This window comes from Acetobacter malorum, from assembly GCF_001580615.1.
GTDB lineage: Bacteria > Pseudomonadota > Alphaproteobacteria > Acetobacterales > Acetobacteraceae > Acetobacter > Acetobacter malorum.
The window spans coordinates 1-186,250 of sequence record NZ_LHZC01000052.1 but is presented as its reverse complement, the minus strand read 5'-3'; the positions used below and the strand labels follow the sequence as shown (position 1 = coordinate 186,250).

Genomic DNA, 186,250 nt, shown 5'->3' with positions numbered 1-186,250 from the left:
AGCAGGCGCGGGCCGGGGGCGGGTGTGAAGGGGACAGCCACCTGCAATTTTGGGTAATACTGGCCGCCTGCGGCCTCAAAAGCACGGGCCCAGCCCTGGTCGAACACATATTCACCCCAGGAATGGCCTTTCAGATAGGCCGGGCAGACGGCAGCCAGAGTGCCGTCCGGGGCGTGCAGGGTGACATGCCGGGGCAGCCACCCGGTGCGCTGGCAAACAGACCCGCTGTCCTCCAGCGCAGAGAGAAAGGCGTAGCTGACAAACGGATTGTCAGCCCCCGCGCAGGAATCCCACGCGGTGGCATCTATGGCATACAGGCCGTCATGCAGAGAGACAGACCAGTCAGACATGACGGTGCCTCTTCATTCACCCGATTTCAAACAGGCCTTCAACTTCAACCGGGGCATCCAGCGGCAGGGAAGGCACGCCAACGGTAGAGCGGGCATGGCGACCGGCATCACCAAACACTTCAACCGCCAGATCGGACGCGCCGTTCATGACGGAAGCGTGTGCCGTGAAGTCCGGCGTGCAGGCAATAAAGCCACCCAGACGCACGACGCGCTTCACGCGGCTGAGGTCACCTACAGCGGCTTTTACCTGTGCGATCACGTTGATCATGCTGTAGCGCGCTGCTTCCACAGCGGTATCCACAGCAACAGCGCCACCGAGCTTGCCCGTTGCAAACAGCTTGCCATCAGCCAGCGGAAGCTGACCGGAGACAACAAGCAGATTGCCGGTCTGCACGCAGGCCACATAGTTGGCTACAGGGGCTGCCGGTGTGGGCAGGGTGATGCCGAGGTCTTTCAGGCGGGCTTCAGGCGTGGTGGTCATAAGATGCGAGTCCTTAATTCAAAGGGTTCTGGCAGGCCCGGGCTAGCTGACCAGCCGCAGGCTGCCACGTTTGCGGGGAGCAGGGTCGCTCTCCTGCGCCGGGAAATCAAGCGGCAGAAGCGGGTCCGGGTCCATCTGGCTGTCCTGATGCGGGCCATCGGGCAGCTTTTTATCCAGATACGCATCGGACAACGCGCGGAATGTGTAGTCCAGCATGGAGGTGGCGTAAGAGGCCACAGGGTCCCCCTCCACCGTGCCGGACGGGCCGAAGCAGGAATAGGCAAAGCTGCTGACATACGCTTCCAGCGGCGCGCCATATTGCAGGCCAATGCTCACAGCTTCCCCAAAGCTTTCCATCAGGCCTTTGACCATGGAGCTTTCCCGCGTGGGGTTCAGTGCCAGTTCACCCAATGTGCCGTCTTCATACTCACCTGTGCGCAGGAACAGCCGGTGGCCGCCAATGCTGGTTTTCTGGGTAAAGCCGCCGTGGCGTGGGGGCAGGGCGCGGCGCATACCACGCTCCAGCTTGCGGACCAGCGTTTGCGCAGTCGGGTCAGGCCGGGCTGGCATCCGGTCAATAAAGCCGGTCAGAGCGCGATACATCGCCATATGGGCGTTCGGGCCGGGCAGCGGCAGCACAGGCTCACCAGCCAGTGCGCCAGCGAGTGCTGTTTCTGTCGTAAAGCCGCGGGCGTCCAGGCGGTTACGCGTGCTGGGCGACAGTCGGCCATCGGGTCGGAGCAGGGAGAAGACCGGGGCCATCCCGCAGGCTTCCACACCCAGAAGTCCATCTACCGCGCTGCATGTAGAAAAGCCGGTTTCCACCGTAGCCAGAGGCGTCTCGGTCGCCACTGCGGCTTCCCGCCAGACGGCGCGCAGCGTCTCGCTCAGGCCCGGCAACACGGTGCGCACGGGCGGCAGCGGCAGGGACTCGGGGCCTGTTCCGGAATGGGCGGTCAGGGTCGCCAGTGTGGCAATGGCGCAGGCGGCGGCGCGGCCATCTTCACTGTCATAATCCAGACCGACTCCAGCCAGACAGGCATCAAGGTTGGTGAGCATAATGTCACCGGCGATGACGGGCGGGGCGGGCTGTTCATCACTGTCTTTTGCAGCCGGTTTGACCGGGGCTTCCGCTTCCGGGGCCGGCGCAAACAGGTCGGGCAGGGGCAGTTCACCATTCCGCTGGTCTGCCGTGGTGCGGGCCGCACTGCGCAGAACAGAGGAGAGCAGGCGGATAGCGGCCACAAAGGTCTCAGCCGCAAAGCCCTCGCCGGGAGAAATAAAGGCGGCCAGATTCACCAGAAAGCCGGGGGGGCGATCAAACTCGCAGGACCAGACGGGTTCCGTGGGGGCAGCCTGCCGCAACAGCAGCAGCCACACCAGAGAGCGAGCGGTTGCATCATCCTGCGTCAGCGCATCCACCCAGCGGGAGGCGACGGTGGCAAGGTCCACGGCATGGGTGCCGGGCACAAGTTGGGCCAGAGCGGAAGCTGCGTCTGCATCCCACTCAGCGGGCAGTGTCACGGAGCGAAGGGGCGCATCCGGGTCAGCTGCGGCCTGAAGCGTGCTCATAAGCACGCCGTTCCAATGGCGTCTGGCTCTTGTCATGGGAGGGAGTTTACGCGTGCCCCAAACCCCGGTGGAACCCGTGCAAAGCGCCATTTGCGGTATACAATGCCCGGTATAACGAGGATATGGGGGATAACTTTTTACACGCCCGGTTTTGCTGGTAATCCGGCGGATCTGATCGAGTGGAGTTGATCGATTATCCCCCAAAAAACATGGACCAGCGGGGCTGTGGAGTCTTATCCTCAAACCTATGGCAAACTTCGGAACATGGCTGCATACCCGTCGCAAAGGTCGCCTTATTGGCAAGGATGATGACGGTCGATGCTATTACGAATCCACAGGGGCCGCACGGCGTGGCGGCGGTGTGGACCGGCCCGAACGCTGGGTGATTTATCTGAAGGGGGAAGACCCTTCCGCCGTGCCGCCGGAGTGGTGGGGCTGGCTGCATCATACGATGGATGCGCCCATCCCGCAGGAGGAGCGCAAGCCCTGGCAGTTGCCGCATCAGCCAAACCTGACCGGCACAGCACAGGCCTACCGGCCAGCGGGCAGCCCCTATAAAACCGGCCAGCATCCGCCCGCGACAGGAGATTACGAGTCCTGGTCTCCTGAGGCGTGATCTGAAACGCATTCCCTGCTAAGGTGCGTGTCCAGACAGGGAGTAGACAGGACGCATGGCTTCAGTAACGGCAGTAAAACCCCGGCGCACCTCTATGGAGTTGCTGACCGGCGTTCTTGTTCTCGGCCTGCTCGGGCTGATGCTCGTTGCCGCTGTGGTAGGCGAAGGCCGCAAGACCGACACCAGCGGCTACCGGCTGCATGCCGGTTTTTCCCATATTGATGGGCTGGGCGTTGGCTCAGACGTGCGGCTTGCCGGTGTGACCGTAGGGCAGGTGGTGTCCGCGCGCGTTAATCCGCAGACCTTCAAGGCAGAAGTCACCTTTACCGTGCGGCCAGATATCAAGCTGCCGACGGACAGTGCCGCCATCATCACCAGTGACAGCCTTCTGGGCGGCAAATACATCGCCCTTTCTCCCGGTGGAGACGACCACATGATGGCGGCTGATGCGACCATCAGCGAGACGCAGGGGGCCATCAGTCTGGAACAGCTGCTCAGCAAATTCATCTTCTCAGTGACCGATACGCTGACCCGTGCGAACAAGGATGCCGCAGGGAGCAAAGCGCCCGCTGCCGGGGATGCTGGTAAGGCCGATCTTCCATGAGCCGTTCTGACCTGACGCTGGCTGTCTGAAGAGGACGATCCCGTATGGAAAGCCCGAAACTCTGGCTGCAGGACGATGGGCAGCCCCTCTCCTGTCAGGAAAAATTGCGTGTGCTGGATGAGAACTGGCAGGAAGTGCAGGAGATCCTGCAGGATGCGTTTGAGGATGCCGTGCTGATGGGGGTGAGTGAACAGGGGATGCGCGCGCATCTGACCGACCTTGTCGCCTCTCTTCAGTCTCCGCATCAGGGAAACAAAGCATGAGCATGAAGCATTTTTCCCGTCTGGCCCTTCTGGGCTGCATGATGGTGGCAGTGGGTGGTGGCTGGGTCGTCACAACGCCGAGCGCACACGCCGTGGGCACGCCTCTGGCTCCCCCCGCCGTTTATGGGCAGGGCGTATGGCAGGGCAAGGGAACCGCCGTGGTGCGGGTGCTCGACCGGCTGGACGCGCATGTGGAGCTGATTTCGGTCCCGACGGGAACCACAGCGCACTACAAGAGTTTGGATATTAGCGCGGGCCGGTGTCTGGAACGGCCTAAAACACTCTCACCCGATGCGGCAGGGTGGCTGGAGCTGCATGACACGCATCCTGATGGGGCAACCTTCAAGGGCTGGATGCTGGCCGCAGAACCGGGTCTGGGTGTGTTTGAAAGCGCTGTGTATGACGTGCGGATGGTGCGGTGTGAGGGGGCAGATGTTGCCCCCATGGTGCCTCCGCTTCCAACGCCTGCCGTGCCCGTGCTGACACCGTCCACCGGTGACCAGCCTGCGCCCACGGGTGATGTGCCCGGCAATGGGGGGAGCCATGCGCCTTCTGGTTCCGGCGCGCCACCTGCGGGAGATGCTGCTCCCGCATCTCCTGAATCCGGCGGGGAATATTAAGCCGGACGGGCCAGACCGTTCATGACGGTGCGGTCTGTCTTGCTTTTCAGGGAGTTGTCGGGCCGGACAGGCTCAGGCATCGTTTCAGGAAGCAATCGGGCGTCAGCATAGGGTCTGGCTGGCTTGATCTGTGGCAAAACAAGACGAGGTGTACGTGATCGGTTCTTCTTCCAGTCAGGAATTTCGCTTTCAGGTTCCCTCTCTGGATCAGGCGGCGTTCCTCCTAGATTTTGACGGTACTCTGGTCGATATCGCGCCCACGCCAGATTCTGTGGTGGTGCCGGAAGGGTTGCCGGAAACCCTGCGCCGCCTGCGTGCGGCCTGTGGTGATGCGCTGGCCATTGTTTCTGGCCGGTCGATTGATCAGATTGATCATTTCCTGGGGGATATCCCGTTTGCCGTGGCAGGTGAGCATGGCATTGCGGTAAGGCATCGCCCCGGAGGCCCGATTGAGCGGGCAGCGCTTCCCTCAGTTCCGCAGTCATGGTTTGCCGAGGCACGCGACCTTATTGCAGCGTGGCCCGGCGCACGGCTGGAGCATAAGCCGGGCGGCTTTGTTCTGCATTATCGCGCCGTGCCGGAAGCCGGAGCAGCCCTGCGTGAGGCCGCTGAAAACTGGGTGAAGGGCACCAATGGCACCTTTGAAGTTCAGACGGCAAAAATGGCATGGGAAGTCCGGCCCGCTGGGGTCGATAAAGGCTATGCCGTCAGCATGCTGATGAAATCTCTCCCCTTTACGGGCCGGAAGCCGGTTTTTGTGGGTGACGATGTGACGGATGAAGACGGCATGGCCGCAGCAAAGCGCCTGAGCGGCGTCGGCCTGCGTATTCCCACGGATTTTCCTAACCCGACAGCATTTCGTGCCTGGCTTGCTTCTTTGGTTGAAGGGAAGGGTTAAGCGATGGGGCGTTTAGTTGTTGTTTCCAATCGTGTCCCTGCGCCGCGGGACCGATTGCAGCCCGCTGGCGGGCTGGCTGTTGCCCTGCGTGCGGCGTTAAAAGAAGGCAGTTGCCTGTGGTTTGGCTGGTCCGGCCAGCAGGTTTCTGAAAAAGAAGGGCATGACCCGGAGGTCAGCCTCGATAAGGTGGAGAATGTCACCTACGCCACCATCGACCTGACGCACGCGGAATATGACGGGTTTTACCAGAAATATTCCAACGGCATCTTATGGCCGCTCTGCCATTACCGGGCTGGCCTGATGGATTATGACCGGAAAGACCGGGTTATCTATCAAAACGTCAACGAGCTGTTTGCCCGCAAATTGCTGCCCCTTTTGCAGCCGGGTGATCAGATCTGGATTCATGATTATCATCTGTTCCCGCTGGGGCAGGCGTTGCGGGATCTGGGTGTAACAGCCCCCATCGGGTTCTTCCTGCATATTCCGTTCCCGCCGTGGAGCCTGATGCGGGCTCTGCCGGAAGCGGATGCTTTGCTGCGCGCCATGCAGGCGTACGACGTTATTGGTCTGCAGACCGAGGACGATGCCCGGAACATGAATGACGGGTTCTCCATCGTTGGTGTTAAGGCAAAGGCGGAGGTTTTCCCGATCGGGATTGATCCGGACAGCTTTGCAAAACAGGCGGAAGAGGGGTTGAGCAACCCGGACGTACAGCGTCTGAAGGAAAGTCTGCGCGGCAAGCCGTTTATTATCGGCGTGGACCGGCTGGATTATTCCAAAGGCCTGCCGGAGCGCCTCAAGGGATATGAGATCTTTCTGGAGCGGTATCCTGAGCATCGGGGGAAGGTCGTGTATCTTCAGGTCACACCCGTCTCTCGTGGAAATGTGCCGGAATATCGGGCCCTGCGGCGGGAACTGGATGAAGCCGCTGGACGCATTAATGGTACCTATGGTGACTTTGACTGGACGCCCATCCGGTATCTGACACATCCTGTGCCCCGTGCCCTGCTTGCCAGTTTCTACCGGCTGGCAGATGCAGCGCTCGTTACACCTTTGCGGGACGGCATGAATCTGGTCGCCAAGGAATATGTGGCAGCGCAGGATAAGGCGAACCCCGGTGTGTTAATTCTCTCACACTTTGCGGGTGCCGCCCCGGACATGGAGGCTGCTCTGATGGTCAATCCGCATGATGCAGATGATATTGCGGACGCCCTGCATAAAGCCCTGACCATGCCTGATGGAGAGCGGCGTGCGCGGTGGGATCACCTAGAGCCGGACGTCTGGCGCGTTACGGCGTTAACCTGGGCCCGTGATTTCATTCAGGCTCTTGGGAAGGCCCGTTTAGCGTGAGATCAGCATTTTCCACCAGAAAAATGGGTCTCTTTCTGGCGTTGGCGGGCGCTTTGGCGCTGGGTATTGCATGGTGGGTGGAACATGTTCTGCACATCATGCCCTGTGAGTTGTGTCTGGTTGAGCGCTGGCCCTGGCGTATTCTGATCGTTATTGGCGTGGTTGATGTCCTGCTGCCGGGTGCGGCAGGTGGACCTGTGCTGTGGCTTTGCGTGCCGACCCTGCTGGCCTCGGTTGGTCTGGCGTTCTGCCATGCCGGGGTGGAGTGGGGATGGTGGCCCAGCCCGTTGCCGGGGTGTCATGCCCCCCATATTACCGGCACCACCATGGCAGAACGGCTGGCTTCCATGCCGCTTTTGCCTTCCAAACCGTGTGATTCCCCAACTTATCTGATCCCAGATTTGCCCGTGTCCATGTCTGTCATGGGCGGGCTGTATGCGGCGGGTGTGCTGGGGGTATTTGGTGTCTGGCGCTATCGGCTCAGCCGGACTGCACGCAGAATATTTTATTAAAACAGACAAATAGCCGGAAGCCGCCTGTGTGCATCATGCAGGCGGCTTTCGGCGCACGTCCTTTAGGCTGTTCTGTTCCCTGTCTTCATCCTGTGCTAATATTTTCGTAAGCAAGACGGGCTTTGTGTCCCGTTCGTCGAAATATATAGTCACACTCAAATAGGCAGCCCTGGGAAATTTCAATGACGGCATATGATAAGAATAAGAAGCTGGACTGGAGTGTATTTGATTGTGTCTGGTATAAAGAGAAATACAAAGATGTCCTGAGCTTCTTACAGATTGAGACTGATGAGGCTGTTCAGGAATTTTATAAAAATGACGGTGTCAGTCTTAAGCACTCTCCCAATCCTTATTTTGATGAAGACTGGTATCTGAGCAAATATCCTGCCGTTGCTGAGCAGATCAGCCGGGGGGAGTTTCGGTCTGGCTTTGAGCATTATTGCCAGAAAGGCTTTGCGTCTCATAACCCCCACTGGCTGTTTGACGAAGAGTATTATCTGAAACGGCACCGGGATATTTCCGACGTCAGCCTTGCCGAACAAGGGTTCAGAAACGGGTATGACCATTACCTGAATATTGGAGATTTCCAGTATAGCAGCGGGTCATGGTTCTTTGACCCCAATGCCTATCTGAAAGGCGGCCAGGCGACCACAACCGAACTGGGGCCGTATTCTCAATGTGTGCGGGCAACGGCACCGGTGGCAGGCTATGGGCACAGGCTGTCCTGGTATTTTGACCCGGAATGGTATCTGGAAACCTATCCGGAAGTGCGTAAGGAGCTGGATGCCAAAGAGTGGACATCCGCCCTGCATCATTATCTAGCTAATAAAACCCCAACACTGTTCAACCCTGATCCGTACTTCTCAGAAGAATTTTACGGCAGTGTGAATAACGATGTGTCCGGTGCGGTCGAAAGCAAACATTTTCGCAATTTTTTTGAGCATTTCCTGAAATATGGTGTGCATGAACTGCGTAAGCCGCTCTCCACGGTAGATCTGGAAGGCTATTTCCGGAACCCGGCCGTGCAGCAGGAAGTCAGCCGGGGGGATTATCCGGATGCCTTTGCTCACTACATCGCGCATGGCGGCAAGGTTGAGGATGACGCGGCTTTCCAGAAGGAAAGCGAGCATGTCTCCAAGAAAATCTATCACGAAATGTGCCGGATCCGGATGCCGCTTCTGTTAAATCAGGCACTGGATTTTACGTACGAATATCCTGATTTTACCGTTATTATTATTGCGCATAACCATTTTGCCATGACGCTGAGCGCACTGGCGTCTCTGCGCGCCAATTATAATGGCCCGATGCAGATTATTGTGGTGGATTCCGGCTCAACAGACGGCATGCGTACCATTGAGCAGCATGTGCGTGGGTTGGAAGTTATTCGCTTTCCGGGGAATGTCGGGTTCCTGCTCGGCTGTAATGCAGCCCTTGAGAAAGTCCGTGGTCCCTTCACGCTGTATCTGAATAATGATCTGGAGCTGATGCCCGGCGCCATGGGCAACGCACTGGCGCGCCTGCGGAGTGAGCCCCAAACCGGGGCAGTCGGCGCCAAGCTGGTGCGGACCAACGGCATGTTGCAGGAAGCCGGAAGCATTGTCTGGCGGGACGGCTCCGTGTGCGGCTATCTGCGTGACAAGCGCCCTGATGTGCCGGAAGCCAATTTTGTCCGCTCGGTTGACTTCTGCTCCGGTGCGTTCTTGCTCGTCCGCTCCGATCTGCTGAAAAAGCTGGGTGGGTTTGATACGGATTATGCCCCGGCATACTTTGAGGAAACGGATCTGTGTATCCGGATTCATGAGGCCGGGTTTGATGTGGTATATGACCCCTCCATTGTGGTCATTCATTATGAATATGGCACCTCTGGTTTTATCAGTGGTGCGTCCATGATTGCGCGTAATCAGGAAATCTTCCGCAAAAAGCACGGTGCCTATCTGCGGCAGAAAAACCTGTTCCACGAGCGTTTGCTGGTGCGGGCGCGCTCGTCCGCCACACGGCAGAAGCGGATTCTGTTCATTGAAGATCGCCTGCCGTATCGCTTCCTTGGGTCAGGGTTTACGCGGTCCAATGATGTCATCCGGAGCATGATTGATCTGGGATATCATGTGACAGTATATCCGGTTTATCGGCCCACTGAGCCGATGGAAGAAATTTGCAGTTCCTTCCCGGATCGGGCGGAAGTCATCTGGGATCGGGAACTGCCGGAACTGGAAGACTTCATCAAATCCCGTGCCGGTTATTATGATCTTGTCTGGATTGCCCGCACCCATAATGCGGACCGTCTGGCTCCGGTGCTGATGCAGTGCGCGGACGCCATTTCGTCTCGTGCAGTGATTATTGACACCGAGGCCGTGGCCGCCCCACGTGAGCATCAGAAGCGTGTTCTGCGTGGCGAGGGCGATCTTGAGCAATCTGTTGAAGAAATGCTCAAGCATGAATTCCGCCACCTGTTCATGGCTGAGAAAATTGTTGCCGTGAACAAAAAGGATGCAGAAATCCTCAAAGAGAACGGCTTCCCGAACGTGGGTGTTCTGGGGCATATGCAAAAGGCGCTTCCGCATTCTCCGGGATGGGATGCGCGGCGTGACATTCTGTTCCTTGGCGCGATGCATGACATTGATTCTCCTAATGTCGACTCTCTTTCATGGTTCAGTAGTGAGGTTCTGCCACTTCTGAAGGGCCGTTTGCCCGATGATGTAAAATTCACAGTTTGTGGTTACATTAGTCCAAAAGTAGATCTTTCGCTCTTAGCAAAAAACCCACGAGTAAATCTTCTGGGGCGCGTGCCAGATGTTGGCCCTGTTTATGACAGGCACCGGATTTTTGTGGCACCGACGCGCTTTGCGGCGGGTATTCCGTATAAAATTCATGAAGCCGCAGCCCATGGTCTTCCCATTGTGGCATCGTCCATTCTGTGTGAGCAGGTTGGCTGGACGCCGGGTGAGGATATGCTGAGTGTCAGCACAACAGACCCGCAGGCGTTTGCGGATGCCATTGTGCGGCTTTATGAAGATAAGGCGCTCTGGGAAAACATTCGCGAGCATGAACTGGCGCGGGTGCGGGATGATCATTCGCACCAGAAATATCTGGAACAGCTCAAAGCTCTTCTCAGTTTTTGATAAAAGCCTGTTTATGTTGCGAGACTAAAAACAGGCGAGGTTTTGTGGGGTGGCTCGGTATGACACTCCACAAAACCCGCATCTGCTCCGGGTAGAGTTTTCTCCTCAGATTTCTCAGAAGAAAACTCGTTATTATTTCGATAAAATTTAGCGTGTTTGTGGGGCAGGTATAATTTTCTGCGTCAACTCAAACAGGCGCGCGCAGGCTTTGGGGCCGAGTGTGCTGACTTCATCATAAGAAAGCCAGCGCGCCTCAAGGGCGTCATCTGCGGCGTGCGGTTCAGTAGGATGTGGGGTGTTTTCCTCACACAAAACCGCAACAATCACATAATGAAAGGCCAGCGTTCCATCTGGTGTGTGATGGAGGCTGTCAAAAACATCAACGGTTTGAAGTGCTTGTGCAGTCAGGCCGGTTTCTTCCCATAATTCACGCTCGGCTGCCTGAAACAGTGTTTCTCCAGCCTCAACGCGCCCACCGGGGAAACCCCACAGGCCGGCATCCGGCGCATTGGCCCGGCGTACCAGCAAAACATTCTGGCCGTGCCGGACAAGAGCCAGAACGCCGACACGTGGCATGAAGGACGGAGTTGCAGTAGTCATAACCAGAAAATGCAGAAACTTTCCCGCAATGGTCAAGTGTTGCGCGGATTTTACGCGGCAGAACGGGTGCATCCCTGTAGGAACATGCCCGCTTTTCGCAGGTTGAATGCAACACATGGGACGCGGAGCGTTTAAGCTACGTGAACTCTGTCCGGCTGGTTCTGTAACGGGACTGGCGAGGCAGGACAGTTATCTTTGACGTTTCAGGAGTCTGATCATGACGGCAGAAACCCTTACCATTCCGGGGCTGGCCAAGCCCGCATCCCGCATTGCTCTGGGGACATGGGCAATTGGGGGCTCCATGTGGGGTGGCCCGGATGATGTGAATGCCGCCAAAACCATTGAGAAGGCGCTGGATCTGGGCATCAACGTCATTGATACAGCGCCGGTCTATGGTCTGGGGCATTCGGAAGAGGTGATTGGCCGCGCGCTGGAAGGCAAGCGGGATAAGGTCATTCTGGCGACCAAAGTCGCGCTGAACTGGCAGGATGGCAACGTGTTCCGCGATAGCCGCCCGGCCAGGATTGCGCAGGAAATTGAAGACTCTCTGCGTCGCCTGCGCACGGATCATATCGACCTGTATCAGGTGCACTGGCCGGACCCTAAAACGCCGATGGAAGAAACCGCCCGTGCGCTGGAAAAACTGGTGAAGGACGGCAAGGTGCGGGCACTGGGCGTGAGCAACTTCTCGCCTGCGCAGATGGATGAGTTCCGTAAATTTGCACCGCTGGCCACCATTCAGCCGCCCTACAATCTGTTTGAGCGCGAGATCGAACAGGACGTTCTGCCTTACGCCATCAAGAACAATCTGGTTGTGCTGGCCTACGGGCCACTGTGCCGCGGGTTGCTGTCTGGCCGTATGACGGCGGACCGTAAGTTTGAAGGTGATGATCTGCGTAAGAGCGACCCCAAATTCCAGCAGCCGCGCTTTGGCCAGTATCTGAAGGCCGTTGAAGAGCTGAAGGCTATTGCGGAAAAGCATGGCAAGAGCATGCTGGCTCTCGCCATTCGCTGGGTGCTGGACCGTGGGCCGACCATTGCGTTGTGGGGTGCCAGAAAGCCGGAGCAGATTAGTGGTGTGGATGAGGCCTTTGGCTGGAAGCTGGATGAGGCAGATATGAAGGCCATTGATGCCATTCTGGCTCGCGATATTACGGACCCTGTCGGCCCGGAATTCATGGCGCCACCCGCCAGAAGCTGACGCAGGCTACAAGACCTGTGGTGACCGCAGGGCAGGCGGTCAGGGGGAAGCGTTGACGAAACGCTGCGTTTTTTCGCAAGCTTAACCCCCATGAAAAAGCCGCCCGCCCACGCTGACCGGCCTTCCCAACAGGCCACAGTCTGCCAGTTTCCGCTCCAGCAGGTGCTGAACCGGACGCAGGCTGCGGAATATCTGGGTGTGCCAGCGCGCCGGCTGCAGGCGCTGGCGCTGCTGGGCGGCGGACCGGAGCGGGTCCGCCAGTCCGGTGGTGTGGCCCAGTTCCGTAAAGATGATCTTGATCAGTATAGTGCTGAGATGTTCAGCCGGGCTGGCTTGTCCTCTGATGCATTAAACCGTTATCGCGGCATGCGCGCCGCCAGTGGCTATGCCGGGCGGGATGCCTTCATGGATATGGCCAGCCGGGATGAACTCTCGCAGGCCTGCGCCTACGTAGGGGGCAGGGTGATTATCCTGCTGGGGATGGTAGTGATTGTGCTGTCCCATACGCCCCTGTCTCGTTTTCTGTTTCATATGCAGTAAGGTATGGAGGGATAAGGTAAGCCCCGCTCTCTCGTTTGCCTTTGGGAATGAGGCTTGCAGGCCGCAGGGCTGCGCACCATGTTGGAAACCATGGCCACACGTACCGCTCCCGATTCCGCGTCTCGTTCCCCCTCTGCTCCGGCGGCTAAGCGCGGTAAGAAGCGCGGCACGCTGAGTGAGCGGGCTGCCAGCCTGCCCCCTGTCACGTTTGAACCGGACCGTCAGGCCGCTCGCCCCAAGCTGCGGCGGATGGAAGTGGTTTCGGAATATGAACCGGCCGGTGACCAGCCACAGGCAATTGCTGATCTCCTCAAAGGGATAGAAGAGAACGAGCGGGATCAGGTCCTGCTGGGTGTGACGGGTTCCGGCAAAACCTTCACCATGGCCAAGGTGATTGAAGCCACCCAGAAGCCGACCCTTATTCTGGCCCCCAACAAGACCTTGGCGGCACAGCTTTATGGGGAAATGAAGCAATTTTTCCCTAATAATGCCGTCGAATATTTTGTCAGTTATTATGACTATTATCAGCCGGAAGCCTATGTGCCCCGGTCTGATACCTATATTGAAAAAGACAGCCAGATTAACGAGCAGATTGACCGGATGCGCCATGCGGCAACGCAGGCGCTGCTGGAACGGAACGATGTGATTATCGTGGCGTCCGTGTCCTGCATTTACGGTATCGGGTCGGTCGAAACCTATTCCCGCATGGTCGTGAAACTGGAACTGGGCGGGGAGATTGACCGGGACCGTCTGGTGCGCGGGCTGGTCGAACTACAATATCGCCGGAATGATGCTGCCTTTACCCGTGGCACCTTCCGCGTGCGGGGTGAGACGGTAGATATTTTCCCCGTGCAGAATGAAGACCGCGCCTGGCGCGTCTCCCTGTTTGGGGATGAGATTGACGGGATTATTGAGTTTGACCCGCTGACTGGTGAAAAGACGGCTGATCTTCAGGAAATTACTATTTATGCCAACAGCCATTACGTCACGCCACGCCCGACGCTGAAGCAGGCTGTTGTGGGCATCAAGCAGGAGCTCCGCCAGCAACTCGACAAGTTCACCAAGGAAGGCAAGCTGCTGGAAGCCGAGCGGTTGGACCAGCGCACCACGTTTGATCTGGAAATGATTGAAACAACAGGCGTGTGCAAAGGGATTGAGAACTACTCCCGCTATCTGTCAGGCCGCAAACCCGGCGACCCACCGCCGACCCTGTTTGAATATCTGCCGGAAGATGCATTGCTGATTGTGGATGAAAGCCATGTGACTGTGCCGCAGATTGGCGGCATGGAGCGCGGAGATAATGCGCGCAAATCCATTCTGGCCGAGTTCGGCTTCCGCCTGCCGTCCTGCCTTGATAACCGCCCGCTGAACTTTGCCGAGTGGGACAAGTTCCGCCCGCAGAGTGTTTTTGTCAGCGCCACTCCCGGTCCGTGGGAAATGGAACGCACAGGCGGTGTGTTTGCCGAGCAGGTGATCCGCCCCACCGGGTTGATTGACCCTGTGACGGATATTCGCCCGGTGGAGCATCAGGTGGATGACCTGCTGGCCGAATGCCGCACGACGGTTGCCAAAGGTGGCCGTGTGCTGGTGACGACGCTGACCAAGCGCATGGCGGAAGATCTGACTGATTATCTGCATGAAGCCGGCATTAAGGTGCGCTACCTGCACTCCGATGTGGATACGCTGGAACGGATTGAAATTATCCGCGACCTGCGGATTGGCGCGTTTGATGTGCTGATTGGCATCAACCTGCTGCGAGAAGGGCTGGATATTCCCGAATGTTCGCTGGTGGCCATTCTGGATGCGGATAAGGAAGGCTTCCTGCGCTCCCGCACGTCACTCATCCAGACCATTGGCCGCGCCGCGCGTAATGTGGAAGGGCGGGTGCTGCTTTATGCCGACAAGATGACGGATTCTCTGGAATACGCCGTGGAAGAAACCGCCCGCCGGCGTGAAAAACAGATGGCGTGGAACGAAGCCCACGGCATTACGCCGCAGAGCGTGCGCAAGAATATTGGCGCAATTGTCTCCTCCGTATTTGAGCAGGATTACGTCACCGTGGCCCCGGATGAAGATACGGGTGTGGCGGAGTTTGTCGGGCAGGATCTGGATACGGCTATTGCCGGTCTGGAAAAACGGATGCGTGAAGCTGCGGCGGATCTGGAGTTTGAAACAGCTGGCCGCCTGCGGGATGAAATCAAACGGCTGGAAGCGCTGCAACTGGGGTTGGATGCGCCCCCTGCACCGGCGTCCACCGCCGGGCAGAAATCCTCTCCGCGTCGCAAACCGAAAAAAGAGCAGGTTCCGCGTCCACTGGGGCCGGGGGGTGGCGGGTATGAGCCCAAACCCAAACGGGGACGCAGCCGCAGCAAGGCGTGAGGCTATTTTGCCTCTGCCGGGTGGGGGGCGTCCTGCGCCGTATGGGGCAGGGAAGGCAGCGGCGTATCCTCAGTAGAGGACGGCAGTTCTGCGTCTGAAAGCCAGCTTTTCACCAGCGTGTAGGTGACGGATAAAATCATCGGGCCGACAAAAATGCCCACCAGACCGAACGCAGCCAGCCCCCCAATTACGCCCACCATAATCAGCACCAGCGGCACATTGGCCTGTTTGCGGATGAGGAAGGGGCGGAGCAGGTTATCAATCACAATGGCGAGGATGGTGAACACCAGCAACACCACTGCCGAGCCAATGCCGTGGAAGAAAAACATCCAGATTACTGCGGGAATAAGGGTAACACCCGGACCAGCCTGAAGCAGGCAGGCAATAAAGGTGATGGCTGTCAGAATACTGGCCCAGGGCACGCCGGTGAGAAACATACCAAGACCGCCGACTGCACTTTCAGCCAGAGCCGTGACGGTCACGCCGATGGCGACGCCCCGGATGGTGCGGCCTGCCAGCAGCACCATTTCCCGCCCGCGTTCCCCGGCCAGAGCCGAGCCAAAGTTCATCACCAGATTGGCAGCGGCTTCTCCACGTGTGTGGAGGGCTGCCAGAATAATCAGTGTGAGCAGGAACTGTAGCGCCAGCATGCCAAAGCTGCCCGCATAATCCAGAACCCACCCAATGATCTTGCCGGTATCAGGCAGAATACGGTTGGCCAGCTGCGGCAGGCGGACATTTTCAATCTGCTGCCACCAGACGGTTGTTTTGGGGCCAATAAAGGGCAGATGCTGCAGCCATTCCGGTTCTGAGGGAATGCGGAAGGCCAGAGCGGAATCCGCAAGGGTTTTCAGCTCGGCCGTGTGGGTCAGCACTGTGGTGGTCGCCAGCCAGAAGGGCAGAACATAGACCATTATGGCAACAAGACTGGTCACGGTGACCGCCAGCCCGCGGCTGCCCCACAGAAATTTCTGGATATGCAGGAGCAGGGGCCATGTGGTGACCCCAATGGTCACGGCCCAGATGGTGGCAGGAAGAAAGGGACGGACCACCCAGAGCGAGCAGAGGATCATCCCGACAGCCGTCATGGCCGCCAGAACGACGCGAGTCTGGCGCGCTGGTGTATCACTGGGGGGCGGGGTGTTTATCGTCATTTCGTCCGTTTCATCCCTGTCTGGGTGCTGTAGAGGTAACGGAGGTCTGCGGGCATGCCAATCATGGACATGACGGAGGCGTCATTTTTTTCTACAAGAGCGTCAGACACTGCCAGAGGGCAGAAAAGAGCGCACCGTTTTTTATAGAAAACAGGGTGCGGGCAATTGAGGACGTAGATGTCAGATCAGATCAACGACAAACCCGCCACCTCTGAGGGGCATAAAGCACGGCGCGGCGCAGGCTTCTGGGCACTATGGGGCGGCGTGGGGGCTGTAGCCCTGATTGCGGCTTCCGGCGGTGCAGGCTGGATTTTTCTCAACAAGGTTGATCTGGGGGGCTTTGTGGCGCGGCGCGCAACGGCTGCTCTGGGGCGGACCGTGCAGGTGGGCAGCCTGCATGTCACACCCGGCCGCTGGCTGAAGGTTGAGATTGCCAATGCGCGTCTGGCCAATATTCCCGGCGGCACCGGGCCGGATATGGTGCGGGTGGGGCGTCTGGCGGCGGAGGTCAAAGCTTCATCCCTGCTGCACGGACCGATGCTGGTGCGGCATGTGGCGATTTCTGATGTGTATGTGATGGTGGAGCGCACACCGCAGCGTCTGCCCAACTGGCGTTTCGGCAAGCAGGCTGAGGCCGGAGCAAAGCCTGCGGCCAGCCACCCGCCAGCCGGGCCGGATGACCGGAGCAGTTACCCCACGGCGCTTGATGTTGCCGTTGAGAAGGGTGAGGTCATTTACCGCACCGCCCATGGCTCGGAATTTCGCACGACGCTGAAAACCGTCACGCTCCAGACGGATGGGGTGGACAAGCCTGTCCATCTGGCGGTTGATGGTGCGTATAATGATACGCCGGTGACCATGACAGCCACCATGCAGCCCTTCTCCATCCTGCGGCAGACCAAAACGCCGTACGGGATTGATATGGAAGCGAAGTCCGGGGACATGACCATCACGTTCAAAGGGACGGCAACGGACCCGATCAACGCAGATGGCATCAAGGGGGCTGTCACCTTCAACAGCCCGACCTCCCGCCCGATGATGCAGATTGCCGGCCTGCCTGCCCAGCAGGATATTGCTATGCAGATGTCCGGCCAGTTTGAGCATGAGGGCGATCTGTGGAGCGTCACGCAGGGGAAGGGGATGGTCAAGGATAACCCCATGACCATTACGCTCATGCGGCTTGTGGAAGGGGACCACGGCAAACCGGACCATGTGACGGCGGATATTGCTTTCAGCCAGCTGAATCTGAATGAATTTCTCAGCCACCAGAAAAAGGTTAATCCGTCCGAAACCGATATTCCGCTGACGGTTGATGCCGCGCCGGACCCGCTGATTGATGCGCATCTCTCGGTCAAACAGCTGTCTTATAATGTGCTGCGTTTCTCCAACATGACGCTGGCAGCCTCGGTCAAACCCGGTACGGTGGCGGTGGATATGCTGGCACTTGATTATCTGGGGGCCAGCCTGAAGGCATCCGGTAAGATTGAGGGTGCGGACAAAGGCGCGGCTCATGTCGGGGCTGCCGTGAACGTCTCCGGTGCGGATATTGAAAAACTGCGTCAGGCACTGGGTTTTGGCCCCGTTCCGATTGCAGGCCGCGTGGACATGCAGATGCGGGCCGATGCCACCCAGAAGACGCTGAACGCCGCCGTGCATGCGGCCGATGTGGCAGCCGCTGTGTCCATGACTAACGGTAGTCTGGACCGCAAGGTGATTGGCCTTGTCTCTGCTGATTTGCGGATGCTGTTCAACAAACCAAAGGGTATGACCCCGGTGTCCTGCATGCTGGGGGTGGTCAGTTCCCGCGGGGGCGTTGGGCAGGCGCTGCCGCTGCGCATCCGCACAGGGGATGGCACTGTGGCGGCCAATGCCCGCTTTGACCTGAACAGAAAATGGTTTGATCTGACATTTGGCAGTCAGGCCTCCACCACAGGCCGTTTTGCGCTGGATATTCCGGTGCGTGTCAGCGGCAGTTTCAGCAGCCCGAAGGTGCGTCCGGCCAGCTGGTCAGCCGAGGGACGAGCCATGATGGCCCAGACAGACCGCCTGAATGTGCTGCCCGCCGGGGTGAAGGAGTTTGCGTTGAAGAACGCCTGTTACCGGGCTGTTGGGAAGTAAGGGGCTGCGGCAGGGCTTGTTCCTGCCGCACTTCCCTTCTACCGTCCGTCTGGCAAAAGTGTTCAATCTGGACGGAACGCATGACCATGTCAGACACCTCGATACAGCCGGATTACGCGGCTCTGGCCACAGCCCCTGTCTGTGCCGACCCGTTCCCGCATGTGGTTGTCCCGCATTTTATTCGCAAGGATGACCTGCCCCGGCTGTTCGCCAGCCTGCCGGATATCCAGTCCGGCGGCTCCTTTCCGCCATCGGCCCTCACACTCTCCCCGCTGATGCAGTCTGTGGTGCAGGCTATGGAAGGGCCGGAATTGCGGCGGATTATTGCCGAAAAATTCCATCTCGATCTGGATCATGCGCCGACCATGCTGACCATTCGTGGCCGCACGCGGGAGAAAGATGGCCGGATTCATACGGATTCCCTCGCCAAGCGTGTGACCGTTCTGCTGTATCTGAACCCGGCGGAACAGGAGAGCTGGCACAAGCAGGAAGGCTGCGTGCGTCTGCTGCGCGGCCCGCACGATATTGAAGATTATGCGAAGGAAGTGCCGCCGGTGGAGGGCACATTGCTGATCTTCCCCAACGGCCCCACCACATGGCACGGCCACCGTCAGTTTGTGGGCCAGCGTTACACCATTCAGCTGAATTACATGACGGAAGATGCCCGCGCACGGTCTGAACTGCGGCGGCACCAGCTTTCCGCCATGGCGAAAAAATTCTCACTCCCCGGACTCGCGGGCTGAGGCGCCTGATTTTTGTAAGTGCAGTTGTTCAAAACAAAGGATTTAAGAATGGATTTTCCCTTTTCTACAACATTCCGCAAAAAACAGTCTGGCAGACGGGTCATGTTGCGGACTCTGGCAGCATCTCCTCTTGTTCTGGGTGCCGCTATTCTTGCAGGCACCGCGCTTTCCTCTGCGGCATTTACACCCATGGCCTGTGCGCAGCAGATGCCATCTGCTCTGGTACCAGCAGCGCTAAGCAGTGCGCAGGTTGTGCGGGCGACATTGCCCAATGGTTTGCGCGTGGTGATTGTGCCCAACCGTCTGGCTCCGGTGGTTACAACGGAAATCAATTATCTGGTGGGTTCGGCAGAAGCGCCGGAGGGCTTCCCCGGCACGGCGCATGCGCTGGAACATATGATGTTCCGTGGCAGTGCGGGGCTGGATAAAGACCAGTTGGCCGCTGTGGGCACCCGTCTGGGTGGCAGCTACAATGCGGACACGACTGAGGACGTCACACAATATTTCTATACAGCACAGGCGCAGGATCTGCCGGTTCTTCTGAAAATTGAAGCCCTGCGCATGAAGGGGCTGACACTATCAGAAGCAGACTGGAGCAAGGAGCGCGGGGCGATTGAGCAGGAAGTCTCGCGCGATCTGTCCAGCCCGGCTTATCTCTACCTGCAACAGTTGCAGTCCATCCTGTTTTCCGGAACACCCTATGCGCATGATGCGCTGGGCACCCGTCCGTCCTTCGATAAGACAGATGCTGCCCACCTGCGTGATTTTTACGAAAAATGGTATGCGCCCAACAATGCCGTTCTGGTGATTGTGGGGGATGTAAACCCGGTGACCGCGCTGGATCAGGTGCGCGAAACCTTTGGCGCTATCCCGCGGAAAACTCTGCCGGAACGCCCCAAAGTCACCCCGGTGCCGCCGCCGGCTAAAACGCTGACGTTCCCGACAGATTATCCGGTTGGGTTTGCAACGCTCGCTTACCCCATGCCGGGGCGCACGGCGGACAATTTTGCTGTGGCCGATATCCTGTCCGACGTGCTCGGCAGCCAGCGCGGGGCGCTGTATGATCTGGTGCCGCAGGGCAAGGCGCTGTTTGCCGGGTTTGAATATGCACCGAAAAAAGAGGCCGGGTTTGGTCTAGCTCTTGCCGCGTTTCCTAAAGGAGGGGATTCCGCAAAAGCCCTCAGTGACGTGCGGGATGTTCTGGATAAAATCCGGAAAAATGGTGTCCCGGCAGAACTGGTGGAAGCCGCCAAGAAGCGCGAGATTGCCCAGCTTCAGTTCTCTGCCAACTCCGTCAGTGGTCTGGCGGCGCAGTGGTCCACTGCGCTGGCCTTCCATAATCTGGACGCGCCCGGTGATATTGTCGCCGCTTATCAGGCTGTCACGCCGGAAGCCGTTAACCGTCTGGCGGCAACCCTGCTGGACCCGGCCCATGCGGTAACAGCTATTCTGACGCCGGAAGCCTCTGGCAAGCCTGTGGCTGGTAAAGGGTTTGGCGGCGCAGAATCCTTCGCCTCCACGCCGGATAAGCCGGTAAAGCTGCCGGACTGGGCGGAAAAAGCCTTGTCCCGTCTGGAAGAACCGAAGCCCACGCCGCAGCCGGTTGTCAGCACTCTGCCGAATGGCCTGAAGCTGATTGTCTGGCCGTCCCACGTGAGCCACACCATTCAGCTGTCTGGTGAAATCCGTCAGAATGCGGCGTTGCAGGAACCGGCAGGTAAGGAAGGAGTAGGAGATTTAACAGAATCTCTGTTCTCCTACGGCACCACAACGCATGACCGTCTGGGGTTCCAGAAAGCGCTGGATGATATTCCGGCATGGGAAAGTGCAGGGGGTGGTTTTTCTCTTCAGGTTTTAACGCCTGATTTTGAAAAAGGCATTGCGCTGCTTGCAGAAAATGAACTGCATCCGGCCTTCCCGGAAAAAGCGTTCCAGATTGTGCGGATGCAGGCTGCGCAGGGGCAGGCGGGGCTGCTGGTGTCTCCCGGCTTCCTGTTTGGCAAGGCTGTAAAAACAGCGCTGCTGCCGGAAAAAGATCCAGAACTGCGGAACGCAACGCCGCAATCCATCATGAGTGTCTCTCGGGATGATGTGGTCAAATATTATCAGGCAGCCTGGCGGCCTGACCTGACCACCATTGTTGTGACCGGGGATATTACGCCCGAAAAAGCACGCTCTGTGGTGGAGCAGGCTTTTGGCGGCTGGAAAGCGGAAGGCCCGAAGCCGGTGGTGGATCTGCCAACGGTGCCACTCAGCAAAGCATCCCGCGCTAATGTGCCGGACAAGAGCAGCGTGCAGAATACAGTGGTTTTGGCGGAAACGCTGGGGCTAACGGCGTCTCACCCGGACCATTTCCTGCTGCAGCTTGGTAATGAGGTGCTGGGTGGTGGGCTGTTCTCTTCCCGTCTATATCGGGATCTGCGGGTGAAGACGGGGTATGTCTATTCTGTGGGCAGCAGTTTTGATTGGGGCCGCACACGTGGCGCCTATAACATTGATTATGGTTCTGACCCCGATAAGGTTGGTAAAGCCCGTGTGGCTGCCTTGCAGGATCTGAAAGCGATGCAGACAGCTCCCCCTACGGAGGATGAGCTGTCGCTGGCAAAAGCGTCTTTGCTGCGCAGTCTGCCGCTGCGTCGCGCCAGCCTGAGCGGGATTGCCGCGCAGTATCTGGGGCTGGAAGAGCTTGGGCTGCCGCTCGATAATACCGACCGCGCCGCACAGGTTTATTACAAAGCGACCGGGGCAGATGTGCAGGCGGCCTTCCGGAAGTGGATCCGCCCGGATGATTTGGCCCAGATTGTCAAAGGGCCAACGCCAACCTGGTAAGAGCGTGAAACGCCTCTCTTCAAAAAAATCCTGAAGAGAGGCGTTTTTTTAGATTTGGCCTTCTTCCGCCCGGACGGTCTGTTTGAGCGGGAAGAGTTCAAAATGGGACAGTGTTGCTCCGGCCCCCGTTGCACTCAGGCGCAGCCGGTCCAGAGGGGTGGCGGGAAAGAGTAATGCCGACCCCGTTTGCTGACCGTTATTGACGAAGACTTCCACCGAACATTTATCCAGAACAATATGCAGCGTGATTTTACGCTGGTCCGGCGTGAGGGCTGCGGAAAAGCTGTTTGTAAAAAACGGGTGCGAAAAGCCTTTGAGTTTGCCTCGGTCCAGCCAGAGCTGGGCAGTAAAGGCATCAAACCCGATGGAGAGCGTTTCCTCATTACTATTGAGGAAATTGAGGACAAAGCGGCCACTTCGACCTTTGTCTCCCGGCGGCAGGCCTGCGGGCTGGGCATCAATTTCCACACTCATCCGCACTTCATGCGCGGCAGAGGCGGGCAGGGGTGTCTCCCAGCTACTCCCGGCGTCCATGCGTGAGGGAGGCGTTGCGTCCGACGCTGTGCCGCGGAGTGGGGTCAGGTCTTCAGGCTGCTGGATCAGTTTGAGCCGCTGTGTTGTATCCGGTTCCAGACTGACCCGGCGTGGAAGAGACATCACACCACGCCAGGAATTGGCGGGTGTTTCCTGGCAATATTGCCAGTTGTTCAGCCAGCCAATGGACACCGGATTGCCCGAGGGCACATTGGTGAAAAATTGCAGTGCATAAAAATCTTTTGCGAAATCGACAAATTCTGTGGTGTCAGACTCCGGCACAAACCGGGTGCCATCAAATGTCCCGACAAAATACTGCGTGGCACTCCCGCCCTGTGGTGCGCCGGGGTTGATGGACACAAACAGAACCCACGCCGTCTTGCCACCTTCTATGGGGACTTCCACAAGGTTGGGGCATTCATAATCCACTCCGGTAATACCGGAAGGCCCAAAGCGGCTGAGTTCGGTCCATTGCAGGAGATTGCTGGAGCCAAAGAATGCAATCTGGTGATCGCGGGAGAGGGCGACGCACATAATCCAGCGTTGTGTTGGCGCATGGAAAAAGACCTGCGGGTCCCGGAAGGAAGAAAGCTGCAAGTCCAGAACCGGGTTGTGGGCATACTCTGTGAAGGTGAGCCCGCTATCCGTGCTCCATGCCAGATACTGGCTCTGGCGCTCGGGTGCTGCGCGGGTATAGAGCGCAACAAGTCCTCCGGTGCCTTGTGGAAACAAGCCGGACGTGTTGTGAGCATCCATGACGGCGCTGCCTGAAAAGGCTTCCCCGGCAGGTGTCTGATCAATCGCAACCGGCTGATCCTGCCAGTGATACAGGTCCGGGCTGGTGGCATGGCCCCAATGGACGCGGCCGGCATAGGGCGCAAAGGGGTCAAACTGATAATAGAGATGCCATTGCGTGCCATCATGAACCAGACCGTTCGGGTCGTTCATAAAGCCGATGCGGGGCGAGAAATGGATGGCAGGCCGGTATTCCGCATCACTGAGTGTGGTGCCGGGCGTGGGCGTAATGCCGCCCGGGCGGTCTGCAGGTTCTGGATGGGAGGCTTCGGGTTCCGTCTTGCCCCGGCGCAGTGGGCTTCCCCCTTCAGTGGGGTCTGCTGCGGCAGCGGGTTTGGCGGTGAACAGGCTGAGAATGCTCTGTGTGGCGGCAGCAAAAAGGCCAGCGGTGCGGCGGCGTGTCAGCATGGTCTGGTCTTTCTCCGTCTGGCCTGAGGAAACAGGAAGCCCTGTTTGCAAGGCCAGAACAGAGGAGAGAAGGCCGTCAGGCCCTGAAAATAGGGCCCTGTTTCACTTAGGCGTTAAAAAGTCAGTTTTCTGGTTGCGGTGAGGGGTGACGGAATTCCATCACCAGTTCAAGGTCATAATGAGCAGACAGCGCTTCGGTTGCCGTACGGGATGTGTTGTGAACCCGATAGCGGCACAGAATTTCCGGCAGGTAGCCGGGGCTGAGGTCGCAATCAATGAATTTCAGCCAGAAATCATAATCTTCCCAGCCTTCTTCAATGTGGCAGAACCCGCCAACGCGTTCCCACGCATCCTTACGGATGAGGGCCATCACGTCCACGTAGTTGTTTTTCTTCATCCGGGTGGCATCCCAGATATCGGCGTGGCCAATACCCTTGCGGTCACCAAATTCTTCAATCTGGGTATAAACCGCCGGGAAGCGACCCTTGATGAGCGCCGTATAAGTTTTTTCCAGCGCTTTGGGGTAGATCGTATTGTCTGCATCCATGATGAAGACAGCCTCGCCCAGGGCATTTTCAAACGCGACGTTACGGGAGAAAGACGGTCCCTGATTGCGCTTGTTTTGGATCAGCGTAGCCCGGTAGAAGCGCTGCTGGTTTTCTTCCATCCATTCGGTGATGACTTCGATTGAATCATCGCGTTCAGACAGATCATCTACCACCACAAGGTCAATATTCTCGTGCGTCTGGTCAACAATAGAGTCCAGACACTCACAGATAACCTTGGCATAGTTGAAGTTGGTGACACAAACTGTAATCAGGTCTTTGGGTTTTCTGCTCTTTTTCTTGAAAGAAAACTCAATGTTGCCAGCAGGGGCCCACGGCTTCAGGACGCTCATTTCAGGTTGCTCCACACGGAAGAAATATAGTTTTTCAGATCCAGATTTTTAGAATTGAAGATGTCTTCGTTCTGCAGAACCTCGAAAATATTCTTCTGGATTCTGGCGGCTTCCTTCTGACCATCTTCCGTACGGATCAGCCATTCAATCAGATTGGGCATGTGGCGCGGTGTTTCGGTCAGATAATGCTCACCGCTCTTGTAAAGAGGATGCGGGAAGCATTCTTCTGTCACGATGATGGAGCCGGATGCCATGCCTTGTTTGACAATACGATGCCACTCAAAGAAGCAGTTGTCGTCACGATGCACATTAAGAGAAATTTTTGAATTCTCGGAAACGTAGCGCGGCATACGGGAGAGAATATCGTACAGACCGGAGCTCGGGATGGGACCATCAGCTTTCCGATAGTACAGGAAGTTCTGATAATCGGCGAGAAACGCTGCGGCTTTGGAGAAGAATTTTTCTCGCTTGCGGGACGCGTTCCCGAAGAAGCTAACGTCAATGCTCCGCTCATTGATAGGCGTGAACGGGGAAGAGGCCTTCTGCGCAGGCTCAGGCAGCACACGGAACAGCGGGTGTTTCTTGTCAGCCGCTGAGAGTTCGCAGGCTTCAATTTTTACCGGCGGATCAAAGTGGAAGACGTTCAACCCAACATCGGAGAAGGATTTCAGGTTCTGGTAACACAGGTCCATCACGCCGGCGGACATCATGATGTAGATGATCCCACGGGTGAACCACAGAGTTTGCGGCTGTTCTGTATTGAACATGATAGACCGCTTGATGATTTCGTCTTTTTTCCAGTTTTCATTGCCGGAAAGGAAGAAAAATTCATGAGGCGCACAGAAGATGCACAGTTCGGGAGCGTCTTCTTCCGGTGTATCTTCAGTCATGACACGGGAATTCAGCCCGCTGTTTCTGAGATACTCATCAAGGCATTCAGCCAGTTCCTTGATGAAGGAATTGCCTTCGGAATGGTAGAAAACGCCAACGGTCTTGGGCAGAGCTTTGCTGGTGTCTTTTTTAGAGATTTTATAATCGATGTCGTGTTTACATTCTTTCCCAAGAAAGCTGACAATCGACCGTTTAGAAAAAATCTCTCGTCCTTCACCAATCCCGTAAAGCAGGGCGTGGCGGGCCGGTGACATTTTGGCAGAAGAAATATCTGCGTTCATGCGAAGGTAGTCATCAGAGCTGAAAAAAGGATATTTTTTCAGTCTGTTGAGAGCGTTACTGATGGAATCGTAACTATATTCCTGAAGTAAGCCTTTTTCAAAGAAATAAAGATTTTCATTATTGCGTATGTAATGTGCAAACGGGTTTTCGTCTTGGCCAATGACGTTTTTGTAAAGATTGTAGTAGATTTCAGTATTGAAATTTTCGTTTGGGTTTCTGTTTTCCTGCCAGCCGTAAAGAACGTAATGGACAATAGGGTCAAGGCCCGACTGTTTCACATCAGGATTTTCGACAAGATAAAAATCAAGATCAAATTTCTCTGAATCGACAATCGTTTTTATATCTTTTTTATTCCATGCTGTTAAGGCGACCATCACATTTCCCGTTTGTACCGACATTTAACTTTTGAAGTCGCATCACTATACCGCAAAAAATAAGACATGAGAACGGCCAACTTCTTGGCATTATGTTACAAATATGAGGATATATATATTCAAAAAATAAATAAGTTAGAGCTAAGAATGTGCTGTGGAATGGAAATAATTACTAAAAAATAAAAACAAGTAAGGGATCAAAGATAAATATTTTTAGATATTAGATTTCATGGAAATTTTTATAAATTTTTTCGATAACACTACGATTTTCGAAAAATAAATCGATATCGAAATGTTATGAAGGTAAATATTGAGTAAAGATTTTAGTTAGAGTGTAATGATGAACTGTGACTGGAAAGAGTAATATTGCCAGAGGGATATTGGAGTATGCAAAAAGAAAAACGCTTGTCTCTTTTTAAGGGGCAACGTGTCCGATTTTCTCTTTCCTGCTACTGCCTCTACTTTGAAAAATAGTGTAAACCTTCTTAATGCAATGTGGCAGTGAACCGGAAGCGCGTCAGCGCGTCCAATGGGTGAGGAAACACTGCACAAATGTGTTGAGATATCAGAGCGTAACAGGAACAGGGTGATTATGGTGCAACAAAAAGAGCAGGGTATGTCTGCCGCAGAGTTTCTGTTTCCTTCCGATCTGGAGCGAACAGAAAAAAAGATTAACCGGATTTTGCTGGTCGGTTCCTGTCTGACGGCTTTGTATTTTGAGCAGTTCAAGATTCGCCAGCCTGAAATCGCATTTGATTATATTCCGTATAATTTCGTCAGTGTTCTTCCATTCAAGCCGCCCGCGCCGGTTGAGAGTTATGATCTGCAATATGTTCAGATCCCTTTGCGAACCTTGTTGAGCGATCGGGTTATTGAGGGGTTTCACTTCAATGAGCCGGGCTTTGCAGAGAAAATTCTTGAAGATGCGAAAAATCTTCTCGATGTCATGCTCTCCGCTGCCATGGTCTATAATGAATCACATGGCCTTCTGACCTTTGTATCGAATTTCATTGTCCCCCAAATGAGCAGTGCTTCCAGCCTGCGGGGTAAGGGCGGTAGTCGTGATCTGGTGACGATCGTTCACCACCTGAATGATTATCTGAACGAGCGGGTTGAAACCTATAAAAACGCCTATGTGCTGGATGTGGATTCTGTCGCCAGTGCTATTGGTAAGCGCTATGTTCTGGATGACGTCGTCTATTTCTATTCCCACGGCGGGGTGACGTTCCAGGACTGGGATGATTTCGGGGCCATTGCCCGCAATGAACCTATTCCGCCGCTGGAAACGGTTTATCCCATCAAGCGGGATGAGTTTCTGGATGCCGCTTACCGCCAGATTGTGACGTCTTATCGCACAGTCAATCAGGTGGATCAGGTCAAGGCCGTGATCTTTGATCTGGATAATACGCTGTGGCGTGGGCAGCTTGCTGAGCACTATCGCCCGGATGTGCAGCCCTGGCCGCGTACGGATGGCTGGCCACTGGGTGTTTGGGAGGCCATTCATTACCTGCGGGCGCGCGGTATTCTGGTCGCGATTTGCTCAAAAAATGACTACGAGACTGTGAAGCAGAGGTGGGATGATGTGGTTAATCCCAAGTTTGTCTCTCTGGAGGACTTTGCGTCCCTGAAGATTAACTGGCAGCCCAAAGCCGAGAACATTGCGGCGATCTGCAAGGAATTCAACATTAAGCCCAAGAGTGTGGTTTTTGTTGATGATAACCCTGTGGAGCGTGCAGCAGTTGCTTCGGCGTTCCCGGACCTGCGGGTGATGGGCGGCAATCCGTATCTGACGCGGCGTATTCTGTTGTGGTCTGCCGAGACGCAAATTGCACAACTGACGGCAGAATCTGAGCGGCGGGAAGATATGATCCGTGGCCAGATTGTACGGGAAGAAACCCGGTCGGCTATGAGCCGGGAGGAGTTTCTGGCGTCTCTGGAGTGTCGGGTTGCTTTTAAATATATTACGGATACCGCCCAACCCGAATTTGCACGGGCGCTGGAACTGACGAACAAAACCAATCAGTTCAATACGTCAGGTAAGCGGTGGGCCTTTAAGGAGGTTGCAGATTTCCTGAAGGAAGGCGGCCAGCTTCTGGCCTTTACGGTGCAGGACAAGTTTACGGACTATGGATTGGTAGGGGTCTTGTTCCTTAAAAAATCTGAAATTGTTCAGTATATTATGAGCTGCCGCGTGCTGGGGATGGAAGTTGAGGAGTTTGTTGTTGCAGAGGCTGTGGCACTTGTGCGGAAGGCCCACGGCAATGTGCGTGTGACAGCGTCTGTGCATGAATTGCCGGATAATACTCCATGCCGGGATGTGTATCTGCGGGCGGGTTTCCGGGAAGACTGGGTTTCTGAAGGCATCCATTATTATATTCTGGATGAAGGAAAGAATCCTAAAGCAGCGTCTCATATTAAGGCTTTATAATATAGAAAGGTTCTTGGAGCTTTATTTTCTAAATGCCGCATTTCAATGCGGCATTTTTTTTAAGTACAGGATATCAAGAAAACTGTAGAATACGAGTTTCTGTTTTTTATTGGAAAGAGTGTGGTCTATCGCTGAATGAGTGATCGCTAGCGCGCACATGATGATTTTTTTATGCCTGGTTATGAAAATTAAGCGCGCTTTAATCTATTTTGACTGGACAATATCTGAGAAAAATCATTAATAAAAATGCAAATATATTAACGGTGTGAGTTGGCATATGAGTGTGCGTACTAACAAGGTCCAAACCAAGGCGGCCAAGGTAACAAAACCGAAATTGGTAAAGGATCTGAAGGTCGCACGTCGGCCGAGAGCCTCCAGAAAATCTGTGGTGTCTACTCCGGACCCTATTGCGGAAGCACCGAAAACAGAAGAGATGCAGCTGGGCACAGCACAGGATACAGTGCCTTTGCAGAATGAAATTAGCGGAGTAGAGCCGTCCATGCAGGAAAATCAGGAATTTCAGTCTGTCATTTATTTTGATGGGGGCTGGTATCTGGATGTGTATCCCGACGTGCGGGAAGCCGGGATCGATCCGCTGGAACATTTCCTGAATCATGGGTCTCAGGAAGGACGTAGCCCCAATGCTTTGTTTGATAGTCAGGCTTATCTGAGAGCCAACCCGGATGTGGTCGACTTTGAGCGTGGACCGTTTATTCACTACATCTGCTTTGGTTTTCAGGAAAAGCGCCCTCTGCGCTGAGACGCACTCTGCTTATTGCCGCCAGTGACCCGAACAGGCCGTTGAACGCAATCTGAAGAGAGAGAAGAGTGCCGGTGTTATTGTCTTGCAAAAATAGGCAGAGACACCGGTAACTCCTCCAAATCTATATGACCAATTCTATATCAGAGCGGCTACAATCAGCTTGTTTCTTCTGACGGTCACGTCGTCGGGCACGGTCAGTATTGTCCTAGTCCGCTGCCAAATTTATAGCTAAAAATCATTTTTGGTTTAGCTAAAATTCCAAAAAATATCAGCTCTGTCCGGAAACGTCCGGCTGTCCTTTCCTGAGGAAGCCTTTTCGGATTTCGTAACTGGTGATGGCCCATAAAATCAGCTGTTGTGAGCGCGCCTGAAAGACATCTCGCACTCGTAGTCGCAATGCATGCAGGCCGACCGGAGGGAAGGTGGCCCCTCCGGTCTTTCCGTACTAGATATTTATGGCTTGTGCGAACGCGAGGTGTCGCGCGGTTGGGCGTGAGAACTGTTTTCGAGAACATCGTCCGTCAAAAGAATGGATGGTATCGTTGACGGTCCGAGAGATAAATCGGGCTCGGGCGTGCGACGGAAGACTTTCCATCCAATGGTGAGCAAAACAGCCAGAATGGGGATGCAGCAGATGGTCCATGTGCCATTGTGGTAGTCAAACGCCATGAGGACGACGACACCGGCAAAAAAGGCCAGTGTAAGCCATGCGCTGATGGGGGCCCATGGCATGGGGAAGGTGGTAGCGGGCAACTCGCCTTGGTTGATCGCTTTGCGGAGGCGGATCTGGCAGAGAACGATGAAGCTCCATGTGCTCAGAACGCCGAGGGACGCCAGATTCAGCACAATCTCAAAAATCTGGGTGGGCAGAAAATAGTTTAGCACGACGCCGACCAGATAAATGGACACCGTCAGGAGAATGGCGGCGGAGGGTACTGAGCGGGAATTCATATAGGTCAGAAACTTGGGGGCAGAGCCGTCAAGTGCCAGAGCCCGTAGAACACGACCTGTAGAATAGAGGCCGGAATTCAGGCTGGAGAGAGCGGCTGTCAGCACCACAATATTCATGACGGTATCAATGCCCGGCACGCCCAACCGGGTGAAAAACGTGACAAACGGGCTGACGCCAGTCTGGTAGGCCTGCCAGGGCAGTAGCAGGACCAGCAAAGTGACGGTACCCACATAAAACAGACCAATCCGCCAGATGACGGCATTGATGGCTTTGGGCAGAATGTCGGGCACATCTTCGCACTCACCGGCGGCTGTGCCGATCAGCTCAATGGCGGCATAGGCAAACACGACGCCTTGCACAAGCACAAGCGCGGGTATCACACCATGTGGAAATAGGCCCCCATTTTGGGTGATGAGATGCAGGCCGGTGGTTTCCCCGCCAACAGGCACGCGCAGGCCGAGGATCGCGACGCCAATAATGAGAAACAGGCCGAGGGCGACGACTTTAATGAGTGAAAACCAGAATTCCATCTCCCCAAACCAGCGCACGCCGATCATGTTCATGCCGGCGATGAGGATGAGGGCGATCAGGGCAAAAACCCATTGGGGTACAGCGGCAAATGTGCCCCAGAAATGCATGTAGAGGGCTACGGCGGTGATATCGAGAATGCCGGTCATGGCCCAGTTGAAGAACGCCATGGCACCCGCGACAAACGAGGCCTTCGGGCCAAGAAATTCCTGCGCGTAGGAAACAAAGCTGCCACTGGTGGGGCGGTGCATAACCAGTTCCCCAAGGGCGCGCAGCATCAGGAAGGCGAAGATACCGCACACCAGATAGACAAGCGCCAGAGAAGGACCGACCTGCTGCAAGCGCGAGCCTGCGCCAAGAAACAGGCCGGTCCCGATGGCTCCGCCAATGGAGATCATCTGAATTTGTCGCCGACCAAGTCCGCGATGATAGCCTTCGGGCGTCAGAGAAGAGGGGGGTGGCGTGTCGGGCCGGGAGGTGGTGTCAGGCGACATTCAGGCATCCTTGCAGGTACGAAATAATTTGTTTCATAGGCTTTTGTTAAACAGGACGCAAAATGAGAAGGACGTTTGTGTAGGGCTTCTCAGGAGCAAATCATTCCAGAGTGTGCATGAAGAATGACAAATCTCTTGAGCAGTTTTTTAGGAAATTTCTAGAGAAGCCTTCTTTTTTCTCTGTTGCGAAAATTTTGGGTAAAAAGGCTCAAATATCCTAAATACGAAAAGAGTTATCTTTTTGTTATTACAATGTTTCACTTAAAGGTGAGAGAGAAGAGAGAGTTGTTCCGTAGCAGGCGACTCTTCTGTGGATGTGAGCGATGAGACGGTGGTGCCAAGCAGACGCACGGGCCGGGAGAGCGGCAGGAGCGGGCGCAGCAGGAAATGCGCCGTCTCTTCCAGTGCTGTGGCCGAGGGGATTGGGTCTGTAAAGGAATGACTGCGGGTGAGTTGCTGGAAGTTCACGTAGCGCAGCTTTAGTGTGACAGTGCGTCCGGAGGTGTGCCGCTTTGAGCAGGCGTGCCAGACGCTTTGCGCCAGAGTGGTTAGGGCAGGGTAGAGTTCGTCATCGCGGCGCAGATCCCGCTCATAGGTCGTTTCTTTACCAATAGATTTGCGGGGGCGGTGCGGTTCCACGGGGCGCGGGTCTTCCCCGCGGGCAATGCCGTAGTAAAACGTGGCGGCTTTGCCAAAATGGCGGACAAGAATGTCCAGCGTCTGCGTTCGCAGATCGGCACCGGTATAAATGCCCAGAGCGTTCATGCGGGCTGCTGTAGCGGGACCAATTCCGTGAAAACTGCTGACGGGTAGGTCTGCTACAAAAGCCTCTCCCGCACCGGGCGGGATGACAAACTGACCATTGGGTTTGCGATAGTCGGACGCCAGCTTGGCCAGAAATTTGTTGTAGGACACGCCAGCCGATGCGGTCAGACCGGTTTCTGCATGGATGGCGGCCCGAATTTCCTGCGCAATGGCGGTGGCGGAAGGGCGCGGCAGAAGTGGGTCTGTGACATCCAGATAGGCCTCGTCCAGCGAGAGTGGCTGAATAAGAGGCGTATAGCGCGCAAAAACCGCATGGATCTGGGCTGAGACCGCCCGATAGACCTCAAAGCGCGGCGGCACGAAAATCAGTTCCGGGCATTTCCGTTGCGCAACTACGGAGGGCATGGCCGAGCGCACGCCAAATTTTCGGGCCTCATAACTTGCGGCGGCGACCACGCCGCGTTCCTGACTCCGCCCGACGGCTACAGGCCGCCCGCGCAGTTCTGGCGCGTCCCGTTGTTCGACGGACGCATAAAAGGCGTCCATGTCGATGTGAATAATCCGGCGTACAGGCTTCATCATTCCACACAGAATAGCATGGTCTGCTGAACTGCAGGATAAGGGGTGCGTGAAAAAAGCGGGAGCCGGACCACAGCAAAACGCTGCGTCCGGCATGGGGTAGAAGAAATCGGTTCGAGGGAGCTCCGTAAAAACAGGCGCTCCCTCCGAAAGGCTGTGTGTAAGCCGGTGGGTGTCCCGGTTAGTCCAGTGGCACGCTCTGCCGGGGCGAGATTTAGTGCGGCAGAGCAATCGCTTCCGAGGCAGCAGAGGTGCGCCTTAGCGCCTGCGGCCAGCTGACGGGCGTGGAGCTAATATCAAAATCGTGCCAGCGGGTCAGGGAAAGGACTGCGGCTGTTGTGGGGAGTTTACGCGCTGAGGCAACAGGTTTGCTATCAGGTTGCACCGGACCAACGGATGCAGAAACCGGACCGGGCCAGCCCGTGTGGTGAGAGAGCCAGTATCCGGCCCCGGCCAGACAGGCCCCCAGTGTGGTGATGGCATTGGTCAGGCGTCCCAGCAGGTTGGGGAAGGACATCAGCGGTTTGAGCAGCGCATGGACGGTGGTGTCCTGCTCGTTCTGTGCGGCTTCCGTGGCCAGCAGCAGACTGTATTCCGTGGGGGTGATGGCGAGTGCGCTGCCGGAGCGGATGTCCAGCGAGGGCAGTTCCAGCGCGGCCATCTGGGCCAGTGTTTCATGAAACGCATGCGCCACGGCCAGAAAATCCTGCCTAAAGCATGGCAGGAACAGACTGGTGGGCGTGGTGTTGCGGGCATGGGGGCAGCAGGAGGCAGTGCCGGCCAGGCGGCGAATGGTCCAGATAGTCAGCCGTTCGCTGCAGGCAAGGTCTGTCAGGTAAACCGGTGAGCGTGTCATGGCATCATCCTGAAGGGGGCAGCCCTTCGGTCCTCTTTTGCGGTGGTGTTTTGATTTAAATGAGAACAATTCTCATTTGCAAGATAAAAAATGCAGGGGGCTGCCTCCCGCCGCAAACAGGGTGGGTTTTTTCCCTTTTCTTGTCTGGCGGCTTGGGGCAGTACAGAAGCATGTCTCTGCTTGCATCTCTCTCCCTTCCGCTCCTTCGTAAGATGGACCCTGAAACCGCGCACGAGCTGGCGCTGGATGCCCTGCAAATGGGTGTGTCCGTCCCGGTTAATCGCCCGAAGGATGACCCTGCACTGGCCACGCGCACCATGGGGATGCGCTTTTCAAACCCGCTGGGGATTGCCGCCGGGTTTGATAAAAATGCCCGTGTGATTCGTCCGCTGGCCAAACTGGGGTTCGGGTTTGTGGAGGCGGGGACGGTCACGCCGCGCCCGCAGGCAGGTAACCCCAAGCCGCGCCTGTTCCGCCTGACGGAAGACCGCGCCGTTATCAACCGCATGGGCTTTAATAATCAGGGGATTGATCGGTTTGCTGTCCGGCTGGCGCGCCTGCATCGTCCGCTGCCGTCCGGGCGGGGTGCCGGGGCAGGGGTGCCGATTGGCGCAAACCTCGGCATTAACAAGACGGGTGCGGACCCGGAGCGGGATTATCCCGCACTGGTGGCGCGGGTTAAGCCGTATGTGAATTATATTGTGCTGAACGTGTCTTCCCCCAACACGCCGGGCCTGCGCGGCCTGCAGGATTCGGCACGTCTGCGCAGCATTCTGGACGCCATTGCAGAGCGCCACCCGGAACGCCCGCCGTTGCTCGTTAAACTAGCTCCGGATCTGGAAAATGATGCGGTTGGCCCGATTGTGGAAGCTGCCATTGCCGGCGGTGCGCAGGGGCTGATTGTTACCAACACGACGCTGGCGCGGCCTGCCACGCTGCTTAGCCCGAACAAAACGGAAAGCGGTGGTCTTTCTGGCCGTCCGCTGCGCACGCGGGCGACGGAAATGCTGCGTCTGGTGGCAGAGGCTTCTGCTGGCCGGATGGCACTGATTTCCTGCGGTGGCATTGAATCCGGCGCGGATGTGCTGGACCGTATTCGCCTGGGTGCGGATCTCGTGCAGTTCTATGCGGCGTTTTCTTATGAAGGCCCCGCCATTCTCGCCCGCCTGAAGCAGGAAATGCTGGACCGTATGCGCGCGGATGGCGTGGAAACGCTGGCCGATATCCGGGGGGCAGATCTGTAAGATGACGAAAACACAGGCTGAGATGCAAACTCTGACGGGCCTGTCTGCTCTGGCAGACCAGTATGACGGCTATATTATTGACCTGTGGGGCACGGTGCATGACGGCGTGCAGCCTTATCCCGGTGCCGTTGCCTGTCTGGAAGCCTTGCGGGTGGCAGGCAAGCGCGTGGTCATGCTTTCCAACGCCCCGCGTCCGGCAGAAGTCGTCTGCCGCCAGCTTGAAGGGTTTGGCATCAGCCGGGACCTGCATGATGGTGTGATGACCAGCGGGGAAGAAGTGCGTCGTCTGCTGCGGGAGCGGGATGATCCGTGGTTTGCCCGGCTGGGGCGACGGGTGCTGCATGTGGGCGGCACGCATGATCTGGGCCTGTATGACGGGCTGGATCTGGACCGGGTGACAGACCCGGCAGAGGCGCAGTTTATCCTCAATACCGGGCCGGATGCGGAACGCGGGGCGGACTCGGTAGATCCATATCTGCCGGAACTACGCGCTGGGCTGGAACGTGGGCTGCCGATGCTATGCGCTAACCCGGATATGGTTGTGGTCAAAGGTGGCCGCCGGATGATCTGTGCAGGCGTGCTGGCATCATTTTATGAGCAGGAAGGCGGCAATGTGCGGTGGGTTGGTAAACCGTACAAGGACATTTATGCCCCCGTATTTTCCATGCTGAATGTGCCGCAGGATCGCATTCTGGCGATTGGGGATGCCTTGGCCACCGATATGCGTGGGGCCGCCGTTGCCGGGATTGCTGGCGCGTGGATTCTGGGCGGCATTCATCAGGAGATGATTGGCGACAATGCTGAGCTTGCCGTCGAAGAGGCCGAAGCTGCGGGCCTGCGCCCGGTTGCGTCTCTGCCGCGTCTGGTCTGGTAACGCTTAGAGGGTGTTTAAAGCGTCTGGCGGGGTTTTCTCGCCAGACGGCCTGACTAAAATCCCTTAGAAATCCGGCAGAGTCTGGGCCAGATGGCCACCCTGCCGAATGGGGGCGATCCGGCGGGCCAGCCCCGTGGCGTCATCCGTTTCCACCATAATGCCGCACATGGTGGCATCACCCTCCGCCGGTTGCAGGCGTTCGCCCGGCATTTTGCGGATGAAGCGGGCCATGGCCGGTTCCTTGGTCATGCCGATCACACTGTCATAATCCCCGCACATGCCCGCATCCGTCTGGAAAGCGGTTCCGGCAGGCAGAATCCGGTGGTCTGCCGTGGGGGTATGGGTGTGCGTGCCCACCACCAGAGAGACCCGGCCATCCAGCACATTGCCAAAGGCCCATTTTTCACTGGTGGCTTCCGCATGGATATCCACGACGATGGCCTGTGTGGTCACACCCAGACGGTGGCGGCTCAGCAGTTCATTCATGCAGCGGAAGGGATCATCCAGCGGGTCCATAAACAGGCGACCCATGGCGTTAACTACGAGCGCCTTGCGTCCATCCGCCAGTTCAACCTGCACGCTGCCGTTCCCCGGTGTGCCGGGCGGGAAATTGATGGGGCGGATAATGCGCGGGGCGGTGCCAATATGGCCAATCATGTCACGCCGGTCCCAGCTATGGTTCCCCAGCGTGATGACATCCACGCCGCCTTCAAACAGGTCCGTAGCGATGGCGGGGGAGAGGCCAAACCCGTGGCTAGCATTTTCAGCGTTCACCACCACCAGATCCAGCGCGAGCGTTTTCCGTAATGTTGGCAGGCGGGACAAAACGGCCTCACGGCCACACCGGCCAACAATATCACCCAGAAAAAGAATTCTCACGCCGTCGTCTTTCCTCGTTTGCAGTCAGTCAAAATGCAGGGTCTCCCGCTCTGTTACCAGACAGGAGAGGGGTTGGTCATACGGTCCTGTGGGAAGCTGGTCCACTTCCTGCGCGGCCAGCGCGTAGCCAACGCTGCGCACAGTGGGCAGGGATGCCAGTGTGCGATCATAATAGCCGCCACCATATCCCAGCCGGTTGCCCGTGCGGTCAAACCCCAGCAGGGGGACCAGCACAAGGTCTGGTGTCAGAATCGGGCCTTCGGGCACCTGTGTGCCAAAGCGCCCGCGCAGCATGGAGGTTTGGGGTGTCCAGAGCCGGAAGGTCAGCGGTTGCCCGCGTGGGGGTGTATCCGGCAGCAGCACGTTGCGTCCGGCAGTGCTGAGCTGATGGCAGAGGGGGCGGAGGTCAATTTCATGCGGCAGGGGCCAGACACAGGCAATGCGCAGGCACTCTGTAGCCAGCAGGGTTTCCGCCAGACGTGCGCAGAGGGTGGTGTCCACGCCTGCGTCGCGGGCTTTCAGAACAGTGAGGCAGCGTGTCCGTTGAGCCTGCTTGGCCTCGGCAACAGCCGGAGGGTCTGAAATCAAAAAAGATGAGTGCGAAGCCGCCATGGCCGTTGGTCTTTCAACCTCCAGGACCTGCTTGTACAGGTGGGCGCCGGATAATGTGACCAGGGCCACAACAGAGCCAGCTCCCTAGGAAGTGCTTATCGGCCCAGGGAATGACTCGCCTGACGCACCGGGCAGCTCCGCCTCTTCTATGTAGGCGTCCTCAAGGCTGGCTGCAATAGCTTCCGCATGTTCTGCCATGTCAGTCAGGCGACTGTTCATCAGCATTTGCTCTGTGCGCAGGCGTTCCGCCTCTTCCACAGCCTGTGTTGTGCTTTCCGGCACATGCTGGCTGGAGAGGTCCTGAATTTCATCAGCCATGAACAGGGCGGCCAGCACGAGCACGCGGCTTTCCCCGGTAAAGCCGAGGTCCCGCACGCGCTGCACGCGGCGTTCAACCTGCTGGGCCATGGCCTGAACGTGCCGTTCCTCGCCGTTTTCACACCCGACGGAATAGCTGTGGCCATTAATGCGAATTGAAACAAGCGCCATGGTTATTTATCTTCCGGTCGGTCCGCGTGGGCCAGAGCGTCGCGCACGCGGCTGATCAGCACATCAACATTGGCAACGAGTTCCTGCGTATCCACGCTCTTGCGCTGTTCTGCCTGACGGCTTTTATCAAGAGCGAAGGAGATACGCTGCAAGGCGCGGTTCAGCCGGTCAATCGGATCAATTTCTGCAGGTGAGGGTGTTTCTGCCAGCCCGGAGGCGGCAGGGTCGTGTAATTCTGTCAAAGATGGTCCGGGACCCTGATCTTGCATTCTTGTCTACCCTTCTCTCAAAAGGAATCACCCGCAAACGCGGCGGCGTCAAGCATGGTCATGGAAAACAATCCAATTTTATCGCCTTCTTTTCTGCCCTACGGCTTCTTTACACTTCATGATTACGCCAGCGGTATGGCAGTGTGTCATGCCGCGCAGAGTGCAGGGGTGCTGACGCAGCAAACATCAAGAGTCCCCTTCGGGTTCCTTTCTGCTCCCGGTGCGGCAGGATTTATGGGCGTGCCGTGGTGGCAGGCGCTTATCCGCCAGCTGGAGCAGGAAAGCGGCTGCCAGTATTTTCATGTTCTGGATTGCGGCAGCAGCGTGGGGCATGCGGTCATGGCATGCACGCTTGGTCAGAAAAATGTCATTTTGCAGACCGATTCCGAACGTATGGCCGCCGTTCGCGTTCTGTACCAAACATGTAGCGGGCACCTTTTTTCGGTTCGTCCGCCATCATTTGACCTTACGGGTCCGCTATCTGCAAAAACGCATCTTGCCGCGTATTTCATGCGCAGTTATTGCCAGTGAATGGTTCCGGGAAATACAGGCCCGGATGAAAGCCAAGAGGAAGGATTTCCCAATGACGCTTACCCCCCAGGTTAAGGCTATTCTTGATCAGTACGAGAGCGATAATCCCGGTACAAAAACAAATCTCGCCCGTTTCCTGAATGCAGGTAAACTTGGTGGCACGGGTAAGCTGGTCATTCTGCCGGTGGATCAGGGCTTTGAGCATGGCCCGGCCCGTTCCTTTGCGGCGAACCCGGCAGCGTATGACCCCCACTATCATTTTGAACTGGCGATTGAAGCAGGGCTGAGCGGCTATGCAGCACCGCTGGGCATGCTGGAATGTGGTGCAGCAAAATATGCGGCTGAAATCCCGCTGATCCTCAAATGCAACAGCTCCAACAGCCTTGCTACGGAAAAAGATCAGGCCGTGACCGGCACCGTAGCCGATGCGCTGCGTCTGGGCTGTGCGGGTATTGGCTTTACCATCTATCCGGGGTCTGAATACTGCTTCGACCAGATGGAAGAATTCCGTGAGCTGGCAGCTGAAGCCAAAGCCGCTGGTCTGGCTGTTATCCTGTGGAGCTACCCGCGTGGCCCGCTGCTGGATAAACCGGCTGAAACCGCTGTGGACGTCTGTGCCTATGCAGCCCATATGGCCGCTCTGTGTGGCGCCCACATCATCAAAGTGAAGCCGCCGACGGATCTGGTTGCTCTGCCTGCCAACAAGCCTGCTTATGAGCAGAACAACATTGATATCTCCACGCTGCCGGCCCGTATCCGCCACGTGGTGCAGTCCACCTTTGCCGGTCGCCGCATCGTGATCTTCTCCGGTGGTGAAAAAGCCGGGACGGACAACCTGCTGACGACGATTAAGGGCATTCAGGAAGGTGGTGGCTTCGGCTCCATCATCGGCCGTAACGTCTTCCAGCGTCCGAAAGCGGAAGCTCTCGATCTGCTCAACCAGATCATCACCATCTTCAAAAGCTGAAACAGCTGGACGTGACGACAGGACAGGGGGCCGGGATGACGGCGTATGATGTCTATCTCGCAACCCCCGTTCTGCGGGATGTCGAGGCTTTTCTGCCAGATCTGGCGCGGGGAATGCAGCAGCATCCCCCCGCTGCCGTTCTGCTCCGGCTGGCCGATGCGCCAGATGCGGAGCTGATCAAACACATTCAGACCATTCAGTCTGTGGTTCACGCGCAGGACATTGCCCTGATGCTGGAAGACAGACCGGCTCTTGCCGCCCGCACCGGGTGTGATGGCGTGCATCTGTCCACCGGATTTGCCGAGGCCTCCGTCAAGGATGTGCGGAAACAGATTGGGGATGATCTGCAACTTGGCGTGTCTGTAGGCGGAAGCCGTGATGCCGCAATGCGGGCCGGTGAGGCCGGGGCTGATTATATCAGCTTTTCTACCGCCATTCCGGTGGTGCCGGCGGAAGGTGAAGCCCCGGAAAGCCTGACAGACCTCGTGCGCTGGTGGTGTCTGGTGATGGAACTGCCTGCGGTGGTGGAAGTGGAAGAGCCTGCTCAGATTGCGGCTTTTGAAGAGGTGGGCGCGGACTTCATCCAGCCCGGTCCTGCGTTCTGGGAAAACCCGTCCCTCTGGCCATAGTTCAGCCATGTCCCTCTGCCATGTCTGCACCCTGATCTTCGGCTTGAAGACCGGCTTTTATGGCCGCATACAGGCTGAGGACGTTTCGAAAAGGGTAGTCCCATGATGAACAAGAAAACTCTTCTGGCGCTGGTTGCCGTTGCTGGCCTGACAGGTGCAGGCTCTGCCGCACAGGCGCAGAGCTTTGGCAGCATTGGGCAGAACGCTCTTTCCGCCGCCACCAGCAGCGCTAAAAGTGGTGCCGCTGGCATGGTGGGGAACATGCTCCCCAGCCTGTCTTCCGCCAGCACCAGCAACCTGACGGGTATTCTGGGCTACTGCGTGCAGAACAACGTGCTTTCCGGTGCGAGTGCAACCTCCGCAGGGTCTGTGCTGAACAACCTGACCCAGCAGCAGGGTGTCACCTCTTCCAGCGGTTATAGCGCTGGTCAGCAGGGTCTGCTGCAGACGGGTGATAACCAGATGTTCTCTCTGGCCAACCTCAAAGGCCAGCTGAAGACCAAGCTGTGTAACACGGTGCTGAGCAAGGCTCAGTCTCTGCTGTAATCCGCTGAGTTTACGCATTTAAAAAGCCTGCCGGTTTTTCAACCGGCAGGCTTTTTTTGTGCTTAGCGCGTGGCGCTGTTTTGCAGGACCGGCGGGGTGGCCAGAGTATTGGCCCCTTCGGTGGCCCGATGGCCGGGGATGGGCTGGGGCACAACAGGCGTGACCGCAACAGGGGCCGGAATACCTTTGGGCGTGTCCGCCCGTACAGCCTGGGTAACGCGTTTGGCGACGGCCAGAGGCGGATCGTTAGCAGGCGGCAGCAGCAGAGACTGCGTAAAATACAGCCTGCCGTTGGACTGCGGGATGCCCGTAACCCACAGGCGGGAGGTCATGCCTGCGCCATTGCCCAGAATAATCTGGCCGGTTGGCTGATCAATCCATGCAGACAGAATGCGGCCGCTCAGCGTCGGCAGGCCGACAGAATGAGTGGGAGAGGCCTGAGCGGCAACGCGCAGCTGATCGACCGACCATTCGCCCTTCACAATGGAATAAGCCAGAATGTCGCGCAGAAGGGCGGCGTTTTCCGGGGCCGTCAGCTTACTGCCTGCCGGAGTCTGATAAGTCTCCAGCACTGCGTTCGGGATACCAAACACGGTATAGGGCCCGCTTTGCTGCAGGGTGCTGAACAGCCCGGTGGTGTTCAGGCCATGCACATAATCAGCCATCTCAATGGCGGAAGGCAGCGTGTCGGAGAGCGGGCGGTCACAAAAGGCCGGGCTTTCCGGGTCTGCATACGCAAGGGCGCTGTCTGGAATACCCTTCTGGTTTTCAGCCGCCGTCTTGCCCGGCGCATAGGTCCGCGCACCGGAGACGGTGGGGAGCATATAGGAACAGGTGGAGGTGGGCGTAACGTACGGATCCTGCCGCGCCTGACTCTGGCACCCGGCCAGAGATGTCAGGGCAAGGAGGGCAGGGGCCAGAAGAGTCGGTTTTGACGGTATGCGTGCCTGTGCGCAGCGATGCCACATGGGCGTCTCCCAAAAAATCATGCCCTGAAAAGTCCAAGTGGAGTCGTGTGGCAGACTGCGCCGGGCATGGTCAGCATCCGTCTCCCCGCATTGTCCAGGCGGAGACAACTCCGTTTACCAGCTCAAAATTGGTCTGGCAGGTGTAGGTATAGGCCGTGCCTGTGCCACCCCAGCCGCCACCGCCCCATCCGGGGCCGCCCCAGCCACCACCCCAACCGCCATAGCCGCCACCCCAGCCACCGCCCCAGCCGCCGTAACCCCAGCCGCTCATGGGCATCATGGAATAGTCAGTCTGCTGGTTGATGTAGGAGAGGAATGTATGGTTGCCGGAAACAAACTCACGGGTGGGAACCCCGTAGGTCCGCACCACATCAATAGCCTGTTTGCCAATCATGGAATCCAGTTGGCGGCGTTCTTTGGCGGTGGGAACCTGGCAGGCAGCCAGAGAGAGCATGCTCACCAGAAGAAGAAGTTTTCTATGCGTCATGACGAGGATCCAGACAGGGTGAAACATGCCACCCCGGTACCATGCGCGCAGAGTGCCGGGGGCGGGGTAACAAACACATACGCTAAATCTTGCAGACTAACGGCTCAGCCACAAGACATCCTGTATGCGCCGTGCCCCACAGCTTAACATGACCAGCCTGTCAAACCCCAGTGCAATCCCGGAACAGGGGGGCATATGGGGCAGGGCGTCCAGCAGGCTTTCATCCACCGGCCAGTCTGGCCGGGTGGGGTAGAGCGCTTTGCGGGCTGTGCGGTCGGCGTGAAAGCGGCGGCGCTGTTCCTCAGCGTCTGTCAGTTCCTCAAACGCATTGGCCAGTTCCATCCCTGCGGCATACAGCTCAAACCGCAGCGCCACGCGCGGGTCCATAGGGTCACGCCGGGCAAGGGCGGCCTGACTGGCGGGCCAGTGTGTGAGAAAGGTGGGTCGACTGCGGCCTATGGCGGGTTCCACCCGTTCCAGCAGGAGCCGGAAAAACAGATCTTCCCAGTTTTCTCCAGCACGGAGGGTGCAGCCTGCGGTCTGTGCCAGCGCTGCAGCGTCGCCTTCCGTGGGCAGCAGATCCACCCCTGCGTGACGGAGGAAGGCCTCTTCCATGGTCAGCCGTTCAAAAGGGCACTGGATATCCAGCGTCTGGTCCAGTCCGGGGCCGGTATGCTCCAGCCGGGGTGGCAGCACAGCCCGAATCAGCGCTTCGGTCTCATCCATCAGCCCGTCCAGCCCGATGCCGGGGTGATACCATTCCAGCATGGTAAATTCCGGTGCGTGCAGGGCACTCTGTTCGCCATTGCGCCAGACTCGCGCAAACTGAAACACCGGCAGGCCCGTGGCGGCGACAATCCTCTTCATCGCAAATTCCGGGCTTGTGTGCAGGAACAGAGTGTCCTGCTCCCCCTGCGGTGTTTCCCGCACGGTGTGGAAAGGGTGCAGATGCACTTCTTCCCCCGGAACGGGCACGGCATAAGGCGTTTCCACTTCCATATGGCCGCGTGCTTCCAGAAAGGCGCGGATGCCACGCGTCATCAGCCCGCGACGGCGCAGGAAGGGCAGGCGATCCCGAATATGGTCCGGGTCAGCGTGTGTGGAATGGGTCTGTGGGATTGCAGGAGAGGACATGGTGAGAGTAGAGCCGTGACATGTCTCATCCGGTCAAGCCCCCTCCGTCCGCCCGCAGGCTTTTGCGCACCCCAGAGGATCTGATTGCCGCGGGTCTGGTCCCGCCTGAGCAAAAGGATGCGTTGGACGCCGTGGCGCAGGACTATGCCACCGCCATTCCGCCCGCGTTTCTGGACCTGATTGAACAACCGGATGACCCGATTGGTGTGCAGGTTATTCCCTCGCCGGAGGAACTGCTGGTCACGCCGGAGGAACGCTCGGACCCGATTGGGGATGAGGCGCTTTCTCCCGTGCCGGGCATTGTGCATCGCTACGCAGACCGCGCCCTGCTCAAGCCCCTGCTGGTGTGCCCGCTTTATTGCCGCTTCTGTTTCCGGCGCGAGCATGTTGGCCCAGATGGCGGCGTGCTGGATGATGCCGCGCTGGAAAAGGCGCTCGACTGGCTGCGGTCCCACCCTGCCATTCGGGAAGTGATTTTGACGGGCGGTGACCCGCTGATGCTGTCCCCGCGCCGGCTGGGGCAGATCATCACGGCCCTCTCTGCCATGCCGCATGTCACCACTATTCGCCTGCATACACGGGTGCCGGTCGCTGCACCCGAACGGGTGACGGATGCGCTGCTGGACGTGCTGGAAACCGATAAAGCGCTGTGGATGGCGGTCCACATCAACCATGCGCGGGAAATGTCAGAGGCGGCGCGGGCCTGCCTGAAGCGCCTTGTGCGCCGGGGTGTGCCGTTGCTGGGCCAGTCCGTGTTGCTGCGTGGCGTGAATGATAGCGAACAGGCTTTGGAAGACCTGTTCCGCAGCATGGTGGAAGTGCGGATGCGGCCCTACTATCTGCATCAGCTCGACCCGGCTCCCGGCACGGCGCGTTTCCATGTGCCGGTGGCGGAAGGCCAGCGGCTGCTGGCGGGACTCCGCGGGCGCGTCACGGGGCTGGCGTGGCCCACCTATGTGCTGGATATTCCCGGTGGTTACGGCAAGGTGCCGCTTGGCCCGGAGTATGTGGAGGGCGCGTTACAGGTGCGGGACCCGGAGGGGCGGCCGCATACCCTGCAACGGTTATAAGACTGCTGATTGAGCGGGATAAAAAAACGGCGCTCCGGGTAGGAACGCCGCTTTTCAGGCTTTTGAGAAGATTACTCGCCTACTGCGCCGCCGCCGGGGTGTCTGCGGTCATACCCACCATAATAGCGAGCGGTGCCTTTTTCACCCAGACGCGGGCCACCGACCAGAATGCCTTCCGGCATGCCCCACGGCGCATGGGGTGAGAACTGGTAGCCTTCGTGTTCCAGCGTTTTTTCAACGTCCGGAGAGACCGCCCCACTTTCCACTTCCACAGCTTCCGGCAGCCACTGCTGGTGCAGGCGCGGCAGGTCAATAGCCTGCTGGATATCCAGCCCGTAATCCACCACGCCCATCACAACAGAGAGGACAATGGTCGGAATACGGGAGCCGCCGGGGCTGCCAATGACCATCACCGGCTTGCCATCACGTGAGAGAATGGTGGGGGACATGGAAGAAAGCGGCGTCTTGCCCGGCGCAATGGCGTTGGCTGCGCTGCCAACAATGCCAAACATATTGGCGGAGCCGGGTTTGGCAGAAAAGTCATCCATTTCGTCATTCATGAAGATGCCGGTGTTGCCGCCCATCACCTTGGCGCCAAACCAGCCGTTCAGCGTGTAGGTGGTGGAAATGGCAAAACCGTTCTTATCAATCACGGAGAACTGGGTGGTCTCATGCTTTTCTGGCGTGCTGTCACCCGCTTGCAGCGTGCTGGAGGGGACAGCGATGTCTGTCGGGATATGGGAGCGCACCTCTGCCGCATAGGCCGGGTCCAGCAGGTGGTGTTCCGGGTTTTGCACAAAGGCCGGGTCACCAAGGTCACGCCGGTCGGAATAGGCGTGGCGCATGGCTTCAATTTCATAGTGCAGAGCGGGGGCGGTGTGCAGGCCAAGCGCGTGCATGTCATAGCCGGACAGGATATCCAGAATTTCACACAGAGCGATGCCGCCACCGCTGGGAGGCGGTGCGGTTTCAACCTGAAAGCCACGATACTGGCAGCGCAGCGGGGTCAGCTCACGCGGTGCGTAATGGGCAAAATCCGAGGCCTGCAGCAGACCGCCATTCTTGTTGGATTCTGCCACAATGGCCTGCATGATCGGGCCTTTGTAGAAGGCATCCGGACCGTGCTGTTCCACCTGCTCTAAAGAGCGAGCAAGGTCTTTCTGCACCAGACGATCCCCAACCTGCAGGGGCGAGCCATCGGGCCGCAGGAAAATGGAGCGTGCAAACGGATCAGCCCGGAAGGCGTCCGTTGAGGTGTTGAGAAGGGCAACATCCCCTTCTTCCAGCACAAAACCATCCCGCGCCAGCGCAATGGCCGGGGCCATGACGGCTTTGCGAGAGAGGTGTCCCCATCTTTGGTGAACGCTATCAAGGCCAGCTACGGTGCCGGGCACGGCAACGGCCTTCCAGCCGGTGACGGAGAGATCCGGGATCACATTGCCTTTGGCATCCAGATACATATCGGCGCGGGCGGCTGCGGGCGCTTTTTCCCGGAAGTCGATAAACACGGCCTGTTTGCCCGGCTCGCGCAGCAGCATGAAGCCACCGCCGCCAATATTACCAGCAGCCGGATAGACAACAGCCAGAGCGTAGCCCATGGCGACTGCGGCATCAGCGGCGTTGCCGCCTTGCGCCAGAATGCGCGCGCCGACCTGCGAGGCGAGCTTCTGGGCGGAGACGGCCATGCCATGTTGCCCCGGTGTGGGGGCAAGTGGCGGCAGGCCTTCCGGTTGACTGGTGCCGTAGGCCAGCGGGTCTGGCGCGTCAGCAGCCTGTGGGGCCGCTGCGAACGACTGAGTGGGCAGACTGCCTGCACCGCAGGCCAGCAGAACCAGTGCGGCAGAACGCAGGGCAGACAGGGTGCGGTCAGGCAGAACAGGCATGAGGCTCAGCTTTCAGTCGGGTAGGGCGGGCAGGTGTAGCCAGCGGGAGAGAGGGTGAAGATCTCGTAGCCGGTTTCTGTCACGCCCAGCATGTGCTCAAACTGAGCAGACAAAGACCGGTCACGCGTGACAGCCGTCCAGCCATCATCCAGAATTTTCACGTCAGCTTTGCCGATATTGAGCATCGGCTCAATGGTAAAGACCATTCCGGCTTTCAGCTTCATGCCTTCACCGGGTTTGCCGTAATGCAGCACCGTGGGTTCTGCGTGGAAGGTGCGGCCAATGCCGTGCCCGCAGAAATCTTCCACAATGGAATACCGGTTTTTTTCAGCCAGCGTCTGAATGGCGTGGCCAATGTCACCCAGCGTTGCACCGGGGCGCACCACTTCAATGCCGCGCATCAGGCAGTCATAGGTGGTTTTGATCAGCTTGGAGGCCTTCAGCGGCACTTTGCCGACGGTATACATCCGGCTGTTATCACCGTACCAGCCATCAACAATGGAGGTGACATCAATATTGACGATGTCGCCTTCCTGCAGGGCTTTGTCACCCGGAATGCCGTGGCAAACCACGTGATTGATGGAAATGCAGCAGGATTTGGGGAACCCGCGATAGTTCAGCGGGGCCGGAATAGCGCCGTGATCCAGCGTGTATTCATGAATAATGCGGTCAAGTTCCCCGGTGGTAACGCCCGGTTTGACGTAAGAGGTAATCATGTCCAGCGTGGCGGCCGCAAGGCGGCCCGCGGCGCGCAGGCCCACAAAATCCTGTTCGTTATGCAGAACAATACCGTTTCTGCCCGCCATACTGAGACTCCCTTATTTATACAGCTCTCGTTTTAAAGAGAGGTGCAAAATGGAGTCAGGGCGCAGCAAAGGCAACCCGCTTCCGGGAAGGAAGCGGGTATTAAAGAAAAAATCAGGTATGATTACGTGAGGTATGGCCAGCACGCGCCCGATGTGTTGTGGCGGTCGCGGGGCGCACTTTTGCCCCGATCAGGCGGATATGGTGCCCGTTGGCAACCGGGGTTGCCAGCACATAGCGGCGGCCATGGCGCACGGTGGTGTGGCGGGCTGCCGGGGCTTCCGCCACTTCCATGGGCGCATGGCGTGAGGATGCTGCCGCCAGCATGATCACACGGCCACCGCGTGTGCGGTGGGAGGGAACAGTGTTGCGGGCCAGAACCAGCGGACGGGCCACCGGTGCCACGCCCTCGGCGTCAAACCCACGGTCAAGCTGATCCGCCATGGCCAGCGTGCGCTGGGTGTTGGAAGAAGCACCCATCACCACGCCCACCAGCCGCACATCATTACGGAGAGCTGAGGTCACGAGGTTACGACCTGCTTCCTGCGTGTACCCGGTCTTCATGCCGTCAGCGCCCACATAGGCTTTCAGCATCGGGTTGTGGTTGGGGATCATCCGCCCATGGAAGCGGAAAGCCGCGACGGAGAAGTAATGATAATCTTCCGGGAAGTCCGTCACAATATGGCGGGCCAGAACAGCCAGATCACGCGCGGTGGTCAGCTGGTCCGGGTCCGGCAGGCCGGAGGCGTTGCGGAAGGTGGTGTTGCTCATGCCCAGTGCGCGGGCCTGCTGCGTCATCATCGCGGCAAACTGAGGCTCACTGCCGCCACCCAGAAGTTCACCCAGAGCGCAGGCGGCATCATTGGCGGATTTGGTCACCAGAGCCAGCATGGCCTGCTCCACGGTCAGGTGAGAGCCGGGAACCAGACCGAGCTTGGAGGGTTCCATAGTAGAAGCGTGAATGGACACAGGCACAGACTGACCCAGCGTAATGCTGCCGGCGCGCAGGGCGGAGAACGCCATATACAGCGTCATCAGTTTTGTCAGGCTGGCAGGATAGCGGCGCAGGTCCGGATCTTCCTGAGAAAGGACAGCGCCCGTTCTGGCGTCCATGACGATGGAGCTGAGCTGCCCGGCATACTGTGCGTGAGCGGCACGCTGCGTCACAAAGCTGCCCAGTGCGACGCCAGCCATCAGGCCTGCCCATTTGCGCAGGCTGGAGCGGCGTTTGTGTGGGGTTCCAGCCTGTTTGCGGCGGCCTGTTCCGTCTCCTGCTGCGTGAATATCTGGCACTGCGCGATCCTACCTGGTTTTTTCTTCAGGATATTTAAGTGTGGTAATTCAGATAGTAAGACCGCGTCTATAAGAAATCTGGAGACCCCGGACTCTGGCGCGGTGATGTTCTGTGGAAAATGTCAGCCGCGCATGTGGCACAAATAAGGCATTTTCCCCAGTATTGTCTTGATTTTGGAACGTTTCTCAGGCCCTAAGCCTCTTCCATCCCTCAGGTGAATACCAATATGATGTCTCATGATTTTTTCTGTCAGAAACCGGACCCGGAGTTCTAGCCCGATGGTATCGCGTCATTTTTCAGTCCTGCATGCGGGCAACGGGCCGTCACGGCGTGATGCCGGAGGGGCCGATTCGGGTGATGATCAGAACGACGTTGGTGTGGTGGTGCGGGCACGTCCCAAAACGCGCAAACCCGCCATGTACAAAGTTCTGATGCTCAATGATGATTACACGCCAATGGAATTTGTCGTGCATGTGCTTGAGCGGTTTTTTCAGAAGACTCGGGATGAAGCCACAACCATCATGCTCAGCGTGCACAAACGCGGCGTGGGCGTGTGCGGTGTCTTTACGTATGAGGTGGCCGAAACCAAGGTCACGCAGGTGATGGATCTGGCCCGCCAGAACCAGCATCCGCTGCAATGTACGCTTGAAAAGGACTGAGTGCGGAGCAAAAGAAAAACCACTCGCTCCATTTTTTGTGCAGTTGTGACTCGCAATTCCTCGCAAAGCAGCCAAATATGATGTGAAGGTTCCGGACAGGGTGGCGGTGAAGCCACGCCATTCCGGGCATCTGGGGAAAGGAGCGTCTCGTCATGTTGTCACGCAATCTTGAGCAGACGCTACATCGGGCACTTATTCTGGCCGGCGAGCGGCATCATGAATATGCCACGCTGGAGCATCTGCTGCTTGCCCTGGTTGATGATGCGGACGCCGTAACGGTGTTCCGGGCGTGCGGTGTTGATCTTGAACGCCTGCGCACCGATCTGACAGGTTTTCTTGATAAAGATCTGGCTGGTCTGGCCTCAGACCGGCCGACCGAACCCAAACCCACGGCTGCGTTCCAGCGCGTGATCCAGCGTGCAGCCATCCATGTGCAGTCCACCGGGCGGGATGAAGTGACCGGGGCCAATGTGCTCGTGGCCCTGTTTGCCGAGCGTGAAAGCCATGCTGTGTATTTCCTGCAGTTGCAGGACATGACGCGGCTGGATGCTGTCAATTTCCTTTCTCACGGTATTGCCAAGGCACCGGACCGTTCAACGCGTCGCCCCGTAACAGGCACCGGCAACACTTCCGGCCCTGAAAAGGGTGAAGACTCTGAGCGCGGCGAAGCACGCACCCAGAAAAATCAGGATGCGCTGTCCACCTATTGCGTCAACCTTAACGCCAAGGCGGAAGCGGGTAAGGTTGATCCGCTGATCGGGCGTGATGAGGAAGTTGAACGCACGATCCAGATCCTGTGCCGCCGCACCAAAAACAACCCGCTGTATGTGGGTGACCCCGGTGTGGGTAAAACCGCCATTGCCGAAGGGCTTGCCCGCCGCATTGTGGAAGGCAACGTGCCGGAGGTGCTGCTGAAGGCGACCATCTATTCTCTTGATATGGGGGCGCTGCTGGCCGGCACCCGTTATCGTGGGGATTTTGAAGAACGCCTGAAAGCTGTTGTGACGGAGCTTGATCAGGACCCGCATGGCATCCTGTTTATTGATGAAATTCACACGGTCATTGGGGCCGGGGCGACGTCTGGCGGGGCGATGGATGCGTCCAACCTGCTCAAACCCGCACTGGCTGCGGGCACGCTGCGCTGCATTGGCTCCACGACCTATAAAGAGTTCCGGCAGCACTTTGAAAAGGACCGTGCACTGGTGCGCCGGTTCCAGAAGATTGATGTGCCGGAACCGAGTGTGGATGATGCCGTCAAAATTCTGCGCGGTCTGAAGAGCAGCTACGAAAAACACCACAAGGTGCGTTACACGGATGATGCCATTCGTGGGGCTGTGGAACTGTCGGCCAAATATATTCATGACCGCAAGCTGCCGGATAAGGCGATTGACGTGATTGATGAGGTCGGCGCGTCCCGCATGCTTCAGCCGGAAGGGCGGCGGCGGAAAACCGTCAACCTGAAGGACGTGGAAGACATCATTGCCCGCATTGCGCGCATTCCGCCCAAGAGCATCTCGGCGGATGACAAGGAAGTGCTGCGGTCTCTGGAGCGTGACCTTAAGGGGATGGTGTTCGGGCAGGATCAGGCCATTGATACGCTCTCTGCGGCGATCAAGCTGTCCCGTGCCGGGCTGCGTGACCCTGAAAAGCCGATTGGTAACTATCTCTTCTCCGGCCCCACGGGTGTGGGGAAAACCGAGGTAGCGCGCCAGCTGTCCACCACGCTGGGGATTGAGCTGATCCGCTTTGATATGTCCGAATATATGGAGCGGCACTCTATCTCGCGTCTGCTGGGTGCGCCTCCGGGGTATGTCGGGTTTGATCAGGGTGGTTTGCTGACCGATGCCATTGACCAGCATCCGCATGCGGTTCTGCTGCTTGATGAAATCGAGAAAGCGCACCCAGACCTCTATAACGTGCTGTTGCAGGTGATGGATCATGGCCGACTGACGGACCATAACGGCAAGACGGTCGACTTCCGGAATGTCATCCTGATTATGACGACCAATGCCGGGGCCTCTGACCTCAGCAAGGAAGCAATCGGCTTTGGCCGGGATGCACGGGAAGGGGAAGATGAGGAGGCGATCAAACGTCTGTTCACCCCGGAATTCCGCAACCGTCTGGATGCCATTATCCCGTTTGCCAACCTCACGCCGGAAACGGTGGGCTGCGTGGTCGAGAAGTTTGTGCTTCAGCTGGAAGCGCAGCTTGCAGACCGTAACGTGACCATCGAGCTTTCTTCCGCAGCCAAGGAGTGGCTGGCAGAGCGTGGGTATGACCGGCTTTATGGTGCGCGTCCGCTGGGGCGTGTCATTCAGGAGTTCATCAAGAAGCCGCTGGCTGAAGAACTGCTGTTTGGCAAACTGACCAAGGGCGGCGCGGTGAAGATTGGTCTGAAGAACGACGCACTCGTGTTCGATATCCTGCCGACCAAAACGTCTGGCAGTGCAAAAGAAGATGAGCCCGGCAATGAGCGGGAAGAGGAAGCCGCCGACTAATCTGGCTTCTGAGTGCAACAAAAGAAAACGGCCCGTCTGGATAGTCAGACGGGCCGTTTTTTTGCTTATTCGTATCGCGTGCCGTTCACAGTCACGTAGCCCGGAACATGCCAGGATCGGCCGGTGCCGTGATGCGTCCAGTCCACGCCCTGCCGGCGGATGGAATCGTAATAGTAGCGGCCAACCACTTCCACCTGATCCCCTTTGTTGACCCACGGCCATGCCGGGGCATGCATTTCATCCAGCCCGGAGACGATGCGGATGGAAACTGTGGGGGTTACGGCAAGGTAGAAATAGCCATGCCAGCCGCTGCGGGTGCGCTGCGCTTTGGGACTGACGGCCAGCACGCGGCCACAGATATGCACAGCCGTGTCTGCTTTGTCCCCGCCATTTTCAAAAGCGAGCTGTTTGGACAGAAAATCCTGATTGTCGCAGGTGGGGGACACAGTCTGGGCGACATCTGCCCTTTCGGCGTGCCTGCTGCGGGCCTCTGCCGGGTGTGTCAGGCTTGTAAGGCCTGCAAGGAGCAGAGCCGCGGCGGGAAGCAGGCGGGAATATGCCATCATAAGCAACAGGACCTTTTTACTTTTTCTCAGCCATCAGGCGGGCGCGATAGTCATCCAGAGATTTGGAGACTTCCGGATCAGGCTTCGGGGCTGTCTGGTTCAGCCCCTTCAGGGCGCGGATAATTGCCCCAATCACCACAAGCCGGGCATACCATTTATGGTTGGAGGGCACCACAATCCACGGCGCATGCGGGCGTGCGGTCTCGCTAATGGCGTCCTGATAAGCCTTGGTGTAATCGTCCCAGAATTCCCGCTCATGCATGTCTGAGGGAGAGAATTTCCAGCGTTTTTCCGGCACGTCCAGCCGTTCCAGAAGGCGCTCGCGTTGTTCTTCTTTGGAAATATGCAGGAAGAATTTCAGCACCACCGTTCCCTGCCGGTTCAGGTAATGTTCCAGATGGCGGATGTCGCTGTAGCGGCCTTTCCAGAATTCCGGCGTGTTGATGGGGCCGGGCAGATGTTCATGCTCCAGCATTTCCGGATGAACGCGGGTCACCAGCACATCTTCATACTGGCTGCGGTTAAAAATCGCGATGCGGCCAACCTGCGGCGCAGCGGCGTGAATGCGCCATAAAAACCCATGCTGGAGTTCCGACGGGCCGGGCTGCTTGAAGGAGGTGACGGTGACGCCCTGCGGGTTCACGCCGGACATGACATGTTTGATGGTGCCGTCTTTTCCGGCAGCGTCCATCCCTTGCAGGATAATCAGCATGGATTTGGTCTGATTGGCGTAGAGCAGGTCCTGTAATTCCTGCAGCTGCGCCTTTACGTCTTTCAGCAGCTTGGCGCCATCTTCCTTGGTCAGTCCCAGATTACCATCATCATCCGGGTTGAATTTGCTGAGGTCGAATTTTTCCCCATCGGTGACGTGATAACTGTCCAGCGCGCGCAGGAATTTGGCGAGTTTATTCATAAATAGGCTTCTTCATTCTCTTTCCCGCCCACAGCTACGTGTGAGGGCGGGGGGTGATAAGGCGGGCCGCACAGGCCGCGTGGTCAGGGCCTGAAATCAGGCAGACCCACGCTGAAAAGGTTGCTAAAAAAACACGGGCACCACATATGCACCCTATGGCTTTTCCGCATGTTTCCCTTCTTGAACGCTCAGTCCGCCCCGGCGGGACGTTAACCGGCCTGCTTCTGGTGGCAACGCCAGCCCTCAGCGTAACTCCTTTTGACAGAAGTGTCATATATCTTTGCGCGCATGCCTCGGGTGAGGGCGCCATGGGGCTGGTCATCAACCGTCGTCTGCCCAAACCGGGCTTTGAAGACCTGCTTGAACAGTTGGAAATTCCCCCGGCACCGCCATTGCGTCGGCTTGGCCTGTGTGCCGGTGGCCCGCTGGAGGAGACGCGCGGCTTTGTCCTGCATTCTTCCGACTGGAAAGGCGAGGGCAGTATGCCGGTCACGGATGCTGCGACGCTTACGGCCAGTCTGGATGTGTTGCGGGAGATTGCCGAGGGCGGAGGCCCGCGGGATGCGTTGCTGGCTATGGGGCATGCAAGCTGGGAAGCCGGGCAACTGGAAGAGGAAATTTTCCAGCATGATGCCTGGCTGCTGGCGCCAGCCAGCCGTGAGATTGTGTTCGGGCATGACCATGCCGCCAAATGGCGGCAGGCTCTCGCCTCGATCAATATCGACCCTATTCGGCTGACCGGGCGCGCCGGTCACGCCTGAGGCTGGTTTAAAAGCGGAAGACGAAGTTGGACTGGTAATAGGTGCCGCTTGAGCCACCTGCGCGGTTGAGTGCATTAGACGTCATGAAGCGCGAGACATACTGCGTCCAGGACAGGTGCCTGTTGATCTGCCAGGCCAGAGAGGCCTGCGGGGCCATGCCGACAAACTTGCCCTTGAACTGATAAGGGAAGCTGTAAGACCCGGAAGATTTGTAAACAGGATCATTCGGGCTGTACCGCCAGAACAGGGGATATTTGACCTGAAAACTAAGAGATTTCAGGAATGTCGTCCGGATGAGAGGCGCCACGCTGATCAGGTTTGAGCCTGTCATATAAGTCGTGGTGTCCAGATAGTTGGTTTGCGGGTTGAAGGGCGAGATATAGGTGCCGATCGCCCCGGATGTTTTGCGGGCATTGCCGCCGGAATACACATCCGTTTGCAATCCTGCGAACGTATGAAAGCGATCATGCGGAATACGGTAGCCAACCAGCGTATTGAGCGCAAAGGCGTTCACGTTCCGGGACTGATTGGTCTTGGCGTATTTGAAGACGCCGCCCTGCCAGATGCCACCAAGAGAAAACTCAAATGGTCCGGCAATTCCATGCCAGCGCACACCAAAATTGTTGCGGGTGTTAGACCCGTTCTGGCTGCCTTTGGCGGTGGCAATGGCCCCGGACGAGCCGGAGAGTTTGTAGCCAACGTAAAACACATCCAGAAAGGAGTTATATCTGTCCCCCATGAAGCGCCCATCAGGCGGGGCCCACGTCATGTTGAAACCATACAGGCGGGTATTATAGTTTTCCGTATCGTGAAACATCTTGTTCTGGCTGTCATTGGTCTGCACAAAATCCCAGCCATCAATACGGATGCGGGGCCAGACCATGTAAGCCCGAAAACCGTTCCATGAGAGCGGCACGTTGGGCGTTTCCCGGTTGTACAGCATGTAGGAGGGCGCATCCAGAAACTGCTGCCGCCCAAACATAAAGCCACTTTTGGCCCCCAGCATGGACCATTTGGTTTCAATAAAAGCCTGCTGGGCATCAAGGCGTTTACGATAGGTGCTGCCGTAGCCATAGCCGCTCCAGCCTGCGGCATCGGCGTTTACCAGCTGTCCGAACAGCCGGACGTGAGACCCCAGATGCAGGTCTGCGCCATACAGGTTGCGCACGGCAAAACGCCCGGAATCATTATTGTGCTGTGTGCCGAGGTTGGGGCGGCTTTCAAACCAGTTTCTCAGGCGCGTCTCTCCTGAAAAGCTGAGCCATATTGAACCACTTTCATTCAGGGCGATATATTTTATCAGATCAAATGGATCTTTCCGTTTGGATTTGTCCCGCAGGCGGCTCCAGTCTTCCGCCCAAGGGGCAACACCATATTCGCCAACCGGGCCAAAGCCTGCGGCTTCACCATTGCCACGGTTAAATACGCCCCAGTCATATTGGTGCCCGGAGACACGCCCCTGCACACCTGTTGTACGGACAGGCTGCCCAACGGGGTTAGCGTGGGGATACAGGACCACAGGCGGCAAAGGGGGCGGGGGCTGGCTGGCAGAGGGTGTGACCACAATACGCTCACGGTCCTGCGGCAGATAGACAGAGCCAGGCTGGCCCACTTTTTTCTGCGTGGCGGCTCCCGGTTCAGCCATGGCACAGGGCATTGAAAGAGCGGAAGACGCCACGGCAGAGGCGAGCAGGAGTGCGCGATGCAAGCCCGGTTTCCCGGTGAGTGAAGCGTGAGAGCGGAGGCGAACCATGAGATTTTCCAGAAAGAAGCGGAAAGCCGGGATTATGAATGGGGATAAATACTAAATTAATTCGTATTTTGTGAATTAAACATAATACGATCTAAATCGCAATATAGAAAACGATAAAATATCGTATTAAATTTCCCCCTGACGTGCGGCGGTGTTGGCGTATGTCTTTCGTTTAAAAGAAAAGAAAGTCTTCAATTTTTCGTGCCAGATGGCCGCTATGCCACAAAATGAAAGAGGGAAATTTAAAAAACGAAATAAAATGTATATTGCTGTGCGCAAGATTATCGCGCATGATATCGTGAATTAGGAATCTGAGGGTGCCTTGCCGCGTGTAAGTGTTTCGGTCAGGCAGGGCCTCTGGTAGTGCGGAGAGACTGGAATGACACATAAATCCCCCCTTCTGTCCCGGCGGTCCTTTCTGGGCGCGACCTCTCTGGTGGGCGGGCTTGTCGCGGGGGGAGGGCTGTGGGCCTCCTCTTCATCCGCAGCAAGCGCGCAGTTGCTGAATGTGTCCTACGACCCGACACGGGAACTATATGCCGAAATTAACCGTGCGTTTGCGGCCTTCTGGGCCAAAACGCATCCGGGTGAGTCCGTGTTTGTCCGTACCTCCAATGGCGGGTCAGGCGCGCAGGCGAGGTCTGTGCTGGAAGGCGCTCCGGCAGATGTGGTCACGCTTGGGCTGGCTTACGATATTGATATCCTCGCGCAGCATGGCTTGCTGGCGGCAGACTGGCAGAAACGCCTGCCCCATAACGCCACACCGTATACCAGCACGATTGTGTTTCTGGTGCGCAAGGGAAATCCCAAGAAAATTCAGGACTGGAGCGATCTGGTGCGGGATGACGTGAAAGTCGTCACTCCCAACCCGAAAACTTCAGGCGGTGCACGCTGGAATTATCTGGCGGCATGGGGCTGGGCACTGAAGCAGCCCGGTGGGTCGGAAGAAACCGCGCGCGCTTATCTGAAAGCTCTGTTCAGCCATGTGCCCGTGCTGGATACCGGTGCACGTGGGGCGACAAACAGCTTTGTGCAGCGCGGTCTGGGCGATGTGCTGCTGGCATGGGAAGATGAAGCCCTGCTGGCCACAAAGGATATCGGGCCGGATCAGTTTGACCTCGTCGTGCCCAAACTCACCATTCTGGCCGAACCGCCGGTGGCTGTGGTGGATAGCAATGTTGCCAAACATGGCACGCAGGCTCAGGCGCAGGCTTACGTGAATTTCCTGTTCTCACCCGAGGGGCAGCGGATTGGCGCAAAGCATTATTTCCGCCCGGTCGATGCGGCTGTTGCAGCGGAAAATACTGCGCGTTTCCCTAAGGTTGAAACATTCGATATCGCCAGTCTGGGTGGCTGGGCGGCCGTCCAGAAAAAACATTTTGGCGAAGGTGGCGTGTTCGACCAGATTTCACAGGGCTAACAAAACCCTGTTTTTTTGTGTCTGTTACAAAGGCCTGAAAGCAGACGGCGACGGAGGGGCCATGTCCGGCATGGCTCTCCCCGCTGGTGCGGTTGCGGAGGCCCAAGCCGGGGGCGCGTTAAACGGGCCATAGGGCATAGCGCCGGGTGCGGACATGGGGGAGACCGGAATAGGCGGCTGCTGTTCCCCCACACCGACCGGAGCCAGCGCAAACCGATTGCGGGGCAGGGCTTCCGGGCATTCCTCACACATCCACTGAATAATTTTTTCCCGAATTTCACAACGCAGATCCCAGCTACGGATGGCGGTGCGGGCGCTGGCTGTCACACGGATCATCATCGTCTGGTCGTTACAATCCGCCACCTGTGCGCTGAAGTCCTTGCCGGTCCATTGCGGGCAGGCGCGTACAATGTCTTCCAGCTTGGTGCGCAGGCGGTCCATGGGCGTGCGGTAATCCACATAGAGATAGACTGCACCAATCAGTTCCGCAGAATTGTAGGTCCAGTTTTCAAACGGTGTATCCAGAAAGAAGGCGATGGGCACAATGCGCCGCCGCCAGTCCCAGGAGCGTAGGACAACATAGGTGGACGTAATTTCCTCCACCCATGTCCAGTCACCCTGAAAGGCGATGAGGTCTCCCATACGGATGGGCTGCGTCATGGCAATCTGCACACCTGCAAACAGGTTGGCCAGAATGGGACGGGCTGCCAGACCAACAATCAGAGAGGCTGCCCCAGCCGAGGCAAACAGACTCAGCCCATATTCCCGCACCGGCTCAAAGGTGATCAGTTCAGCACTGACGGTCAGCGTCCCGATCAGAATTTCAGCCGCCCGCCGTAACAGGCGGACCTGTGTGGCGTGTTTGCGGGCCAGAATATCATCATCCTGATCCGCTTCCGCAAAGCGAGACAGATAGGCATCGGAGACCAGCCGGACCGTGACGATGGTGCCGTATCCCATCACCGCCACAAACGTCATGAGCAGCAGATGGGTGACACTGTCCAGCAGGTCGCCATGCAGGCCGCACGCCGGAAGAGCCAGCCCCATAGCCATGATGACGACGGTCAGCCGGACAGGCCGCCGTAGAGATTTGGTGAGGGAGCGCACAAACGCGCCGCGTCGTGCGCCGGGGATGCGCATCAGAATACGGTCTGTCACCAGCCTGCTCAGCATGGCTGCTACCAGCCCGACGAGAAAGAGCACCAGCAGAGAGACGAGGGGCGCTGGCAGCCAGCTCAACCAGCTTCGGAAAAAGGCCACCGCAGGGGTCAACTGGTTCTGAACCGTTCTGGCAAGCGGGTCATGTGTCAGGGCCGTTTCTGAAATAGACATGAAAAGAGAAAAATTATCCTCAATAAAAAATGAGCAGCACCAGACCTCGAAGGAGGCTGGCTGCGCGAAAGCGTCTCACGCTTTCCCTTTTGGTAAAGACGCATGACGACCGGATGAGTTTAGCTGTGCGTGCCCGATGCTGCGGGACGCGGCCCCAAAGGCTGGCGCACGGTGCGCCGGGGCGGGTCAGGAAACCGGAGAGGCCGGTTCCGTTTTAGTGGGTTCAGCAGGCCTGCGTGCCCACCGCCATGAACCCAGACCAAGCCGGGCAAGTTCCCGGTGCATGATCATGATGGGCCACTGGCCAGACCCCTGATAATTTCCCATGCCGTCTGGCGCGGAAAGCCGTTTAGCCAGAGCTTCCACCAGTGTTACCGACCGATGGCGTCCGCCTGAACAACCAATGGCAATGGTAGCATATTTTTTGCCTTCCTGCACAAAACGCGGGAGGACGAGCTGAAGCAGGCCGTGAATCTGGTTGAGGAACGGCAGATAATCGCTGTCTTCGGCTACGTAGGCAGCCACATCCGCATCCAGCCCGGTTTTGGGGGCCAGAGCCGGGTCATAATGCGGATTTCTTAAAAAGCGTGCATCCAGAACAATGTCCGCCTCACGCGGGAGGCCCGCCGGGTAGGCGAAGGACATCAGGGCGACGGTCAGCCCTTCACCCGCAGCGCCTTCCCACGGGCTGAAGCGGCTTTCCACAAACTGGCGCAGCTCAGGCGGGGGCATATCGGAGGTATCAATCACCAGATCAGCCGCCGCACGGAGCGGGGCGGTCAGGGCGGTTTCTTCCTCAATGCCTTCTTTAATGCTGCCATGCAGGGCCAGCGGGTGGCGGCGGCGCGTGGCGGTGTAGCGGCGGAGCAGAACACTTTCTTCCGCCGTGGCGTAAATCAGTTCCACCCGCAGGTTGGGGTTCATACGCAGGCGGGCGAGCGCTTCCAGAACGGCGGAGGCATCAAATCCACGCGTGCGGGAATCCACGCCAATGGCAACGGGGCGTTCGGCACGGGCAACAATATCGTCCAGCATGCCAAGTGGGGGGTTGTCGATCACCTCGTGATCAAGATCTTCCAGAATCCGCAGAATGGAAGATTTTCCGGCACCAGACAGGCCAGAGACCAGCAGGATGCGGCGTGGGATAAGGGTATCATCCACCGTGCGCATTACAGCTGTTTCCCCTTCAGTGTCGTGACGCCTTCGGTCCCGTCAGGGGGCAGAATAAAGCCTTTCCCTGACTTCCGAGGCCGTATTATGCTCCGGTCAGTCCTGACTGCGCAACACACAACAGCGCATGGATGCTGGCAGGTGTTGCAGAGCAAAACGGCTGGACTCTACCAGATTTTAAATTATTTGTTTGTTACGAAAGAGAAATTTGCCGTCCATCGGCGCGTAGCAGTATGCTTTGAGGTCATGGGGAATACCGTTCAAAACAGTGCACATCACCTCTCTGGGTCGCACGCCAGAGTAGAGCGCATTTCCGGAGGACTCAGGATCTCCGGTCTCTGTGCGCCGCATCCGGAAGGCGAGAGCATTGCTGAGCAATGTCGCACTGCTCTGGATGTAGGAGCTACCTTACTGGCCGATTATGGCTATTCCATGCAGGATGTGACGCGGGTGACCTATCTGGTCTCTGATACGCGGGATTTTCCGTCCTGTTTCCCCACCCTGCGGCATGTTTTTTCAGCCATTTCCCCGTCCGTGACGCTGATGTGGGTAAAGAAATTTTCCAATCCGCACGTCAAGATCGAGTTTGAACTGGGTGTCGAGCCGCCTCAGGCCTGAGTTTTGGCCACCACGCGGGGCAGGCGGACTGTAAAGCGCGCACCGGCAACATGGCCCTGCGCATCATGCCGGTTTTCCACAGAAATTGTGCCATGCAGGGCATCCACAATCTGGCGGCTGATCGACAGGCCCAGACCGGAATGCTGGCCAAAATGCTCTTCCTTCGGGCGTTCAGAATAAAAACGGTCGAAAATGGAATCGAGCTTGGCCTGAGGGATGCCCGGTCCTTCATCCGAGACGGACAGCGCCACCATATTCCCCACCGGCACGGCCTCCAGCAAAATGCGGCCATTGGGTGGAGAGAAGGAAATGGCGTTCCCGATCAGATTGCGCAGTACCTGCACCAGACGATCTTCCACCGCGAGGACCCTGAGCGGATGTTCGGGTGAATCCCCTTCACTATGCGTCAGGATAATCGGCTCACCCTCCTTACGGGTGGCCTGATGGATTTCCGCCAGAACAGACAGCAGTGGCACAACGGAGATGGCCTCTGTCTGCGCACGCGACATTTCGGCATCCAGTCGGCTGGCGTCGGAAATATCGGTAATCAGGCGGTCCAGACGCAGTACATCGTCATTGATAATGGTCAGCAGGCGACGCTTCTGGTTGAGGTCTTCAATCCGCAGCAGGGTCTCAATAGCCGAGCGGATGGAGGAGAGCGGATTTTTGATCTCGTGGCTGACATCCGCTGCAAAACGCTCAATGGCGTCCATCCGCTTCCACAAGGCTTGCGCGCTGGCCTGAAGCGCGCGGGCCAGATCCCCAATCTCATCCCGACGGGCCAGCAGGCGGGCTGGTACCGTGCCTGTGCGGCCTGAGGACTCGCGCATGATCTGTGCCGAGGCCGCCAGCCGCAGCAGCGGGCGGGCAATAGTGAGTGAGAGATACCATGAGAGTAGCACGGTAATGACCAGCACCATCAGGAACAGGGAGAGGATGGAAGAGCGGATGGCAAATAGCGCCCGGTCCACCTGAGAGGCGGCGCGGGTGAGCTGAATGATCCCAACTGTCCGGCCTTCATGGATCACCGGTTCAGCAACCGTGATAATCAGCCGATTATTCGCCGTGCGCCGGATATAGGGCGGAGCCTCTGGTGGTGGGCGGGAGAACGTACCGTTGGCGTCCGTTGGGCGCGCCGGATCTGCCGGAATGTCCGCTTCATTGGTGTCCAGCGTGACGATGCTGGAGCTGTGACTGCTCCAGAGCCACGTCAGAAGCCGCTCATACACCCCCGGTGGCGGGTGCCGGGAATGGAAAGGTGGTGGCTGATGGTCGTCCGAATGGGCGGGTGGTGGCGCGTGCTGGGGGGCTTCCGGCTGGTCGGCCAGATTATCGGCCAGTAACTGGCCATCGGGGCCAAACAGGCGGGCATGGGCGTTCGGGCTGGGTTCGGTCAGCCGGAGCAGCAGAGGGCGGGCCAGAGCGGATTCAAGGGTGAAACCATCCGGTCCGGCACCGTGCGTATGATTGCTGCGTACGGCAATCTGGCCCAGTGCGCCCGCATAAATGCGGGCCTGTTCCCGCAGGCCTGTGACTTCTGTTGCCAGCAGACTGTTCCGAAACTGATTGAGGAACAGCATGGTGATGGCCAGCAGCACCAGCGGCAGCACATTAACCAGCATGATGCGCCGCATGAGCGGGGAGATCAGCCGTGTGCGGGAGGCCTCATAGGCGGCTGTGGCTTCCACACCACCCTTGCGGGGTGCCTGACCGGGGATGCGGATGCGCCGTAGCCCGGAGGACAGGGTGGACGAGACAGACATGCGTTTCCGGCTTGTCATGCACCGGTCTCAGTCTTCTTTATAGCGGTAGCCAATGCCGTATAGCGTTTCGATCTGATTGAAATTGTCATCCACCTGCCGGAATTTTTTCCGCACCCGTTTGATGTGGCTGTCGATGGTGCGGTCATCCACATACACGGTGTCACCATAGGCGGCATCAATCAGCTGATCGCGTGATTTAACGAGGCCGGGACGCATAGCGAGCGTCTTGACCAGCAGGAATTCCGTGACCGTCAGCGGCACATCTTCCCCGTTCCACGTACATTTATGGCGCAACTCATCCAGAGAGAGCGCACCGCGCACCAGAGCACCTCCCGCGGGCGCGCCGCTGGCTTCTGCACGGCTGGCTTCGTTCCGGCGCAGCAGTGCGCGGATCCGCTCCAGCAGGAGGCGCTGGGAGAAGGGCTTGGTAATATAGTCATCCGCGCCAAGGCGGAGGCCCATCAGCTGGTCAACTTCCTCATCCTTGGAGGAGAGGAAGATCACCGGCAGATGGGAGCGGGCCCGCAGGCGCTGCAACAGTTCCATGCCATCCATGCGGGGCATCTTGATGTCCAGCACGGCCAGATCAACCGGATACGCTGTCAGGCCCTGTAAGGCCGATTCGCCATCGGTATAGGTGCGGACGTGAAAGCCCTCCGCCTCCAGAGTCATCTGGACCGACGTCAGGATATTACGGTCGTCATCAACCAGAGCAATCGTCTGCTTGGTGCGGTCTGCCATGGTATGCGTTTTCCTTCCTCGCGGTCAGCGCAAGCCAGTCAGCATACGCGCATCCTCGCCCGTGCGCTATGGGCAACGGTTTCCAGTTTGTCCAATTTTTGAGCACGTTGCGGCGCGCTTGTAAAATTGGTTGCAAAATCAGCATGGCAGGCGTTGCGGGTCTTGTCGCGTCCCATCACGTTGCTTACTTCTTGAAGCATGACCCAAGATACAGATCCCACACAGGTTGAGACGCAGGCCGCACCGGCTGCGTCCGACCACGTCACCCCGCCTCAGGATGCCGCCGAAGCCGGGGCAGAACAGGCCACCGAGCAGTCTCCCGTCGAGCAGCGCATTGCCGAGCTCGAGCAGGAAGCTGCTGAGATGAAGGAAAAGTGGCTGCGTTCTGAGGCTGAAAACCAGAACCTACGCACCCGCGCCAAGCGCGATGTGGATGACGCCCGCCAGTATGCCGTGCAGAAATTTGCACGGGATGTGGTGGAAGCGGCTGAAAACATGCGCCGCGCGCTCTCCAGCCTGCCGCCTGCGCAGGATGGGGAAGATACGGTTATCACCAAAATGCGTGAGGGGATTGAAAGCACCGAACGGTCTTTTGTCTCCATTCTGGAACGGCATGGCATCAAGTGTGATGACCCGTCCGGCAAGGCGTTTGACGCCAACCTGCATCAGGCCATGGCGGAACAGCCCAGTGCTGAGCATGCACCGGGGACGGTCATGCAAGCCTGGACCCCCACATGGACGCTGCATGGCCGCCTGCTGAAGCCGGCCATGGTGGTGGTGGCTAAGGCCGGAGAATAAATCCAGCTGATAGTGCCCCGGATACCGGACGGAAGATGGAAAAAATTGTTCCCCGCCCGGTGTCTGGACCTTGAAAGAGGTTTTGGGGCACCATACATCAGGCTTAACATTCATGGCCGGTTTTCAGCGTGAAAGCAGGCCGGAAGAGATAGGACCCCGTCCGGTGCTTCGGGCCAGACCGGGTCGCTTAAAGGAGCAGACATGAGTAAAGTTATTGGTATTGACCTCGGCACAACCAACTCCTGCGTTGCAGTGCGTGAAGGCAATGAAAACCGCGTTATTGAAAACAGCGAAGGTGCTCGCACCACCCCGTCCATGGTCGCTTTCACCGAAGGTGGTGAGATGCTGGTCGGGCAGGCTGCAAAACGTCAGGCTGTCACCAACCCGACGAACACGCTTTACGCAGTCAAGCGTCTGATCGGCCGCCGGTATGATGATCCGACCGTGCAGAAAGACAAGGAAATGGTCCCCTACGCCATTGTCAAAGGTGACAACGGTGATGCGTGGGTCGAGGCGCGTGGCAAAGGCTATGCCCCCTCCCAGATTTCCGCTTTCGTGCTCGGCAAGATGAAAGAAACCGCCGAGGCTTACCTTGGTGAAAAAGTGACGCAGGCCGTTATTACGGTTCCGGCTTACTTTAACGATGCCCAGCGTCAGGCCACCAAAGACGCCGGTCGTATTGCTGGTCTTGAAGTCCTGCGTATCATCAACGAACCGACGGCTGCTGCCCTTGCCTATGGCATGGAAAAGAAAAGCGGCGGCACGGTAGCTGTGTATGACCTTGGTGGCGGCACGTTCGACGTTTCCGTTCTGGAAATCTCTGACGGCGTGATCGAAGTGAAATCCACGAACGGTGATACGTTCCTGGGTGGTGAAGACTTCGATAACCGCATCATCGGGTATCTGGCTGACGAGTTCAAACGTGAGCAGGGCATTGACCTGCGGTCTGACAAGCTGGCTCTGCAGCGCCTGAAGGAAGCTGCTGAAAAAGCGAAGATCGAACTGTCTTCCTCCAAGGAAACGGAAATCAACCTGCCGTTCATCACCGCTGACGCTTCCGGTCCGAAGCATCTGGTGCTGAAGCTGACCCGCGCCAAGCTGGAAAGCCTTGTTGATGACCTGATCCAGCGCACGCTGGAACCCTGTAAGGCCGCTCTGAAAGATGCTGGCGTCTCTGCTTCCGAAGTGGATGAAGTCATCCTCGTCGGTGGTATGACCCGTATGCCGAAGGTGATCGAAGCTGTTAAGCAGTTCTTCGGTAAAGACCCGGCCCGCAACGTGAACCCGGATGAAGTGGTTGCCATTGGTGCTGCTATTCAGGGTGCCGTTCTGAAGGGTGACGTGAAAGACGTTCTGCTTCTGGACGTAACGCCGCTGTCTCTGGGTATCGAGACGCTGGGTGGTGTCTTCACTCGTCTGATCGACCGGAACACGACGATCCCGACCAAGAAGAGCCAGACCTTCTCCACGGCGGAAGACAACCAGAACGCTGTGACCATTAAGGTCTATCAGGGCGAACGTGAAATGGCGGCTGATAACAAGCTGCTGGGGAACTTCGACCTGACGGGTATTGCTCCGGCTCCGCGCGGCGTGCCGCAGATTGAAGTGACGTTCGATATCGACGCCAACGGCATTGTGTCCGTGTCTGCTAAGGACAAGGCGACCGGTAAGGAACAGCAGATCAAGATCCAGGCCTCTGGTGGTCTGTCCGACAGCGACATCGACAAGATGGTGAAAGACGCTGAAGCGAACGCTGAAGCCGATAAAGCCAAGCGCGAACAGGTTGAAGTGCGTAACAACGCTGAAAGCCTCGTGCATCAGGTCGAAAAGTCTCTGACGGAAGCTGGTGACAAGGTTCCGGCTGCTGACAAGACGGAAGCTGAAAGCGCGATTGCCGCTGTCAAAACCGCTCTGGAAGGCACCGATGCCGAAGCCATCAAAACAGCCAGCGATCGTCTGACGCAGGCTGCCATGAAGGTGGGCGAAGCCGTCTACAAGGCTGGTCAGGCTGGTGAAGGCGCTCCGGAAGGTGAAGCCGGTGCTGCTGGCGCCAAGCCGAACGACGAAAAAATCGTCGATGCGGACTTTGAAGACGTGAACGACAAAAAGTCCTGATCGGACGCTTTAACCCGCTGCCACCTTGCTTGACGCAGGGTGGTAACGGCTTTTTTCTCCGGCGTCCGCGCTTCCTGGAAGGCGGACGCCGTTTGTCATTTTCAGACATCTGCTGCGCTTTTGTAAAAGGCAGTTTCCTGCAAGAGGACTTCCATGGCCACCAAGATTGATTATTACGAAATTCTTGAAGTTAGCCGGACGGTTTCATCCGATGAACTCAAGAAGGCTTATCGTAAACTGGCCATGAAATATCACCCCGACCGTAACCCCGGGGATGAAGCTGCCGAAGCAAAGTTCAAGGAAATCAATCAGGCGTATGACGTCCTGAAAGATGAGCAGAAGCGCGCAGCTTATGACCGCTTTGGTCATGCAGCCTTTGAAAACGGCGGCGGCGGTGGCCCCGGCGGCTTTGACTTCAACGGCTTTGGTGGCGGTGGTGGTCTGGGCGACATCTTCGAGCAGATGTTTGGCGACATGATGGGTGGCCGCCGTGGCGGGGGCCGTGCCCGCACGGGTAACGATATCCAGACACATGTTGAAATCACGCTGGAAGAAGCCTTCTCCGGCGTGAAGAAAGACGTAAAAATTATCACGCGCGTGGCGTGTGACTCCTGCCACGGCACGGGCTCCAACGCCGGTGAAGCTGGCGTGGAAACCTGCCCGAGCTGCCATGGCGCGGGCAAGGTGCGGGCGCAGCAGGGCTTCTTTGTGGTGGAACGGCCTTGCCCCACCTGCCACGGGGCCGGACGCGTTGTGAAAGACCCCTGTAAAGTCTGCCATGGTGAAGGGACGGTCGAAAAAGAACGGACCCTTGCTGTGCAGATCCCGGCCGGTGTGGAAGACGGCACGCGTATCCGCATTACGGGCGAGGGCGAGTCTGGCGGGCAGGGTGTGCCTGCGGGTGATCTCTATGTGCATGTCTCTGTTTCAGAGCATGGGATTTTCCAGCGTGACGGCGCCAACGTGTATTGCCGCGTGCCGCTCCGTATGGGGCAGGCTGCTCTGGGCACGGAAATTGAAGTGCCGGTGATTGATGGCAACCGCGCCAAGGTGAAAATCCCCGCTGGCACGCAGACCGGCGCGCATTTCCGCCTGCGCGGCAAAGGCTTCTCTGTTCTGCGCTCCAGCGCACGCGGCGATATGTATATTCAGGTGACGGTGGAAACTCCGCAGCACCTGAACAAGCGCCAGAAAGAGCTGCTGGAAGAGTTTGAAAAAGAAGCCGGTGAGAACGTGAAGGGCAGCCCCGAACATACGGGCTTCTTTGCACGCGTTCGGGATTTCTTTGAAAATAAGGGCTGATGCAGGCTCTGCATTTTTCCTGAAGGTTTTCTCCAAAAGCCGGGCACTTTATGTGTCCGGCTTTCTGGTATGGTGGCTGTAAAAAAGAAGGACTTTTCCGCATGACAGATCAAGGGCTGCGTATCGGCATTGCCGGGATTACCGGGCGCGTGGGTCGTTTGCTGGTGGAAGAGGTGCAGGCTGCGGGCGCCGTGCTGGCAGGTGGCACCGTGCGCGATAAAGCGAAAGCGACCGGCCTGCCGGAAGGACTTGCTCTGTTTACGGACATGGCCGGGCTGGCTGCTGTGAGTGATGTGGTGATTGATTTTACCCATGCAGACACTGCTATCCCGCATGCGCAGGCTCTGGCGGACCATGATACTGCGTGGGTGCTGGGCACCACCGGGCTTTCCGAGGCGCAACAGGCGACTGTCCTGAAGGCAGCGGAGACCATCGGGGTTGTGCATGCAGCCAATTTCTCCGCTGGCGTCACGCTGGTGCGTCGGCTGGCGCAGATGATGGGGCAGGCGCTTCCCGCCGAGTCTTATGATGCCGAGATTGTGGAAATGCACCACCGGCAGAAAGTCGATGCGCCGTCCGGCACCGCGCTGGCCATTGGTGAGGCCGTGGCAAAAGGCCGTGGCGTGGCGCTGGTCGACGTGAAGGAGAGCGGGCGTGACGGCCATACCGGCCCGCGCAAGCCGGGTGCCATTGGGTTTGCAGCGCTCCGCGGCGGCCAGATTGTGGGAGAGCACGAGGTTCTGTTTACCTCTGCGGATGAGCAGATCACCCTGACCCATCGGGCGTTTGACCGGCGCGTGTTTGCCACCGGTGCGGTGCGGGCCGCCCTCTGGGTGCAGGACCGTCCTGCCGGGTATTACGGCATGGAAGAGGTGCTTGGCCTGCCGCCCTGCTGAGGGCATTGCACTTTTTTTAAGTTCCTTCCTTATTTACATTTCCCATCGTGATTTTTTCTTTTATCCGCTTCTAAAGGGCTGAATTCTGCGGTCTGTGCCGCAGAATAAGGTCTGCAAAATACTGGAAAAATGCCCGCTGCAGGCCAGCAAAACTATGGTCCTGATGGCTGCATAGCCGCAATACACTTGACCATCGGCCACTATTCCGCCACACGATCCCGTCGCCTTTTCTTAAGGTGGCGGTCACAATTCCTAATTCACTAGTGCGTGGGGCAGACGGCACCATCATGCGTAAAGACGGCGATTTCCTGTTCACTTCGGAATCTGTTTCCGAAGGTCATCCCGACAAGGTTGCGGACCGGATCAGCGATACTGTTCTGGATGCTTATCTTGCAGCGGACCCGGAAGCCCGCGTGGCCTGTGAAACCATGGTGACCACAAACCGGATCATCCTGGCTGGCGAGGTTCGCGGCCCTTCTTCCATCACATCCGAAGGCCTGATTCAGGCTGCGCGCGATGCGGTGAAGGACATTGGTTACGATCAGGAAGGGTTCTCCTGGCGTACGGCTGACGCGGCGAACTACCTGCATGCTCAGTCCGCTGATATTGCAGTGGGCGTGGACAGCGCTGGCGAGAAAGATGAAGGCGCTGGCGATCAGGGCATCATGTTCGGCCACGCGTCCACTGAGACCGACACTCTGATGCCGGCCACCATTTATTATGCACACCGCATCCTGCACGAAATTCGTGATCTGCGCCGTGCGGGTGACCCGCGTGCAGCCGGCCTGCAGCCGGATGCGAAAAGCCAGGTCACACTGCGCTATTCCAACGGTCGCCCCGTTGGCGCCACGTCCGTGGTGATCTCAACCCAGCATGATGAAGGCGTAAGCCAGCAGAAGCTGCGTGAAGAACTGGGTGACATTGTGCGCAACGTGCTGCCGGAAGGCTGGATGCCGCCGGAAGACGAGTTCTACGTCAACCCGACGGGTATCTTCGTCATCGGTGGTCCGGATGGTGACTGCGGTCTGACGGGTCGTAAGATCATTGTGGACACCTATGGTGGTGCAGCGCCGCATGGCGGCGGCGCATTCTCCGGTAAGGACCCCACAAAGGTTGACCGTTCTGCAGCGTATGCCTGCCGCTATCTGGCCAAGAACGTTGTGGCCGCTGGGCTGGCAGAGCGTTGCACGCTTCAGGTGTCCTACGCCATTGGCGTGTCTCATCCGCTGTCCGTGTATGTGGATCTGGATGGCACCGGCAAGGATGTGGACGAAGCCCGTCTGGGTGCCGTGCTGCGTGAGGTCATGGACCTTTCCCCGCGTGGTATCCGTAAGCACCTGCGTCTGAACCGCCCGATTTACGCACAGACGTCTGCTTATGGTCACTTTGGCCGTACGCCGGACGATGCGCGTGATGACTTTACGTGGGAGCGCACCGATCTGGTGGATGCCCTGCGTGGCGCCTTCAACCGCTAAGGTCTGACGACACGATGACGGAGGAAGTACGCGCACCGGACGTTAAGCCGTCGCCCGAACGACTTTATGGGCGACCGCGCGGCCATTCGCTGCGTCCCCGTCAGCAGCGCCTTTTAGATGAGGCGCTGCCCCGTCTGCGCTTTCCGCTGGATCGCGCAGCGGACCCGGCCACAGCCTTTGGCCGCCCGCCTCAGCAAATCTGGTTTGAAGTCGGATTTGGTGGCGGGGAACACGTGGTCGGGCAGCATAATGCCCACCCCGATGTTGGCTATATTGCCTCTGAAGTTTTTGATAACGGCCTGTGCTCCCTGCTGACCCGCTTTGTGCCGGTTGGAGAGGAAGCAACGTCTGCCATCCCCGACATGCTGCGCCTGTGGGATGACGATGCCCGCGTGCTGCTGCGTGCGCTGCCGGATGCCTCCGTGGACCGACTGTTCCTGATGTTCCCGGACCCGTGGCCCAAGGCGCGTCATGCCAAGCGGCGTTTCATGCATCCGGAAAACGTCAGTCTCGTGGCCCGCGTGCTCAAGCCCGGTGCTGTGTGGCGCGTTGCGAGTGATGATCCGACCTATCAGGCATGGGTTGAGGAAGTCATGGCGGCGCAATCGTTTTTTGAAGCCCCGCCGCCCGTTTCCGAACGGCCGGAAGGCTGGTTCCCCACCCGTTACGAAGCGAAAGCCATCGCAGCAGGCCGCCAGCCGCTCTACTGGACCTTTACGCGCCGTTAAGACCTTTTCCGCGGCGCGTAAGGTTGCTCTTGGGCGGCTTGTTGGCTAATGAGCCGCTTTGAAATCAGGTTTAGCCGTGCGAAAGGTCCGACCATGAGCCAGACGACGCAACCCGTGCGCCGCGCGTTAATTTCTGTTTCCGACAAAACGGGGCTTCTTGACCTCGGTCGCGCGCTGGTTGCGCACGGTGCGGAAATCCTTTCCACAGGTGGCTCTGCCCGCGCCCTGCGTGAAGCTGGTCTTCCCGTCACCGAGGTGTCAGATCACACCGGGTTCCCGGAAATTCTGGATGGCCGCGTGAAAACGCTCGTGCCCCAGATCCACGGTGGTATTCTTGGGCGGCGCGATCTGCCCGCTCATGTCGCTCAGATGGAAGAGCACAAGATTGCTCCGATTGATCTGGTTGCGGTCAATCTCTACCCGTTTGAAAAAACGGTCGCCTCCGGCGCTGGCGCTGAAGATTGCATTGAAAATATTGATATTGGTGGCCCCGCGCTCATCCGCGCCGCAGCCAAGAACCACGGCCACGTGGTGGTGCTGACCGATACCGCGCAGTATGCCGGGCTGATTGGGGCTCTGGAGCAGGGTGGCAGCACGCTTGAACAGCGCCGTGCCTATGCTGGTGCTGCTTACGCCCGTACCGCTGCCTATGATGCCGCCATTGCCGCATGGTTTGCTGCACAGGCGCAGGACACGCTGCCGGAACGCTTTGTGCTGGCGGGCCAGCGGGCGGAAGTGCTGCGTTATGGTGAAAACCCGCATCAGCAGGCTGCCTTCTACAAAGATGGCAGCACACGGCCCGGTGTGGCGACGGCTGTGCAGGTGCAGGGCAAGGCTCTGTCCTACAATAACATCAACGATACCGATGCGGCGTTTGAAGCCGTGGCCGAGTTTGACCGCCCCGCTGTGGTTATTGTCAAACACGCCAACCCGTGTGGTGTGGCTGTGGGTGACACCCTGTCTGCCTGCTGGGACAGCGCGCTGCGCTGTGACCCTGTGTCGGCCTTTGGTGGCATTGTTGCCCTCAATCGCACGCTGGACGCAGAAACCGCGACCAAAATCGCTGGCATTTTCACTGAGGTCATCGTCGCTCCGGATGCGGATGAAGAGGCTAAAACCATTCTGGCCCGCAAGAAAAACCTGCGCCTGCTGCTGACGGGCGGCCTGCCGGATGCAGCAGCCTCTGGTGTGGTTGTGCGGTCTGTAGCCGGTGGTTTCCTGGCGCAGACGCGGGATAACGGGCAGATTAAACCCGAGTCCCTGCGTGTGGTGACAAAACGCGCTCCGTCCGCGCAGGAAATGGAAGACCTGATCTTTGCCTTCCGTGTGGCCAAGCACGTGAAGTCCAACGCCATTGTCTATGCCAAAAACGATGCCACGGTTGGGATTGGCGCTGGCCAGATGAGCCGTGTTGACTCCGCGCGTATCGCCGCCAGCAAAAGCGGGGAAGCCGCCAAGGCTGCTGGGCTGGATGCACCGCTCACGCAGGGATCAGTGGCTGCGTCTGACGCGTTCTTCCCGTTTGCAGACGGGCTGGAAACCATTGTGGCCGCAGGAGCGACCGCTGTGATTCAGCCGGGTGGCTCCATCCGCGATGATGAGGTGATTGCTGCTGCGGATGCCGCGGGCATTGCCATGGTCTTTACTGGTATGCGTCATTTCCGCCACTGACACGCTTTTCCGGCTCTTGCCGGACGCGCGTTCCTGACGAACAATGGCGCACAGTCTTCCTTATTCTGGCCTGAAGTCCGTAAAGCCTCAGGCCAGATTTCTCTAGTCGGTTGATCCATGCGCCATCTGTTCTCCCTTCCAGCTTTCCTTTTGGCTTCTTCTGTAGCCGTCGCGGCCCCTGCCCATAAGGCACCCGCCGGGCAGCAGAATGCGGCAAGCTTTGCTTCTCACCAGACGGTGACGGAAAAGGAAGCTGACGGGGTTTATGACCTCTCAGGCCTGCCGCATTTTAACGGGCAGGTCGCGCAGTTTCTGCCCTCCTCCCACGGCAGTGTGGTCGGGTTCATTCTGCATGATGGCACGCAGGTGTTCATCTCCCCGGATCAGGGCCATACGCTGGCCGGTCTGATTAAACCCGGTGATACGGTGGATATCCGTGGTCTGAAAGGCCGCACGCTCCCCATTATCCGCGCTTTTGGCCTCACCAGCCCGCGTGGCCGGGGCATGCAGGACACTTTTATTGCCATGCCCCGCCAGTCTACCGAGATGATCGCCGGGCCTGATCTGGTGCTGCATGGCGAAGTCTGGATGCCGCTCTATGATCTGGACGGCCAGTTGAACGGCGCGGTGCTAAAAGACCATTCCGTTATTTATCTCCCCCCGCGTGAGGCCACGCGTCTGGCTGCCTGGCTCAAGCCGGGTCAGACGCTTTATGCTGTGGGCACAGGTAGTAGCGGGGAACTGGGCGTTGCAATTGACGCGCGGGAAATCGGCCCCGCCTCCAACCAGATGGTTGGAGTTGCTGTAGGCAATGCGCCCCCGCCGGGTCCGGCGCCGGGCAGTGCCGGGTATGACATCATTCCGGGGTCTGAAGGCCACTAACAGGCGCGTTTGAATACATATCTCGTTTCTCAACCGAGAGAACTTTTTGAGTCTTCCTGCGTTGGATTGGGGGAAGCGTAAAGCCGGGGTGCTCTTCCGGAGCAACTACGGAGTTCTTAAGGAGAGACGAGATGGCTATTTTACGGTGGGTTCTGACCTTTCTGATATTGGCGTTGATTGCCTCCCTGTTTGGGTTTGGCGGTGCCGCGTCCAGCTTTGCTGGTGTTGCTAAAATTCTGCTGTTTATTTTTGTGGTGCTGCTGGTGGTCAGCTTCTTCTTTGGCCGCACACCCAGATAGCACGGGGCTTATCCCCAAAAGCCTTCGTGGCTGATTAACAATAAAAAAGCGTGTGGCCCCATCAGGCTACACGCTTTTTTTATGGGTCTGCCTTTAACGGGACTGTTTAAAAAAGCTCAGGCTTTCAGGCGCAAAAGAGGACCCTATGGAACAGATTAGCTGGTCAGATTTTGAAAAGGTGATGGTTGTGGCGGGGACTATCCTCCGTGCAGAGCCGTTTCCGGAAGCGCGGAAGCCTGCTTATAAAATCTGGGTAGATTTTGGGCCGTATGGGGAGCGTAAAACCAGCGCACAAGTCACGCGCCTCTACACGCCGGAAACCCTTATCGGACGGCAGATTATCGGGATTATCAATTTTCCTGAAAAGCAGATCGGGCCGTTTCGTTCCGAGTTCTTGCTCTCAGGGTTTGAAACGGAAAACGGCGTCGTGCTGGCGGCGCTGGAAAGGCCTGTGCCCAACGGCACCCGGCTCAGTTGAGGCCGCGCTAAAAAATCTGCCGGGCGCAGCCATGCGAGCGATAAAGTCTCGATGGTCCATGAACCCCGTGACCGATACATCCGGTGGCTCATAAAAAAAGAGAGACGCAGCAACTACCACGTCTCTCTTTCTCTGTTCAGCACATATTTAGATTGAAGGGCGCTTACCCTTCAATCTGACTGAAATCCGCAATCAGGCGCATCATCCGGCCCAGACGTGCGAGCAACCGCAGGCGGTTGAGGCGCAGCGGGGCGTCCGGTGCGTTGACGGTGACGTCCTCAAAGAACTTATCCAGCGGTGCGCGGAGGCTGGCGGCTTCCCGCATAGCGTCGGTAAAGCGTTCTTCTGCAAACGCCTTTTCAACAGCGGGTTCAACCCGGTCCAGCGTGGCGGCCAGAGCCTGTTCTTCCGGCTGGGTAAACAGGGCCGGGTCCGGCGCGCCTTCATGCGGGCCATCCTTGCGATCTTCAATCCGTAGGATGTTGGCAGCGCGACGGGTGGCAGCCAGCAGATTTTTGCCGTCTTCCGTTTCCAGCATGGTTTCCAGCGCCTGTGCGCGGGCCAGAAGGCGGGTGATGTCCGTATCAGTATTGCCGGTGGAAATAGCGGCGAGGCAGTCATACCGCGCACCTTCCGAGCGCAGCTGAACACGCAGGCGCTCCGCCATAAACTGCGGCAGCTGAGCCAGATCCGGCGCATCGCGCAGGGCTTCCGGCAGAGCTTCAGCCGCCAGCAGGAACAGCTTGACCAGATCCAGACGCAGGCCGTTCTCACGGATCAGGCGGATAATGCCCAGAGCCGCGCGGCGCAGACCAAAGGGGTCGCCCGAGCCGGACGGTTTTTCACCGGCGGCAAAGAACGCGGCCACCATGTCAAACCGGTCAGCTAGTCCCAGCACGACAGAAACCGGAGCGGTCGGTACGGTGTCGCCCGGGCCGCGCGGCATATACTGCTCGCTAATGGCCTGACAGACTGCAGGCGTTTCGCCGTCATGCTGTGCGTAATAGCCACCCATCACGCCCTGCAGTTCCGGGAATTCCCCCACCATGCCGGTGGTCAGGTCCGTTTTGCTCAGTTCGGCTGCGCGTTCACAGTCAGCTTTAGGCGCGCCAACCATCGGGGCAATCAGCCCGGCCAGACGCACCATGCGGCGTGTCCGGTCACCCTGGCTGCCAAGTTTGGCGTGGAAGGTAATGGCATCCAGCGCGCTCAGGCGAGAGGCGAGGGTCTGTTTGCGGTCCAGATCCCAGAAGTGCCGTGCATCTGCAAAACGGGCGCGTAACACGCGCTCATTGCCGGTCACAATCAGCGTGCCGTCATCTGCCGGGACAATATTGGCCACAAAGGCAAAGCGCGGGGCAGCGGACCCATCCCCGTTGCGCAGGGCAAAATAGCGCTGGTTGACGCGCATGGAGACCTGCATCACCTCGGCGGGCAGATCCATGTATTTCTCGTCAATCCGGCCAAGGAACGGCACCGGCCATTCCACCAGTCCGGCGACTTCATCCACCAGTCCAGAATCCGGCACAAGGGCCAGACCTTCGGAGGAGGCAAGGGCCGTGAGGCCTGTAACAATGGTTTCCCGACGGTCTGCCGCATGCACCTGCACATGGCGGGCCTTGAGTGTGTCCTGCCATTCCGCCGCACTGCTGACAGTCACAGCACCCGGGGAAAGGAAGCGATGGCCTTCTGTCTGGTTGCCAGACTGGAGGTCGTGGCCGTTATCGTCACCCTGCGCGAGAGAGAACGGCACAGTCTCACCGTTCAGAATGCACAGAATGCGACGCAGCGGACGCACCCACGTAAACGCGCTCCCCTGGCCCCAGCGCATGGATTTCGGCCATGGGAAGCGGCGCAGCAGGTCCGGCATAATGGCGGCAATATGCTCTTTGGCGCTGATGGCGGGTTCTTCCCGCTCCAGCACCCAGAAGCCGTTTTGCAGGGTCAGGACATCCTGCGTCACGCCGTGTTTGCGGGTGAAGCCTTGCAGAGCCTTTTCCGGCGCGCTTTCACGCGGGCCGCGTTCAGACACTGTGCGGCCGGGCACGTTGGCGTCCAGCGTGCAGGAGGCGGCAATACGGCGCGGACCGGTATAGGCCACAGCGTCTTTCGGGTTCAGCGGGGCCAGTGCGTCAGACAGCAGGCGCAGCAGATGCTCGCCAGCCTGCTGCTGCATGCGGGCGGGAATTTCTTCTGAAAAAAGTTCTATCAGCAGTTCGGGCATGATCTTATTTGTCCTCGCCAGCCAGCCAGGTCTCACAGCACAGTTTTGCCAGCGTCCGCACACGGCCAATATAGGCAGCGCGCTCGCTCACGCTGATCACGCCGCGCGCATCCAGCAGGTTGAACAGATGGCTGGCCTTCAGGCACTGGTCATAGGCAGGCTGGGCCACACCGGCTTCCGCCAGGGCAGCACTTTCTTTTTCTGCATCGGCAAAGTGGCGGAACAGCAGTTCCGTATCCGCCAGCTCAAAGTTATGGCGGGAATAGTCCTGCTCGGCGCGCAGAAAGACATCGCCGTAGGTCAGGCCGGTCCCGTTGTAATCGAGGTCATAGACGTTCTCGACGCCCTGCACATACATGGCCAGACGTTCCAGCCCGTAGGTCAGCTCCGTGGAAGGCAGGACGACCGGAATACCGCCTACCTGCTGGAAGTAGGTAAACTGGGTGACTTCCATCCCGTCACACCAGACTTCCCAGCCCAGACCCCATGCGCCGATGGTCGGGTTTTCCCAGTCATCTTCCACAAAGCGGATATCGTGCCGGTCCGGGTCAATCCCGATGGCGCGGTAGCTGTCCAGCAGGAGTTTCTGGCTTTCTTCCGGCGTGGGCTTCAGCAGCACCTGATACTGGTAATAATGCTGGAGCCGGTTGGGGTTTTCCCCGTAGCGACCATCGGACGGCCGACGGCAGGGCTGCACATAGGCAGCCTTCCACGGTGTGCTGCCCAGCGCCCGCAGTGTGGTGTGGGGGGAAAGCGTGCCCGCGCCAATTTCCTGGTCATAGGGCTGGAGAATGGCGCACCCCTGCTTTGACCAGAACTGGTGAAGGGTCAGGATCAGGTCCTGAAAAGAAAGAGGCCGCTCGGTAGGGCGGGGAGACGCCGGGTCCATGGTCAGGGTGAAACTCCGCAGTAGGACAGTCAGGATGTGCGCAGAGCGCGCACGGCGGGGCACACCATACAGGGGCGCTGCGCATTCAGGAAGAGAAGGCATGCAACTCCCTGCAGCTCTCCTCTTGCAACGCTCTTGCCGCCTCGCCACATCTTAGCCAGACTAGTGCTATCTTATGCAAACCAGTGCATCAGGCTGGCAGCACATGCCGCAGGCAGGGAAAAGAGACGATGACCAACGAGGAACGCGACCTCATTGCGAAATTTGTAGCCAGAGTGGGCGGTGCGTCCCAGTCCGGTTTTGGAAGCGTGCCCAGCACGAAGCCTAATCTGCCGCCGATAGACCCGGATGCGGATAAATTCCTGGCGCAGGAATTCCAGCAATACCCGGAAGCCCGCTATCGTATTACGCAGATGGCGGTGGTGCAGGAAATGGCACTGGTTGAAGCGCAGAACCGTATTCAGCAGCTCCAGTTCCAGCTTCAGCAAGCCCAGCAGGCCTTGCAGCAGGCTCAGTCTCAGGCGCAGCAGAAACCTGCTGGTGGCGGTGGTTTTCTGGGTGGCCTGTTTGGGGGCGGTCAGCGTGGTCCGCAGGCTCAGCCGCAACAGTCCGCACCTCCGGGCTGGGGTGGTCGTCCTGCTGCCATGCCGCCGCAATACCAGCCGCAGCCGCTGCCTTATGGGGCGCAGCCGGGTATGTTCCGCAGTGGTTCGGGCTTTCTGGGGTCCGCACTTTCAACCGCAACGGGTGTCGCCGGGGGCATGCTGGCAGCCAACGCGCTGACAGATCTGTTCAGTGGTCATCATGGTGGCGGGGCTGATAGCGGATGGGGCGCAGGCCAGCCGAGCGAGACCGTGATCAACAACAATTATGGGGATGGTGCCGGGGTAGACCCGTTTGCCGGAGCCGGAACCTCTGCTGATCAGGGTTTTGATGCCGGAAGCAATGACTGGGGCGGCGATGCTGGTGGAGACGCTGGCGGTGGTGACTGGGGTGGCGATCAGGAGTTCTGAGACTGACCCAAAGGGGGCGGCTTTGGTCGCCCCTTTTTTTGTTCAGGATGTTGGGTCGGTTTCGGTCCCGGTTGTTGGAGCCATGGAGCGCACCAGCTCCAGCACGCGTTTGCGGACGATGGCGTCGGGAATGCGGTAATAGGCGCGGATCAGTTCAATGGTTTCCTTGCGGGAAAACAGAGAAGCTTCCTGATCTGAGAAAACAGAGTCTGTTCCGGTCTGGAATGGAGTTTCAAAAGGCTTCCGGGTTTGTGACAACCCACTATGCAAAGTGGATTTGGGTTTAGGCCCGGGGAGCTGGTCAGACGCAGGCATATCGTCAAAAAAAAAGCTGATCGGCACATCCAGAGCGGCGGCCAGATCATAAAGACGGGAAGCACCGACCCGATTGGTGCCGCGTTCATACTTCTGCACTTGCTGAAACGTAATGCCGAGAGCCTCCCCCAGTTTTTCCTGAGATAGTCCCAAAAGCGTGCGTCGCAGCCGGATACGACGTCCGACATGCATGTCAACCAAACCTGCCCGTGGGGTAGAGGTCTTTTGGGCAGGGAAAAGGGAGGCTGTTTCTGTCACGCAGTTTCTCACCAAAGAAATGAGAGCTTTTTATAAACCAGTTGGTAACGGTTTATAAACCATTTATTAAAGATTTCAGGGCTGCTCATGTAACCATTGTCAAATTTCAAAAATATATTTTTGGTACTGAATAATATAAAAAATCAGAAGAGTAATAACAGGCCGTATGTTTGGAAAATTCAATCATCAATGCATTGTTCTTGAAAGGATTTACAGAGTGATGATTAGCGCATGAAGGCAAACGGCAAAAGAAATTTTGTCTGAAAATTGGCTTAAAGCTAAAGAAATATTTATTTTATCTCACTTACATTTTCAGCTTTCGCCGTGGGCGGATCAAAGCCGCAAGAAAAGCAGCAAGGCTCAACAGAGCAGGAAGGCTGCGGCCATACTGTGCGAACAGGGGAGTGGGGAGTGCTGCGGGCAGAGGTACAACCAGTGTGCCGGTTTTCCCCCAGCCAAGGCGCGCGAGTTCATGCCCAAAGCCATCATAGGCAATGGAAATACCGGTATTGGCGGCGCGGGCGATGGGGAGTCCTTCTTCCACAGCGCGTAGCCGGACGGATGAAAGATGCTGGCGGGGGCCTGCGCTGTCTCCAAACCAGCCGTCGTTTGTCACATTGGCCAGCCAGCGGGGGCGGTCATGTTCGTCTATGGTCAGGCCGGAGAAAATCACTTCATAACAGACCAGTGGCCCCACGGCGGGGATGCCCGGCAGGTGCCATGTCTGTGCGCCGGGGCCAGCCGCCATGCCGCCTTGCGGGACAATTTGCAGCGGGATGAACGGTGGCTGGTATTCGCCAAACGGCACCAGCCGGGCCTTGTCATAAAAGGCGGCAATATCGCCATTGGGCGTTAGGGCCAGAACCGAATTCCGGTAGCGTCCGTCTTCCCCTACACGCAGAGCGCCAATCAGTCCGGCATCCGCACCCGGTGCCCATTCCATAATAATCTGGCGGGCACGCGGACTGTCCTGCAACAGACTGGAACCGGGGAAGGAGGTTTCCGGCCATAAAAAGACGATTGGGCGGGTAATGGCATCAGGAAAAGCGGGGTGAGGGCGCTGGTCGCGCGCCTGCAGCACGCCATCTGCCGTCAGATGTAGGTAGCGCATGAAAATATCACGCGGGTTCAGGTGCCCGACTTTTTCCGTCTCCGGCACATTGCCCTGCACCAGCACGGTAATAGGCCCCGGCTCTCCCGCAGGATGCACAGTTTTCAGGCGCACCATGCTGGCTGTCAGGCTAATGGTAATAATAAGGGCCGCACAGGCTGCGACCCGGATGCGGTCGGCCCGGCGCGGGAAAAGCTGGCAGGGGCGACCAGCGCGGGCGCGGAAGGCATCCTGCAACGCTTCGCCGCCAAACAGTGCACCGAGAACGACAAAAAAGGTCAGGCCATCCACGCCAATCCACGCAGCGGGCTGAATGAACACATCCCCCACTGTTCCGGGGATTGCGAGACTGCTGCCCAGTGGATTCCACGTAAACCCGCTGAACAGGAAGACGCGCCCCATATCAAACAGGGTCCAGCTTGCCGCAAAGGCCAGAATGCGACGGGGGCCCGCCGGGGCCAGACGGCACAGCGCCGCCGGGGCAGCAACCATTGGGGCCAGAATCAGCGCGCAGCCCAGAGAGGGAAATGGCACAAACCACCAGAACTCTTCTGCGCGGATCATGACCGCATTGACCAGCCAGTAGAGGTTGGCAGCGTAGAAGCCGAACCCGAACAAAGCACCAGCCCAGGCGGCGTTTTTCCAGTGTGGAGCCCGATTAAGCACCCGGCCCAGAGCAGGAAAGGTGATGAGCAGAATGGGCAGGAAATGGACCGGCGGCAGGGCAAGTGCCGATAGCACGCCCATGCCCAGCATCAGGCCAGCCTGACGCCATCGGGCTATCCGGTTTTGCCGTCGCTCTTTCAGGGCTTCGTCAGAGGCACGGGTTTTAGAGGTGCGCCAGAACGCCAGTCGGCTCAGCACGGTGCGGGAGAGCCGGGCAAGAGAAGAGCAGGAAACGCCGGGTCAGGCTGAAAACGCTGCTCAGTCGAGCGCATCGCGCAGGCGGCGTTCATAATGGCGGTAATATTTATCTGCCAGCAGTTCACTTTTCACCAGAACGGCAACGTCTGTTGTGTTGAACTGGGGATCAATCACCGCGCCATCACCCACATAACCGCCAAGACGCAGATAGCCTTTGATGAGCGGCGGCAGGCGCGCCAGACTCTTACGGAAGTCGATGGAATGCGGATCTACCCGCAGCATGTCCACGCGCCGTTCCGGCAGGGCTTTGACCCGCAGGGCCGGGGGTGCCAGATGGTTGTGGTAGAGATAGGTCAGCTCGTTCGCAATGGCGTCCGGGTTTGTGCCCGGCAGGCTTGCGCAGCCGAACAGAACGTCAATGCGATGCAGGAAAATGTAGGACGCAATGCCGCGCCACAACAACTGCATGGCGGCCCGGCCACGATAGTCCTTGTCCACGCAGGAACGACCGACTTCCAGCAGACGCCCCGGAAATTCTGTCAGGGGAGAAATATCGTATTCGCTGGCGGAGTAGAACCGACCGATCTTTGCAGCCGCATCGCCCTGCACAAGGCGGTAGGTGCCCACCACGCCACGCGCATCGGAGGCAATGGCGTGGTCAATCACCAGCAGGTGGTCGGCTACGGCATCAAACTCATCAATATCGCGCTTCAGGCGCAGGGTTTCTGCGTCCGGGTGCGCGCCCATTTCTTCATAGAACACGCGGTAACGCAGGGCCTGGGCGGCATCGCGCTCATCATCGGTGGAGGCAATCCGCACACTCAGGTTGCCGCCCCGGAGTTCAGGAAAGCCCTTGCGTTCCAGATCCAGCGTGGAAAGAGAGCCTGCCGGCAGTTGGTCCGCGCTCATGAGGCTGCTCCTTTGCGTTTTGCGGTCTGGGCCGTTTTGCCTGCCTGCTGGGTCTGCGGGCGCTTTTTGCCAAACAGTTCAAGGCGCATGGACACAAAATCAAACCCCAGCCGTTCTGCAACGCGGCGCATCAGCTCTTCATGCTCAGGGTCTTCAAACTCAATCACCTTACCATTATCAACATCAATCAGATGGTAATGGTGGCGGCCATGTTCGGTGGCTTCATAGCGGGCGCGTCCGCCGCCAAAGTCCCGCCGTTCCAGAATGCCTTTTTCTTCCAGAAGGCGCACGGTGCGATAGACCGTGGCCACGGAAATGCGGGAATCCAGCGCTGAGGCGCGGCGGTAGAGTTCTTCTACATCGGGATGGTCATCAGCGTCCGACAGAACGCGTGCAATGACACGGCGCTGCCCCGTCATTTTCAGGCCATGTTCGATGCACAGCTGCGCAATCCGCGATTCTGTCGACTGTGATTTCAAGGGTGCAAATCCTGCTTGTTACCACCTGCATTCATGAAACATCAGGTAGCCGAAAAGGGGGGAGGTTGTCCAATTTTACACACACGCAGAGGTTTTTTAAGCTCTGATTTCAAATGGTTTCTGCCACCAGCGCTGTGGCCCCGAGGAGAACGCTTCATGAAAAACTCAGCAGACCCGTCTCATCCTGAAACGCTCATGCTCGATATCACGCATGAAAAATGCCCGATGACATTTGTGCGCACCCGCCTCGCGCTGGACGCTATGCCGCCGGGCGGCCTGCTTGCTGTGCGGCTGAAGGGCGAGGAACCCCACAAAAATGTCCGCCGGTCTGTGCTCGCACTTGGGCATTCTGTGCTGTCCGAGCAGACGGAAGCAGATGGGAGCGTGGTGCTGACGATCCAGAAAAAAGACCCCACACCGGCAGGCTGAACACAGCCGCCAATGCGAGGTCTGATAACGGTCCCGGGGCCTGAGACTTAGTTGTTCATGGCCTCGAAGAAGTCGTTGTTGGATTTGCTGTATTTGAGCTTGTCCAGCAGGAAGTCCATGGCGTCCATCGTGCCCATGGGGGCCAGAATACGGCGCAGCACCCACATTTTGGACAGGGTGGCGCGGTCCACCAGCATTTCTTCCTTACGCGTGCCGCTCTTGGTGATGTCAATCGCGGGGAAGGTGCGCTTGTCAGCCAGTTTACGGTCAAGGATCAGCTCGGAGTTACCCGTGCCCTTGAACTCTTCAAAGATCACTTCATCCATGCGGCTGCCGGTATCAATCAGCGCTGTGGCGATAATGGTCAGAGAGCCGCCTTCTTCAATGTTACGGGCCGCACCGAAGAAGCGCTTGGGGCGCTGCAGCGCGTTGGCGTCCACACCACCGGTCAGCACCTTGCCGGATGACGGCACAACGGTGTTGTAGGCGCGGGCCAGACGGGTGATGGAATCCAGCAGGATGACCACATCGCGCTTGTGTTCCACCAGACGCTTGGCTTTTTCCAGCACCATTTCCGTCACCTGCACGTGGCGGTGGGCCGGTTCATCAAAGGTGGAGGAAATCACTTCACCGCGCACCGAGCGGGCCATGTCGGTCACTTCTTCCGGGCGCTCATCAATGAGCAGCACGATCAGGAAGCATTCCGGGTGGTTGGCGGAAATGGAGGAGGCAATGCTCTGCAGCATGACCGTCTTACCGGTGCGCGGCGGGGCCACAATCAATGCACGCTGGCCCATACCGATGGGGGCTACCAGATCAATCACGCGGGGCGTGAAATCCTGCGTGCTTTTGCCTTTTTTGCCCTTGGTCTCGCTCACCGGCGGGGCAGCGCTTTCCACTTCCATCTGCAGGCGGCGCTCAGGGTAGAGCGGGGTAAGGTTATCAAAATTGATGCGGTGCCGGACGGCTTCAGGCGCTTCAAAATTGATGCTGTTGATTTTCAGAAGCGAGAAATAGCGTTCGCCATCCCGCGGGGCGCGGATCTGCCCTTCAACCGTATCACCCGTGCGCAGCGCAAAGCGGCGTACCTGAGCGGGGGAGATATAAATATCATCCGGACCGGGGAGGTAGTTTGATTCGGGAGAGCGGAGGTAACCGAACCCGTCATGCAGGATCTCGAGTGTGCCATCACCGTAGATCGCCTGGTCGTTATCGGCCAGCGCCTTGAGAATGGCGAACATCATGTCCTGCTTGCGCAGGGATGATGCGTTTTCAATATTCAGGTCTTCGGCACAGGCCAGAAGATCGGCCGGAGATTTGGCCTTGAGTTCCGCAAGATGCATTTAGGAATGCCCTGACTGGCAGTAGTTCAGAAATGGGGAGGTCCGGATCAGTCTTGCGCAAAGCCCGAAAACACGGCGTGTCACAGCAGAGGTGCGCCACGGCGGCCCGGATAGCAGGATGATCCTGACATGAGGGAAAGCACTGGACAGGTGAAGTCAGCCAGTTCTGGAGGCGGAGAATAAATCCGCAAGTCTGGTTCGTCAACCAGACTTTACAGGCGCTTAGGGCGCTGGCGCAGGTGTGATGGCCGCCTGCCATGTGTCCCGGCTCAGCCAGTATTGCGAGACGGAGGTATCGGGCGAGATAAAGTTTGTCACCTGAGACCAGAGCTGGCTCGGTTTGGGGCGGGAAGTCAGCGCGCCCGACAGCAGCGTGGCGGAGCAGGGGCCATCCAGCAGGATATCCCGGTCAGAGAGCGTCACTTTCAGGTGGCAATGGCTCAGCTGTGCGGACGTGGTGGGTATGAGGGTGCCACTCACCGGCCCGGCATCCACGGGCCGCATGGCGGAATCCAGCCGCATCATTTCACCCGCTACGGTGCCCGGGCCTGTCTGATGCAGGCCGACCAGAATGCGGCGGGTGTGTGCGGAGGACAGTCCGCCATAGCGCAGCGGTTCTGCGATCAGCTGGTTGAAGATTGCCTGATAGCCAGCCTGACTGATGGCCGGATTTGTCTTGGTCCCGGCGGCGTGTCCGGTCTGGGTGGCGGCAAGGCTGAGCAGGCAGGCTGCACCTGCAGGCACTAAACCACGCAGGCGGGAAAACAGGGTGCGATGTATCATTTAATGCCTCCAAGCCAACCTTTGCGCCAGAACCACAGGAGCGGCAACCCGACGGAGGCCGCCATAAGCCCCAGTGAATACCAATAGCCAAAGGACCAGTTAAGTTCCGGAATATCCTTGAAGTTCATGCCATAGACCCCGGCAATCAGGGTGGGGGCCACGCCGATAAAGCTGACAACGGTCAGCACCTTCATCACGCCATTCTGTTCAATACTGATAAAGCCCAACGTGGCATCCAGCAGAAATTCCACCTTGCTGGCGGCCTGAGACACGTAATCACTCAGGGAGGAGAGATCGCGGTTGGCCGTTGCCATGCGGGACCGGAGCGCGCCGGACAGCGCATAAGGCGCATTTTCGGTCGGGATGGTGGTGACACCTGCCTCAAAACGGCGGGACGTAATGGGCAGGCCAGAGGCCGGGGCCATGGCGTCCTTTTTACTTTCACTCAGAAAGATGGTGATGCGCTCCAGCCCTAGCAGGGAGTCCCGCACGCGGGAGCAGAGGTCGCCCGAACTGCCGACACGTTCCAGCAATTCGCGTTGCCATGCCGCGACGCTGCGCACCTTGGGCATGTTCTGCCGCCGTTTGAAAATGTCCTTGGAAAGCTTGTCCAGCAACATGCCGACACTTTCCAGAATATCAGCCAGCCGGTCCACAATGGTTTCAATAAGTGCCACCAGCACCTCGCCGGGGCCAATGGGGGCTGGCACCAGAGTCTGTGCCTGCCCGCTGGCGTCTGCGGCATCGCTTTCTTTCTGCTCCGGCGTGAGAACCATGCTGGGGGCCGGCGTGGTGGCTGGCGCGGGCGGCAGGGTGTGCTCGGCCACAAGCTGCGCCACATTCTCAAAGGAAGGGTAGGGCTGATAGCGAATGGTGACGAGCCGTTCCGCCGTGAGCACAAACCCAACCGGGAAGGCCTCGAATTCCAGCCCCGTTTTTTTGAGCAGAGGAGTGGAGAGGAAGGCTGCCCCATTGCGTACGCTGATGCGTGAGGAGCTTTCAATCTCGTTCAGGTCATCCAGTGTGGGGAGGGGCTGGCCGCAGATTTTGGCGGCAAGGTCCTGCTCCTGCGGGGTCGGGTTCAGCAGGTCAATCCATGCTACGCCGTGGGCGTCGGCCTCACTCTCAATCGCCCGTGCGGGGGCACCGGGCTTGTGGGCCAGAAACATGAAATTCTCCTCGGGCGTATCGTTTTGTCACTCTTGCGAACCGCTGACACACGGGCGCAGGAAATATGACCAGACCGGCGGGCAGTGACAAGTGACAGTCCTGAATAGCGGAAAAGCCTCGTTCCACCTTCCCGCCCGGCTGTGATTTAAGCGCGCGGCGTACGGTCCCACGGCCAGCGGAAGGGTATGCGTTTCCACCGTCGCCCCGCAAAGCGAAGAATGGCCGCCCCACCAAGGACGACCGGCACCCATGGCAAGGCACCAAATACAAATCGGATGACGTCAGCAAGGCTGCTAATAAAGAGAGAGCCGGATTGCGCCAGTGCATCGCGGATCGGGCTTGCAGGCTTCGTCTGCTTCTCCGGCGCGATACTCTGGAAAGCGATGAAGAGGCTTTCCGTATCAATCCGGGTATTCATGTCGCGCAGGCTGGTGGCGGTGTTGTCAATTTCGGCCTGCGTGTGGGCCAGTTCGCGCTCAATCTGGATCAGGTCAGCAGCCTTGGTGTCCGGTCTTTTGCTGAGTTCTGTCAGCCGGGTACGGTAATTCTCAAGCTCGGCATTGCGGGTGGTGGCGTCCGCAACGGGCTGAGACAGATCCTCTGCCCGTGTAGACTGGCGGATAGCCTGCACATCGCCCGGTTTGTCGCCCGCCAGCGGGTGCAGTGCACGGGCGATGAAGACGGACACCTGATCATGAGGCAGCCTCACCTCGACATGCGCTATGGGCGATTGATCGTCAGCACCATCATGTTCAATGAGGGCTGAAAGCAGGAGGCAATGCAGCGTCTGGTCGTGCAGGCAGGCATCCCTGAGATCGGCATAATGCTTATCGAAAGATCCCAGCGGCACCCGAACCGTCATGCTGTGGCTGTAAGCCAGACTGGCCTGCTGCGTGGCTGCGGAGCCCGCACCGCCTGCAGGGCTGGGTGGCGGAGCCGGTGAGGCAACCATGAGTTCGGGTTGGTTGTGGTGCTTTTCTTCCTTGCACGCGCTCAGGGCGAGGAGAGCCACGCAGAGCGGCAGGACGGCGCGTGAAGGGTGTCGGGCCAAAAACAAACCGGACGTTTTGAGCGGATTATATGGCATGGAATGAGGACACTTTGCTGAAATTCGGAGGGTTTGAGCTCAAATAAGGCCCTCCATTCTTGTCGTGGTGTTCTGGAATATGCAAGCAGCCAGCGTGATGCGGACCGGGTGAAATTTAGACTCCGTGCCCTCTGTGCAAGTGCGTTCGGCTTCTGGTAAGCCAGATGCCTGCTTTTTAGGGCAGGGCGACCCGGCACATCACGCAAAAATCAGGAGCGGCAGAACCACCCATGGCGGACCCGGCAGAACAGCACAGCACAGCAGCACAGCCCAATTCTCTTCGGCACGGACCAGATGAGCGTGGCCACTTTGGCGGCCGTTACGGTGGCCGGTTTGTGGCGGAAACCCTCATGCCCCTGTTGCTGGAACTGAACGCGGCGTATGACGCCGCCAAGGCAGACCCGGCTTTTCAGAAGGAGCTGGACTTCTATCTGCGTGATTATGTTGGTCGCCCCAGCCCGCTCTGGTTTGCCCGCCGCATGACGGAAGAACTGGGCGGCGCGAAAATTTACATGAAGCGCGAAGAGCTGAATCATACCGGCTCCCACAAGCTCAATAACGTCATGGGGCAGATCCTGCTGGCCCGCCGTATGGGGCGCACCCGTATTGTGGCGGAAACCGGAGCCGGACAGCATGGCGTGGCGACAGCCACGGTCTGTGCGCTGTTTGGCATGCAATGCGTGATTTACATGGGCGCTACGGATGTTGAGCGGCAGAAGCCCAACGTCTTCCGCATGCGTCTGCTGGGTGCTGAGGTTGTGCCGGTGACCGCCGGGGCGGGCACCCTCAAAGACGCCATGAATGAAGCCATGCGCGACTGGGTAGCCAATATTGCGGATACCTATTTTCTGGTGGGTACGGTTGCTGGTCCGCACCCCTATCCAGCCATGGTGCGTGATTTCCAGAGCGTGATTGGCGAGGAAACCAAAGAGCAGATGCAGGCGCAGGAAGGCCGCCTGCCGGATGTGATTGTTGCGGCCATTGGCGGCGGCTCCAACGCCATGGGGATTTTCCATCCGTTTCTGGATGACGCCTCTGTGCGGCTGATTGGCGTGGAAGCGGCTGGTCATGGTCTGGATAGCGGCAAGACGGCAGCGTCCATTGAGCGCGGTCGCCCCGGTGTGCTGCATGGCAACCGCACCTATCTGCTGCAAAATGCCGATGGCCAGATTGACGAGGCGCATTCCATCAGCGCCGGTCTGGATTATCCGGGTGTTGGGCCAGAACATTCCTGGCTGAGCGATATCGGCCGCGCGGAATATGTGGGGGCCACGGATGATGAGGCTCTGAAAGCCTTCCAGCTTTGCACCCGCACGGAGGGGATTATTCCCGCGCTGGAATCCGCGCACGCCATTGCCTACGCCGCTAAAATTGCGCCCACCTTGCCGAAAGAGACTCTGCTGGTCGTCAATATTTCAGGCCGTGGGGATAAAGATATTTTCACCGTCGCTGAGCATCTGGGAGTGAAGCTGTGAGCCGTATTGCCGCCCGTTTCAAAACACTGGCCACACAGGGTCGCGGTGCGCTCATCCCGTATCTGGAAGCGTTCGACCCGGATCTGGAAACCTCTCTGGCACTGCTGAAGGCCATGCCTGCCGCCGGGGCGGATCTGATTGAAGTCGGCATGCCGTTTTCTGATCCCTCCGCCGATGGTCCGGTCATCCAGTTGGCCGCCCGTCGTGGGCTGAAGGCCGGGGCTACGGTGGCTGGTGTGCTGAAAATGATAGCCGCCTTCCGTGAGCAGGATCAGGAAACGCCCATCATTCTGATGGGCTATCTCAACCCTGTGGAAGCGTACGGCCATGCCCGTTTCTGCACAGATGCCGCCAAAGCCGGGGTGGACGGCCTGATTCTGGTCGATCTGCCGCCGGAAGAAGCGGATATTCTGGAACAGCCCGCGCAGGATGCCGGTCTGGATATCATCCGTCTGGTGGCCCCCACCACGTCGGATGAGCGTCTGCGTTACGTGCTCTCGCACGCATCCGGTTTTGTTTATTACGTGAGCATCACCGGTATTACCGGCACGCGCACGGCCAGTGCTGAAGCGTTGCAGGAAGCCCTTCCGCGCCTCCGCGCTGCAACGGATTTGCCCGTTGCCATTGGCTTTGGTATCCGCACGCCGGAACAGGCCGCGACGGCAGCAGGGATTGCAGATGGGGCCGTAGTGGCCTCCGCGCTGCTCTCCACGCTGGCGGATACGCTGGACGCGGATGGCAAGGCGACCGACCAGACCCTGCCGCGTGTGCTGAACCAGATTAAAGACCTCGCCACTGCTGTGCGTGCCGGGGAGAAAAAGGCGGGATGATGCGTCATCCTGCTCTGCGTTCTGCCCCACAGGCATGACCAACCCGTTTCGTGTTGTCATCATCGGCGGCGGCCCAGCAGGACTGGCCGCCGCCGAGGTTCTTTCTGCCGCAGGCTGCGCCGTGCAGGTTGTGGAGGCTATGCCCAGCCTTGGCCGCAAATTTCTGATGGCCGGACGCGGCGGCCTGAACATCACCCATTCCGAACCCCCGGAAAAATTTCTGACCCGTTATGCAGAGGCCGCGCCCAGGCTTGCGCCTTTTCTGGCGGCATGGAGCACGGAGCAGATCCGGCAGTGGATGGACGGGCTGGGGCAGGAGAGCTTTGTCGGCTCGTCAGGCCGTATTTTCCCCCGCGCGATGAAGGCCTCGCCTTTGCTGCGAGCCTGGCTGGCCCGGTTGCGGGCGCAGGGTGTCACTCTGCACACCCGCACCCGCTGGACGGGGTGGGATGCTGCGGGGCACCTGACGTTTTCGCAGTCTCATGTCAATGTTCAGCCGCAGTCCGAGGCGGCAGTGTCCGGGCCGCAGACGCCGCAGGGCGTGTCCACGTCTGCCAGTTTGGGCTACACGGAAAAATCGGGGGCATCGCCTCAGGCTGGCCCCCTACAAGAACCTGATGTCCCGCTGTTTTCTCAACCCGATGCCGTCATTCTGGCGCTCGGCGGGGCAAGCTGGCCGCGTCTGGGAAGTGATGGTGGCTGGGTTTCGCCGCTGGAACAACGCGGCGTTGCCGTGTCTGCTCTGCGTCCTGCCAACTGCGGGTTTCAGGTCGCATGGTCAGAGGCTGTGAGGGAACGGTTTGCCGGAACGCCGCTCAAGCCCGTGGCTTTGACTTTTGAGGGCCGAACCGTGCGTGGGGAACTGGTCGTGACGGAAACCGGGCTGGAAGGCGGCGCGCTTTACGCATTGTCTGCGCCCTTGCGGGAGCATCTGGCTCAGCATGGCACGGCGGACCTCCTGTGTGACCTGCGGCCCGATCTCTCTGTTGAAGAATTGACGAAGCGGCTGTTAGCTGTGCGCCCGCGGGAGAGCCTGTCCAACAAACTGCGCAAAGCTCTGCGCCTGCCGCCTGTTGCGGTCGCCCTGTTGCGGGAGGCTGACCCTGTGCCGACCTCCACATCTGCTCTGGCGGCTCGGTTGAAGGCGTTGCCGGTGCGGCTGACAGGGCCGGAACCGCTGGCCCGCGCCATTTCCACTGCTGGCGGCATTGAGCAAAGCGCCTGTGATGAACGGCTGATGCTGCGCGCACTCCCCGGTGTTTTTGTAGCCGGAGAAATGCTGGATTGGGAGGCCCCAACCGGGGGCTATCTGCTGCACGCATGCCTTGCAACCGGACGCGGTGCGGCAGAAGGGGCGCTTGCATGGTTGCGGGACACCCATCCGGAGCGGTATCGGATGCCCCTATGAGCAGCAACATGATCGTGATGGGTGATGTGCCGGGGGGTGGCCCGGCACGCATGGACCTTGCCGAACTTCTGGCCACCCGGCTTCTGGTGCAGGGTAATTCCGGGTCTGGGAAATCGCACCTGCTACGCCGTCTGCTGGAGCAGTCGGCTCGCATGGTGCAACAGGCGATTATTGACCCGGAAGGCGATTTTGTCAGTCTGGCGGAAAAATTCGGTCATCTGGTGATTGATGGAGCCGAATGCTCAGACATGGCCCTGCATGCCGCCGGGGAGCGGATGCGCATGCACCGGGCCTCTGTGGTGCTTAATCTGGAAGGTCTGGATGCGGACCAGCAGATGAAGTGGGCCGCAGCCTTTCTGGGCGGCATGTTCGAGGCCCCACGAGAATACTGGTATCCCGTGCTGGTCGTGGTGGATGAGGCCCAGTTGTTTGCGCCTGCTGCTGCCGGTGAGGTCTCGGATGAAGCGCGTCGCGCCTCGTTGGGGGCCATGACCAATCTGATGTGTCGTGGCCGTAAACGTGGCCTTGCTGGTATTATCGCCACGCAGCGTCTGGCCAAGCTGGCCAAAAACGTGGCGGCGGAAGCCTCCAACTTCCTGATGGGCCGGACCTTTCTGGATATCGACATGGCCCGCGCGGCAGACCTGCTGGGCATGGAGCGCCGACAGGCCGAAGCCTTTCGCGATCTGGCGCGTGGCACCTTTGTAGCCCTTGGCCCGGCCATGTGCCGCAGGCCGACGCCGGTGCGGATTGGCACGGTGGAGACGGAAAGCCGCTCTGCCGGACCAGTGCTGACGCCGTTCGAGCCGCCCTCTGCCCCGGTGCATGATTTGATTCTGGCCCCCGTGCCGGTCTCAGACTTCGTGGCGCGTCCCAGAAAAGCGCCTGCCACGCCGCCGCCCGATCTGCTGACCCAGCTTGCCGCCCACGGGGAGGCGCAGGCTGCTGCCTCGCAGGAAGAGCAACAGCAGGAAGAGCCGCCGGAAGATCAGGCCGAACGTGAAGCCCGCATGAACGCCATCCTGCGCGATATGCTGACGGATGATGAAACCTCCTTCCGCGCCTCTGCCGTGCTGTATCAGGATTTTCTGGTGCGCTGCCGTATCGCCGGGTTGGGCCGTAATGCGCTGGACCTTAAGGCGTTCAATCGCGCTCTGGCCACGGCCCGGAGTGGCGTGAGTGAGGATATGTCAGCCTCCCCCGACTGGCAGCAGGCGGAGGGGCTGGCCAACGCCCTGCCGGAAGATCTGCAATCCGTTTTCCTGTTTCTGGCCCGCGCCGCCATTGGCCGCCTGCCGTGCCCATCGGACGCGGAAATTGCGCGTGTGTATGGCACCGTCTCGCAAGGCCGTGCCCGCCGACTGGTGGAATGGCTGGAAGACCAGAACATCATCGTTCTACGGGCCGATGGCATGGGCCGGAGGGTCATTACGGTCATTGGTCCGGGCTGGGAGACGCTGCCCGGTGTCCCGCAGGGGTGAGAACCGTTAAAAAAGTGCAGGTTTGCGGGCATGACGGGCGCGGCCTGCGGTGCTATAGGCCGAAGCATGACGGATGACCCGCCCTTTAGCCCGGCTTTGCTCCCGGCTGGCTTTGTAGACCTCCTGACCCCCGATGCCCGGACTGAGGCAGAAGGGGTTGCGACACTTATGGGCGTGTTCGCCTCGCACGGGTACGACCGTGTGCGGCCGCCGCTTATGGAGTTTGAAGACACATTGCTGGCAGGGTCCGGCGCGACTCTGGCAGACCAGAGCTTCCGCGTAATGGACCCGGATACCCGCAAGATGATGGTCCTGCGGCCTGACATCACCCCCCAGATTGCCCGTATGGCGGCGACTCGGCTTGGCGCTGCGGCGCGGCCCCTGCGCGTGTCCTATGCCGGGGCGTGCGTGGTGGTGATGCCTGCGGCGGCGGAAGAAAGCGGGCGGCAGATCATGCAGGCCGGGATCGAGCTGATCGGCCCGGATAGCCCGCAGGCGGATGCAGAAGTGATGTCCGTGGGTGCGGAAGCGCTGGCCCAGCTGGGTGTGCCGGAGGTCTCGTTTGACCTCACCATGCCGCCGCTGGTGCCCGCTCTGCTGGAAGAAGCCAATATTTCCGCCAGTGTCCGTCCCGTTCTGATGCGCGCGCTGGACCGCAAGGATGCGGCGGCTGTTGCGGAACTGGGTGGAACGCTGTCTGACACGCTGATTGCCCTGCTGCGCGCGGCTGGCCCTGCTGAACAGGCGCTTGAACAGCTTGCTCATATCAGCCTGCCGCCACGGGCCCGCGCCTTTAGTGAGCGTCTTGCGGCAACGGTCGCGGCCCTGCGTAAAGCTAACCCTGCCCTGCGGCTGACGGTTGATCCGGTCGAATTCCGGGGTTGGAAATATCATACCGGTGTGTGCGTGACGGTGTTTGCCGTGGGCCGTGCGGAAGAACTCGGGCGCGGTGGCCGTTATCTCTCCAGTGATAATGAACCGGCTTGTGGCCTGACCTTCCGGCCGGATGTGCTGTTCCGCACCATTCCGCCCGCGCAGGCCCGCCAGCGCATTTATCTTGCCCCCGATGCGGACGCACAGGTTGCGGCCCGTCTGCGGGCCGAAGGGCATGCCACGCTGGCCGCCCTGCCATCCGGCCCCCCCCACCTTACAGGCCCGGAGCATGACCGGGCCGAGGCGCTGCGTTTGGGGTGCAGCCACATTCTTTCCGGTGCAACGTGCACAAAGCTTGACTGACCCCTTGCGGCGGAGGGGCGGGTTGGCCTCTCGGCAGGGTTTTAAGGCAGATTTTCCAGGAGCAGACCGTTTATGTCCAACGTCACGGTGATCGGCGCCCAGTGGGGCGATGAAGGCAAAGGTAAGATTGTAGACTGGCTGGCCAGCCGGGCAGACATTGTTGTGCGCTTTCAGGGCGGCCACAATGCCGGGCACACGCTGGTTGTCGGCAATCAGGTTTACAAGCTTTCTCTGCTGCCCTCTGGCGTGGTGAGCGGCAAGCTGGGCATTATCGGCAACGGCGTGGTGGTCGACCCGCAGGCTCTGCTGGCGGAAATTGGCCGCATTCAGGAACAGGGTCTGAAAGTGACCCCGGACACCCTGAAAATTGCAGAAAACGCTCCCCTGATCCTGCCGGTGCATGGCGCGCTGGACCGTGCGCGTGAAGCTGCCCGTGGCGATCGCAAAATTGGCACCACAGGCCGCGGCATCGGCCCTGCGTATGAAGACAAGGTGGCCCGCCGCGCTATCCGCCTGTGTGATCTGGCCGAGCCGGAAACGCTGGACTGGAAGCTGGACGAGCTGCTGCTGCACCACAACACGCTGCTGGCCGGTCTGGGTGCGGACACGTTCAAGAAGGAAGACCTGCTGGCCTTCCTGACGGATATCGCCCCCAAGGTTCTGCCGTTCATGGCCCCGACATGGGACATTCTGGACGATGCCCGTCGCGGTGGCCGCCGTATCCTGTTTGAAGGCGCTCAGGCCGTCATGCTGGATGTGGACCACGGGACGTATCCGTTCGTCACCAGCTCCAACACGGTTGCGGCTAACGCAGGCACCGGTGCTGGCATGGGTCCGAACGCTGCCGGGTTCGTGCTGGGTATTGCCAAAGCCTATTGCACCCGCGTGGGTGAGGGGCCGTTCCCGACCGAACTGTTTGACGATATTGGCCGCAAGATTGGCGAACGCGGGCATGAATTTGGCACCGTGACCGGTCGCCCGCGCCGCTGTGGCTGGTTTGACGCCATTCTGGTGCGTCACGCTGTGCGCGTGGGTGGCGTCAATGGTCTGGCGCTGACCAAGCTGGACGTGCTGGACGGTCTGGATGAAATCTGCGTTTGCGTAGGGTATGAGCTGGACGGCGAAAAGACCGACCGGTTCCCGTCCTCTCCGGCGGCACAGGCTCGTATCAAGCCGATTTTTGAAACCATGGAAGGCTGGAAAGAAACCACGCACGGCGCACGCCGCTGGGCGGACCTTCCGGCGCAGGCCATCAAATATGTGCGGCGCATTGAAGAGCTGGTTGGCGCACCCGTCACCCTGCTGTCCACCAGTCCGGACCGTGATGACACCATCCTGATGCGCGACCCGTTTGAAGACTGATTAAACACCAGCCGTTAGACGGCATTGAGACCCGCTGCATGGTTCAGAAAGCTTCTCAGGAAGCCTTTCCGGGCCATAAGGCGGGTCTTTTTGTTTTTATACTCCGTCTGTTCGGTCGGGCTGCATGATGGCGATGCAGGCGCGTCTCCTCCTGCGTGACCACTCGGTAAAAATGGTCACGATCCCAGGAGGAACACAGATGAGATTTTTTGGGCTGTGGCCCGAACGTGCGGGTTAGCGGCTCAGCGGATTCTGCTGCATGGCCGTGGCGGTGTCGCCTTCGGCAAACACGCCAAAAACACCGGCGGCAGGATACAGCGCACGAATACGCTCCTTCTGCGCCTTGTTTTCCAGCGTGGTGCAGATCCCTTCCAGCATGCCCAGTTCAAGCAGCCCGCGTTCGGAAAAGGAACGGGAGATCTGACTCTGGAGCGTTTGGAAGCGCGTTTTCAGGGAGTGGTGAAAGCTTCTGCAGGTTTGGGGCAGAAGAGAGCGAAAAATACTCATGCGAGCGTTTCCTGGAGGTGCATCCGGCACAATTGCCAGCTCAGCTCCTGAGCGCTCCATAATCCAGAATTCTGGCCTTTGCATAGATGGATTTTGCAAGCCAGAGGAGCTTTCCCAACAAGGGTCGTAAAGTGTGTAACTTTTATGACACCGGTTGTTTTTTCTGTAGCCTCCTGCTTATCCTTCCCCGCAAATCGCTATGGGGTGTTTATGACACACAACGCAAGCATTCTCGTTGTCGAGGATGACCCGGCACTCTCCCGTCTGATCTGCTACAATCTGGAAAAGCAGGGCTATGATGTGCGTCTGGCAGGAGACGGCCATACGGCTCTGGACCAGATCAGCCGCCGCATCCCTGATCTGGTTTTGCTGGACTGGATGCTGCCGAGCATTTCCGGGCTGGAAGTTTGCCGGCAGTTGAGAGAACAGCCAAAAACAAAATCTATCCCCATCATCATGCTCAGCGCGCGTGGGCAGGAGACTGATAGCGTGCGCGGGCTGGAAATTGGCGCGGATGATTATCTGATCAAGCCCTTTGGCATGGAAACGCTCTTTGCACGCGTTAAGGCCATGCTGCGTCGGCTGCCGCCCTCAGGCAACGTGCTGAAGTTTGACGCCCTCGTGCTGGATCGTGTGGCTCATAAGGTGGAACGCAACGGGCGGCTTCTGCCGCTGGGGCCCACGGAATACCGTCTGCTGGAATTCCTGATGACGCATCCGGGGCAGGTTTTCTCGCGCGAGGAACTGCTGGAACAGGCATGGGAGCGTAGCTCCTGTGTGGAACTGCGCACAGTGGATGTGCATATCAGACGGCTGCGGCAAACGCTGAACGCAGGGGAGGAGAAAGACCTGATCAGAACCGTCCGTGCCCGGGGATATGCACTTGATATGCCGCAGGACTGAAACTGTTCTGGCACGACGGAGTGCCTGATGATGCATGAGGCGCTTATTGCTGTTGCGGGCATACTGGTGGGTAGCGGGCTGACAGCCAGCCTGCTGGTGGCCCGGGTGCGCCCTGAAAAAACAGAGACCTCAAGCTATCATCAGGAAGAAAGCCCTGTTTCTTCCAGAACAGCAGTGCCGGAAGGGGTGGAGCAGGTTATGGCCTGTTTGCCTGCTGCTACGATGGTGCTGGATGGAGAACGGCGGCTGCATTATGCCTCGCCGGAAGCACTCCGGATTTTTGAAGATAATCTGGGAAGCATCAAACGCCATCCGGCCTTTCAGACAGCACTGGACCGGCTGGGTGAAAAAAGTTTCGATGCACCGGTCTGTTCAAAAACAGCCCGCATTGTATTGGATGTCCCTCATCATCGGGTAATCCTCGCCCGCTTTCAGAAGCACGTTTTGCCTGCCACGTTGTTTGTGGGCACCCGAGGGGGAAGTGTCTCGTCTGATCGCTCCCAGCACACGCTGGTTTTTGTGGCGCTGTATGATGAGACGGAAGCAGACAATACCGAGCGCCAGCATACGGACTTTGTGGCCTATGCCAGCCACGAACTGCGTACACCGCTTGCTGCGCTAATGGGGTTTGTGGAAACGCTGCAAGGCCCGGCGGCGGATGATCCGGAAGCCCAGCAGGAGTTTCTCGGCATCATGGCTGCGCAGGGCAAGCGGATGCAGCATTTGCTGGATGATTTGCTTTATCTCTCCCGTGTGCAGCGCGTGGAACATCAGCGCCCGCGTGGGTCTGTGACGATGCAGGACTTGTTTGCCCGCCTGAAGACCGAGTCTCAGGCGTTGTTCCGCCTGAAAAAGGCAAAACTGACGATCCAGTCAGTATCAGATCCAGCCTTATGTGTTGCAGCAGATATCAGTCAGCTTGTGCAGGTTCTGATTAATCTGATCGAAAATGCTTTCAAATACGGCACCCTGCCGGACGCGGAGGGCGCTTCCTCTGCTCTGCAGGTTACGGTGTCCTGCACGGCTGCCTCGCCCGATGCTCGCTGGCCTGCTGTGCCGGGGGTTGTGCTGAGTGTTGCAGATAACGGGCCGGGGATTGCCGCGCGGCATCTGCCGCGGCTGACGGAGCATTTTTATCGCGTGCCCAAAACGGCGGCCACGGTGCAGGGGAGCGGGCTGGGGCTGGCTATTGTCCAGCATGTCGTCACCCGGCATGGGGGGCGTTTTGTGGTGGAAAGCACTGTGGGGAAGGGCACAACCTGTAAAATCTGGCTGCCGTGTGCGGCTTCCGCGGGTGTCATAAAACCTTCATAAAACAGTCTTCAACATGTCATCCCGTGAAAACCGTAAACCCGTTAAGGGTTGTCCCCGACGTGGCGAGTTGCGTCGTTATTTATGATGTCCAGGGATAAAACCGAAATGCGTCTTTCCTTCAGGCCTGCTCTGTGTCTGCTTGCTGCAACGTGCCTGACTGCGGCACTGCCGAGCGTCTCCCGGGCCGAAAGCGTCACTGGTGCAGGTTCCAGCTTTGCCGCCCCGATTTATGAAGCCTGGGGAGAAGCTGCTAAAACTGCCGCAGGTGTTACCGTAAACTATCAGAGCGTTGGCTCCAGCGCCGGGCAGAATCAGGTTCTGGCAGGAACGGTTGATTTCGGGGCATCCGATGCGCCGATGGATGCAAAAAAAATTGACTCTGCCGGTCTCTTTCAGTTCCCAACGGTTATGGGCGGCATTGTTCCTGTCATCAATATTCCGGGTATGAAGGCTGACACCCTGCGCCTGAGCGGCGCTGTGCTGGCGGGTATTTATTCCGGCGAAATTACGGAATGGAATGACCCGAAAATTGCGGCACTGAATCCGGGTGTTACTCTGCCGGATATTCCGGTGGCCCCGGTGCATCGCGCAGATGGGTCCGGCACGACGTTTGTGTTCACGTCCTATCTGGCCGGTGCGTCATCTTCCTGGCGTGATTCTCTGGGGGCAAGCACCTCTATTTCCTGGCCCGGTGGTCTAGGGGCTCGCGGGAATGATGGCGTGGCGGCAACTGTGCAGAATACAGAAGGTGCTATTGGCTATGTTGAATATGCCTATGCCAGCCGCAACCATCTGACGACTGTCAGGCTGCATAACCGTGCGGGTGAAGATGTTGCCGCAAACCAGACCAGCTTTGCCCATGCCGCAGAAGCAGCCGACTGGCAGCATGCCTCGCATTTTGCAGTAAATCTGCTGGACACGCAGGGTAAAGGCGCATGGCCTATCGTATCAGCAACCTATGTGCTCACACCGGTTGCCCCGAAAAATGCGGCACATGGTGCAGCCGTTCGCACATTCTTCAACTGGGCGTTTGAAAACGGTGATGCCACGGCGCAGAAGCTGGATTATGTGGCTCTGCCGCAGTCCGTGAAAGCCAGTATTCTTTCCGCATGGAAAAGTGCGAAATAAAAAACTGAAACTATATAAGATATTTTCTAAACAATATTTTTGAAAACTCTTTTCATAAAGGAGGCGGGCTGAATCATTCAGCCCGCCTTTTTTTGTCATGAAACTGTAAAGAAAGCATCACGAAACCATCACGCACAAAAGACGTTCGGCGCGATATTCAGCGTGCATCTTCTTTCTCTGGAATGGCAATGATGCGCTGTAAACAGGTTATTTCCTCTCTGGCTTTTACGTCATTTCTGATGGGTGGCGCAGCACCTGTTGCAATGGCCTCTTCCTCAGATGACGCACAGATCCGCGCACTTCGTCTTGAAATGGCGCAAATGCGCAAAGAGATGATGGGGCAGATTTCCACGCTGAAAAGCCGTCTGGCCAAGACCGAAAATGTTTCCCGCAGGCAGGACCGTGTGAGCACCGCATCAGCTCATGGCGGCCGCGCCACCAGCCATAGAGAGATTGCATCGGGTCCGGTTGATCCGAGCGTGCAGTTCAATGAACCAGCGGCATCTGCCAACCGCATTCATCTGGCGAATTCTGGCACGCCAACGTCTGACCGTGGCGATGTCATGTCCTGGAAATCTTTCCGCTCTGCCACAAAGAGTGATGAAAACGTACATGTCGGCGGCATGATTGTCGGCTTCCCGAAAGGCCGCTTTACAGTGGCATCTGAGGATGGCGCTTATGGTCTCTCCATCGGGCTGGCCTTCCATCAGGATTTCGGTGGCTTCTTTAACGCCGGGCCGCGTGCGGGAGAAGCGCGGGGGGCTTTTAACAGCTTTACCACCAACATGCGCCGTCTGCGTATTCCGTTTACCTTTCGCTATAAAAACTGGGTTGCGGCTGTTACGCCCGACTTTGGCGCCAACCATAATGATGGGTATGTCGGGCTGTATGAAGGCAACCTGAACTATACGGGGCTGCACAACACCATTCTGACAGTCGGTTATTTCCAGCCGCGTGTGACGGAAGAAGATTCTGAAAGCTCGAACGACTTCTTTACGCTCGAACGTCCGAGCATCACCGATATGGTGCGTAATATTGCCGCTGGTGATGCCCGTTTCAGTGTTGGTGGCCTGCATTATGAAAAACGCTGGTGGATTGCAGGTTATTTCACCGGGCAGGAGTGGGGGCACCGCAACGCGTCTGATATGAGCAGCACCTATTATGGCGGCGGCAACGGTACCACCATGGATAGTCAGACAGGTGCGACACTGCGTGTTGCAGGCCGTCCGGTTGCCACAAAAGACTGGGATGTCCACATGGGCGCATCCGGTATTTCCGCGTTCCGTCTGGCGTGTAACTCGACATCAGCAACGTCCTGCTCTCGCTCAACCTCTTTCGGTCAGCGCCCTGAGTTTGATATTGGGGAAGCCAACCTGGCAGCAACCGGGGGTATCAGCAACGCAGCGCAGGTCTGGGCGGCTGGGCCGGAACTGGGTGTCCGCTGGAAGCGCCTGATTGTGAAAGGTGAATACTATCACGTTGGTGTCGAGCGTGATACACCGGGCGTGAAGTCTGCGAGTTTCCAGGGCTGGTATGGGTCCGCTGCGTATACGCTGTTTGGTAACCCGCGTTTGTATAACGAAAAAGAAGGGGCCTTTGGCGCACCGGGTGTTCCGGAAGCGCAGGAGTTTGACCCCGCTCGCAACCATTGGGGTGCGCTGGAAGTTGTCGGCCATTACAGCGTGATTGATTTGAACAGCCGCCTGAACGATGCAAACGCCAAGAACGTAATCCGTGGCGGCCAGCAGACGGTCTGGACGGGTGGTTTGAACTGGTATCCGAACCGTCACTTCCGCCTCATGCTCGATTACAGCCACTTCATTGTGTCTCGTAGCGAGCAGGCAACCAACATTTACGGCCGCACGGGGAACTCTGTTGCTGCGCGTATCCAGGCAGGCTTCTAAGCTCTGTTCTGTCTGCATGCTGAGTGAGGCCCGACCGGGCCTCTTTCAGGGTGGTTCTCGTGATCGGATAACAAAAACCCCCTTCAGATTAGTCTGAAAGGGGTTTTTCATTGAGAGATTTTTCTGTGTGAAGCAGGCTAAAACAAGGTTTCTGGTTAAGAAGTTTTAGCTAACAGACCCCGTAAACAGATGTTGTGAAGACCGCCGTGCCAGCGCCACAATAGTCAGGCCAGCCTCTTGCGCCAGACGCAAGGCGCGCGTGGTGGGGGCAGAAATGGCGACTAGTGTGGAAAAACCCGCCAGAATGGCTTTTTGCACCATTTCGAACGAGCATCGGCTGGTAATCAGGCAAAACCCTTCTGCAAAGCAGACATTTTGACGTAGCCCCGCACCAATCAATTTATCCAGCGCGTTATGGCGGCCCACATCTTCGCGTATCATGTGAAGACTGCCATCTGCGCCGCACCATGCTGCGCCATGTACCATATGCACCTGTGCGTTCAGGGTTTGATAGTTTGCCAGAGTATTCACGGCATGCCGTATCGCGGACAAAGCTACAGGGGGCATGGTTGGCACCGGGGGCAGGGCGGTGTGCAGACTTTTCAGATCCTCGCTGCCACAGACGCCACAGCCTGTCCGGCCCGTCATGGCGCGGCGGGACTGAAGCAGGCGGCGAAAATCCTCTCCGGCAATATCAAGCGAGAGTGTGACGCCATCCTCCCCAATTTCCGTGCGCACGGCGCGGATGGAGGCTGCGTTCGATACGAGGCGTTCCGTAATGGAAAACCCGTAAGCATAGTCTTCAAGGTCCTGAAGTGTTCCCATCATCACAGCATAAGGCACACTGTTATAGACAAAGCTGATCGGGGTTTCTTCAGCAATGGCCAGAGTAGTTGTCTCTGCACTCTCTTCCGTAAAACGCTCGACAGGCCAGCGGGTCATGACAAAATCAGACATGGGTCAGGCCTCCACGAACCAGCTTGCGGGCATAAGCATACTCATCAGGTGTGTTGATGTTAAAAAACAGGTCGGGGGTGTGCGCAGGAAAAACAACATCCCGCACACCCAGCGTTGCGGCAAAGCAGCGGATACGGAGTTTGTCTTTATGGTCGGGCTGTTTGAGCCACTCTTCCAGAGCCGCCCGGCACGCTGTTGGCCAGCTGGCAACCAGATGATGCTGCCGATTGTCCGACACCGCGACAGCGGGAGCCGGGAGCAGGAGCTGCGGCAGGTCCGCGGGAATAAAGGGGGTATCTCCGGGCACGGTGATCAGAACAGAGCAGTTCTGGCTCTCCGCCCAGCGCAAACCTTCCAGAATGCCCGCCAGAGGCCCCATATCCGCCTGCGTATCGGGCAGAACGGGCAGGTTCCATGCCGCAAAGCGGGAGGCGTCACCATTGGCGCTTATGGCAAGGGCGGCGCAATGGGGACGGAGTGCTGTCAGCACGTAATCAAGCACCGTCTGGGTCTCGGAAAGGGGGAGAAGGGATTTATCACACCCGCCCATGCGGGAGCCGGTACCACCCGCCAGAACAAGGGCAGCAATACGGGGGGGGGAAGGAAAGGCGCTCATGCAGCGGAGCATCTGCCTGTTGCCCCATGGAGGCAAGAGCTTTTACGCCACGGATTGAGCAGAGAAACCGGTGTTTTTCATAAAAAAGTGGCCCGCCGAAGCGAGCCACCTAAACACTTACAGGAAAGCGACGACCTGCCGTTTTTAGCGGGGCAGGACGTTCTTGTAAGCAACCATGCACTGAACATAGGCATTGTTGTACTGGGTCTGAATGCCGCCGTTCTGGCTGTTGGAATAGGCACCCCCACCCAGCGTGCCACCCAGAGCACCAGCCCCGGCACCAATGCCAGCCCCGGCGCCACCGCCAGCCGCAGCGCCCAGACCAGCGCCCAGAGCTGTGGCCGCCAGACCGCCATAAAGAGCCTTACGGTTCTGGCTGCCCGCCTGCCCCTGCACAGCGGCAGCGGCCTGAGACCGGCAGAAATTCTGTTCCTGCTGGAAGGTGGCGTAATTCTTGCCGGGGCCGGGAAGAACCATGGCGGTCGGGCCCATCGGTGTTTCTGCGCAGGCTGCCAGCAGAAGCGCCGGGAGAAGGAAGAGAGACGCTTTTTTGAAGCTCATGACAAACACTCTTGTTAAAAATGGGAGACTTGTTAAGCGCCCAATTCTGGCATTTTTTGGAACGGACGAAAATCTTTTAATTAACAGGCCGCATGGCGCAGGCCTTGGGCAGCTTTTATGGCGTCTTCTTTAAGAAATCATAAATCCTGTTCTTTGAGCTTATTCACACTCAGGGTCAGGTCATCAGGCGTGCAGGCCGCCTGTGCTGAATTTGGGCAGAACCGGCTGTGGAGCAGGAGGGGCGCGCCTTGCCCGGCCTGAGGGCTTAGGGGCTGCGCCTGCCGCAACTGCTCAAGAGACTGGTGGAACACACGGAAGCGCACGTCTTTTTGTCCATCCGGCAACCGCCACAGTTCAAAGGCCAGAGTGGTATCTGGTGCGGTGCGATCAGGCTGGTCAGGGAAGGACCAGTCCAGCCCGAAGAGCGTGGCCAGCATGTCCAGCGTTGTGTCATGCCCTGCAAACAGAATCAGTCGGGCAGAGGCTGGGAGCCCAGAGCCGTCCGGCAGTGAGACAGGTTGTCCCGCCAGCGCAGCAAGGAGTGTTTCAGCCAGAACATGCCCGCGCGGCACGGCAAGGGCCGGGAGGCGCCTCAGCCTGTCACTTTGCAGGGCATGGGCGGGCAGGACAGCGGCCAGCAGCTGGCGGGTTCTGGCGGCAGTGCTGTCCGTTGCAGTCTGTGAACTGCCAAAAACAGTGGAGGGCAAACCCTGCTCATATTCCAGCAGCAGGTTTTCAGCAGTGGAGGCGCTCAGGTTCAGGCCGCCTTCCGCATGTGGCAGGCTTTTCTTCCAGGAAAGGACAGTTGGAGCGGAAAAGCATGGTCCTTTCCGCTGCTGGCATCCGTTGGGTGCAAACACGGCCTGCAAGGCAGAAGCCGCCTGCGCTTCCGGGCTGTTCGGCGCAGCGTCCTGTTGGAACGCCCGGGTGAGGGGCGGCATGACGCGCTGCGGGTCAAGATGGGCTTGGCCTGCGGCCAGCGCATTGAACAACGGATCATGCTGGCCCGCAGGTAAATTCTGCGCCGAGCTGGTGCAGCCCCGCGTTAAGGCTTGACTCAGAATATCACCGCTTTGGCGTGTGCGGTTATCCGCAGAATCAGCCCAGACAAAAACCGCTGTGGCTGAGGCGCAAGGCGTAGAGGCCTGTGGGAGAAGGGGAGCGTACCAGCTTTGGAGAAACTGCCCCATGAGGGCCAGATTGGCCCGGCCATGGTCCGTCAGTTCTCCCGGGGGCACCGGCCAGCCAGACCATGTGCGGCCCGTCTTCTTTTCCAGTGAGGCGAGCGGCTTGGTCGGGCTGCGGATGCCATGCCGGGAGACCAGCAGGACTTTTTCCAGAACAGCGCCAGAAGGGGCTGAGCCCGAAGCCGGTCGGGCGGATTCAGCATGGCCAGCTATGGGCGTTGCGAGACCGGCAACGCAGCTGGAAAGAAGCAGACAAGAGAGAAAGCGAATACGAAGCATGAGGCTGCATAGCACAGACGGCATGCTTCGGCAGGTCAGGTCAGGCGGGTAACCAGAAGCTGGTTGATACGGAAGCCTTCTACGTCCACCACTTCAAACCGGAAACCACCGGCATCCACGCGGTCGGCCTTGCGGGCCATGCGGCGCAGGCGGTGCATGACAAAGCCGCCAATGGTGTCAAACTGGGCGCTGTCCGGCAGTTCGATCAGATGCAGTTCACGCATCACGTCACCAATCGGGGCGGCACCGTCAATCAGCCAGGAATTTTCATCACGACGGACAATGGCCTGCTCTTCAAACGGGTTGGCCAGACCATCCATGAGCGCACCCATGATGTCCTTGAAGGTAATCAGCCCGACAACCAGCCCGTATTCATTCACAATCAGGGCAAAGCCCACGCCGTGGGTATCAAACTGTGCCAGCGTGTCCCACAGGTTGAGCGTTTCCGGCACGGAGAGCACATCCCGCCGCATGCGGAAAATAGGGTTGGTGCGTGGGGGCACGCCATCGGGAATGCCTGTGGGGTCTACCACTGACGCCAGAACGTCTTCTGAGCGGATGGAACCGATGACCTTGTCCAGGCCGCCATCACACAGCGGATAGCGGGAATAGGGTTTGGCCCGTACCTTCTCATGGTTGTTTTCCGCATTGTCCTGCACGTCCAGATAGACAATCTCATCACGCGGGGTCATGGCGGAGGTGACCGAGCGGTCCTGCAGGCCCAGCACGTTCTGGATCATCTGGTGTTCCTGCTCCAGCAGGACGCCAGAGGCCGTGCCTGCGGCCAGAATGGCCCGCAGGTCTTCCGGCGTGACAGGTTCTACGGCAGAGGCTGCCGGGATTTTCATGGCGCGCAGAACGGCGTCAGACACCTTGGAGAAAATCCACACAAACGGATACAGCACCTGCAAGGCCAGCTTGGGGAACCAGCCAATGGAGAGCGCGACTTTATCCGGCGCGTTCATGGCAATGCGTTTTGGCAGCAGGTCGGCAAACAGCACGAACAGGCCCGTGACCATGATGAAGCTGATGCCCGAGCCGGTCTTTTCCGCCAGTCCGTCCGGCAGGCCCCAGTAGCGCAGCAGGTCTCCGCACGGGGGGGAGAGCATTTCTGAGCTCACAATACCGCCCAGAATGCCCACCCCGTTCAGGCAGATCTGGAGAACGGTAATAACCTGACCACTATTGCGCCGCAGCGCCAGAAAGGCCTGTGCCCGTTTGTCACCCGCTTCCGCCCGGGAGCGAAGCCGCACATCACGAGCGGCGGCAAAGGAAATCTCGGAGAGAGAAATCAGGATGCTGAAAGCAATCAGCAGAAAGAGGGCGAGAAAACCGGTAAGAAAAAGAATCAAGACACGCTCGGAGTTCAATAAGAAATAGCTTATTGAACAAGGTTATATCTGCTGCCTTTTTAAAATCCTAATTTATTTTCCCAGAGTTGGCCGACCAGCTCCGGCCTGCCCGCGGCTTTGTGAACAGCTATTTCCCAAAAATCGCGTAGTGGGATGATCTCCGGCGCAAGAGGGGCGTTGAGAGTTGTGAAGGAGACTGGCCATGTTTCGAGCCTTGCTGATCGAAAAAAATGCCGATGGAGACCAGATTGTCCACGAGCATTCTCTGGCGGAAGACCAACTGCCGGAAGGGGATGTGACGGTCCGGGTGGAGTGGTCCAGCCTGAATTACAAGGATGCGCTGGCCATAACCGGCAAGGGGCCGATTGTCCGCTCCTACCCTATGGTGCCGGGCATTGATTTTGCCGGAACGATTGAAGCGTCTTCTCACCCCGGCCTGTTTGTTGGCCAGCATGTGGTGCTGAATGGCTGGGGAGCGGGGGAAAGCCATTGGGGCGGTCTGGCTGAGCGGGCACGGGTGCCGGGAGACTGGCTGGTCCCTCTGCCATCTGCGCTGAGTGCGCGGCAGGCCATGGCGTTGGGGACGGCAGGGTATACCGCCATGCTCTGCGTGCGTGCCCTGATTCGTGAAGGTGTGACACCCAAAAGCGGGCCGATAGTCGTGACGGGTGCTTCCGGCGGCGTGGGAAGTGTTGCGCTGATGCTGTTGAGCCGTCTGGGCTATCAGGTGACAGCCATTACCGGCCACCCGGAAGAAGAGCCCGCTTTGCGGGAGCTGGGAGCAACAGACATTCTGCCGCGACAGGCTTTGCTGCGCCTGACCCGCCCGCTGGAAAAAGCCCAATGGGCCGGGGCTGTGGATGTCGCCGGGGGTGCTGTGCTGGCCGCCCTGTGTGCATCCATGCAGTATCAGGGTGTGGTGACGGCTTGCGGTCTTGCCGCAGGGATGGACTTCCCTGCAACGGTTGCGCCGTTCATTCTGCGGGGCGTCACGCTGGTGGGCATTGATAGCGTCCGTTGCCCGAAAGAGGAGCGTCTTGCCGCATGGCAGCAACTGGCGCAGCTGATTGACCCGGAAAAACTGAACGGTATTATTACGGAGATTACGCTTTCCGATGTCAAAAAAGCAGCCTCTGATCTTCTGGATGGAGCAATTCGAGGCCGTATTCTGGTCCGGCTGGCAGGCTCCCGCTAAGACCGTTCAGCCCTCTTCCACAGCAGGGTTCTGCTGCGGTTGGGGGCGTTGATAAGGGTAGAATTCTTTGCCAGGTCGCAGAACATAGACCATGTCCGCATGGGTAATGGTGGTGAGCGGTAGGTGAACGTCAGGCGGGTGATGTGGAGGGTCAAAGAGCCATTAATTTCTGTTGTCGCTATCTGATTTCAGGCATAGCGGACAATGATCGGTGGTTCTTCAAGAGGCTTTTCGCCTTCTTTATTCTTGGGCCTAGAATGAGTATGCTGATAATTTATAAAATAAATAGCGTTAATCATTAATTGCAAGGTGAATTAAAAGTGTCTAGAAATACAAAAATTTCAATTTTGTTTATTTTTTTCAATGCAACTCTTATTTTTTGTATTTCTTTTTTTGATGGATATACAAGATCTCAATATTTCACATTGGAAAATCGTATTTTGTTACTCGGTGTAATTTTCAGTAATATAATATACTTTAAAAAACTATCTTCTCAATAATAAAGATAGATAGACATTGTTTCTTTGAAGGGGGCAGCGCGCTTATACTTTAAAAATTACAACGAGAGATGGTTAAGAAAATATAAGCGTATAACTATAAAATAAATCAAAATTCCAAGATGAGAATATAAAAACCGGAAAAGCGATGTTTTCCGGTTTCGCAAACGACAGTAATCTGAAAAATCAGGCTTCCAGACCACCATCCACAGGCAATGCGGCACCGGTGATGTAACCGGCCTTCGGGCTGGCGAGGAAGGACACCATGCTGGCAATGTCGTGCACCGTGCCATATTTGCCCGTTGCCACAAAACTGCTGATCAGCTTGGCGACATCCCCGGTGTTGGGGTTCATGTCCGTATCAATGGGGCCGGGTTCCACCACGTTCACGGTAATGCCTTTGGGGCCAAGGTCCCGTGCCACACCTTGTGCGAAGCCACGCAGAGCAGCCTTTGTGGCGGCGTAGAGGGAAATACCGGGGAAGGGTGCGCGTGCACCAAATGCGGAGCCGATGAAAATCAGGCGACCGCCTTCTTTCATGTGCTTCACGGCTTCCATCGTTTCTACCATCACAGCGCGCACATTCAGGTTCAGCACGTGTTCGATCTGGGCCACGCTCATCTCGCCAATCGGCCCGAAGGGGAAGGTGCCTGCGTTACAGACCAGCGTATCAAGACGGCCAAATTCTTTAACCGTTGCGGCAATGCCAGCCTGATTGCCTTCAACCGTCGTGCCGTCAGCCTGAATGCTCAGGGCTTTGCGGCCCAGTGCCCGCACTTTGGCGGCGGCGGCTTCTGCTGCGTCTGCATTGCGGGAGTACGTCAGAGCAATATCAAACCCATCTTTGGCCAGTGTTTCCGCAATGGCCGCGCCAATGCCGCGGCTGCCGCCGGTTACCAGTGCTACGCGTTGTGTCATGCTCAGAAAATCCTGTTTGAAAAAACGATAAAGAAAGGCTCAGGCCTGCGGCAGCCCGAGCATCAGGGCAATATTCTGCAAGGCGGCCCCGGATGCGCCTTTGCCGAGGTTATCCAGCCGCGCTGTCAGCACAGCCTGTCGGGAATGCGGGTTGCCATGCACACGCAGTTCCATGGTGTCACGGCCAGCCAGCGCTTCCGCAGACAGTTTGGGTTCTGCGGCCAGCACATGCACACGATCCTGCCCGGCATAGCGGCCAGCCAGCGCGGTATGCAGGTCATCCCCCGTCACGCCGCCATTCAGATCATCCAGATGCAGCGGGATGGAGACAATCATACCCTGTGCGAAGTGCCCGACGGAGGGCACAAAAACCGGGCGGCGTGTCAGGCCGGCATGCAGGTGGATTTCCGGCACATGCTTATGTTCCAGCCCAAGCCCATAGAGTTCAAAGGCCGGCCCGCCATCGCGCGTATGCGCTTCAATCATGGCGCGGCCCCCGCCGGAATACCCACTGACGGCATTGATGCAGACAGGATAATGCGGCTCCATAATGCCCGCATCAATCAGCGGACGCAGCAGGGCAATGGCCCCTGTGGGGTAGCAACCGGGGTTGGAAACGCGGGGCGCACCCTGAATGGCCTCGCTCTGTGCCGGGGAGAGTTCCGGAAAACCGTAGACCCAGCCGGGTGCTGTGCGGAACGCCGTGCTGGCATCCAGAAGACGCGGGGCGTTCTGGCCGAGCGTTTCCGCTATGGTGACTGCCTCGCGCGAGGCATCATCCGGCAGGCACAGCACAACCAGATCCGCCTCTGCCATGGCGTCCTTACGGGCCGCCGGGTCCTTGCGGTGGGCCGGGTCAACGGAATGGATGCGTACGGGTAGGGCAGACAGGCGGTCCCGAATACCCAGACCGGTGGTTCCGGCTTCCCCATCGATAAAAATAACGGGCTGCTGTGTCATGCCTTCATACTCCACCCGGTAACGGGAGGCTCCCTGTCTTCGCCCGGCACCCGGTTCTGTGCGCGTGGGCTGTTCGGTCTCTCTGCTTCCGCATATACGGGGTAAGTCCCTTGTGGCGGAAGGGGGATGCGCGAAAAACACCGTGCCGGTGCAGGGCTGACATGCGGGGAAGCGATTTTTTCCTCCCGGACAGTTGCATGCCGTACAGAGCATAGCTCTGTGGCCCGGCTGAGGGAAAACACAAAGGATTGAAAGGGACCACGGGATCTTATGGTTGCAAAAAACACAGCCTCTTCGGCACCCACATTGCCCGAAACGGGCGACCAGACGGATGCAGCCCGTGAACTGACGCGCCTTGTAGCGCTGATGGCCCGCCTGCGTGACCCCGAGCATGGCTGCCCGTGGGACAGAGAGCAGACGCACGAGACCATCGCACCCTATGCCATTGAGGAAGCTTATGAGGTTCTGGACGCCATCCAGAAGCAGGACTGGCAGGCCTTCCCCGATGAGCTGGGCGATTTGCTGTTGCAGGTGGTCTATCAGGCCCGTCTGGCGGAAGAAGAAGGGCATTTTGATTTTGCAACCGTCGCCCGTCTGATTACGGAAAAAATGATCCGCCGCCACCCGCATGTCACGTTCGGGCCGGAGGTGCTGGGCACACAGGCAGATGCTACTGCACCGGCTTCCGGACAGACGACCTCCGCCGCCATGCCGGGGCAGTGGGAGCAGTTGAAAGAGAAGGAGCGCCAGAAGCTGACCGCACCGGGCCAGAAATCCAGTGCGCTGACTGGTATTCCGCCTGCTTTGCCAGCACTGCTCCGGGCCTCAAAAATTGCCTCTCGTGCGGCTCGTGTCGGGTTCGACTGGCCGGATGTGCAGGGCGTTGTGGCTAAAGTGCATGAGGAAATGGAAGAATTTGCCGTGGAAATGCGGGCAAATGACCGTGCCAAAATGCAGGATGAACTGGGAGACGTGTTTTTCTCGCTCGCCAGTCTGGCCCGGCGGCTGGATCTGGACCCGGAAGCCTGTCTGCGGCAGGCGTGTGACAAGTTTACCCGGCGTTTTCAGGCGGTTGAGGCCTGTCTGGCGGAAGAGGGCCGCTCCATGCAGGATGAGCCGGTGTCTTATCTGGATGAGGTCTGGAATTGCGTGAAAAAGCGTGATGGCTAACCGCAGTCCCTAAAACACAAAAAAAACCGGCTCCCTCTGTGGAAGGAGCCAGTTTCCTGATCGCTTCAATCAGAAAATCTGATCAGTCTTTGGCAGGTTCTGCCGTGCTGCCGGTTTCAACACCGCCAGCCAGATAGTCCATCAGCCTGCGGGAAAAAGCATTAACATCCTTGGGGGCTTCACCATTCTGGATGCTGGCGACGTCCAGCAGAATGTGAGCCAGCGCATCGACCGGCTTCCCGTCTTTTACGAGGCCCGCCAGATGGTGGACAATCGGATGGGCCGGGTTGAGTTCCAGCACCGGTGTCACAGGTGGCAGGCTCTGCCCGCTCCGCTGCATCAGCTTCTGCAATTGCAGATCCGGGCCGCCTTCTGGTGCGGTCAGCACCATGGCGCTGTTGACCAGACGGTCTGTGGCGCGGATATCGGACACTGTGTCCCCCAGAGCGGTTTTCAGCGCGGGCACCAGCGTATCCATATCGGCTTTTTCAGCATCGCTTTCTGCCGGAGCGCCAAACTTTTCGAGGTCCGTCTGGCCCTGAGCGACATTGCGCAGCGCTTTGCCTTCATACGTGCCCAGACGTTCCGGCCAGAAGGAATCCACCGCGTCAGACAGCAGCAGGACTTCCACACCACGGGCCTTGAAGCCTTCAATCTGCGGGGAGGCTGCCAGCGTTTCTGCGTTGTCACCCGTCAGGTAGTAAATGGCGTCCTGCTCGGGCTTCATGCGGCTGATGTATGCGTCCAGAGACGTCAGGCCGTCCACAGCGCTGGAGCGGAACCGGCTGAGGGCCGCCACTTCCGTGCGGTGTGCCGGGTCATCCCACATGCCTTCCTTCAGCACGGGGCCGAAGTTTTCCCAGAAGCCGGCGTAGGCTTCTTCATCCTTGGCGCGGGTTTTCAGTTCACCCATCACTTTGCCGGTTACGGCCTTGCGGATACGGGCCAGAACCGGGGTGGCCTGCAGCATTTCACGCGAGACGTTGAGCGGCAGATCTTCCGTATCCACCACGCCCTGCACAAAGCGCAGCCATGACGGCAGAATGTCGGCTTCATCCGTGATGAACATGCGGCGGACATGCAGCCGCACGCGGCTATCGCGCGTCTGCTCGGCAAATTCAAACGGGCGGCTGCCCGGAATGAACAGCAGGGCGGAGAATTCAATTGTGCCTTCTGCGCGCCAGTGCAGCGTGTCCCACGGCGTATCGAAATTGTGGGTGAGGTGACGATAGAACTCGTTCAGCTGATCTTCGGTAATTTCATTACGCGGCTTGCGCCACAGGGCCGTGCCCTCGTTAGCGGCTTCTTCCTTACCATCTTTGATGATGGTAACGGGCCAGGCAATATGGTCGGACCATTTGCGGATAATGGCTTCCAGACGCCAGCTATCAAGGAACTCGTCCGCATCTTCCTTGATATGCAGCGTGATGTCCGTCCCGGCTTTTTCACGCGTGGCGGGTTCCAGCGTGTAGGAGCCTTTGCCGTCAGACGTCCAGCGCCATGCGTCATCCGAGCCTGCGCGGCGGGAGACGACATCAACCTTATCCGCCACCATGAACGCGGCATAAAAGCCCACGCCAAACTGGCCAATCAGATTCGGGCGGTCTTCCGGTTTTGCATCTTCAAGCTTCTGGCCAAAGGCACGAGTGCCGGATTTGGCAATGGTGCCCAGATTGGAGACCAGTTCTTCCTTGCTCATGCCCGCGCCATCGTCGCTGATGGTCAGCAGACGGGCATCTTTTTCCGGGTTGATGCGGATTTTGGCATCTTCCGGCAGGGCGCGCGCGCCATCGGTCAGCGCCTCAAAGCGACGGCGGTCCGTGGCGTCGGCTGCGTTGGCCACCAGTTCGCGCAGAAAAATTTCCCGCTCGGAGTAGAGCGAATGCACAACAAGATCGAGCAGCCGCCCGACTTCCGCGCTGAATTCCCGTGTTTCGCTGCCCTGTGTGGGCGTGGTGCCCGTGGCTGTTTCAGTCATCTCTTTCCCCGCATTCATGCGTGACACTGCATCATGAGCGCAGCAGCGTTTGCCCTCAGGCCAAATGCCGCCACCTCCTGCATCCCTTAAGAAATGAGATGAACGGGAGAATTTTTCAATATCTCCCGGAGCAGAACATTATCGGTTGTGTAGCGTTTCAGCCTTGCACTGGCCGGTGCGGAAGAAGGACCATTCCTCACAACTGCTGCCATCCGGCATGTGGCAGACGCCATACTGGCCGCCAGAAGACCCGGTGCGGATTTCCAGTTTGCCACCCGCATCCACACAATGGACAGACGCCGGGTTGGCCATGCCAATCAGCTTGCTCCGCTGCGGGGAGGTCGCGGAGGGGGTTTCTGTGGTGCCTGCTGGCGTGCTGCTGTGCGGCGTAAGACCGTGGGGGCGCGCGGTGCTGGTTGGGGCAGAGCTGTTTGTCTGCGCGGTGGCTGGGGCCGGAGCAGGCTGGCATGCGGCCAGACCCAGCAGGGCAAGGCCGAGTGCTGCCACGCCAGCGGTTTTCTCATGGAAAGGCATGTGAACTGTGAAGAATGGTCCGCGCATAAGCCTGTCGTCTCCTGCAAGAGGGTGTTGGGTCACGCCATGCCCCATGAGCAGGCGAGAGGGTTGCGAACAAGACGCCACAGAAGGGCCTGTCCGGTAAGGCACGCTATCATTGGGCAAAGGTACACGTGAGGCAATATGATACAGTGCCCGGCAAACCCAGAAGGGAAGGACACGCTGATGACGGGATGGACACGATTACGGGCCACCGGGGACCGCCTCTTCAGGCGACTGTTCGGCCTTAAGCCGCGTGATACCCGTCACCCGCTGGCGGTGTTTACGATGGTCTATAATGAACATCGCATGTTGCCGGTGTGGGCGAATTATTATCGCAGGCAGGCCGGAGCCGGTAATCTTTTTGTGCTGGACCACGGGAGCGACAGCCTGCCTGATTTGCCCGGATGTCAGATTGTTCCGATCCGTCGGGATGAGCTGGACGAAGTTGACCGCTGTGCGCAGATTGAAGCGTTCCAGAAGAAACTTCTTCAATCGTATCGCTACGTTCTTTTCACGGATTGTGATGAATTCGTGGTTGCTGACCCTGCGCGCTATCCGTCGCTGCGCGACTATGTGGCCCATGCTCAGCCTACAGCCATCCGATGCGTGGGGGTGGATGTAATCGACTACGCGCCGGACCTACCGCCCGTGCAATGGGACAAGCCGGTGCTGGCCCAGCGGCCTTACGGTGCGGTGCGGAGCTGGTCCTGCAAGACATTACTCGCTTCTGTGCCGCTGACGTGGACGGCAGGGTTCCATGAGTGCGAAGAATCCGCCACGCTGGACACGGCCTTATGGATGTTCCACCTGAAATATGCTGATCAGACGCACCTTCTCCAGCGCCTTGGTGTGACCCGTGCTTTGCAATGGAGTGCCCGTGCCCGCACTTTGAATCACGGCGTTTCTCATCGGGTGCCTGACCGGAGCATGGTCAATTTCCTGAGAAAGTTTCAGGCAACACGCTCAGAAACCTCACTGGCGGATCTTGATCTGGCCAGCCTTGTGGAATCCGGAGGGGAAAGCAGCCTGCACAGAATCCCTGATCGTTTTTTGAAAGCGTTTTAAAAAACGACTGTCTGGAAAGGGGAGGGGTTACGGGCTGCTCCTTGTGCGCAGTGTTGCAATTATGCCGTCTGTAAACTGAGCAATGGCCTGTTTAAGAATCGAAAATTCACCGTTTTTCTCGCGTGTTTTTTCATCCATATACAGGCCGCGACGCATTTCGATCTGCAGGGCATGCAGCCCCTCACGCGGGCGGCCATAATGCTGTGTGATGTAACCGCCAGCATAGGGCGTGTTGCGGGATGTTTTAAAACCCAGATCCTGCAGGATCTCTTCCGCTTTGTCAGCCAGTCCCGAGGCGCAGCTGGCACCATGGACGTCACCCAGAACAAAGTCCGGATTTCCAGCCTCCGGCGCGTCCGGCATGGAATGCAGGTCTAGCAGCAGGGCCGTGCCATGTTGCGCGTGCGTATCACGCAGGGCAGCCGCCAGAGCTGCGTGATACGGCATCCAGTAATCCCGGATTCGCAGAGCGGCTTCCATAAAGGGCATGCGCGTCCGATAAATCTGCCGGTTATCCGCAACAATGCGGGGCACAGACCCGAGCCCGGCAAGCCCCCGATGCGTGGCGCGCACAAAAGCGGGGATCGGCGTGTTGAACATGCGCGGGTCCAGATCCCACGCAGCCCGATTCACATCACAAAAAGCGCGGGGGAAGGTCGCGTGGACCAGCATTGGCCCCAGGCTGTGCGCATCGGTGGCCAGTTCTTCCACATAGCTGTCTTCCCCACTGCGCAGAATGGCCAGTGGCTGGCGGCTCGCCTGCACAAAGGCTTCCGGGTAAAAGCGCCCGGAATGTGGGGAGGCCAGCACCACGGGGGTTGCAGGCTGGCCAGACACCAGCACAGGAGAGGGAGCCTGCACGCGGTCCGCTCCCTCTGGAACGCTGGCTGGCATGCCCGGCAAAACACGGGCCAGACCCCGGTGAATCAGGCTATGCGTAATATTTTTCATCTGACCATCATTGAGGGCTTGCACTTTGAACGCAAGCGCGATAGAACGCGGCCCACGGTCAAAGATGGGCGCATAGCTCAGCGGTAGAGCACTACCTTGACATGGTAGGGGTCACAGGTTCAATCCCTGTTGCGCCCACCATCTTTGACCGGTGATTTTCTACGGTTTTGACCGTTTCTCTTCCCAAAAAATATTCGGCAAAATAGCAGAAAAAGCCATTAAAGCGAACTATCTGGTAACTCAATCTGTGCCAGATCCATGCCATCTGAGACGTTTGTTTACGCATCAAAGCATGCGCGGTCTTTATTGTTCGAATTTGTTCTGTAATTAAATTGTCCGTGTAAAGGAACAGAAAATCTTCTTTAATGCTAATTTTTTTGAATGAATTCGCATTAAAGAAGAAATTATGATTTCTTGCTTTGTAGGGTGGGTTTTGTATTACCCTACTGTGGTGGCTTTTTTTTCTTCCCTTTCGGAGTCATTTCTTCAACGCGTGTCTTAAAGACATTCAGAAGGCTCTGGTCGATGATTTCGAGAGTATCGGTGCTGATTTCGCCTCCAAAATCAGGGCCAAAATCAAATTTATATTTTGTTTCTTTGCTTTCATAAAAATCAAATAGTCTTCCTGCACGTTCTTTGCCGTAGTAAACGACAAATTTTCCTTTGTAGTCTTTGTATTCTATTGAATCTGTCGCAGAGAAAAGTTCATCTGTATCTGAAAGAAAAGCTAATCTTTTTTTGATATATTCAAAAATATAAATTTCTGTTTCTGACGGTACGATTTCAGGTTCTTTGATTTGATCGCTATCGGCTTTTGGGAGATCGGCGGCAAGGGGCTGCTTTTCAGGTTCTTTGTCTTTTGTGGGGAGGTCTAGTCGCTGAAGGATCCTGAGATTCACAAATTCGCTGAATGCACTTTTTGTCAGCACAATATAGTCAGTCATGGCTTTAGAGCGCACATGACTTAAACCAATGTTTTGTAAAAGCAGGCGAACAAAAGGTTCGCTGGGATTTTGAGCCAACTCTTCAATTTGTTGAACCAAATTCTGAAAAACCAGCTTCCTTTTAGCTTCAGCACCAATATTTTCTGGATCAAAATTTGATTTTTGTAGGCTTTTTAAGCCGTCGACAACTGAATCTTCGATTTTCCCTTTGGCAATGTCATGCAAGTCGAAGGAAAGAAAAGCATTGGGGTCCATCATGTTGGGTTCGTCGGAATCCGCGTAGAATTCGTAAACCATCCCATCTGTGATGACGCCCATTTTGACTGTTGGAGCGGCATTAAAATAAGAGCGTAATTGCCCTCTGTCGTCTTTAAGAGGGGCGCCTAAGGCTTTACATTCAATTGCGATAACAGGGTCCTTATTTTTCAGAATGGCAAAATCGACCCTGTTTTTATATTTGTCAGAAAAGTCTGCATTATGTTCGGGGCAGACTTCATCTGGGTTCATTGTGTCGTACCCCAGAAAATTTACGAGCGGCAACACGAGGAAGAGCTTCGTTGCTTCCTCATTGATGCATCTGGAGGCAACATTTACCATTCTCTCGGAGAATGTTTTGAATTTTTGGCGAAAATCGTCAGTCATAGTACTATCCGATAAATAATGTCATAAAATCATAAAGCGTCACTTGATATTGCAATTCAAGAAAGAAAATTCTGAAATAATCAAATACAAATATGTAATAAATATTTTTGAGACAATTCTAAAAAATAAATACAAATACTACAATATAGTTGATTTTTCAGTCCGTTAAATTTTCCTGCTTCTTTTCACGTTCCGCCGTCACGCTCAGTCTTTGATAGATGCCAAGAGCAAGCACGATGCCTGTGGCGACAAGCAACAAGGATGCCGGGTAAAGAATGGTGACCGGATTTTCTTTGTTGGTTTCAAAAATTCCCACCAGTCCTTCAACAAAAACGGCAATAATGATGGAGGTGATGAATTTTGTCAGACTGGTGCGGGCCTCCCCCAGCGTCTGCTTGCCGCGGGAGAGAATGACCTCTTCTTCCATAAAATATTTGGCGACATCAAAAACCGCCATGGAAATCACGACATAGCTAATGGCATGCACCACAGCCTTCTGGCCGTCCTGCCATGAGTGCAGGAGGGTTTCCACAAGCCCTGACATGCCAAAGGTCGCCAGAAGCACCGCCAGAAGCATCAGCATAATGCTGCCGATTGCAAAGGTGATGCGGGATAAATGGTGCATCTGGAAACTTTCCTCTCTCAGAATGCGTTCAGGCAAAAGCCTGTTCGCATAAAGACGCTTGGAAAGGTGTTCCGTTCCCATAAGGGGAAGAGGTGCGCAGATCAGAAAAAATCGTTCCCCGGAAGATCGAGCGGAAGAGTTTCCGATGCACGTGAAACCTCTCGCTCAAACCACCATGCCTCCGGAGCGTTATTGTCCGGTATGGTGAGCCAGAGCAAGTGCAGGGGAGCCAGCGTGCTTTTTGCCATTTTGCGCATCCCTCCGCGCCTTGAGAGGCGTATAGTCCGGTTGTTCCCAGATATAGAGCAAGGTTTTGCGGAGTGTTTCATGCACGGCTTCGCGCCATTTTTCATTGGTGGGCGTTGTGCCGGCAGGTGTCAGTGAGCGTTTCATAGCAAGTATCTTTGGCCGTTTGTGAGCGGAACTGACGGCGTTCTAACATCCTTTAATGGGTCAGGATGTGACGTTTGTATGAAATAATAGAGGCAATGATTTGTGACTATTTAGAGAATAAGCCGTCATACCGGAGACATTATCATCCATTATTTTGAACAATCACAGTATTAGGAGGCTATCATGACAGCATTTTGGGCATACTGGCTTAGTTTGAAAGCGATTGCTGGCAAAATGCGCGCGTCAGTCAGGGAGCGGTTAGCGCAGCGTCGCAGGGCTCGTCGCGCCTGTTCATAGGCTGCGGATAGTTTGTTTTAGCTCATACGGAAAAGCCCCGCCTCTAAAAGAGGACGGGGCTTTTTTTTGATGCGCAGGGGCCGGAACCCCTGCGTCAGGCGTTTTTATTTGCTGTCGCCAGAGAAGGTGTTGCTGATATCTTTGCCAGCCTTGTCACCCCAGTTACCAATGGCCTTGCCGGTCCGCTTGCCCCAGTTCTTGGTGGACTTGGCAGCGTCAGAAGTACCCTCTTTGGTCTTGTCCCAGGCCTTTTCGGTGCCGCTCTTGGTTTTATCCCAGGCGTTGCTGGTGCCGTCTTTGGTCTTGTCCCAAGCCTTTTCAGACCCGTTTTTGGTTTTATCCCAGGCGCGGTCGGTGCCGTCTTTGGTCTTATCCCAGGTCTTTTCAGTCCCGTTCTTGGTTTTATCCCAGGCGTTGTTGGTGCCTTCTTTGGTCTTGTCCCAAGCCTTTTCAGACCCGTTTTTGGTTTTATCCCAAGCGCGGTCGGTGCCGTCTTTGGTCTTATCCCAGGTCTTTTCGGTGCCGTTCTTGGTTTTATCCCAGGCGTTGTTCGTGCCTTCTTTGGTCTTGTCCCAGGCCTTTTCAGACCCGTTCTTGGTCTTATCCCATGCCGTATCTGTGGCCTGACGCGTGTTGTTCCACGCGCGATTCACGGGGCCCTGTTCTTCTGCGTGAGCGGCGGGCAGGCTGAGCGTGAAGGCTGCAGCCCCCAGCATTGTGGTCAGGGCGATCCGGAATGTCGCAAACGTCATTGAAATGGCCTCCATACGTCTTTTGCTACGTTACAAATGTCTTGCCGTCGCTTTATGGCAAATGTGAGATCAGCCCGTGCCCGGAGCATGGCGTGACCTCATGTTCAGTTCCCGGGCCATAACGCGTTGAAGTGCCAGAAGGTTTCAATCGCGTGGGAGGCAATCCAGAGCGGCTTGCAGAATATAGGCGGCGGCCAGTTGGTCCACGACCTCATTGCGTTTGCTGCGGGAAAGGTCGGCTTCCTGAATCAGCATCCGGTTGACGGCGGAGGAGGAGAGCCGCTCATCCCACAGGCAGACGGGCAGGCCGGTCTGCTCAGATAGCGCGGTAGCCCAGTCCTTGCTGGCCTGTGCGGCAGGGCCAAAGGAGCCGTCCAGTGAGAGGGGGATGCCCACCACCATCCCGCCAATGCCGTGCTTTACCGCAAGGGCACGGATATGCTCCGCCATAGCTCCCAGCTTGCCGCGTTTTACGGTCTCCAGCGGGGTCGCCACCATGCGGGAGACATCGGACATCGCCAGCCCCACCTGTTTGCGGCCGGGGTCAATGCCCAGCAGGCGCGCTTCACGGGCCAGAGTGGCGGCGAGGTCGGTAAGGTTGAACAGAGCCATGTCTGCACGGTATGTTGCCTTGCGCCCGATTATGCTAGGGCTTTTTTCCTCCATAGCTGAAGAGAGTCTGCTTTCATGTCGCTCGACCTCGCGACCACCCGACGTATTGCAAAACTGGCCCGCATCGGCCTTGAAGATGCGGAGCTTGAAACCGTCCGCCAGAAGCTGGATGGCATCCTGGGCTGGGTTGATCAGCTCTCTGAGGTGGATGTTGAGGGCGTGCCCCCCATGGTCGGCACCGAGACAGAGGCCCTGCGCCAACGTGATGATGTGGTGACGGACGGCAATTGCCGGGACGCCATCCTCTCCTGCGCGCCGGAAAAATCCGGCCCCTTCTATACAGTACCCAAGGTTGTTGAATAATGCTGACCGGACTGACGCTCACCGAAGCGCGTGCTGGGCTTGAAGCCCGTAAATTTTCTGCCCGTGAGCTTGCTCAGGCGCATCTGGACGCTATTGGCCGCCTGAATAAGCAGCTGAACGCCTATATTACGGTTCTGCCCGAGCAGGATGTGCTGGCCGCCGCCGATGCTGCGGACGCCCGCTATACCAAGGGTGAAGCCCGGCTGATGGACGGTCTGCCGGTTGGCGTGAAGGATCTGTTCTGCACAAAGGGTGTGAAAACCACCGCTGCCAGCAAAATGCTGGCCAACTTTGTGCCGCCGTATGAAAGCAGCGTGACGGCGCGCCTGCTGGATGCCGGTTCGGTCTTTCTGGGTAAAACCAACCTCGATGAATTTGCCATGGGGTCCGCCAACATCACCTCCGCGTTCGGCTCTGTGCTGAACCCGTGGAAACGTCAGGGTGATGATGCCGCACTGGTGCCCGGTGGTTCTTCCGGTGGTTCTGCTGCGGCTGTGGCCGCTGGTCTGGCTCTGGCTGCAACCGGCACGGATACGGGTGGCTCCATCCGCCAGCCTGCCGCATTCTGCGGAATTGTCGGGCTGAAGCCGACATACGGTCGTTGCAGCCGCTGGGGCACCATTGCCTTTGCAAGTTCTCTGGATCAGGCAGGCCCGATGACGCGCAGCGTGGCCGATGCCGGGCTGATGCTGGAAGCGATGGCTGGCTTTGATGAAAAAGACAGCACCAGTTCCAACCGCCCCGTGCCAGAATTTTCCAAAGCTGTTGGCAAGAGCGTGAAGGGGCTGCGGGTCGGTATTCCTGCAGAATATCGCGCTCCCGGCATGCCGGAAGAAATTGCCAAAATGTGGGAGCAGGGCATTGCCTGGCTGCGTGAAGCCGGGTGTGAAGTGGTCGATGTCTCTCTGCCGCACACCAAGTATGGTCTGGCCACCTACTATATTATCGCCCCGGCAGAATGCTCTTCCAACCTCGCGCGGTATGATGGCATTCGCTTCGGTGAGCGTAAGGACGCTGCCTCACTGGACGGCATTTATGAACGCACCCGCGCAGAAGGCTTCGGCCCGGAAGTGCGTAACCGTATCCTGATGGGCACCTATGTGCTGTCCGCCGGGTATTACGATGCGTATTATCTGAAAGCCCAGAAAGTCCGCACGCTCATCAAGCGTGATTTTGTGCAGGCATTTGAGCAGGTCGATGTGCTGCTGACCCCCACCGCACCGAGTGCCGCCTTTGCGCATGGTGAGAACATGGATGACCCGGTGCAGATGTATCTGAATGACATCTTCACCGTGCCTGCCAGCATGGCCGGGGTTCCGGCTCTGTCCGTGCCGGTTGGACTGGATTCTAAAGGTCTGCCGCTTGGGTTGCAGATTATTGGCCGACATTTTGATGAAGAAACCGTGCTGTCCGTTGGCGGCGCGCTGGAAGCGGCTGCGGGCTTTGCCCACAAGCCCACCCTGCATGCGGAGGCAGGCGTATGAGCTACGTGATTGAAGGCAAAACCGGCAGTTGGGAAATTGTGGTGGGGCTGGAAGTCCACGCCCAGGTTGTCAGCAACTCCAAGCTGTTCTCCGGGGCATCCACCACATTTGGGGCTGAGCCGAACTCTCAGGTCAGTCTGGTTGACGCCGCATTCCCCGGCATGCTGCCGGTGATCAACAAGGAATGCGTGGCGCAGGCCGTGCGGACCGGGCTGGGGCTGAATGCCCGCATCAATCTGGAAAGCCGGTTTGACCGGAAAAACTATTTCTATGCGGATCTCCCGCAGGGCTACCAGATCAGCCAGTTTGCCCACCCGATTGTGGGTGAAGGCACGATTGAGATTGAGCTGGCCAACGGGGAAACCCGGAAAATCGGCATTACGCGCCTGCATATGGAGCAGGATGCCGGTAAGCTGATCCATGATCAGGACCCCACCAAATCCATGGTGGACCTGAACCGGGCCGGCGTGGCGCTGATGGAAATTGTCAGTGAGCCCGACATCCGTGAGCCGGAAGAAGCCGGGGCTTACCTGCGCAAATTGCGCCAGATCCTGCGCTATCTGGGCACCTGTGACGGTAACATGGAAGAAGGCTCCATGCGCGCGGACGTGAACGTCTCCGTCCGCAAAGCTGGTGAGCCGTTCCGCACGCGCTGCGAGATCAAGAACGTCAACTCCATCCGCTTCGTTATGCAGGCGATTGAGGTTGAAGCGGCCCGTCAGGTTGAAATCTGGGAAAACGGGGGCGAGGTTGATCAGGAAACGCGTCTGTTTGACGCCGCTCGTGGTGAAACCCGCACCATGCGCTCCAAGGAAGATGCGCATGATTACCGCTACTTCCCCGACCCGGATCTGCTGCCGCTGGTGATTGAGCAGGAGTGGGTGGATGCGCTGAAGGCTGCTCTGCCGGAACTGCCGGACGCCAAACGTGCCCGCTTCCAGTCCGAATACGGCATCCCGTTCTATGATGCCGGGGTTCTGGTCGCCGAGCAGGCTGTTGCGGATTTCTATGAAACTGTGGCCAAAGGGCGTGATGGCAAGCTGGCGGTTTCCTGGGTGACGGGTGACCTGTTCGCCGCCCTGAACCGCACCGGCAAGACCATTGAAACCAGCCCTGTCAACGCGGAAGCGCTGGGCCAGATGCTGGACCTGATTGCGGATGGCACCATCAACGGCAAGATCGCCAAAGAGGTGTTTGAAGACATGGTGGAAACGGGTGAAGGTCCGGAAGCCATTGTGGAGAAAAAGGGCCTGCGTCAGGTGACCGATACGGGCGTGATTGATGCCGCTATCGAGTCTGTCATGACCAAACATGCAGACAAAGTGGCCGAATATCGCTCCGGTAAGGACAAGCTGTTCGGATTCTTTGTGGGGCAGGTGATGAAGGAAACCAAGGGCAAAGCAAACCCCGCTCTGGTGAACGGGGCGCTGAAGTCCAAACTGGACGCCTAAGCCACCCCGGTCTGGCACATAAATTTTTGCAGAGCGTTAAAATAACCTGCAAATAAGTCTTTTAGGGGGTTTGACGGAACGCTCAGAACCCCCTAAAAGCATCCCTGCAAACGTCGTGTAAACTTCATACTCTTCTTGCGGAGGGGTGGCCGAGAGGCTGAAGGCGACGGTTTGCTAAATCGTTATACGGGTTAAACTGTATCGTGGGTTCGAATCCCATCCCCTCCGCCAATTTCCAAAAAATAAACTAAAACAATGAGTTATGAGTTTTCAAGAAACTCTTATTTCTTTTGTTTCCTTTCAGACGTAGTGCCCGTGTTGTTTGGATAAACATAAAAGGGGCTTCCTTGAGAGGGGTTCTTTGGCTTTTTCAGTCTGTAAGCCTGAACCACCGTGGGTAAGCCGCAGCACGATAAATTGGGCCAGTTCAAGACTGAAAAGAAGGGTGGTGGGCGGAGGTGGCTCCTGGATACAGCCACCTCCGCAATCAGCTCACCAGTAATAAACGTGTGGGCGACGTGTGCCTGTGAAGGGGAAGATTGCTTCTTCAGGATCCAGTAACCCTTGCACAATCTGTCGCGCGACGCGCTTGTCCTTGTGGCGTGCTGGGCAAATGTCAAACATATGGCTGTGCCAGTTCGGTGCTTCAGAGGCGTGACGATTGCCGGCATAGCCCGAACGGTCAGGCCGATTTGCAGCCCATCGATGGTCTTTGCCGAATTTCCGGCTGTGATGGTAGGTGCGAGACATGGGGAAAGTCCTCCATGACGCACGGATTGATTTCCGAGCGTACCTACATGGCTCGGGACTCCTGAACTGTTGTTTCTGTAAGCCTGATCTTACCTTCATGACCGTGGCGGGTGAAGTCGCCCAGAGAGGGCTTGGCTTCGTCGTCCAGATATCCCTTCGTGATGAGGAGATCAGGCTAAGCTACCAAAGAATAGCTATGCAGCTTAACCAGAGCTTCGGCCTGGATGCACGGCGCGCCCACTCGGCATGAGAGTGTGTTTAATGTTGGAAATACCTCGACCAAAAAGCTTGGCGAGGCCGATATGCTTCTTGGGTTGCCACCGTTTTTGCATTGGTAAAAATGAGCCCATTTTCGAAATGCGGACATCTTTTGAGCCTGCGTGGAACGGGTATTGCGATGCGGCAAATAGGAATCGGAAGTGGTAGTTTCCATTTCCATACCTGACAGCAGTGCACTCGCCTATGCACGCACGTATGTTCGTACGGATTGTAGTAATTACGGTTTGCAGTTTTGCAATCAATATCGCGCATGAATGCACGCGGAGGAAATATCAAAACCCATGAATCCGGATTTGACGGCTTGCGCCTCGTAAACGAGCGCGCTGGTTTGTTTCAAAAGTATCGCAAATCTGCATGGGCTTGGTTTATTTAAGCGTTAAAAGACCGGGAGTTCTTTTAGAAGGCATCAGGCTTTAGACGGCTTTATAGCTAGAATTGTCCCGTTGGTCGGGTAAATGGCATGTGTGATATCGAAAAAAATAAACACGGCGGTGTAAAAAGAAACATTGAGAGAAAAATTCAGGAATAATCGCTAACTCTCTAAATGAGGTGACGCGGCAAATTCGATAAAATCCCTCAGATAGTGAATCTCTTCATCGGTTTCACGGTGGCCAAGAAATATCTTTTTTGCAATGCCCTTTTTCCCCAGTTTCACGGGGTAAAGTTCAAAGCGTGAGGCATATTCTTCCACAAGCCAGCGTGGGAGAGCTGCGACGCCTCTTCCATGTGCCACCATCACCAGCATGATATCTGTAGTTTCTATCTGCTTCTGCTGTCGTGGTCCGATGCCTGCGGGTTGCAGAAATTGCGTGTAAATATCAAGCCTTTCGGGCGGGACAGGGTAGGTAATCAATGTTTCGCCTGCGAGCTGTTCCGGTAAGACGAATTTTGCATCCCGCAACGGATGTTCCGGGCCGACAACCAGAACGAGTTCATAGTCAAAAACCGGGCTGAACTTCAGGCCCGGTTTATAAAGCGGGTCAGGGGTGACCAGAATATCAATTTCGTTACTGAACAGCGCGCCGATACCACCAAACTGGAATTTCTGCCGCACATCCACATCAACCTTTGGCCACCTCTCCAGATAGGGAGAGACCACTTTCAGGAGCCACTGGTAGCAGGGATGGCACTCCATACCGATGCGGAGTGTGCCGCGCTCGCCATTAGCGAATTGCTGAAGTCGGCTTTCTGCCAGTTCAAATTGAGGGAGCAGGCGGTTCGCCAGTGATAACAGCCATTCACCCGCCTGAGTAAGCACAAGAGACCGCCCCTCCCGCCGCCAGATTTTGACCTCAAGCTGGTTTTCAATCTTGCGGATAGCATGGCTGAGGGCTGACTGCGTCAGATTCAGGCGCAGCCCGGCTGCCGTCAAGGAGCCCTCGCGCGCGACTTCCTGAATGATTCTCAGATTACTGCGATCCAGAACACTCACGCTTCACCCCAAAAATGCATGAAATTTATATAGCCATGAAAACGTATCATTTCAGTTCAATTGTATAAACTCTTATCATGATGCCTTTTTACAATTCATTGGATTGCTCTTTGTCGCCTCCGACTGATAATCTCGGCTTTCCATGTTCTCGCCTTGCTCCTACGCCACATGGTAAGGCCGTTTCTGAATGGATCTTGATTTTTTAGAGATGTTTCAGGATTTTTCAAGGTGACAGACATTGTGACGTCATGAAAATCGGAAAAGCCCTCATGCACTGACTGACTGACTGACTGACTGACTGACTGACTGACTGACGGGCGCAGGTACCCTGCACCCGCCAATCTTCATCCGGACTCCCCTTAATCAGGCGGTTGTCTGGGCGGCCAGTTCTCTGCGCACGATATCCGCGCCTGCCGTTAGAGCATTGAGTTTGCCTCTGGCGACGGAGCGAGGCAAAGGGGCCATGCCGCAGTTGGTGCAGGGATAAAGCTTATCCGCATCTACAAACTGAAGGGCTTTGCGCAACGTGTCGGCAACTTCCTCTGGTGTTTCAATGGTATGGGTTGCGACATCAATAGCCCCAACCATGACTTTTTTACCACGGATGAGTTCAATCAGATCCATCGGAACGCGGGAATTCTGACATTCCAGTGAAATCAGATCGATATTGGATTTTTGCAGTTTAGGAAAAATCTCTTCATATTGTCTCCATTCTGTCCCAAGAGCATTTTTCCAGTCGATATTGGCTTTGATGCCATAGCCATAGCAGATATGGACAGCTGTTTCGCACTTCAGCCCTTCAATGGCTTTTTCCAGAGTGGCGATGCCCCAGTCATTCACTTCATCAAAAAAAACATTAAATGCGGGCTCATCAAACTGGATGATATCAACACCAGCCGCCTCTAACTCTTTGGCTTCCTGATTGAGAATTTTGGCGAATTCCCATGCCAGTTTTTCGCGGCTTTTGTAGTGGCCATCATAGAGCGTATCGATCATGGTCATGGGGCCTGGGAGTGCCCATTTGATTGGCTTCTTCGTCAACGCACGTAAAAATTTAGCATCCTTGACGAAGACGGGCTTTTCTCGCGTTACTGCACCTACAACTGACGGTACGCTCGCATCGTAACGGTTACGAATTTTGACCGTCTGGCGATTTTCAAAGTCAACACCGTGAAGGTGCTCAATGAATGTTGTGACGAAATGCTGACGGGTCTGTTCGCCATCGCTGACGATATCAATCCCTGCGCGATCCTGATCATCCAGCGTTAGACGCAGCGCATCCTGTTTGCCTTCAATCAATTCCTCACCCTGCAATTTCCAGGGCGACCAGAGTGTTTCAGGCTTTGCAAGCCAGGAGGGTTTGGGCAGGCTGCCGGCGGTTGAGGTGGGGAGCAGTGTTGTCATGAGAAATAGCCTTGAGTTTCTGGTTGATCAAGCTGCGGAACGCGCAAGCCATTGTTCAAGAATATCTTGATATGGCTTGATAAAATTCTCTTCTGTAAACTTACCCTGCGCGACGGCCAGTTGGCTCCTCTCTTCCCGGTCATAGACGATCCGGGTGATGGAATAATCCTGGCTGTTTAAACTCGGCTGGTAGCAACCATCTGCCGCAGAGTTGGCATTGTAAATTTCAGGACGGTAAATTTTCTGAAAAGACTCCATCGTGCTGATGGTGCTAATGAGCTCAAGATTGGAGTAATCAGAAAGAAGATCACCAGAAAAATAAAAAGCCAGAGGCGCAACGCTATTGGGAGGCATAAAATACCTTACCTGCATTCCCATTTTTCCAAAATATTGGTCAGTAAGAGAAAAATCAGGCTGCTGATATTCAACACCCAATACAGGGTGGCGGTTTGCTGTGCGGTGATAGGTTCTGTTGGTTGAGACACTAAGGCATATGACAGGATTTTTCTTAAAATTATCCTTGTATATTCGTGAATTTACAACTCTCTTAAAGAGATTTCCATGAAGGTCACCAAATTTATCAGGCGTGCTAAATGCGGATTGATGCCTGTTATGCTCCTGCAATAAGACACTAAAATCATAATCCCGCACGTAAGAGGAAAAATTATTCCCAGTGAGACCTTCAATGCGCTGATTGTTTTTTTTATCGACAATTGTCGTATTCAGAACCTCAATTAGAGGAAAAGTCTCACGCCTGCCTGAAACATCAATATTCATCTCAAAGGAGATGATTTCAATCTCGACAGAATAGCGGTTCCCTTCAGGATTATCCCAGTGCGCCAGGGCATTAAAACGATTATCAATCATTTTTAGGACATTGCGCAGGTTTTCCTGACGGCTTTCCCCTCTTGCAAGATTGGCAAAGTTGGTTGTGAGGCGCGTATTATCTGACGGATGGTAGTTTTCATCAAAGCGAATCCGCTTGATATGAAAAGTAGAGTCTTCAACCATTGGAGTATTGCATCCTGATTTTTCTGATTTTCTCAGGGGGTAGGATTCACCGTGTTTGCTGTTAAGCGTGGTAGGCACTTTATGCCTGACTGTATCATTGAATAAAAATGATTTTATTTCATTAAATGATGAATTTCATTCATTTCGTTATGTGAGAAAATTTCTATTCTGGAAGAGTATTAAAATCAGAGGCTGGTCAACATGCTGCCTAATGCATGGAGTGAGGGCGTGCCAGCCAGGCCATTTCTATGTGGAAAATTGATATCTGCCTTTTTCCGGCCCCTGACGTTCAGTCTTGCGCGCCGTGCGCGTTTGGCGGCATATTGCACAAGCAAATGCTTTGATGGTCCCGCGCAAGCGGGTTAATAGGGAACACCGTCACGCACTGGGCGAAAGATCGTCCAGATGCATAGTCGGAGGCTGCTCCCGCAACTGTAGACGGTATGCTGCTGGTTCGTTCACCTCAGACGTGGACCACTGTTCCCATAGGGGGCGGGAAGGTTGGAACCAGTTAGCGATGATCCGTGAGCCAGGAGACCTGCCATCGTTCAATCACCAACCGTCGGGCGGGTGTACCGAAGGGAGGAGAAAATAAATGTCTGTCTGCCTCACGCATTGGTCGCTCCTGATGGATCAGGGAATGATATCCTTTCAGAGCAAGGGTTTGTGCCAGCATCATTTGTAATCGATGGTCTGGATGAAGTCCTCATGCTGCTGACAGTGTAGGGCTATCAGCCTCCTCAGGGTCAGATATCGGACAATGGCGGAGTTTGTCTGGTACTGATAACGGGTTACGCTTGCTCAGACAAAATGTGAGAGACAGTAAGACGCTCCATGCGGGGTGTTGTTTCCTTTCGCTTTGTGCTGCGCCAGATGAAATGCCGAGGCAATGGAAAACGACAGTCACACAACTTCAGATCATTCAGAGTGCGCTCAACCGAGCGATTTAAGACGGACCAGAATCAATCCTGATTTCTGGTATCCCCTGGCATGGTCGCGTGAATTGGGGCGGGAGAAGGCAATTGATGTCCGGTTTGCGGGGCGGCATCTCGTTCTCGTACGCCCCAAAAATGGTGCTCCGTATGCGTTGGACGGGCTCTGTGCCCATCGGCAGGTTCTCCTGGGTAAAGGGAGTGTCCATGGTGATCTTATACGCTGCAGCGGACACGGTTTGAGATATAACCGGGACGGGCAATGTGTTTCACCCAATGTTTCTGCCAAAGCGCCATGTCTGCGTCTTAAAACGTGGGCCTGCCGGGAAAAAGGTGGGCTGATTTTTGTTTTTATGGGGGATCAGTCTCTGGCTGATAAAACCCCGTTTCCTGATTTTCCAAAGGTGGAAGACAGAAATTACCGAACCCGACGCTTTGGTGAGGTGGTGAACTGCCATTACAGTTTCATGCATGAAAACCTGATGGATATGAATCATCAGGTTTTGCACAGTCGGCTTGTCGGTAAAATGAAGCCGAGGTTCCTCGGCATGGAGCACGGCGATGATTTTGTTGAAGCACGCTATACTTTTGCACGAACAGGGGGCAAGCAGCCTTTGAGCGAGGCTCTGATTTACGGTCAGCGGCGCCCCGATGGCCGGGATTTTGCCTATCGGGACGTTATGACCATCAGGACACAATATCCCTATCAGATTCTGCGTATTGAAACGCAGGGGATTGAAGAGCCTGTGATGGAACTATGGATTTCATACGTTCCTCAGGACCGCGAGGAACTGACCAACCGTGTCTTCGGGTTGTTGTCGATCAAACGACTGAAAGTGCCGTTTCTGCTGGATCTGGCGTGGCCCATACTGGTCGCGTTCACAGAGCGCGTCTTTTTTGAAGATCGTGAAATTGTTGAGCTGGAGCAGGCTGCGTGGAAAGACCTTGGTGGAGACCATAATCAGGAAGTCTTCCCCGTTATCAATCAACTTCGTGATCTGCTGAGGCGATGTGGTCAGGCAGAAGACCCATGATGTCATGAGTCTGAGTGCCTAAAAGATTTGAAGCAGAGGATGCAGGTCTTGAGTAACGTCATGAAATTCCCCATCCAAAGCGGGGCCGCGAGGTCCTATCTGGGGGCGCAAAATCTTACACAGGATCAATGCCACTTCATTCTTTCTCTTCCGATAAGTGGCTCGTATGGCCTGCCTAAAATGGATCGCGGTAGCATCCGCGCATCCTTGATATTGATGGGATATGTGGCTGCCGGATGTTCCGCACGGTGGGGGAGTGCAGCGGCACGCCTTACCCCTAGAGGATGCATCCTGCATCGAAAATTGATTTCAGGTGATATTTTCTGAAGGAATTAAATGACCGCTGCGGGATGAGAGCAGCAGAGGCGCTATGAATGTGTGAGGGAGGCCACCCTATGCGGCCTCCCTCAATGGATGCCCTGCGCTTACCAGCTTAAAGCACTGTCCTCATTGGCAAAAGTTCCTGTCGGGCCATCATCTTCCAGAAGAGCGTACGTGATAGCAATCTTCGCAGCCTGATCAGGCGTGCGGTCTCCATAATGATTGGTGGCATCTGTTGCAGTCAGGCCGGGGCAGATTGCATTGACCTTGATGTTTTTGTCCGCGAGCAGCTTTGCGTAGCTGAGTGTCAGAGAATTCAGAGCAGCCTTGGATGCCTGATAGGTCGGCATGGCGACGTCTTTGTAAATCCAGTCTGTCTGGCCCCGGCTCGTAAACGAGGCCAGAACGGACGACACATTGACAATCCGTCCATGCGCGGATTTTTCAAGCAACGGGATCATTGCGTCGGTAAGTGCTGCTGTGCCGACAACGTTTGTCGCGAGCGTTCTCGAGAGTTTCTCCCGCACTGACAGATCCGGATAAAAGTCCAGGCTGATGCCAGCATTGTTTACCAGAATATCAAGACGACCGTATTTCTCGCTGATCAGCACTGCCAGATTATCGATCGTGGCCTGATTGGTTGTATCCAGCTCAACAGCTTCCACCTGTGCGTCCGGGGTGCTGATTTCCGTCGCGATTTTCTGACCAGACTGAAGGTTTCTGGCACCCAGCAGGACTTTGACGCCCTTGCGGGCGAGGCCCTGTGCAATGGCCAGGCCAATACCACGGGTTGCCCCGCTGACAAGGGCAATCGGTTGACTTTGGGTCATGATCATAAATCTTTCAAAGGTGTGGAAGAGTAAGAAAACTTTGTTTTTCTGGCAGGCCGGTGCCCGTCATTTTCTGTGGAGATAGACAGACAGCATCAGGAGACTGAGCACGATGACCGGCGCAATGGCGTGAGAATACTCACCGTGGAAAACCACTGTGGCGATTGCTGCCGCCATAATGCAGCCGCCCAGAAGGCTACCGATAATACGGCTTGCTGATCGTGCCATCAGCAGGGCGGCTGCCAGCTCAAAGCCGCCGGTTACAAAATGGAACCAATGCGGATAGCCCCATCGTGCATATTCGTCCGCAATGGTCGGGGGTGCCACGAGGTTTCCGGCCGCACCGATAATAAAAAAGCCTACGAGAACGTAAGCCAGAACCTGTCTGGCAGTTATGTTACGCATGATCCGTCTCCTGTGCCGCGGCAAGGAAAAGAGAAACCGCCAGTGTCACGGTGTTGTTGTCCTGCTCTTTGGTCGTGCAGCGGCCACCACTGAGCAACTGCAACTGGGCTTCTCCCGTGACCATATGAATGAACGCGTAAGCCAGCCCTGATGGGTCCAGCGCGGGACGCAGAGTGCCCTGTTCCTGTTGCCTCCGGATCCATGCGGCAAGGACCGATTTTGCATTATGATGGCCAGCAGACCAGATGGTTCGTGAAAGCTGCGGAAACCGCTTGCCTTCAGCAATCATCAGGCGGTGGAGTTCAAGGACACGGGGCTGTTTGATGATGTGCAGGATTTCTGCACCAAATTTCTCTAGTGTTTGCCGTACGCAGCCATCTTCCAGCGTGAGGCTTTCAAGCGGTTCTGCCAGTTTCACGCATTCTTCCGCGATGACGGCGGAAAAAAGCCCTTCTTTGCCCCCAAAACGCTCATAGATGTTGCGCCGCGATCCACCGACCTGCTGGATGAGCATATCCATGGAGGTGGCTTCATAACCATGCTCAAGGAAAAGCTCTGTCGCCGAGGCTGTGAGCTTTCTCAGGCGCTCCACCCCTTTGGGGTGCAGTCCTTTTTCAGACGCAAGATGGAAAGGAAGATCGGTGGTCGCCATGCCTGAACATAAACCCTTATGCTTTTAAGGTATGGTAATATACCGTACCATAATTACAAGAGCTTCTTTTCATCATAGCCGCGAAGTCGAACTGCATGAGATAAAGACTGGTTTGATAGGCGTTTGGCTGGCATGCGGATAATCTCGCCCACCCGTGCCCCTGCGGCTGATCTGTGCCGCAGGGTCGTATAGGGACGTGTGAGACTATCCGTCACGTCTTTGTTTGTCCCGGGTGGCTTATCGTGCTGACAGGGCTGCCTGATAACGCTGCTCGACGACGTCCCAGTCCACCAGGTTCGTCAGGAAGGCCTCCACGTATTTTGGGCGCATATTGCGGTAATCAATATAATAGGCATGCTCCCAGACATCACACGTCAGCAACGCGGTGTGACCGTGAACCAGCGGGGTATCGGCATTGGCGGTTTTGGTAATGGCCAGCTTTTTACCGTCATGCACCAGCCAGCCCCATCCGCTCCCGAACTGGGACACGCAGGCATTTTTGAACTCGGTCATGAAGGCATCCAGAGAGCCGAAATCCGTTACCAACTGCTTTTCGAGGGCACCGGGAATGGCCCCGCCGCCTTTGGCTTTCATGCTGAGCCAGAAAAAGGAATGGTTCCAGTGCTGGCCTGCCTGATTGAACAGAACTTTCTGCGCGGGATCCTGTGCAGATTTGCGGATCACCTCGTCCAGGTCCAGCCCATGAAACGGGCCGCTGGCTGTCAGCTCATTCAGTTTATCAACATACGCCTTATGGTGCTTGCCATGATGATACTCGAGCGTCTCGGCTGACATGTAAGGTGCCAGCGCGTCCGGAGCGTAAGGAAGCTCAGGAAGTTTGAACATTTTTTCCCCAATTCTGTTTAACTTAACCCTCGCCTACGAGGGGCGTCCCGTTACCGGGGCGTCTTCCAGCCGGGTTTGCACCGCGTAGCCGGCAATCTGATAAACGGAGAGCGCCACAGTCCGTGCGCGGTCGACAATCATCCGGGTTTCCGGCAACTCGGGCAGCGTTCCACTCTCACGCTCCATCAGCGCGACAACGGCTGGGCGTAACTGCTCCACACAGGCCAGTCGGGCCTGCAGGGGGAGGCCAGACTGGCTGGCAAGGCGCACCAGTTCCGTGCAGGCGCGGCGCAGGAAAAGGACAGCTTTTTCAGGCTCTTCCTGTGTAAAAAGCAGATCGGCCAGGTTATGGCATGACACGACAAAAACACTGGGGGCTGAAAGAGGAAGCCCTTTCTCCTGAAAATGATTCAGAAGCCCGACGGCTTTAGCCATGGCGTCTTCATAGAGCGCCTGAGCCTTCTGCATATCCTGAAGTGCGTAATCCCGATTGGCCTGCCGGGACAGCTTCTGCCAGACGGCGCAAGCTTCTGATGACTGGTCAAACTGCGACATTTTCACGACATTTCATTCCGTGGACTGTCTAGTGTCCGGCGTTGATTAATAAGCAGTTACTTCATGTTATGCAATATGCTATATTTATATGTAGAGTGAAACCTTGCGAGTGAGCCTGTCGCGGCATGATCATAAGTTCGCGAGGCGTCAAATGGTCGAAAATCTCCGTTCTGCCGCCCGTATTTCAGTGTGTTGCCTTTATATAATTCCTAAACGAATTGCTTTGGCGACGGCCCCGCAGGTTGTCTGGCTGCGTAATTTTGTGCGGGCTGAAGAAAGATAAAGGCGTATCGCGGCTTCAGAAATACCGAGTTTTTCGCTTATCCTCTGGCCCATCAGGCCTTCTGCGCAGAGGGCAAGGCAATCTTTTTCACGCGCCGATAAACGTGGGATATCCTGTTCTGATCGCAGCCCGGCCTTACGGGCGTGCCATTCATGCAGATAGAGGCCAACCTGGCTGAAGGTCCGTGCGTAACAGCTCTTGAGGGGGGGAGCGAAGCCGTTCTGTCCGGTTATGGTCAGGATACCGAGTTCTCCCCGCAGCCCCCGCAGGGGAATAGTGAGCCCAGACTCCCCCACACCATATTCCCGGGATAAATCCATCACGAGTTGTTCACGGGGTGTGCGACAGACAATTTTAGACCATTCGAAGGGGAGGGCGCTTTCGAAAAGTCTGTTAACGGTCGGGTCGTCTTTTAGAAATCCTTTGGACAGATATAATTCCTGCCAGATCTCATTATAAGTCGTAATAAGAGGGGGCGCTTTTCTTTGTTGCGGGATGGCAGAAAGCATGGCGTAAGTCAGGTTTTCAATGCCTGAAGAGTTCTTTATTTCTTCAACAATTCTCAAAATATCATTTTGTGTGTCAGACTCGTTTATATCATCAAAAAGACGATCGTTGATTGTGATGATCTGCGGGTCAAATTCTGAGTTCGTCATACAGCACAGACACCATTCAGAGGATGGGTCTGATACTGTATGAGGGGAGATGAGGGGTGTCTATTAGGCGGCGAGGGCGTATCGATGCGCGATGTCATGCATACGGGGTTCTGACATCTCAAAAGTCCCTAGCACGATAGGTTTGCCGTCCCATTCAGAGGTTGTAACCGGCACCGGGTCCCATCCTGAACGCATCAGAATACGATACATCGGCTTGAAAAAGACACCGGTTACAATATCAATTCCTGCATCAAGGCAGATTTCGGAAAGCTTTACAAAAAGTTCTCCAGTATAGGATGCCGGGTCTCCTTTCCGATACGTTGCGCAATACCGCGTCACTTCCCAAATGTTTGCGCCATAGATATCGGGGCAGTTGGGGAAGAAGCGATGGAAAACGTTCCGCAGCATTGTTGGGCCAGTTGTCGGCAACAGTCTGATTGATGTGGCATGAGAGCCATCAGGACGTTCTACGACAATATAAAGCGGGTTATACTCCCGGTCATATTCATCTTCTTCTCTTTCATGCTCAACTTTCACATCCCAATTCATGCGAGTGTGAAAAACATCTGCCCGCGCACGGACCATGTTTTCATACGTTCTGTAATTTTTCATTCTTTCTGAGAATGTGAATACTTTAATCATGACACTATCCATTTGGTTTCGGATAATGAAGATTAACGCTCTGCTTGAGAATAAAAATATATCTATTATGCTATATTTACTTTTATGATTTTGGATTGTATTTTGGTCGCCTTTGTTTATTTCTAAATAATTAAATATCTTACATGGTTGTGCCTGGGTGAGTATTTGAATTCATTCCTCCTTCTGGCCAGAGCATTGTAGGAGTCGTTTTCAGATTTTGGACGCCCCGGAAAACGAAGCACTTTGCCGGGCGTTAAAGGACATCTTAGGTAAGAGAGCGGGTCGTTTTTTTTGAGTGCAGAGGGTGTGTATGCAAAAGCTCACTCTTTTGGAAAATGGGAGAGTATACGCATGCAAATAGAGCACGAAATCGCTCAGGATCTTGAGAACCGCGAACGACGCATAGAATTGCTGGTTAAACGCTTGCCTGCCCGGATGCAGACTGCGGTTCACTGGCTGCGGCGTCCTCAGGCGCGCTGGGTGCGTATGCCGGCGGGTGCGTTTTTTATTCTTGGTGGCTGTCTGGCTATCCTGCCTGTGTTTGGGGTGTGGATGCTGCCGCTCGGCTTTTTGCTGCTGTCTGATGATGTTCCGCCTTTACAGCGCCTGACAAATAAAGCTTTGGCATGGGTTGAAGCCAAACGGCCTCATTGGATGGGGCTGCCGCATTTGTAAAAAGCCGCGGCCCGCAGGTAGACCAGTTACCGGGTTTCTTCCATTTTAATATCGTCAGCTTTCAGGTCTGGAACTATATCTTTTTCCGGCTGACATGGAAAAGAGGGGCGTATTGCCTCTGGCTGTTCTTCCTGATCGGGATCGGGTTTGTCTGCATGAGGTTGATGAGGGTGGGGGCCAAAGCCATTCATGGCTTGTTGCATGCCCATTCCGGCTAATCCTCCCGCCATAGCGCCCGCACCGGGGATAGCCCCTAAGGCTGCGGGCAGCATTGTCCGCGCGGCATTTCCAATTTCTACCCTGCCATGAAAGGCAGAATGATGAGTGGGGGCCGTATTCTGGCAAGCTGTTTCAGCAGTTTTTTCTTTATGCGCAGCACAGCCTGCCATGCTGAGGCTCAACACTGTAAGGCCAGTATGTAAACGTCTGATCATGGGGAAACCTTTGTCGTCAGGATCGTTTCATACAGGCCACGCGTGTATGATGCTTTTCCATAAAGGTGATGATTTTTGGTTTGGGAAGAGGGCCTTTTCATTATTTCAAAAATGAAAAGAATGGAGTCCGGACAAACTTTTGCCATACCGCCCGCGGAACAGTGATCACGTTACAGATGAGGTCTCTTATGAAGACAAAATTTATCCTTGCTCTGGCCCTCGGGTGTTTTGCAGTAGCCGCCCCCCAGTCCTATGCTGACCCGCGTGGTCAGGGTGGGCCGGGCGGCCATGGCGGACCCGGTGGCCCCGGTGGTGGTATGGGCGGCCCGGGTGGCGGCCGTCAGCACGGAAACCGTGGCCCCAACATGGGCAATGGCCGTGGTGGTCCGCAGCAGGCTTATGACATGAACCGCAGATGGTCCCGTGGCGAACGCTATGATGGTCCGCGTGAATCCCGCTGGATGGTGAATGACTGGCGGCGTCAGCCGGGCCTGTGGGCACCGCCGAGCGGGTATCAGTGGATGCGCTACGGGAACCAGTTCCTTCTGACAGCCCTCACAACGGGTATTATCGCGGGTGTTGTGAATGCAGGCATGATGGCGGTCACACCGGCCGTGCCCGTCGTGCCAGCAACTCCGATGGTGCCCGTTGCCCCCGGTTACCCGGTGCAACAAGGCTATCCGACCGGGAGTTATGGCAGCCCCTACTAACTAAAAATCTTGCGCAGATGGGCATGGGGAGCGGAGTTCTGTTCCGCTTTCCATAAACCACAAAGCTGAAGGACGTTCCTGAACAAAACGGCCTTCAGGCATACCTTCCGCATATCGATAAAAAAGGGGATGCAGCCAGCTCTGGCGCATCCCCTTTTTTGTAACCTGTTTGGAACCGTTAGGCCTTCGCTGCGTCTGCCAGCGTCTGTTCAATCAGGTCCAGACCTTCATCCAGCAGAGCGTCAGAAGCGGTCAGAGGGGTGAGGATCCGAATGGTCGCCCCTTTTACACCACAGGCCAGCAGGATCAGCCCTTTTTCACAGGCCAGATTACAGAGTTTGCCTGCAGCACCTGCCCGCTGTTCTTCGCTGCCATGGGCTTCCAGAATATCAAACGCCACCATCGCTCCCAGACCGCGAGGCATGCTGACGGGCAGGAGGTCCGTGCGCTTGTGCCAGCTTTCAATACGGGTGCGCAGGCGTTCTCCCATGGCATTGGCGCGGTCCAGAAGCTTTTCTTCTTCAATCACATCCAGCACGGCAAGGGCTGCGGCACAGGCCAGCGGTGCGCCTGCATAGGTGCCCCCAAGGCCGCCGGGTGGGACTGAGTCCATCAGGTCTGCACGGCCAATCACACCGGAAATAGGCAAGCCACCCCCAAGAGATTTTGCAACTGAGACCAGATCCGGCTCAACACCGGAATGTTCAATGCCGAACATCTTACCGGTACGGGCAAAGCCGCTCTGCACTTCATCGGCAATCAGCTTGATGCCGTGTTCATCACACAGGCGACGCAGTTCTTGCAGCAAAGCCGTGGGGGCGACACGGAACCCGCCTTCACCCTGCACAGGCTCAATAATAATGGCTGCGACCTGCGTGGGGGCAATATCGGCTGCAAACAGGAAGTGCAGCATTTTCAGGCTGTCTTCCACACTCACATCACTGTCAGGGAAGGGGATGTGGTAAACCTGACCGGGGAGTGTTCCGAAAGGGGCCTTGTAGGGCAGCACTTTTCCCGTCATGGCCGATGCCAGCAGGGTGCGGCCATGAAAGCCGCCACAAAATGCAATAACGGCATTCCGGCCCGTTGCAGCGCGGGCAATTTTTACGGCGTTTTCCGTTGCTTCCCCACCCGTGGAGAAGAAAATGGTTTTGGCGGGGCCGGAGAACGGCGCGCGTTCGTTCAGTTTTTCAGCCAGCTCAATATAGGATTCGTAGGGAGAAACCTGAAAAGCCGTATGCGTGAAGCGTTCAAGCTGGGCTTTGACGGCGGCCATAACCTTCGGATGGCGGTGCCCGACATTCAGCACAGCAATGCCGCCGCCAAAATCAATATAACGGCGACCTTCCACGTCCCACAGTTCTGCATTTTCCGCACGGTCTGCAAAAATGGGGGTGGAGGAGGCCACGCCTTGGGGCACTGCACTGGCCCGGCGCGTCAGAAGGTCCTTGTTGGTGGTGTTCATGCCGTCTGGCTCCTGAAAAAAGAAGGCTGCGAGAAAGAGGCAGCCCGGACAGAATTGTTTCAATCTCGTAAGTGGTTTTCAGGCAGCGCGGGAGGCGATTTTTTCTTGCTGAGGTGGTGACGAATTGTCACCGCATCTGGCGACGTGTTCAGGATGCCAGTCTCTCTGTTGAGATTTGCTCCAGCAGCCAGTCCCGGAAAAAGCTCAGGCCCCGGTTTTCCCAGCCTCTGTCTGTAGTGCGCAGCACGTAGGAGCCGAGGGGCGTGTTGTGGATGGGTGTTCGGGTGGGCTGGATGCGGATCAGGCGTCCTGTTTCCAGATCATCCCCCAGCAGGAACGGGTTGCTCAGGGCAATGCCTTCCCCGGCGCGGGCGGCGGCCAGTGTAATATGGGCCTGCCAGAGGCGGCCTGCGCTGGGAATGGTTTTGGCCGGTACATGCTGGGCCTGAAACCACAAACGCCATTCTGCATCATCTTCTTCCTGCAGCAGAGGCGCGTGGAGCAGATCAGCCACGGTTTCCGGCTGCCCGCCGAGTGCGGCCAGTCCTTCCGGAGAGATCACCGGAAAAACCGGAGGCCGCGCAATGTCCACGCTGCACAGGCCGCGCAGGGTGAGGGCTGCGGCGGTATCCCGCACATAGCAAATGTCTGCATGAGTCTCGGCCGCAATGCCGGTGGCGTGGAAGGCCGTGTTGGCATCAATCGGGCGGAGTATAAAATCCATTTCCGGATAAGTCCGGCGAAAGGCGGCAAGGCGCGGGAGCAGCCAGTGATACGCAAAGCCGTGGACGCAGGTAACGGTCAGGCTGGGTGTTTGCTGCCGGATTTCTGCTGTTGCCCGCGCTAATCCCTCCAGATGGGGAAGGATCTGGCTATAATAAGTCTGCCCCGCCGGTGTAAGGCCGCCCGTGGTGCGATTACGGAGTGGTGTGCCGAGTATCTGTTCAAGGTCGCGCACATGCCGGCTGATGGCAGCGTGATCCACGCGCAGTTCCGCAGCCGCACGCCGAATGCCCCCGGTGCGGGCAAAGGCGGCAAAGGCATTCAGGGCTGCCAGAGGGGGGATGCGGTATCGCTGGTCCATAGGGGCGCAAGACAACTGTTGAGCCTGCTACTTGGGCGCAAAATGTGTTGGGTGCAAGAGAACGGCGCGGGCGCGCATTGCGGCGCGACTCCCCGTCTTTCCTAAGTGTGAGAGGGACGCAGAGAGTGGAGGTGCAAATTTTTTTTGCAAAAAAGAGCAAAAATCCCGGAAAACTGCCAATTTTTTATCACGAAATCGTTATGCCTGAAATTTAATCAAATGCTCTGAAAGTGATCCATTTCCCGTCGCTTCAGGTGCCGCCGGGTCACGACTGCCTGTTTTTTATACTACAAATATTATCGGGATATGCTGATAAAATACAGTGATTCTATAGAATGATTACTGGAAGATCAGGTCTCAAGAAGAGTGCTTCACTCTGCATTTTCTGAATATCTGAGTGCTTTTATTTTCCTGTTGCGCAAGTGAAGGGAGGTGTGGTTTTAGCCGTCCACACGCTAAATCCAGAGGAAAATAAATAATGCTTATTCATGTTGTTAATGACGCTATGTCCGCCGCCATGCAGGTTGCCCCGATGGCTCCGATGCTCGCCTTCCTGCCGATTGTTGCCATGCTGATGCTGGCTACCGCGTTTTCTGACCGCACAGCCTGAGCGCTTTCACGCGTTTCAGTCTGTTTTCCCTGTGTCAGCCTGCTGTGGCGCTGTGCCACACCACTAAGGTGAACACAGGTGTCCGGACCGTCATTCCTGAGGAATGACGTCAGTCCGGGGCGGGCCGCCTGCCAGAGCAGAGCCCGACTTTGCTGCCTCGTGCAGCCTTTTCCCCCTTTATGCTGACCTGCCGTGCCTCCTGCATCTTCCCTGACAGATCTTTCTGTTTAAAACCGGGTGATCCGTCTTTTAATTAAGGCGTGTTGTTCATCACTGTTCGGGGCTGCACATGCAGGATCTTTTTAATGCGCATCATGTCGGGAATTCCCGCCCGCTTGGTTTGTCTGACGATGTTGTCAGCACCGCAACCTATGGCGGCCCGGACCAGTGCTATCGTTACACGCTTAAACGTGTGTGGGATGCGTCGCGTCCTGTCGTGATGTGGCTGATGATGAACCCCTCCGTTGCAACGGAAGTGGGGGATGACCGCACTGTGGCCAAATGCCAGCGTTATGCTCGCGCATGGGGCTATGGCGGTATTCTGGTAGGCAACACCTTTGCCTATCGCTGCACCGACCAAACGCGCCTGCTGGAAACGCCGGACCCGGTCGGGCCGGAGAATGATGCCGCTCTTCTGCAAATGGCGCGTGAGGCGGACATGGTGATTGCTGCCTACGGCTCCCCCCAGCACAAGGCCCTGCGTGACCGTGGTCCAGCCGTGGTGCGCACGCTCCAGCAGCACGGCATTCCTGTGTATGCCATGAAAGTAGGGGTCAATGGCCGCCCATGCCATCCGCTTTATCTGCCTGCTGCTCTCAAGCCTGTGCTGCTGCCTGCGTCCTGATCAGGGTTGCGTGGCGGCGCAGACGGTTGACGAAAGCCTGCCTTCAGTATCCGATCAGCCAGAACAGGGTCACGCCGCAGCACAGTCCCTGCGGCGGGGCCGGGAATATGGCGGGGACGCACGCCTCGCTCCTGCAGGGGAAGGATTGGAATGACTGGTTCGTCACAGGCGCAGAACGCCACACCGGAAGAGAACACGCAGGCCCGCATGCTGGACCGGCTGGGAGAAGTGGCTGTGCGCACCGGCCTGAATGTCGCACCGGGGCAGCAGGTGATTATCACCGCACCGCTGGATGCCGTGCCGCTGGTGCGGCGCGTGACAGAACATGCCTATAAGGCCGGGGCGTCGCTCGTCACCACTTTTTACGCGGATGAAGAAACCACTCTGGCCCGCTACCGCTTTGGGCATGAAGACACGTTTGACACCGCAGCCGACTGGATGGCCCGTGGCATGACGGAGGGGTTCCGCGCCGGGGCCGCGCGTCTGGCCATTACCGGGAGCAACCCGGCCCTTCTGGCAGGCCAGAACCCGGAGCATATTTCCCGCGCCAGCCGGGCCGCCTCCCGCGTGAACCGGCCTGCCATGGAGATCATCACCAATTTTGATGTGAACTGGAACATCGTTGCAACCGCCACGCCCGCATGGGCAAAGGTAGTGTTTCCTGACTTGCCGGAAGATCAGGCTGTGGCGCGTCTGTGGCAGGCCATTTTTGCGGCCTCTCGTCTGACGGGGGCTGACCCTGTGGCCGACTGGGCAGAGCATAACGCCAACCTGCATCGCCGCGCCAGGTTTCTGAATGACGCCCGTTACGCTGCACTGCATTTCACCGGACCGGGGACGGACCTGATGGTCGGTCTGGCCGATGGGCATGACTGGGCTGGCGGGTCTGAAAAGGCGGGCAATGGCATTATCTGCAACCCGAATATCCCGACGGAAGAAGTGTTCACCACCCCGCACCGCCTGAAGGTGGACGGGCATGTGTCCAGCACCAAGCCGCTCTCTCATCAGGGCACGCTGATTGATGACATCCGCGTGCGGTTTGAAGGCGGCAGGATTGTCGAGATGCACGCCGCAAAAGGGGAAGAGGTTCTGGCCCGCGTGCTGGATACGGATGAAGGCGCACGCAGGCTGGGTGAAGTGGCTCTCGTACCGCATTCCTCGCCCATCTCGCAGAGCGGAATCCTGTTCCAGAACACGCTGTTTGATGAAAACGCCGCCAGCCACATCGCACTGGGTCAGGCGTACACCAAATGCATGCTGGATACGGCCGGGCAGGATGAAGCAGCACTTGCCGCGCGTGGTGCCAATAGCAGCATGATCCATATCGACTGGATGATCGGCTCTGGTGAAATTGACGTCGATGGCATTGATGCAAACGGGACCGCTGTGCCCCTGATGCGCAAAGGTGAATGGGCTATTTCGGCCTGACGTGAAGAAGGATTGTAGTGTTATGAATGGAATGAAGAAGGCCGCTCTGGCCGCAGTTCTGATGGCAGGCAGCGTGCTGGCGCAGCCTGCTCTGGCGCAAACCGCTGCACCGGCTCAGGCACCCGCCCAGACGCAGGGCGCACCGGCAACTCGCCCCAACCTGACCCCGGAGCAGATCACCACCCTGCAGCGGGATATGACGACGGCGCTGCATTACAAACTGGCGTCCAATGTGGTGCCGCGTCTGACCTCTACGCTTAAATCCATTCAGGCTGCCAAGATCCAGCCGCCGGGGCGCTTTGGCATGTCTCTGGAAGAGCAGATTGCTATGGTCGGGAAAGTGCCCGGTCTGGAACCCATTTTGAAAACCAACGGTTTTACGGCGCGTGAATTTGTCATGAGCCTGACCTGTGTGGGTCTGACCGGTAGCCTGATGAACGTGCCGCCGGGGCAGGCGACGAATGGTGTCCCGACGCCGGAGGCGGCCAATGTTGCAATTCTGAAGAGCAATCCGCAGGAAATGCAGGAGCTGATTACTGTTTTGCGGGCGGAGCATCAGCCTGCGGCGCAGTAAGACGCAAAACCATCGTTTACGTTTTGCAGACGGGCAGCATTGTAAAAATGCTGCCCGTTTTTGTTTATGAAAAGTTTAAGCGACGGTCTCCGCCAGATTTTTTCTGGCAGCGTTAATCGCCTTTTCCGCTGTGGCGTTTGGCGTGATCAGGCGGCTTGCCCGGCTAAGCGCCATGATGGGGAAGAACTGCCGGTACAGGTCATACCGCAGCATGAACGCCCTTGAGAGTTCCGCCCCCTGAAGCAGACGTTTTGACAAGGCCGGATCATCCAGCTTGATGGTCTGGCCCACACCGTAGCCGGGGAAGCCGGTGCCGGTATACTCTTCTTCCGTCCAGCTTCCGTCTGGTTCCTGCCGGTCAATCAGATAGCGGCAGCCTTTTTCAATAGCAGCGAAATCCTGGGGGCGGGCAGCGGCAATCAGCCCCATCAGCGCCCATGCAGTCTGGGACGGTGTGGTTTTGCCACGCCCAATGGCGGAAACCTCCATGTAGGACGCGCAACTTTCACCCCAGCCCCCATCGTCCTGCTGGTGGGCCACCAGCCAGTCACAGGCTTTGGTGATGTAGGGCTGCGTCATGTTCTCCCCAATGGCGGCCAGAGCAGGCAGAACCGCCCCGGTGCCGTAGACGTAGTTCACGCCCCAGCGGCCAAACCATGGTCCCTGCGGGTCCTGTTCGGCCCGGACATACGCCAGCGCGCGTTGAATACAGGGCAGGTCACGCGGGAGGCCCAGAATTCCGAAAGCTTCCAGAATATGCGCAGTGACATCCACAGACGGGGGGTCAAGCGCTTCTCCAAAGTCACAGAACGGGATTTTGGAAAGAAGGGTCTTGTTGTTGTCCTTATCAAAAGCCCCCCAGCCGCCGCAGGAGCTTTGCATACCGACCAGCCACCGCACGGCCCGTGCAATAGCCTCTTCAACGCCGCGTTCTTTCCATTCCGGCCTGTGGCGGCAGGAGGCGAGGGCGATCAGCGCGACGGCGGTATCATCCGTATCCGGGTAGAAGTCATTGGCATATTCAAAGGCCCAGCCACCGGGTTCCACATCTGGCAGCTTGATGGACCAGTCGCCTTTCACGCGGACCTGCCGGTCCAGCAGCCAGCCCAGAGCTTTGTCCATCTGCGGTGTAAAGCGTTCTTCGGCTTTGGCGTCATGCAGAGCCATAATGGCCAGCATGGTATCCCAGACCGGGCTGTTGGTGGCCTGAATCCAGGAGGCATCGCCTTTATCATGCCGCCAGCCGGGATCATTCAGCGCATCAAGCGCCTTGGCCATAACGGGGTGATGGAACTGAAACCCTTCTCCATGCAGGGCCATCAGGCCATAGACCCACGGTGGCTGAATGCCGCCCCAGCCTCCATCCGCATCCTGATGGCGGATGATCCATTCCAGCATATGGCGAATGGCGGCTTCACGTAGTGTATTGCGTTTGAGAAATTTGGACTGGAGCCAGTGCAGGCCTTTATCCGTCGTGCGGAAAAAATCTGACCAGAGATCCCGGCCTTCCTTTTTGGGCAGCGTATAGTCAAAATTCGCACGCCCTTCAGGGAAGAGCGCATTCAGGCGGTCCTGCGGGCGCAGGGGGCGGCTGGGGCGGCGCGCGGAGATCACGGCCAGCGGAACCAGTGTGGCCCGCGCCCACTGCGCAAAATTATAGATGGAGAAAACGAACTTGTTGGGGAACCAGATAATTTCCGGCGGAAGGTTGGGAGTTTTCTCCCACGGCCATTCCCCAATGAGCGCCAGCCAGTAGCGCGTGAAAACCCGGATATTTCTCAGGCCGCCTTTTTGCGCAATCCATGCGCTGGCCTTGTGCAGAGCGGGATGATCTTCCGGATAGCCGAGTGAGCGTAAGGCCGCATAGGCTTCAACCGTCGCGTTAATATCCCCGTTACCTGCACCCAGATAAATCCCCCAGGAGCCATCGTCCCGCTGCGTTTGCAGCAGCGCGTTGCCCAGACGCGGGCGCAACGGGTGGTCGTCCAGACCAAGAAACCACAATGCCAGACACCATTCGGCCTCCATGGAGGCATTGGACCCAACCGGCCCAACCCAGTGGCCATCGGGCTTTTGCTGGCTGATCAACCACTCACAGGCGGAAGAGACAGTATGGGTCAGGCTGTTTCCCATACTTTTGAATAGTGGCATATTCATTCTATAAACACCTACAAAAAATAGAAGATCTTGTCTGGACGATTTAGGTTTTTGATGGTCTGGCTGCCTCTGTTGGCAACATCAGTTTTTGAATATCCGCAAAGGCCGCATGCCACTCGGCATCTGGCATGGTGATAAAACCAAAACTGCGAAGAAAAAAAGCACCTTCTGCGGCAAAAATCATGGTGCGTATCTGCCGTGCTTCATCAGAATGGCAGACGTCGTTCGTCAGCCAGCTGGCATACCAGTCTCGTATTTTTTTGAGATGATCTGGAGATTGTAAAAGGGTGATGAGCGTGCCGGCAATCCGGGTGCGGGTTGCATCATCAAGCTGGCCACAGGCCTGAACATACGCACGGGCCTTATCAGCAGGGCTGGCGTCTGGGGGCGTGTGTTTCAGCACTTCTGAATCGAAGGCTGTAATCCAGCGGTCAATCAGGGCCGTAATCAGGTCGTCCTTACTGCCAAAGCAGTATTGCAACCCGCCCTTGGTAATTCCGGCCTCCCGGGCGACCGCGTCGAGCGTCAGAGCGATTGCACCGTCTCTCTGGACAAGCTGCTCTGCACACTCCATGATCCGTTCCCGGTTGATGGTTCTGGGGCGTGCCATAACCTTCTCTTGCTCGTTGTTTCCGTCCAATCGGAATTAAACGAGATATTTTTCCCTTACAAGCCTGTTTTGGGCATACAGCCATGCCTGTTGCGAGGCTCTGTGGTGCGGTGCTCCCGCGTCTTACAGGGAGCGTGGCCTCAGCAATGGGCGGCGCGTGGCGGAAGGGTCAGGCTGTGCAGCGTGCCGCGCATGCGGAAATCGCCAAAATCCATATCCAGCATGTCGGAAACGCCATTTGCAAAATAGCGCATGCCAATCTCGTAGTCTGGCAGGATGCTGTCCGGCGTGCGGCTGAAAAACGCCACATGCACGCGCCCGGCAGGCTGATTGGCCAGAGCGGGGGAGGTGACCGGGTCTTTCGGCGGCCCCCAGCCCAGAAGGGTGATGTATGTCTCCTGCGCGCCATCCGGTCCGGTGCCGTCAAACAGCAAGGGGGCAATGTTCGGTGCGCCACGCTGTGCTGCGGCAAGAATGGCGGCGGTGTGCGCCATGGGGAACAATGTGCCGTCCGGCAGCTTCAGCGTTTTCTTAATCGGCTTTTCATACTGCACAATGCCGTGCCCCTGCGCATCGACATTGGCTTCTCCGCTGACAACCTGCAGCACGGCATCATTGGATTTCTGCACCGTGCGAAACACCAGATGCCGCCCATCCTTGCTTTCCAGCGTGGTGTAATCGGACACCATGTTGACGGCGCCCCCGTTTCGGGTCGCGCTCTGAATATCCAGATGTTGCTGAGTGGACCATGCCGAGCACGTATCCCGCACCACATAGGTCATATTGCCTGTGGCGGAGAGCGTATTGCCGCCGGATTCCGCCAGACTGAGGTCATAGAGCGCCCGCTGGCCAACCAGTGCGCTGGTGGCGTTCGTCGGGGCGGATGTCGGTGTGGGGGAAGACGGGTGTGCTGCTGCAAGGCAGGCGGAGGGCAGGGCGCTTAAAAGAAACGCCGAGGCCAGATACCCCCGGAAGGGGCGGCCCCCGTCTGGTCGGGGTATCAGGCTCATGTGGCTGAACGCCCGACGGGCATGGCGGCGGAGGAATGCAGTCATGCCTGCGAGAAAAGAGCATCCGGGGCGGAAGCGCAACCACCCCGAATGCGGCATCTGACGTGCGTCAGTCTTTTTTAACGGTCGGTTTCGGCTTGGGCAGGTCCAGAGCCAGAGAAAGCTCTTTCAGCCGTTCCGGCGGCACGGTAGCCGGAGCGCCCATCATCAGGTCTTCGCCCTGCTGGTTCAGCGGGAACAGGATGACTTCACGAATGTTCGGCTCATCCGCCAGCAGCATGACAATACGGTCCACGCCCGGCGCAGATCCACCATGCGGCGGCGCACCGTAACGGAAGGCGTTCAGCATGCCGCCAAACCGGGCTTCCACTTCACTTTCCGGATAACCGGCAATCTCGAAGGCGCGGATCATGACTTCCGGCAGATGGTTACGGATCGCGCCGGAGGACAGCTCAATGCCGTTACACACAATGTCATACTGGTAAGCGTTGATTTCCAGCGGGTCTTTGGTGTTCAGCGCTTCCAGACCACCCTGCGGCATGGAGAACGGGTTGTGCGAGAAGTCGATGCGTCCCGTTTCCTCGTTCATTTCATACATCGGGAAGTCGGTAATCCAGCAGAAGCGGAAGGCGTTCTTCTCAATCAGGTCCAGCTCTTCCGCAATGCGGGTGCGGACCAGACCGGAGAACTTGGCCACTTCATCACCCTTGCCAGCAGCAAAGAACACGGCATCACCCGCGTTCAGGCCCAGCTTGGTGCGAATGGCTTCAACGCGGTCCGCTTCCAGATTTTTGGCAATCGGGCCTTTGCCGCCTTCTGCTTCAAAAATGATGTAGCCCAGACCACCTGCGCCGGACTCGCGAGCCCAGTTGTTCAGCTTGTCAAAGAAGGCGCGCGGCTTGTCTCCGGCACCGGGAGCCGGAATGGCGCGAATTTCGCCGCCACCGGCCGCAATGCGGGCAAACAGGCCAAAGCCGGAACCAGCGAACTCTTCCGTCACGTCAGAAATCAGCAGCGGGTTCCGCAGGTCCGGCTTGTCGGAGCCATAGACCTTCATGGCGCGGGCATAGGGGATCCGCTCAAACGGTGCCTGACTGACGGTGCGGCCATTGCCGAACTCGGTAAACAGGCCGGACATCACGTCTTCTAGCGTAGCGAACACTTCGTCCTGCGTGGCGAAGGCCATCTCGAAATCGAGCTGGTAGAACTCACCCGGAGAGCGATCCGCGCGGGAGGCTTCATCACGGAAGCAGGGGGCAATCTGGAAGTAGCGGTCAAACCCGGCAACCATGGCCAGCTGTTTGAACTGCTGCGGGGCCTGCGGCAGGGCGTAGAACTTGCCGGGGTGCATACGTGCCGGAACGAGAAAGTCGCGTGCGCCTTCCGGGGAGGATGCGGTCAGGATGGGGGTCTGAAGTTCAATGAAGTTCAGAGCCGTCATCCGCTTGCGCATGCTCTGGATCACGCGGGCACGCAGCAGCATGTTGCTGTGCACGCTCTCGCGGCGCAGGTCGATGTAGCGATAGCGCAGGCGGAGGTCTTCCGGATAGTTCTCGTGGCCAGCGACCTGCAGCGGCAGGACGGCAGCGGCGGACTGCACCACAAACTCACGGGCGCGCACTTCAATATCACCGGTGGCCAGATCCGGATTGCGGGTGGCTTCCTCACGGCGGACCACCTCACCCGTGACCGTAATCACGCTTTCAACACGGGTGTTTTCAGCCAGTTCCATGGCCGGGTCACCCGCCGGGATCACAATCTGGGTGATGCCGGTTTCGTCGCGCAGGTCGATAAACAGCAGGCCGCCGTGGTCCCGTTTGCTGTGGACCCAGCCGGACAGGCGCGCTGTGGTGCCGGCATCCTGTGCGCGAAGAGCCGAACAGCTATGGGTACGGTAAGGGTGCATTCTCTCGTCCTGAAATTAAGGGCCTGTGTTTCTATAACTGCGCGGGAGGAAGCCGGGGAGCCGCGCAGATGTCAAGGGAAAGACGCGGGATGCCGTGTCATGCAGGCGCGGATATCGGCTGCAAGCGCCTCAATGGCGGCACTTTGCGCATCCCATGCAAACAGGAAGCGAGCCGCCGCGCCAAAGAAGGTATGGAATCGCCAGCCTCTGGCGCGCAGGCTGTTCATGGCCTGCTCGGGCATCAGCAAAAACACGGCATTGGACTGCACGGGCCAGGCCAGTTGTACGCCGGGAATAGTTTCTACGGCCTGCGCGAACTGGCGGGCGCTGGCATTCGCATGCTCCGCATTGCGCAGCCACGCGCCGCTTTTAATCATGCTCAGCCAGGGGGCAGTGATAAACCGCATTTTGGAGGCCAGTTGCCCGGCCTGCTTGGCGCGCTCGGCAAAGCCGCGGGCCAGTGATCGGTCAAAAAACACGACGGCATCGCCCACGGCCAGACCGTTCTTGGTGCCGCCAAAGCTCAGCGCATCCACGCCGGCTTCCCACGTCATGGCCGCAGGTGTGCAGCCGAGTGCTGCAATGGCACAGGCAAACCGGGCCCCATCCATATGGAGTTTGAGCCCGCATTCCTTGCAGACTTCCGCCAGCGCACGGATTTCTTCCAGCGTATAAACCAGGCCGTTTTCCGTCGGCTGCGTGATGCTGACCACGGCAGGTTCCGAGGCATGGGGACTGCTGGCCTTGCGGCGGCACAGGCGGATGGCTTCTGGCGTCAGCTTGCCATCCGGGCAGGGTGGGGTAAGCAGCTTGCTGCCGCCGGAAAAGAACTCCGGCGCACCGCGTTCCGATGTCTCGATATGCGCAATATCAGAGGCAATCACGCTGCAATACGGCGGGCAGAGGGTGGCCAGCGCCAGCGCATTGGCGGCTGTGCCGGTCAGAACAAAAAAGACCGAGGCCTGCGTGCCAAACAGAGTGCAGATGGCGTCTGCCGCCAGACGGGTCCAGGCATCATCCCCGTAGGCCGGGGCGGAGCCGGTGGCGGAAGCGCGGGAGATGGCCTCCAATGCTTCCGGGCAGATGCCCGCATAGTTGTCACTGGCAAATTGCTGCGGCTTGTCTGACATCGGCATAGTCCGGGTTGGCGGGCGCGGGGAGGGGCTTCTATACCGCTTCCGTCCCTGCTCGTCATAGCCTTATTGCCGGGTTTTCTGCCCTCCAATGGTCGGAAGCATTGCGTTTCTCCCCCCTTTCCGGTATGGCGACCGCACCGTGCAGGCACCCCTGGAGGCCTGCATGTTTTGGTTTTTAGGAGAATTCAACGTGTCCAAGATTACATCTATCGACGCTTCGGCGCGCGCGAAAGCAGGTAAGGGGGCAGCGCGTGCAACGAGACGTGCTGGCCTGGTACCGGGCGTGATTTATGGCGGTAAAAAAGAACCGACTCTGATCGCTCTTGATCCCCGCATTGTTATCAAAGGGATTCAGGCTTCCGGCTGGCGCTCACGCGTTTACGAAATCAAGGTTGCCGGTGGTGGCACCGAACGCGCCCTGATTCGTGACATCCAGCTGCACCCGGTGAAAGACTCTCCGGAACATATCGACTTCCTGCGTCTGGCAGCTGGTCAGAAAGTGACCGTTGAAGTCTCCGTTCACTTCTCTGGTGAAGAAAAAGCTCCGGGCCTCAAGCGCGGCGGCGTTCTGAACATCGTGCGTCACACGGTTGAAGTTGAAGCGGATGCAGAACACATCCCTGAATTCTTCACGGTTGACCTGTCCGCTCTGGACATCAACGACAACGTGCGTTGGGAAGACCTGAAGGGCACGGAAAACGTGACCCCGCTGGTGCACATCCCCAACTTCGTGATCGCCACGATCGCCGCACCGAGCGTTGATGCAGCTGATGAAGCTGAAGACGGCGAAGCAGAAGCTCCTTCTGCCTGAACGCCAGACTGACGTTCTGAAAATTAGAGTGCGGGGGCATGTGCACAGCACGTGCCCCCAACTCACCAAGATGCAGGACCAGTGATGTTGCTCTGGGCCGGACTCGGTAATCCCGAGTCTTCGATGAGCCGACACAGGCACAATGTCGGTTTCATGGCAGTGGAAACCATTGCCAGCCGCTACGGATTTTCTCCATGGCGGACCCGTTTTAAGGGACTCGTTTCGGAAGGCCGGATTGGCACGCACCGCGTGCTGCTGCTGCGCCCCATGACGTACATGAACCTTTCCGGAACAAGTGTGCAGGAAGCCGCGGCGTTTTATAAGATTACGCCCGACCATATTACCGCTTTTCATGACGAGCTGGATCTTGCACCGGGTAAGGTGCGGGTTAAGCGCGGTGGCGGGGCTGCAGGGCATAACGGCCTGCGTTCCATGGACAAGATGCTTGGCACTCCGGACTACTGGCGTGTGCGGATTGGTATCGGACATCCCGGTATCAAGGAGCGCGTGCATGGCTGGGTGCTTGGAAATTTTACAGACACGGACCGACAGACCTGGCTTGAGCCTCTGCTGGATAAAATGGCAGATGCAGCGCCTCTGCTGGCTGAAGGCCGGTCGGATCAATTCATGACGCAGGTTGCGTTGCCAGATGGGAGTAAAGGCTGATGGGGTTTAATTGCGGTATTGTCGGTCTTCCCAATGTGGGCAAGTCCACCCTGTTCAACGCGCTGACAGCAACAGCCACAGCGCAGGCGGCTAACTATCCGTTCTGCACCATTGAGCCCAACGTGGGCCGCGTGGCTGTGCCGGACCCCCGGCTTGGGAAGCTGGCAAAAGTCGGCAAATCCCAGAAAGAAGTGCCCACCAGTCTGGAGTTTGTGGATATTGCCGGCCTCGTGCGTGGCGCGTCCCGCGGGGAAGGGCTGGGCAACCAGTTTCTGGCCAATATCCGTGAAGTTGACGCCATTATCCATGTGCTGCGCTGCTTTGAAGATGATGACATCACGCATGTTGAGGGCGGCGTGGACCCCGTGCGTGATGCGGAAATTATTGAAACGGAACTGATGCTGGCGGATCTGGATTCGCTGGAAAAGCGTCTGCCTGCCCTGCAGAAGCGCGCCAAAAACCGTGATGCCGAAGCCATGGCGCAGGTTGAGGTGGTGGAACCGCTGATCGAAGCGCTCAAGGAAGGTCGTCCGGCCCGCACCGCCATTCCGGCGGGGGCGGAAGAGGCTGTGCGTCGCCTGCAGCTGATGACCACCAAGCCGGTTCTGTATGTGTGCAACGTGGATGAAGACTCCGCAGCCACCGGGAATGATTTCTCCAAAAAAGTACAGGCCAAGGCGGTAGAAGAAGGTGCTGCCGTGGTGATTGTTTCCGCCGCGATTGAGGCCGAAGTCAGCCAGCTTGCGGATGAAGAACGCCGTGAATTTCTGGAAGGTCTCGGCCTGAGCGATAGTGGTCTGGACCGTGTGATTGCAGCGGGTTACGGCCTGCTGGGTCTGCGCACCTACTTTACCGTAGGGCCGAAAGAAACGCGTGCCTGGACCATTACCGAAGGCACCAAGGCACCGCAGGCTGCTGCCGTCATTCACAATGATTTTGAACGCGGTTTCATTGCATGTGAAACAGTAGCCTATGATGATTACATTCAGTTCGGGGGTGAGGCTGGCGCGAAAGAAGCTGGTCGCCTGCGGATTGAAGGGCGGGATTACGTGGTGAAGGACGGAGACGTCCTGCTGTTCCGCTTTAACGTCTGAGCAAGACAGCACAGACACTTTGGACAACAGAGAAACGGGGATGAAGGACGCCATCATGAAGGCGCAGGAAGACGGGCAACAGGGTGTGGCACAGCAGACGGTTTCCGGGGCTGTGCCAGGCCCAATGGTAGCCCTGGCGCGTCGGGCCAGACTGGCGTCCCGCACTCTGGCACAAACTCCGTCCTCCGCGCGGGACCGGGCTTTGTGGGCTGCGGCAGCTGCTATTCGTGAAGCCAGCCCGGCTATTCTGGAAGCCAACGCGAAGGATCTGGAAGCCTCTACGGCGCGCGATGCGTTCCGGGACCGTCTGACTCTCACCCCGGAGCGGGTGGAGGCCATGGCGGTCGGGCTGGAGGAAATGGCGGACCTGCCGGACCCTGTTGGCCGGATTCTGGAAGAATGGACGCGCCCCAACGGCCTGCGCTTCCGCCGTGTGGCGACACCGGTTGGCGTGATTGGTGTGATTTATGAAAGCCGCCCCAATGTGGGCGCGGACGCAGCTGGCCTGTGCATCAAGTCCGGCAATGCCGTGCTGCTGCGCGGTGGGTCGGAAAGCCTGCATAGTGCACGGGCTATTCACGCAGCCATTCAGGCAGGCCTGCTCGCGGCTGACCTGCCGGAAGATGCCGTGCTGATCGCCCCGGATGCCGACCGTGTGCATGTGGCGGATATGCTGGGGGCTGCGGGTCTGGTGGACCTGCTTATCCCGCGTGGTGGTCGTTCTCTTGTGGAGCGTGTGCAGCGGGAAGCCCGTGTGCCGGTTCTGGCTCACGCGGATGGCCTTTGCCATACCTATGTGCATTCTGCAGCGGACCCGAGCATGGCGCGCCGTATTGTCCTGAACGCCAAAATGCGGCGTGTGGGCATTTGTGGCGCGACGGAAACCCTGCTGATTGATGCTGCGATTGCCCCCTCTCTGCTCCCGCAGATTGTGAGTGATCTGGCTGAATTCGGTTGTACCTTCCATGCCGATGCCGAAGCCCGGGCGATTATGCCGGACCTGCCCGCAGCGACAGAGCAGGATTTTTCCACGGAATGGCTGGATGCCGTGCTGAACATCGCCGTGGTTGATGGTGTGGATGAGGCGCTGGACCATATCCAGAAATACGGTTCCTCCCATACCGAAGCCATCGTCACGTCTGATGAAGCCGTCGCAACCCGTTTCCTGAATGGGACGGATAGTGCGGTGGTGATGTGGAATGCGTCCACCCAGTTCTGTGACGGCGGCGAGTTCGGCTTTGGTGCGGAAATTGGCATTGCGACGGGCCGCTTCCATGCCCGTGGGCCAGTGGGCGTGGAGCAGTTGACAACCTTTCGTTACGAGGTGATCGGCACAGGGCAGGTGCGGACCTGAAACCCGGCATGGTCTGTCAGGACACGATTCCCACCTGGGGAGACCGTCGCTTTGCGCGGATTGGTCTGCTGGGTGGGTCTTTTAATCCCGCGCATCTGGGGCACCAGACCATTGCGCGCCGTGCGTTAATGGCACTGGGGCTGGATCAGGTCTGGCTCATGGTCTCACCGGGCAATCCGCTCAAGCCGGCGGCAGGGATGGCGCCTTTTGGCAAACGACTGGCATCGGCGGCGACTCTGGCCGATGGACGCAGGCTGATTGCCACAGATATCGAAGCCCGACTCGGCACGCGGTACACGTTTGATACGCTGGGTAAGCTGCAAACGCGCTTCCCAAACGTGCATTTTGTCTGGCTGACCGGGGCGGATGGTTTTGTCACCTTGCCAAAATGGAAAGGGTGGAAGCGTCTGCTGCATCGTGTGCCAGTGGCCGTCATGCCCCGGCCGGGGCAGAATATGCAGGCTTTACGGGGGGCTGCGGCGCATTATCTGGCGCATTATCGCCTGCCCTCGCGGCAGGCACGTCTGCTGCCCGATCTTTCACCCCCAGTATGGACTTTTCTTCCGGGGCGACAAAACGGTATATCTGCAACATCAATTCGTCAGCGGGGCGGCTTTGGGGATGGTGCGGGCCATGCCACCGTGCCCAATACGTTAAATTCAGGAGAATGATCATAACCAGCAAGCCACCCGCCGAAGCATCTGCACGCAGCAGGTCCTCCACGGCAGCCACCAAAAAGACAGCATCCCCCAAACCGGCTCTGGCCGGGGCCGCCAAGGTCACGGGGTCTGTCCGTAAAAAAGCCGCCGCTGCCGGGCCGAAGGGCAAGGTCAAGCGTGAGGGCGCCTCTCCGGATATCATCGCACAGTCGCTCGACATCATCGTCAGCAGTCTGGAAGATGATAAGGGCGAGAATATCGTTGTTATCGATCTGACAGGCCGCGCTTCCTTTGCGGACCGCATGGTGATCGCCACCGGTGTGGCCGACCGTCAGATTTCCGCCATGGCCCAGCATATCGAGCGCAAGCTGAAAGATATCGGCATCAAGCGCGTTCTGGTTGAAGGCGCAAACGGGTCCGACTGGGTGCTGCTGGATACGGGCGATATCGTGGTCCACATTTTCAAACCGGAAGCGCGTGAGCTGTACGGTCTGGAAAAAATGTGGGGCGCTGAGCTTGATGACGGGAATGAAGAGGCTGTGACGCCTGTCTGATCCCGTATCAGGTTTAAGATTTGCGCTTACGCAATGGGGAAGCAGTTTTGCTTCCCCAATTTTTTTACATCAGGGGAAGAGTGCGGGATGAAGCTGATTGCTGTCGGGCGCATGAAGGACAAATCCGAACAGGCGCTTGTTGCACGCTATCTCAAACGCCTTCGCCCAAAACTCGATATTGTGGAACTGGCCGATGGCCGCGGCAGCCCTGACGAGATCAAGCGGCGGGAAGCCCAGGCAATTCTGGCAGCCTGCCCGGAGCAGGCTTTTCTGGTGGCGCTGGATGAAGCCGGACGCGCCTTTGATAGTCTGGCATTTTCCGCAGCTATAGCGGACTGGTCCGCTTTGGGGCGCACGCTCTGTTTTGTCATCGGGGGCGCGGAGGGGCTGGATGCATCCATCATCCAGCGGGCCGACGCCAAACTCACCTTTGGCACGCTCACATGGCCGCACATGCTGGTGCGCATTATGCTGGTTGAGCAGATTTACCGCGCACAGGCCATTGCCGCAGGCCACCCGTACCATCGGGCCGGGCGGCCTTAAAAAGCGGTCTGTTCAACGCGTCGTTTAGCGGTTTTTCAGCACAGTGCGCAGATTGCCTTCGTGTTGCTTTAAAAGAGCGCGGCCTTCATCCGGGGCGAAACCAAAACAGACCAGAACGGCCAGTTTGATGCTGCCTTCGGCTTTTTCCAGAGCGTCTTTTGCTTCCGCTTCCGTGCAGTCGGTCAACTGCTGCACCATGCGGTGGGCGCGGCGCACCAGCTTGGCGTTGACGATCTTCATATCAACCATCTGTCCGCGCCATGTATGGCCAAGCCGAATCATCAGCGCGGTGGAGAGCATGTTGAGCGCTACTTTCTGCGCAGTGCCAGCCTTCATACGTGTGGAACCGGCAACCACTTCCGGCCCGGTTTCAATCAGCAGGCCCAGTTCCGCATCACGCAGGAGGCGCGTGTCGGGGCTGCAGGAGAGGCCAATGGTCAGGCTGCCAGCAGCACGCGCACAGGTCAGCGCCGCACAGGTGTAAGGCGTGCCACCACTGGCGGCGACGCCAATCACCACGTCATCCGGACCAGCCTTATGCGTTGCGATGGCGGTGCGGGCGGCCTCTTCATCATCCTCAGCCCCTTCTACCGGCTGGAACAAGGCGGCATCTCCGCCTGCCAGTAGCAGAACCAGCCGGTCTTCCGGCCAGCCATAGGTTGGGATGAGTTCTACGCCGTCCTGCAGGCCAATGCGGCCAGACGTGCCAGCGCCTACGTAAAACAAACGGCCGCCGCGTTGCAGGCGGGGGAGAGCCGCCGTAATGGCCTCTTCCATACCCGGCAGAGCAGCTTTGACAGAGGCGACAGCCCCCAGCTGGCTTTCCAGCAGGGCGTCCAGCAGCGTACCGGTCGGCCAGAGGTCCAGCGCTTCATACCGGGAATCATATGTTTCGGTTTTGGCCGGAACACCGGCGGAAGATGGAACCTGCTGGGTCATGCAACAAAAATCCTGTGATTAATACAAAAGGAATGTCTGGCGCAGAGCGCGGAAAGACGCGAGGTCTTTCTCCCACAGTGCTGCCAGCACAGAGGCATCAGCCCCCTTATCCAGCAGGCTGCGGATTTGCGTGTTCCCGCTGAGCTGGTCAAAGGTTTTACCAGTGCCTCGCCAGAAAGACGGTCCAGCCAGATGACGCCCCGTGCTGAGGAGTGTCATGCCGGTGGCAATCGGGTCAAAGCTGGTACGGTCCGTCACTGCGCAGTGCAGGCCGTGGAGCAGCGTGTTTTTAAACGGATCAACAAGAGACGTGAACCACACATCCCGAAAGGCCGTGCCTGTGCATCCGGCTTTTGTGGCAGCGTCTGCCCAGGCCCGACCATCCACGGCAGAGCTACCCAGATAGAGAAAAGGCATGGTCGTGCCGCGGCCTACCGAAAAACTGGTGCCTTCAAACAGGCAGGTTCCAGGATAGACCAATGCCGTTAAAGGGGTGGGCATATTGGGGCTGGGTGGACACCATGTCAGGCCGGTGTCTTCAAAAAACATGTCCCGCTGCCAGCCGTCCATCGGGATAATGTCGAGAAGGGCTTTTCGGCCTGTTTGTTTCTTCACAAATACCGCGTTGAACAGACGGGCCAGCTCAGCAACCGTCATGCCGTGGCGCAGGGCAATAGGTGCACGGCCTACAAAAGACGCCAACCGAGGGTCCAGAACCGGGCCGGATGCGTCCAGCCCGGCAATAGGGTTGGGGCGGTCCAGCACCAGCAGGGGCAGCCCCAGCTCTGCGCAGGCCATCATGCAGTCAAACAGGGTCCAGATATAAGTGTAGAAACGGGACCCGGTATCCTGAATATCAAAAACGAGAAGCGTAATGCCTGATTTTTTCAGAATGCTTTTCAGAGCATCTCCGGTTTTTGTGTAGATGTCATACACCGTGCAGCCTGTGTCCGGGTCCTGCATTTCCGGTTCTGAAAAGCCTTCCCGCATGGAACCCCGAAACCCATGCTCCGGCCCAAAAATGGCCTGCAACTGCACGGAAGGAGCCTGATGCAGGCAATCCACAATGGATGTCAGGTTGTTATCCACGCTGGCCACGTTGGCAATTACACCCACCTTGTGCCCCAGCAGAGGCGCATAGCCACTGTCTCGCAGTTTCTCAAAACCAATCTTAACGTGGCCTGCGGGCGGCTTCTGGCACGGCGTGATTGCCTGCGGGGTGGCGGCCTGTGCCGGAATGCGGGCGGCAAGCAGGGCGCCACCAAGTCCAAGCAGGGCCTTGCCGCTTTGGCGAGCCAGAGTGCGACGGGGCAGTTTGGTCATGCGTCAGGTTTCCGTGCAAAACGGGGCAGGAGACTGCGCGCCAGACGCAGGCTGGCCGCAAAGAAAAACAGCAGACAAATGCCTGTTAGAATCAGCCAAGGAAAAGCCAGAGGGTGTCCGCCCGGATGCAGGCTGACCATGGCCAGCAACACGAGCGGGACGGTCAGGCAGAAGGCCGGGATGAGTTCCGTCGCACGGGCAGAAGGGATCGCCATGCCAGCCAGAAACGTGCCCAGCATAGGGCCGTAGCCGCAAGCTGCGATGGAGAAGCCCAGCAGCACAGCAGACTGGCTCCCCTGCGCAAACAGTAAGGAGCAGCCGACAAGAATGACACTCCAGAACACCGTGAAGGCACGGGCCATCCCCAGCTGGCTCAGGGAAAGCTTTCGGCCCAGCCACGCACAAAGAGAAGAGAAATCCCCCACAGTGGCGGCCGTCATGGCGGAAAGAGTGGAGGAAAGGGATCCCATGGTGGCCGCCAAAATAGCCGCAACCATCAGGCCGCGCAGGCCCGCAGGAAGGCCATGCACAATATAGTCAGGAAAAATGGCGTCTGGGGAAGGCAGGCCGGTTGCCTTTAGCGGCACCTGACCATGATACAGCCACAGCAAAATACCCACACCAGACAGCAAAAAGAACAGAGCCGTGACACCAACGGCGCTGCCCATAAGCGCCATGCGGGCTTCTTTCAAACTACGGGCTGCTAGCACACGCTGCACCATCAACTGGTCTGTGCCGTGGGAGGCCAGAGTCATCAGCGTCCCACCCCCAATGGCGGCAAGAGGAGTGAAGGCGCTGCTAAAAGGGGAACTGGCATGGGCAAACAGCGCAAATTTTCCGGCATGCTGTAAGGTGCTGAAGCTGCCTGAAGGCAGGCCGTGCATCAGCAGGGCCGCACAGATGGCCGAGCCCCCAAGATACAGGCAAAACTGAATAGCGTCCGACCACACCACAGCGCGCAGGCCACCACACAAAGTATAAAACAGTGTGATGCCGACAACGCCTGTCAGAAGCACTAGGTGTGGCACGGCCATATGCGTGGCAGCGAGCATGGCCGTCAGCGGCAGCATACCAGCAAATAACCGGACGGCTTCCGCCAGAACGCGTGTGCCCAGAAAGGTGGCGGAGGCGACACGCTGCATGCGGGAGCCAAAGCGCTGACCCAGATAGTCATACGCGCTCAGCATGCGGGCCGAGCAGTAAAGCGGCAGGAATTTCCAGGCCACAATCGCCCGGCCCAACAGATAGCCGAGCGCCAGCCCCACAAACACCATCCCATTGCCAAACGCGACGCCGGGCACGCTGATAACCGTCAGGGTTGAGGTTTCAGTCGCCACCATAGACAGGCAAAGCGCCCACCATGGCAGATCATGCCCCCCTTCCAGATAGGCGGTGGTGGAGGATTGCCGACCGGACAGCATGACGGCCAGCAGAGGCATCCCTGCCAGATAGGCCAGCATGATAGTCAGATCGAGAAAGCTCATACGGAGTGGCTCCGGTCAGTCTGCCGTGTTGCGGCAATCAGGGCGCGTATGGCGTCCGGGTCCGTGATAACCGGTTGGGAGCCAAAACCAAAAGCCGCATCCTCTGCGATGGAAGCAGCGGGTTTTCGGCAGGAGGCATGCACTTCCGTAACACCCGTCTGGCTAATCAGGGGGCCGACATTGTCTGCCTTTACGCCGCTACCGGCCAGAATGATGATGCGGCCCCGCGCCTGCTTTTGCAGGCGGGCAAGGCAGTCTGCTCCTTCCGGTGCGGAGGGCTTCTGGCCAGATGTCAGAATGCGCGTAAAGCCTGCGGAAATTGCAAATTCCAGCTCAGCAAAAGGATCTTGCGTCAGATCAAACGCCCGGTGCAGCGTGCGCTCCATGTCTCCGCATGCGTCGGACAGGCGCAGAAGCAGCTCATGGTCCAGATGTCGGTCAGGCCGCAGTGCGCCCAGAACCACACCCGCCAGGCCGGCCTGGCGTGCAGCACGGATATCATCCTGCATGACGGCGGCTTCATCCGCGTCAAAAATGAATGTCCCCGCGCGCGGGCGGATCATGGCGAGGGCAGGCAGAGGGCGCTGGGCGGCATACTGCATCAGGCCCATGCTGGGAGTCAGGCCGCCAACATCCAGCGAGGCGCAGAGTTCCAGCCTGTCCGCTCCGGCGGAGGTGGCGGCTTCAATGCCTTGCGGTGTTTCTATGCAGATTTCAACACGGATCATAACAAAGCTCCGGTCCAAGGCAGGCAGCACCCAGAATTCCGGCATCTTTTCCAAGAATGGCGCGCCGGAGGAGGGGCTGAGTGGTAGGGGAGAGAATGCGGTCCCGCACCGCGCGGTCCAGCGTCTGAACAAGCAAAGCGGAATTACTCAGCCCACCCGCAACAGGCACAACCGTGCTGCCAATGACGTTAAGGATATGGGCCAGTGCCGCACTGGTATAGGTCATCCAGACAGACATGGTTTTTGAGGCCTGCACATCCCCCATTTCCCAAAGCTTGAGAATGGTATGGCTTGTTTCAGCCTGTCCCCCCGCCCAGAGATGGAGGCGCTCAAGAGAGCGGGCCCCGGCAATGGTATCAAGGCAGCCTGACTGGCCACATCCACAGGGGAACAGGGGCACGGTTGCGCGGATCTCATCCGGGTCTTTCAGGAGTGGCGGCGCAATAACAACCGGCGCATGTCCTAATTCTCCGGTTATGCCGCCCAGCCCCGGCACAATTTGCCCGTCCAGCACAAAACCGCCCCCAATGCCGGTCCCCAGAATAAGGCCGAAGACATTGCGGTGCCCCTTGGCTGCGCCAAAGCGTGCTTCGGCCAGAGCGAAACAGTCCGCATCATTCCCGATCCGAACGGGGCGATGCGTGCGCAGGCTGAGTTGCTCTCTGAGCGGTATGGTGCAGATGCCGGGAATATTGGCGGCGTGCACATGGCCGGTTTGCGGGTTTTCCACGCCAGCAATGGCGATATGCAGCGGCACGCCGGGATAAGGCGCGCAGAGCGCTTGCAGAGCGGTGATGAAGGCCTCGGCATCGTCAGTCGGCGTTGGCACGGCATGGCGCTGTTCCAGTCTGCCATCAGGATGGACGAGAGCAAAATCGATAAACGATCCGCCGATGTCTGCACAAAGAAGCATAAGGACATCCGTGATTGTGACGCGCTGGAGAACACGATGCGCAAAGAGTGCGCCTCGTTGAGCCTACTCGTCTTCCGGGTTAATGTTTCAAAAGGAGTTTGTAAATAACATTCCACCTGTTTGCGGGACTTGTTTCATGCCATAAATTATCTTTCCGCTCGTTTTTGCAGGTAAAGGGCAGACCATGCTGTCTTCAGGCCATTATCAGATTCTCAGCGTTCTCAGTCGCAGCGGGGCAAAAAGCCGGACCGAACTTGCGGTGGAACTGGGGTTAAGCAAGGCCGCCATTTCTGCACTGGTGCGTGACCTGCTGGATCAGGATATCTTAAGTGAGCAGGACCCTGTTTATGGAGCAGGGCGGCCTTCTGTGCCGCTGGTCGTGCGGGCTAATGCTGCGTCGTTCATCGGGATTTCCTTGCAGGATGACCCGGCTGTTGTTGTGCTGACGGACCTGCATGGAACAACGCTGAACAGGATTGAAGTGCCGCGCCTTGCAGACCCGGAGGCCTGCGTGGCCCTTCTGGTCAAAACAATCAAAACTCTGCGGGCGTCTCTGGGTAAAGAGCGTGGGACACTGTCTGGCATTGGTCTTGCTCTTCCCGGCTTTGTCGCCAGAGACCGCCAGACCTGTCTGGCGTGTACGGCGCTGGGGTGGCGCAATATCAAGATAGGGGCAACGCTGGCGGAGCGTACAGGCCTGCCGGTCTGGGTGGAAAATGATGCCAAAGCGCTGATTCTTGGGGAGCAGCTTTTTGGCCCGCTTAAAGGTAGCCCTGATTTCAGCATGATTTTTGTCAGTCATGGCATTGGGTGTGCCCATATTGTGAATGGCCGCCTGTTATGGGGTAATGCAGGCGGTGCGGGTGAAATTTCCCATGCGCCCATTACGGTGGATGCTCAGAAAGCCTTGCCGTGCCGTTGTGGGAATCGCGGGTGTCTGGAAACTGTGGCGTCACTTCTCGCTATTGGAAATGCGGCGAGGCAGGCGGGTTTGCCAACCAATACGCGGGATCTGACGCGTTTGGCGGCGGAGGGGCACGCAGACGCTCTGAGTATTCTGCACAGAGCAGGGTCCGCCATGGGGATAGCAACAGCTCAGCTGATTCAGATGCTTGATCCCAGCCATGTTGTGGTGATGCTTGACCCGGCTTTGAAAGAAGGCGTGTACGGGCATGCTCTGCAATATGAAGCCGAATCTCACATCCTGCATCGCACAAATGCTCATACTATGATCAATTTTCGCGATTTTGAGCCAGATAGTTTTGCACGAGGGGCTGCGAGCCTTGCTGCCCGATACTTCATATTTGGGCATGGTGGGGTCTGAAACCCAGTCAGACCGGATGCGGAATGTGTCATTTATGCAACGATATCCGGGAACATGCTGCAAAAGCTTTGTTTTCAATATGAATTAAATCGTTCTTCTTGAACCCCCATTGCATACTAACAACGGAGTTTGCAGGATTATGTTTCTGTTTGGGAATGAAGTGAGCATTTCCAGGATCCGGGGAGGGGGTTGTTACCATGCGTCTTTCACTACGTCAGCTTTCAGTCTCCTGTGTTGCGCTGACGGGGCTTCTGGCCACTTCAGCGCATGCACAGTCAGTGCCAGCATCGTCATCTGGCAGTCAGGTCAAAAAAGTTTCCAAACCCGCTGCTACCGCACGGAAAAAATCCTCTTCGGGTAATGGGCTGAGCTCTTCCGTTCTGGGGCAATATACAGGCGGCACAGAAGAAATTTCTGTCACCAGCCACTCCGTCTCTTCAACAGGTGTGACCAACCGCACACCCGGTGGCGGATTGATGCCTCACCAGACGGCGCCGCGCTCACAAAGTGGTGTGACGCGTGATTTTATTGCCAAGCAAGCCCCGTCTTCAAACATTACGTCTCTGGTTGCAGATTTGCCGGGGGTGACCGTCACCAGTCAGGATCCGTTCGGGATGACGGGGGATCACCTTCAGGTCCGCGGGCTGAACGAAACACAGATGGGCTATCTGTTTGAAGGCGCCCCGCTGGCTGACCCCATCAACTACGCTCCCTACACCTCAACGCTGGTTGATTCTGAAAACCTTGGCTCGGTTACCGTCTCACAGGGTGCCCCGGATCTGAACGCACCGTTCTATAACGCTGTGGGTGGGCAGATTACCGCTACAGCGCTCAACCCGTCACATCGTGCCGGTGGGTTTGTTGATCTTGGTGGTGGGTCTTACAGTTATAATAAAGAATTTATCCGTCTGGATACGGGTGATATCGGAAATTCCGGCGTGCGTGGGTATGTCTCTTTCTCACACACAGGGTATGACAACGGGGCGCGTGGGCCGGGTGGCCTGCTCCGGTATCATGTGGATTCAAAATTTGTAAAAGAGTGGGGTGATGGGAATAGCATCTCCGCAATCTTTTCTTATAACAAGCAGTCAGCGACGTCCTGGCGTTCCCCGACCAAGGCGCAGTGGGACCAGTATGGCGTTGGTTTTTCCTATGACAAGCATTTCTCTCCGGGGAATTCCACATACTATAAGCTGAACCAGCAGAACCTGAATCAGCAGCTTGTTGTTCTGCCCATGCACTTTACGCTGGCGGATAATCTGCACCTGCATGTTTCGCCCTATTATGTGCATCAGTTTGGCCCGTCTCTGGGGGGCGAAAACATTCCCGCATCCGGTGGGTATTTTGGCACGCAGCAATATGGGGATCTGAATGTCGGCACGCCGGTTAACGGCAGCATTCTCACATCCAGCCGTGACCCGTGGAACCAGAAAACCGGCGGTGTGAATGTGTCAGCCGACTGGCGCCTGTCCAAGAGCAATACGCTCTCTTTCGGCTGGTGGTATGCCTATACCACGCATGAAGAACTGTCTGATTTCCGCCCGGTCTATGCCGATGGCAGCGGCTGGTCTGGCGATGTCATCCGTGTGGGGGGCAAAATCCTTACCGGGTATGACCTGAACTTCATGCAGCAGGTCAATACGCTCTTTATTGCGGATACGCAGAAGCTGTTGAATGACAAGCTGACCCTGAGCGCAGGCTTCCGTGTTGCCATGGTCTCACGTCAGGGCACAAACCTCGTGCCCGGTGCGGACCCCTATAAAATGCAGGGGAACTATTTTGAGCCTTTGCCGCAGTTTTCTGCGAGCTACATGATCACGCCGAAAGATCAGATTTATATCAACGGCACGACCTCTTTCCGTGCGCCGGAATCTGTCGAGGCCTATTCCCAGATTTTTGATCCCAATGCGGCGCACGCGACCATGCAGCCGCAAAGCCTGAAGCCGGAATATTCCATCAGTGAGGAAATCGGTTATCGGCATCAGGGGAAATTCTATAATTTCTCAATGTCTCTGTTTAATATCAATCTGACCAACCATCAGGTAACGTCCACCGGCTATATTCCCAACACCAACATGATGGTGGCGTCTCCTATTAACATTGGTGGCCAGACATCCCGCGGTGTGCAGGCGGAATTCGGGCTGGCGCGCTGGCATCACTTCAGCCCCTATCTGTCCGGGCAGTTCCTGCATTCCACGTTTGATAATAACTTCAATACCGGGAGTGGTTATCTGCCTACAGCCGGGAAAACCGCGGTGCAGGCGCCTAAATTTACCGGTGCCATTGGTCTGAGCTATGATGATGGCCGGTTCTTTGGGAACTTTGATCTGCGCTATGTGGATACCCAGTACACCACCTTCATGAATGATGAAAAAATGCCGGCCTATGTCACGTCCAACCTGACGCTGGGTTATCGCATGAAGTCATTTAGTTATTTGAAACATCCGCAGATTCAGCTCAATCTGACCAATATTGGTGATAACCACTATCGATCCGGTTCAAGCTATACGGCCAATGCGCATCCGCATGTGACGTCCACAGGGGCTGTCGCTGCGGGCAGTGCGCCGGTCTATTATGTCGGTGGGGTTTTTGCCGCTATGGTCTCGGTCTCTTCCGGGTTCTGAAGAGGCGCGGCAGGGCAGAACGCTTTGCCTGAGAAACAGGTCGATTGGGGCCGGAGTTCCTCTCCGGCCCGTTGCTGAAGGAGTGCGGCGTGCTCAGATTTCCGATTGCAAGTCCGGCAGGTGCGTATGGCTGGCGGCCCGTGCTGATTATGGCCGCCCTGTTTTTCAGTATCGGTTTTGTGACCTGGTTGAACGGGCCGCTGATCACCTTTGTCCAGATTGCTTTCAATCTGAGTGACGTGGCGTCCTTTCTGGTGCCTGTCTGCTTTTATCTGGCCTATCTTGTGTTCCCATTGCCTGCCACGCTGCTGGCACGGCGCATTGGCTTGCGGCGCGGTCTGGTGGTGGCACTTGCTATTATGGCCGCTGGCACCTTGCTGTTTGGGGAGTGTGTCAATGGACGCTGGTATGCCGGGGCTCTGAGTGGGCTGAGTGTTATCGGTGCCGGCCTTTCTCTTCTGCAAATTACGGTTAATCCTTACGTCAGCCTGCTGGGTGACCATGACCGCGCTGCGCAACGCATTGCCATTATGGGGATTGCCAACAAATTTGCCGGGATAGTCGCCCCGGTTCTGTTTGCGCTGATTGTCATGCCGGACGTTGGGGAGGTGGTGGCCAATATCAGCAACACGCCCGCAGGCCCGGTGCGGGAGGCCGTTCTCACGCAGTTTACGCACGCGGTACACGTGCCCTATCAGGTGATGGCAGGACTGCTGGTGCTGTTGGCCATTCTTGTAGCGCGCGCACCCTTGCCGGAGATCACTCTTGATGCCGAGGGTCCGCAGGGTGCGCCTGCGCGCAAGGCTCAGCCCGGTTGGTTAATTACTGGTGTGTTCGCCATGTTCCTCTATGTTGGGGTCGAGGTAATGGCTGGGGACGCTATTGGCCTGTTTGGTCATGCTTTTGGGTTATCTCTGGACATTACCAAATATCTGACAGCCCTTACGCTGGCCTCCATGATGCTGGGCTATCTGGCGGGCATGCTTATTGTGCCGCGCTTCATCAGTCAGGATGCGTATATGCTCACCTGCTGTGTGCTGGGTATTCTTATCTGCCTTGTGGCTCTGGTGGCACCCGGTCTCATCCCGGTTTTCTGTGTGGCCCTGCTGGGTTTTGCCAATGCCATGATTTTGCCAGCCCTTTTTCCCATCGTGCTGGCAGAGGCCGGGTCGGATGGGGCAAAGGCAACTGCTTTGCTGGTTATGGCCTATTCCGGCGGTGCTGTGCTGCCGCAGATTTTTGTCCACATCGCCCCCATGCTGGGCAATTTGCATGCCTTCATGGCGCTGGTCATTCCGGCGTATCTGTTTATTGCCGGATGGGCCATTGCCCTGCGTGCCAAAACAGGTGCCACTGCTCCAAAATCATTGATCACTTCGGTTGGAGACTGATTTTTTATGCAAATCGTCATATGTTCCGATGCAGCCCAAACAAGACGGCTGGCGGCACAGGTTCTTGCACAACAGGTTAAAAGCAAACCGACATCCGTGCTGGGTCTGGCAACAGGCCGCACCATGGAAGCTATTTATGCCCAGCTTGCGGAAACAGCGCAGCAGCAGGCTCTGGATTTCAGCCGTGTCATCACCTTTAATCTGGATGAGTATATCGGCCTGACGGCGGATCACCCTCAGTCCTACCGTTATTATATGCAGACCCATCTGTTTCAGCGGATCAATATTCCGGCGGCTAACACACATGTGCCGGACGGAGCCGCAGCGGATGTGGAGGCCGAAGCACAGTCTTACGAAGGCCGGATTTCTCAGGCAGGAGGCATCGACCTCCAGCTGCTGGGGCTGGGGGAGAACGGGCATATCGGGTTTAATGAGCCCCTTTCCGCCCTGAACAGCCGCACCCATGTGGTGACTCTGGCGCAGGCCACGCTCAAACAAAATGCCGAAATGTTTAATAACGACATGGAGCAGGTGCCCGCACGGGCGCTGACCATGGGAACCGGCACTATTCTGGACTCACAGGAAGCACTTCTGGTCGTCACGGGGGCTGCAAAGGCCGATATCGTGGCGCGGGTGATTGAAGGGCCAGTCAGTGCGCTGGTGCCGGGGTCTGCTTTGCAACTCCATCCGCATTGCCTCGTGCTGCTGGATGAGGCCGCCGCTTCCCGCCTGACGCAGCGAGAGGCTATTCTCTGGCAGATGCAGCATGATCCGGAGCTGCGCACATTTCTCTCGGCTTAAGGCAGAACACGATCGACGCACGGCCAGTTTTCTTAGCGCCGTTGTTCAAAAGAATAGGACGCAGCATGACAAAACAGAGTTCTTCAAAATTTCATCGCGTGCTTTTGGGCAGCGCCGCTGTTCTGACACTGGCGGTGGCTCCGGCCTATGCCGCAACGCAAGGTCTGGAGCCGGTTGCGGTCTCTGCCGGTGTTGCGACGGCACCCCCCTCTCTTATGCCGGTTCCCGCATCTGTGTCTTTACCCGCAGGAGCATTGCCGCTGAGTGGTGGCATCACCATCCTGTGGGACCAGAAGCCGTCTGCCCTGCTCAGTCGTGCTGCGGACCGTTTTACACAGCGGATTGATGCGCTTGCCGGACGCGTCCTTCCCCAGCAGAAGGATCTGGCTGGCCCCGCTACCAGTATTCCCGTGCATATTCAGGTGGGTGAAGACCGTGATGCGCTGACGGTTCACGCCAAGGAAAATTACAGCCTGCACGTGAATGCTTCCGGCGTTACGCTAACAGCAGAAGGCCCGGATGGGGTTCTGCATGGGCTGGCAACGCTGGCGCAGCTCGTCACGCGCGGGGAGAACGGGCCGCAGCTGGCGTTTGCCGAGATTACCGATAGCCCGCGTTTCCCCTGGCGCGGCATTATGATTGATACATCCCGGCATTTCATGGCGGTTTCAACACTCCACCGGCAGCTGGACGCGATGGAACTGCTCAAGATGAACGTGCTGCATCTGCATCTGAGCGATGGGACAGGGTTCCGGGTTGAGAGCAAAAAATTCCCGGAACTGACGGAAAAAGGCTCTCACGGCCAGTATTACACGCAGCGAGAGTTGAAAGATCTTGTGGCCTACGCGGCTGATCGCGGGATTCGTATTGTGCCGGAATTTGACGTGCCGGGGCATGCCCTGGCCTTCCTGCTGGCGCATCCTGAACTGGCGGCGCAAAGTCCGGTTAATCCAGAGCCTAAAAACAAGAACAATGCCGCGCTGGACCCCACGATACCCGGCACCCTGCGCTTTGTCCGCAAGCTGTATGCGGAAATGGGTAAACTGTTCCCGGATGCCTACTTCCATTCCGGCGGGGATGAAGTAGACCCCAGAGAGTGGATGAAAAATCCAAAAATTGTTTCCTATATGAAGGATAATGGCTTTGCCACGCCGCAGGCTTTGCAGGCGCACTTTACAGCAGAGGTTCAGAAGGTTCTGGCCGATCAGGGTAAAATCATGGTCGGATGGGATGAGGTGAGTGAAGCGCCTATTCCCAAAGAAGTTGTTGTGGATGTCTGGAGAAGTTCAAAATTTCTGGCGTCCGCTTCGGCTGATCATCATCCGGTGATTGTCTCGGCTGGCTATTATCTTGATCTGCTTCAGCCTGCCGCCCAGCATTATCTGGTGGACCCGTATGACCCGGCCGCAAACGGCATCACGCGGGAGCAGGCGGATAAGCTTCTGGCCAAAGGCGGCCGGCCTGATCTGGTCAATGCCTTCCTGAAAGAACCCGCTCCGGCTCCGCTGACGGATGAGCAGAAGCAATATATTCTGGGCGGAGAAGCGCCTCTGTGGTCCGAACTGGTGACGGACGAGATGCTGGACGCCCGTTACTGGCCACGCGCTGCCGCCATTGCCGAGCGGTTCTGGTCTCCTGTCTCTGTGCGGGATGTAAACGATATGTATCGTCGTCTTGCTGTCGTGAACACGGAATTGCAGATTACCGGCTTGCAGGCGCAGGCTAACACGCACCGGATGGCGCTGCGGCTCTCACCCGGGAATGCTGACCCGGTGGAGTGGCTGGCGAGTGCCACGGTGCCTTTGCGCAATTACGTCATGAATCGTTATGTCAGCCATCGTGATAATGCGCTGGATGAAATTGGGGAAGTCACATCACCCGATCCGTTCCAGACTGTGAGGTTCAGCATGCTGGTTGATCAGTATGTTGCCGGGGATCATTCCGTCGCCCCGGCTCTGAAAGCCCAGATGCAGATCTGGCGGGATAATGATGCTGCCTTTCAGCAGGTGGCGACAGCGCGCGGCCTCTCAGAAGCCGTGCCGACTTCTCATAATCTTGCTGTTATGGCCGGAGCCGGGCTGAATGCCCTCAATGGGCACAAGAAGAAACTGTCTGCTTCTGACAAGAAGGTTTTTGATCAGGAAGACACCCTCATCAACAGCTCGGCCGATGTGTCCGGCTCTTTTTCAGGCACCAGCTTCCCGGCGGGTGGGCTGATGATTGTGGCGGAACCGGCTCTTCGGAAACTGGTCGGCCTGTAAGGTCTGTTTCCCGGGCTTTGCTCCACGGCAAGGCCCGGAGACATTAGACGTCAGCTGCGGGAAACTGATCTTCAAGGCTCATATTTTCCCACTTACGACAGGCTGTGCGCAGAATTTTCACAAAGCGTGAGACCAGCGGCATGTTCTGGCTGGAGCGAATGGCAACGGCCAGCGTGGCGCGTGGTGCGGGTTCACTCAGCGTGTGGAATGTCACACCCCCCGCATGAATCTGGCTGAGTGAGCGGGGCACAACAGACACGCCAAGCCCTGCCGCAACCAGTGGCACCGTGCCAGCAATCTGCGGGGCCTGCTGCCCCAGCGGGGGCGTGACGCCGGCGAGCTGGTAGGCGGAGAGAATGGCGTCATGAAACCCGGGACCCAGTTCACGCGGGAAGATGATCAACGGGTCCTTGGCGACCATATCCAGACTGATAACCGGCTGATGCGCCAGCCGGTGCCCGCGTGGCAGGGCAATCACGGTGGGCTCATCCAGCAGATGAAAAACGGAAAGACGAGTCGGGTCCGGCACGGGGGGGCGGATAATGGCCAGATCTGTGCTGTGGTCATGCAGGGCTGCGCATAAAGCAGGCGTATTGCTTTCTTCCAGAGAGAGCGTCACATCCGGCGCACTTTCCCGAAAGCGGCGGATAGCCAGCGGAATAAGCGGCAGGAGCGGCACGGCCCCGGCCAGCCCCAGCCGGATATGCCCCAGCTCACCCCGGGCCAGCCCGTGGGCGGTCACCAGAAACTGGGCCTGCAGATCCAGAATGGTGCGGGCGCGGGGCAGGAGGGTTGCGCCAATTTCGGTGAGCTTCACACCGCGCGTCTGCCGCTCAAACAGGGCGACGCCCAGTTTTTGCTCCAGCTGCTTGATCTGCTGGCTGAGGGGGGGCTGTTCCATCCCCAGTTCTTCCGCAGCCCGGGTAATACTGCCGTGGTCTGCCACGGTGACAAAGTAGCGCAGGTGTCTGATATCCATGTACCATATTTATAGGATATGGATAATGCGTTCAATATATATTGGAAGACTAGCTCGCGCTGTAATAACGTCTGCACATAGAGATCAGCAACAATGAGTTTGGAACAGTGCGCAGCATGAAGAACAGCCCGGTGGCAGACATGGACGTTCGGTCTTCTGCACTCGGAAACGGTGTGGGTAAGAAACCCGTCGCCAACCGTCTTTACCAGACCTCCACCATGGCCGCTCTGCTGGATGCCGTGTACGATGGCGAAACCACACTGGACGAAGTGCTGCATCACGGCAATTTCGGGCTTGGCACGTTCAACGCGCTGGATGGCGAAATGATTGTGACGGATGGTGTCGCCCGTCAGTTCCGCGCAGAAGGGCAGGCTGCCAAAGTTCCCGGTTCTCTCAAAACGCCTTTTGCCTGCGTGACATATTTTGAGCCGGAAAAAACGCTCAATATTGATACACCTCAAACAAAGGAAACGTTTGAGGCTCTGGTTGACCAGCTGGTGGGTAACCCCAACCTGTTTGGTGCGGTGCGGTTTACCGGGCAGTTTGAGCGGGTCGATACGCGCACGGTGTTCTGCCAGTGCAAGCCCTATCCGCACATGCTGGACGTTGTGAAAAAACAGCCCACTCTGACCATGGAATCCGTGACCGGCACCATGATCGGCTTCCGCACCCCGGTTTATATGCAGGGTGTGAACGTGGCGGGTTACCATCTGCACTTCCTGACGGAAGACCAGAAACGCGGTGGTCACGTGACAGAATACCGGCTGGTGCGTGGCCAGCTTGAGGTTGCCGTGATCTCCGATCTTGAAATTCAGCTGCCGCGCACAGAGCAGTTTGCAAAAGCAAACCTTAATCCTGAGCATCTGAGTGAAGCCATTCGGATTGCCGAAGGCGGCTGAGGCTTTTTTTGACCACTGCGCCCCGTGTGCAGTGGTCTTTTTGCAGGACTTAAAGAAATGACCAAGCCTTCTGATCACGCCGCACAATGCGGTGCGGAGCTTATTGTCAAAAATCTGGTGGCACATGGCGTAACCCATGTTTTCGGGATTCCCGGTGCCAAGGTTGACCGCCTGTTTGACGCGCTGGTTGATTCCCCCATTGAAACTGTGGTGACCCGGCACGAGCAGAATGCAGCCTTTATTGCCGGTGGCCTTGGCCGTCTGACAGGTAAGGCAGGTGTGGCGATTGCAACATCCGGCCCGGGTGCCTCCAATTTTGTGACAGGTCTGGCAACGGCAAACTCAGAAGGTGACCCGGTTCTGGCGATTGGTGGTGCGGTGAAGCTGGCTGACCGCCTGAAGCTGACGCATCAGACCATGGATACCGTCAGCCTGTTTAAGCCGATTACCAAATACAGCGTGGAAATTACCAACCCTCTGGCAATTTCTGAAGTCATGGCCAACGCCTTCCGATTTGCAGAAAGTGGCCGTCCGGGTGCGTCTTTTGTCAGCACGCCAATGGATGTGCTGTCCATGCCGGCTGATGCCCCTGTGCTGGCGGACCGCGCTGTGCCAAAAACCGGTACCGCTGCTGCGGATGCGATTGCAGAAGCCGCAAAACTGCTGAAAAACGCAAAGCGCCCGGTTGTGCTGCTGGGCCTGCTGGCCAGCCGCCCGGATGTGGCGGAAGCCGTGCGTGCTTTTGTGGCAACCACGGGCGTGCCGGTTGTTGGCACCTATCAGGCCGCCGGTGCGGTCTCGCATGAACTGGTGGATCGTTTTGGTGGCCGCGTTGGGCTGTTCCGCAACCAGCATGGTGACCAGCTTCTGCATGAAGCCGATGTGGTTGTGACCGTGGGTTACAACCCGGTGGAATATGATCCCTGGCTGTGGAATGTGAATGACGCCCGCAAGATCATCAATATTGATATTGTCGCGGCTGAACTCGATAACGCTTTCGTGCCGGTTGTCGAACTGGTGGGTGAAATTGCCCCGACGGTGAAAGCCCTTGCGCAGCAAGCTGGCAAGCTGGCCCGTGCGCCGCAACTGGAAGCCATTCTGGAAGGCTACAAGGTCGCTCGCTCCGGCGCTCTGCGTGATGCCCGCAGCACGAGCAGCACGGCTGTGCATCCGCTGCAGATTGTGCGGGAACTTGAGCAGATTGTCACTCCGGATGTCACGCTGTGCCTTGATATGGGCACGTTCCATATCTGGCTGGCGCGGTATCTGCTGTCCTTCCGTGCCCGTCAGGTTCTGATCAGTAATGGTCAGCAGACCATGGGTGTTGGCCTGCCGTGGGGTATTGCCGCAAGTCTGGTGAACCCGGCGCAGAAGGTGATTTCCATCTCGGGTGATGGCGGGTTCATGATGTCCAGCATGGAGCTTGAAACCGCTGTGCGCCTGAAGTGTAACCTGATCCACATGGTCTGGATTGATCAGGCCTACAACATGGTGGAAATGCAGGAGAAGAAGAAATACGGTCGTGGCTCCGGCGTGGAGTTCGGGCCGATCGACTTCGCCATGTATGCAGAAGCCTGTGGCGCCAAGGGGATTACCGTTACCTCTGCTGATGGCGTTGGGAAGGCTCTGAAGGCCGCCATGGATATTGAAGGCCCAGTGGTGATTGCTGTGCCGGTTGATTACTCCCAGAACCACCTGCTGATGAAGCCGCTGGCCCAGCTTGGGGAAACATCCGCAGCAGCCTGATAACTTTCAGAGCAGAAATCTGTTTCTAACTGTTTTAATGTGGCGCTTTCTGTTATAACAGAAGGCGCTATATGCAGATTAAGGGCTGATTATGCAGGAAGATCATCATCTTTGCCGGACGGCTGGGCATGCGTGCCCGTTGGCAGAGAGAGTCTGCGCTGTTTCCTCGGCTGTTGAGGGGCAGTTACCAGATGACAGATGGGGTGCCATAAAGGGCGAGGCTGCCTGAAAGTTCAGGCAGACAGGTCTTTGCAGGGCACAACAGAAGGATAATCGGAATGCAGATTTCATCGCTTGATGCAGCCGGGCAGAGTGGCATGCGGCGCGGGGCAGCAGTGCTGCTCGAAATTCTGCGCAGTGAGGGTGTTGAGTATATTTTTGGCAATCCCGGCACAACCGAATTGCCCCTGATGGATGCCCTGCTGGAAATCCCGAATGTCTCCTATATTCTGGGCTTGCAGGAAGCCAGTGTTGTGGCCATGGCGGATGGCTATGCGCAGGCAGCCCGTAAACCCGGCTTCCTGAACCTGCACACCGCTGGTGGGCTGGGGCATGGTATGGGCAATCTGCTGAATGCCAGTGTTTCCCAGACGCCACTGGTTGTCACCGCTGGGCAGCAGGATTCCCGCCATACCATTTCCGATCCGCTCCTGTTTGGGGATCTGGTGCAGATTGCCCGCCCCGCCGTAAAATGGGCGCAGGAAGTGGCTCATGCGGACCAGTTGCCCGTTCTGCTGCGTCGCGCCTTTCACGATTCCATGGCTGCCCCGGCCGGACCGGTCTTCCTCTCTCTGCCGATGGACGTGATGGAAGAAATGAGTGGGGTTGATATCGGCACGCCGTCCGTTATCAACCGCTCCTCTGTAGCGGGCGGGCTGGACGATCTGGCTAAAGCTCTGACGAGCATCGCGCCGGGCCGCATTGCTCTGATTGCGGGCGATGAAGTCTATGCGTCCGATGCCGCAGCAGAAGTGGCTGCCGTTGCGGAATGTCTGGGTGCGCCGGTTTTTGGGTCGTCCTGGCCGTCTCGCGTGCCGTTTCCCACCGCGCATCCGCTGTGGTGCGGCAATCTGCCCACGCAGGCCACAGCCATTGCTGAACGGCTGAGTGCGTATGATGCGATTTTCGCTCTGGGTGGCAAATCGCTCATCACCATTCTCTACACGGAAGGTCCGGCTCTGCCGCCGGGCTGCTCTGTGTATCAGATGTCCTCCGATGTGCGTGACCTTGGCCGCACCTTTAACACGCCGCTTTCTGTTGTGGGGGATATCAAAGCCTCCCTGCAGGCATTGCTGCCGCTGCTGCAGAAAGCCGCAACGCCGCATCAGGCAGATTATGCTGCACAGGCCGAGCAGGTGGCGCAGGCGCGGCGTGCCCAGCGGGCCGAAGCTGTGGCGGAAGCCAAAGCCCGGCGCAATGAGGCCGCTATCCCGCCGCGTGTGGCGGCATGGGAGGCTGTGCGGGCCATTGGCCCGGATGTGGCGATTGTGGATGAGGCCATTGCAACCTCATCCGACGTCCGGCTGTTTCTGGAAAGCGCATGGCCGGGCCAGTATTCCTTTTTGCGCGGTGGCGCTCTTGGCTGGGGCATGCCCGCAGCTGTTGGGGCGTCTCTGGGGTTAGGGCGGGACCGCGTGGTCTCTCTGGTGGGGGATGGCGCGGCACTTTATTCCCCGCAGGCCATCTGGACCGCCGCGCATGAAAAACTTCCTGTCACGTTCGTGGTGATGAACAATCAGGAATATAACGTTCTCAAAAACTTCATGAGACAACAGAAAGATTACCTTTCTGCACGTGAGGGAACATATCCGGCTATGGATATTGTTAATCCGAGTATCGACTATCAGGCCATGGCGAAATCCATGGGTGTGCCATCCTGCCGGGTGACACGCGCCTCTGATATCGCACCCGCCATTGAGGCTTCGCTGGCTTCCGATGGCCCCTCTCTTGTTGAGATCATGATTACAACAGGCTGAAAACCTGTTCTACCGTCGGGGGTTTGCATGAAAATAGGTCTTTTTATTCCGTGTTATATTGATGCGTTTTATCCAAACGCGGGTATCGCCACGCTGGAACTGCTGGAAAAGCTGGGTCAGGACGTGGAATACCCGATGGATCAGACCTGCTGTGGTCAGCCCATGGCCAACTCTGGCTGTAATTCGGACGCCGCCGCAGCAGAAGCCCTCTTTGTGCGCAACTTTGCCAAGTATGATGCCATTGTCATGCCGTCTGGCAGCTGCACGCACCATGTGCGGGATAATTTTGATGCCATCCCCCAGACGGAAGAGGTCAAACATGTTCGCAAAAACACGTTTGAGCTGGTCGAATTTCTGCACGATATTCTAAAGGTTGAAGAATTCCCCTGGGCGGAATTCCCGCACAAGGTCGGCCTGCATAATAGCTGCGGCACCCTGCGCGCCCTGCGTACGGCCAGCATGTCCGAACTGGGGGAACCGTATTTCTCCAAGCCAATGGATCTGCTCACCAAGGTTAAGGGCATTTCCTTCGCAACCCCCAAACGCCCGGATGAATGCTGCGGGTTTGGCGGCACGTTCTCGGTGACGGAAGAGGCTGTGTCTGCTCGTATGGGGCTGGATAAGGTCAAAGATCATTATCAGGCTGGTGCGGAATATATTGTCTCGGCGGATACCTCCTGCACCATGCACCAGCAGGGCTGTGCAGAACGTGGCGGTGTGCCTATCCGCTTTATTCATATCGCTGAAATTCTGAACGGAGCGCGGTCATGAAGGTCAAACCCGTCAATCACGCCAAGGCAGCGGAAGAGTTTCTGGACGATGCCCCGCATCTGACCTTCCATGATGAGCGCCTGTGGGACATGCGCCAGAAGCGCGACCAGCAGATGCACCTGCTGCCGGAATGGCAGGAGCTGCGCAGCCGGGCCTCCGCCATTAAAGAGCATACGCTGGCCAACCTGCCCGAATATCTGGAGCAGTTTGAAGCCAATGCCAAAAAGAACGGTATTCATGTTCACTGGGCGGCGGATGGTGCGGAACATAACCGCATTGTCGGTGAGATTCTGGAAAAACATGGCGCAAAGTCGCTGATCAAAAGCAAATCCATGGTCACGGAAGAGTGCGACATGCGCGCTTATCTGGAGCCGCGCGGTGTGACCGTGACGGAAACGGATCTGGGCGAGCGCATTCAGCAGCTTGATGGCCAGATGCCGAGCCATATTGTGGTGCCCGCCGTGCATAAGCTGGTGCCGGACGTGGCGAAGATTTTTGCCAAAAATTATAACACCGACCCGAACGACGACAGCCCGCAGTCTCTGGCGGAATCACAGCGTATGGCAGCCCGCCCGGTTATTCTGACAGCGGATTCCGGGATGACGGGTGGCAACTTCCTGGTGGCGGAAACGGGCACTTTTGTTGTCTGCACCAATGAAGGCAATGCGGACCTGAGTGCCACTGTGCCGAACCTGCACATTGCTACTCTGGGGATTGAACGCATTGTGCCCCGTATGGCGGATATGGGTGTGTTTATCCGTCTGCTGTCCCGCAGTGCTCTGGGCTCTCCCATCACACAGTACACCACGCATTTCCGTGGCCCGCAGAAGGGCGGCGAAATGCATATCGTGCTGGTGGATAACGGGCGGTCTGCGCGTCTGGGGATGGAAGAGTTCTGGACGTCGCTTAAATGCATCCGCTGCGGCGCGTGCATGAATACCTGCCCGGTGTATCGTCGTTCCGGTGGTCTGTCCTACGGGGCTGTTTATTCCGGCCCGATTGGCGCGATTATCGACCCGACCTTTAACGAGCGGAAATACAGCACGCTGCCGTTTGCTTCCACCATGAACGGGAGCTGTACAAACGTCTGCCCGGTTAAAATCAACATCCACGAGCAGCTTTATAAGTGGCGTCGTGTGCTGGTCGAACATCATGAACTGCCGTTTGTGAAACGGGAAATCATGCATATGGCCGGTAAGCTGATGGGCCAGCCGACCCTGTACCGCACGGCTATTAACGGCACGGAAGTCGCCCTGAGCACCCTGCCGCGCTTTGTGCTGTATAACTGGCTGAACCCGTGGGGCAAGCACCGCGAACTGCCGCATCCGGTCAAGCAGACCTTCCATACCTGGTATAAGCAAAACCGCCTTAAAAACAAAAAAGAGTCACAGGGAGGGAAAGCCTGATGAGTTCCCGTGATACAATTCTGGCAACGCTCCGGGCCAACCGCCCGGACCCTGCTGCGCATGAACTGCCTCCCGTTGCCGTGCTGGGGGATATGGATGCCGGTAAAGCGCGCTTTGAAGATGCTCTTCAGCTTCTGGGCGGCCAGATTCTGCTGCCGCAGGAAGGCGACACGCTGGCTACGGCCATTGCGCGGCGCTTCCCTGATGCCAAGATCATCTGTTCCGCTGTGCCGGATTTTGAAGGCACCATACGGCTGGAAGATGTGACGTCTCCGCAGCAGGCAGCCGCGACGGATGTGCTGGTGGTGCGCAGCCCGTTCGGGATTTCAGAAATGGGCTCTATCTTTTTGAGTGAAGCCCAACTGAACAGCCTGAATTCCGCGGCGCATCTGACGCAGCATATTGTGGTTATTCTGTCCGAGAAAAATCTGACAGCCAATATGCACACGGCCTATGTCGAGCGGCCGGAATTCCATACGGCAAACTACGGTGTGCTGATGACTGGCCCCTCTGCCACGGCAGATATTCAGGGCGTGCTGATCCGTGGCGCGCAGGGTGTGCGCTCCCTGTCTGTCTGGTGGGAATAACACCAGCCTGAACTTAGAAAAGCCGGATTGGGGAGAACCCTGATCCGGCTTTTTTTATGCTATGTTTTGCAGGAGGGGTGCGCTGTTTTGCTCACCCATTGACGGGAATTGTGACAATTGTCCCCGGGCTTTTGGTTGTTTTGGAAAGTTCCAGAAGAATTTGCAGCATTGTAAAAGCCAGTTTGCTATCAAAATCATTTTCATAAATATAGTAGTATTTCTTATCGTATTGGACAGAGGTGAAGGTGTTGTCCGGCACCGTTTTGCCAACATGCACAACCACAATGGGTTTTGTCTCACGCCCGATAAGCTGAATTCTGGGCTGTGTGCGTCCGGACGTAATATCGTCCTGTGGCACGTCAATCTGATAGGCAATCTGCCCCAGCGCACCCAGCATGGTGCGGGTCAGAATACGGATTTGCCCCGGGCGTGGCTGGCCTGCGCCGTAGACCACTTCCACACGCTCATCTTTGGGCTTCATCTGGAAAAAGCGGCGCGTTTCGTAAACGGTCTCTGCCAGAATGGGGTTATCTGTAGAGGAAACGTTTAGAAATACCCGGTCAAAAGACGGCGTTTTTCCAGGAATTTCGGCGCTATGCTCAAGCTGAATGCCGAGCAGTCCTGCAACCTGCAACACGCGCAGGTCATGAATGAGTTCAAAAAATTCCGGGGAGCCGCGCCCAACATCGCCCCCAATGGACCCGGCATTGCTGATGAGGTTAACCGACTGCACTGCCAGCCGGAACAGCACATCAATCGGCAAACCACCCATGGCCAGCGGAAGCAGGCTGCCAATCGGCATGGGGCGCAGGAAGCTTTGCGCATAGGCATCGCCCGTGACAGGCTGAAAGGTAAAGGTCGGGCTCTCCTGAAACTGGATCCCGGCATTGCCGCTCGGCCTCACAGGGCTTGCTGTACCAACCCCGACAGCAAAACTCCGCTGAAGCTGATAGCCGGAAATAAGCTGTGTAGTGTCCAGAAAGCCGGGTGTGTCGGCATAGCGTAGCCGCACAATATTCAGCAGCGTCTGGCGTTTACCTGCGGTGATAAGCGCGAAGGAATAGTCACTCTGATCCTGATCCAGCCGCCGGGACCCGATATTATAACAGCCGGTTAAAAGCAGCAGGGCGCCAAGCAGGAGTTTGGGAGCGGCTTTAAACATGGAGCAGAGATCCGGATGGAGGGAGTCGGGTCTTTGTTTCAGAAAGGCGGGGAGTGATGAGGGATAACCCTCGGCGGTCTATCCCTGCGGTGTAAAGGCGCCTCGGATATGCTGGGCTGGGTAGTCTTGTCCTGTCTGACACTATGACAAACAGGATGCGTGGCCTACGCCCGTGCGGTGGTGTTTTGCCGGAAAAGGGAATATTCTGCTGCGAGGCTGTAGGCAGAATGCCAACCAGCCCCGCAGAAAAACAGTTAGCCTTTGACGCGTTCAATCTGGGCGCCACAGGCGGCCAGTTTGCGTTCTACAGCCTCATAACCCCGGTCCAGATGATAGACGCGGCTGAGGATGGTTTCCCCATGGGCGGCAAGGCCCGCCAGAATGAGGGAGAAGGACGCCCGCAGGTCCGTCGCCATCACAGGAGCGCCAGACAGGCTGTGCACACCACGAATAATGGCGGAAGAGCCATGAACGTTAATGCGTGCGCCCATCCGGTTGAGTTCCGGCACATGCATGAAGCGGTTTTCAAAAATGGTTTCCGTAATCATGGACGCGCCTTCCGCCACGGAAAGCAGCGCCATGAACTGGGCCTGCATATCGGTCGGGAAGCCCGGATAGGGTTCCGTCATGATATCAATGCCGCGCAGCGCACCGGTACGGCGCACCCGCATGGCATCACCTTCCTGCGTGACTTCCACACCGGCTTCTTCAAAAGCCCGGACTACAGCGCCCAGATGGTCCACGCTGCCGCCTACAAGGCGGAGGTCGCCGCCGGTAATGGCAGCGGCGCAGGCATAGGTGCCGCATTCAATCCGGTCCGGCATGATGCGGTGTTCCGCCCCGTGCAGGGCTTCCACGCCATCAATAATGATGTGCCCTGTGCCAGCGCCGGTAATGCGCGCACCCATGGCGTTCAGGCAGTCTGCCAGATCCACCATCTCCGGCTCACGCGCCGCGTTGACAATTTCCGTGCGGCCATGCGCCAGCGTGGCGGCCATCATCAGGTTTTCGGTGGCCCCCACGGAGGCAAACGGCAGCACAATCCGGTCCCCCGTCAGGCCGTTGGGCGCGCGGGCGTTGATGTAGCCATTTTCCAGCGTGATCTTGGCGCCGAGCGTTTCCAGCCCTTTCAGGTGTAGGTCCACGGGGCGGGTGCCAATGGCGCAGCCACCGGGCAGGGACACGCGGGCTTCCCGGCAGCGGGCCAGCAGAGGCCCCAGCACCAGAATGGAGGCGCGCATTTTGGAGACGATATCGTAAGGCGCTTCCGTGCTGGTAATGTCACCACCAACGGAAAGCTTCGTCTTGTCACCATTCACCGTTTCCACGGTCAGACCGTGCTGGCGCAGCAACGCCTGCATGGTGGCGATATCGGCAATATGCGGCACGTTGGTCAGCACCAGCCGCTCGGAGGTCAGCAGACCCGCGACCAGCAGTTTCAGACCGGCGTTTTTCGCGCCACCGATGGTGATTTCGCCATGCAGGGGGCGACCGCCCCGAATAATAAACCGATCCATGGGCTTACATACGCGGCGTGGCAACGCCACGCTGGCCCATATATTTGCCGGAGCGGTCTGCGTAGCTGGTCTCACACGGGGTTTCACCCTTGAAGAACAGGAACTGGCAGATGCCCTCGTTCGCATAAATGCGGGCCGGCAGCGGCGTGGTGTTGCTGATCTCGATGGTGACCTGGCCTTCCCATTCCGGTTCCAGCGGGGTCACGTTCACAATAATGCCGCAACGCGCGTAGGTGGATTTGCCAAGGCAGACCACCAGCACATCCCGCGGGATGCGGAAATATTCAATGGTGTGGGCCAGCACAAAGCTGTTGGGCGGAATGATGCATTCATCCGCCTTGCGGGACACAAAGCCATCGGGGCTGAAGTTCTTGGGGTCCACAATGGCGTTGTTCACATCCGTGAAAATACGGAAGTCATCCGCCACGCGGGCATCATAGCCGTAGGAGGACAGGCCGTAGGAAATCACGCCTTCGCGCTTCTGGGATTCCACAAACGGTTCGATCATGCCGTGATCCTGCGCCATACGGCGGATCCATGTATCGGGCATCACTGGCATGGTGGCATATCTCCATTATCCGGGTCGTTTTGAGCGGATGAGGTCTGTCGGGCCGTACGTTCATCCGGCCCGGAAGGTGAGGAAGAGGCGTCCGGCTGGCTGATGGGGGCCTCGGCTTCCATCTCTTCTCTGCTGCGCGCCTGCTGTTTGCGTCTGCGCAGGTTGGCTCGCAGGGCGGCAGCCTGACGGGCCGCGCGCTCTGCACGCGCCGTCTCCGCTTTGGGAGACAGTCGGGTGCCGGACGAGGAGGAAGAAGGCGTATCAGTCATGCCAGGATCGCAGAAATGAACGTTCGTCCTGCTGAGTAGCAGAGCGATGCTGCCATGCCTAGGGTCCTGCCGGGGCATTCCCGGCACAAACTCATCTTCCGGCAGGATGCAGTCTGTATCAGGCCTGCATCCTGCCTCTGGTCTTAGTCTTTGTGGCTCATCAGAGGTTGGCGATCAGCTTCAGCCCCGCCATGGCGGCGTTGGGGATGCGGCGTGTTTCACCGGGGTGGATCATGTACTGGAATTCCGGCTGGATCAGGATACCGGGGAAGGCATCAATGCCGTAATAGGCCTCGATAATGTGTGAACTGTTCTGCACGCCATGAATGGTAGAGCCCAGAGGCAGGCCGGCATCCTGCGCCAGCTGCTGGCTGAGCCGCCGCCGGTGGCTGACATGATACCAGGAGTAGAGCACGCCAAACCGGTCCGTCAGGCGGCCGGGGATCATGCCGACCATGGAAAAACCGCCATAAGCCTGATCGGAAATGTTCGCAACGCGGGGTGTGGTGTGGACATAGCCTGCCATCAGATAGCCACCGGCCATCATGTTACGGCCACCCAGACGGTACACCATCTGGTCTGCTTCCATCCACACCATATCAGCCGGCGCGGACCGTGTGCCTCGGCGGACATCCGCCAGTCTGGCGGGATAAACCGAGCTGATCTTATCGGCATAGCGCGTGGTGTCGTGCGCATAGCCAATCACGTAATGGCCGGGCATCCGGTTGCGGGTCAAAAACGGTTGCCATGTGAATTCGATGGGCAGGGAAAGCCCGGTCGTGTTTTCCGCACCCCATGACCAGCCGCTGGGGTTGTCCGTCAGCGCACTCACGGAATAGGCCCCCACCTGCACGGCGGTATCACGCGTAGGGCGGAAGCGCAGGCGGCCACCCCATGTGGCTTTGGGATACACGCTCATGGCCGGGTTCTGCTTGAGCCCGACGGGGGCTGAACAGGTGACCATGAAGGAGCAGAGCAGCGGCGACGTTGCGAACACATGGGTGAGCGACATACGGCCAAAGGTGAGGTCCAGCCGGTTCTGCATCATTTTCTTCTCGGCGTAGAAATCCACCAGATGCGCGGCCACGTTACCGGAGAGGCTATAGACCTCCTGCAGAGCGACATAATACTCACCTACGCGCCCGTTCTGGATAGCTTTCCCGGCGCGTTCCATGACCAGCGTATGCACGGACCACCCGTTCAGCCCCGCCATTTTCTGGAGATCGAAAATGGCCTGTAACGTCAGTTCATGCACATAGCTCATGCCTTTTTCTATGCCGCCGCTCATCAGCCCCATCGCTTCCCCTTTGTAGGAGAAGGAGAAGGTAAAGCCGCGCTTGCGCAACCATTCCCGCATGGGGTCAATGGCGCGCAGCAGGTGCCCGGAGCCCGCCGTAGGCACGTAGTACGGGTCATTGAGGTCAGAGTCGCGCAGGGCATCGAGGCGAGGCGGGAGCAGGGCTGAGGGGCCTTCGCTCGGCAGGAGTGCGTCCAGTTCAATCTGATGGGCGGAGTTCTTGTCTTCCGACGGCATCAGGGGCGTGAAGCTCATGGTTGCAAAGCTGGGGGTTGGGAGCAGTGGCACACCACTTGGCGGGATCGGTGTATTGGGCGGCCGCCGGATGGCCGAGAGTTCCGGCCCCATGGCTTCTGCATCCACGGGTCGGTCTGACATCGGCGGATTGGCGCGCGCCTTGCTATCCGGACTGATGATGACGTCCGAAACAGGGGATACCGGCGTTTGTCTGGCGAGGGGGGCGGCATACGCCAGAGTGCCGCCTGCCTCTAGGCCCAGCAGGCCCACCAGCGCTGAGGTAAAACAGAAGGGAGCACGCAGTGAGGCACGGCGCACTGCAGAGGAGCGTGGTCTATGTGAGATCATATCCGCAGTCAGTCTTTTTGATTTTTATGGGGGATATGGGCCGGACAAGGACGGCAAAAACCGAGGGCGTCCGGCATCTGAGCCCGTCAGGCAAGCAGGTCTAAAACCTGCGTCTGCCTTATGGCTGGCGTGGGAATGCGTGCCCGGCAGGCCCGTGTACACACGCCACGTTTGCAGACCATAGCTGACGGCGGGCAAGACCAGCTATCAGCCCGACCGGAGTGCGGGCAGAAAAAGAGGGCAGTCCTTCAATCCGTTCTTCCCGTAAGGCAGCATAGGATGCCGCTTGGCAGAACGAATGCGGGAAGAGGCATTCTGACATGATAAGGAGACCGTTTCTTTATTGTTATTTAACTGGTCAGTCAGAATTACAATCAGAAAGCAGGGGGGCGGTCAACGCGCTCTGCAAGATATGACAGGATCTTGAGGAGAGGCGCGCGGTAAATTGCGAAAATTGTGGTAAATATATCATATTATAACAAGTTGTTATAACAGGAGCGGTTCTTCAGGCTGGTAAAATATCCTGCCATCCGCAAGGTGTGGCATGAGCCTGCTCCAGCCCGGTGCGGAACCCGCTGGAACACAGGGCTTCAAATTCTGCCTCATGCTCATAGGTCGGCATCAGTTTTTGCAGCAAAGCATTTTTATGTGTGGCGGGGTGAAAATAGATTTCCGAAACACCTTCGGGCAGATGGGCGGCTAAAGCCGCAACCCGGTCCGGCGTCATATGGCCGCTCCATGCCAGACCAAAGCACCAGTCATTGGTGGCCATGCCTGCCGAGCGGGCCTGATAGCGGAGCAGCTTTGTCCAGCGGCGGAGGGCGGCATCGCCCAGTGTATCGGTATAGGTGCCGGCTGCGTAAAGCGGCTCTGGCGGTTCCAGCGGCACACGCACGGCGCGCAGACCGTAGCGGCGGCCAATATCAATCATCATGCGGCCTACTGTGGGGTGCAGATGCATGTGCTTGTGGGCGTTGGCATGGTCCAGCCGCAGGCCCGTGCGGGCAAAGGCTTCAAACTGTGCGGTAATTTCTGCTGCCAGTTCCTTGCGGCCTTCCGGGCGGAAGAAATAGTCCACACCCAGCCCAAGCTGTGAGGAGGAAAACCAGCCATCCGGCCCGGTGACAAGCGGCAGGCGCTGGTGCGAGAGCACGGAGGCGCCCTCAATCACCACAAGATGCAGGCCAACGCCCAGAGTGGGCAGGCGTTTGGCGCGCTCAATGGCGTCGTCCGCTGCGGGGCCGGCCACCATCAGGCTGGCTGTGGAAAGCAGGCCATCACGATGAGCGATTTCAATCGCCTCGTTGACTTCAACCGACAAGCCGAAATCATCGGCAGAAATTATGGCGCGCTTCATAGGCTAAAAAACTCTGCCCCCGCGCAGCCGGAGTCGGGCGGGGGCATGATGTGTGAAATCAGGCGGCGTTACGGTCGCGCAGGAAGTGGAAGAATTCCACACCTTCACGCAGGCGACGCTTCATCATCTGCGGGGAGCGGACCATTTCGCTCACGATGGAGGCAATCTTCGGCGCGCGGAAATAGAATTTCTTGTAGAATTCTTCCACGCTGTTGAAGATTTCCGTGTGGGACAGATGCGGGTAGTGCAGCGGAGCCATCTGCACGCCGTTTTCATCAATCAGTTCCGCATTGCTTTCGTCCAGCCACCCGTTTTCCGTCGCCTGCTTGTGCAGGGCTGTGCCGGGGTACGGTGCTGCCAGAGAAACCTGCAGCGTATGCGGGTTGATTTCCTTGGCGAAGTTGATGGTTTCCTGAATGGTTTCCTTCGTTTCGCCCGGCAGACCCAGAATGAACGTGCCGTGGATCTTGATGCCGAGTTCGTGGCAGTTCTTGGTGAACTCCCGCGCCACTTCAACACGCATGCCCTTTTTGATGTTGTGCAGGATCTGCTGGTTCCCGCTTTCATAGCCAACCAGCAGCAGGCGCAGGCCGTTGTCACGCAGGACTTTCAGCGTCTCACGCGGCACATTGGCCTTGGCGTTACAGGACCACGTTACACCCAGCTTGCCCAGCTCACGCGCAATGGCTTCCGCACGCGGCAGATCATCGGTGAAGGTATCATCGTCGAAGAAGAATTCTTTGACCTGCGGGAAATACTGCTTTGCCAGACGGATTTCAGCAGCCACATGTTCCGGGCTGCGTGTGCGGTAGCGATGGCCACCCACCGTCTGCGGCCACAGGCAGAACGTGCAGCGGGATTTACAGCCACGGCCCGTATAGATGGAAATGTAAGGGTGCATCAGATAGCCGATGAAGTAATCTTCAATCTTCAGATCACGCTTGTACACTTCGGTCACGAAGGGCAGGCTGTCCATGTCTTCAATCATGGCGCGGTCACGGTTGGTGATGATCTCACCCTTCTCGTTCCGCCATGTAATGCCGTCTACATCCTTCAGGTCACGGCCTTCAGCAATTTCCTTGATGGTGTAGTCAAATTCGTTACGGGCCACGAAGTCGATCGGGGCACCCTTCAGCAGGCTTTCATCCGGCTGCACGGCAACCTTGGCCCCAACCATCCCGATTTTCAGGTTCGGGTTGGCGTCCTTGAGCATCTGAGCAACCTGCACGTCCTTGGCGAAGGACGGGGTGGAGGTGTGCAGAATCACCAGATCGCGGTTCTTCACGTCTTCCAGAATCGGCTCCATGCCCATGCGGGCCGGGGGCGCATCAATCAGGCGGCTGCCTTCCACCATGGCGGCAGGCTGGGCCAGCCATGTCGGATACCAGAACGATTTGATTTCGCGCTTTGCCTGATAGCGCGAACCAGCTCCGCCATCGAAGCCATCAAAGGACGGAGGCTGGAGAAAGAGGGTTCTCATCATTGTTCTGTGTCCTGCAAAGGCATGTGATCTGAGTTAATCAGAAGAATATGGGTAGGGATTTACTCTTGCGGAAGAGGCGAGACAACCCGTCTCAGCCTTCAGGTGATAATTGGCTGGCCGGAGGAGGCCCGACCGGGTGGGGGGCTACGTGCATGGTCTGCCCACGCCAGTCCACCCGTGTGCCGCTGGCGCTGCCCACCATAATAGCGGCGGAAAGCCAGTCCCGCACCGGGAGCAACAGCAGCGGCCAGACAGGGCGCGAGCCGACTGCGCGGTTAATGACCAGCCCCGTGATGACCCGAATGGTCCAGACGCACGCAAACAGCACAAGTGGCCAGAGGGCGTGAGGCTGAAACAGGATCGCCAGCGTGGCCCAGAAGAGCGGGAGCTGAATGGCAGACGCCCCATAGCCAGCCGGAGCCAGCGTGCAGACCGTCCGGCCCCAGCGCAGTTCATGGGAGAGCAGCTCTGCAAAACTGGGCTCACCGATGGTTGTCCAGGTCATACAGTCTGCAATGGTGATATCTTTGCCCAGCATGCGGACCAGACGGCCCAGCAGGGCATCATCCGCCACATGCGGCAGGAGAGCCTCTAGGCCGCCCACTGCCTCCAGCACATCGCGCCGCAGCGCCATGGTGGCACCCAGACAGTCCTGCCGCCCGAGATAGCGGGAGAGCAGCACACCGGGCAGAAAATTATGGTTGATCTGGCAGGCGGCCAGCATCTGCACAATGGTGTTATGCGCAGGCAGGCCCGCATAAAGTGTGGTGACCAGACCGGTATTGGGTTTGTGCAGGGCGCTGACGATATGCAGCATGTAATCCGGGCTGACATGAATGTCAGAATCGGAAATGATGAGCAGATCATGCCGGGCATGCGGCAGGATGTTCATCAGATTGCTGATCTTGCGGTTCATACCATGGACGGTTGGATCCACGATCAGCTGCATGTCCAGATGCGGGTGCCGCGCCTGCAGGCGATGCACGATGTCTATGGCGGGATCATCATGATCCCGCACACCAAACAGAATCTGGAATTCGGGGTAGTCCTGCGTACAGAAACTTTCCAGCGCTTCTTCCAGTAACGGCTCATCCCCATACAGGGGTTTGAGAACGGTTACAGGCGGCAGGGGTTTAAGCGTAACAGGCCGGCGCTCCGTGCGCCGGAAGCGGGCCAGAAGAGAGGCTCCGGCAATGGACTGAAGGCAGCCCGCTGCCGCCAGACCACTGCTGGCCAGCGCCAGAATGGAGAAAACGGACATTACAAACCAGCCGCTGTGCGGCCCATGACCGGGCAGTTTGTATGTCCGCTACGCATCACGCTCGTTATCCTGCTTAGTCGTTGGAGAAAGTTTTAACTTTACGTTCCAAGACATTGATCAGGCCCGCAACGCCACCGGAGGTGAGTGTGGAGCTGAAGTCGGAACGCTGGGCGGCAGCCTGACTGATGCGGGAATCGCCCAGCAGAACATCAACAATTTTCCAGCCGGACGGCGTGCTGTGCATGATGTAGCTCAGCGGGGTGCCGGGCATGCTGTCATCTGCTCCGATATAGGTGTTCACGATCTTGTTACCACCCACAGGGGAGTTTTCAAGACCCGGCTTCATGGTGAATCGGGCATCAGTCCCCGGTTTGAAGCTGGAGACATACCGCGCGATGGTGAAGTCCCGGAAGGCTGCCAGCAGCTTGGTTTTGTCTGCCGGAGCGAGTGCCTGATAGCGCACGCCAATGGAGGCATGCAGCACGGCATCCAGATCAAACGCCTGATCCACGCCAGCGCCGACGACCTGGCTGCGCTCTGCAAAGCTGCTGTGCATATGCTGCGCTTTATCAAGAGCAGCATACAGCGCCTGAACAGGGGCACTTTCAGCAGTGGCCGGGGCCGACTGTGCGTGTGCAACGGGAACGAACGGGGTAACGCCCGCGGCGGGAAGCAGAGTCATGCCCAGACCGAGCACAAGCCCTGCGCGAAGAGAAATCGTTTTCATGCTCATGATTTTGTTCCCGTAGCACGGTTTGGCAAGTTCATTGAAAGCATGTCTCCGATGCCCAGCGCGCTGAGAGCGGTTTTGACGATGTGGGGGGCGGTGAGTCCGGCCTGCTCGTACTGGGCGTCCTGCGTGTTATGGTCGATGAAGATATCGGGCAGGGTCATGGGGCGGAAGCGCACATGGTCCAGCAGGCCGGTATTGGCCAGATGCTGGCCAACCTGCGCGCCAAACCCGCCAATGGCCCCTTCTTCCAGCGTAATCAGCACCGCATGGTTACGG

General features: G+C 57.5%; 170 protein-coding genes, 2 tRNA genes, 1 other RNA gene, 1 pseudogene and 1 riboswitch. Of the genes and pseudogenes, 83 read left to right on the top strand and 91 right to left on the bottom strand.

Annotation, left to right across the window (positions count from 1 at the left end; genetic code table 11):
- From AD930_RS10670 to AD930_RS10660, 3 genes are all read right to left on the bottom strand, one after another.
- On the bottom strand, positions 1 to 350 hold a 350-nt coding region (locus AD930_RS10670; protein WP_208598600.1), incomplete at its 3' end, for a peptidogalycan biosysnthesis protein.
- Positions 351 to 366: 16 nt separating this feature from the next.
- Positions 367 to 831, bottom strand: coding sequence for a RidA family protein (locus AD930_RS10665; RefSeq protein WP_061506192.1), 465 nt, complete (start codon positions 829 to 831; stop codon positions 367 to 369).
- Between the two features lie 42 nt (positions 832 to 873).
- Entirely contained in the window at positions 874 to 2,439 is a 1,566-nt protein-coding gene (locus AD930_RS10660; RefSeq protein WP_061506191.1) for a TSCPD domain-containing protein, read from the bottom strand.
- 211 nt (positions 2,440 to 2,650) lie between these two features.
- Here AD930_RS10660 and AD930_RS10655 point away from each other — a divergent pair, with 211 nt between their 5' ends.
- The 8 genes from AD930_RS10655 (at position 2,651) to AD930_RS10620 (ending at position 10,385) form a co-directional block, all read left to right on the top strand.
- Positions 2,651 to 3,019, top strand: coding sequence for an NADH-ubiquinone oxidoreductase subunit NDUFA12 family protein (locus AD930_RS10655; RefSeq protein ID WP_043551330.1), 369 nt, complete (start codon positions 2,651 to 2,653; stop codon positions 3,017 to 3,019).
- A 55-nt stretch (positions 3,020 to 3,074) separates the two neighbouring features.
- On the top strand, positions 3,075 to 3,623 hold the full coding sequence (gene mlaD, locus AD930_RS10650; protein WP_043551329.1) for an outer membrane lipid asymmetry maintenance protein MlaD: 549 nt from the start codon (positions 3,075 to 3,077) through the stop codon (positions 3,621 to 3,623).
- Positions 3,624 to 3,667: 44 nt separating this feature from the next.
- Positions 3,668 to 3,886, top strand: coding sequence for a hypothetical protein (locus tag AD930_RS10645; protein ID WP_043551328.1), 219 nt, complete (start codon positions 3,668 to 3,670; stop codon positions 3,884 to 3,886).
- Positions 3,883 to 4,506 carry a DUF2155 domain-containing protein gene (locus AD930_RS10640; RefSeq protein WP_244150566.1) on the top strand — a complete coding sequence of 208 codons (624 nt, stop codon included), beginning with the start codon at positions 3,883 to 3,885 and terminating at the stop codon, positions 4,504 to 4,506. The genes AD930_RS10645 and AD930_RS10640 overlap by 4 nt, the downstream gene beginning before the upstream one ends.
- A 154-nt stretch (positions 4,507 to 4,660) precedes the next feature.
- Entirely contained in the window at positions 4,661 to 5,404 is a 744-nt protein-coding gene (otsB, locus tag AD930_RS10635) for a trehalose-phosphatase (protein ID WP_061506190.1), read from the top strand.
- A gap of 3 nt (positions 5,405 to 5,407) precedes the next feature.
- Positions 5,408 to 6,754 (top strand): alpha,alpha-trehalose-phosphate synthase (UDP-forming), encoded by a 1,347-nt coding sequence (locus AD930_RS10630; RefSeq protein WP_043551326.1) that lies wholly within the window; start codon positions 5,408 to 5,410, stop codon positions 6,752 to 6,754.
- Positions 6,751 to 7,266, top strand: coding sequence for a disulfide bond formation protein B (locus AD930_RS10625; RefSeq protein ID WP_197461681.1), 516 nt, complete (start codon positions 6,751 to 6,753; stop codon positions 7,264 to 7,266). The genes AD930_RS10630 and AD930_RS10625 overlap by 4 nt, the downstream gene beginning before the upstream one ends.
- Positions 7,267 to 7,448: 182 nt before the next feature.
- Entirely contained in the window at positions 7,449 to 10,385 is a 2,937-nt protein-coding gene (locus AD930_RS10620) for a glycosyltransferase (protein ID WP_061506189.1), read from the top strand.
- A 147-nt stretch (positions 10,386 to 10,532) separates the two neighbouring features.
- On the opposite strand, the gene AD930_RS10615 is transcribed toward AD930_RS10620, so the two are convergent.
- The gene (locus AD930_RS10615; RefSeq protein ID WP_061506209.1) at positions 10,533 to 10,985 is read right to left on the bottom strand and encodes an NUDIX hydrolase; all 453 of its coding nucleotides are present in this window, start codon (positions 10,983 to 10,985) and stop codon (positions 10,533 to 10,535) included.
- Between the two features lie 217 nt (positions 10,986 to 11,202).
- Here AD930_RS10615 and AD930_RS10610 point away from each other — a divergent pair, with 217 nt between their 5' ends.
- The 3 genes from AD930_RS10610 (at position 11,203) to uvrB (ending at position 15,105) form a co-directional block, all read left to right on the top strand.
- Positions 11,203 to 12,186, top strand: coding sequence for an aldo/keto reductase (locus AD930_RS10610; RefSeq protein ID WP_061506188.1), 984 nt, complete (start codon positions 11,203 to 11,205; stop codon positions 12,184 to 12,186).
- Positions 12,187 to 12,276: 90 nt separating this feature from the next.
- Positions 12,277 to 12,726, top strand: coding sequence for a hypothetical protein (locus AD930_RS10605; RefSeq protein WP_061506187.1), 450 nt, complete (start codon positions 12,277 to 12,279; stop codon positions 12,724 to 12,726).
- A 90-nt stretch (positions 12,727 to 12,816) separates the two neighbouring features.
- A complete protein-coding gene (gene uvrB, locus AD930_RS10600) occupies positions 12,817 to 15,105 on the top strand; it encodes an excinuclease ABC subunit UvrB (protein WP_061506208.1) in 2,289 nt (762 codons plus the stop codon).
- A 2-nt stretch (positions 15,106 to 15,107) separates the two neighbouring features.
- On the opposite strand, the gene AD930_RS10595 is transcribed toward uvrB, so the two are convergent.
- Positions 15,108 to 16,259 carry an AI-2E family transporter gene (locus tag AD930_RS10595; RefSeq protein ID WP_052403873.1) on the bottom strand — a complete coding sequence of 384 codons (1,152 nt, stop codon included), beginning with the start codon at positions 16,257 to 16,259 and terminating at the stop codon, positions 15,108 to 15,110.
- A gap of 177 nt (positions 16,260 to 16,436) precedes the next feature.
- Here AD930_RS10595 and AD930_RS10590 point away from each other — a divergent pair, with 177 nt between their 5' ends.
- The 3 genes from AD930_RS10590 (at position 16,437) to AD930_RS10580 (ending at position 21,949) form a co-directional block, all read left to right on the top strand.
- The gene (locus AD930_RS10590) at positions 16,437 to 18,377 is read left to right on the top strand and encodes an AsmA family protein (RefSeq protein WP_061506186.1); all 1,941 of its coding nucleotides are present in this window, start codon (positions 16,437 to 16,439) and stop codon (positions 18,375 to 18,377) included.
- 80 nt (positions 18,378 to 18,457) lie between these two features.
- Positions 18,458 to 19,120, top strand: a complete 663-nt coding sequence (locus AD930_RS10585) for a 2OG-Fe(II) oxygenase family protein (RefSeq protein ID WP_043551321.1) — start codon at positions 18,458 to 18,460, stop codon at positions 19,118 to 19,120.
- 48 nt (positions 19,121 to 19,168) lie between these two features.
- Complete coding sequence (locus AD930_RS10580) at positions 19,169 to 21,949, top strand: M16 family metallopeptidase (protein WP_373320486.1); 2,781 nt, start codon at positions 19,169 to 19,171, stop codon at positions 21,947 to 21,949.
- A 48-nt stretch (positions 21,950 to 21,997) separates the two neighbouring features.
- Here AD930_RS10580 and AD930_RS10575 read toward each other — a convergent pair whose 3' ends face one another.
- From AD930_RS10575 to AD930_RS10565, 3 genes are all read right to left on the bottom strand, one after another.
- Positions 21,998 to 23,686, bottom strand: a complete 1,689-nt coding sequence (locus AD930_RS10575; RefSeq protein ID WP_082781836.1) for a glycoside hydrolase family 32 protein — start codon at positions 23,684 to 23,686, stop codon at positions 21,998 to 22,000.
- 121 nt (positions 23,687 to 23,807) lie between these two features.
- Positions 23,808 to 24,584, bottom strand: coding sequence for a glycosyltransferase family 2 protein (locus AD930_RS10570; RefSeq protein WP_061506185.1), 777 nt, complete (start codon positions 24,582 to 24,584; stop codon positions 23,808 to 23,810).
- Positions 24,581 to 25,756, bottom strand: coding sequence for a CgeB family protein (locus tag AD930_RS10565; protein WP_231558244.1), 1,176 nt, complete (start codon positions 25,754 to 25,756; stop codon positions 24,581 to 24,583). The genes AD930_RS10570 and AD930_RS10565 overlap by 4 nt, the downstream gene beginning before the upstream one ends.
- 967 nt (positions 25,757 to 26,723) lie before the next feature.
- Between AD930_RS10565 and AD930_RS10560 the strand changes: the two genes are divergently transcribed.
- Both AD930_RS10560 and AD930_RS17435 read left to right on the top strand, forming a co-directional pair.
- Positions 26,724 to 28,559, top strand: coding sequence for an HAD-IIIC family phosphatase (locus AD930_RS10560; protein WP_061506184.1), 1,836 nt, complete (start codon positions 26,724 to 26,726; stop codon positions 28,557 to 28,559).
- 277 nt (positions 28,560 to 28,836) lie between these two features.
- Positions 28,837 to 29,319 carry a hypothetical protein gene (locus tag AD930_RS17435; protein ID WP_082781829.1) on the top strand — a complete coding sequence of 161 codons (483 nt, stop codon included), beginning with the start codon at positions 28,837 to 28,839 and terminating at the stop codon, positions 29,317 to 29,319.
- Positions 29,320 to 29,775: 456 nt separating this feature from the next.
- On the opposite strand, the gene AD930_RS10550 is transcribed toward AD930_RS17435, so the two are convergent.
- The 3 genes from AD930_RS10550 to AD930_RS10540 form a co-directional block, all read right to left on the bottom strand.
- Positions 29,776 to 31,296 carry an amino acid permease gene (locus AD930_RS10550; protein ID WP_061506183.1) on the bottom strand — a complete coding sequence of 507 codons (1,521 nt, stop codon included), beginning with the start codon at positions 31,294 to 31,296 and terminating at the stop codon, positions 29,776 to 29,778.
- 261 nt (positions 31,297 to 31,557) lie between these two features.
- Positions 31,558 to 32,643 (bottom strand): DNA polymerase IV, encoded by a 1,086-nt coding sequence (dinB, locus tag AD930_RS10545; RefSeq protein WP_061506182.1) that lies wholly within the window; start codon positions 32,641 to 32,643, stop codon positions 31,558 to 31,560.
- 211 nt (positions 32,644 to 32,854) lie between these two features.
- Complete coding sequence (locus AD930_RS10540) at positions 32,855 to 33,496, bottom strand: hypothetical protein (protein WP_061506181.1); 642 nt, start codon at positions 33,494 to 33,496, stop codon at positions 32,855 to 32,857.
- Between the two features lie 170 nt (positions 33,497 to 33,666).
- Here AD930_RS10540 and AD930_RS10535 point away from each other — a divergent pair, with 170 nt between their 5' ends.
- Entirely contained in the window at positions 33,667 to 34,740 is a 1,074-nt protein-coding gene (locus AD930_RS10535; protein ID WP_043551407.1) for a quinone-dependent dihydroorotate dehydrogenase, read from the top strand.
- A gap of 22 nt (positions 34,741 to 34,762) precedes the next feature.
- The gene (locus AD930_RS10530; protein WP_043551406.1) at positions 34,763 to 35,614 is read left to right on the top strand and encodes a TIGR01459 family HAD-type hydrolase; all 852 of its coding nucleotides are present in this window, start codon (positions 34,763 to 34,765) and stop codon (positions 35,612 to 35,614) included.
- Positions 35,615 to 35,677: 63 nt separating this feature from the next.
- Here the strand turns inward: AD930_RS10530 and AD930_RS10525 are convergent, their stop codons facing one another.
- The 5 genes and pseudogenes from AD930_RS10525 to AD930_RS10505 form a co-directional block, all read right to left on the bottom strand.
- Entirely contained in the window at positions 35,678 to 36,493 is an 816-nt protein-coding gene (locus AD930_RS10525; protein ID WP_043551313.1) for a TIGR00282 family metallophosphoesterase, read from the bottom strand.
- 24 nt (positions 36,494 to 36,517) lie between these two features.
- On the bottom strand, positions 36,518 to 37,105 hold the full coding sequence (locus tag AD930_RS10520) for a 5-formyltetrahydrofolate cyclo-ligase (RefSeq protein ID WP_061506180.1): 588 nt from the start codon (positions 37,103 to 37,105) through the stop codon (positions 36,518 to 36,520).
- Positions 37,092 to 37,246: non-coding RNA, 6S RNA (gene ssrS, locus AD930_RS10515), on the bottom strand. The genes AD930_RS10520 and ssrS overlap by 14 nt, the downstream gene beginning before the upstream one ends.
- A 156-nt stretch (positions 37,247 to 37,402) precedes the next feature.
- Positions 37,403 to 37,594: pseudogene (locus AD930_RS18315) on the bottom strand (cell division protein ZapA); the annotation flags it as partial.
- Positions 37,595 to 37,596: 2 nt separating this feature from the next.
- Complete coding sequence (locus tag AD930_RS10505) at positions 37,597 to 37,836, bottom strand: hypothetical protein (RefSeq protein ID WP_156102550.1); 240 nt, start codon at positions 37,834 to 37,836, stop codon at positions 37,597 to 37,599.
- Between the two features lie 87 nt (positions 37,837 to 37,923).
- On the opposite strand from AD930_RS10505, the gene AD930_RS10500 reads away from it, so the two are divergent.
- From AD930_RS10500 to AD930_RS10485, 4 genes are all read left to right on the top strand, one after another.
- Positions 37,924 to 38,394: a hypothetical protein gene (locus tag AD930_RS10500; protein WP_156476980.1), complete on the top strand. Its 471-nt coding sequence runs from the start codon at positions 37,924 to 37,926 to the stop codon at positions 38,392 to 38,394.
- Between the two features lie 52 nt (positions 38,395 to 38,446).
- Positions 38,447 to 39,361, top strand: coding sequence for a class I fructose-bisphosphate aldolase (locus AD930_RS10495; protein ID WP_061490986.1), 915 nt, complete (start codon positions 38,447 to 38,449; stop codon positions 39,359 to 39,361).
- 11 nt (positions 39,362 to 39,372) lie between these two features.
- Positions 39,373 to 39,990, top strand: a complete 618-nt coding sequence (locus tag AD930_RS10490; RefSeq protein WP_231869399.1) for a thiamine phosphate synthase — start codon at positions 39,373 to 39,375, stop codon at positions 39,988 to 39,990.
- A gap of 102 nt (positions 39,991 to 40,092) precedes the next feature.
- Complete coding sequence (locus AD930_RS10485) at positions 40,093 to 40,536, top strand: DUF2501 domain-containing protein (RefSeq protein ID WP_061506178.1); 444 nt, start codon at positions 40,093 to 40,095, stop codon at positions 40,534 to 40,536.
- Positions 40,537 to 40,598: 62 nt separating this feature from the next.
- On the opposite strand, the gene AD930_RS10480 is transcribed toward AD930_RS10485, so the two are convergent.
- The 3 genes from AD930_RS10480 to epmA form a co-directional block, all read right to left on the bottom strand.
- On the bottom strand, positions 40,599 to 41,525 hold the full coding sequence (locus AD930_RS10480; RefSeq protein WP_061506177.1) for a fasciclin domain-containing protein: 927 nt from the start codon (positions 41,523 to 41,525) through the stop codon (positions 40,599 to 40,601).
- 49 nt (positions 41,526 to 41,574) lie between these two features.
- A complete protein-coding gene (locus AD930_RS18310; RefSeq protein ID WP_061506205.1) occupies positions 41,575 to 41,991 on the bottom strand; it encodes a hypothetical protein in 417 nt (138 codons plus the stop codon).
- Between the two features lie 96 nt (positions 41,992 to 42,087).
- Positions 42,088 to 43,125 (bottom strand): EF-P lysine aminoacylase EpmA, encoded by a 1,038-nt coding sequence (gene epmA, locus AD930_RS10470; RefSeq protein ID WP_061506176.1) that lies wholly within the window; start codon positions 43,123 to 43,125, stop codon positions 42,088 to 42,090.
- A gap of 20 nt (positions 43,126 to 43,145) precedes the next feature.
- On the opposite strand from epmA, the gene AD930_RS10465 reads away from it, so the two are divergent.
- Entirely contained in the window at positions 43,146 to 44,195 is a 1,050-nt protein-coding gene (locus AD930_RS10465) for a lysine-2,3-aminomutase-like protein (protein ID WP_043551300.1), read from the top strand.
- Positions 44,196 to 44,266: 71 nt separating this feature from the next.
- On the opposite strand, the gene ggt is transcribed toward AD930_RS10465, so the two are convergent.
- From ggt to AD930_RS10450, 3 genes are all read right to left on the bottom strand, one after another.
- Complete coding sequence (ggt, locus tag AD930_RS10460; RefSeq protein WP_061506175.1) at positions 44,267 to 46,078, bottom strand: gamma-glutamyltransferase; 1,812 nt, start codon at positions 46,076 to 46,078, stop codon at positions 44,267 to 44,269.
- Positions 46,079 to 46,083: 5 nt separating this feature from the next.
- A complete protein-coding gene (map, locus tag AD930_RS10455) occupies positions 46,084 to 46,884 on the bottom strand; it encodes a type I methionyl aminopeptidase (protein ID WP_061506174.1) in 801 nt (266 codons plus the stop codon).
- 112 nt (positions 46,885 to 46,996) lie between these two features.
- Entirely contained in the window at positions 46,997 to 48,076 is a 1,080-nt protein-coding gene (locus AD930_RS10450) for a D-alanyl-D-alanine carboxypeptidase family protein (protein WP_081894335.1), read from the bottom strand.
- A gap of 378 nt (positions 48,077 to 48,454) precedes the next feature.
- Here AD930_RS10450 and clpS point away from each other — a divergent pair, with 378 nt between their 5' ends.
- On the top strand, positions 48,455 to 48,835 hold the full coding sequence (gene clpS / locus AD930_RS10445; RefSeq protein WP_043551295.1) for an ATP-dependent Clp protease adapter ClpS: 381 nt from the start codon (positions 48,455 to 48,457) through the stop codon (positions 48,833 to 48,835).
- Between the two features lie 152 nt (positions 48,836 to 48,987).
- Positions 48,988 to 51,333, top strand: coding sequence for an ATP-dependent Clp protease ATP-binding subunit ClpA (gene clpA / locus AD930_RS10440; protein ID WP_043551293.1), 2,346 nt, complete (start codon positions 48,988 to 48,990; stop codon positions 51,331 to 51,333).
- Positions 51,334 to 51,398: 65 nt separating this feature from the next.
- Here clpA and AD930_RS10435 read toward each other — a convergent pair whose 3' ends face one another.
- Together AD930_RS10435 and AD930_RS10430 are read right to left on the bottom strand one after the other, a co-directional pair.
- On the bottom strand, positions 51,399 to 51,896 hold the full coding sequence (locus AD930_RS10435; protein ID WP_061506204.1) for a DUF3465 domain-containing protein: 498 nt from the start codon (positions 51,894 to 51,896) through the stop codon (positions 51,399 to 51,401).
- Between the two features lie 19 nt (positions 51,897 to 51,915).
- The gene (locus tag AD930_RS10430; RefSeq protein WP_061506173.1) at positions 51,916 to 52,812 is read right to left on the bottom strand and encodes a polyphosphate kinase 2 family protein; all 897 of its coding nucleotides are present in this window, start codon (positions 52,810 to 52,812) and stop codon (positions 51,916 to 51,918) included.
- A gap of 155 nt (positions 52,813 to 52,967) precedes the next feature.
- Between AD930_RS10430 and AD930_RS10425 the strand changes: the two genes are divergently transcribed.
- Complete coding sequence (locus tag AD930_RS10425; RefSeq protein ID WP_043551290.1) at positions 52,968 to 53,573, top strand: YqgE/AlgH family protein; 606 nt, start codon at positions 52,968 to 52,970, stop codon at positions 53,571 to 53,573.
- A gap of 7 nt (positions 53,574 to 53,580) precedes the next feature.
- Here the strand turns inward: AD930_RS10425 and AD930_RS10420 are convergent, their stop codons facing one another.
- Entirely contained in the window at positions 53,581 to 55,326 is a 1,746-nt protein-coding gene (locus tag AD930_RS10420) for an alginate export family protein (protein ID WP_244150565.1), read from the bottom strand.
- A gap of 379 nt (positions 55,327 to 55,705) precedes the next feature.
- Between AD930_RS10420 and AD930_RS10415 the strand changes: the two genes are divergently transcribed.
- Entirely contained in the window at positions 55,706 to 56,746 is a 1,041-nt protein-coding gene (locus tag AD930_RS10415; RefSeq protein WP_061506172.1) for a sulfate ABC transporter substrate-binding protein, read from the top strand.
- Positions 56,747 to 56,770: 24 nt separating this feature from the next.
- Here the strand turns inward: AD930_RS10415 and AD930_RS10410 are convergent, their stop codons facing one another.
- Together AD930_RS10410 and rapZ are read right to left on the bottom strand one after the other, a co-directional pair.
- Complete coding sequence (locus tag AD930_RS10410) at positions 56,771 to 58,078, bottom strand: mechanosensitive ion channel family protein (RefSeq protein ID WP_061506171.1); 1,308 nt, start codon at positions 58,076 to 58,078, stop codon at positions 56,771 to 56,773.
- A 186-nt stretch (positions 58,079 to 58,264) separates the two neighbouring features.
- Entirely contained in the window at positions 58,265 to 59,248 is a 984-nt protein-coding gene (gene rapZ / locus AD930_RS10405; protein WP_043551287.1) for an RNase adapter RapZ, read from the bottom strand.
- 87 nt (positions 59,249 to 59,335) lie between these two features.
- On the opposite strand from rapZ, the gene AD930_RS10400 reads away from it, so the two are divergent.
- Positions 59,336 to 59,866 carry a Rid family hydrolase gene (locus AD930_RS10400; RefSeq protein WP_061506170.1) on the top strand — a complete coding sequence of 177 codons (531 nt, stop codon included), beginning with the start codon at positions 59,336 to 59,338 and terminating at the stop codon, positions 59,864 to 59,866.
- Here the strand turns inward: AD930_RS10400 and AD930_RS10395 are convergent.
- Both AD930_RS10395 and AD930_RS10390 read right to left on the bottom strand, forming a co-directional pair.
- A complete protein-coding gene (locus tag AD930_RS10395) occupies positions 59,857 to 61,647 on the bottom strand; it encodes an ATP-binding protein (RefSeq protein ID WP_043551286.1) in 1,791 nt (596 codons plus the stop codon). The two genes, AD930_RS10400 and AD930_RS10395, sit on opposite strands and share 10 nt — an antisense overlap.
- A gap of 9 nt (positions 61,648 to 61,656) precedes the next feature.
- Positions 61,657 to 62,370, bottom strand: coding sequence for a response regulator transcription factor (locus AD930_RS10390; protein ID WP_043551284.1), 714 nt, complete (start codon positions 62,368 to 62,370; stop codon positions 61,657 to 61,659).
- A gap of 198 nt (positions 62,371 to 62,568) precedes the next feature.
- Here AD930_RS10390 and AD930_RS10385 point away from each other — a divergent pair, with 198 nt between their 5' ends.
- From AD930_RS10385 to AD930_RS10345, 10 genes are all read left to right on the top strand, one after another.
- On the top strand, positions 62,569 to 63,168 hold the full coding sequence (locus AD930_RS10385; protein ID WP_061506169.1) for a nucleotide exchange factor GrpE: 600 nt from the start codon (positions 62,569 to 62,571) through the stop codon (positions 63,166 to 63,168).
- A 201-nt stretch (positions 63,169 to 63,369) separates the two neighbouring features.
- Positions 63,370 to 65,283, top strand: coding sequence for a molecular chaperone DnaK (gene dnaK / locus AD930_RS10380; RefSeq protein ID WP_061492219.1), 1,914 nt, complete (start codon positions 63,370 to 63,372; stop codon positions 65,281 to 65,283).
- A 153-nt stretch (positions 65,284 to 65,436) separates the two neighbouring features.
- Positions 65,437 to 66,585 (top strand): molecular chaperone DnaJ, encoded by a 1,149-nt coding sequence (dnaJ, locus tag AD930_RS10375; RefSeq protein ID WP_061492218.1) that lies wholly within the window; start codon positions 65,437 to 65,439, stop codon positions 66,583 to 66,585.
- A 101-nt stretch (positions 66,586 to 66,686) separates the two neighbouring features.
- Entirely contained in the window at positions 66,687 to 67,481 is a 795-nt protein-coding gene (dapB, locus tag AD930_RS10370; RefSeq protein ID WP_061506202.1) for a 4-hydroxy-tetrahydrodipicolinate reductase, read from the top strand.
- A gap of 287 nt (positions 67,482 to 67,768) precedes the next feature.
- Positions 67,769 to 68,956 (top strand): methionine adenosyltransferase, encoded by a 1,188-nt coding sequence (gene metK / locus AD930_RS10365; protein WP_043551280.1) that lies wholly within the window; start codon positions 67,769 to 67,771, stop codon positions 68,954 to 68,956.
- 14 nt (positions 68,957 to 68,970) lie between these two features.
- The gene (gene trmB / locus AD930_RS10360) at positions 68,971 to 69,684 is read left to right on the top strand and encodes a tRNA (guanine(46)-N(7))-methyltransferase TrmB (protein WP_061502183.1); all 714 of its coding nucleotides are present in this window, start codon (positions 68,971 to 68,973) and stop codon (positions 69,682 to 69,684) included.
- A gap of 93 nt (positions 69,685 to 69,777) precedes the next feature.
- On the top strand, positions 69,778 to 71,355 hold the full coding sequence (purH, locus tag AD930_RS10355; RefSeq protein WP_061506168.1) for a bifunctional phosphoribosylaminoimidazolecarboxamide formyltransferase/IMP cyclohydrolase: 1,578 nt from the start codon (positions 69,778 to 69,780) through the stop codon (positions 71,353 to 71,355).
- Between the two features lie 150 nt (positions 71,356 to 71,505).
- The gene (locus tag AD930_RS10350) at positions 71,506 to 72,237 is read left to right on the top strand and encodes a hypothetical protein (RefSeq protein ID WP_244150564.1); all 732 of its coding nucleotides are present in this window, start codon (positions 71,506 to 71,508) and stop codon (positions 72,235 to 72,237) included.
- Positions 72,238 to 72,368: 131 nt separating this feature from the next.
- Positions 72,369 to 72,536 (top strand): DUF1328 domain-containing protein, encoded by a 168-nt coding sequence (locus AD930_RS17430; RefSeq protein ID WP_043551274.1) that lies wholly within the window; start codon positions 72,369 to 72,371, stop codon positions 72,534 to 72,536.
- Positions 72,537 to 72,681: 145 nt separating this feature from the next.
- A complete protein-coding gene (locus AD930_RS10345) occupies positions 72,682 to 73,014 on the top strand; it encodes a tRNA-binding protein (protein ID WP_061506166.1) in 333 nt (110 codons plus the stop codon).
- A 163-nt stretch (positions 73,015 to 73,177) separates the two neighbouring features.
- Here the strand turns inward: AD930_RS10345 and glyS are convergent, their stop codons facing one another.
- Positions 73,178 to 75,238 carry a glycine--tRNA ligase subunit beta gene (gene glyS / locus AD930_RS10340; protein WP_061506165.1) on the bottom strand — a complete coding sequence of 687 codons (2,061 nt, stop codon included), beginning with the start codon at positions 75,236 to 75,238 and terminating at the stop codon, positions 73,178 to 73,180.
- A gap of 4 nt (positions 75,239 to 75,242) precedes the next feature.
- Positions 75,243 to 76,127, bottom strand: coding sequence for a glycine--tRNA ligase subunit alpha (locus AD930_RS10335; protein WP_061492225.1), 885 nt, complete (start codon positions 76,125 to 76,127; stop codon positions 75,243 to 75,245).
- Positions 76,128 to 76,357: 230 nt separating this feature from the next.
- Here AD930_RS10335 and AD930_RS10330 point away from each other — a divergent pair, with 230 nt between their 5' ends.
- Entirely contained in the window at positions 76,358 to 77,140 is a 783-nt protein-coding gene (locus AD930_RS10330; protein WP_061506164.1) for a DUF2076 domain-containing protein, read from the top strand.
- Positions 77,141 to 77,182: 42 nt separating this feature from the next.
- Here AD930_RS10330 and AD930_RS10325 read toward each other — a convergent pair whose 3' ends face one another.
- From AD930_RS10325 to AD930_RS10310, 4 genes are all read right to left on the bottom strand, one after another.
- Positions 77,183 to 77,647 (bottom strand): helix-turn-helix domain-containing protein, encoded by a 465-nt coding sequence (locus AD930_RS10325; protein ID WP_061506163.1) that lies wholly within the window; start codon positions 77,645 to 77,647, stop codon positions 77,183 to 77,185.
- A 370-nt stretch (positions 77,648 to 78,017) separates the two neighbouring features.
- Positions 78,018 to 79,580, bottom strand: coding sequence for an apolipoprotein N-acyltransferase (gene lnt, locus AD930_RS10320; RefSeq protein ID WP_156476982.1), 1,563 nt, complete (start codon positions 79,578 to 79,580; stop codon positions 78,018 to 78,020).
- Positions 79,581 to 79,748: 168 nt separating this feature from the next.
- Positions 79,749 to 80,597, bottom strand: a complete 849-nt coding sequence (locus AD930_RS10315) for a GNAT family N-acetyltransferase (RefSeq protein ID WP_043551268.1) — start codon at positions 80,595 to 80,597, stop codon at positions 79,749 to 79,751.
- Entirely contained in the window at positions 80,594 to 81,016 is a 423-nt protein-coding gene (locus AD930_RS10310; protein ID WP_043551396.1) for a Fur family transcriptional regulator, read from the bottom strand. Before AD930_RS10310 ends, AD930_RS10315 begins: the two co-directional genes overlap by 4 nt.
- 216 nt (positions 81,017 to 81,232) lie before the next feature.
- Here AD930_RS10310 and AD930_RS10305 point away from each other — a divergent pair, with 216 nt between their 5' ends.
- Positions 81,233 to 81,505, top strand: coding sequence for a sulfurtransferase TusA family protein (locus tag AD930_RS10305; protein ID WP_061492210.1), 273 nt, complete (start codon positions 81,233 to 81,235; stop codon positions 81,503 to 81,505).
- Between the two features lie 47 nt (positions 81,506 to 81,552).
- On the opposite strand, the gene rho is transcribed toward AD930_RS10305, so the two are convergent.
- The 4 genes from rho to AD930_RS10285 all read right to left on the bottom strand — a co-directional run bounded on the left by rho (position 81,553) and on the right by AD930_RS10285 (position 85,852).
- A complete protein-coding gene (rho, locus tag AD930_RS10300) occupies positions 81,553 to 82,848 on the bottom strand; it encodes a transcription termination factor Rho (RefSeq protein ID WP_043551267.1) in 1,296 nt (431 codons plus the stop codon).
- 222 nt (positions 82,849 to 83,070) lie between these two features.
- Positions 83,071 to 83,631, bottom strand: coding sequence for a hypothetical protein (locus AD930_RS10295; protein ID WP_061506161.1), 561 nt, complete (start codon positions 83,629 to 83,631; stop codon positions 83,071 to 83,073).
- Positions 83,628 to 84,800: a magnesium transporter CorA family protein gene (locus tag AD930_RS10290; protein WP_061492208.1), complete on the bottom strand. Its 1,173-nt coding sequence runs from the start codon at positions 84,798 to 84,800 to the stop codon at positions 83,628 to 83,630. Before AD930_RS10290 ends, AD930_RS10295 begins: the two co-directional genes overlap by 4 nt.
- Before the next feature lie 146 nt (positions 84,801 to 84,946).
- Complete coding sequence (locus AD930_RS10285) at positions 84,947 to 85,852, bottom strand: DUF4349 domain-containing protein (protein ID WP_167375172.1); 906 nt, start codon at positions 85,850 to 85,852, stop codon at positions 84,947 to 84,949.
- A gap of 266 nt (positions 85,853 to 86,118) precedes the next feature.
- Here AD930_RS10285 and trpB point away from each other — a divergent pair, with 266 nt between their 5' ends.
- From trpB to AD930_RS10255, 6 genes are all read left to right on the top strand, one after another.
- Positions 86,119 to 87,363, top strand: a complete 1,245-nt coding sequence (gene trpB, locus AD930_RS10280) for a tryptophan synthase subunit beta (RefSeq protein ID WP_061506159.1) — start codon at positions 86,119 to 86,121, stop codon at positions 87,361 to 87,363.
- Positions 87,360 to 88,193: a tryptophan synthase subunit alpha gene (trpA, locus tag AD930_RS10275; protein WP_061506158.1), complete on the top strand. Its 834-nt coding sequence runs from the start codon at positions 87,360 to 87,362 to the stop codon at positions 88,191 to 88,193. The genes trpB and trpA overlap by 4 nt, the downstream gene beginning before the upstream one ends.
- Before the next feature lie 34 nt (positions 88,194 to 88,227).
- Positions 88,228 to 89,601, top strand: a complete 1,374-nt coding sequence (locus tag AD930_RS10270) for a TIGR03862 family flavoprotein (protein ID WP_061506157.1) — start codon at positions 88,228 to 88,230, stop codon at positions 89,599 to 89,601.
- The gene (locus AD930_RS10265; RefSeq protein ID WP_061506156.1) at positions 89,598 to 91,082 is read left to right on the top strand and encodes an ATP-binding protein; all 1,485 of its coding nucleotides are present in this window, start codon (positions 89,598 to 89,600) and stop codon (positions 91,080 to 91,082) included. The genes AD930_RS10270 and AD930_RS10265 overlap by 4 nt, the downstream gene beginning before the upstream one ends.
- A gap of 30 nt (positions 91,083 to 91,112) precedes the next feature.
- Positions 91,113 to 92,318 (top strand): ATP phosphoribosyltransferase regulatory subunit, encoded by a 1,206-nt coding sequence (locus tag AD930_RS10260; protein ID WP_082781828.1) that lies wholly within the window; start codon positions 91,113 to 91,115, stop codon positions 92,316 to 92,318.
- A gap of 72 nt (positions 92,319 to 92,390) precedes the next feature.
- Positions 92,391 to 93,680 carry an adenylosuccinate synthase gene (locus tag AD930_RS10255; RefSeq protein ID WP_043551258.1) on the top strand — a complete coding sequence of 430 codons (1,290 nt, stop codon included), beginning with the start codon at positions 92,391 to 92,393 and terminating at the stop codon, positions 93,678 to 93,680.
- A gap of 234 nt (positions 93,681 to 93,914) precedes the next feature.
- On the opposite strand, the gene AD930_RS10250 is transcribed toward AD930_RS10255, so the two are convergent.
- Positions 93,915 to 94,187 (bottom strand): hypothetical protein, encoded by a 273-nt coding sequence (locus AD930_RS10250; protein ID WP_156476979.1) that lies wholly within the window; start codon positions 94,185 to 94,187, stop codon positions 93,915 to 93,917.
- A gap of 210 nt (positions 94,188 to 94,397) precedes the next feature.
- Between AD930_RS10250 and phoB the strand changes: the two genes are divergently transcribed.
- The 4 genes from phoB to AD930_RS10230 all read left to right on the top strand — a co-directional run bounded on the left by phoB (position 94,398) and on the right by AD930_RS10230 (position 99,436).
- Complete coding sequence (phoB, locus tag AD930_RS10245; RefSeq protein ID WP_061506201.1) at positions 94,398 to 95,090, top strand: phosphate regulon transcriptional regulator PhoB; 693 nt, start codon at positions 94,398 to 94,400, stop codon at positions 95,088 to 95,090.
- A 27-nt stretch (positions 95,091 to 95,117) separates the two neighbouring features.
- Positions 95,118 to 96,404: a sensor histidine kinase gene (locus tag AD930_RS10240; protein ID WP_061506153.1), complete on the top strand. Its 1,287-nt coding sequence runs from the start codon at positions 95,118 to 95,120 to the stop codon at positions 96,402 to 96,404.
- Positions 96,405 to 96,509: 105 nt separating this feature from the next.
- Positions 96,510 to 97,532, top strand: coding sequence for a phosphate ABC transporter substrate-binding protein PstS (gene pstS, locus AD930_RS10235; protein ID WP_156476978.1), 1,023 nt, complete (start codon positions 96,510 to 96,512; stop codon positions 97,530 to 97,532).
- 182 nt (positions 97,533 to 97,714) lie between these two features.
- The gene (locus AD930_RS10230) at positions 97,715 to 99,436 is read left to right on the top strand and encodes an OprO/OprP family phosphate-selective porin (RefSeq protein WP_156476977.1); all 1,722 of its coding nucleotides are present in this window, start codon (positions 97,715 to 97,717) and stop codon (positions 99,434 to 99,436) included.
- 165 nt (positions 99,437 to 99,601) lie between these two features.
- On the opposite strand, the gene fdhD is transcribed toward AD930_RS10230, so the two are convergent.
- The 5 genes from fdhD to AD930_RS10205 form a co-directional block, all read right to left on the bottom strand.
- Positions 99,602 to 100,393 (bottom strand): formate dehydrogenase accessory sulfurtransferase FdhD, encoded by a 792-nt coding sequence (gene fdhD / locus AD930_RS10225; protein WP_244150563.1) that lies wholly within the window; start codon positions 100,391 to 100,393, stop codon positions 99,602 to 99,604.
- Positions 100,386 to 101,009 (bottom strand): molybdenum cofactor guanylyltransferase, encoded by a 624-nt coding sequence (gene mobA, locus AD930_RS10220; RefSeq protein WP_061506151.1) that lies wholly within the window; start codon positions 101,007 to 101,009, stop codon positions 100,386 to 100,388. The genes fdhD and mobA overlap by 8 nt, the downstream gene beginning before the upstream one ends.
- 144 nt (positions 101,010 to 101,153) lie before the next feature.
- Positions 101,154 to 101,570 (bottom strand): hypothetical protein, encoded by a 417-nt coding sequence (locus tag AD930_RS10215; RefSeq protein ID WP_043551253.1) that lies wholly within the window; start codon positions 101,568 to 101,570, stop codon positions 101,154 to 101,156.
- 137 nt (positions 101,571 to 101,707) lie between these two features.
- A complete protein-coding gene (locus AD930_RS10210) occupies positions 101,708 to 103,036 on the bottom strand; it encodes a histidine-type phosphatase (protein WP_061506150.1) in 1,329 nt (442 codons plus the stop codon).
- A gap of 35 nt (positions 103,037 to 103,071) precedes the next feature.
- On the bottom strand, positions 103,072 to 104,388 hold the full coding sequence (locus AD930_RS10205; protein ID WP_061506149.1) for a hemolysin family protein: 1,317 nt from the start codon (positions 104,386 to 104,388) through the stop codon (positions 103,072 to 103,074).
- Positions 104,389 to 104,590: 202 nt separating this feature from the next.
- Between AD930_RS10205 and acuI the strand changes: the two genes are divergently transcribed.
- A complete protein-coding gene (gene acuI / locus AD930_RS10200) occupies positions 104,591 to 105,583 on the top strand; it encodes an acrylyl-CoA reductase (NADPH) (RefSeq protein ID WP_061506148.1) in 993 nt (330 codons plus the stop codon).
- 683 nt (positions 105,584 to 106,266) lie between these two features.
- Here the strand turns inward: acuI and AD930_RS10195 are convergent.
- Entirely contained in the window at positions 106,267 to 106,998 is a 732-nt protein-coding gene (locus AD930_RS10195; protein ID WP_043551251.1) for an SDR family NAD(P)-dependent oxidoreductase, read from the bottom strand.
- Positions 106,999 to 107,037: 39 nt separating this feature from the next.
- Complete coding sequence (argC, locus tag AD930_RS10190; protein ID WP_061506198.1) at positions 107,038 to 107,958, bottom strand: N-acetyl-gamma-glutamyl-phosphate reductase; 921 nt, start codon at positions 107,956 to 107,958, stop codon at positions 107,038 to 107,040.
- A gap of 270 nt (positions 107,959 to 108,228) precedes the next feature.
- Here argC and mazG point away from each other — a divergent pair, with 270 nt between their 5' ends.
- Positions 108,229 to 109,128, top strand: a complete 900-nt coding sequence (gene mazG, locus AD930_RS10185; RefSeq protein ID WP_061506147.1) for a nucleoside triphosphate pyrophosphohydrolase — start codon at positions 108,229 to 108,231, stop codon at positions 109,126 to 109,128.
- An 82-nt stretch (positions 109,129 to 109,210) separates the two neighbouring features.
- Here the strand turns inward: mazG and htpG are convergent, their stop codons facing one another.
- Together htpG and AD930_RS18305 are read right to left on the bottom strand one after the other, a co-directional pair.
- Positions 109,211 to 111,106 carry a molecular chaperone HtpG gene (gene htpG, locus AD930_RS10180; protein ID WP_043551383.1) on the bottom strand — a complete coding sequence of 632 codons (1,896 nt, stop codon included), beginning with the start codon at positions 111,104 to 111,106 and terminating at the stop codon, positions 109,211 to 109,213.
- Between the two features lie 138 nt (positions 111,107 to 111,244).
- Positions 111,245 to 111,667, bottom strand: a complete 423-nt coding sequence (locus tag AD930_RS18305) for a putative hemolysin (protein WP_061506146.1) — start codon at positions 111,665 to 111,667, stop codon at positions 111,245 to 111,247.
- Positions 111,668 to 111,847: 180 nt separating this feature from the next.
- Here AD930_RS18305 and AD930_RS10170 point away from each other — a divergent pair, with 180 nt between their 5' ends.
- On the top strand, positions 111,848 to 112,729 hold the full coding sequence (locus AD930_RS10170; RefSeq protein ID WP_061506145.1) for a glycosyltransferase family 2 protein: 882 nt from the start codon (positions 111,848 to 111,850) through the stop codon (positions 112,727 to 112,729).
- Between the two features lie 27 nt (positions 112,730 to 112,756).
- Here the strand turns inward: AD930_RS10170 and AD930_RS10165 are convergent, their stop codons facing one another.
- Positions 112,757 to 113,680, bottom strand: a complete 924-nt coding sequence (locus AD930_RS10165; protein WP_061506144.1) for an N-formylglutamate amidohydrolase — start codon at positions 113,678 to 113,680, stop codon at positions 112,757 to 112,759.
- A 66-nt stretch (positions 113,681 to 113,746) separates the two neighbouring features.
- Between AD930_RS10165 and AD930_RS10160 the strand changes: the two genes are divergently transcribed.
- A tRNA-Val gene (locus tag AD930_RS10160) sits at positions 113,747 to 113,821 on the top strand.
- A 302-nt stretch (positions 113,822 to 114,123) separates the two neighbouring features.
- Here the strand turns inward: AD930_RS10160 and AD930_RS10155 are convergent.
- The 5 genes from AD930_RS10155 to ruvX form a co-directional block, all read right to left on the bottom strand.
- Positions 114,124 to 115,266, bottom strand: coding sequence for a type I restriction endonuclease (locus AD930_RS10155; RefSeq protein ID WP_082781825.1), 1,143 nt, complete (start codon positions 115,264 to 115,266; stop codon positions 114,124 to 114,126).
- Between the two features lie 157 nt (positions 115,267 to 115,423).
- Complete coding sequence (locus tag AD930_RS10150) at positions 115,424 to 115,891, bottom strand: hypothetical protein (RefSeq protein ID WP_043550200.1); 468 nt, start codon at positions 115,889 to 115,891, stop codon at positions 115,424 to 115,426.
- 189 nt (positions 115,892 to 116,080) lie between these two features.
- Positions 116,081 to 116,284: a hypothetical protein gene (locus tag AD930_RS10145; RefSeq protein ID WP_061490156.1), complete on the bottom strand. Its 204-nt coding sequence runs from the start codon at positions 116,282 to 116,284 to the stop codon at positions 116,081 to 116,083.
- 401 nt (positions 116,285 to 116,685) lie between these two features.
- Positions 116,686 to 117,333, bottom strand: a complete 648-nt coding sequence (locus tag AD930_RS10140) for an endoglucanase (protein ID WP_244150562.1) — start codon at positions 117,331 to 117,333, stop codon at positions 116,686 to 116,688.
- 144 nt (positions 117,334 to 117,477) lie between these two features.
- Entirely contained in the window at positions 117,478 to 117,945 is a 468-nt protein-coding gene (ruvX, locus tag AD930_RS10135; RefSeq protein WP_061506197.1) for a Holliday junction resolvase RuvX, read from the bottom strand.
- Positions 117,946 to 118,020: 75 nt separating this feature from the next.
- On the opposite strand from ruvX, the gene gatC reads away from it, so the two are divergent.
- From gatC to AD930_RS10115, 4 genes are all read left to right on the top strand, one after another.
- Complete coding sequence (gene gatC, locus AD930_RS10130) at positions 118,021 to 118,308, top strand: Asp-tRNA(Asn)/Glu-tRNA(Gln) amidotransferase subunit GatC (protein ID WP_061490245.1); 288 nt, start codon at positions 118,021 to 118,023, stop codon at positions 118,306 to 118,308.
- The gene (gatA, locus tag AD930_RS10125) at positions 118,308 to 119,792 is read left to right on the top strand and encodes an Asp-tRNA(Asn)/Glu-tRNA(Gln) amidotransferase subunit GatA (RefSeq protein WP_061506142.1); all 1,485 of its coding nucleotides are present in this window, start codon (positions 118,308 to 118,310) and stop codon (positions 119,790 to 119,792) included. Before gatC ends, gatA begins: the two co-directional genes overlap by 1 nt.
- On the top strand, positions 119,789 to 121,243 hold the full coding sequence (gatB, locus tag AD930_RS10120) for an Asp-tRNA(Asn)/Glu-tRNA(Gln) amidotransferase subunit GatB (RefSeq protein WP_061506141.1): 1,455 nt from the start codon (positions 119,789 to 119,791) through the stop codon (positions 121,241 to 121,243). Before gatA ends, gatB begins: the two co-directional genes overlap by 4 nt.
- Positions 121,244 to 121,382: 139 nt before the next feature.
- Positions 121,383 to 121,474 (top strand) — tRNA-Ser (locus AD930_RS10115).
- A 261-nt stretch (positions 121,475 to 121,735) separates the two neighbouring features.
- On the opposite strand, the gene AD930_RS10110 is transcribed toward AD930_RS10115, so the two are convergent.
- From AD930_RS10110 to AD930_RS10090, 4 genes are all read right to left on the bottom strand, one after another.
- Positions 121,736 to 121,993, bottom strand: coding sequence for a hypothetical protein (locus tag AD930_RS10110; RefSeq protein ID WP_043550136.1), 258 nt, complete (start codon positions 121,991 to 121,993; stop codon positions 121,736 to 121,738).
- Positions 121,994 to 122,804: 811 nt separating this feature from the next.
- Positions 122,805 to 123,704 carry a LysR family transcriptional regulator gene (locus AD930_RS10100; RefSeq protein ID WP_043550138.1) on the bottom strand — a complete coding sequence of 300 codons (900 nt, stop codon included), beginning with the start codon at positions 123,702 to 123,704 and terminating at the stop codon, positions 122,805 to 122,807.
- A gap of 363 nt (positions 123,705 to 124,067) precedes the next feature.
- A complete protein-coding gene (locus AD930_RS10095; RefSeq protein WP_061506139.1) occupies positions 124,068 to 125,108 on the bottom strand; it encodes a methionine synthase in 1,041 nt (346 codons plus the stop codon).
- 27 nt (positions 125,109 to 125,135) lie between these two features.
- Positions 125,136 to 126,119 carry a DUF1852 domain-containing protein gene (locus tag AD930_RS10090; protein WP_061506138.1) on the bottom strand — a complete coding sequence of 328 codons (984 nt, stop codon included), beginning with the start codon at positions 126,117 to 126,119 and terminating at the stop codon, positions 125,136 to 125,138.
- A gap of 327 nt (positions 126,120 to 126,446) precedes the next feature.
- Positions 126,447 to 126,679: riboswitch (cobalamin riboswitch) on the top strand.
- Between the two features lie 329 nt (positions 126,680 to 127,008).
- On the opposite strand from AD930_RS10090, the gene AD930_RS10085 reads away from it, so the two are divergent.
- Positions 127,009 to 128,085, top strand: coding sequence for a Rieske 2Fe-2S domain-containing protein (locus AD930_RS10085; RefSeq protein WP_061506137.1), 1,077 nt, complete (start codon positions 127,009 to 127,011; stop codon positions 128,083 to 128,085).
- A gap of 425 nt (positions 128,086 to 128,510) precedes the next feature.
- Here AD930_RS10085 and AD930_RS10080 read toward each other — a convergent pair whose 3' ends face one another.
- The 7 genes from AD930_RS10080 to AD930_RS10050 form a co-directional block, all read right to left on the bottom strand.
- Positions 128,511 to 129,236: an SDR family NAD(P)-dependent oxidoreductase gene (locus AD930_RS10080; RefSeq protein WP_156476974.1), complete on the bottom strand. Its 726-nt coding sequence runs from the start codon at positions 129,234 to 129,236 to the stop codon at positions 128,511 to 128,513.
- A gap of 66 nt (positions 129,237 to 129,302) precedes the next feature.
- Positions 129,303 to 129,641, bottom strand: a complete 339-nt coding sequence (locus AD930_RS10075) for a DoxX family protein (protein ID WP_061506135.1) — start codon at positions 129,639 to 129,641, stop codon at positions 129,303 to 129,305.
- On the bottom strand, positions 129,634 to 130,293 hold the full coding sequence (locus AD930_RS10070) for a TetR/AcrR family transcriptional regulator (RefSeq protein WP_061506134.1): 660 nt from the start codon (positions 130,291 to 130,293) through the stop codon (positions 129,634 to 129,636). Before AD930_RS10070 ends, AD930_RS10075 begins: the two co-directional genes overlap by 8 nt.
- Positions 130,294 to 130,530: 237 nt before the next feature.
- Positions 130,531 to 131,139, bottom strand: a complete 609-nt coding sequence (locus AD930_RS10065; protein WP_061506133.1) for a superoxide dismutase — start codon at positions 131,137 to 131,139, stop codon at positions 130,531 to 130,533.
- A 33-nt stretch (positions 131,140 to 131,172) separates the two neighbouring features.
- Entirely contained in the window at positions 131,173 to 131,694 is a 522-nt protein-coding gene (locus AD930_RS10060) for a hypothetical protein (protein WP_061506132.1), read from the bottom strand.
- 198 nt (positions 131,695 to 131,892) lie between these two features.
- Positions 131,893 to 132,633 (bottom strand): helix-turn-helix transcriptional regulator, encoded by a 741-nt coding sequence (locus AD930_RS10055; RefSeq protein WP_043550149.1) that lies wholly within the window; start codon positions 132,631 to 132,633, stop codon positions 131,893 to 131,895.
- Positions 132,634 to 132,696: 63 nt separating this feature from the next.
- Complete coding sequence (locus tag AD930_RS10050) at positions 132,697 to 133,245, bottom strand: acyl-homoserine-lactone synthase (RefSeq protein WP_052403731.1); 549 nt, start codon at positions 133,243 to 133,245, stop codon at positions 132,697 to 132,699.
- A gap of 381 nt (positions 133,246 to 133,626) precedes the next feature.
- On the opposite strand from AD930_RS10050, the gene AD930_RS10045 reads away from it, so the two are divergent.
- Positions 133,627 to 133,950, top strand: a complete 324-nt coding sequence (locus AD930_RS10045; protein ID WP_061506131.1) for a hypothetical protein — start codon at positions 133,627 to 133,629, stop codon at positions 133,948 to 133,950.
- A gap of 26 nt (positions 133,951 to 133,976) precedes the next feature.
- On the opposite strand, the gene AD930_RS10040 is transcribed toward AD930_RS10045, so the two are convergent.
- Positions 133,977 to 134,384: a hypothetical protein gene (locus tag AD930_RS10040; RefSeq protein WP_156476973.1), complete on the bottom strand. Its 408-nt coding sequence runs from the start codon at positions 134,382 to 134,384 to the stop codon at positions 133,977 to 133,979.
- 188 nt (positions 134,385 to 134,572) lie between these two features.
- Between AD930_RS10040 and AD930_RS10035 the strand changes: the two genes are divergently transcribed.
- Positions 134,573 to 135,094, top strand: coding sequence for an RcnB family protein (locus AD930_RS10035; protein WP_061506196.1), 522 nt, complete (start codon positions 134,573 to 134,575; stop codon positions 135,092 to 135,094).
- Between the two features lie 178 nt (positions 135,095 to 135,272).
- Here AD930_RS10035 and gabT read toward each other — a convergent pair whose 3' ends face one another.
- Together gabT and AD930_RS10025 are read right to left on the bottom strand one after the other, a co-directional pair.
- Positions 135,273 to 136,559 (bottom strand): 4-aminobutyrate--2-oxoglutarate transaminase, encoded by a 1,287-nt coding sequence (gene gabT, locus AD930_RS10030; RefSeq protein ID WP_061506129.1) that lies wholly within the window; start codon positions 136,557 to 136,559, stop codon positions 135,273 to 135,275.
- Between the two features lie 148 nt (positions 136,560 to 136,707).
- Positions 136,708 to 137,643 (bottom strand): LysR substrate-binding domain-containing protein, encoded by a 936-nt coding sequence (locus AD930_RS10025; protein WP_061506128.1) that lies wholly within the window; start codon positions 137,641 to 137,643, stop codon positions 136,708 to 136,710.
- A 478-nt stretch (positions 137,644 to 138,121) separates the two neighbouring features.
- Here AD930_RS10025 and AD930_RS18435 point away from each other — a divergent pair, with 478 nt between their 5' ends.
- From AD930_RS18435 to AD930_RS10010, 4 genes are all read left to right on the top strand, one after another.
- Positions 138,122 to 138,253: a hypothetical protein gene (locus tag AD930_RS18435; protein ID WP_264820949.1), complete on the top strand. Its 132-nt coding sequence runs from the start codon at positions 138,122 to 138,124 to the stop codon at positions 138,251 to 138,253.
- Positions 138,254 to 138,542: 289 nt separating this feature from the next.
- A complete protein-coding gene (locus tag AD930_RS10020; protein ID WP_061506127.1) occupies positions 138,543 to 139,097 on the top strand; it encodes a DUF1643 domain-containing protein in 555 nt (184 codons plus the stop codon).
- Between the two features lie 150 nt (positions 139,098 to 139,247).
- Complete coding sequence (locus AD930_RS10015) at positions 139,248 to 140,525, top strand: aminopeptidase (RefSeq protein ID WP_061506126.1); 1,278 nt, start codon at positions 139,248 to 139,250, stop codon at positions 140,523 to 140,525.
- 22 nt (positions 140,526 to 140,547) lie between these two features.
- Positions 140,548 to 141,099: a hypothetical protein gene (locus AD930_RS10010; RefSeq protein ID WP_061506125.1), complete on the top strand. Its 552-nt coding sequence runs from the start codon at positions 140,548 to 140,550 to the stop codon at positions 141,097 to 141,099.
- Positions 141,100 to 141,174: 75 nt separating this feature from the next.
- Here AD930_RS10010 and shc read toward each other — a convergent pair whose 3' ends face one another.
- The 5 genes from shc to AD930_RS09985 form a co-directional block, all read right to left on the bottom strand.
- On the bottom strand, positions 141,175 to 143,256 hold the full coding sequence (gene shc / locus AD930_RS10005; protein ID WP_061506124.1) for a squalene--hopene cyclase: 2,082 nt from the start codon (positions 143,254 to 143,256) through the stop codon (positions 141,175 to 141,177).
- A 43-nt stretch (positions 143,257 to 143,299) separates the two neighbouring features.
- A complete protein-coding gene (locus AD930_RS10000) occupies positions 143,300 to 143,866 on the bottom strand; it encodes a TetR/AcrR family transcriptional regulator (protein ID WP_061506123.1) in 567 nt (188 codons plus the stop codon).
- Positions 143,867 to 144,006: 140 nt separating this feature from the next.
- Positions 144,007 to 144,921 carry an EipB family protein gene (locus tag AD930_RS09995; RefSeq protein WP_082781832.1) on the bottom strand — a complete coding sequence of 305 codons (915 nt, stop codon included), beginning with the start codon at positions 144,919 to 144,921 and terminating at the stop codon, positions 144,007 to 144,009.
- A gap of 64 nt (positions 144,922 to 144,985) precedes the next feature.
- Positions 144,986 to 146,782, bottom strand: a complete 1,797-nt coding sequence (gene aspS / locus AD930_RS09990; protein WP_061491449.1) for an aspartate--tRNA ligase — start codon at positions 146,780 to 146,782, stop codon at positions 144,986 to 144,988.
- Between the two features lie 71 nt (positions 146,783 to 146,853).
- Positions 146,854 to 147,912: a threonine aldolase family protein gene (locus AD930_RS09985; RefSeq protein ID WP_373320480.1), complete on the bottom strand. Its 1,059-nt coding sequence runs from the start codon at positions 147,910 to 147,912 to the stop codon at positions 146,854 to 146,856.
- 196 nt (positions 147,913 to 148,108) lie between these two features.
- Here AD930_RS09985 and AD930_RS09980 point away from each other — a divergent pair, with 196 nt between their 5' ends.
- From AD930_RS09980 to AD930_RS09950, 7 genes are all read left to right on the top strand, one after another.
- The gene (locus AD930_RS09980; protein WP_043550213.1) at positions 148,109 to 148,729 is read left to right on the top strand and encodes a 50S ribosomal protein L25/general stress protein Ctc; all 621 of its coding nucleotides are present in this window, start codon (positions 148,109 to 148,111) and stop codon (positions 148,727 to 148,729) included.
- 84 nt (positions 148,730 to 148,813) lie between these two features.
- On the top strand, positions 148,814 to 149,395 hold the full coding sequence (gene pth / locus AD930_RS09975) for an aminoacyl-tRNA hydrolase (protein WP_061506120.1): 582 nt from the start codon (positions 148,814 to 148,816) through the stop codon (positions 149,393 to 149,395).
- Positions 149,395 to 150,489: a redox-regulated ATPase YchF gene (gene ychF / locus AD930_RS09970; RefSeq protein ID WP_043550164.1), complete on the top strand. Its 1,095-nt coding sequence runs from the start codon at positions 149,395 to 149,397 to the stop codon at positions 150,487 to 150,489. The genes pth and ychF overlap by 1 nt, the downstream gene beginning before the upstream one ends.
- A gap of 124 nt (positions 150,490 to 150,613) precedes the next feature.
- Positions 150,614 to 151,843: a glutamate-5-semialdehyde dehydrogenase gene (locus AD930_RS09965; RefSeq protein WP_373320490.1), complete on the top strand. Its 1,230-nt coding sequence runs from the start codon at positions 150,614 to 150,616 to the stop codon at positions 151,841 to 151,843.
- Positions 151,844 to 151,851: 8 nt separating this feature from the next.
- Positions 151,852 to 152,514, top strand: a complete 663-nt coding sequence (locus tag AD930_RS09960; RefSeq protein ID WP_061491446.1) for a nicotinate-nucleotide adenylyltransferase — start codon at positions 151,852 to 151,854, stop codon at positions 152,512 to 152,514.
- A gap of 89 nt (positions 152,515 to 152,603) precedes the next feature.
- Positions 152,604 to 153,056, top strand: a complete 453-nt coding sequence (gene rsfS, locus AD930_RS09955) for a ribosome silencing factor (RefSeq protein ID WP_061491450.1) — start codon at positions 152,604 to 152,606, stop codon at positions 153,054 to 153,056.
- An 87-nt stretch (positions 153,057 to 153,143) separates the two neighbouring features.
- Positions 153,144 to 153,599 (top strand): 23S rRNA (pseudouridine(1915)-N(3))-methyltransferase RlmH, encoded by a 456-nt coding sequence (locus AD930_RS09950; protein ID WP_061506119.1) that lies wholly within the window; start codon positions 153,144 to 153,146, stop codon positions 153,597 to 153,599.
- A gap of 24 nt (positions 153,600 to 153,623) precedes the next feature.
- On the opposite strand, the gene AD930_RS09945 is transcribed toward AD930_RS09950, so the two are convergent.
- From AD930_RS09945 to AD930_RS09925, 5 genes are read right to left on the bottom strand one after another with little or no spacing between them, the layout of a single operon-like run.
- Positions 153,624 to 154,538, bottom strand: coding sequence for an N-acetylmuramic acid 6-phosphate etherase (locus AD930_RS09945; RefSeq protein WP_061506118.1), 915 nt, complete (start codon positions 154,536 to 154,538; stop codon positions 153,624 to 153,626).
- Between the two features lie 18 nt (positions 154,539 to 154,556).
- Positions 154,557 to 155,861: an exo-beta-N-acetylmuramidase NamZ family protein gene (locus AD930_RS09940; RefSeq protein ID WP_061506117.1), complete on the bottom strand. Its 1,305-nt coding sequence runs from the start codon at positions 155,859 to 155,861 to the stop codon at positions 154,557 to 154,559.
- Positions 155,858 to 157,345 (bottom strand): sodium:solute symporter, encoded by a 1,488-nt coding sequence (locus AD930_RS09935; RefSeq protein ID WP_061506116.1) that lies wholly within the window; start codon positions 157,343 to 157,345, stop codon positions 155,858 to 155,860. The genes AD930_RS09940 and AD930_RS09935 overlap by 4 nt, the downstream gene beginning before the upstream one ends.
- Positions 157,342 to 158,073, bottom strand: coding sequence for a copper homeostasis protein CutC (locus AD930_RS09930; RefSeq protein WP_061506115.1), 732 nt, complete (start codon positions 158,071 to 158,073; stop codon positions 157,342 to 157,344). Before AD930_RS09930 ends, AD930_RS09935 begins: the two co-directional genes overlap by 4 nt.
- On the bottom strand, positions 158,060 to 158,986 hold the full coding sequence (locus tag AD930_RS09925) for an ROK family protein (protein ID WP_061506114.1): 927 nt from the start codon (positions 158,984 to 158,986) through the stop codon (positions 158,060 to 158,062). Before AD930_RS09925 ends, AD930_RS09930 begins: the two co-directional genes overlap by 14 nt.
- Positions 158,987 to 159,170: 184 nt before the next feature.
- Between AD930_RS09925 and AD930_RS09920 the strand changes: the two genes are divergently transcribed.
- The 5 genes from AD930_RS09920 (at position 159,171) to AD930_RS09900 (ending at position 167,387) form a co-directional block, all read left to right on the top strand.
- The gene (locus tag AD930_RS09920) at positions 159,171 to 160,310 is read left to right on the top strand and encodes an ROK family transcriptional regulator (protein ID WP_043550174.1); all 1,140 of its coding nucleotides are present in this window, start codon (positions 159,171 to 159,173) and stop codon (positions 160,308 to 160,310) included.
- 197 nt (positions 160,311 to 160,507) lie between these two features.
- Positions 160,508 to 162,934, top strand: a complete 2,427-nt coding sequence (locus AD930_RS09915; protein WP_043550175.1) for a TonB-dependent receptor — start codon at positions 160,508 to 160,510, stop codon at positions 162,932 to 162,934.
- A gap of 89 nt (positions 162,935 to 163,023) precedes the next feature.
- On the top strand, positions 163,024 to 164,325 hold the full coding sequence (gene gluP / locus AD930_RS09910; RefSeq protein ID WP_306308834.1) for a glucose/galactose MFS transporter: 1,302 nt from the start codon (positions 163,024 to 163,026) through the stop codon (positions 164,323 to 164,325).
- Between the two features lie 6 nt (positions 164,326 to 164,331).
- A complete protein-coding gene (gene nagB, locus AD930_RS09905; protein WP_061506113.1) occupies positions 164,332 to 165,126 on the top strand; it encodes a glucosamine-6-phosphate deaminase in 795 nt (264 codons plus the stop codon).
- Between the two features lie 65 nt (positions 165,127 to 165,191).
- Positions 165,192 to 167,387 carry a beta-N-acetylhexosaminidase gene (locus AD930_RS09900; protein WP_061506112.1) on the top strand — a complete coding sequence of 732 codons (2,196 nt, stop codon included), beginning with the start codon at positions 165,192 to 165,194 and terminating at the stop codon, positions 167,385 to 167,387.
- Positions 167,388 to 167,430: 43 nt separating this feature from the next.
- Here the strand turns inward: AD930_RS09900 and AD930_RS09895 are convergent, their stop codons facing one another.
- Positions 167,431 to 168,366: a LysR family transcriptional regulator gene (locus AD930_RS09895; protein ID WP_061506111.1), complete on the bottom strand. Its 936-nt coding sequence runs from the start codon at positions 168,364 to 168,366 to the stop codon at positions 167,431 to 167,433.
- A 116-nt stretch (positions 168,367 to 168,482) separates the two neighbouring features.
- Between AD930_RS09895 and budA the strand changes: the two genes are divergently transcribed.
- The 6 genes from budA (at position 168,483) to AD930_RS09865 (ending at position 175,751) form a co-directional block, all read left to right on the top strand.
- A complete protein-coding gene (gene budA / locus AD930_RS09890; RefSeq protein ID WP_043550180.1) occupies positions 168,483 to 169,265 on the top strand; it encodes an acetolactate decarboxylase in 783 nt (260 codons plus the stop codon).
- 57 nt (positions 169,266 to 169,322) lie between these two features.
- Entirely contained in the window at positions 169,323 to 171,011 is a 1,689-nt protein-coding gene (alsS, locus tag AD930_RS09885) for an acetolactate synthase AlsS (protein ID WP_061506110.1), read from the top strand.
- Between the two features lie 278 nt (positions 171,012 to 171,289).
- A complete protein-coding gene (locus AD930_RS09880; protein ID WP_061506109.1) occupies positions 171,290 to 172,987 on the top strand; it encodes a thiamine pyrophosphate-binding protein in 1,698 nt (565 codons plus the stop codon).
- A gap of 27 nt (positions 172,988 to 173,014) precedes the next feature.
- Positions 173,015 to 173,758 carry a (Fe-S)-binding protein gene (locus tag AD930_RS09875; protein ID WP_043550183.1) on the top strand — a complete coding sequence of 248 codons (744 nt, stop codon included), beginning with the start codon at positions 173,015 to 173,017 and terminating at the stop codon, positions 173,756 to 173,758.
- Positions 173,755 to 175,164, top strand: a complete 1,410-nt coding sequence (locus AD930_RS09870) for a lactate utilization protein B (protein ID WP_061506108.1) — start codon at positions 173,755 to 173,757, stop codon at positions 175,162 to 175,164. The genes AD930_RS09875 and AD930_RS09870 overlap by 4 nt, the downstream gene beginning before the upstream one ends.
- Positions 175,164 to 175,751 carry a LutC/YkgG family protein gene (locus AD930_RS09865; protein WP_061506107.1) on the top strand — a complete coding sequence of 196 codons (588 nt, stop codon included), beginning with the start codon at positions 175,164 to 175,166 and terminating at the stop codon, positions 175,749 to 175,751. The genes AD930_RS09870 and AD930_RS09865 overlap by 1 nt, the downstream gene beginning before the upstream one ends.
- A 91-nt stretch (positions 175,752 to 175,842) precedes the next feature.
- Here AD930_RS09865 and AD930_RS09860 read toward each other — a convergent pair whose 3' ends face one another.
- From AD930_RS09860 to AD930_RS09815, 11 genes are all read right to left on the bottom strand, one after another.
- Positions 175,843 to 176,913: a hypothetical protein gene (locus AD930_RS09860; RefSeq protein ID WP_061501875.1), complete on the bottom strand. Its 1,071-nt coding sequence runs from the start codon at positions 176,911 to 176,913 to the stop codon at positions 175,843 to 175,845.
- A 254-nt stretch (positions 176,914 to 177,167) separates the two neighbouring features.
- Positions 177,168 to 178,430 (bottom strand): UDP-N-acetylglucosamine 1-carboxyvinyltransferase, encoded by a 1,263-nt coding sequence (gene murA / locus AD930_RS09855; RefSeq protein ID WP_043550189.1) that lies wholly within the window; start codon positions 178,428 to 178,430, stop codon positions 177,168 to 177,170.
- A 4-nt stretch (positions 178,431 to 178,434) separates the two neighbouring features.
- Entirely contained in the window at positions 178,435 to 178,989 is a 555-nt protein-coding gene (dcd, locus tag AD930_RS09850; protein WP_043550190.1) for a dCTP deaminase, read from the bottom strand.
- Positions 178,980 to 179,258 carry a hypothetical protein gene (locus AD930_RS09845; protein ID WP_081894125.1) on the bottom strand — a complete coding sequence of 93 codons (279 nt, stop codon included), beginning with the start codon at positions 179,256 to 179,258 and terminating at the stop codon, positions 178,980 to 178,982. Before AD930_RS09845 ends, dcd begins: the two co-directional genes overlap by 10 nt.
- A 160-nt stretch (positions 179,259 to 179,418) precedes the next feature.
- The gene (locus AD930_RS09840) at positions 179,419 to 181,140 is read right to left on the bottom strand and encodes a carbohydrate porin (RefSeq protein WP_082781823.1); all 1,722 of its coding nucleotides are present in this window, start codon (positions 181,138 to 181,140) and stop codon (positions 179,419 to 179,421) included.
- Positions 181,141 to 181,258: 118 nt separating this feature from the next.
- A complete protein-coding gene (locus AD930_RS17845; RefSeq protein WP_156476971.1) occupies positions 181,259 to 181,462 on the bottom strand; it encodes a hypothetical protein in 204 nt (67 codons plus the stop codon).
- A 183-nt stretch (positions 181,463 to 181,645) separates the two neighbouring features.
- Positions 181,646 to 182,497 (bottom strand): hopanoid biosynthesis-associated protein HpnK, encoded by an 852-nt coding sequence (hpnK, locus tag AD930_RS09835; RefSeq protein ID WP_061506106.1) that lies wholly within the window; start codon positions 182,495 to 182,497, stop codon positions 181,646 to 181,648.
- A gap of 58 nt (positions 182,498 to 182,555) precedes the next feature.
- The gene (hpnJ, locus tag AD930_RS09830; RefSeq protein WP_043550193.1) at positions 182,556 to 183,980 is read right to left on the bottom strand and encodes a hopanoid biosynthesis associated radical SAM protein HpnJ; all 1,425 of its coding nucleotides are present in this window, start codon (positions 183,978 to 183,980) and stop codon (positions 182,556 to 182,558) included.
- Between the two features lie 91 nt (positions 183,981 to 184,071).
- On the bottom strand, positions 184,072 to 185,241 hold the full coding sequence (hpnI, locus tag AD930_RS09825; RefSeq protein ID WP_061506105.1) for a bacteriohopanetetrol glucosamine biosynthesis glycosyltransferase HpnI: 1,170 nt from the start codon (positions 185,239 to 185,241) through the stop codon (positions 184,072 to 184,074).
- Between the two features lie 73 nt (positions 185,242 to 185,314).
- The gene (locus AD930_RS09820) at positions 185,315 to 185,974 is read right to left on the bottom strand and encodes an ABC transporter substrate-binding protein (protein ID WP_244150561.1); all 660 of its coding nucleotides are present in this window, start codon (positions 185,972 to 185,974) and stop codon (positions 185,315 to 185,317) included.
- Positions 185,971 to 186,250, bottom strand: a 280-nt coding sequence (locus tag AD930_RS09815; RefSeq protein ID WP_279615160.1) for a transketolase C-terminal domain-containing protein, incomplete at its 5' end; no start/stop codon positions are given. The genes AD930_RS09820 and AD930_RS09815, both read right to left, overlap by 4 nt.

Excerpts from the sequence above, each read along its gene's own strand:
- AD930_RS10665 (WP_061506192.1), bottom strand. The coding sequence starts at position 831 with ATGACCACCACGCCTGAAGCCCGCCTGAAAGACCTCGGCATCACCCTG.
- AD930_RS10660 (WP_061506191.1), bottom strand. The coding sequence starts at position 2,439 with ATGACAAGAGCCAGACGCCATTGGAACGGCGTGCTTATGAGCACGCTT.
- AD930_RS10655 (WP_043551330.1), top strand. The coding sequence starts at position 2,651 with ATGGCAAACTTCGGAACATGGCTGCATACCCGTCGCAAAGGTCGCCTT.
- mlaD (WP_043551329.1), top strand. The coding sequence starts at position 3,075 with ATGGCTTCAGTAACGGCAGTAAAACCCCGGCGCACCTCTATGGAGTTG.
- AD930_RS10645 (WP_043551328.1), top strand. The coding sequence starts at position 3,668 with ATGGAAAGCCCGAAACTCTGGCTGCAGGACGATGGGCAGCCCCTCTCC.
- AD930_RS10640 (WP_244150566.1), top strand. The coding sequence starts at position 3,883 with ATGAGCATGAAGCATTTTTCCCGTCTGGCCCTTCTGGGCTGCATGATG.
- AD930_RS10630 (WP_043551326.1), top strand. The coding sequence starts at position 5,408 with ATGGGGCGTTTAGTTGTTGTTTCCAATCGTGTCCCTGCGCCGCGGGAC.
- AD930_RS10620 (WP_061506189.1), top strand. The coding sequence starts at position 7,449 with ATGACGGCATATGATAAGAATAAGAAGCTGGACTGGAGTGTATTTGAT.
- AD930_RS10615 (WP_061506209.1), bottom strand. The coding sequence starts at position 10,985 with ATGACTACTGCAACTCCGTCCTTCATGCCACGTGTCGGCGTTCTGGCT.
- AD930_RS10610 (WP_061506188.1), top strand. The coding sequence starts at position 11,203 with ATGACGGCAGAAACCCTTACCATTCCGGGGCTGGCCAAGCCCGCATCC.
- AD930_RS10605 (WP_061506187.1), top strand. The coding sequence starts at position 12,277 with ATGAAAAAGCCGCCCGCCCACGCTGACCGGCCTTCCCAACAGGCCACA.
- uvrB (WP_061506208.1), top strand. The coding sequence starts at position 12,817 with ATGGCCACACGTACCGCTCCCGATTCCGCGTCTCGTTCCCCCTCTGCT.
- AD930_RS10595 (WP_052403873.1), bottom strand. The coding sequence starts at position 16,259 with ATGACGATAAACACCCCGCCCCCCAGTGATACACCAGCGCGCCAGACT.
- AD930_RS10590 (WP_061506186.1), top strand. The coding sequence starts at position 16,437 with ATGTCAGATCAGATCAACGACAAACCCGCCACCTCTGAGGGGCATAAA.
- AD930_RS10585 (WP_043551321.1), top strand. The coding sequence starts at position 18,458 with ATGACCATGTCAGACACCTCGATACAGCCGGATTACGCGGCTCTGGCC.
- AD930_RS10580 (WP_373320486.1), top strand. The coding sequence starts at position 19,169 with ATGGATTTTCCCTTTTCTACAACATTCCGCAAAAAACAGTCTGGCAGA.
- AD930_RS10575 (WP_082781836.1), bottom strand. The coding sequence starts at position 23,686 with ATGCTGACACGCCGCCGCACCGCTGGCCTTTTTGCTGCCGCCACACAG.
- AD930_RS10570 (WP_061506185.1), bottom strand. The coding sequence starts at position 24,584 with ATGAGCGTCCTGAAGCCGTGGGCCCCTGCTGGCAACATTGAGTTTTCT.
- AD930_RS10565 (WP_231558244.1), bottom strand. The coding sequence starts at position 25,756 with ATGAACGCAGATATTTCTTCTGCCAAAATGTCACCGGCCCGCCACGCC.
- AD930_RS10560 (WP_061506184.1), top strand. The coding sequence starts at position 26,724 with ATGGTGCAACAAAAAGAGCAGGGTATGTCTGCCGCAGAGTTTCTGTTT.
- AD930_RS17435 (WP_082781829.1), top strand. The coding sequence starts at position 28,837 with ATGAGTGTGCGTACTAACAAGGTCCAAACCAAGGCGGCCAAGGTAACA.
- AD930_RS10550 (WP_061506183.1), bottom strand. The coding sequence starts at position 31,296 with ATGTCGCCTGACACCACCTCCCGGCCCGACACGCCACCCCCCTCTTCT.
- dinB (WP_061506182.1), bottom strand. The coding sequence starts at position 32,643 with ATGATGAAGCCTGTACGCCGGATTATTCACATCGACATGGACGCCTTT.
- AD930_RS10540 (WP_061506181.1), bottom strand. The coding sequence starts at position 33,496 with ATGACACGCTCACCGGTTTACCTGACAGACCTTGCCTGCAGCGAACGG.
- AD930_RS10535 (WP_043551407.1), top strand. The coding sequence starts at position 33,667 with ATGTCTCTGCTTGCATCTCTCTCCCTTCCGCTCCTTCGTAAGATGGAC.
- AD930_RS10530 (WP_043551406.1), top strand. The coding sequence starts at position 34,763 with ATGCAAACTCTGACGGGCCTGTCTGCTCTGGCAGACCAGTATGACGGC.
- AD930_RS10520 (WP_061506180.1), bottom strand. The coding sequence starts at position 37,105 with ATGGCGGCTTCGCACTCATCTTTTTTGATTTCAGACCCTCCGGCTGTT.
- AD930_RS10500 (WP_156476980.1), top strand. The coding sequence starts at position 37,924 with ATGGAAAACAATCCAATTTTATCGCCTTCTTTTCTGCCCTACGGCTTC.
- AD930_RS10495 (WP_061490986.1), top strand. The coding sequence starts at position 38,447 with ATGACGCTTACCCCCCAGGTTAAGGCTATTCTTGATCAGTACGAGAGC.
- AD930_RS10485 (WP_061506178.1), top strand. The coding sequence starts at position 40,093 with ATGATGAACAAGAAAACTCTTCTGGCGCTGGTTGCCGTTGCTGGCCTG.
- AD930_RS10480 (WP_061506177.1), bottom strand. The coding sequence starts at position 41,525 with ATGATTTTTTGGGAGACGCCCATGTGGCATCGCTGCGCACAGGCACGC.
- AD930_RS18310 (WP_061506205.1), bottom strand. The coding sequence starts at position 41,991 with ATGACGCATAGAAAACTTCTTCTTCTGGTGAGCATGCTCTCTCTGGCT.
- epmA (WP_061506176.1), bottom strand. The coding sequence starts at position 43,125 with ATGTCCTCTCCTGCAATCCCACAGACCCATTCCACACACGCTGACCCG.
- AD930_RS10465 (WP_043551300.1), top strand. The coding sequence starts at position 43,146 with ATGTCTCATCCGGTCAAGCCCCCTCCGTCCGCCCGCAGGCTTTTGCGC.
- ggt (WP_061506175.1), bottom strand. The coding sequence starts at position 46,078 with ATGCCTGTTCTGCCTGACCGCACCCTGTCTGCCCTGCGTTCTGCCGCA.
- map (WP_061506174.1), bottom strand. The coding sequence starts at position 46,884 with ATGGCGGGCAGAAACGGTATTGTTCTGCATAACGAACAGGATTTTGTG.
- AD930_RS10450 (WP_081894335.1), bottom strand. The coding sequence starts at position 48,076 with ATGGCTGGCGTCGCACTGGGCAGCTTTGTGACGCAGCGTGCCGCTCAC.
- clpS (WP_043551295.1), top strand. The coding sequence starts at position 48,455 with ATGGTATCGCGTCATTTTTCAGTCCTGCATGCGGGCAACGGGCCGTCA.
- clpA (WP_043551293.1), top strand. The coding sequence starts at position 48,988 with ATGTTGTCACGCAATCTTGAGCAGACGCTACATCGGGCACTTATTCTG.
- AD930_RS10435 (WP_061506204.1), bottom strand. The coding sequence starts at position 51,896 with ATGGCATATTCCCGCCTGCTTCCCGCCGCGGCTCTGCTCCTTGCAGGC.
- AD930_RS10430 (WP_061506173.1), bottom strand. The coding sequence starts at position 52,812 with ATGAATAAACTCGCCAAATTCCTGCGCGCGCTGGACAGTTATCACGTC.
- AD930_RS10425 (WP_043551290.1), top strand. The coding sequence starts at position 52,968 with ATGGCTTTTCCGCATGTTTCCCTTCTTGAACGCTCAGTCCGCCCCGGC.
- AD930_RS10420 (WP_244150565.1), bottom strand. The coding sequence starts at position 55,326 with ATGGTTCGCCTCCGCTCTCACGCTTCACTCACCGGGAAACCGGGCTTG.
- AD930_RS10415 (WP_061506172.1), top strand. The coding sequence starts at position 55,706 with ATGACACATAAATCCCCCCTTCTGTCCCGGCGGTCCTTTCTGGGCGCG.
- AD930_RS10410 (WP_061506171.1), bottom strand. The coding sequence starts at position 58,078 with ATGTCTATTTCAGAAACGGCCCTGACACATGACCCGCTTGCCAGAACG.
- rapZ (WP_043551287.1), bottom strand. The coding sequence starts at position 59,248 with ATGCGCACGGTGGATGATACCCTTATCCCACGCCGCATCCTGCTGGTC.
- AD930_RS10400 (WP_061506170.1), top strand. The coding sequence starts at position 59,336 with ATGCTCCGGTCAGTCCTGACTGCGCAACACACAACAGCGCATGGATGC.
- AD930_RS10395 (WP_043551286.1), bottom strand. The coding sequence starts at position 61,647 with ATGACAAGCCGGAAACGCATGTCTGTCTCGTCCACCCTGTCCTCCGGG.
- AD930_RS10390 (WP_043551284.1), bottom strand. The coding sequence starts at position 62,370 with ATGGCAGACCGCACCAAGCAGACGATTGCTCTGGTTGATGACGACCGT.
- AD930_RS10385 (WP_061506169.1), top strand. The coding sequence starts at position 62,569 with ATGACCCAAGATACAGATCCCACACAGGTTGAGACGCAGGCCGCACCG.
- dnaK (WP_061492219.1), top strand. The coding sequence starts at position 63,370 with ATGAGTAAAGTTATTGGTATTGACCTCGGCACAACCAACTCCTGCGTT.
- dnaJ (WP_061492218.1), top strand. The coding sequence starts at position 65,437 with ATGGCCACCAAGATTGATTATTACGAAATTCTTGAAGTTAGCCGGACG.
- dapB (WP_061506202.1), top strand. The coding sequence starts at position 66,687 with ATGACAGATCAAGGGCTGCGTATCGGCATTGCCGGGATTACCGGGCGC.
- metK (WP_043551280.1), top strand. The coding sequence starts at position 67,769 with ATGCGTAAAGACGGCGATTTCCTGTTCACTTCGGAATCTGTTTCCGAA.
- trmB (WP_061502183.1), top strand. The coding sequence starts at position 68,971 with ATGACGGAGGAAGTACGCGCACCGGACGTTAAGCCGTCGCCCGAACGA.
- purH (WP_061506168.1), top strand. The coding sequence starts at position 69,778 with ATGAGCCAGACGACGCAACCCGTGCGCCGCGCGTTAATTTCTGTTTCC.
- AD930_RS17430 (WP_043551274.1), top strand. The coding sequence starts at position 72,369 with ATGGCTATTTTACGGTGGGTTCTGACCTTTCTGATATTGGCGTTGATT.
- AD930_RS10345 (WP_061506166.1), top strand. The coding sequence starts at position 72,682 with ATGGAACAGATTAGCTGGTCAGATTTTGAAAAGGTGATGGTTGTGGCG.
- glyS (WP_061506165.1), bottom strand. The coding sequence starts at position 75,238 with ATGCCCGAACTGCTGATAGAACTTTTTTCAGAAGAAATTCCCGCCCGC.
- AD930_RS10335 (WP_061492225.1), bottom strand. The coding sequence starts at position 76,127 with ATGGACCCGGCGTCTCCCCGCCCTACCGAGCGGCCTCTTTCTTTTCAG.
- AD930_RS10330 (WP_061506164.1), top strand. The coding sequence starts at position 76,358 with ATGACCAACGAGGAACGCGACCTCATTGCGAAATTTGTAGCCAGAGTG.
- AD930_RS10325 (WP_061506163.1), bottom strand. The coding sequence starts at position 77,647 with ATGCATGTCGGACGTCGTATCCGGCTGCGACGCACGCTTTTGGGACTA.
- lnt (WP_156476982.1), bottom strand. The coding sequence starts at position 79,580 with ATGCTGGGCATGGGCGTGCTATCGGCACTTGCCCTGCCGCCGGTCCAT.
- AD930_RS10315 (WP_043551268.1), bottom strand. The coding sequence starts at position 80,597 with ATGAGCGCGGACCAACTGCCGGCAGGCTCTCTTTCCACGCTGGATCTG.
- AD930_RS10310 (WP_043551396.1), bottom strand. The coding sequence starts at position 81,016 with ATGACGGGGCAGCGCCGTGTCATTGCACGCGTTCTGTCGGACGCTGAT.
- AD930_RS10305 (WP_061492210.1), top strand. The coding sequence starts at position 81,233 with ATGAAAAACTCAGCAGACCCGTCTCATCCTGAAACGCTCATGCTCGAT.
- rho (WP_043551267.1), bottom strand. The coding sequence starts at position 82,848 with ATGCATCTTGCGGAACTCAAGGCCAAATCTCCGGCCGATCTTCTGGCC.
- AD930_RS10295 (WP_061506161.1), bottom strand. The coding sequence starts at position 83,631 with ATGATACATCGCACCCTGTTTTCCCGCCTGCGTGGTTTAGTGCCTGCA.
- AD930_RS10290 (WP_061492208.1), bottom strand. The coding sequence starts at position 84,800 with ATGTTTCTGGCCCACAAGCCCGGTGCCCCCGCACGGGCGATTGAGAGT.
- trpB (WP_061506159.1), top strand. The coding sequence starts at position 86,119 with ATGGCGGACCCGGCAGAACAGCACAGCACAGCAGCACAGCCCAATTCT.
- AD930_RS10270 (WP_061506157.1), top strand. The coding sequence starts at position 88,228 with ATGACCAACCCGTTTCGTGTTGTCATCATCGGCGGCGGCCCAGCAGGA.
- AD930_RS10265 (WP_061506156.1), top strand. The coding sequence starts at position 89,598 with ATGAGCAGCAACATGATCGTGATGGGTGATGTGCCGGGGGGTGGCCCG.
- AD930_RS10260 (WP_082781828.1), top strand. The coding sequence starts at position 91,113 with ATGACGGGCGCGGCCTGCGGTGCTATAGGCCGAAGCATGACGGATGAC.
- AD930_RS10255 (WP_043551258.1), top strand. The coding sequence starts at position 92,391 with ATGTCCAACGTCACGGTGATCGGCGCCCAGTGGGGCGATGAAGGCAAA.
- AD930_RS10250 (WP_156476979.1), bottom strand. The coding sequence starts at position 94,187 with ATGAGTATTTTTCGCTCTCTTCTGCCCCAAACCTGCAGAAGCTTTCAC.
- phoB (WP_061506201.1), top strand. The coding sequence starts at position 94,398 with ATGACACACAACGCAAGCATTCTCGTTGTCGAGGATGACCCGGCACTC.
- AD930_RS10240 (WP_061506153.1), top strand. The coding sequence starts at position 95,118 with ATGATGCATGAGGCGCTTATTGCTGTTGCGGGCATACTGGTGGGTAGC.
- pstS (WP_156476978.1), top strand. The coding sequence starts at position 96,510 with ATGCGTCTTTCCTTCAGGCCTGCTCTGTGTCTGCTTGCTGCAACGTGC.
- AD930_RS10230 (WP_156476977.1), top strand. The coding sequence starts at position 97,715 with ATGGCAATGATGCGCTGTAAACAGGTTATTTCCTCTCTGGCTTTTACG.
- fdhD (WP_244150563.1), bottom strand. The coding sequence starts at position 100,393 with ATGTCTGATTTTGTCATGACCCGCTGGCCTGTCGAGCGTTTTACGGAA.
- mobA (WP_061506151.1), bottom strand. The coding sequence starts at position 101,009 with ATGAGCGCCTTTCCTTCCCCCCCCCGTATTGCTGCCCTTGTTCTGGCG.
- AD930_RS10215 (WP_043551253.1), bottom strand. The coding sequence starts at position 101,570 with ATGAGCTTCAAAAAAGCGTCTCTCTTCCTTCTCCCGGCGCTTCTGCTG.
- AD930_RS10210 (WP_061506150.1), bottom strand. The coding sequence starts at position 103,036 with ATGCTTCGTATTCGCTTTCTCTCTTGTCTGCTTCTTTCCAGCTGCGTT.
- acuI (WP_061506148.1), top strand. The coding sequence starts at position 104,591 with ATGTTTCGAGCCTTGCTGATCGAAAAAAATGCCGATGGAGACCAGATT.
- AD930_RS10195 (WP_043551251.1), bottom strand. The coding sequence starts at position 106,998 with ATGACACAACGCGTAGCACTGGTAACCGGCGGCAGCCGCGGCATTGGC.
- argC (WP_061506198.1), bottom strand. The coding sequence starts at position 107,958 with ATGACACAGCAGCCCGTTATTTTTATCGATGGGGAAGCCGGAACCACC.
- mazG (WP_061506147.1), top strand. The coding sequence starts at position 108,229 with ATGGTTGCAAAAAACACAGCCTCTTCGGCACCCACATTGCCCGAAACG.
- htpG (WP_043551383.1), bottom strand. The coding sequence starts at position 111,106 with ATGACTGAAACAGCCACGGGCACCACGCCCACACAGGGCAGCGAAACA.
- AD930_RS18305 (WP_061506146.1), bottom strand. The coding sequence starts at position 111,667 with ATGCGCGGACCATTCTTCACAGTTCACATGCCTTTCCATGAGAAAACC.
- AD930_RS10170 (WP_061506145.1), top strand. The coding sequence starts at position 111,848 with ATGACGGGATGGACACGATTACGGGCCACCGGGGACCGCCTCTTCAGG.
- AD930_RS10165 (WP_061506144.1), bottom strand. The coding sequence starts at position 113,680 with ATGAAAAATATTACGCATAGCCTGATTCACCGGGGTCTGGCCCGTGTT.
- AD930_RS10155 (WP_082781825.1), bottom strand. The coding sequence starts at position 115,266 with ATGACTGACGATTTTCGCCAAAAATTCAAAACATTCTCCGAGAGAATG.
- AD930_RS10150 (WP_043550200.1), bottom strand. The coding sequence starts at position 115,891 with ATGCACCATTTATCCCGCATCACCTTTGCAATCGGCAGCATTATGCTG.
- AD930_RS10145 (WP_061490156.1), bottom strand. The coding sequence starts at position 116,284 with ATGAAACGCTCACTGACACCTGCCGGCACAACGCCCACCAATGAAAAA.
- AD930_RS10140 (WP_244150562.1), bottom strand. The coding sequence starts at position 117,333 with ATGACGTTTGCGACATTCCGGATCGCCCTGACCACAATGCTGGGGGCT.
- ruvX (WP_061506197.1), bottom strand. The coding sequence starts at position 117,945 with ATGGCTCTGTTCAACCTTACCGACCTCGCCGCCACTCTGGCCCGTGAA.
- gatC (WP_061490245.1), top strand. The coding sequence starts at position 118,021 with ATGTCGCTCGACCTCGCGACCACCCGACGTATTGCAAAACTGGCCCGC.
- gatA (WP_061506142.1), top strand. The coding sequence starts at position 118,308 with ATGCTGACCGGACTGACGCTCACCGAAGCGCGTGCTGGGCTTGAAGCC.
- gatB (WP_061506141.1), top strand. The coding sequence starts at position 119,789 with ATGAGCTACGTGATTGAAGGCAAAACCGGCAGTTGGGAAATTGTGGTG.
- AD930_RS10110 (WP_043550136.1), bottom strand. The coding sequence starts at position 121,993 with ATGTCTCGCACCTACCATCACAGCCGGAAATTCGGCAAAGACCATCGA.
- AD930_RS10095 (WP_061506139.1), bottom strand. The coding sequence starts at position 125,108 with ATGACAACACTGCTCCCCACCTCAACCGCCGGCAGCCTGCCCAAACCC.
- AD930_RS10090 (WP_061506138.1), bottom strand. The coding sequence starts at position 126,119 with ATGGTTGAAGACTCTACTTTTCATATCAAGCGGATTCGCTTTGATGAA.
- AD930_RS10085 (WP_061506137.1), top strand. The coding sequence starts at position 127,009 with ATGGAAAACGACAGTCACACAACTTCAGATCATTCAGAGTGCGCTCAA.
- AD930_RS10080 (WP_156476974.1), bottom strand. The coding sequence starts at position 129,236 with ATGACCCAAAGTCAACCGATTGCCCTTGTCAGCGGGGCAACCCGTGGT.
- AD930_RS10075 (WP_061506135.1), bottom strand. The coding sequence starts at position 129,641 with ATGCGTAACATAACTGCCAGACAGGTTCTGGCTTACGTTCTCGTAGGC.
- AD930_RS10070 (WP_061506134.1), bottom strand. The coding sequence starts at position 130,293 with ATGGCGACCACCGATCTTCCTTTCCATCTTGCGTCTGAAAAAGGACTG.
- AD930_RS10065 (WP_061506133.1), bottom strand. The coding sequence starts at position 131,139 with ATGTTCAAACTTCCTGAGCTTCCTTACGCTCCGGACGCGCTGGCACCT.
- AD930_RS10060 (WP_061506132.1), bottom strand. The coding sequence starts at position 131,694 with ATGTCGCAGTTTGACCAGTCATCAGAAGCTTGCGCCGTCTGGCAGAAG.
- AD930_RS10055 (WP_043550149.1), bottom strand. The coding sequence starts at position 132,633 with ATGACGAACTCAGAATTTGACCCGCAGATCATCACAATCAACGATCGT.
- AD930_RS10050 (WP_052403731.1), bottom strand. The coding sequence starts at position 133,245 with ATGAAAAATTACAGAACGTATGAAAACATGGTCCGTGCGCGGGCAGAT.
- AD930_RS10045 (WP_061506131.1), top strand. The coding sequence starts at position 133,627 with ATGCAAATAGAGCACGAAATCGCTCAGGATCTTGAGAACCGCGAACGA.
- AD930_RS10040 (WP_156476973.1), bottom strand. The coding sequence starts at position 134,384 with ATGATCAGACGTTTACATACTGGCCTTACAGTGTTGAGCCTCAGCATG.
- AD930_RS10035 (WP_061506196.1), top strand. The coding sequence starts at position 134,573 with ATGAAGACAAAATTTATCCTTGCTCTGGCCCTCGGGTGTTTTGCAGTA.
- gabT (WP_061506129.1), bottom strand. The coding sequence starts at position 136,559 with ATGAACACCACCAACAAGGACCTTCTGACGCGCCGGGCCAGTGCAGTG.
- AD930_RS10025 (WP_061506128.1), bottom strand. The coding sequence starts at position 137,643 with ATGGACCAGCGATACCGCATCCCCCCTCTGGCAGCCCTGAATGCCTTT.
- AD930_RS18435 (WP_264820949.1), top strand. The coding sequence starts at position 138,122 with ATGCTTATTCATGTTGTTAATGACGCTATGTCCGCCGCCATGCAGGTT.
- AD930_RS10020 (WP_061506127.1), top strand. The coding sequence starts at position 138,543 with ATGCAGGATCTTTTTAATGCGCATCATGTCGGGAATTCCCGCCCGCTT.
- AD930_RS10015 (WP_061506126.1), top strand. The coding sequence starts at position 139,248 with ATGACTGGTTCGTCACAGGCGCAGAACGCCACACCGGAAGAGAACACG.
- AD930_RS10010 (WP_061506125.1), top strand. The coding sequence starts at position 140,548 with ATGAATGGAATGAAGAAGGCCGCTCTGGCCGCAGTTCTGATGGCAGGC.
- shc (WP_061506124.1), bottom strand. The coding sequence starts at position 143,256 with ATGAATATGCCACTATTCAAAAGTATGGGAAACAGCCTGACCCATACT.
- AD930_RS10000 (WP_061506123.1), bottom strand. The coding sequence starts at position 143,866 with ATGGCACGCCCCAGAACCATCAACCGGGAACGGATCATGGAGTGTGCA.
- AD930_RS09995 (WP_082781832.1), bottom strand. The coding sequence starts at position 144,921 with ATGACTGCATTCCTCCGCCGCCATGCCCGTCGGGCGTTCAGCCACATG.
- aspS (WP_061491449.1), bottom strand. The coding sequence starts at position 146,782 with ATGCACCCTTACCGTACCCATAGCTGTTCGGCTCTTCGCGCACAGGAT.
- AD930_RS09985 (WP_373320480.1), bottom strand. The coding sequence starts at position 147,912 with ATGTCAGACAAGCCGCAGCAATTTGCCAGTGACAACTATGCGGGCATC.
- pth (WP_061506120.1), top strand. The coding sequence starts at position 148,814 with ATGTTGCTCTGGGCCGGACTCGGTAATCCCGAGTCTTCGATGAGCCGA.
- ychF (WP_043550164.1), top strand. The coding sequence starts at position 149,395 with ATGGGGTTTAATTGCGGTATTGTCGGTCTTCCCAATGTGGGCAAGTCC.
- AD930_RS09965 (WP_373320490.1), top strand. The coding sequence starts at position 150,614 with ATGGTAGCCCTGGCGCGTCGGGCCAGACTGGCGTCCCGCACTCTGGCA.
- AD930_RS09960 (WP_061491446.1), top strand. The coding sequence starts at position 151,852 with ATGGTCTGTCAGGACACGATTCCCACCTGGGGAGACCGTCGCTTTGCG.
- AD930_RS09950 (WP_061506119.1), top strand. The coding sequence starts at position 153,144 with ATGAAGCTGATTGCTGTCGGGCGCATGAAGGACAAATCCGAACAGGCG.
- AD930_RS09945 (WP_061506118.1), bottom strand. The coding sequence starts at position 154,538 with ATGACCCAGCAGGTTCCATCTTCCGCCGGTGTTCCGGCCAAAACCGAA.
- AD930_RS09940 (WP_061506117.1), bottom strand. The coding sequence starts at position 155,861 with ATGACCAAACTGCCCCGTCGCACTCTGGCTCGCCAAAGCGGCAAGGCC.
- AD930_RS09935 (WP_061506116.1), bottom strand. The coding sequence starts at position 157,345 with ATGAGCTTTCTCGATCTGACTATCATGCTGGCCTATCTGGCAGGGATG.
- AD930_RS09930 (WP_061506115.1), bottom strand. The coding sequence starts at position 158,073 with ATGATCCGTGTTGAAATCTGCATAGAAACACCGCAAGGCATTGAAGCC.
- AD930_RS09925 (WP_061506114.1), bottom strand. The coding sequence starts at position 158,986 with ATGCTTCTTTGTGCAGACATCGGCGGATCGTTTATCGATTTTGCTCTC.
- AD930_RS09920 (WP_043550174.1), top strand. The coding sequence starts at position 159,171 with ATGCTGTCTTCAGGCCATTATCAGATTCTCAGCGTTCTCAGTCGCAGC.
- AD930_RS09915 (WP_043550175.1), top strand. The coding sequence starts at position 160,508 with ATGCGTCTTTCACTACGTCAGCTTTCAGTCTCCTGTGTTGCGCTGACG.
- nagB (WP_061506113.1), top strand. The coding sequence starts at position 164,332 with ATGCAAATCGTCATATGTTCCGATGCAGCCCAAACAAGACGGCTGGCG.
- AD930_RS09900 (WP_061506112.1), top strand. The coding sequence starts at position 165,192 with ATGACAAAACAGAGTTCTTCAAAATTTCATCGCGTGCTTTTGGGCAGC.
- AD930_RS09895 (WP_061506111.1), bottom strand. The coding sequence starts at position 168,366 with ATGGATATCAGACACCTGCGCTACTTTGTCACCGTGGCAGACCACGGC.
- budA (WP_043550180.1), top strand. The coding sequence starts at position 168,483 with ATGAAGAACAGCCCGGTGGCAGACATGGACGTTCGGTCTTCTGCACTC.
- alsS (WP_061506110.1), top strand. The coding sequence starts at position 169,323 with ATGACCAAGCCTTCTGATCACGCCGCACAATGCGGTGCGGAGCTTATT.
- AD930_RS09880 (WP_061506109.1), top strand. The coding sequence starts at position 171,290 with ATGCAGATTTCATCGCTTGATGCAGCCGGGCAGAGTGGCATGCGGCGC.
- AD930_RS09875 (WP_043550183.1), top strand. The coding sequence starts at position 173,015 with ATGAAAATAGGTCTTTTTATTCCGTGTTATATTGATGCGTTTTATCCA.
- AD930_RS09870 (WP_061506108.1), top strand. The coding sequence starts at position 173,755 with ATGAAGGTCAAACCCGTCAATCACGCCAAGGCAGCGGAAGAGTTTCTG.
- AD930_RS09865 (WP_061506107.1), top strand. The coding sequence starts at position 175,164 with ATGAGTTCCCGTGATACAATTCTGGCAACGCTCCGGGCCAACCGCCCG.
- AD930_RS09860 (WP_061501875.1), bottom strand. The coding sequence starts at position 176,913 with ATGTTTAAAGCCGCTCCCAAACTCCTGCTTGGCGCCCTGCTGCTTTTA.
- murA (WP_043550189.1), bottom strand. The coding sequence starts at position 178,430 with ATGGATCGGTTTATTATTCGGGGCGGTCGCCCCCTGCATGGCGAAATC.
- dcd (WP_043550190.1), bottom strand. The coding sequence starts at position 178,989 with ATGCCAGTGATGCCCGATACATGGATCCGCCGTATGGCGCAGGATCAC.
- AD930_RS09845 (WP_081894125.1), bottom strand. The coding sequence starts at position 179,258 with ATGACTGATACGCCTTCTTCCTCCTCGTCCGGCACCCGACTGTCTCCC.
- AD930_RS09840 (WP_082781823.1), bottom strand. The coding sequence starts at position 181,140 with ATGATCTCACATAGACCACGCTCCTCTGCAGTGCGCCGTGCCTCACTG.
- AD930_RS17845 (WP_156476971.1), bottom strand. The coding sequence starts at position 181,462 with ATGTCAGAATGCCTCTTCCCGCATTCGTTCTGCCAAGCGGCATCCTAT.
- hpnK (WP_061506106.1), bottom strand. The coding sequence starts at position 182,497 with ATGAAGCGCGCCATAATTTCTGCCGATGATTTCGGCTTGTCGGTTGAA.
- hpnJ (WP_043550193.1), bottom strand. The coding sequence starts at position 183,980 with ATGATGAGAACCCTCTTTCTCCAGCCTCCGTCCTTTGATGGCTTCGAT.
- hpnI (WP_061506105.1), bottom strand. The coding sequence starts at position 185,241 with ATGTCCGTTTTCTCCATTCTGGCGCTGGCCAGCAGTGGTCTGGCGGCA.
- AD930_RS09820 (WP_244150561.1), bottom strand. The coding sequence starts at position 185,974 with ATGAGCATGAAAACGATTTCTCTTCGCGCAGGGCTTGTGCTCGGTCTG.